The sequence below is a fragment of the Rhizobium sp. 22-785-1 genome (assembly GCF_053521965.1).
Genome location: NZ_JBNWDI010000002.1, coordinates 171,494 through 399,004 on the forward strand (window position 1 = coordinate 171,494; position 227,511 = coordinate 399,004).

Annotated in this window: 213 protein-coding genes, 5 tRNA genes and 1 riboswitch (2 of these 219 only partly in view); of the genes, 84 read left to right on the forward strand and 134 right to left on the reverse strand. The window is 57.8% G+C overall.

The window, feature by feature from the left end; translation table 11 throughout:
• Positions 1-743, reverse strand: the 5' portion of a protein-coding gene (folD, locus tag ACQZ5M_RS05570; protein WP_449079242.1) for a bifunctional methylenetetrahydrofolate dehydrogenase/methenyltetrahydrofolate cyclohydrolase FolD. Its footprint begins 157 nt before the window's first position; the window shows 743 of its 900 coding nt (coding positions 1-743); the start codon lies at positions 741-743; its stop codon lies off the left edge, out of view.
• A gap of 111 nt (positions 744-854) precedes the next feature.
• Positions 855-2,612 (reverse strand): GumC domain-containing protein, encoded by a 1,758-nt coding sequence (locus tag ACQZ5M_RS05575; RefSeq protein ID WP_296074247.1) that lies wholly within the window; start codon positions 2,610-2,612, stop codon positions 855-857.
• 208 nt (positions 2,613-2,820) lie between these two features.
• Between ACQZ5M_RS05575 and flgB the strand changes: the two genes are divergently transcribed.
• The 10 genes from flgB (at position 2,821) to fliP (ending at position 9,035) form a co-directional block, all read left to right on the forward strand.
• Positions 2,821-3,210: a flagellar basal body rod protein FlgB gene (gene flgB, locus ACQZ5M_RS05580; RefSeq protein ID WP_296018288.1), complete on the forward strand. Its 390-nt coding sequence runs from the start codon at positions 2,821-2,823 to the stop codon at positions 3,208-3,210.
• A gap of 1 nt (position 3,211) precedes the next feature.
• On the forward strand, positions 3,212-3,628 hold the full coding sequence (gene flgC, locus ACQZ5M_RS05585) for a flagellar basal body rod protein FlgC (protein WP_296018286.1): 417 nt from the start codon (positions 3,212-3,214) through the stop codon (positions 3,626-3,628).
• Positions 3,628-3,975, forward strand: coding sequence for a flagellar hook-basal body complex protein FliE (locus ACQZ5M_RS05590; RefSeq protein ID WP_296018284.1), 348 nt, complete (start codon positions 3,628-3,630; stop codon positions 3,973-3,975). Before flgC ends, ACQZ5M_RS05590 begins: the two co-directional genes overlap by 1 nt.
• Before the next feature lie 18 nt (positions 3,976-3,993).
• Entirely contained in the window at positions 3,994-4,782 is a 789-nt protein-coding gene (gene flgG / locus ACQZ5M_RS05595) for a flagellar basal-body rod protein FlgG (protein ID WP_296018281.1), read from the forward strand.
• A gap of 17 nt (positions 4,783-4,799) precedes the next feature.
• A complete protein-coding gene (gene flgA / locus ACQZ5M_RS05600) occupies positions 4,800-5,288 on the forward strand; it encodes a flagellar basal body P-ring formation chaperone FlgA (RefSeq protein ID WP_296074245.1) in 489 nt (162 codons plus the stop codon).
• 38 nt (positions 5,289-5,326) lie between these two features.
• Positions 5,327-6,409 (forward strand): flagellar basal body P-ring protein FlgI, encoded by a 1,083-nt coding sequence (locus ACQZ5M_RS05605; protein ID WP_296039114.1) that lies wholly within the window; start codon positions 5,327-5,329, stop codon positions 6,407-6,409.
• A complete protein-coding gene (locus ACQZ5M_RS05610; RefSeq protein WP_296018279.1) occupies positions 6,406-6,936 on the forward strand; it encodes a MotE family protein in 531 nt (176 codons plus the stop codon). The genes ACQZ5M_RS05605 and ACQZ5M_RS05610 overlap by 4 nt, the downstream gene beginning before the upstream one ends.
• Complete coding sequence (gene flgH / locus ACQZ5M_RS05615; protein ID WP_296018278.1) at positions 6,933-7,658, forward strand: flagellar basal body L-ring protein FlgH; 726 nt, start codon at positions 6,933-6,935, stop codon at positions 7,656-7,658. The genes ACQZ5M_RS05610 and flgH overlap by 4 nt, the downstream gene beginning before the upstream one ends.
• Before the next feature lie 79 nt (positions 7,659-7,737).
• Positions 7,738-8,301 (forward strand): flagellar basal body-associated FliL family protein, encoded by a 564-nt coding sequence (locus ACQZ5M_RS05620; protein WP_296018277.1) that lies wholly within the window; start codon positions 7,738-7,740, stop codon positions 8,299-8,301.
• Positions 8,298-9,035: a flagellar type III secretion system pore protein FliP gene (fliP, locus tag ACQZ5M_RS05625; RefSeq protein WP_296018275.1), complete on the forward strand. Its 738-nt coding sequence runs from the start codon at positions 8,298-8,300 to the stop codon at positions 9,033-9,035. The genes ACQZ5M_RS05620 and fliP overlap by 4 nt, the downstream gene beginning before the upstream one ends.
• Before the next feature lie 226 nt (positions 9,036-9,261).
• On the opposite strand, the gene ACQZ5M_RS05630 is transcribed toward fliP, so the two are convergent.
• From ACQZ5M_RS05630 to flhA, 6 genes are read right to left on the reverse strand one after another with little or no spacing between them, the layout of a single operon-like run.
• The gene (locus tag ACQZ5M_RS05630; RefSeq protein WP_296018274.1) at positions 9,262-9,795 is read right to left on the reverse strand and encodes a hypothetical protein; all 534 of its coding nucleotides are present in this window, start codon (positions 9,793-9,795) and stop codon (positions 9,262-9,264) included.
• Positions 9,792-10,157, reverse strand: a complete 366-nt coding sequence (locus tag ACQZ5M_RS05635; RefSeq protein ID WP_296018273.1) for a hypothetical protein — start codon at positions 10,155-10,157, stop codon at positions 9,792-9,794. Before ACQZ5M_RS05635 ends, ACQZ5M_RS05630 begins: the two co-directional genes overlap by 4 nt.
• Positions 10,158-10,180: 23 nt before the next feature.
• Complete coding sequence (locus tag ACQZ5M_RS05640; protein WP_296080780.1) at positions 10,181-10,735, reverse strand: rod-binding protein; 555 nt, start codon at positions 10,733-10,735, stop codon at positions 10,181-10,183.
• Between the two features lie 41 nt (positions 10,736-10,776).
• A complete protein-coding gene (locus ACQZ5M_RS05645) occupies positions 10,777-11,184 on the reverse strand; it encodes a hypothetical protein (RefSeq protein WP_296074239.1) in 408 nt (135 codons plus the stop codon).
• A gap of 5 nt (positions 11,185-11,189) precedes the next feature.
• Positions 11,190-11,942, reverse strand: a complete 753-nt coding sequence (gene fliR, locus ACQZ5M_RS05650; protein ID WP_296018269.1) for a flagellar biosynthetic protein FliR — start codon at positions 11,940-11,942, stop codon at positions 11,190-11,192.
• Positions 11,939-14,029, reverse strand: coding sequence for a flagellar biosynthesis protein FlhA (flhA, locus tag ACQZ5M_RS05655; protein ID WP_296018268.1), 2,091 nt, complete (start codon positions 14,027-14,029; stop codon positions 11,939-11,941). Before flhA ends, fliR begins: the two co-directional genes overlap by 4 nt.
• A 313-nt stretch (positions 14,030-14,342) precedes the next feature.
• Between flhA and ACQZ5M_RS05660 the strand changes: the two genes are divergently transcribed.
• On the forward strand, positions 14,343-16,523 hold the full coding sequence (locus ACQZ5M_RS05660) for a DUF1217 domain-containing protein (protein WP_449079243.1): 2,181 nt from the start codon (positions 14,343-14,345) through the stop codon (positions 16,521-16,523).
• Positions 16,524-16,569: 46 nt separating this feature from the next.
• On the opposite strand, the gene yacG is transcribed toward ACQZ5M_RS05660, so the two are convergent.
• From yacG to ACQZ5M_RS05705, 9 genes are all read right to left on the reverse strand, one after another.
• Positions 16,570-16,782, reverse strand: a complete 213-nt coding sequence (yacG, locus tag ACQZ5M_RS05665) for a DNA gyrase inhibitor YacG (protein ID WP_296018266.1) — start codon at positions 16,780-16,782, stop codon at positions 16,570-16,572.
• Between the two features lie 5 nt (positions 16,783-16,787).
• Positions 16,788-17,411, reverse strand: a complete 624-nt coding sequence (locus ACQZ5M_RS05670) for a Maf-like protein (protein ID WP_296101999.1) — start codon at positions 17,409-17,411, stop codon at positions 16,788-16,790.
• 30 nt (positions 17,412-17,441) lie between these two features.
• On the reverse strand, positions 17,442-17,660 hold the full coding sequence (infA, locus tag ACQZ5M_RS05675) for a translation initiation factor IF-1 (RefSeq protein WP_027673809.1): 219 nt from the start codon (positions 17,658-17,660) through the stop codon (positions 17,442-17,444).
• A gap of 107 nt (positions 17,661-17,767) precedes the next feature.
• Positions 17,768-18,247 (reverse strand): arsenate-mycothiol transferase ArsC, encoded by a 480-nt coding sequence (locus ACQZ5M_RS05680; RefSeq protein WP_296080770.1) that lies wholly within the window; start codon positions 18,245-18,247, stop codon positions 17,768-17,770.
• Between the two features lie 2 nt (positions 18,248-18,249).
• Positions 18,250-18,723, reverse strand: a complete 474-nt coding sequence (locus ACQZ5M_RS05685; RefSeq protein WP_296018260.1) for a UPF0262 family protein — start codon at positions 18,721-18,723, stop codon at positions 18,250-18,252.
• 3 nt (positions 18,724-18,726) lie between these two features.
• Entirely contained in the window at positions 18,727-20,025 is a 1,299-nt protein-coding gene (hisD, locus tag ACQZ5M_RS05690; protein ID WP_449079244.1) for a histidinol dehydrogenase, read from the reverse strand.
• 139 nt (positions 20,026-20,164) lie between these two features.
• A complete protein-coding gene (locus tag ACQZ5M_RS05695; RefSeq protein WP_296097714.1) occupies positions 20,165-20,602 on the reverse strand; it encodes a DUF2948 family protein in 438 nt (145 codons plus the stop codon).
• 177 nt (positions 20,603-20,779) lie between these two features.
• Positions 20,780-22,072, reverse strand: a complete 1,293-nt coding sequence (murA, locus tag ACQZ5M_RS05700; RefSeq protein WP_296097716.1) for a UDP-N-acetylglucosamine 1-carboxyvinyltransferase — start codon at positions 22,070-22,072, stop codon at positions 20,780-20,782.
• A 150-nt stretch (positions 22,073-22,222) separates the two neighbouring features.
• Positions 22,223-22,480, reverse strand: coding sequence for a hypothetical protein (locus ACQZ5M_RS05705; RefSeq protein WP_296018253.1), 258 nt, complete (start codon positions 22,478-22,480; stop codon positions 22,223-22,225).
• Positions 22,481-22,621: 141 nt separating this feature from the next.
• Here ACQZ5M_RS05705 and ACQZ5M_RS05710 point away from each other — a divergent pair.
• A tRNA-Thr gene (locus ACQZ5M_RS05710) sits at positions 22,622-22,696 on the forward strand.
• Positions 22,697-22,926: 230 nt separating this feature from the next.
• Here ACQZ5M_RS05710 and fliQ read toward each other — a convergent pair.
• The 17 genes from fliQ to ACQZ5M_RS05795 form a co-directional block, all read right to left on the reverse strand.
• A complete protein-coding gene (gene fliQ / locus ACQZ5M_RS05715) occupies positions 22,927-23,193 on the reverse strand; it encodes a flagellar biosynthesis protein FliQ (protein WP_296018251.1) in 267 nt (88 codons plus the stop codon).
• 207 nt (positions 23,194-23,400) lie between these two features.
• The gene (gene flgD, locus ACQZ5M_RS05720) at positions 23,401-23,820 is read right to left on the reverse strand and encodes a flagellar hook assembly protein FlgD (protein ID WP_296039099.1); all 420 of its coding nucleotides are present in this window, start codon (positions 23,818-23,820) and stop codon (positions 23,401-23,403) included.
• Entirely contained in the window at positions 23,814-24,260 is a 447-nt protein-coding gene (gene flbT, locus ACQZ5M_RS05725; RefSeq protein WP_296018246.1) for a flagellar biosynthesis repressor FlbT, read from the reverse strand. Before flbT ends, flgD begins: the two co-directional genes overlap by 7 nt.
• A complete protein-coding gene (gene flaF, locus ACQZ5M_RS05730) occupies positions 24,257-24,604 on the reverse strand; it encodes a flagellar biosynthesis regulator FlaF (protein WP_296018244.1) in 348 nt (115 codons plus the stop codon). The genes flbT and flaF overlap by 4 nt, the downstream gene beginning before the upstream one ends.
• A 54-nt stretch (positions 24,605-24,658) precedes the next feature.
• Positions 24,659-25,672, reverse strand: coding sequence for a flagellar hook-associated family protein (locus ACQZ5M_RS05735; RefSeq protein WP_296018241.1), 1,014 nt, complete (start codon positions 25,670-25,672; stop codon positions 24,659-24,661).
• Position 25,673: 1 nt separating this feature from the next.
• On the reverse strand, positions 25,674-27,116 hold the full coding sequence (gene flgK, locus ACQZ5M_RS05740; protein WP_296039101.1) for a flagellar hook-associated protein FlgK: 1,443 nt from the start codon (positions 27,114-27,116) through the stop codon (positions 25,674-25,676).
• An 18-nt stretch (positions 27,117-27,134) separates the two neighbouring features.
• Positions 27,135-28,406 carry a flagellar hook protein FlgE gene (locus tag ACQZ5M_RS05745; RefSeq protein ID WP_296039102.1) on the reverse strand — a complete coding sequence of 424 codons (1,272 nt, stop codon included), beginning with the start codon at positions 28,404-28,406 and terminating at the stop codon, positions 27,135-27,137.
• 202 nt (positions 28,407-28,608) lie between these two features.
• On the reverse strand, positions 28,609-29,280 hold the full coding sequence (locus ACQZ5M_RS05750; RefSeq protein ID WP_296018236.1) for a response regulator transcription factor: 672 nt from the start codon (positions 29,278-29,280) through the stop codon (positions 28,609-28,611).
• Between the two features lie 279 nt (positions 29,281-29,559).
• Positions 29,560-30,141: a transglycosylase SLT domain-containing protein gene (locus ACQZ5M_RS05755; RefSeq protein ID WP_296074211.1), complete on the reverse strand. Its 582-nt coding sequence runs from the start codon at positions 30,139-30,141 to the stop codon at positions 29,560-29,562.
• A complete protein-coding gene (locus ACQZ5M_RS05760) occupies positions 30,071-31,513 on the reverse strand; it encodes a flagellar hook-length control protein FliK (protein WP_449079245.1) in 1,443 nt (480 codons plus the stop codon). The genes ACQZ5M_RS05755 and ACQZ5M_RS05760 overlap by 71 nt, the downstream gene beginning before the upstream one ends.
• Before the next feature lies 1 nt (position 31,514).
• The gene (locus ACQZ5M_RS05765; RefSeq protein WP_449079246.1) at positions 31,515-32,807 is read right to left on the reverse strand and encodes a chemotaxis protein; all 1,293 of its coding nucleotides are present in this window, start codon (positions 32,805-32,807) and stop codon (positions 31,515-31,517) included.
• 12 nt (positions 32,808-32,819) lie between these two features.
• The gene (locus tag ACQZ5M_RS05770) at positions 32,820-34,190 is read right to left on the reverse strand and encodes a MotB family protein (protein ID WP_296080754.1); all 1,371 of its coding nucleotides are present in this window, start codon (positions 34,188-34,190) and stop codon (positions 32,820-32,822) included.
• Positions 34,183-34,827 carry a hypothetical protein gene (locus tag ACQZ5M_RS05775; protein ID WP_449079247.1) on the reverse strand — a complete coding sequence of 215 codons (645 nt, stop codon included), beginning with the start codon at positions 34,825-34,827 and terminating at the stop codon, positions 34,183-34,185. Before ACQZ5M_RS05775 ends, ACQZ5M_RS05770 begins: the two co-directional genes overlap by 8 nt.
• Positions 34,828-35,185: 358 nt before the next feature.
• Positions 35,186-36,151, reverse strand: a complete 966-nt coding sequence (locus ACQZ5M_RS05780) for a flagellin N-terminal helical domain-containing protein (RefSeq protein WP_449079248.1) — start codon at positions 36,149-36,151, stop codon at positions 35,186-35,188.
• Positions 36,152-36,445: 294 nt separating this feature from the next.
• Positions 36,446-37,321: a flagellin N-terminal helical domain-containing protein gene (locus tag ACQZ5M_RS05785; RefSeq protein WP_296018223.1), complete on the reverse strand. Its 876-nt coding sequence runs from the start codon at positions 37,319-37,321 to the stop codon at positions 36,446-36,448.
• A 303-nt stretch (positions 37,322-37,624) separates the two neighbouring features.
• Positions 37,625-38,497, reverse strand: coding sequence for a flagellin N-terminal helical domain-containing protein (locus tag ACQZ5M_RS05790; protein ID WP_296018222.1), 873 nt, complete (start codon positions 38,495-38,497; stop codon positions 37,625-37,627).
• Positions 38,498-38,774: 277 nt separating this feature from the next.
• A complete protein-coding gene (locus ACQZ5M_RS05795; RefSeq protein WP_296018220.1) occupies positions 38,775-39,644 on the reverse strand; it encodes a flagellin N-terminal helical domain-containing protein in 870 nt (289 codons plus the stop codon).
• A 359-nt stretch (positions 39,645-40,003) separates the two neighbouring features.
• Here ACQZ5M_RS05795 and ACQZ5M_RS05800 point away from each other — a divergent pair, with 359 nt between their 5' ends.
• Complete coding sequence (locus ACQZ5M_RS05800; protein WP_449079249.1) at positions 40,004-41,926, forward strand: O-linked N-acetylglucosamine transferase, SPINDLY family protein; 1,923 nt, start codon at positions 40,004-40,006, stop codon at positions 41,924-41,926.
• A gap of 144 nt (positions 41,927-42,070) precedes the next feature.
• Here the strand turns inward: ACQZ5M_RS05800 and ACQZ5M_RS05805 are convergent, their stop codons facing one another.
• The 3 genes from ACQZ5M_RS05805 to flgF are packed head-to-tail and all read right to left on the reverse strand — an operon-like array spanning position 42,071 to position 44,757.
• Positions 42,071-42,610: a flagellar protein gene (locus ACQZ5M_RS05805; RefSeq protein WP_449079250.1), complete on the reverse strand. Its 540-nt coding sequence runs from the start codon at positions 42,608-42,610 to the stop codon at positions 42,071-42,073.
• A 2-nt stretch (positions 42,611-42,612) separates the two neighbouring features.
• Positions 42,613-44,010, reverse strand: a complete 1,398-nt coding sequence (gene fliI / locus ACQZ5M_RS05810) for a flagellar protein export ATPase FliI (protein WP_449079251.1) — start codon at positions 44,008-44,010, stop codon at positions 42,613-42,615.
• A 12-nt stretch (positions 44,011-44,022) separates the two neighbouring features.
• Entirely contained in the window at positions 44,023-44,757 is a 735-nt protein-coding gene (gene flgF, locus ACQZ5M_RS05815; protein ID WP_296018214.1) for a flagellar basal-body rod protein FlgF, read from the reverse strand.
• Positions 44,758-45,177: 420 nt separating this feature from the next.
• Here flgF and motA point away from each other — a divergent pair, with 420 nt between their 5' ends.
• The 6 genes from motA to ACQZ5M_RS05845 all read left to right on the forward strand — a co-directional run bounded on the left by motA (position 45,178) and on the right by ACQZ5M_RS05845 (position 50,524).
• Positions 45,178-46,050, forward strand: coding sequence for a flagellar motor stator protein MotA (gene motA, locus ACQZ5M_RS05820; RefSeq protein ID WP_296018213.1), 873 nt, complete (start codon positions 45,178-45,180; stop codon positions 46,048-46,050).
• A gap of 1 nt (position 46,051) precedes the next feature.
• On the forward strand, positions 46,052-47,008 hold the full coding sequence (locus ACQZ5M_RS05825; protein WP_296018210.1) for a FliM/FliN family flagellar motor switch protein: 957 nt from the start codon (positions 46,052-46,054) through the stop codon (positions 47,006-47,008).
• A gap of 65 nt (positions 47,009-47,073) precedes the next feature.
• Positions 47,074-47,586, forward strand: a complete 513-nt coding sequence (fliN, locus tag ACQZ5M_RS05830) for a flagellar motor switch protein FliN (protein ID WP_296018209.1) — start codon at positions 47,074-47,076, stop codon at positions 47,584-47,586.
• A 27-nt stretch (positions 47,587-47,613) separates the two neighbouring features.
• Entirely contained in the window at positions 47,614-48,660 is a 1,047-nt protein-coding gene (gene fliG, locus ACQZ5M_RS05835; protein WP_296018207.1) for a flagellar motor switch protein FliG, read from the forward strand.
• 329 nt (positions 48,661-48,989) lie between these two features.
• A complete protein-coding gene (gene flhB / locus ACQZ5M_RS05840; protein WP_296018204.1) occupies positions 48,990-50,069 on the forward strand; it encodes a flagellar biosynthesis protein FlhB in 1,080 nt (359 codons plus the stop codon).
• A gap of 5 nt (positions 50,070-50,074) precedes the next feature.
• The gene (locus ACQZ5M_RS05845; protein WP_296018203.1) at positions 50,075-50,524 is read left to right on the forward strand and encodes a hypothetical protein; all 450 of its coding nucleotides are present in this window, start codon (positions 50,075-50,077) and stop codon (positions 50,522-50,524) included.
• Positions 50,525-50,721: 197 nt separating this feature from the next.
• Here ACQZ5M_RS05845 and ACQZ5M_RS05850 read toward each other — a convergent pair whose 3' ends face one another.
• Positions 50,722-51,894, reverse strand: coding sequence for a pyridoxal phosphate-dependent aminotransferase (locus ACQZ5M_RS05850; RefSeq protein ID WP_296074186.1), 1,173 nt, complete (start codon positions 51,892-51,894; stop codon positions 50,722-50,724).
• A 123-nt stretch (positions 51,895-52,017) separates the two neighbouring features.
• Positions 52,018-52,446, reverse strand: coding sequence for a large conductance mechanosensitive channel protein MscL (gene mscL, locus ACQZ5M_RS05855; RefSeq protein WP_296018198.1), 429 nt, complete (start codon positions 52,444-52,446; stop codon positions 52,018-52,020).
• Between the two features lie 243 nt (positions 52,447-52,689).
• On the opposite strand from mscL, the gene ACQZ5M_RS05860 reads away from it, so the two are divergent.
• A complete protein-coding gene (locus tag ACQZ5M_RS05860; protein WP_296074181.1) occupies positions 52,690-56,196 on the forward strand; it encodes a PAS domain-containing hybrid sensor histidine kinase/response regulator in 3,507 nt (1,168 codons plus the stop codon).
• An 89-nt stretch (positions 56,197-56,285) separates the two neighbouring features.
• Here the strand turns inward: ACQZ5M_RS05860 and ACQZ5M_RS05865 are convergent, their stop codons facing one another.
• The 16 genes from ACQZ5M_RS05865 to ACQZ5M_RS05940 form a co-directional block, all read right to left on the reverse strand.
• Positions 56,286-58,139, reverse strand: a complete 1,854-nt coding sequence (locus tag ACQZ5M_RS05865) for a methyl-accepting chemotaxis protein (RefSeq protein ID WP_296074178.1) — start codon at positions 58,137-58,139, stop codon at positions 56,286-56,288.
• 250 nt (positions 58,140-58,389) lie between these two features.
• Positions 58,390-59,136, reverse strand: coding sequence for a transcriptional regulator VisR (gene visR, locus ACQZ5M_RS05870; RefSeq protein ID WP_449079252.1), 747 nt, complete (start codon positions 59,134-59,136; stop codon positions 58,390-58,392).
• 10 nt (positions 59,137-59,146) lie between these two features.
• Positions 59,147-59,878, reverse strand: coding sequence for a transcriptional regulator VisN (visN, locus tag ACQZ5M_RS05875; protein ID WP_449079253.1), 732 nt, complete (start codon positions 59,876-59,878; stop codon positions 59,147-59,149).
• A gap of 347 nt (positions 59,879-60,225) precedes the next feature.
• Positions 60,226-61,914 carry a flagellar basal-body MS-ring/collar protein FliF gene (gene fliF, locus ACQZ5M_RS05880; protein ID WP_296018190.1) on the reverse strand — a complete coding sequence of 563 codons (1,689 nt, stop codon included), beginning with the start codon at positions 61,912-61,914 and terminating at the stop codon, positions 60,226-60,228.
• A 245-nt stretch (positions 61,915-62,159) separates the two neighbouring features.
• Positions 62,160-69,515, reverse strand: a complete 7,356-nt coding sequence (locus ACQZ5M_RS05885) for a hypothetical protein (protein WP_449079255.1) — start codon at positions 69,513-69,515, stop codon at positions 62,160-62,162.
• A 201-nt stretch (positions 69,516-69,716) separates the two neighbouring features.
• Entirely contained in the window at positions 69,717-70,871 is a 1,155-nt protein-coding gene (gene glf / locus ACQZ5M_RS05890) for a UDP-galactopyranose mutase (RefSeq protein WP_296018186.1), read from the reverse strand.
• An 18-nt stretch (positions 70,872-70,889) separates the two neighbouring features.
• Positions 70,890-72,941, reverse strand: coding sequence for an O-linked N-acetylglucosamine transferase, SPINDLY family protein (locus ACQZ5M_RS05895; RefSeq protein WP_449079256.1), 2,052 nt, complete (start codon positions 72,939-72,941; stop codon positions 70,890-70,892).
• Between the two features lie 349 nt (positions 72,942-73,290).
• Positions 73,291-73,674 (reverse strand): chemotaxis protein CheT, encoded by a 384-nt coding sequence (cheT, locus tag ACQZ5M_RS05900; protein WP_296018184.1) that lies wholly within the window; start codon positions 73,672-73,674, stop codon positions 73,291-73,293.
• 14 nt (positions 73,675-73,688) lie between these two features.
• Positions 73,689-74,234: a chemoreceptor glutamine deamidase CheD gene (cheD, locus tag ACQZ5M_RS05905; protein WP_296018182.1), complete on the reverse strand. Its 546-nt coding sequence runs from the start codon at positions 74,232-74,234 to the stop codon at positions 73,689-73,691.
• Entirely contained in the window at positions 74,231-74,620 is a 390-nt protein-coding gene (gene cheY2 / locus ACQZ5M_RS05910; RefSeq protein WP_296018178.1) for a chemotaxis response regulator CheY2, read from the reverse strand. Before cheY2 ends, cheD begins: the two co-directional genes overlap by 4 nt.
• A complete protein-coding gene (gene cheB, locus ACQZ5M_RS05915) occupies positions 74,620-75,669 on the reverse strand; it encodes a protein-glutamate O-methylesterase CheB (protein WP_449079257.1) in 1,050 nt (349 codons plus the stop codon). Before cheB ends, cheY2 begins: the two co-directional genes overlap by 1 nt.
• A 2-nt stretch (positions 75,670-75,671) precedes the next feature.
• Positions 75,672-76,580: a protein-glutamate O-methyltransferase CheR gene (cheR, locus tag ACQZ5M_RS05920; RefSeq protein ID WP_296074009.1), complete on the reverse strand. Its 909-nt coding sequence runs from the start codon at positions 76,578-76,580 to the stop codon at positions 75,672-75,674.
• 14 nt (positions 76,581-76,594) lie between these two features.
• Entirely contained in the window at positions 76,595-78,883 is a 2,289-nt protein-coding gene (locus ACQZ5M_RS05925) for a chemotaxis protein CheA (RefSeq protein ID WP_296018175.1), read from the reverse strand.
• Positions 78,884-78,899: 16 nt separating this feature from the next.
• Positions 78,900-79,265: a chemotaxis response regulator CheY1 gene (gene cheY1, locus ACQZ5M_RS05930; protein WP_062425087.1), complete on the reverse strand. Its 366-nt coding sequence runs from the start codon at positions 79,263-79,265 to the stop codon at positions 78,900-78,902.
• A 3-nt stretch (positions 79,266-79,268) separates the two neighbouring features.
• Positions 79,269-79,562, reverse strand: a complete 294-nt coding sequence (locus tag ACQZ5M_RS05935) for an STAS domain-containing protein (protein WP_296018169.1) — start codon at positions 79,560-79,562, stop codon at positions 79,269-79,271.
• Positions 79,562-81,247, reverse strand: a complete 1,686-nt coding sequence (locus tag ACQZ5M_RS05940) for a methyl-accepting chemotaxis protein (RefSeq protein WP_449079258.1) — start codon at positions 81,245-81,247, stop codon at positions 79,562-79,564. The genes ACQZ5M_RS05935 and ACQZ5M_RS05940 overlap by 1 nt, the downstream gene beginning before the upstream one ends.
• Positions 81,248-82,145: 898 nt before the next feature.
• Between ACQZ5M_RS05940 and ACQZ5M_RS05945 the strand changes: the two genes are divergently transcribed.
• Genes ACQZ5M_RS05945 through mnhG form a run of 6 tightly spaced genes read left to right on the forward strand, consistent with a single transcriptional unit; the run spans position 82,146 to position 88,155 of the window.
• Positions 82,146-85,064, forward strand: coding sequence for a monovalent cation/H+ antiporter subunit A (locus tag ACQZ5M_RS05945; RefSeq protein ID WP_296074013.1), 2,919 nt, complete (start codon positions 82,146-82,148; stop codon positions 85,062-85,064).
• Positions 85,064-85,399, forward strand: a complete 336-nt coding sequence (locus ACQZ5M_RS05950) for a Na+/H+ antiporter subunit C (protein ID WP_296018164.1) — start codon at positions 85,064-85,066, stop codon at positions 85,397-85,399. The genes ACQZ5M_RS05945 and ACQZ5M_RS05950 overlap by 1 nt, the downstream gene beginning before the upstream one ends.
• Entirely contained in the window at positions 85,396-87,042 is a 1,647-nt protein-coding gene (locus ACQZ5M_RS05955) for a monovalent cation/H+ antiporter subunit D (RefSeq protein ID WP_296074015.1), read from the forward strand. The genes ACQZ5M_RS05950 and ACQZ5M_RS05955 overlap by 4 nt, the downstream gene beginning before the upstream one ends.
• Complete coding sequence (locus ACQZ5M_RS05960) at positions 87,039-87,527, forward strand: Na+/H+ antiporter subunit E (protein WP_296018160.1); 489 nt, start codon at positions 87,039-87,041, stop codon at positions 87,525-87,527. The genes ACQZ5M_RS05955 and ACQZ5M_RS05960 overlap by 4 nt, the downstream gene beginning before the upstream one ends.
• A complete protein-coding gene (locus tag ACQZ5M_RS05965) occupies positions 87,524-87,805 on the forward strand; it encodes a K+/H+ antiporter subunit F (protein WP_296018158.1) in 282 nt (93 codons plus the stop codon). Before ACQZ5M_RS05960 ends, ACQZ5M_RS05965 begins: the two co-directional genes overlap by 4 nt.
• Entirely contained in the window at positions 87,802-88,155 is a 354-nt protein-coding gene (mnhG, locus tag ACQZ5M_RS05970) for a monovalent cation/H(+) antiporter subunit G (protein WP_296018156.1), read from the forward strand. The genes ACQZ5M_RS05965 and mnhG overlap by 4 nt, the downstream gene beginning before the upstream one ends.
• A gap of 95 nt (positions 88,156-88,250) precedes the next feature.
• On the opposite strand, the gene hydA is transcribed toward mnhG, so the two are convergent.
• Complete coding sequence (gene hydA, locus ACQZ5M_RS05975; protein WP_296018300.1) at positions 88,251-89,705, reverse strand: dihydropyrimidinase; 1,455 nt, start codon at positions 89,703-89,705, stop codon at positions 88,251-88,253.
• 32 nt (positions 89,706-89,737) lie between these two features.
• Positions 89,738-90,988: a Zn-dependent hydrolase gene (locus tag ACQZ5M_RS05980; protein ID WP_449079259.1), complete on the reverse strand. Its 1,251-nt coding sequence runs from the start codon at positions 90,986-90,988 to the stop codon at positions 89,738-89,740.
• 420 nt (positions 90,989-91,408) lie between these two features.
• On the opposite strand from ACQZ5M_RS05980, the gene kdpF reads away from it, so the two are divergent.
• Genes kdpF through ACQZ5M_RS06010 form a run of 6 tightly spaced genes read left to right on the forward strand, consistent with a single transcriptional unit; the run spans position 91,409 to position 99,240 of the window.
• Positions 91,409-91,495, forward strand: coding sequence for a K(+)-transporting ATPase subunit F (gene kdpF, locus ACQZ5M_RS05985; RefSeq protein WP_082447277.1), 87 nt, complete (start codon positions 91,409-91,411; stop codon positions 91,493-91,495).
• A gap of 18 nt (positions 91,496-91,513) precedes the next feature.
• Complete coding sequence (gene kdpA / locus ACQZ5M_RS05990) at positions 91,514-93,223, forward strand: potassium-transporting ATPase subunit KdpA (protein ID WP_449079260.1); 1,710 nt, start codon at positions 91,514-91,516, stop codon at positions 93,221-93,223.
• Positions 93,224-93,234: 11 nt separating this feature from the next.
• Positions 93,235-95,286 carry a potassium-transporting ATPase subunit KdpB gene (gene kdpB, locus ACQZ5M_RS05995; protein ID WP_449079261.1) on the forward strand — a complete coding sequence of 684 codons (2,052 nt, stop codon included), beginning with the start codon at positions 93,235-93,237 and terminating at the stop codon, positions 95,284-95,286.
• Positions 95,287-95,288: 2 nt separating this feature from the next.
• Positions 95,289-95,858 carry a potassium-transporting ATPase subunit KdpC gene (kdpC, locus tag ACQZ5M_RS06000; RefSeq protein ID WP_296018148.1) on the forward strand — a complete coding sequence of 190 codons (570 nt, stop codon included), beginning with the start codon at positions 95,289-95,291 and terminating at the stop codon, positions 95,856-95,858.
• 5 nt (positions 95,859-95,863) lie between these two features.
• On the forward strand, positions 95,864-98,557 hold the full coding sequence (locus ACQZ5M_RS06005) for a sensor histidine kinase (protein WP_296078567.1): 2,694 nt from the start codon (positions 95,864-95,866) through the stop codon (positions 98,555-98,557).
• Entirely contained in the window at positions 98,554-99,240 is a 687-nt protein-coding gene (locus ACQZ5M_RS06010; protein ID WP_296078566.1) for a response regulator, read from the forward strand. The genes ACQZ5M_RS06005 and ACQZ5M_RS06010 overlap by 4 nt, the downstream gene beginning before the upstream one ends.
• Before the next feature lie 253 nt (positions 99,241-99,493).
• Here ACQZ5M_RS06010 and ACQZ5M_RS06015 read toward each other — a convergent pair whose 3' ends face one another.
• Positions 99,494-100,621 carry a porin gene (locus ACQZ5M_RS06015; RefSeq protein WP_153312177.1) on the reverse strand — a complete coding sequence of 376 codons (1,128 nt, stop codon included), beginning with the start codon at positions 100,619-100,621 and terminating at the stop codon, positions 99,494-99,496.
• A gap of 491 nt (positions 100,622-101,112) precedes the next feature.
• On the reverse strand, positions 101,113-102,009 hold the full coding sequence (locus ACQZ5M_RS06020) for a LysR family transcriptional regulator (RefSeq protein ID WP_153312176.1): 897 nt from the start codon (positions 102,007-102,009) through the stop codon (positions 101,113-101,115).
• A 104-nt stretch (positions 102,010-102,113) separates the two neighbouring features.
• On the opposite strand from ACQZ5M_RS06020, the gene ACQZ5M_RS06025 reads away from it, so the two are divergent.
• The 5 genes from ACQZ5M_RS06025 to ACQZ5M_RS06045 all read left to right on the forward strand — a co-directional run bounded on the left by ACQZ5M_RS06025 (position 102,114) and on the right by ACQZ5M_RS06045 (position 106,700).
• Positions 102,114-103,196: a 4-oxalomesaconate tautomerase gene (locus ACQZ5M_RS06025; RefSeq protein WP_153312328.1), complete on the forward strand. Its 1,083-nt coding sequence runs from the start codon at positions 102,114-102,116 to the stop codon at positions 103,194-103,196.
• A gap of 50 nt (positions 103,197-103,246) precedes the next feature.
• A complete protein-coding gene (locus ACQZ5M_RS06030) occupies positions 103,247-104,248 on the forward strand; it encodes an ABC transporter substrate-binding protein (protein WP_194286757.1) in 1,002 nt (333 codons plus the stop codon).
• Between the two features lie 10 nt (positions 104,249-104,258).
• Complete coding sequence (locus ACQZ5M_RS06035) at positions 104,259-105,080, forward strand: ABC transporter ATP-binding protein (RefSeq protein WP_153312175.1); 822 nt, start codon at positions 104,259-104,261, stop codon at positions 105,078-105,080.
• Positions 105,067-105,843, forward strand: a complete 777-nt coding sequence (locus tag ACQZ5M_RS06040; RefSeq protein WP_296102037.1) for an ABC transporter permease — start codon at positions 105,067-105,069, stop codon at positions 105,841-105,843. Before ACQZ5M_RS06035 ends, ACQZ5M_RS06040 begins: the two co-directional genes overlap by 14 nt.
• A gap of 383 nt (positions 105,844-106,226) precedes the next feature.
• Positions 106,227-106,700, forward strand: coding sequence for a DUF3597 domain-containing protein (locus tag ACQZ5M_RS06045; RefSeq protein WP_296101459.1), 474 nt, complete (start codon positions 106,227-106,229; stop codon positions 106,698-106,700).
• Between the two features lie 179 nt (positions 106,701-106,879).
• Here ACQZ5M_RS06045 and ACQZ5M_RS06050 read toward each other — a convergent pair whose 3' ends face one another.
• From ACQZ5M_RS06050 to ACQZ5M_RS06085, 8 genes are all read right to left on the reverse strand, one after another.
• Positions 106,880-107,305, reverse strand: coding sequence for a PIN-like domain-containing protein (locus ACQZ5M_RS06050; RefSeq protein ID WP_296077792.1), 426 nt, complete (start codon positions 107,303-107,305; stop codon positions 106,880-106,882).
• A 6-nt stretch (positions 107,306-107,311) separates the two neighbouring features.
• Positions 107,312-107,989 (reverse strand): hypothetical protein, encoded by a 678-nt coding sequence (locus ACQZ5M_RS06055; RefSeq protein ID WP_296077791.1) that lies wholly within the window; start codon positions 107,987-107,989, stop codon positions 107,312-107,314.
• A gap of 354 nt (positions 107,990-108,343) precedes the next feature.
• Positions 108,344-108,419: transfer RNA gene (locus tag ACQZ5M_RS06060), tRNA-Phe, on the reverse strand.
• A 234-nt stretch (positions 108,420-108,653) separates the two neighbouring features.
• A complete protein-coding gene (locus tag ACQZ5M_RS06065) occupies positions 108,654-109,061 on the reverse strand; it encodes a hypothetical protein (RefSeq protein ID WP_296077764.1) in 408 nt (135 codons plus the stop codon).
• Between the two features lie 172 nt (positions 109,062-109,233).
• On the reverse strand, positions 109,234-111,450 hold the full coding sequence (locus tag ACQZ5M_RS06070; protein WP_449079262.1) for an FAD-dependent oxidoreductase: 2,217 nt from the start codon (positions 111,448-111,450) through the stop codon (positions 109,234-109,236).
• 34 nt (positions 111,451-111,484) lie between these two features.
• Entirely contained in the window at positions 111,485-111,697 is a 213-nt protein-coding gene (locus ACQZ5M_RS06075) for a hypothetical protein (RefSeq protein WP_449079263.1), read from the reverse strand.
• Positions 111,698-111,704: 7 nt separating this feature from the next.
• On the reverse strand, positions 111,705-112,913 hold the full coding sequence (locus ACQZ5M_RS06080; RefSeq protein WP_296105704.1) for an acetyl-CoA C-acetyltransferase: 1,209 nt from the start codon (positions 112,911-112,913) through the stop codon (positions 111,705-111,707).
• A 70-nt stretch (positions 112,914-112,983) separates the two neighbouring features.
• A complete protein-coding gene (locus ACQZ5M_RS06085) occupies positions 112,984-114,777 on the reverse strand; it encodes an acyl-CoA dehydrogenase C-terminal domain-containing protein (protein WP_296075316.1) in 1,794 nt (597 codons plus the stop codon).
• A gap of 356 nt (positions 114,778-115,133) precedes the next feature.
• Between ACQZ5M_RS06085 and ACQZ5M_RS06090 the strand changes: the two genes are divergently transcribed.
• The 3 genes from ACQZ5M_RS06090 to ACQZ5M_RS06100 all read left to right on the forward strand — a co-directional run bounded on the left by ACQZ5M_RS06090 (position 115,134) and on the right by ACQZ5M_RS06100 (position 120,995).
• Positions 115,134-119,024 (forward strand): peptidoglycan-binding protein, encoded by a 3,891-nt coding sequence (locus tag ACQZ5M_RS06090; RefSeq protein ID WP_449079264.1) that lies wholly within the window; start codon positions 115,134-115,136, stop codon positions 119,022-119,024.
• A 226-nt stretch (positions 119,025-119,250) separates the two neighbouring features.
• Positions 119,251-120,177, forward strand: a complete 927-nt coding sequence (locus ACQZ5M_RS06095) for a sulfite exporter TauE/SafE family protein (protein WP_296075319.1) — start codon at positions 119,251-119,253, stop codon at positions 120,175-120,177.
• On the forward strand, positions 120,174-120,995 hold the full coding sequence (locus ACQZ5M_RS06100; protein ID WP_296075321.1) for a TIGR02186 family protein: 822 nt from the start codon (positions 120,174-120,176) through the stop codon (positions 120,993-120,995). The genes ACQZ5M_RS06095 and ACQZ5M_RS06100 overlap by 4 nt, the downstream gene beginning before the upstream one ends.
• A gap of 8 nt (positions 120,996-121,003) precedes the next feature.
• On the opposite strand, the gene pdeM is transcribed toward ACQZ5M_RS06100, so the two are convergent.
• From pdeM to ACQZ5M_RS06125, 5 genes are all read right to left on the reverse strand, one after another.
• Positions 121,004-121,738: a ligase-associated DNA damage response endonuclease PdeM gene (pdeM, locus tag ACQZ5M_RS06105; protein ID WP_296014062.1), complete on the reverse strand. Its 735-nt coding sequence runs from the start codon at positions 121,736-121,738 to the stop codon at positions 121,004-121,006.
• A gap of 84 nt (positions 121,739-121,822) precedes the next feature.
• Positions 121,823-124,342, reverse strand: coding sequence for a ligase-associated DNA damage response DEXH box helicase (locus ACQZ5M_RS06110; RefSeq protein ID WP_449079265.1), 2,520 nt, complete (start codon positions 124,340-124,342; stop codon positions 121,823-121,825).
• Between the two features lie 90 nt (positions 124,343-124,432).
• Positions 124,433-125,074: a YitT family protein gene (locus ACQZ5M_RS06115; protein WP_296014063.1), complete on the reverse strand. Its 642-nt coding sequence runs from the start codon at positions 125,072-125,074 to the stop codon at positions 124,433-124,435.
• Between the two features lie 60 nt (positions 125,075-125,134).
• Positions 125,135-125,746 carry a YitT family protein gene (locus tag ACQZ5M_RS06120; protein WP_296014092.1) on the reverse strand — a complete coding sequence of 204 codons (612 nt, stop codon included), beginning with the start codon at positions 125,744-125,746 and terminating at the stop codon, positions 125,135-125,137.
• Between the two features lie 190 nt (positions 125,747-125,936).
• Positions 125,937-126,881: a class I SAM-dependent DNA methyltransferase gene (locus tag ACQZ5M_RS06125; protein ID WP_296075325.1), complete on the reverse strand. Its 945-nt coding sequence runs from the start codon at positions 126,879-126,881 to the stop codon at positions 125,937-125,939.
• Positions 126,882-127,089: 208 nt separating this feature from the next.
• Here ACQZ5M_RS06125 and ACQZ5M_RS06130 point away from each other — a divergent pair, with 208 nt between their 5' ends.
• Both ACQZ5M_RS06130 and ACQZ5M_RS06135 read left to right on the forward strand, forming a co-directional pair.
• Positions 127,090-127,353 (forward strand): DUF6460 domain-containing protein, encoded by a 264-nt coding sequence (locus ACQZ5M_RS06130; protein ID WP_296014067.1) that lies wholly within the window; start codon positions 127,090-127,092, stop codon positions 127,351-127,353.
• Position 127,354: 1 nt separating this feature from the next.
• Positions 127,355-127,852, forward strand: coding sequence for a CAP domain-containing protein (locus ACQZ5M_RS06135; RefSeq protein WP_296014069.1), 498 nt, complete (start codon positions 127,355-127,357; stop codon positions 127,850-127,852).
• A 108-nt stretch (positions 127,853-127,960) separates the two neighbouring features.
• On the opposite strand, the gene ACQZ5M_RS06140 is transcribed toward ACQZ5M_RS06135, so the two are convergent.
• Positions 127,961-129,049, reverse strand: coding sequence for a quinone-dependent dihydroorotate dehydrogenase (locus ACQZ5M_RS06140; RefSeq protein WP_449079266.1), 1,089 nt, complete (start codon positions 129,047-129,049; stop codon positions 127,961-127,963).
• Positions 129,050-129,051: 2 nt separating this feature from the next.
• A complete protein-coding gene (locus ACQZ5M_RS06145) occupies positions 129,052-129,402 on the reverse strand; it encodes a DUF952 domain-containing protein (RefSeq protein WP_296105687.1) in 351 nt (116 codons plus the stop codon).
• A 213-nt stretch (positions 129,403-129,615) separates the two neighbouring features.
• On the opposite strand from ACQZ5M_RS06145, the gene ACQZ5M_RS06150 reads away from it, so the two are divergent.
• Positions 129,616-130,266 (forward strand): response regulator transcription factor, encoded by a 651-nt coding sequence (locus ACQZ5M_RS06150; protein ID WP_296014073.1) that lies wholly within the window; start codon positions 129,616-129,618, stop codon positions 130,264-130,266.
• Positions 130,267-130,297: 31 nt separating this feature from the next.
• On the opposite strand, the gene ACQZ5M_RS06155 is transcribed toward ACQZ5M_RS06150, so the two are convergent.
• Positions 130,298-131,062, reverse strand: coding sequence for a transporter substrate-binding domain-containing protein (locus tag ACQZ5M_RS06155; RefSeq protein WP_449079365.1), 765 nt, complete (start codon positions 131,060-131,062; stop codon positions 130,298-130,300).
• 443 nt (positions 131,063-131,505) lie between these two features.
• Between ACQZ5M_RS06155 and ACQZ5M_RS06160 the strand changes: the two genes are divergently transcribed.
• From ACQZ5M_RS06160 to ACQZ5M_RS06200, 9 genes are all read left to right on the forward strand, one after another.
• Complete coding sequence (locus tag ACQZ5M_RS06160) at positions 131,506-132,849, forward strand: extracellular solute-binding protein (protein ID WP_296014074.1); 1,344 nt, start codon at positions 131,506-131,508, stop codon at positions 132,847-132,849.
• A 68-nt stretch (positions 132,850-132,917) separates the two neighbouring features.
• A complete protein-coding gene (locus tag ACQZ5M_RS06165) occupies positions 132,918-133,808 on the forward strand; it encodes a carbohydrate ABC transporter permease (RefSeq protein WP_449079267.1) in 891 nt (296 codons plus the stop codon).
• Positions 133,809-133,815: 7 nt separating this feature from the next.
• The gene (locus tag ACQZ5M_RS06170) at positions 133,816-134,703 is read left to right on the forward strand and encodes an ABC transporter permease subunit (RefSeq protein ID WP_296014075.1); all 888 of its coding nucleotides are present in this window, start codon (positions 133,816-133,818) and stop codon (positions 134,701-134,703) included.
• A gap of 27 nt (positions 134,704-134,730) precedes the next feature.
• Positions 134,731-135,861: a sn-glycerol-3-phosphate ABC transporter ATP-binding protein UgpC gene (ugpC, locus tag ACQZ5M_RS06175; protein ID WP_449079268.1), complete on the forward strand. Its 1,131-nt coding sequence runs from the start codon at positions 134,731-134,733 to the stop codon at positions 135,859-135,861.
• Between the two features lie 39 nt (positions 135,862-135,900).
• The gene (locus ACQZ5M_RS06180; RefSeq protein WP_449079269.1) at positions 135,901-136,806 is read left to right on the forward strand and encodes a sugar phosphate isomerase/epimerase family protein; all 906 of its coding nucleotides are present in this window, start codon (positions 135,901-135,903) and stop codon (positions 136,804-136,806) included.
• A 183-nt stretch (positions 136,807-136,989) separates the two neighbouring features.
• Entirely contained in the window at positions 136,990-137,571 is a 582-nt protein-coding gene (locus ACQZ5M_RS06185) for an NAD(P)H oxidoreductase (RefSeq protein ID WP_449079270.1), read from the forward strand.
• Positions 137,572-137,980: 409 nt separating this feature from the next.
• Entirely contained in the window at positions 137,981-138,190 is a 210-nt protein-coding gene (locus ACQZ5M_RS06190; protein ID WP_034806062.1) for a cold-shock protein, read from the forward strand.
• Positions 138,191-138,311: 121 nt separating this feature from the next.
• Entirely contained in the window at positions 138,312-138,557 is a 246-nt protein-coding gene (locus ACQZ5M_RS06195) for a hypothetical protein (protein ID WP_296083206.1), read from the forward strand.
• 138 nt (positions 138,558-138,695) lie between these two features.
• Entirely contained in the window at positions 138,696-138,971 is a 276-nt protein-coding gene (locus tag ACQZ5M_RS06200; protein ID WP_449079271.1) for a hypothetical protein, read from the forward strand.
• A gap of 64 nt (positions 138,972-139,035) precedes the next feature.
• Here ACQZ5M_RS06200 and ACQZ5M_RS06205 read toward each other — a convergent pair.
• Positions 139,036-139,109: transfer RNA gene (locus ACQZ5M_RS06205), tRNA-Gly, on the reverse strand.
• A 67-nt stretch (positions 139,110-139,176) separates the two neighbouring features.
• Entirely contained in the window at positions 139,177-140,274 is a 1,098-nt protein-coding gene (locus tag ACQZ5M_RS06210) for a 2'-deoxycytidine 5'-triphosphate deaminase (protein ID WP_296101498.1), read from the reverse strand.
• A gap of 74 nt (positions 140,275-140,348) precedes the next feature.
• Positions 140,349-140,427, forward strand: a riboswitch (SAM riboswitch).
• 42 nt (positions 140,428-140,469) lie between these two features.
• On the opposite strand from ACQZ5M_RS06210, the gene ACQZ5M_RS06215 reads away from it, so the two are divergent.
• Together ACQZ5M_RS06215 and apaG are read left to right on the forward strand one after the other, a co-directional pair.
• Positions 140,470-141,654, forward strand: coding sequence for an O-succinylhomoserine sulfhydrylase (locus tag ACQZ5M_RS06215; protein ID WP_296035283.1), 1,185 nt, complete (start codon positions 140,470-140,472; stop codon positions 141,652-141,654).
• 286 nt (positions 141,655-141,940) lie between these two features.
• Complete coding sequence (apaG, locus tag ACQZ5M_RS06220; RefSeq protein ID WP_296035424.1) at positions 141,941-142,333, forward strand: Co2+/Mg2+ efflux protein ApaG; 393 nt, start codon at positions 141,941-141,943, stop codon at positions 142,331-142,333.
• 27 nt (positions 142,334-142,360) lie between these two features.
• Here the strand turns inward: apaG and ACQZ5M_RS06225 are convergent, their stop codons facing one another.
• The 3 genes from ACQZ5M_RS06225 to ACQZ5M_RS06235 all read right to left on the reverse strand — a co-directional run bounded on the left by ACQZ5M_RS06225 (position 142,361) and on the right by ACQZ5M_RS06235 (position 145,786).
• Entirely contained in the window at positions 142,361-143,347 is a 987-nt protein-coding gene (locus ACQZ5M_RS06225; RefSeq protein ID WP_296075386.1) for an Hsp33 family molecular chaperone, read from the reverse strand.
• A gap of 260 nt (positions 143,348-143,607) precedes the next feature.
• The gene (gene argF / locus ACQZ5M_RS06230) at positions 143,608-144,519 is read right to left on the reverse strand and encodes an ornithine carbamoyltransferase (protein ID WP_296035289.1); all 912 of its coding nucleotides are present in this window, start codon (positions 144,517-144,519) and stop codon (positions 143,608-143,610) included.
• A gap of 58 nt (positions 144,520-144,577) precedes the next feature.
• Entirely contained in the window at positions 144,578-145,786 is a 1,209-nt protein-coding gene (locus ACQZ5M_RS06235; protein ID WP_296075389.1) for an aspartate aminotransferase family protein, read from the reverse strand.
• Positions 145,787-146,237: 451 nt separating this feature from the next.
• On the opposite strand from ACQZ5M_RS06235, the gene ACQZ5M_RS06240 reads away from it, so the two are divergent.
• On the forward strand, positions 146,238-146,777 hold the full coding sequence (locus ACQZ5M_RS06240; RefSeq protein ID WP_296035298.1) for a GcrA family cell cycle regulator: 540 nt from the start codon (positions 146,238-146,240) through the stop codon (positions 146,775-146,777).
• A 127-nt stretch (positions 146,778-146,904) separates the two neighbouring features.
• Positions 146,905-147,381: a hypothetical protein gene (locus ACQZ5M_RS06245; RefSeq protein ID WP_296075391.1), complete on the forward strand. Its 477-nt coding sequence runs from the start codon at positions 146,905-146,907 to the stop codon at positions 147,379-147,381.
• A 70-nt stretch (positions 147,382-147,451) separates the two neighbouring features.
• Here the strand turns inward: ACQZ5M_RS06245 and phoB are convergent, their stop codons facing one another.
• From phoB to phoR, 7 genes are all read right to left on the reverse strand, one after another.
• Positions 147,452-148,135, reverse strand: a complete 684-nt coding sequence (gene phoB / locus ACQZ5M_RS06250) for a phosphate regulon transcriptional regulator PhoB (RefSeq protein WP_027676016.1) — start codon at positions 148,133-148,135, stop codon at positions 147,452-147,454.
• A 22-nt stretch (positions 148,136-148,157) separates the two neighbouring features.
• On the reverse strand, positions 148,158-148,874 hold the full coding sequence (phoU, locus tag ACQZ5M_RS06255) for a phosphate signaling complex protein PhoU (RefSeq protein WP_174062010.1): 717 nt from the start codon (positions 148,872-148,874) through the stop codon (positions 148,158-148,160).
• A 90-nt stretch (positions 148,875-148,964) separates the two neighbouring features.
• Positions 148,965-149,780 (reverse strand): phosphate ABC transporter ATP-binding protein PstB, encoded by an 816-nt coding sequence (gene pstB / locus ACQZ5M_RS06260; RefSeq protein WP_296016992.1) that lies wholly within the window; start codon positions 149,778-149,780, stop codon positions 148,965-148,967.
• Positions 149,781-149,849: 69 nt separating this feature from the next.
• Positions 149,850-151,172, reverse strand: a complete 1,323-nt coding sequence (gene pstA, locus ACQZ5M_RS06265; RefSeq protein WP_296075394.1) for a phosphate ABC transporter permease PstA — start codon at positions 151,170-151,172, stop codon at positions 149,850-149,852.
• Complete coding sequence (gene pstC / locus ACQZ5M_RS06270) at positions 151,169-152,653, reverse strand: phosphate ABC transporter permease subunit PstC (RefSeq protein ID WP_296075397.1); 1,485 nt, start codon at positions 152,651-152,653, stop codon at positions 151,169-151,171. Before pstC ends, pstA begins: the two co-directional genes overlap by 4 nt.
• A gap of 263 nt (positions 152,654-152,916) precedes the next feature.
• A complete protein-coding gene (locus ACQZ5M_RS06275; RefSeq protein ID WP_296075401.1) occupies positions 152,917-153,951 on the reverse strand; it encodes a substrate-binding domain-containing protein in 1,035 nt (344 codons plus the stop codon).
• Between the two features lie 217 nt (positions 153,952-154,168).
• Positions 154,169-155,395, reverse strand: a complete 1,227-nt coding sequence (phoR, locus tag ACQZ5M_RS06280) for a phosphate regulon sensor histidine kinase PhoR (RefSeq protein WP_449079272.1) — start codon at positions 155,393-155,395, stop codon at positions 154,169-154,171.
• A gap of 263 nt (positions 155,396-155,658) precedes the next feature.
• Between phoR and ppk2 the strand changes: the two genes are divergently transcribed.
• Positions 155,659-156,540 (forward strand): polyphosphate kinase 2, encoded by an 882-nt coding sequence (gene ppk2, locus ACQZ5M_RS06285; RefSeq protein WP_296075403.1) that lies wholly within the window; start codon positions 155,659-155,661, stop codon positions 156,538-156,540.
• Positions 156,541-156,936: 396 nt separating this feature from the next.
• Here ppk2 and ACQZ5M_RS06290 read toward each other — a convergent pair whose 3' ends face one another.
• Positions 156,937-158,151: a hypothetical protein gene (locus ACQZ5M_RS06290; protein ID WP_296075407.1), complete on the reverse strand. Its 1,215-nt coding sequence runs from the start codon at positions 158,149-158,151 to the stop codon at positions 156,937-156,939.
• 311 nt (positions 158,152-158,462) lie between these two features.
• On the opposite strand from ACQZ5M_RS06290, the gene ACQZ5M_RS06295 reads away from it, so the two are divergent.
• The 4 genes from ACQZ5M_RS06295 to ACQZ5M_RS06310 all read left to right on the forward strand — a co-directional run bounded on the left by ACQZ5M_RS06295 (position 158,463) and on the right by ACQZ5M_RS06310 (position 160,937).
• Positions 158,463-159,422, forward strand: a complete 960-nt coding sequence (locus tag ACQZ5M_RS06295; protein ID WP_296075410.1) for an NAD(P)H-dependent flavin oxidoreductase — start codon at positions 158,463-158,465, stop codon at positions 159,420-159,422.
• Between the two features lie 123 nt (positions 159,423-159,545).
• Positions 159,546-159,621, forward strand: a tRNA-Thr gene (locus tag ACQZ5M_RS06300).
• A gap of 121 nt (positions 159,622-159,742) precedes the next feature.
• Complete coding sequence (locus ACQZ5M_RS06305; protein WP_296075412.1) at positions 159,743-160,420, forward strand: hypothetical protein; 678 nt, start codon at positions 159,743-159,745, stop codon at positions 160,418-160,420.
• Positions 160,421-160,628: 208 nt separating this feature from the next.
• Positions 160,629-160,937 (forward strand): hypothetical protein, encoded by a 309-nt coding sequence (locus tag ACQZ5M_RS06310; RefSeq protein ID WP_296075416.1) that lies wholly within the window; start codon positions 160,629-160,631, stop codon positions 160,935-160,937.
• A 98-nt stretch (positions 160,938-161,035) separates the two neighbouring features.
• Here the strand turns inward: ACQZ5M_RS06310 and ACQZ5M_RS06315 are convergent, their stop codons facing one another.
• The gene (locus tag ACQZ5M_RS06315) at positions 161,036-161,203 is read right to left on the reverse strand and encodes a hypothetical protein (RefSeq protein WP_296075417.1); all 168 of its coding nucleotides are present in this window, start codon (positions 161,201-161,203) and stop codon (positions 161,036-161,038) included.
• Positions 161,204-161,475: 272 nt separating this feature from the next.
• On the opposite strand from ACQZ5M_RS06315, the gene ACQZ5M_RS06320 reads away from it, so the two are divergent.
• Positions 161,476-161,634, forward strand: a complete 159-nt coding sequence (locus ACQZ5M_RS06320) for a YqaE/Pmp3 family membrane protein (protein WP_112508387.1) — start codon at positions 161,476-161,478, stop codon at positions 161,632-161,634.
• A gap of 51 nt (positions 161,635-161,685) precedes the next feature.
• Here the strand turns inward: ACQZ5M_RS06320 and ACQZ5M_RS06325 are convergent, their stop codons facing one another.
• Genes ACQZ5M_RS06325 through ACQZ5M_RS06335 form a run of 3 tightly spaced genes read right to left on the reverse strand, consistent with a single transcriptional unit; the run spans position 161,686 to position 163,340 of the window.
• Entirely contained in the window at positions 161,686-162,084 is a 399-nt protein-coding gene (locus ACQZ5M_RS06325; protein ID WP_296075420.1) for a DUF2177 family protein, read from the reverse strand.
• Between the two features lie 27 nt (positions 162,085-162,111).
• Positions 162,112-162,774 (reverse strand): ChrR family anti-sigma-E factor, encoded by a 663-nt coding sequence (locus tag ACQZ5M_RS06330; protein ID WP_296075422.1) that lies wholly within the window; start codon positions 162,772-162,774, stop codon positions 162,112-162,114.
• Positions 162,771-163,340, reverse strand: a complete 570-nt coding sequence (locus tag ACQZ5M_RS06335; protein ID WP_296016964.1) for a sigma-70 family RNA polymerase sigma factor — start codon at positions 163,338-163,340, stop codon at positions 162,771-162,773. The genes ACQZ5M_RS06330 and ACQZ5M_RS06335 overlap by 4 nt, the downstream gene beginning before the upstream one ends.
• Positions 163,341-163,556: 216 nt before the next feature.
• Here ACQZ5M_RS06335 and ACQZ5M_RS06340 point away from each other — a divergent pair, with 216 nt between their 5' ends.
• The 4 genes from ACQZ5M_RS06340 (at position 163,557) to ACQZ5M_RS06355 (ending at position 167,500) form a co-directional block, all read left to right on the forward strand.
• Positions 163,557-164,942: an NAD(P)/FAD-dependent oxidoreductase gene (locus ACQZ5M_RS06340; protein ID WP_296075424.1), complete on the forward strand. Its 1,386-nt coding sequence runs from the start codon at positions 163,557-163,559 to the stop codon at positions 164,940-164,942.
• On the forward strand, positions 164,939-165,748 hold the full coding sequence (locus ACQZ5M_RS06345; protein ID WP_296075427.1) for a DUF1365 domain-containing protein: 810 nt from the start codon (positions 164,939-164,941) through the stop codon (positions 165,746-165,748). Before ACQZ5M_RS06340 ends, ACQZ5M_RS06345 begins: the two co-directional genes overlap by 4 nt.
• A gap of 3 nt (positions 165,749-165,751) precedes the next feature.
• Entirely contained in the window at positions 165,752-166,966 is a 1,215-nt protein-coding gene (locus ACQZ5M_RS06350) for an SAM-dependent methyltransferase (protein WP_296075431.1), read from the forward strand.
• Between the two features lie 288 nt (positions 166,967-167,254).
• Complete coding sequence (locus ACQZ5M_RS06355; RefSeq protein WP_449079273.1) at positions 167,255-167,500, forward strand: DUF982 domain-containing protein; 246 nt, start codon at positions 167,255-167,257, stop codon at positions 167,498-167,500.
• A gap of 92 nt (positions 167,501-167,592) precedes the next feature.
• Here ACQZ5M_RS06355 and ACQZ5M_RS06360 read toward each other — a convergent pair whose 3' ends face one another.
• From ACQZ5M_RS06360 to ACQZ5M_RS06375, 4 genes are all read right to left on the reverse strand, one after another.
• The gene (locus ACQZ5M_RS06360; protein ID WP_296016954.1) at positions 167,593-167,985 is read right to left on the reverse strand and encodes a PRC-barrel domain-containing protein; all 393 of its coding nucleotides are present in this window, start codon (positions 167,983-167,985) and stop codon (positions 167,593-167,595) included.
• A gap of 189 nt (positions 167,986-168,174) precedes the next feature.
• Positions 168,175-169,860 (reverse strand): ABC transporter permease, encoded by a 1,686-nt coding sequence (locus tag ACQZ5M_RS06365; RefSeq protein WP_449079274.1) that lies wholly within the window; start codon positions 169,858-169,860, stop codon positions 168,175-168,177.
• Positions 169,861-170,038: 178 nt separating this feature from the next.
• Positions 170,039-171,064 carry a Fe(3+) ABC transporter substrate-binding protein gene (locus ACQZ5M_RS06370; RefSeq protein WP_296075434.1) on the reverse strand — a complete coding sequence of 342 codons (1,026 nt, stop codon included), beginning with the start codon at positions 171,062-171,064 and terminating at the stop codon, positions 170,039-170,041.
• A gap of 145 nt (positions 171,065-171,209) precedes the next feature.
• Positions 171,210-172,271 carry an ABC transporter ATP-binding protein gene (locus tag ACQZ5M_RS06375; protein WP_296021473.1) on the reverse strand — a complete coding sequence of 354 codons (1,062 nt, stop codon included), beginning with the start codon at positions 172,269-172,271 and terminating at the stop codon, positions 171,210-171,212.
• Positions 172,272-172,539: 268 nt separating this feature from the next.
• On the opposite strand from ACQZ5M_RS06375, the gene ACQZ5M_RS06380 reads away from it, so the two are divergent.
• Both ACQZ5M_RS06380 and pgi read left to right on the forward strand, forming a co-directional pair.
• A complete protein-coding gene (locus ACQZ5M_RS06380) occupies positions 172,540-174,243 on the forward strand; it encodes a long-chain fatty acid--CoA ligase (protein WP_296075457.1) in 1,704 nt (567 codons plus the stop codon).
• Between the two features lie 107 nt (positions 174,244-174,350).
• The gene (gene pgi, locus ACQZ5M_RS06385) at positions 174,351-175,979 is read left to right on the forward strand and encodes a glucose-6-phosphate isomerase (protein WP_449079275.1); all 1,629 of its coding nucleotides are present in this window, start codon (positions 174,351-174,353) and stop codon (positions 175,977-175,979) included.
• A gap of 71 nt (positions 175,980-176,050) precedes the next feature.
• On the opposite strand, the gene ACQZ5M_RS06390 is transcribed toward pgi, so the two are convergent.
• Positions 176,051-177,253 (reverse strand): MFS transporter, encoded by a 1,203-nt coding sequence (locus ACQZ5M_RS06390; protein WP_449079276.1) that lies wholly within the window; start codon positions 177,251-177,253, stop codon positions 176,051-176,053.
• A 76-nt stretch (positions 177,254-177,329) separates the two neighbouring features.
• Here ACQZ5M_RS06390 and ACQZ5M_RS06395 point away from each other — a divergent pair, with 76 nt between their 5' ends.
• Positions 177,330-178,304 carry an AraC family transcriptional regulator gene (locus ACQZ5M_RS06395; RefSeq protein ID WP_449079277.1) on the forward strand — a complete coding sequence of 325 codons (975 nt, stop codon included), beginning with the start codon at positions 177,330-177,332 and terminating at the stop codon, positions 178,302-178,304.
• A gap of 63 nt (positions 178,305-178,367) precedes the next feature.
• Here the strand turns inward: ACQZ5M_RS06395 and ACQZ5M_RS06400 are convergent, their stop codons facing one another.
• A complete protein-coding gene (locus tag ACQZ5M_RS06400) occupies positions 178,368-179,723 on the reverse strand; it encodes a dicarboxylate/amino acid:cation symporter (RefSeq protein ID WP_296101516.1) in 1,356 nt (451 codons plus the stop codon).
• 141 nt (positions 179,724-179,864) lie between these two features.
• Positions 179,865-180,833 (reverse strand): nucleoside recognition domain-containing protein, encoded by a 969-nt coding sequence (locus ACQZ5M_RS06405; RefSeq protein WP_449079278.1) that lies wholly within the window; start codon positions 180,831-180,833, stop codon positions 179,865-179,867.
• Positions 180,834-180,950: 117 nt separating this feature from the next.
• Between ACQZ5M_RS06405 and ACQZ5M_RS06410 the strand changes: the two genes are divergently transcribed.
• Positions 180,951-181,403, forward strand: coding sequence for an Lrp/AsnC family transcriptional regulator (locus tag ACQZ5M_RS06410; RefSeq protein ID WP_296035369.1), 453 nt, complete (start codon positions 180,951-180,953; stop codon positions 181,401-181,403).
• 23 nt (positions 181,404-181,426) lie between these two features.
• On the opposite strand, the gene ACQZ5M_RS06415 is transcribed toward ACQZ5M_RS06410, so the two are convergent.
• From ACQZ5M_RS06415 to ACQZ5M_RS06460, 10 genes are all read right to left on the reverse strand, one after another.
• The gene (locus tag ACQZ5M_RS06415) at positions 181,427-181,882 is read right to left on the reverse strand and encodes an N-acetyltransferase family protein (RefSeq protein ID WP_449079279.1); all 456 of its coding nucleotides are present in this window, start codon (positions 181,880-181,882) and stop codon (positions 181,427-181,429) included.
• A gap of 24 nt (positions 181,883-181,906) precedes the next feature.
• Positions 181,907-182,833 carry a carbohydrate kinase family protein gene (locus ACQZ5M_RS06420; protein WP_296035374.1) on the reverse strand — a complete coding sequence of 309 codons (927 nt, stop codon included), beginning with the start codon at positions 182,831-182,833 and terminating at the stop codon, positions 181,907-181,909.
• 86 nt (positions 182,834-182,919) lie between these two features.
• Positions 182,920-183,618, reverse strand: a complete 699-nt coding sequence (locus ACQZ5M_RS06425; protein WP_449079280.1) for an orotate phosphoribosyltransferase — start codon at positions 183,616-183,618, stop codon at positions 182,920-182,922.
• A gap of 65 nt (positions 183,619-183,683) precedes the next feature.
• On the reverse strand, positions 183,684-184,724 hold the full coding sequence (gene pyrC, locus ACQZ5M_RS06430; protein WP_296021445.1) for a dihydroorotase: 1,041 nt from the start codon (positions 184,722-184,724) through the stop codon (positions 183,684-183,686).
• A 135-nt stretch (positions 184,725-184,859) separates the two neighbouring features.
• Positions 184,860-185,912, reverse strand: coding sequence for a 4-hydroxyproline epimerase (locus tag ACQZ5M_RS06435; protein WP_296021442.1), 1,053 nt, complete (start codon positions 185,910-185,912; stop codon positions 184,860-184,862).
• A 67-nt stretch (positions 185,913-185,979) separates the two neighbouring features.
• Positions 185,980-187,311 carry an alpha/beta hydrolase gene (locus tag ACQZ5M_RS06440; protein ID WP_296101525.1) on the reverse strand — a complete coding sequence of 444 codons (1,332 nt, stop codon included), beginning with the start codon at positions 187,309-187,311 and terminating at the stop codon, positions 185,980-185,982.
• A 190-nt stretch (positions 187,312-187,501) separates the two neighbouring features.
• Positions 187,502-189,271, reverse strand: a complete 1,770-nt coding sequence (locus ACQZ5M_RS06445; protein WP_449079281.1) for a hypothetical protein — start codon at positions 189,269-189,271, stop codon at positions 187,502-187,504.
• 181 nt (positions 189,272-189,452) lie between these two features.
• Positions 189,453-189,529: transfer RNA gene (locus ACQZ5M_RS06450), tRNA-Arg, on the reverse strand.
• A 218-nt stretch (positions 189,530-189,747) separates the two neighbouring features.
• Entirely contained in the window at positions 189,748-191,109 is a 1,362-nt protein-coding gene (locus ACQZ5M_RS06455; RefSeq protein ID WP_296078441.1) for a sensor histidine kinase, read from the reverse strand.
• 329 nt (positions 191,110-191,438) lie between these two features.
• Complete coding sequence (locus tag ACQZ5M_RS06460; RefSeq protein WP_296078436.1) at positions 191,439-193,448, reverse strand: methyl-accepting chemotaxis protein; 2,010 nt, start codon at positions 193,446-193,448, stop codon at positions 191,439-191,441.
• A gap of 365 nt (positions 193,449-193,813) precedes the next feature.
• On the opposite strand from ACQZ5M_RS06460, the gene rpmH reads away from it, so the two are divergent.
• The 4 genes from rpmH to yihA are packed head-to-tail and all read left to right on the forward strand — an operon-like array spanning position 193,814 to position 196,830.
• Complete coding sequence (rpmH, locus tag ACQZ5M_RS06465; RefSeq protein WP_010972613.1) at positions 193,814-193,951, forward strand: 50S ribosomal protein L34; 138 nt, start codon at positions 193,814-193,816, stop codon at positions 193,949-193,951.
• Between the two features lie 31 nt (positions 193,952-193,982).
• Entirely contained in the window at positions 193,983-194,366 is a 384-nt protein-coding gene (gene rnpA / locus ACQZ5M_RS06470) for a ribonuclease P protein component (RefSeq protein WP_296078434.1), read from the forward strand.
• The gene (gene yidC, locus ACQZ5M_RS06475; RefSeq protein ID WP_296021427.1) at positions 194,366-196,186 is read left to right on the forward strand and encodes a membrane protein insertase YidC; all 1,821 of its coding nucleotides are present in this window, start codon (positions 194,366-194,368) and stop codon (positions 196,184-196,186) included. The genes rnpA and yidC overlap by 1 nt, the downstream gene beginning before the upstream one ends.
• Positions 196,183-196,830: a ribosome biogenesis GTP-binding protein YihA/YsxC gene (yihA, locus tag ACQZ5M_RS06480; protein WP_296078432.1), complete on the forward strand. Its 648-nt coding sequence runs from the start codon at positions 196,183-196,185 to the stop codon at positions 196,828-196,830. Before yidC ends, yihA begins: the two co-directional genes overlap by 4 nt.
• Positions 196,831-196,853: 23 nt before the next feature.
• Here yihA and ACQZ5M_RS06485 read toward each other — a convergent pair whose 3' ends face one another.
• Entirely contained in the window at positions 196,854-197,231 is a 378-nt protein-coding gene (locus ACQZ5M_RS06485; RefSeq protein WP_296078429.1) for a hypothetical protein, read from the reverse strand.
• Between the two features lie 239 nt (positions 197,232-197,470).
• Here ACQZ5M_RS06485 and argB point away from each other — a divergent pair, with 239 nt between their 5' ends.
• Positions 197,471-198,355: an acetylglutamate kinase gene (gene argB / locus ACQZ5M_RS06490; RefSeq protein ID WP_296021421.1), complete on the forward strand. Its 885-nt coding sequence runs from the start codon at positions 197,471-197,473 to the stop codon at positions 198,353-198,355.
• Positions 198,356-198,405: 50 nt separating this feature from the next.
• Here argB and ACQZ5M_RS06495 read toward each other — a convergent pair whose 3' ends face one another.
• The gene (locus ACQZ5M_RS06495) at positions 198,406-199,323 is read right to left on the reverse strand and encodes a DMT family transporter (RefSeq protein WP_296078427.1); all 918 of its coding nucleotides are present in this window, start codon (positions 199,321-199,323) and stop codon (positions 198,406-198,408) included.
• Positions 199,324-199,427: 104 nt separating this feature from the next.
• Between ACQZ5M_RS06495 and ACQZ5M_RS06500 the strand changes: the two genes are divergently transcribed.
• Together ACQZ5M_RS06500 and ACQZ5M_RS06505 are read left to right on the forward strand one after the other, a co-directional pair.
• Positions 199,428-200,147: a pyrimidine 5'-nucleotidase gene (locus ACQZ5M_RS06500; protein WP_296078425.1), complete on the forward strand. Its 720-nt coding sequence runs from the start codon at positions 199,428-199,430 to the stop codon at positions 200,145-200,147.
• A 109-nt stretch (positions 200,148-200,256) separates the two neighbouring features.
• Positions 200,257-200,853, forward strand: a complete 597-nt coding sequence (locus ACQZ5M_RS06505) for an EF-hand domain-containing protein (protein WP_296078423.1) — start codon at positions 200,257-200,259, stop codon at positions 200,851-200,853.
• A 95-nt stretch (positions 200,854-200,948) separates the two neighbouring features.
• Here ACQZ5M_RS06505 and ACQZ5M_RS06510 read toward each other — a convergent pair whose 3' ends face one another.
• Positions 200,949-201,206: a BQ00720 family protein gene (locus tag ACQZ5M_RS06510; protein ID WP_062427086.1), complete on the reverse strand. Its 258-nt coding sequence runs from the start codon at positions 201,204-201,206 to the stop codon at positions 200,949-200,951.
• A gap of 165 nt (positions 201,207-201,371) precedes the next feature.
• On the reverse strand, positions 201,372-201,797 hold the full coding sequence (locus tag ACQZ5M_RS06515) for an Hsp20 family protein (protein WP_296035406.1): 426 nt from the start codon (positions 201,795-201,797) through the stop codon (positions 201,372-201,374).
• A gap of 222 nt (positions 201,798-202,019) precedes the next feature.
• Between ACQZ5M_RS06515 and ACQZ5M_RS06520 the strand changes: the two genes are divergently transcribed.
• Positions 202,020-202,964 carry a nucleoside hydrolase gene (locus ACQZ5M_RS06520; RefSeq protein WP_296078422.1) on the forward strand — a complete coding sequence of 315 codons (945 nt, stop codon included), beginning with the start codon at positions 202,020-202,022 and terminating at the stop codon, positions 202,962-202,964.
• Between the two features lie 88 nt (positions 202,965-203,052).
• Here the strand turns inward: ACQZ5M_RS06520 and ACQZ5M_RS06525 are convergent, their stop codons facing one another.
• Positions 203,053-203,913, reverse strand: a complete 861-nt coding sequence (locus ACQZ5M_RS06525) for an LOG family protein (protein WP_296078420.1) — start codon at positions 203,911-203,913, stop codon at positions 203,053-203,055.
• Positions 203,914-204,060: 147 nt separating this feature from the next.
• On the opposite strand from ACQZ5M_RS06525, the gene dapD reads away from it, so the two are divergent.
• Genes dapD through ACQZ5M_RS06540 form a run of 3 tightly spaced genes read left to right on the forward strand, consistent with a single transcriptional unit; the run spans position 204,061 to position 206,724 of the window.
• A complete protein-coding gene (dapD, locus tag ACQZ5M_RS06530) occupies positions 204,061-204,915 on the forward strand; it encodes a 2,3,4,5-tetrahydropyridine-2,6-dicarboxylate N-succinyltransferase (protein ID WP_296021408.1) in 855 nt (284 codons plus the stop codon).
• A gap of 32 nt (positions 204,916-204,947) precedes the next feature.
• The gene (gene dapE / locus ACQZ5M_RS06535) at positions 204,948-206,141 is read left to right on the forward strand and encodes a succinyl-diaminopimelate desuccinylase (RefSeq protein ID WP_449079282.1); all 1,194 of its coding nucleotides are present in this window, start codon (positions 204,948-204,950) and stop codon (positions 206,139-206,141) included.
• Positions 206,128-206,724, forward strand: coding sequence for a hypothetical protein (locus ACQZ5M_RS06540; RefSeq protein ID WP_449079283.1), 597 nt, complete (start codon positions 206,128-206,130; stop codon positions 206,722-206,724). Before dapE ends, ACQZ5M_RS06540 begins: the two co-directional genes overlap by 14 nt.
• An 18-nt stretch (positions 206,725-206,742) precedes the next feature.
• Here the strand turns inward: ACQZ5M_RS06540 and truA are convergent, their stop codons facing one another.
• Genes truA through def form a run of 3 tightly spaced genes read right to left on the reverse strand, consistent with a single transcriptional unit; the run spans position 206,743 to position 209,042 of the window.
• Positions 206,743-207,543, reverse strand: coding sequence for a tRNA pseudouridine(38-40) synthase TruA (truA, locus tag ACQZ5M_RS06545; protein WP_449079284.1), 801 nt, complete (start codon positions 207,541-207,543; stop codon positions 206,743-206,745).
• Between the two features lie 3 nt (positions 207,544-207,546).
• A complete protein-coding gene (gene fmt, locus ACQZ5M_RS06550; RefSeq protein WP_449079285.1) occupies positions 207,547-208,479 on the reverse strand; it encodes a methionyl-tRNA formyltransferase in 933 nt (310 codons plus the stop codon).
• Between the two features lie 50 nt (positions 208,480-208,529).
• A complete protein-coding gene (gene def / locus ACQZ5M_RS06555) occupies positions 208,530-209,042 on the reverse strand; it encodes a peptide deformylase (RefSeq protein ID WP_449079286.1) in 513 nt (170 codons plus the stop codon).
• A 140-nt stretch (positions 209,043-209,182) separates the two neighbouring features.
• On the opposite strand from def, the gene ACQZ5M_RS06560 reads away from it, so the two are divergent.
• On the forward strand, positions 209,183-210,379 hold the full coding sequence (locus tag ACQZ5M_RS06560) for a DNA recombination protein RmuC (protein WP_296021395.1): 1,197 nt from the start codon (positions 209,183-209,185) through the stop codon (positions 210,377-210,379).
• 150 nt (positions 210,380-210,529) lie between these two features.
• Complete coding sequence (locus tag ACQZ5M_RS06565) at positions 210,530-211,429, forward strand: ribokinase (protein ID WP_296040744.1); 900 nt, start codon at positions 210,530-210,532, stop codon at positions 211,427-211,429.
• 55 nt (positions 211,430-211,484) lie between these two features.
• On the opposite strand, the gene ACQZ5M_RS06570 is transcribed toward ACQZ5M_RS06565, so the two are convergent.
• Positions 211,485-212,072 carry an NUDIX domain-containing protein gene (locus tag ACQZ5M_RS06570; protein WP_449079287.1) on the reverse strand — a complete coding sequence of 196 codons (588 nt, stop codon included), beginning with the start codon at positions 212,070-212,072 and terminating at the stop codon, positions 211,485-211,487.
• Between the two features lie 101 nt (positions 212,073-212,173).
• Here ACQZ5M_RS06570 and ACQZ5M_RS06575 point away from each other — a divergent pair, with 101 nt between their 5' ends.
• Complete coding sequence (locus tag ACQZ5M_RS06575; RefSeq protein WP_449079288.1) at positions 212,174-212,929, forward strand: DeoR/GlpR family DNA-binding transcription regulator; 756 nt, start codon at positions 212,174-212,176, stop codon at positions 212,927-212,929.
• A 2-nt stretch (positions 212,930-212,931) separates the two neighbouring features.
• Here ACQZ5M_RS06575 and trmB read toward each other — a convergent pair whose 3' ends face one another.
• The 16 genes from trmB to ACQZ5M_RS06655 form a co-directional block, all read right to left on the reverse strand.
• Positions 212,932-213,630, reverse strand: a complete 699-nt coding sequence (trmB, locus tag ACQZ5M_RS06580) for a tRNA (guanosine(46)-N7)-methyltransferase TrmB (protein ID WP_296021388.1) — start codon at positions 213,628-213,630, stop codon at positions 212,932-212,934.
• Between the two features lie 146 nt (positions 213,631-213,776).
• Entirely contained in the window at positions 213,777-215,042 is a 1,266-nt protein-coding gene (gene metK / locus ACQZ5M_RS06585; RefSeq protein ID WP_296021384.1) for a methionine adenosyltransferase, read from the reverse strand.
• Between the two features lie 173 nt (positions 215,043-215,215).
• Positions 215,216-215,635 carry a helix-turn-helix domain-containing protein gene (locus ACQZ5M_RS06590; RefSeq protein WP_296075373.1) on the reverse strand — a complete coding sequence of 140 codons (420 nt, stop codon included), beginning with the start codon at positions 215,633-215,635 and terminating at the stop codon, positions 215,216-215,218.
• Between the two features lie 141 nt (positions 215,636-215,776).
• Positions 215,777-217,366 carry an apolipoprotein N-acyltransferase gene (gene lnt, locus ACQZ5M_RS06595; RefSeq protein WP_449079289.1) on the reverse strand — a complete coding sequence of 530 codons (1,590 nt, stop codon included), beginning with the start codon at positions 217,364-217,366 and terminating at the stop codon, positions 215,777-215,779.
• Positions 217,367-217,759: 393 nt separating this feature from the next.
• A complete protein-coding gene (locus ACQZ5M_RS06600; RefSeq protein WP_449079290.1) occupies positions 217,760-218,896 on the reverse strand; it encodes a hemolysin family protein in 1,137 nt (378 codons plus the stop codon).
• A gap of 17 nt (positions 218,897-218,913) precedes the next feature.
• Positions 218,914-219,420 (reverse strand): rRNA maturation RNase YbeY, encoded by a 507-nt coding sequence (gene ybeY / locus ACQZ5M_RS06605; RefSeq protein WP_449079366.1) that lies wholly within the window; start codon positions 219,418-219,420, stop codon positions 218,914-218,916.
• Between the two features lie 10 nt (positions 219,421-219,430).
• Entirely contained in the window at positions 219,431-220,489 is a 1,059-nt protein-coding gene (locus ACQZ5M_RS06610; RefSeq protein ID WP_296021378.1) for a PhoH family protein, read from the reverse strand.
• A gap of 47 nt (positions 220,490-220,536) precedes the next feature.
• A complete protein-coding gene (gene miaB, locus ACQZ5M_RS06615; protein WP_449079291.1) occupies positions 220,537-221,934 on the reverse strand; it encodes a tRNA (N6-isopentenyl adenosine(37)-C2)-methylthiotransferase MiaB in 1,398 nt (465 codons plus the stop codon).
• Between the two features lie 89 nt (positions 221,935-222,023).
• The gene (olsA, locus tag ACQZ5M_RS06620; protein WP_296040768.1) at positions 222,024-222,824 is read right to left on the reverse strand and encodes a lyso-ornithine lipid O-acyltransferase; all 801 of its coding nucleotides are present in this window, start codon (positions 222,822-222,824) and stop codon (positions 222,024-222,026) included.
• Positions 222,825-222,858: 34 nt separating this feature from the next.
• On the reverse strand, positions 222,859-223,287 hold the full coding sequence (locus ACQZ5M_RS06625; protein ID WP_296017649.1) for a Fur family transcriptional regulator: 429 nt from the start codon (positions 223,285-223,287) through the stop codon (positions 222,859-222,861).
• A 69-nt stretch (positions 223,288-223,356) separates the two neighbouring features.
• Positions 223,357-223,851 carry a GNAT family N-acetyltransferase gene (locus ACQZ5M_RS06630; protein WP_449079292.1) on the reverse strand — a complete coding sequence of 165 codons (495 nt, stop codon included), beginning with the start codon at positions 223,849-223,851 and terminating at the stop codon, positions 223,357-223,359.
• A gap of 90 nt (positions 223,852-223,941) precedes the next feature.
• Positions 223,942-224,610, reverse strand: coding sequence for a tRNA (adenosine(37)-N6)-threonylcarbamoyltransferase complex dimerization subunit type 1 TsaB (tsaB, locus tag ACQZ5M_RS06635; protein ID WP_296075363.1), 669 nt, complete (start codon positions 224,608-224,610; stop codon positions 223,942-223,944).
• A gap of 136 nt (positions 224,611-224,746) precedes the next feature.
• On the reverse strand, positions 224,747-225,310 hold the full coding sequence (locus tag ACQZ5M_RS06640) for a NifU family protein (RefSeq protein ID WP_296017654.1): 564 nt from the start codon (positions 225,308-225,310) through the stop codon (positions 224,747-224,749).
• 200 nt (positions 225,311-225,510) lie between these two features.
• Positions 225,511-226,002, reverse strand: coding sequence for a universal stress protein (locus tag ACQZ5M_RS06645; RefSeq protein WP_062427110.1), 492 nt, complete (start codon positions 226,000-226,002; stop codon positions 225,511-225,513).
• Positions 226,003-226,172: 170 nt separating this feature from the next.
• Positions 226,173-227,237, reverse strand: a complete 1,065-nt coding sequence (gene trpS / locus ACQZ5M_RS06650; RefSeq protein WP_296017659.1) for a tryptophan--tRNA ligase — start codon at positions 227,235-227,237, stop codon at positions 226,173-226,175.
• A gap of 82 nt (positions 227,238-227,319) precedes the next feature.
• Positions 227,320-227,511 carry the end of a VOC family protein gene (locus tag ACQZ5M_RS06655; RefSeq protein ID WP_449079293.1) on the reverse strand. The gene runs 228 nt beyond the window's last position, so only the last 192 of its 420 coding nucleotides appear in the window; its start codon lies off the right edge, out of view — the gene reads right to left on this strand; its stop codon occupies positions 227,320-227,322.

Sequence of the window (227,511 nt, forward strand, 5' to 3'; positions counted from 1 at the left end):
CTCGACTTGCCCTCGCCCTTTTCGGGTGCGGGAATGCGGTTGATGCCGACATCGATGACGGTCGCGCCGGACTTGACCCAACCGGCCTTCACCATTTGCGCGCGTCCGACGGCGGCAACCAGAATGTCGGCGGACTTGCAGACGGAGGCCAGATCCTTAGTGCGCGAATGCGCCATCGTCACCGTTGCGTTGGCGTTGAGCAGCAATTGACCCATCGGCTTGCCGAACAGGTTGGAACGACCGATCACCACGGCGTTCAGGCCGGACAGATCATCGCCATGGATGCTGCGAACCAGAAGCATGGCACCGGCCGGGGTGCAGGAGAGCAGGCCTGTCTTCAGATCGCCGACAGCGAGCTTTCCGGCATTCAAGACGCTGAGACCATCGACATCCTTTTCCGGCAGAATCGACTGGATGATCGGGTCGGAATCGAGGTGTTTTGGAAGCGGTAACTGAACGAGAATACCGTGGATCAATGCGTCGGCATTCAGCGTTGCGACCAAGGCAGCAAGCTCCTGCTGTGTCGTTTCTTCCGGCAGCGTATGCTGTACCGAGTTGAAACCGCACTGCTTTGCCGTCTTGCTCTTGGAGTTCACGTAGGCGTGGCTTGCAGGGTCGTCACCGACGATAACCACAGCCAGACCGGGCTTTTTGCCGGTTTCACGCTCCAGCCGCTCCGCCGCGTCTTTCACAGCATCCGTCACCGATGCCGCTTTGGCCTTGCCGTCGATCACAACCACCATATGACTGCCTCCTGAGAACATCACGGCGGGACTCGGCTCGCCCGCGAACCCTGCCTAGAGCGAAACCCTAATGCTGCGCGACGCTATAGATTGCAAGGAGAAATCAGTGGATCAGGCGCGACGCCGCATGTCGTCTTCGGCAAAGCCGTTCACTCTTTGCCTCAGCGCGGCGATTTCCCGCTGCAGGGCACGCACCTCTTCCGTCTCGGCCCCTATATGCGCAGCCTTGCCTTCCAAGGCTGCGGCAAGCAAAGGCGGCAGCCAGGATCCATCGCCCTGCTCCACCTTTTTCTCCATCCGAACGCGGTTGGCCATAAGAACCTGGCGTACACGCTCATCGAGCGGAATATCGTTGGCTGGCTCGTCGTGGAGCCCGTAATCGGGCTCTTCGTCCGGCTCAAGATCATAGGCCCGGTCGTCAGAGTGAAGCTCGATGTCATCTGCGACGATATCATGGAAAATATCGGGTTCGATCTGGAAGTGCTGATCGCGAGCAGTTTCGGCGTTTGCCGAGGCGTCGTCGATGATCACGGTGTTGGAAACGTCCTCCTGCGGGGCGATCTCATGTTGCTCTTCTGTCTTGGAAAGACGGAAACTCATCAGGAAAAGTGCCAGCAGCATGCCCGACAGCGCGCCGCCAGCGGCCATGACGCCGTTCATGATGCCGGAGCTCTGATCCCGGAGTACACCGGGCGACGCCGGTTTAGCAATTACGGAAGAGATGGTGGGGGCAGCAAACGGACCGGCCTTCTGGCTGGCGACCAGATAATCGCGCCTGGCGCTGTCCAGAGCCTTCTCCAGCTTTGCGAGTTCAGCGGGTGCGCCACCCATGGTGCGCAACTCATCCTCGATAGCGGTTTTCTGGCGCGTCTCAGCATTGAGGCTGGCAGAAACCTCCTTCAATTCGCCTTTGACGCTTTCCAGAGCGCGGCGCAATGCGGGCATCGCGGCAGACCGAGCGGCATCGACCGCGCCTTGCGCTGCAATGGTGCGGGGGTGCTTAGGACCGTGATCGACATTGACGTCGTCAAGCGCAAGTTTCGCCGTCGTGTAGTTGTCCCTTACCGAAGCGAGGGCATCGAAAGGAGCAAGTGGCGGCAGCGCCTTTGTCAGCACATCGTCCGTCTTCATAGACGAAACTTTCGTGACGGCCTGCGCGAGATCATGCTCCTTCTGCCCGAGAGCCGCGATCGTCGCATCGGCTTCGTGAAGCGACTGCTGCAGGTTCTGAATACGGGAAACGATGTCGTTGCCGTTGCGCATCTGAAACCCCGTCAACGCGCCTTCGGCGGTATCGAGTGCGGCACGCGCCTTTTCAACCGCCTGCAATTCCGGGCTCGCCTGTTCGCCGCCGGTGGTCTTGGCCACCTGGCCTGCGAGGTAATCGACAATGCGCGTTGCAGCCTGGGACGTTGCAGCCATGGCGTCGATGTCAATACTGCTCTTCGAAGACGCGGTGATTTTCACCGAACTGCGCAACGCCTCTTCAATGGCGTTCACTGGAATTTGCTGCTGCGCATCCCCCAGAAGAAGCTTCGCAAGCATCGCGATCCTCCCCTCTTCAGCAACACCCATCACATCGCCCGGCTTTAGCTTCAAGTCCGAAATGGCGAGTGTGAGCGAAAGCGGGGATAGAATGCTCTGCTGCACGGAGGCGGCAAGGCGGTCGGTATCGATCGAACCTGCGCCAGGAGCGGAGACCTTTACCACAGCATGAGAGACATATGCTGCGGGTGAAGCGGGAACGAGTAGCGATGGCAAGACGGCGCCTGTGGCAGCCAGGGTCAGAACGAAGCACGACGAAAGGGCGGCACGGCGCCACCTGCCTGTCTTTGGCTGCCCGGAGACCGAACCGACACGTCTTTTCAAGTGCAAAACCATCGCAAACCCGCAGGGCTGTGGGACCGTTCATCTGACGGAACTATCAATGAAACCTAAACGGCCATGGCAAACAAATGGTTAATGATCGGCTAAAACCTGACGATGCCGCTTCCCGCCGATAGCATCGTCGTCCTCCGTAAGTCCCGCGCAAGATTGTGTCTCTAGACCAATGGCAGGTTAAACACGGAGAATTGTCATGCAGCCGATTCAGCTGTTTGCGCTGGCTTCCCGGCAAGCCGAGTGGCTTTCAATCCGTCAGGAAGTCGTCGCTACCAACATTGCCAATGCCAACACGCCGCAGTATCGCGCAAAGGAAGTCGCGCCTTTCGAATCCGAACTGAAGTCGGTCGGAATGCAGATGGCCCGCACCAACCCCGCCCATATGGAGCTGGCTGTTACGGGTGCAGGCAAGATCGGCCTAAAGGACGCGCCGCTCGCCAGTGAAATCGGCGTCCAGGAATCGGGAAATACCGTTTCGCTGTCGACGGAAATGGCCAAGACGGGCGAGATCAAGCGGCAGTTCGAGCTGAACACCCAGCTCGTGCGCTCCTTCCACACCATGATGATGACTGCGGTGGGCAAGTAAGATGGACTCTTTATCCTCGTCGTTGAAAATTGCAGGAAGCGGCATGGACGTGCAGGCCACGCGCCTACGCATCGTTTCTGAAAACATTGCCAACTCGCGAACGACGGGCGACACGCCCGGTGCCGACCCCTATCGCCGCAAGACGATCACGTTCGCCAACGAGCTGGATCGCACAACCGGAACCAATCTCGTTCAGGTCAAGAAGCTCGGCTTCGACAAATCCAACTTCACCGAGGAATACGACCCGGACAGCCCAGCTGCGGACAACAAGGGCATGGTGAAGCTGCCGAACGTCAACATGCTGATCGAAATGGCCGATCTTCGCGAAGCAAACCGCGGCTATGAAGCCAATCTCCAGGTCATCAAGCAGGCCCGCGATCTGATTACCTCAACCATAGACCTATTGAAGGCTACGTGATGATCGACTCCATCAACAACGTAAAATCGCTGACCAGCAACTCCGCCATGGACAGCCTCAAGGGTGTGGCGAGCGGACTGACCTCCTTCGCTGGCGCAGCCGTATCCACAGCCGCTACCGCGACTGTCGGCCCGACTTTCGCCAGCGTGTTGGGCGGTGTCGCACAGGACGCGATGGACTCGTTGAAGACCAGCGAAGCTATGTCTTTTGCCGGCCTACAGGGCAAGGCCAGCACGCGCGAGGTCGTCGATGCCGTGATGCAGGCGGACCAGACCCTCAAGACGGCCGTAGCACTGCGAGACAGGCTCGTTTCGGCTTATCTCGATGTCGTTAAAATGCAGATTTGACCCGTGAGGACCTAAGAAATGAGAGCTTTAGCAATCGCAGCGACGGGCATGGATGCCCAGCAGACGAACCTTGAGGTCATCGCGAACAACATCGCGAACATCAACACCACCGGCTTCAAGCGCGGCCGTGCCGAATTTACCGACCTGCTGTACCAAACGGAACGTGCGCAGGGCGTGATGAACCGCGCAAACCAGGCGATGGTGCCGGAAGGCGCGAATATCGGTCTCGGCGTCCAGACATCGGCTGTCCGCAAGCTTCACATCCAGGGCCCTGTTTCCCAAACCGGTAACGACCTCGACGTCGCTATCATCGGCAAGGGCTGGTTCCGCGTGCAGGGTCCCGACAATGCCACGCTATACACCCGTGCTGGCGCCTTCAACATGGACTCCACCGGACGTCTGGTGACGACGGACGGATATCCGGTATTGCCGGCGATCACCATTCCGACGGACGCGACCGAAACCAAGATCAGTGCGGACGGCATCGTTTCGGTTCGTATCGGCACGGCCACACAGATGACGGAAGTCGGCCAGCTGAGCATGAGCAACTTCGCCAACGAAGCTGGCCTGCGCCCGCTTGGCGACAACCTCTTTGCGCAGACGGACGCCTCAGGTGCAGCTGTCGATGCCACCCCTCAGTCGGTCGGCTTCGGCTACGTGAAGCAGAACTACCTCGAAGGCTCCAACGTCGATTCCGTCAAGGAAATCACTGACATGATTTCCGCCCAGCGCGCTTATGAAATGAACTCAAAGGTGATCACCACCGCCGATCAGATGGCTCAGATCGTCAGCCAGAACCTGAAGTAACGAGAAGGTAGGGTAACATGAAGTTCCGCCCGAAAATCATGCCTGTTCAAGGTCGCAAAGCAGTTTTCGTGACGGCATTGGCTCTGTCGATGTCCGCACCGGGGCTTGCAATGTCGCAGCAGAAATTCGCTGTCGTCCCCACAGCCACGATTTTTTCTGGCGAAGTCATTACCCACGGCCTGGTGACGGAGGTTCCCGTCACCAATCCCAACATCGCGCCGGGCTACTCGGAATCGGTCAAGGACGTCGTCGGAAAAGTGTCCAAGAGGACGCTTGTCGCGGGACGCACCATTCCGCTTGGCGACCTGCGCGATCCTTATGCGGTGGAACGAGGCGCAACGGTCCGCATCACCTACAGCAAGAACGGCATGAACCTGTCAGCATCCGGCGTTGCCATCGAAGATGCAATGGCGGGCGATGTGGTGCGTGTCCGAAACAAGGACACCGGCGTGACGATCAACGGCACGGCAATGCGCGACGGAACCGTGGAGGTCCTCCAGCAATGAGTTTTCGTCAAGGTTTTCTCGTCGCGGCAATTGCGACCATGACTTTCCTTGCGGCTGCATCCGAGGGCGTAGCCCAGACGGTGGCGCGGGTGAAGGATATAGCATCCTTGCAGGCCGGGCGTGAAAACCAGTTGATCGGCTATGGTCTTGTCGTCGGCCTTCAGGGGTCCGGCGACAGCATGCGTTCCTCGCCCTTCACCGAACAGTCCATGCGCGCCATGCTGCAAAATCTCGGCATTTCGATGCAGGGCAACCAGACCACCTCCAAGAATGTCGCAGCTGTCATGGTCACGGCCAATCTGCCGCCCTTTGCCAGCCCCGGCAGCAGGCTGGATGTCAGCGTCAGTTCTCTTGGCGATGCTTCGTCCCTGCGTGGCGGCACTCTGATCATGACCTCCATGTCCGGTGCCGACGGCCAGATCTACGCTGTCGCGCAAGGCTCAGTGATCGTGTCCGGTTTCAACGCCGAAGGGCAGGCAGCGCAGCTCACACAGGGCGTCACGACCGCAGGTCGCGTCCCAAGTGGCGCGATTATCGAACGCGAGTTGCCGTCGCAATTCAAGGATTCCGTCAATCTCGTACTGCAATTGAGGAACCCGGATTTTTCGACGTCCATCCGCGTTGCCGACACCATCAACTCCTATGCCCGTACATCCTTCGGCGAGCCGATCGCAGAAGCGCGCGATTCACAGGTCGTCTATATCCAGAAGCCACGAACGGCGGATCTGACGCGTCTGATGGCAAGCATCGAAAACCTCGCAGTCGAGACCGATACGCCGGCCAAGGTCGTCATCAACGAGCGCACGGGAACCATCATCATAGGCGCGGACGTTCGCGTTTCGAAGGTGGCGGTGAGCTACGGTACTCTGACCGTCCAAGTGACTGAATCACCACAGGTTATTCAACCCGCCCCCTTCTCACGCGGTCAGACAGCCGTGCAGCCGCAGACGGATATCCAGGCCGACAAAAGCGGCGGCCCCGTCGCCATTCTCGAAGGTCCGAGCCTTCGGTCGCTGGTGGCCGGTTTGAACAATATGGGCGTCAAGCCGGACGGCATCATCGCCATTCTTCAAGGCATCAAGTCCGCAGGCGCGCTTCAGGCAGAGTTGGTATTGCAATGACGGTTACCGCTTCCAAGATATTCACGCCGAAGCGCGTTCTTCTCGCCCTTTTCGTTGTTGCAGGCGCGCTGCCTTCGGCACGAGCCCAGGAGCAGGTGCGTGTCACCACGGGCGAAACCAGCGGGCAGGAAATTCAGCAATACTGCACCAACATTATCGATCAGGCGCGCGACCAGCGTTATCTGATGCAAAAGCAGGATCTTGAGAAGCTCCAGCAGGATATCGATGCGCGCGTTGCCACCCTTGAGGCACGCAAGGCCGAATATGAGGATTGGCTGAAGCGCCGCAACGATTTCCTCCAGCAGGCAGAAGCCAATCTCGTCAATGTCTACAAGACGATGAAGCCGGATGCAGCTGCACCTCAGCTGCAAGAACTGAACCCCGGTATTGCCGCTGCCATCATCATGAAACTGCCGGCACGCCAGTCCGGGCTGATTCTCAGCGAAATGGACGCGAAGAAAGCGGCGACTGTCGCTTCGATCATGGCCAGTGCGACCGATAAAAACACATCAAGAGATCCGTCATGAAAAAAGCGCTCATCCTCGCCCTTTCAGCCGCGAGCATCCTGACCGGATGCGAGAGCGTCACGAAGAACCAGACACTGAGAGAAATCGGCAATGCGCCGGCCATGAGCCCGATTGGGAGCGGCCTGCAGTTCAGTCAGGCCCCCCAATTGTCGGCTTATCCGAAACAGCCGCTGCATGCGGCCAGCGGCTATTCTCTTTGGAGCGACAGCAAGGCGGCGCTCTTCAAGGACTCGCGAGCGCTCAATATCGGCGACATCCTGACCGTCAACATTCAGATCAACGACAAGGCGTCATTCGATAACCAGACTGACCGCAGCCGGAAGAATAATAGAAAAACCGGCTGGAAGGCAGACGCGGAGATCCTCGGCTGGAAGCCACAAGCGGACTCGTCTCTAAGCTTCGACAACGACAGCGAAGCCAACGGCAAGGGCTCGATAAACCGCGCAGAAAAGCTGACGCTTCTCGTGGCGGCGGTCGTGACAGGCATTCTGGAAAACGGCAACCTGCTAATAAGCGGTTCGCAGGAAGTGCGCGTCAATCACGAGATCCGCATCCTCAACGTCGCAGGCATCGTCAGACCGCAGGACGTCAATTCGGAAAACACCGTGTCCTACGAAAAGATCGCCGAAGCACGCATCTCCTACGGCGGCCGCGGCAGGCTGATGGAAGTTCAGCAGCCGCCGGTCGGACAGCAGGTCGTCGACCTCTTCTCGCCGATCTGACGATCGCGCGAAATCTCGTACTACAGGGCAGTTAGGGCGCGGCTCGGCCAGCTGCAAATCATAGACAGGCAACAGACCCATGACCGACCAGTTGGCACTTGAAGGACCGGCACCCAAGAAAAGCTCGCCTATTCCGGTTATTGGCGCGGTCGCGGTTCTGTCTCTTCTCGGGCTGGGCGGCGGCTGGTTCGTCGGCAAGATGCTTTTCGTGCCGGCTCCACCTGCCTCGACGGCAACTGCGGTCCCGGCACCCGCGCCTGAGGCGCCCGCAGAGACTGCCGCAGCCGGAGGGCATGAGGCACCGAAGGCAGAGGCGCATGGAGAAGCACCCAAGGGTGAGGGACATGGCGCAGCGGCAGGTCCAAGCCTGGTAAACCTCGATCCCATCATCACCAACCTAGGATATCCGGCGGAAAACTGGGTGAGGCTCGAACTTGCCCTGCAATTCAACGGCCCGTCCGATCCCGCACTGGTGCAGGAACTGCACCAGGAACTCATGGCCTATGTCAGAACAGTGCCCCTCCAGCAAATTCAGGGCCCACGCGGCTTCCAATATCTTAGGGATGACCTGACAGAGATTGTTGACCTCAGATCGAAAGGGCGCGTATCCAAGGTTTTATTCAAAACCTTCGTGATAGAATGATTCGCACCCTCATCTGCCTGATTGCTTTCGCCCTGGTCCCAGGGATTGCTTTTGCGCAGCAGTCACCGGCTGATTTGTTAAATCTGCCTGTCGACGGCTCTGCTGCGGCATGGATCATTCGTACCTTCGGATTGCTGACGATCCTTTCGATCGCGCCCGGCATCCTGATCATGGTCACAAGCTTCCCCCGGTTCATCATCGCCTTTTCCATTCTGCGCTCGGGCATGGGGCTTGGAACGACGCCATCCAACATGATCCTGACGAGCATGGCGATGTTCATGACCTTCTACGTCATGGCGCCGACCTTCGAGCGCTCGTGGAACGATGGAATCCAGCCGATGATGCAGAACCAGATCACGGAAGCGCAGGCGATCGAGAGGGCGGCAGAACCTTTCCGCACCTTTATGCTGGCCAACACGCGACCGAAGGATCTGGCTCTTTTCGTCGATTTGGCAAGCGAGCGCGGCCAGGAAACGATGAATGGTACGCAGCCGCAATACCGCATTCTCGTCCCGGCCTTCATGCTGTCCGAGATCCGGCGCGGCTTTGAAATCGGCTTTCTGGTGATCCTGCCGTTCCTCGTCATCGACATGGTGGTCGCGACCATCACCATGGCCATGGGCATGATGATGCTGCCGCCGACATCCATCTCGCTCCCGTTCAAAATCCTGTTCTTCGTGCTGATCGATGGCTGGAATCTGCTCGTCGGCTCACTGGTAAGATCGTTTTACTGAAGCTTTTTCGCCCCAGTGGAACAGGCGCGTAGCGCCGAGCTTGCCGACACTTTGACGGCCTTTCGCGTAATAGACTGCGAAAACGACGCTTCCCGCGACAGAGCATCCTGGCATGGTCGCTTTTTGAAGTAATTCCGACATCCGGACCGATGTTGTCGCGTGGGAAACTTGCAACTGGAATCGTCGGTCCGGACATTCCCCCCCGTGTCTTTACGGGGTGATGCGGTCAGTGTGATGGGCTGGCCGCTGCCGGTTTCGGCGGCTCTGGATCGGTATTGATCACGATCTTCTGCGGCTTGCGCGTCGGGTCCTTGGAATCGATGATTTCCTTGGAGATGAAGTCCATCTGCTGGATCAGCACGTCCTGAACGAGCGGCTTTTCCATCCGCGCGTTGATGCCATCCTTGATCTTCGTTTTGAAGGCTGCCACATCGAACTTGCCCGCATCCTTCACGTCGAGGACCTTGTCGCCGATAAGAAGGCCGTAGAACTCGTCCGTCATGTAAGCCGGCATCGGAACGTTGATCTGTTTCATCATGACGGAATCGACCAGTAGCGTGGAGCGCACCAGAAAATAACCGGACACTTTGCCGCCGTTGACCACCGGCAGCGTCAGCAGATCGCCCTGAACATACTGCGGAGGCGGCGGCGCATCGGCCTTATGATCCTCAGCCGGCGGTTGGCCGAACTTGGCAGCAGCAAAGACCCCGCCAAGGGTCAGGATAAGAACCCAGACCCCCGTGGCAATCAGCTTAATCATTGCGCCTCACGAGCGAATTGTTGCAGCGAGTAGGTGCCGTCATCCTCGGCCTTTTTCTGGGCGTCCTTGAGCAGATCGACGACTGCCTTGACAGCCTTGAGGCTGGCCTCGACCCGACGTGTATTGATGGCAAGCTTGGCCTTGATGTCCAGGATTTGCTGTCGATGAGCGTCGGCGATCTTTGGCCCGTCGACATCGCGGATCAGCATGGTCAATTCATACAGGCAGCGGCTCTTATGGGCATTCGACAGTTTGAAATCGAAATCAGGCTCTTTACCGATCCGGGCATTCTCGTTGTCGATGACCGTTTCGAGACGGCCAAGAACAGCCTGAATTCTGTAGTCGTTATTGACAATTTCCATCTTGCTTCAGCTCTCCGCCTTGCTCAGCTTTGGGTTTTCTTGGTGTCGGTGTCAGAGAAGATGCGGCGCTGAAACTCAGTGACCATGCTCATCGCGATCTTCTTGTCGTCCTCATTGCCGGCCGACACGGGGGCTGCGTTGCGCTGGTGCTGGAGCGCCTGCGAGTAGACTTGTTCGGCAATGCCGATGCCGCCCTTCTTGGACATTGCGTCTGCCATCTGCTCGGACATCATGCCTTTCCAGAAGTCGCCGGCCACGCCCTTGCCGTAGACTTCCTCGGTTTCGGACGGCATCATGTTCTGGATGAAAGTGTTGAGTACGCTTGCTTCGAACTTCCGGTAGGTTTCGGGGATTTTCTCATGATCGCTCGACGCATGAACCCGAGAGAGGCCCGCCTTGCTTTCCGGCGTTTCGAAGCTGTTGATGGCGGATGCAAAACCGGCATTGCTGGCTGTCAGCACCGAAGCTTCCTTCGTCGCACTAACCGCCCGCAGCTTTTCGCGCGCAGCGGAGACCTGCATAGGGTCGGCCGCATTGACCACATCAAGCACAAGATCGCTTGGAGGAGAAATCGCCACGTCGTCATCCTTTCACGTTTTGATCGGATGACGATAAACGCCTAACCTTGCTGGAGGCTGGACTTCAGGCTGATCTGCAGGTCGACAAGTTCGTAGATGCTGTTGTCGTCACGCTCCCTCGCCTCATCTTCGCGGGCGCTGTCGCGTTTGTCCTCCAGCTTCTCGCCTTTCTTGGTTTCCTTCAGCAGCTGACTTTCCTGAACCTGCTGAATGGCCTCCAGACGGACATCGCGGGCCATCAGACGACTGTGCCGCATCACATAATGTTTGAGCATATCCTGATGAAGCGGATCATAGGTGGTCAGATAGCCGGTGAGCTCCTCGATCCGTTCGGCAAGCTCGGTCCGCTCGCGGGTGGTGATGGCCAATTCGTTCTCGACCATCTTCTTCAGGTGCCCCTGAACCTTTACCAATCTGTCGAGCTTCTTCGATTTCGATAGATCCGCCATGTCACTCACATATTCGCAAAAACGAGGAAGAAACCGTTGACGAACTGGTTCACCACCGCGGCGATACCGAAGTAGAGAAGCAGCAAGCCGCCTGCCAGAACATAGGGCGTGGAGATGAAGTAGACCGGTATCTGTGGCGCTAGCTTGTTGATCAGACCAATCGCCACGTTGAACAGGAAGCCGTACAGGATGAAGGGGCTCGCAACCCGGATAGCAACGTTCATGGAGGCCGCGAGCGTATCGGTGAGGCTAATCAACATGCGCTGCGCCGTCACGGGTCCGCCAAGCGGGATAGAGGTATAGGACTCCACCAGCGCCTTGAAGATCACGTGGTGAAAATCGAGAATGAACAGCAGCAGCAAGACGCCGAAAGTCAGCATGCTGGCAAGCTGGCTTTCCGAGGTATCCTCCAGCACATCCTGCGCCGGTGGACCGGTAAACGCTATCGCCGTACCCATGACGGTTGCGGCAAACTGCATGCCAAGCAGATAGAGGTGGGCAATCAGTCCGAACATCGCTCCAACGAGTGTTTCAAAGACCATTGCCTTGAAGAAGGCGACGATATTGCCCTGCGTCACTGGATAGATCACATCCCACAGCAATGGCAGGAGCGCGAGCGACAGGGTCAAGGCAAGGAACAATCTGATCTGTACAGGAAGCCGGGCTGAAGAAAATCCAGGCATCGCCATAAGACAGGCGCCGATCCGGCAAAAGGCCAGGAACAGCGCCATGATGGTTCCTTGTGGATCCGAAATCATGAAATGGAGCCGAGTATCTTGATTTCCGTGCCCTTTGCCAGTTCGACATGCGACAACACGGGCAAGGTGCTGAAGAGTCGTTCCGTAATCATTCTCACATATGCGCGTGTTTCGGGCAGAGTGACAAGCACGAATGGCAGTCCGACATCCATATATTCACGGATTACTTTCGTCGCCTCGTTGCTGAACTCTTCGACCTGGCGCGGATCGATATCGAACTCGACGACATCGCCCTTCGGATCGCGTTTGAGCGCCTGCTGGAAGATCACGTCCCACTTCGTACCAAGACGCAAGACCCGCAAGACGCCATTGTCGGACAAGTCGCCGCAGATCTGCTGGGCCATGCGGATGCGCACGTGCTCGACGATCTGTTCGGTCTTGCGCAGGTGCGGTGCCAGTTCGGCGACGGCTTCGAGAATGAGATGCAGATTGCGGATGGACACCCGCTCGGCCAGAAGAAGTTTCAGAATGGCCTGCAGGCCTGAATAGGACATGTGAGATGAGCAGATCTCGTCGGCCAGCTTCTTGTATTCCGGATCGAGCCGGTCGATCAGCACCTTGACGTCCTTGTAGGACAGCAGCATCGGCAGGTTGTTGCGGATGACCTCGCTGACATGCGTCAACAGAGCCGAAATATTGTCGATCGGGTGGAAGCCTTCGCGTCTCAGATCGTCGACGAAATGCTCCAAAACCGAGACGGCTGGCATGCCGAAAGCGGGTTCTCTGACATCGTCTCCAGGAACCGAAGGACGCCGGCCCTTGCCGGTAATGACGAGCACTTCGCCAACGCGCAGCGTGTTGGCTGCGACCGTCGTTCCATGGATACGGATCTGGTAGGACTTGTCGGGAATGGCGATATCGTCGGTGACCTTGATTTCCGGCACGACGAAACCGTACTGCGCAGCGAACTTCTTGCGCATCTTGCCCACGCGGAAACCGAGTTCCTGATGCGCGCCAAGAAGTCGCGGCGACACCTGCTTGCCAAGTGCAAGCTCGATCTCCGTGGTGCGCAAGACGCTCTTGACCGTTTCGCTTTCTGCCTGGTTGGCGTCGGCCACCTTCTGGTCTTCTTCGGCCTGAGCGACGTCCTTATCGCGCTGCATCTGGCGAGGAATGAACCACGCGCCAAGCGCGAGGCCTGCACCGAGGGAAACGAAGGGCAGGAAGGGAAGACCCGGCACAAGAGAAAGAATGAACATCAGTCCGGAGGCAACGGACAGTGCCTTCGGATAACCGCTCAGCTGGTTGATGACGGCTGTATCGGTGGAGCCGAGGGTGCCGCCACGGGTGACGATAAGGCCAGCCGCCAGCGAAACGATCAGAGCAGGCACCTGAGTGACGATACCGTCACCAACGGAAAGCTTGACGAAGACGTCAGCCGCCTCGCCAACCGGCATACCGTGGCGGAAGACGCCGATGATGATGCCGCCACAGACGTTGATCATGGTGATGAGCAGACCGGCGATGGCGTCGCCGCGAACGAATTTCGACGCACCGTCCATCGCACCGTAGAAGGAGCTTTCCTCTTCCAGCTCACGACGGCGAAGCTGTGCTTCCTTCTCGTTGATGATACCGGCCGACAAATCCGCATCGATCGACATCTGCTTGCCGGGAATGGCGTCCAGGGTGAAGCGGGCGCCGACTTCTGCGATACGCGTGGCACCCTTGGTGATGACGATGAAGTTCACCACGATCAGGATAAGGAAGACAATCAGACCGATGACGAAGTCACCGGACATGACCAGGCTCGAAAAGCCTGCAATCACGCCACCTGCGGCGTCGTGGCCCTGGTGACCATGCGACAGGATCACACGCGTCGTCGCGATGTTGAGCGCCAGGCGGATCATGGTGGCGATCAGCAGGATCGTCGGGAATGAGGAGAAATCAAGCGGACGGTGTATCCACAGTGACACCATCAGGATCAGAACAGAAAAGGCGATGGAGAATGCCAGTCCCATATCGATCATGAAGGGTGGGATCGGCAGGAACAGAATGCACAAGATGGCAACGATGCCCGCTGCAAACCCAATGTCGCGTCCGCGCGGGGCGACTTTCGGAAGTGGCATTACGCTGGGCGGGGTAGCCATTTTAACTCCATCTCATCATGAGAACCGGCAGGCGATCCAAAACCTTCCCATCATGAAAAGGCTTGCCGACCTGTTGGACGCAGATCAACAACCGAGCAATAACGCCTCAAGCTTGCGCGAGAGTGGAGGCAGGCATCATAAAGGAACAGTGGCCAGAAGAGATCAAAAAGCCCGCATTTTCCGGGTTTTAAGGGCAAAAAAAGAATTTTTAGCTTTGGTCAACCGTCATCTTGTAATATGGTGGCGTGTAGTATTTGCGCCATGACCGCGTATCCGTAGACCATGAACGGTCTTCAACGAACTAAGGCTTGTCATGGTTGTGTCGACATATAACAGCTATCTCACCATTAACCGGGACATGAAGGCATCTCTGTCCAAGGTGGAGAGTCAGGCGTCCGTCAAGCGTGACACCGAATATTACGAAGCCAATATCGGCAAGGTAAAGACCGTCGACGATCTGCTTGGCGACTACCGGCTCTATTCCTATGCGATGAAGGCATACGGTCTCGAGGAGATGACCTATGGCAAGGCTTTCATGCGCAAAGTGCTGGAAAGCGATCTCAGCGACAGCAAGAGTTTTGCCAATACGCTGACCGACAAGCGCTATCTTCAGTTTGCCCAGGCCTTCAACTTCAAAGGCGACACCAAGGTAGCGCAAAACACCGCGCAGGCGGATAGCACGACCGAAGCTTACAAGGCTTCTTTCACTGCCGAAGAAACGAACATCAAGACAGAGTCGGCCTACTTCGCCTCGCGCATCGGTACTGTGACGAGCGTTGACGATCTAGTCAACAATACGCGGCTGCGCGCCTATGTGCTTGACGCCGTCGGGCTTGATTCAACCTACACATCGAAGGCGTATCTGAAGCAGGTCTTGACGAGCGATCTCAACGATCCCCAAAGCGTTGCCAACACGGCGTCGAACCCCGCCTGGAAGAAGCTCACGGGTCTGTTCAACTTCAATGCCGACGGAACCATAAACGGCCAGGCGCAGACAAGCGATCAGACGGAAGATCTAAAGCTCGACTACGTCGCCAGCATGTCGACCTATCCTTCCAAGACCTTGCTGGAAGCCAACCAACGGTACTGGGACAAGCATATTTCCCAGGTTCAAAGTGCGCAGGACCTGGTCAAGGACAGCCGTCTCGTCGCTTATGTCAAGACGGCCTTCGACCTCAACCCTGCCATTATGGCGAGCAGCGTTGCAAGCCTGATGTACAGCCAGAACTTTGCCACCACCTATGGCAACACCAAGTTGCTCTCTGCCTTCGAGTTTGAAAGCGATGGTTCTCTTGCCGCCGGCAGCACTCCCCAGACAGCGGCGCAGGCGAGCAGCCTGGCGACGCAATATGTGAAGGCGTTCACCAAGGACTCGGACAAGAAGATCGCCGACGCGGTGACCAACTACGAGAACCGCATCGCGAAAGTCACGAAAGTCGATGATTTCTTCGTTTCCAATGCGAAGGATGACGACAAGAACAACAATGCAGTGACCGAAATCTGGGATGTTGCACTGAGGGCGTTTGGCATCAATCCGGATGAAGTGTCGAAGTCCGAGCTCAAGAAAATTCTCTCAAGCGACGTCAACGACCGGAAAAGCTACGTCAACCGGCTGGGTGACGACCGATATGTGGAACTGGTCAAGGCTTTCAACTTCACCTCCACCGGCGAGGCGGAAGCGCCGCTGACGGCCCAGTCCGAGCGAATGGTCACCCAGGTGACCACCGACTACAAAGCGCTCAAGCTCAGAGGCTTGAGTGATGCTGCCAAAGAGACTGCCTCAAAGGCCGCCGATAAAGAGATTGCCTATTACACCTCGACTATTGCCAGCATCAAAACAGCAGACGATTTGCTCAAAGACACGCGCCTGACCAAGTTCGTCTTGGAAGCCAATGGGCTTGATCCGAAGGAGGTTTCGACCGCAGATCTTCGCAGGATGTTCAAGTCGGATCTCTCCGATCCGAAGAGCTTCGTCAACACGCAGAGCAGCAACAAATTCGCGGAAATCGTTGCCTCCTTCAACTTCAGCGACAAGGGGAAGCTGGACGAAAGCACGATGCAAGGCGTTCAGCAGCGCGGCGCCATTCTGGAAACGACCAACCAGTATCTTCAGCAGACATTGGAAGTTCAGCAGGGCCAACAGAATGACGGCGTTCGCCTCGCGCTCTACTTCAAGCGCAAGGCGCCAGAGGTTTCCAGCCCCTACGGTATTATCGGAGACACGGCACTCTTCGCGTTCTTCAAGACGACCTATAACCTGCCCTCCTCCATCGCCAACATGGATGTTGCCAAGCAGGCCGACCTCGTTAAAAAATATATCGATGTGAATAAGCTGAGCGACCCTGAATATGTCGACAAGCTGGTAAAGCGCTTCACCGCGCTTTATGACACGCAAAACAGCAGCACCCAGTCCCCGGCCCTGACCCTTATGGGACGATCGGCGACAATCAGTGCGGATACGCTGCTTGCCGTTGCCCAGTTGAGATCGGGTTAAAGCTGCGTAATTTCAGGGGAATTCTGTTTCCGAGCAGAAGCCCGGATCAATACTCGCTATCGGAATCGCTACGGCGGCGATTTTCAGCATGCTCTTCATCATCGGCAACAGGAATGGCGTAGGCGCCATTCAGCCAGCGCGCGAGATCGAGAGAGCGGCAGCGATCCGAGCAGAAGGGATAATCTTCCCGCGATGAGGGCTTTCCGCATTCAGGGCAAGGCTGCGCCTTTCTCAGCGGCGTGACTTTGGATTGGGACATGGCTTTCAGCCTTCCTGCCAGCCAGACGTCACCTCGAAGCCTTCACCGGCCAGAAGTGAGGCCGTTTCGTAGAGCGGCAGGCCAACCACATTGGTGTAGGAGCCGGTGAGTTTCTGAACGAAACAGCCAGCAATACCCTGTATCCCATAGGCTCCGGCCTTGCCGCGCCACTGGCCCGACGCGATATAGTTTTCAATTTCGGACTGCGACAAACGCTTGAAACGGACCTTGGTTTCGGCCACCTTCTGGCGAACCCTGCCACTGGGCGTGATCAGGCAGATTCCGGTATAGACCCAATGGCTTCTGCCGGAGAGAAGGTGCAAGGCTGCCGAGGCGTCTTCGATATATTCCGCCTTGCCGACAATCCTGCGTCCAACGGCGACGACCGTGTCCGACCCCAGAATATAGGCATCCCGCCAGGCCAGCTCGCCTTTGACCGCCTTGTAAGCGGCCTGCGCCTTCTGCAGCGACAAGCGCCTGCAGAGCGTGCGGGGATGTTCGAGACGCGCTGGGGTTTCGTCGATGTCCATCGGCATCAGCCGCGAAGGCTCAATACCAACCTGATGAAGAAGCTCAAGACGGCGTGGCGATCCGGAAGCCAGAATCAGCTTTTGTTTGGGGTCTGTCATGCTCTGCCAGCCGTCCGATCTGTCGGGCGATTACTTGAAACGGTAGGTGATGCGGCCTTTTGTCAGGTCGTAAGGTGTCATTTCGACCAGAACCTTGTCGCCAGCGAGAACGCGAATACGGTTCTTGCGCATGCGTCCTGCCGTGTGAGCGATGATCTCATGCTCGTTTTCCAGCTTTACACGGAACGTCGCATTGGGCAGGAGTTCGGTCACGACGCCCGGGAATTCAAGGACTTCTTCTTTTGTCATATAGGTTTGTTTCTTCCTGTTGATGATGCCGGGCGAAAACTGCCCGGGAAAATTGCGCGGAAACTACACAATCGCCGCACATTTGTGAACCTAAATTGTCGTCTGCTTCAAAGCGTTTCCGAAAATGGCTGCGCGCGTTGCGGCAGACGCTCCGAAATGAGCTTTTTCAGGTGATCGCGAACCTCGCGATAGGCTTCCAGCCTCTGTTCTCTAGAGCCCGTCTCTACCGTCGGATCCATCGTCGGCCAATAGACGACATCGAGCGCATTGTAGCGCGTCAATTCGAGTGCGGCGTGATGGGCCTCGGGTGTCAGGGTTATGATCAAATCGAAGAAGTCATCTTCGATCTCATCCATCGTGCGTGGCTTGTGCTTGCCGAGCGTCAGTCCGGATTCATCGAGAACCGCATCGACGAAGGGGTCACGTTCGCCAGCCCTCACTCCAGCGGACTGGATATAAATTCCGGGCGCAACGAGCTGTTTGGCAAGGACTTCCGCCATGGGAGAGCGGATGGAATTCATCCCACACATAAACAATATGGCGCGTGGGGCCTTTTCTTTCAAGTCTGGAGCGCCCGAACCATCCATGCCTAACCCCGCCAATAAAGAACACAGACGAGGGTAAAGAGGCGACGGGCAGTATCGAAATCCACCTTTATCTTTCCCGCCAAACGGTCCATCAGGGTCTGCGATCCATCATTGTGAATGCCGCGCCGTCCCATGTCGATCGCCTCGATCTGGCTTGGCGTGGATGAGCGGATCGCCTCGTAATAGCTTTCGCAGATCAGAAAGTAGTCCTTGATGATCCGACGGAAGGGTGTCAGCGACAGAATGTGTGTGGCCACATCTTGCTGTTCCTGCGTCGTGATGGAGAAGACGAGCTTTGCTTCCACCAGCGAAATATTGAGCCGATAAGGTCCGCCCTCATGACCGAGGGGCTCGAAGGAGTTTTCCTCAATCAGATCGAAGATGGCAACGGCGCGTTCGTGTTCCACGTCAGGCGTCGACCGGCCGATGCTTTCGTCCAGCACGACGTCGCAGAGTCTGAAGTCGCCTGCCGCCATCTCCTACCCTTCCGGATTTAGACGAATGGAGACCGACCGTGCATGCGCGTCCAACCCTTCCGAATTGGCAAGCGTGATGGCAGCAGGTGCGAGTTGGCGCAACTGATCGGGGCCAAGCCGCAGGATGGAGGTGCGCTTGACGAAATCCAGAACAGAAAGTCCGGAGGAGAAACGGGCCGACCGCGCCGTCGGCAGAACGTGGTTCGATCCGCCGACATAATCGCCGATGACCTCGGGCGTATGACGACCAACGAAGATCGCACCCGCGTTGCGGACGCCCGCCATCAGTGTCTCCGGGTCATCCACCGCCAGTTCGAGATGCTCGGCCGCGATACGGTTGGCCAGCGGAACAGATTTGGAGAGATCATCGACCAGAATGATCGCACCGAAGTCGTGCCAGCTTGCGGTCGCAGTTTCAGAACGCGAGAGCTGTTTCAGCTGTCTCTCTACAGCTTTTTCGACAGCGCGGCCCAGGTCTGCATCATCGGTGATGAGAATGGATTGCGCACCCGGATCATGTTCGGCCTGCGCCAGAAGATCGGCCGCCAGCCAGTCCGGGTCGTTATGCCTGTCGGCAATCACCAGCACTTCAGACGGGCCTGCAATCATGTCGATGCCCACCGTGCCGAACACCTGGCGTTTTGCGGCCGCGACATAAGCATTGCCAGGCCCAACGATCTTGGCAACGGGGGCAATGGTCTCAGTGCCGTAGGCCAGGGCTGCGATAGCCTGCGCACCGCCTATGCGGTAGATCTCCTCGACACCGGCGATACGCGCCGCTGCAAGTACAGCCGGATTGATCTTTCCGGCGTTTGCCGGAACGACCATGACGATACGCTCGACTCCCGCAACCTTCGCCGGCACCGCATTCATCAGCACAGAGCTTGGATAGCTTGCAGTGCCCCCTGGAACGTACAGACCAACGGCTTCGATGGCAGTCCATCTGGAGCCGAGGCCGACGCCGATATCGTCTTCATAGATATCGTCTTTCGGCATCTGCCGTGCGTGATGTTTCTCGATCCGCTGCGCCGCAAGCTTGAGCGCATCCAGAACCTCAGGATCGACCGTGCTCACCGCCGCATCGATTTCCGCTTCCGTGACACGCATGGCGGTTTTTGAAAAATCCAGCCCGTCGAACTTCAAGGAGTAATGCGCCAGAGCCTCGTCGCCGCGCTGCCGAATATCGTCGATAATGTCTCGCACGACAGCGTTCACATCCTCCGAAACCTCACGCTTCGTCGTCAGGAACGCAGCGAAATCCCGTTCGAAATCAGAAGACGATTGCTCCAGCCAGATTGCCACTTCACTTCACCCTTTTTGAAGCCTCCCGGAGCCGGCGAGGCGAAACTCTCAGCCGCCTCGAAAGCAGACGGCACATGGGTATGTGGCATAAATCGAAACATGCGGGCAAGGCAATTCCCGCCCGCCTCACCGCTTCTAATTAGTCCGCCGGATGGACGGGTCTAGACTCGGTTTCCCAGGCACCGCTCAGATCGGTCAACTGCGCCTCGATACATTCCACATCGAGCGCGATAGCCCCGCCTCCGGAGAGCGTGAGCTCAATTGTGCCGTCGGGTCCATCGCCCTTCTGGATGAAACGGATGGCAAGAAGCGAATGGACCTGTTCCTTGTCGTTGCGGTTGATGCCGCTGGAGCGGACTGACGCAACACGCTTCAGGACCAGCGCAGACCGGCACCGCTCGGGCGGATGGTTCTTTTTGCCGCCATGCTCCCAAACGAAACGGTTGGCTGACAGAACGAGCTGGCCGGGACGGGGATCGAAAGACACGTCCTTCAACTTGAAGACACTGTCCTGCATGTGAGTGGAAATAATGGCGAGATCCTCGCCATCCAGCGCCATGAGTTTAAGGCCGCTCATCGTTTCTTGGTCCTCATCTCGCGGACAGGTCCGCGCTCTCGCGTTCAACATATGCGAAGTACGACGCGCACCACACGGGTTGTTCGCGTCATCGTTCAAGTGGTTGATCTTGAGATAGGCAGTCGGGGCCGGTTCTTCAACGCACACGGCCCCTCGTTAAGGATCGGCGATGAAGGATCAGTCGCTAACGCGCTCGACTTTCGCGCCGCAGCGGTTCAGTTTTTCTTCGAGACGCTCGAAACCGCGGTCCAGGTGATAGACGCGCGACACCATAGTTTCGCCTTCGGCAACAAGTCCGGCAATGACCAGCGAAACGGATGCGCGCAGGTCGGTCGCCATCACCGGTGCGCCGCGCAGACGCGACACGCCTTCAATGCGCGCCATCTGCCCCGAGAGCGAAATCTTGGCGCCGAGGCGGGCCAGTTCCTGCACATGCATGAAGCGATTTTCGAAAATCGTTTCGGTGATGTGTGATACGCCGTCGGCCCTGGTCATCAGGGCCATGAACTGCGCCTGCAAATCCGTCGGGAAGCCGGGGAATGGTTCGGTCACGACATCGACGGGACGAATGCCGTTGCCGTTGCGCACCACGCGAAGGCCGGTCTGCGTTTCCGTGATCGTGGCACCGGCAAGCCGAAGCGTCTCGATGGCGTTGTCGAGCAGCGAAGCGCGCGTGCCTTCAAGCACGACGTCGCCACCTGTCATGGCGACTGCCATGGCGTAGGTGCCGGTTTCGATGCGGTCGGGAAGAACGCGGTGGCGCGCACCGGAGAGTGAGGTCACGCCTTCGATGGTGATGGTCGACGTGCCTGCACCTTCTATTTTTGCACCCATGGCCGAGAGGCACTGGGCAAGGTCGACGACTTCGGGTTCGCGGGCTGCGTTATGAATGACCGTCGTGCCACGTGCGAGCGTCGCAGCCATGAGCATGACATGGGTCGCACCGACAGAAACCTTGGGGAAGGTGTAGGTGGCGCCGATCAAACCGCCAGCGGGTGCGGTTGCATTTATGTAACCGCCGTCGATTTCCATTATGGCGCCGAGCGCTTCCAAGCCTTCGATGAAGAGATCCACAGGGCGTGTGCCGATAGCACAACCGCCTGGCAGCGAGACTCGTGCCCTGCCTTCGCGGGCGAGAAGTGGGCCGATCACCCAGAAGCTGGCGCGCATCTTGGAGACAAGTTCGTAAGGAGCGGTCGTATCGACGATCGTGCGGCAGGTAAAATGCACCGTGCGGGAATAGCTCTCGCCCTGGCTTTCGCGGCGGCCATTTACGGAAATATCGACGCCGTGGTTGCCGAGAATGCGGATCAGCTGCTCGACGTCAGCCAGATGCGGCACATTTTCCAATGTCAGCGTATCGCTGGTCAGCAGCGATGCGATCATCAGCGGCAATGCAGCATTCTTTGCCCCGGAAATCGGGATGATGCCGTTCAGCTCGTTCCCGCCTGTGATTCTGATACGATCCATTCGTCCCTTACGAGCGATGCGCTCGCCTTTCCTAAATGCCGGTAAGGCATGTGTTGGCGCCGGCCTGCCATTTCGGCAGCTCAGCTGAAAATACATGGTGCCGCCGACCTCACGAGCGAGTTCAAGCGGAAGATGAAATCCCTGTCCGGTTCAATTGTCCCCGGCTTGTTCTTGTCCGGACGATTCGTTCGTTTTTACGGCAGGAAGACCGATCGTGTCGTCTTCATCGCCGGCGCGACGCGCACGCAACTGCTGTTTGCGCCGCGCAAGATTTTCACGCAGCTTTTTTGCCGCGCGTGCCTTGCGCTCCGCTTCTCGCTGTTTCGCCTTCTCGCCCGGTCCGCTCTGCCCGGATAGAAGCGGCTGTTGCGGGGTTTCGTCCTGATCTTCATCCATAGGCGGTGTCATAAACGAATTTCCCGCCTTTCAACAGTGGCCCTGTCTTTTTTCAGAAAGGTATGGTGAAGTCGCACTTTGACGCTTGCGCTCATCAAAAACCTATGGCAATAGGCGCCCACTTGATGTCGAGGCAGCGCTTCGGCGACAGATGCTGCGGTAGCTCAGTGGTAGAGCACTCCCTTGGTAAGGGAGAGGTCGAGAGTTCAATCCTCTTTCGCAGCACCATTCATTCTCATGTAAATTTGCATCGTTTTCATCAGCTTTGATCGCAGTTGAACCTCGCGTCCATCGATGATGGTCGCACCGATCCCGTGATCGTCATTGGAAAACAACGGTATCATGGTGGGTAACATATTTGACGCGTGCCCTATCCGGCACGTGCGGTTTGGACACGACATCCGATAGAACAGACAGGTGGCCATGGGCGGACCCGAAGGATCGCAACACGCCCCAGATCAGAAGCCGGACTGAACGCGGGAAAAGACGAGATTGGTGAAGAGTGCGATTTGCGCGCCGACGAAGGGCGCTGTGAAGCCGATGGCGACCATGACCGCGATGATCTTAGGAACGAACGTCAACGTCATTTCCTGAATCTGCGTCAGCGCCTGGATAAAAGCGATGATGATACCGACCGCCATGGCAGCAAGGACCGCAGGCCCCGATGCGATCAGCACCGTCCAGATCGCATTTTGCATAATATCGAGAGCGTCTGCCTCGTTCATCTCGGTCCGCTCATTCCGCTCCGCCAAATCATGCCGAGCTTGAATTATATGGGTGTGAGCCTCGGGCCAAGATCGGGTTTGACTCCGCGCAGCACGATGCATCAATTCAAAAATTAAAGCGTGCTTTACGGGTCCTAACGGACACGTTTCGCTCTAATGGCTGCCGAAAGCTGCCATTAGAGATACTATGTGATTCGACGGAAGGCGTTAAGCTGCCGTCTGGGAGATTTTGATGCCTTGTCCGATCGCAATCGTCGCGCCCGTCGTCGTGTTGGCCGTTAGCCCTTCGGACGTGACTTCTACAGACTTAACGATGCCGCTCGTTTTGCCATCGGCGCTGGTGATCGTCTTGCCGATGTAGGATGAGGCGTTTGAGAGAGACGAGGCTGAAATCAGGCTCTCCAGATTGGTATTCATCTTGATGGACTGCTCTACCTGCGAGAAGGTCGCAAGCTGCGCAACCTGCTGGCTCGGATCCATAGGATCGGTAGGGTCCTGGTTCTTCATCTGGGTGATGAGAAGCTTCAGGAAGTTGTCGTAATCGAGCGTCGCCTTCTTGGCATCCGTCTTCGATGCGGATGTTGCAGTGGTCGCCGTCGATGCAGAACTGGTGACTGGGTCTACCATGGCGCGATTTCCCTTCGCAGTTCGCTCACCGCCGCAGGCGTGATCTCATGGCTGTTGAGAATGCTTTCTTCCTTGGCGTAGAGACCGCGAATGGTCTTCAGCGCGTCAAAAGGACGGCCGGACGAAACCGTGGCATCGATCCGTTTCAATTCGGAACGAATTTCTTCGTTCTTGAAGGTGGCGAGCAGCATGGTGATCGACTTGCGGAAGAGTGTCAGCGACTGCTCCTTGCCTTCCGGATTGATCAGCATCATCTGCACGATGAAGTACAGCTGCCGCAGAGGTGTGGTCGTATCCTCAAGTTGAAGGACATGGTTTTCAAGAAGAAACGTCACATCGTTGAGGAATTCCAGGGACACTTTTCTATCGACCCGAAGTACGGCGCCGTTAATGAAGATTTTTTCCCCAGACTTCAAGGAAATCCGCAGTGTACTTTTCATTTTAGTCCATCCTTGATGATGGTGGTGACGTCGATAATGCCCTGGTAGTTCGTAGAGTTACGCTTGCGTATCTGCTCGCATTCCTTGAGAATCCACATGGCGATGGAAATAAGGTTGGCTTTCAGTTCGACCGGCAGTTCATTCTCGGGTTGCCGGAGATCGTCAATGAAACGTGTCCAAACCCGCCTTGTGTAGAAAATGGCCTCAATGCCGTCCTTGCCATATCTGTCCTGCTGCTTGGCAATCTCCAGGAGTTCGATAGATCGCTCAAGGACCTGTCTTTCCCGGTCGCGGGCAATATGGGGGTCATCCTCCATGATCTCCGCATATGAAAACTGGAACATTTACTTTTCCTTCATGGCCCAATGCGCCGCCCGTCATCGGCGGAATAGTTCCTGTTAAATGAAGTTCACGAGGCTAAGCCCCTGAATTTTCGAAGTGATTTTGTAAGACGTCTCGACCTGGTTCAAAAGTGTGGTGAGCCGCGTCGATGCTTCATAAGTGTCGATGCCCACAAGATCGGAAAGCTGAGTGTCGATGATGGTCTTTTGCGCACTCATATAGGTGTTCGCCTTTTCCACTCGCTCCTGAGACAAGCCGATCTTGGCACGCTGAGTATCGATGTTGGCAATGGCGGCGCCTGCAAGCTTGGTCGTGGTTTCATTCACCACTGACAGCGCGCTCGCGCCCAAACCATGATTGACCAGCTGAGAGGATATCACACTGGCGAGCACCAGGTTCTTGAAACCGTCAGCGTTGGCGCTGGTGGATGTCGATACGGTTTCCGAAGTGCTAATGCGGCTGCTCATCGTGGTATCGGACGCATTGGTCCAGGACGACCAGTCGAAATTGTCCTGATAGTCCTGCAAGAAGCTCGCGACATCGGTTGGCGAGGCCGCAGACGGATCCGGAAAGCGAGTGTCGAACGCCGTTTTCAGATCGCTGCCGATATCGGCGATGAAGCTATCGTTCAACGTCTGCGCGTCGGTATTGATGCCCGAGAACAGGTACTCCCCGTTGACGGCGGTGTTCGCATAGCTGGTGAAATTCTCCAGCACCGAGTTCGCAGTCGTCGCCGCCACTCCAAGGCTGCTGGAGTCCGTGTTGCCGCTGAGCGCGATAACCGAATTGAGCAGGGTCTGTGCCGAATCCGACATGTTCTTCATCGCAAGTTGCGATGCATCCATGCGCTGCTGTGCGACCGAGTTCGAATCGACGATCGACTGAAGCCGCTTGCTTTCGCGGGTGTAATCGAGACTCGTCGAGGTGCGCGTCCCAAGTACCACACCGGCATCAGAATAGGTGCCGGTAACGGCTTCCTTCTGCAGCTTGCTGATTTCGGCCTGAGCGTTGGTCACCGTCAATTGCATGGCCGTGCTGACGGTTTGTGAGGAGATCGCCGTTGTTTTCATATTAGTTCGCTGCCTCCAACAGTGTCTTCAGAAGATCGTCTACCGTCGACATCAGCTTTGCGGCTGCCTTGTAGGACTGCTCGATATCGAGAAGCTGAATAAGCTCCTCATCGAGATTGACGCCGGTTGCGTTGGAATAGGCTTCCTTCGATTTGGTCAGCATGACGGAGGTGTTATCGGCTGCCGACGTGGCGTTGCTGCGATATTCCTCGATGAAGCCGACAGAGTCCGTCGCAAAGCTGAGAAGCGTCGTATTGGTGGAGAGGCCGACAGCTGGATCGAAATCCATCTGCGTGTTGAGACCCGCGGTGTATTTGTAGAGAAGATCTGAATAACCGCTCGATCCTGCCGTGTTCGGGCTCGTTCCGGCAATGCTGCCGTCGCGCAGTTTTGTCGGCGCTGCGACCGCATTGGGAGCCACGGAGATCAATCCGGCGAGGCCCGGGATGACCTGGGGCGTCTCGAAATCCACCGTCGATGCGTCGCGGGTGGTGAAGAGACCGGCGACAGGATTGCCCGCGCCGTCATCTTCAGCAAAGGTCTTCATCAGTCCGCGGGCGATTTCATCCAATTGCGACTGATAGCTCGGATAAACCTCGTCACGCAGTTGAAGCAGGGCCGGAAGTCTGCCCTTCGCCGTGGTATTGCTTCCCGAACCAGGCTTGACCGCCACGCCGTCGATGAAAATCGAGGAGCCGGTGGTGGATGCGTCATAGGCGGCGCGAGGCTCGAAGGATATTTTTCGAGGTGTGGTCTCAAACAGCGTCGTGCCATCGGACGTGTAGATCGCAATGTCGTTGCCCGAACGGACAGCCGTCGAAATACCGATGATGCCGGAGATTTCCTTCAGCAGGCCTTCGCGCTTGTCGAGCGCGTTGTTCGGATCGCGTCCAACCGACGTTGCGTATTTGACCGAATCGTTTGCCTGTTCGAAATCGGACAGCAGTTGATTGAGCTTGGCGACGGTGTTTTGAATGTCGCTATCGGCATCGGCGCGCAACTGCTGGACCGAGTTGGTCGACGTATTGAGGGCATTGGCAACGTCCGTCGACGCGCTGACGACAGCGGACGCCAGCGTCACGTCGCTTGGCGAGGCTGCATAGGTCTGCAAGGCGTTCTGTAGTGCTGCCAGATAGGTAGAGGGTGCTGCCGTATATTCTTCTCCGCCTAGAACGACGCTCAGCGACTTCATTCCATCCAGGAACTTTTGCTTACCGGCATCGTCGGAGGAGGCAGAAAGGTTCTGCTTGAGAAGAGCGGTGTCTTCAACTCGCTCGATCTTGACGGTGATGGCACCGGTTGACAAGCTTGTGCTGGTGATTGCCGCCCGGCGATTGTAATCCGAAGAGCTTGCATTCGAAATATTATTCGAAACGACGGCGCTCTGGAGCGACGTATTGCTCAGAGTGGCCTTAGCCGTATTCAGTGCCGAACCAAGCGACATTCACTCGTCCTCTAAACGTTATCTTACCAGATTGATGAGTACGTCCATCAGATCGGAACCCGTCTGGAAGACCTTGGAATTTGCCGTGTAGCTGCGCTGAGCCTGGATCATTTCAGTCAGTTCGTTGGCGATATCGACGTTCGACTGCTCCAACTGCTTGGAGGCGATCGTTCCAAACCCGGTCTGACCGGCAAATCCAAGCGTTACGACGCCAGAGTCGGCAGTGGTCTGGAAGACGTTGCCGGAGAGTACCTTCAGATTGTTCGGGCTTGCCACATCGGCCAGCGGGATCTGAAACAGCGGGCGGGGCGAGGATTTGGCATAGGTCGCGTAGACCGTTCCGTCTGCATTGATGGAAACGGACTGAACTTCCTCGGCCGGGTTACCGTTGACCGAGCCCTTGGAGATCGTCGACTTTTCCGCGCCGAGTTGCGACATGCCGGAAAGATCGACGGTGATCGACGTGCTGTTATTCGTGTCGTCGATCAGGATCGTTGCGGGATCGTTCGTCAGCTTGCCGAGATCGTCGTAGCTCATGGTTTCAGTGGTCAACGCTGGCTGCGAGTAAGGGAAGCCGCCAGTGGCCGATGCAAACGCCGAGTCGTAGACAGATACTTCCCATTCGCCATCTCCGGTTTTGGAGAAGTAGAAATCGTACTTCACTGCATTGCCAAGAGGATCGTAACCCGTAACCGAGGTCTTCAAGGTGCTGACCTGATCGACATTGACAGTGGATGAGTTCGTGCTCGGCAGGTTGGCTGCTGCCACGATCGGCGCGGAATCTGTCAGGTTGCCGGTCAGAGCACCGGATGTAGAGGCCGTAGCCGTCATGCCATCGGCTGAAATATTGACCGGGACCAGCCCGTCGTAACTATTGATCACGGTGGTCGGCGTCGTACCGGTGTATTTGTAGCCGAGCAGCTTGAAGCCACCATCATTGACCAGAAAGCCTTCATCGTCTGGCTTGAAGGAACCGGCCCGCGTCAGGAACGTGTTTCCTGCCGTATCCTGTACGACGAAGAAGCCGTCGCCCTGAATAGCGATGTCGGTCGCCGATTGGGTCGACTGCAGTGGTCCATTTTGCGAGATGGAGTAATTGACGTTGGTCATGACGCCACCGGAATTGTAATTACCGCCACCGGAGCCCAGCACCAGCGTCGAAAAGGATGTCGACGCACTCTTGTAGCCAGTGGTGCTGGCGTTCGCGATGTTGTCACCGACCGTCCCGAGCTTGTTGGCCTGAGCGCCCATGCCGGATACAGCAGTTTTCATCGTTCCAAAAAGGCTCATGTCGAATCCTCTATTCCTGTTCTTGCTGACGTTAGGATGCGGGCCTTGCGTGAGGCTGTCTGTTTTCGTCAGCCTGGAAAATTTCGTTACGCCGGACATGCGGCAGCCTGAAAACGAAAAAGACCGGCAAGGACCGGTCTTCGCAAAAGATGTTATTGAAATGTAGAAACAAAATCGCGGGCTCTTATACCCGCGATGACATTCATGACCAATCGATGCAGTATCCGAGGAACCGCTTGGAGTCGATCGGATCGAAGCCGAGCTTCTTGCGCAGCTTCTTGCGCAGCTTGCTGATGTGGCTTTCAACAACGTTCTCTTCGACCTCTTCGTCGAAGATGCCGTAAATGGCGTTGAAGATCTGCGCCTTGGAAACGCGGCGACCACGATTGGCGATTAAATATTCCAGAATGCGACGCTCGCGGCGCGGAAGCGGGAACACTTCGCCACTCACTTCCGGGTCACGACCGTCGGAAAAAACCCGGATTGGACCGACATCGGTAAACTGGGTGATGACATTGAGCCTGCGGCGAATAGCTGCCGCACGTGCGAGGATTTCGCGCGGATGAACCGGCTTTCTGACTACGTCGTCAACGCCACAATCGAACAGCGCGAGCGTCGCGTCCAGCGAATGCTGGTCGCTGACAGCAATCACAGGTGCCTGGGAACGATCACGGATCGTTCTTGGCAACTCGTGAGAGGTCTCGGCCTGCCCAATCAGAAACGCTTCGATCGCAGCGATGTCCGAGTCCGCTGCGGTGTTTACCCACTCTCCAAATTCTGCTGGATCAAATCCAGTCGAGGGAATTCCCTCTCGGCCAAACAGGGCCGTATACCCTTCTTTAACGAGCTTGCGCTCATCAACTACCACGATCATTCGTCCGCCTCCGAATCAGTGTAGCCAACCTACGTCTAGGGTGTACGAATCGGGCGAATCTCTCACAATTATAGGAAAATACAGGTAATAATTAATAGTTGATTAACCATACTGTGCCGATTTGAACTATATATAGTATGCCTTTTCAAAAAATGGGATATTTTTTCGTGGGAAAAGCTTGTGGAAAAAATTGCAGGGATTGACTCATAAAATTTGACCAATTCTCGCCGCATTTCAAAACGTGCAGAATTCAGCATAGCTAATACAATCAGTGATTGCTTATCCCTGGCAAAATTTGCGGGCATTCGCGGTCCATTGACCATAACCCGTTGCGACCAGATTACTGATCACGCGGCAGACATAACGCTGCTGCGCGGGGTCGTTGTTCGGCCCGGCGTGGTACCTTGCTACCGCCATCGTCCAGGTCTCATGCCTGTCGTGCAGCTGCTTGAGAAAGCGTGCAGCATAAGCGACGTTCTTTGAAGGCTCGAACATATCGCCAATAGATCGGAACTCCGCTCCGTGAAAATAGACGTTGATCTGCATGCAGCCGACATCAATCAGCTTGGCGCCTCGCTGTCGGGCCTCCTCAACCATGCGGTAAGCCTCCCCCCGGCTCTCTGGGAAAAAGGCCCTGCCTTCGATATTGATTGCGTAGGGGCTGAGCGACCCCTTGCGTCCGGTTTCCGTCAAGCCGACGGAATAGAGAATTCCTTCGGGAATACCGTACTGGCCTGCGGCGTCATGGATCTGCCGCTCACACTCCACTGCGGCTACGGGCTGTGATGCCTCACAGGTAGACGTGGCCAGGACGAGCGCCAGCAGCGCGAGGAGGTGTTTCGGGCTGTACCGTGATATCATTGCCGTTGGCCTCCTCAGGACCATTGGAGCGCCCCTGGCGATAGAATTGAGGCTGCGCCTGTGATCTCTCATCATTGCCGCGATGGCTGCCCTGCTGCGCGCCTTGCTGGCCAGGATCGCCAGACTGGCGGTTATTGGTGGAATTGTCCTGGCGGTCCGTACCGGTTGCCAGTGAAACGGTCACGTTTTCGACACTGAAACCCTGCGACTTCAATGCATCGACAATTGCGGAGCCGTCTTTTTGAAGCTCGGCGTACCCCTTCAACGTATGCGCGGTCAGATGGACACTGAGCTCATCGCCAACGAGCTTCAAGGCCGCTGTCACGTGACCGAGATCGACCGGGCTCATCTGGATCTTCAGCGTATGAACCACCTGGCCGGTGCTGGTCACCAGTGGCGCGCCCGCTGTCTGCCCGGCCATGGCCGTTGCCCAGTCGGGATCGGATGTCATGGCCGCCGTGATATTGGTTGTGTTGGCTGTGGGCGCAAGCGCAAGAAAGCGCCTGCTGTCGAGCACCTGAACGACGTCGAGATTTGCGGTCGATGCGAGCGTCGCATCGATCTTGGTCGAGCCATCCTCATGAGACGCTATGTGAAGGTCGATTGCTGGCACGTCTGCCTTGGAAACACGCACGACCGTTGCCGGTACGGCATCCTCACCTTCTATGGACGGCTCAACCGGCAGCAGAGCCCCGCCCTGGGAAGACTTGGACTGAGGACCTGTCTGGACGGGGTTCACCGGCTCGCTTGTCGGCGCTGCCGCCACGGCAAGAAGCGACATCAAATCCGGACCATTGCCCGCGGGCGCTGTCGCCACATCGGCCTCGTCACCATCTGCCGGTTTCTCACTGTCGGTATCCGTCGTCTCGTCTTCGACAGGCGCTTCCGCTTTGCCTACGGCCTTGGTCATTGCTTCGATGAAAGTCACCAGATCCGCGAGTGAGCCGGTCGTCTCTTCGGTGTTCGCCTGTTCTGCGGGCGCGCCGGGCATAGTTTGAGTGGTCTTAGGCAGGTCGACAAGATTAAGCAGGATAGCGGGCTTGCCCGTCGGCGCTTGTTCGTCGTTGGTAGGGGCTTGCCCTTGCCCGTCATTTGAAGCGGCCACGGGTGCCTTGTCATCGGATTGACGCGCCTGGCTCTGAGCGCCCGTGTCGCCGGAGGCCGATGACGGAGCGGGCTCTCTCGATGTCGCACCAGACGCGCGCGGTTCTGCCTGATCCGTGGATGCAGGTCGTTGTGCTCGCTCGTCAACGGCGCCAAGCACATCGGAGAAGCCGGATCCATTCTGTTTGGATGCTCCCCCGCGATCACGTTTGTCAGCAAGCTTGACGGTGTCGGCATTGGCCGGCACGAGATTGGTCAGGACATTCATGTCATCCTCCTTCTTGCTTCAGCATGGAGTCGATTTCGTTCAACCGCGCCCGGTTCTTGTCGAAAAAAGTCTTTAGTGGAGCGCTATCATCCGTATGCACGGCAGCCTCTTGTGGTGCCTTTGCAGCGGGCTCGGTTTCAGTCTTGTCACCGATGTTGGCGCCAGAGGCCACACCGCCGGCGGCGGCGCTGCTGCCTTGCGCGGCATTGGCTGCCACCGGGCTACCGCCGCCCTCAGCTTGAATACTAGGTGAAGCCGGCGGCCGCATGATCTGCTCCGCGACAGCTTTTGCAGCATCGCGCAAGGCAAGGTCGCGTGGGGAGAGCTCATCTGCCGGAATGGTGGCAAGAGAATCGCTGGCATTGACGACGTCTCGACCCGATACGCTGGTCAAACCAGAATAGAGCTTTGAGAGGGGTTCACGCGCCGTGTCTCCGGTCTCATCGGTCAGCGCGTTGGCTCTGTCCGCAGCAAATTTGGCAAGTTCCATCCGACCTTGCAGGGAGGCCTGCCGGGCGATGCGCAGATAAATCTCCTGCGCCCTTTCCGCATCCATCAGTTCCGCGATGTCGCCGATATCCTCGGTGGTCACCGGACCGTAATTATCGATTGCGAAGCTGACGAAGAGATCGGCAAACTGCGAGGCGTAGGGCGAATGGAGAAACCGAAGCGCATATTTCCGGACATAGAGCAGCCCCTTCTCGGGCTGCTTCAACTGTAGCGTCGCCATGATCGAGCGGCGCAAAGCCGCTTCCTCGATGATCGTGCCGGGAGCGCTCAGTCTAGCATCGTCGAAGAAGGCCAGTGAGGCCGCCGGGTCCTTTGAAAAGGCAATATTTCCAGCGATCAGCATGAGATAGGGACCCATGCGGTTGTTTCGATATTCCGGGATCAGGTCGGCGACGATCTTGTCCACCATACCACCACGGCCGCTCAAATACTTTTGCAGGACGTTGACCACGCGGGAATCGAAATATCCCTGCACATCCTTGGCAACGAGATAGTTCAGCGTCGCCGGATTGCCGCCGCTCATGATGTAGATCAGAGCCGCGTCGGCGTTCTTGACGTCCGAGAACACCGACATGTTCGATGTGCGCAAGGTCGTATCGAAGGTCGCGAGCAGAAACTTCTGCATGTCGCGCGCGGAATGATCTCCCATCACGACCGAGTCCTGCACGAATTGCAGCGAACGGAGAATTTTTGCAGGCGGAAGGTCGCTCTGCGCCTGCCCATGGCACGGCGCAAGAAGCCAGGAGACGCCCATCAACAATCCAGCAATATGAGTGGCTCTCATCATCCGCTGGCCTCAACCGTCCTCAAGCAATATCTCGATACGGCGGTTGGCGCCGTTGAGCGGGTCATCTGCGCTTTGCAAGCGACGGTCGGCAAAGCCCGACAATTGTTTGATGCGGCCTTCATCCAGCCCGCCGCGCACCAGCATGTAATAGGCTGCATGGGCGCGATCCATCGACAATGTCCAGTTGTCTTTACCGCCGCTATTGTAAGCCCGACCGTCGGTATGTCCGCGAATGACGACTGCGCCTTTCTGCTTGCTTAAAACCTCGCCGATCTTGCCCATGGCCACCACAAGGTCGCGCTGGGGCACGGCAGACCCTACGCCGAACATCGCCGAACTTGTCTTCTCCGAAATGGTAATCAGCGTTCCGCCTTCAGCAGGGGTCACGACAATGCCCTCCGCAAGCTTGCCCGCGACGCCGGAAACCTGTTGCGCGATTTCCTTGCGCAGTTCATCGGCAGCCTTTTCATCGGCCTGGGAGACCTTCACCGGCGTGGCAGGCGTGGACTGCGCATCTTGCGTGCCAGCAGCCGGATCGGCTTTCTGACCTTGGTCAGGTTTAGGGGTGGGGCGAGGGATCGCCATCGCCACGTTCTGCGGCTTTTCCGCCTCCGGGTCCAGTTCATCTTCTGAAGCCTGGACGGCTTTTACCGCTTTCGCATCGACGGGAGAGCCCAGCGTGTCCGGATCGCCAATGATGCCTGCGACATCCTGCTTCGGCGGCTCGGATTTCTCACTATCAGGCTTCTGTGCCTTTTCCGGCAGCTTGGTATCCTGGATCGTCACGGACGGGTTCTGCTGCGCAGTGTCCATCTGCTTGCTCCAGAAATCCGGGTCGAAGGGGTCGCGATAAGCCTCGCCGCCCGACGCACCGGTGGAGGGGCCGGATTCGCTTGCGCCGCCCTCACCCTTGGCACTGACATTGGCTTGCTGCCCGACTTCTTGAGCGATTTCGGCCAGGACGGCGTAAGGATTTTCGAAGAAAGCCGCCTCGGAGAAATTGACATTCTGCCCAGCGGTGGTGGTCGAATCCTCCCCGCTTGCCGCAGCGCTTCCCTCGGTCGTTTTGTCCGATTTCGTATCGGACTTCGCGCTCGTTTCCTCGCCTTGTTCCTTCTTGGCAGGCTGTTTCAATCCGCGCGCAGCAGGCTGCTCATCGGTCAGCTTGATCGGGTTGAAATAGCTTGCGACCGAAGCCGTCGTCTTTTCGTTCGACGCATTGACGAGCCACATGACGAGAAAGAAAGCCATCATCGCCGTCATGAAGTCGGCAAAGGCGATTTTCCAGGCACCACCATGCGCGCCGTCATGACCACCCTTGTGCCGCTTGACGATGATGATTTCGTTCTTGCCGTGATGGTGATTTTCGCTTTCACTCATCCGACAGGCCTCTCAAGCTCTGAAAAAACTCCGACAATCTCGTCATCAAAACTGAATTATCCATCTGAACCTGAATATCGATGTCGTCGGACGTGTCGAAGTCGATATAGTTGTCGACATCGTCCAAGTCCTTGCGCAGCTTTGAGAGCAGATGCTCCGGCCCGCTGATCCTTATCGTTCCCACATATCCGTCTTTTATGTCCTGCATGATCTGGGCGGAAATCTCCGCCGCGGTCTTGCGGGCCAGCTCCTCCTCCACAAAGTGGCTCAAGACCTTGAGGCAGGCATCTTCGACGTGCTGGTTCACGGCCTGCTTCATCGTGACGACCGAGGTCGCGAGGTGACCGGCAATTTCTTCTTCGAAGCGGATGCGCTGGGCTTCCAGTTCTTCGTCATGGCGCGCCTTCAGAGCCTCAAGCTCTGCCTGGTGCTCGTCCTCGAGACGTTGTCTTGCAGCCTGCTCTCCCTCTTCGAAAGCCTTGCGCTTCTCCTCTTCCAGATCGATGGTCGGCTCGACCGAAGGAGCCCACTCGCTTTCAAAGGCTAGCGCCGGCATATCGAGCTCAAGCGTCACCGGCTCCTCTGCCGGCACAAACTGGCTGAAGTCCTTCAAGTATTTAGTCAGCGCTGCACTCATCCACGCACCTGGCACCAGACATGACATCCGGCTTTATCAATCCGAAAGGCCTTGCGCCGTAAGCGCAAGGTGTTGGCAGCTGCGATGCAAAGACCAAGGGCCTGAACAGGGACAGCTTTTCATCATGCAGGGTAGAGAGCCAAACTTGTGCGAGGATGAACCTCTCCGGACTTCGTGTCGCAGCGCGACAATATTGTTGGCGGGGCCAGCTTGCAGATGACAAAACATCGAGGCCGCGCCCAGTCATAGACCGGCAAGTCGGATGGGCTGGCTGAACCTGACCGCCCTGCCCTTCATCAATTGTCCGGCTTAAGCCTATCGCGCCGGTATTTCCTGCCGGAAGCGCTAAGCGGCAGCGTCAACCAAACAGACTGGCGAGGCTTTTGCGGAAGCTATTGGCCATCGAAACGACTTCTACCGCCAAATCGCGTTGCGATTTATAGGCTGCCAGCCGGGTCGATTCTTCTTCCATATCCGCATCGACCAGACGGCTGACGCTCTTGTCCAATGAATCGCCAAGAGCGCCCACGAAGGACTGCTGCTGGTCGATACGGTTGGACATAGTGCCGAAGGAGCTACCGAGACCCTTCAATTTAGCGGAAATTTCTCCAACGACGGCAACCATGTCGTCGAGCTCTTCCTTCGTCGTGTCCGCCGAAATCGCGATTTCCTGGCCACCCGGCGGCGTCGTTCCATCGGGGCTCATCAGGTAGTAGTCACGGGACGCAGCCGTACCGTCGGGGTTGAGCGAGGATGCATCGATCACCCTGCTGAACAGACCGCGCGCCGGGTCGTTCGTGTCGATGAGCACTGTTTCAGATGTCTTGATGCTGAGATATTGCAGACTGATCGACCCGTCAGGACCCTTTTTGTAAGAGAAGGGAACAGACTTGGTGTCGGTCAATTGGGGGGCGGTGTTGTACAGCCAGTTGTCGCCCGAAAAAGATGCGGCCTGAGCCACGGACGCCAGGTTCTTCTTGAGTGCCGATATCGACCCATTGATCATCTCGCGATTGGTGCTCGGGTCATAGGCGGTGATCAACTGCGTCATGATCTTGTCGAGAACTTCAATCGACGAAGAGACGGCCTCATAGGCAGTATCCACCTTGGACGCGCCAAGACTTAAAGCATCGCCGACGCTGCTCAAAACGCTACCCTCGGACTTCAGGTTCTTGGCGGTGGACCAGTACCCGGCATTGTCCGCAGCCTCGCCGATTTTCAAGCCGCTGCTGGTGACCTTCTGAACCTTGTCCAGATTTTCATTGCTGAAAAGCAGTGTTTGAAGAGCGCTCTGCACGTAGCCAGAGGTCATGATTTTCGTCATGTCAGCAGTCTCGAGGCGAGTAAAACACATGCCATTTCTGGCGGATCGACCCCATCGTCATGACAAGGCAAATAGCGGACCGGCTGCGGCATTCCAGGCAGAGCCTCTGACGGCTTGCGTGTAAAGACGGTTAAAAAAAGCCAAGGCGAATCAAAAGATTGCCCAGTAGACCATCAAGCCATGATGAAACTTGTGCGAAGCTGGAGACGTGGCCTTTGACCGATCTTGCCGCTTCAATAACAAAGGCCGCGCTTTCCAGAAAACGCGGCCTTTGTTCTGTTCTGGCGAAAGACTTTACTGGCGGAACAGGGTCATCAGGTTCTGCGAGCTGGAATTGGCGATCGACAGAGACTGGATTGCCAACTGTTGCTGTGTCTGGATGGCGGAGAGTTTTGCCGACTCTTCTTCCATATCAGCATCGACGAGGCGGCTAACGCCCGCCTCGATCGCATCCGACAGCTTGGCGGAATACTTGTCCTGGAGATCGACGCGGATCTGCAGAGCGCCGAGTGCGGCGGCAGAGTCGGTCATTCTGCTGATCGCGGTTTCGACCGTGTCCATGAAGGTGTCGATCTGACCCTGCGTGGTGATGCTGGTCAACTGAATGGTCATGACGGCGCTGAGAATGCCGCCGCTGCCGACATTGTTGGCGATCGTTGCGAACAGGGCATAGGTTTCGACGTTGAATGTCGCCGTCGTAACCTTGACCGTTCCGTCGGCTTCGCGAATGAAGCCGTCGACGACGCTGGCCTCCGTATTGGTCGATACCATCCAGTTTTCGCCGGAGAAGGAGGCACCTTGTGCGATGGCCGAAAGCTGCTCCTGAAGCTTGCCGATTTCGAGCTGGATCTGACCTTTGTCCGTCGACTTTTCACTGGCTGTTACCAGCTTCGCCTTGATTTCGTTGACCGCGCTAATGGCGCTTTCCATGGCCGCATAAGCCGTATCAACCTTCGCTGCGCCCACGCCAAGTGCGTCGGAGGCGGCGTTCAGGGCCTTATTGTCGGAATTCATCGTGGTTGAGATCGACCAATAGGCCACGTTGTCCTTGGCCTGCGCGACCTTGTAACCTGAAGAAACACGGTCCTGCGTGTTGGACAGGGTGGTATTGATGTTGCGCAACGTCTCCAATGCGGACATAGCGGAGGTGTTGGTCAGAATGCTGGTCATCTTAAGTGGCCCCTTTGGCAATCTCTGGAAGAAGGGACATTCCGGTCAAGCCGGGAAACGCGTCGGATAGCTTCATGCCTACCGAACTGTGGGTTCGGTGCGCTGTTTCGATGAGCACAGAAAACAGCTTTATGGTTAACAAACGTTTAAATGTAGGGAAGTTTTTACTTCAATGAACGCTACGTTAATGTGGGAGATCGACGTTAACTATCCCTAATTATTTGATAATAATAGATATTTTTGTTTTCGACCAAAACGAAAAAAGCCGCGCTGACGCGCGGCTTTTCATTAAAACGGAAGCGATTAGCCTCTGAACAGCGACATGATGTTCTGCGAGCTGGAGTTCGCAATCGAGAGCGACTGGATCGCCAACTGCTGCTGGGTCTGCAATGCCGACAGGCGCGCGGACTCTTCTTCCATGTTCGCATCCACCAGGCGGCTGACGCCAGATTCGATGGCATCCGACAGCTTGCTGGAGAACTTGTCCTGCATGTCGATACGTGTCTTCAGCGCGCCGAGGGCTGCCGCACCATTGGTCATCTTGCCAAGCGCCGTCTCGACGGTGTCGAGGAAGGTGTCGATCTTGCCTTGCGTGGTTACGCTGGTGAGTTCGATGGTCATGACAGCGCCAAGGATACCGCCACTGCCAACGCCGCCGTCGATGGTGGAGAACATGGCATAGCTGCCAGCCTTGAAGCTTGCCGTATTGATCTTAACGGTACCGTCGCTTTCACGGATGAAGCCGTCGACAACTGTCGTGTTGGTGGTGTTCACCATCCAGTTTTCGCCGTTGAAGGATGCTGCCTGGCCGATTGCCGAGAGCTGTTCCTGAAGCTTTTTGACTTCAAGTTGGATCTGTTCCTTGTCGACCGAGGTTTCACTCGATGTGACGAGCTTCGCCTTGATTTCGTTGACGACGTCAATAGCGCTGTCCATGGCGGCATATGCCGTATCGACTTTTGCAGCACCAACGCCCAGTGCGTCCGTCGCAGCGCCGAGGGCCTTGTTGTCGGACTTCATGCTGGTGGAGATCGACCAGTAGGCAACGTTGTCCGACGCCTGCTCTACGCGCATGCCGGAGGAAACGCGATTCTGAGTGTCGGTCAGGTTGGAGTTGATCGAGCGCAACGTCTGCAGTGCGGACATCGCGGATGAATTGGTCAGAATGCTCGTCATTAAAACTGCCCCTCTGGCAAGTATAAAAGAAAGGGACATTCCGGTTTTACCGGTAAACGACGTACAGCGTCATGCTCGCTGAGTGAACCTATTAACACTTCAGCCGTCGTTCTGATGAATTCATCTAACAACGTTAGGGTTAACAACGGAATAATATATAATTAAAATAGGGTAAAAATAGAAATTAATCAGTTAATACGTTTTTAACTTGGGTTAATAAAAAGAAAAGGCCAAGTCTTGCGACCTGGCCTCTTTAATATTCTCTTTACGGCTGAGCTTAACGGAAGAGCGAGAGAATGCTCTGCGAGCTGGAATTGGCAATCGACAGCGACTGGACCGCGAGCTGCTGCTGGGTCTGCAGTGCAGACAGACGAGCAGACTCTTCTTCCATGTTTGCGTCTACCAGGCGGCTGATGCCAGCGTCCATGGCATCGCTGATCTTGCCCGCGAACTTTTGCTGCAGGTCGATGCGGGTGGACAATGCACCGAGAGCAGCAGCGCCCTTGGTCAGGCTCTTCAGAGCGGTTTCGACAGTCGTCAGGAAGCCGTCGATTTTGCCCTGCGTTGCAGCGCTGGTGAGTGCAATGGTCATCACGGCGCTCAAGATGCCGCCGCTGCCAACACCGCCGGCGATCGTCGAGAACATGGCATAGCTTGCAGCCTCGAAGTTCGCCGTGTTGATCTTGACGGTGCCATCGTCCTTGCGGATGAAGCCGTCGACAACCGTCGTCTTGGTGGCCGTGACCATCCAGTTTTCGCCGTTGAAGGATGCTGCCTGGCCGATAGCCGAGAGCTGTTCCTGCAGCTTCTTGACTTCAAGGTTAACCTGATCCTTGTCGACAGAGCTTTCGCTCGCCGTAACCAGCTTCGCCTTGATTTCGTTGACGACGTCGATAGCGCTGTCCATCGCAGCGTAAGCCGTATCGACCTTTGCAGCACCGACGCCCAGCGCGTCAGTCGCGGCGCCGAGCGCCTTGTTGTCCGACTTCATGCTGGTGGAGATCGACCAGTAGGCAACGTTGTCCTTGGCAGATCCGACCTTGAGGCCAGAGGAAACGGCGTTCTGGGTGGTGTTCAGCTTGCTGCTGACGTCGCGCAGGGTCTGAAGTGCAGCTGTAGCGTTTGCATTGAAGTTGATGCTAGACATGATTGCCCCTTTTTTACGAAATACATGAGAGGGACATGCCGGATTTCACCGGCGTAAACGGTTCGGCATCATGCCACTCGGGTCCATTTTCTGAAGGACACCAAACCCGTCACGTGACGATGAAAATGGCCCCCAAGCATTTCGAACTTCTTAATTTGACCAGTTGAATGCCCAGTTCCGGGGGCTACAGTTAACGTTGTGTAAACGGCTTGAAACGGATCTCGGGGCAGCACTCACGCTTTCCCGTTTCGAGCAAGGTTCATCCTGTAGGGTCGGTTGAATTTTCTATTCGCCGCAGATCGGTCAGCGCCCCGGGCGGTGCCTTCCGAGATGTCGAGCAAGAGGACGCAACGGACCCAATGTTAAACGAAATCAGCTATTCGGCCGCTTCCAAGCATTTCAAGACGGGACGCTACACAGAAGCGCTGACGACGTTGAACCGGCTGATGGACACGAACCGGGATGCCCGCACCTATGCATTGCTGGCGAAAACGCTGCTTCAGCTTGGACTGAAGGAACAGGCCGCCACGTCCTACGAACTTGCCTACCAGCAAAACGGTCTCGATGCCGAAACCTACCTGGTCGAGAGCATCAAGCTGTTTTACGAATGCGGCGAGAAAGACAAGGCTCTGGCCCTTTCCAACCGGCTCATTCACCGGTTCCACAAACATCTGGACGTGGCCTACATCGTAGGATCGCTGCTGCTGGAGCGTGGCGAAAACCGCATTGCCCGGACGTTGAAGACGATCCTGATGAAGAGCGATAATATCGAGCATATCAAGCTCGGCGCCCGCATCGCGATTACCACTTGGGATCTTTTCGATCCAAGCGATATCGACACCGCCCGCGTCCTCCTGTCGAGATTGCCGCACAACAATCCCGTGCGCCTGATGTATCTGGTGTTTAGCCGCGAACACAGCAGGTTCGACAATATCGAGAAACATCAGCCAATCATCGATGCGGCTGTGGCAGCAGGCGATACGTCTTTCGTTTCGCTCGACGGCACCTTCTTCAATCTTCACTGGAGCGGCGACGAATATATCAACCAGCTGGCGCGCTCCAACACGCCAGACTTCAGCCCCGATATGACCGCACGGCGTCGGGCAATGCCACATGAGTGGGGCAAGAAGATCCGCGTCGGTTATCTATCGTCGGACTTCTTCGACAAGCACGCCACGATGAAATTGATCCGCCGCGTGCTGGAACTGCATGACCGCGATCGTTTCGAAATCACGCTCTTTTGCCATTCCGACGAGGCATTGCTGAAGACAAACGAGGCCGACCGCAGCCTATGGGGCGACGTCGTGACCATTCGCGATATGACGAACGAGGAAGCGCACGCAGAAATGCGCGCACGCAACATCGATATCATGGTCGACCTGAAGGGACATACGGCCGGCAACCGGACCTCTATCCTCAATATGGGCGCTGCACCCATTCAGGTGGCATGGATCGGCTTTCCAGGGTCGGTCGTCAATATCGATCTGGATTACGCCATCGGCGACCATTACGTGCTGCCGGAAAGCTCCAAGCCCTTCTATCATGAAAAGTTCGTTCGCCTGCCGGAAACCTATCAGCCGAATGATCCGGTCAACCGTCCGTTGGCAAAGCAGGTCAGCCGAGCCGATGTCGGCCTACCGGAAGATGCCTTCGTCTTCGCCTCTTTCAACGCCAACCGCAAGATCACGCCGCGCGTCATCGAACTGTGGTGCGATATCTTGAAGAAGACGCCGAACAGCGTGATCTGGGTGCTACATAACAGCCAGGTGAGCGCGGTCAACATCATGAAGAAGTTCACCGAAAGCGGCATTTCTGCCAAGCGCGTGTTCCTCATGGGCAAGCTGGATTTCGAACTTCACCTCAACCGTATTACGGCAGCGGATCTCGGTCTCGACACCTTCCCGGTCAATGGCCACACGACGACGTCCGAACAGCTTTGGTCCGGCTTGCCTGTCCTGACAGTCAAGGGCACGAATTTCGCCTCGCGGGTCAGTGAAAGCCTGCTGAATGCCATCGGCACGCCCGAACTCATTGCCAGCGACGAAGAAGAATATGTTAGACAGGCCGTATTCTACGCGCAGAACCCGGACAAGCTGAAGGAGGTGCGCGACCGTATCGCGGACAATCGTTTCGTCACGCCGCTCTTCGACGCCGAACGCTTCTGCCGTCATCTGGAGACCGCCTATGAAATGATGGTGGAACGGGCCAAGCAGGGCGACGAGCCGGATCATTTCGATGTGCCGGCACTGCCAAAACGCGAAACTCCCTTCCTCGATCGGTAAGAAGCATCCAGGAAGGCTCCCCCATGAGGAGCAAAGTTCAAAGCAGAAAGGCCGCTTCGGAAGAGGCGGCCTTTCTGCTTTACGATCAATATCTTCATCGCCAGGCCACGCGGTCCACGCGTAGGGAGACGGTATTATAGCTCTCTATTCGGAGTAGAGTTCTCCGGCCGACGTCACGATCTTCCATCGTCCGCCATCTCTCGTCATCGAAATCAGCCGGCTCTCATCAGGCAGGACAGACCCAATCTGGACGAGGAACATGCCGGACTTATCTTCGATCAGCGCGCGCCCGTTGGAGACATGCAACAGCTTGAACTGCACTCCGCCCGGGAAGGGTTGCGGATTCATGGGGTTGTCGGCATTCACGTCGCTGGTCCCGTTAGCCGGAACCGTCGCCGTAATGACCGAGTCCAGTGCCGTGTCTGCGGCGTCCTTGCTTTCACTGCCTGCAAGGGTATCGTCGGCATGCGGCATGACTGCATCGCCACCGCCACCGCCGCGCTGCGGGACATTCATCAACGCTTCCCAGCCACGACCGCTCATGCCGAATTTTTCCGGATTGAGGAAGACGTACCACGGCAAGGCGGCAGCGGCCGCTGCGACGGCGATCAATCCACCGGTGAGCATTCTGTCGAATTGGGTGGTTGACTGCGCCTCGTTGGTCTTGCGCTTTCTAAGTTTCATGATCAGGGTCCCCGACGCTGTGCGGCTGCCATCTGGCTGTTCACCGGCGCGTTTCTCAGCGCATTTGCCAATTCTGCATAGGCGTCGATCACCGTTGGATCGCCCGGCGATTGTTTGAGAACTTCATAGACGAAGGGAACCTGCTTGACGGCCATATCAAGCTCCGCATCGACGCCCGGACGATACCCGCCGATCAGACGCAGGTCTTTGGTTTCCTCGTAATTGTGAATGAGCGACTTCAGTCGCGAGACCAGCTTGTGCTGGTCGGGTGTCCAGGCCTTGTGGGACAGACGCGAAATGGAGGCCAACGGATTGATCGGGGGATAACGCCCCTCATCTGCCAGGGACCGATCGAGCACGATGTGACCGTCGAGAATGCCGCGGGTCGAATCCGCGATCGGATCGTTATGATTGTCGCCATCGACAAGGATCGATATGATGGCCGTGACCGTACCGGTCCCCTCCTCGCCGGGCCCTGCCCGTTCCAGAAGCTTGGGAAGTTCGGTAAAGACGGATGCGGGATAGCCACGCGCAATCGGCGGCTCACCGGCGGCAATCGCAACTTCCCGAATGGCATGGGCAAAACGCGTGATGCTGTCGGCGATGAAGAGGACGTTTTCCCCCTTATCGCGGAAATGCTCGGCAATGGTCATGGCAACCAGAGGCGCCATCTTTCGCAGCATCGGGCTCTCGTCGCTGGTGGCGACGACGGCAATCGACTTCTTCATATTGTCGCCGAGCGTGTCCTCGATGAATTCGCGGACTTCGCGACCACGTTCGCCGACGAGCGCAATGACCACCCTGTCGAAGGCATCTGCTCTGGCGAGCATCGACAGAAGCGTCGATTTGCCAACACCCGAGCCCGCGAACACCCCGAGACGCTGACCCAGGCAAAGCGGCGTGAAGATATCGATCGCTTTCACGCCGGTACGGAAACCGGAGACGACGCGGCTGCGGCTCATGGATGGCGGCGGCAATGTCATCACCGAGCGCTTTTTCGTGCCTTTCAAGAGCGGCCCGTTGCCGTCTATCGGTTTGCACAGCGAATTGATGGTACGCCCGCACCAGCTATCATCGGGCTGGACACGAAACTCTCCATCACGCAGCACAACGTCGTTCACGCCGATCGGATCGCCGGGTTCAATTGGGCAGACATAGATGAGGTCCGGCTCAACACGCACCACCTCGCCGAGATGCAGACCGGTTGCGCTTTTATGGACGACGAACTCACCGAGCCGCACACGTTCCGAAAGGCCGCTGACCGTATAGTGGCCAGCCGCGATGGTGCGCACGCGGCCCCCGCGTGAGACGGGCACGCCCGACGCCAGTTGCGAGGCCGCGATATGCGCAAGCGCATCGAGTTTATGAAACGGCGAAGGCTGCGGCTGAATGTCCATCATGGTCTATGCCGGTTACTGACCGCCTCCAAGCGTGCGGATCGCCTGGGAGAAATTGTCCTCTGTCGACTTCATCATCGACGAAATGCCCTCGAAAGCGCGGTTGACCTGGATCAGCTGCGTCATTTGTGAAATGCCGTTGATATTGGATTGCTCGACATAGCCCTGGACAATGCCGACATCACCTTGATCCACCACCGGCTGCGGCGCCTGGGAAAAGATCACGCCACTATTCTCATAGCGCATGAAACCCTTGCTCGGATCGGCGGTGAACAGCCCGATCTGCCCCATGGTCCGACCATCCTGAATGATACGTCCATCCGCACCGACGCTCGGTTCTCCCGCAGCTGGATTGAGCTGGATCGGCGCACCGCCGGAATCGAGAACCGGAAAGCCCTTTGTCGAAATCAATTGACCGGTGGTCGACATGGAGAAGCGGCCATCGCGGGTGAGAACCTGTCCCGACGGCGTGTTGATGGCAAACCAGGCATCGCCCTTGACCGCAAAGTCGAAAGAGTTGCCTGTGCGCTCCAGCTCGCCGTTCTGCGTCGAAAGGTAGTCGTTGCCCTGCGTTACGAAGGCAATATTGGCACGCAGATCGTTCTTCGTCTGCGCCATGACCTGATTGAATTTCACCTCAGTGCCACGAAAGCCAACGGTATTCATATTGGCGATGTTGTCCGCGATGGTCGTCAGGCGGCGTTCCAAGGCGATCTGGGACGAGATACCCACGTATAAACCAGACTGCATGCTCTTCTCCTGTTTGGACTTCAGACCAAGGACGTGCGGCAGAATGCGCCACATCATGGCCTCAAGGCCTAGAGGCGTTTGCTTGCGCGAAACTTTTGGCCCCCGGCACCAGGGTCAGAACCCAGCCAAAATAGGCGATCGCTAATCGACAAGCCGTACATGAGAAGAGAAACGACGAGACGTCCTGAGGTGCCTGACGGAAGGTCCGGCCCAGGCGATCTGGCGATGCCTTCTCTCCTCTTCCATCTCGAGCAACTGTCCGATCTCTGCCGATCTCGCCTACGATCTTCTCCTCGAAAGATAGAAAAATCATTCCCCTGACCAGCGCCGTCGAATGTCCAAACGGACACCAAGCCAGCCTCGCGCAAGGCATGATGCCTAACCATTCGGGAGAAAAATTGGCTGAGGTGTGAGCGTCAGATGAATATCGTTATTGGACTGGTTATTACTTTCGGCTGTATTCTCGGCGGCTTCATGGCCATGGGCGGCCATCTGGACGTTCTGGTTCAGCCGTTCGAACTTGTCATCATCGGTGGTGCTGGCCTCGGTGGCTTCATCATGTCCAACCCGATGAAGGTGGTGAAGGATTCCGGCAAAGCGCTGGGCGAAGCCTTCAAGTTCGCCGTGCCGAAGGAACGTCACTATCTCGACGTGCTGGGTGTCCTCTACTCACTGATGCGCGACCTGCGAACAAAGTCCCGAAACGAGATCGAAGCCCATATCGACAATCCCGAAGAATCCTCGATCTTCCAGACCGCGCCTTCGGTCTTGAAGAATAAGGAGCTGACGTCCTTCATCTGCGACTATGTCCGCCTGATCATCATCGGCAACGCCCGCAGCCATGAAATCGAAGCGCTGATGGACGAGGAAATCGAAACGATCCTCTACGACAAGCTAAAGCCTTATAACGCGATCACCGCGATGGGCGATTCCTTCCCGGCCATCGGTATCGTCGCGGCCGTTCTCGGCGTCATCAAGGCCATGGGTAAGATCAACGAGCCCCCTGCCGTTCTCGGCGGCCTTATCGGTGCGGCTCTCGTCGGAACCATGCTTGGTATTCTTCTTTCCTATTCGATCTGCAACCCGCTGGCATCCCAGGTCAAGATAGTGCGCTCAAAGCAGCACAGGCTTTACGTCATCGTGAAGCAGACACTAATCGCCTATATGAACGGCTCCGTGCCGCAGGTCGCACTGGAATATGGACGCAAGACCATCTCCGGCTACGAGCGCCCATCAATCGACGCCGTCGAGCAGGAAATGATGAACCCCGGTGGCGACCAGAAGGCGGCTTGATATGGCGGATGTTGCTCAACAGACCCCGATTGCTCCAATGGACCCCGCTCTGCTGGCCAAGCTGACCGGTGGTCTTGGCGACAACAAGAAAATCGGAAAGATCGGTGCCGACATCGGTCAGATCTATACCGCGTTTCTTCCCGATGTTTTTCATAGCCAGACGAGCCTCTCCATCGAAGTCGATTATGAGGGTTGCGAATCCGGACTGATGACCGATCTCGTGGCCAAGCTCGGCAAAGATTACGCCGTTTCGGACTGCTCGCTTCGCAACTGGTGCAACAATTTCATGATCGGTATCGGCAACGGTTTCGTCATGGCGTTGATGGAGCGCATGCTGGGCGCGGCACCCGATACGATCATGGAGCCGGAAGTGCGCCCTCTGTCACAGATCGAACTCGATCTTGCCGCGCTGGTGCTCGACCGAATCGCTGGTGTGCTGCGTTCTTCCGTCAATGCGCCCGGCGGCTTCGAGGCCATCATAGAACCGCCCTTCAACGCAACCGGAAAGAGTGCCTACGAAGAGGCCATGTTCGGCCAGTTCGGCATGCTGATCCGGCTGAAGATCCTAATCGGCAAGGTTGCTTCCGACTTTGCGCTGATCGTGCCTCAGCGCACGCTTCTCAAGACGACGATCGTTGCGCCGAAGCCTTCGGCCGGCGCATTGAAGAAGCAGGAAGAGTGGATGGAAATGATTTCCGAGCAGGTCAAGCGTTCACAAGTGACGCTTGAGGCGAAAATCAGGCTCCAGACACTGACACTGAAGACTATCTCACGCCTCGTGGAAGGAGACGTCATTCCTTTCCGGGACGCGAAGCAGGATGATATCTGCGTCGAAGTAAGCGCAAACGGTGCAAAAATGTATAATTGCGAGTTTGGGCGAGCCGGGGACCGCTACATGGTTCGGGTCAAGAACAACGTCTCTACGGATGACGAAATCCTAAGACATCTGATGGGTTGATCGCTCGCGATACAATCAGAGGTTTTAGGCAGGCTGACGCAAGTTTCAAAAGGAATAATTATCGCATGGCTACGAAAAAGACCCCTTTAACCGACGACGACCTGATGCCTTCGCTTGATGACGCGGGCGATCTGGACAACGCTATCGGTGGGCTGCGCGACGTGTTGAAAAGCGACGCTGAGGGTTCGCTCTCCAGCTTTGGAGACTTCGGCGATTTCGACGCCGCCGATGAAAGCCCGATGGCGATGGGGGCCGATCTCGGTGCCTTCGGTGGCGCAGCCGAGATGTCTTTTTCCGCAGCGCCGCCGCTTGGTAGCGGCCTGTCGGATAACATGGATCTGATCATGGACATCCCGATCGATGTCCAGATCGTTTTGGGAACCAGCCGCATGCTGGTATCGGGTCTGATGGGCCTGGAAGAGGGAGCAACAATTGCGCTCGATCGACGAATCGGCGAACCTGTTGAGATCATGGTGAACGGTCGTTGCATCGCACGCGGTGAAATTACCGTTCTCGAGAACGACGAAACGCGTTTTGGCGTCAAGCTTATTGAAGTACTGAGTACCAAGAAGACCTGATCCCTGTGGGGACGGAGAGGAAAGACCATGATGGACTTTGAGGATTTCGGTAACCCGGTGTTAGGGAAACCGTTGTCTCAGGCTGAAAAAGCCGCCGCCGTTCTTCTGGCGATGGGCAAGGGCGTGGCTGGAAAACTGTTGAAGTTTTTCACCCAGGCCGAGCTGCAGACCATCATCAATTCCGCTCAGACTCTCCGTGTCATCCCCCCGGACGAACTGGCCCAGATCGTCGCTGAATTCGAAGACCTCTTCACCGAGGGCACCGGACTGATGGACAACGCCAAGGCAATCGAAGCGATCCTCGAAGAAGGCCTCACTCCAGAAGAAGTGGACGGCCTTCTCGGTCGCCGTGCGACCTTCCAGGCCTATGAAACCTCCATCTGGGATCAGCTGCAGGATTCCGACCCGCAATTCATCGGCAAGTATCTGATGCGCGAACATCCGCAGACGATCGCCTATATTCTTTCCATGCTTCCTTCGTCGTTCGGCGCCAAGGTACTTCTGACCATCCCCGACGAACAGCGCGCGGATATCATGAACCGCACGGTGAACATGAAGGAAGTCAGCCCCACCGCCGCGCAGATCATCGAAAAGCGCGTTCTGGCGCTGATTGCCGAGGTCGAGGCGGAGCGCAACGCAGTGGGTTCCATCAAGGTCGCGGACCTGATGAACGAACTGGAGAAGCCGCAGGTCGACACCCTGCTCAGCTCGCTGGAAACGTTGAGCCGCGAATCGGCCAACAAGGTCAAGCCGAAGATCTTCCTTTTCGAAGACCTGCTCTATATGCCGCAGCGCAGCCGAGTGGCACTGCTCAACGACATTGCCGGCGATGTTCTCACCATGGCGCTACGTGGCGCCACGGCGGAGATCAAGGAATGTGTGCTGTCGAGCATCAGTCCGCGCCAGCGCCGCATGATCGAGTCCGATCTGGCCGTGCCGTCAGCCTCAATCAATACGCGCGAAGTCGCAGTGGCCCGCCGCGCTGTCGCACAGGAAGCCATCCGTCTGGCCAACTCCGGCCAGATCGTCCTCAAGGAAGTGGCAACAGAAGGCGGCGAGCCCGCAGCCGCATAGAACCTTCCCGGTTGATAACACCTGCCGCATGACCACGCCGTCTTGCGGGCTGCGCATCAAGACTGTAGCCTGTCCGTGTTGACCTGCCTGAGAAGGCGGGTTTTTTCACTTGAGGCGCATGGCGATGTCTTCAACTCTGCTGTTGGTGCCTCAGGTGTTTTTCTACGTATCTCGCTTTCGCAAAATCACTGAACGGTCTTGCGCGACGTGCCCACAGCATCGGCCTGAAAGTCTGAACTGATTTTCGCAAAGCACGATGTGGAGATTCAAGAAGAAGAGCGTCCTTCGCGCGTCTTGGAAGACGTGCGGCGTTCTAGGGGGATCTTGCCTTGGCAGACGAGGACAAGGACAGTAAAACAGAAGATCCATCAGAGAAAAAACTTCGCGACGCCGTCGAGAAGGGCAATATCCCTGCGTCTACCGAAGCGTCGCTCTTTGCATCCTCGCTCGCCTTCTATGTCTATCTCGTTTTCTTTGCGCCGGACGGCGCAAAACGCCTTGGCGAATCCCTGAAGGATGTGATCGAACGGCCGGAACAATGGCGGCTCAACACTGCGGGAGATCTCGTTTCTCTGGGCCTTCATCTGGCCAAGGAAGCGGGTGCGCTGCTTTTGCCCGCAGCGATCATGTTCATCATCTTCGGGCTGGGTCAGTCCTTTGCACAGAACATGCCGCAATTCGTTCTCGATCGTATAACCCCCAAGGCCGAACGTATCTCGCCGGTCAAAGGTTTTCAGCGCATCTACAGCGTGAACGGTCTCGTCAACTTCGGCAAATCCCTCTTCAAGGTGGTCGTCGTCGCTATCATCATGGGGATTGTGCTGAAGAACGATTATTTCAAGCTGCTGACAGCTCTGATCTCCGATCCGCAGCTGATCGTTCCGACCGGCTATGAAATCTTGAAGAAAATGATGATCGTCATTCTCTTCTCTACCGGTATTCTTGCGGTGGCCGACTACTTCTGGAGCCATCATCGCTGGTACAGCGAACTGAAGATGACCAAGCAGGAAGTCAAGGACGAACACAAGCAGTCCCAGGGCGACCCCGTGGTCAAAGCCCGCCAGCGCTCGATTGCGCGCGATCGCGCCCGCCGCCGCATGATGGATGCCGTTCCAAGAGCGACGTTGATCATCACCAACCCGACTCATTACGCGGTGGCGCTGCGTTACGTGCGTGAGGAAAGCGATGCTCCGATCGTGGTTGCCAAGGGACAGGATCTGATTGCGCTGCGCATCAGGGAAATCGCCACCCAAAACAACATTCCTATTTTTGAGGATCCGCCACTCGCTCGCTCCATGTTTGCGCAAGTCTCAGTCGATAGCGTCATCCCGTCAGTATTTTATAAGGCTGTGGCGGAACTCATTCACAAGGTTTACGCCGCACGTCAGAACAAAAGACGGGTAAACTGATCGACATGAAAAAATGCCCATATTCGGCTCAACGAGAAGAAATAGTTGCACGCGCAATCGGTCCCGTAGCGGCCGAGCTTCGCCTTATCGACGCAGCTGATCTAATATCTCTTTTAAAGTTTGAATATTACAACAGCTTGTCGGATCTCGTAGATTCGGCGGCAGAACTTTACTTCCATCCCGGTACCGTTCATTTCGGGATCGGTGGGGACTATACGCTGGACTGGGACACCTATCCTTCGATCACGCTCGATCTTGAGATCAAGCCGAAAGGTGTCACGATCTACGCGCAATTGATGCTTGGCAAAGACCATGCCGGCGTCAACATCAACTACATCAACTTCCAGAACCCTTCCAACGACCCGAACGAGAACACCGCATTCCTGGCCGATAGCCTGCGCTACGCCACTTTCTACAAGAATGTGGACTCCGCTGCGATGAACGCAGCGCACTAGATCCTGATCGTTTCTCCCGTATAGTTTGGCTTTGAGCGCGCCCTTTGCGTCCTCGAAGCCTTTGAAACTACAGCATCGTGCTTTCCGAAAATCATTGCTGATCTTTCGGAAAGCACGGTGTTGTTCAACGACGTGGAGCGTTTCCGTCTTGAGCGGAAACGCTCCACGTTGTCGTTACGCAGAAAAATGAAAACCCGTCAGGCGGATTTCCGCAGGATGTAATCCGACAGTCTGTCCGCCGCATCTGCTATCTGTGCCGGGTCGCGCAGGAAACAGGCGCGCAAAAACAATTCTCCGCCCGCGCCGAACGCTGTTCCCGGCGCCAGTCCAACGCCGACCTTGTCAACGATATCGAAGGCTGCTGCGCGGGTATCCGTGATGCCGTCTATTTTCAGGAATGCATAAAGAGCGCCATCCGGCTTCAAGGTCTCGACGCGATTGGTCGCAATCAGCGCGTCGCAGAGAATATCGCGAGACTGTGCTGCTCGGGCAAAATTCTGCGCCAAGAAATCATCGCCTTCGTCCAATGCGGCAACCGCTCCGCGCTGCATGAACTGCGCCACGCCAGAGGTCGAATACTGGATCAGATTCTCGATCACCTGGCCTATTTCCGGAGGGGCAACCAGCCAGCCGACACGCCATCCCGTCATAGACCAGTTCTTGGAGAAGGAATTGGCAAAGACGATTCGGTCGCCCTCCTCCATCACGTCGAGGAAGGACGGCGCGCGTGCTGCGCCGTAATAATAAAGCGCGTAGATCTCGTCGGCGACGATCCAAAGCCCGTGCTTGCGCGCTAGTGCAAGAATGTTGCGAAGATCGTCTTTCGTGGCCGTCCAGCCGGTTGGATTGGACGGCGTATTGATGAAGAGGGCCTTGGTCTTCGGCGTAATAGCGCTTTCAAGCTTGCCGATATCGATCTCCCACTTGCCCTGGATAAAATCTATCCCAACGGGGACCGCGTTCGCGCCGGCAACGCCAATGGCGGCGACGATATTCGGCCATGTCGGCGTGAGGTAAATCATTTCATCGCCAGGTGACGTCAATGCCTGGACCGCGAGAGCGATGGCCTGCATGCCGGAGCCCGTCACGTAGAAGTGGTCCGTTGAAAGAGTTGCGCTAAAATGTCTTTGATAATAGCGCACAAGCGCTTCGCGAAGACCTGGAATGCCGCGCTGCCATGTATAGAAAGTCTCACCCGCATTCAGCGCATCTGCCGCCGCTTTGGAGATGAAGGCTGGCGTCGGTAGATCGCCTTCGCCAACCCATAAAGGAAGAAGATTTTCGCGATCGTGGGCGTATTTTTTGACCTCGACGATACCACTTTCCGGCGCTGCCAAAGAGCGTGCGCTGAGACTGTTCAAAACCGACATAAAAGGCACTCCGTTCAAGTGCCTTCTTAGCGCATTGCGTACCAGCCTGGCATGATATTCCGTGAAGAAATCACGGATTTTGCTGATGAGTCAGAGATCGATCCGACGAGAAACCCTTCCGTTTCAGCGGGTTTTCAATAGGTCGCGGATTTCGGTCAGCAATTTGACGTCTTCTGGCGGCGGGGCTGGTGCCTTCTTTTCTTCCACTTTTTCGCGTTCCACCGAAGCACGGATTTTGTTCACGCCCTTGACCATCAGAAAGATGATCCATGCAAGGATCAGGAAGTTGATAACGATGGTGATGAAATTGCCGTAGGCGATGACCGCACCCTGCTCGCGGGCAGCAGCAAGGGACGGCGCAGTGACGGTTGAACTCAGCGGGATGAAATAGTTCGAGAAGTCAAACCCGCCGAAGATTGCGCCGACGATTGGCATGATGAGATCGTTGACGACCGAATCGACGATCTTGCTGAACGCCGCTCCGATGATGACGCCCACGGCCAGATCCATGACGTTGCCGCGCGCGATGAATGTCTTGAATTCATTAAGCATAAAGATGTCCCTCTTTGAAGCCCTCTTACCTGTCGGGACTGCACGCCACCGACCGCCGCACAATAGCACTCCGGTTGCCAATGCGCAGTATTATGACGCGGCATTAGTCTATTCGGTTCCACCGTCTGAAGCTCAGGTCGCAGACGCAACCGCTCTCACGTTGAACTTTATGCCAATACGGGGCCAATTCTCATTTCCCCAGAAGTGTCATAAGCTTGCATGCAACGCGTGGAGGGGACCCTATTGCTGCCCGGGTGGATCATATTCGTCTCGGCTTTCGCCTATATCCTGCTGCTGTTTGCAGTGGCGAGTTACGGCGACCGCAAGAGCCGGCAGAAGACCGCTCCCAACACCGGGCGACCGGTGGTCTATGCTCTCAGCCTTGCGATCTACTGTACCTCATGGACATACTTTGGCGGAGTCGGTCTTGCCTCGGAAAAGGGGCTCGAATTTCTCGGCATCTACATCGGTCCGATCCTGACCTTCACACTTGGAATGCCAGTGATCCGCCGGATCGTGGAATTGGCCAAGGCGGAAAAGTTGACCTCGGTCGCGGATTTCATCGCCGCACGTTACGGCAAGAACCCGACGGTCGCCATGATCGTCTCCGTCATCGCTCTGGTTGGCGCCATCCCCTATATTGCTCTGCAATTGAAAGCCGTGTCGAGTTCAGTGGCCACCATGGTGGACCCGCGCGACTATGGTATCGGCAGCGGAAATCTCTACTTCCTCGATCTACCGCTGATCGTGACGGTGGTGATGTCTGGATTTGCGATCATGTTCGGCACGCGCCACACCGACGCGACAGAACATCAGGACGGGCTGATCCTCGCCATCTCGATGGAATCGGTCGTCAAGCTTCTGGCAATCTGCACGGCCGGTATTTATGTGGTTTTCTTTCTGTTCGACGGGCCAGCACAGCTCTGGCGGCTTGCCTCTGAAAACGCGCAGGTGATGGAGGCGGTCTCGTACCAGACGCCAATCAGCCGCTGGATCATTCTCACCCTCCTGTCGGGCTTCGCCATCATCCTTCTGCCACGTCAGTTCCATGTCACGGTGGTCGAGAACCGAACGGCAAAGGAACTGCGAACGGCGGGATTTCTTTTGCCGCTCTATCTGGTGGCAATCAACATTTTCGTACTGCCCATTGCAATCGCCGGTCTACTGACATTGGGGAGCAATGGCGACGCGGATCTTTATGTTCTTCAACTGCCGCTGTTCCATGGTGTGCCGATCGTTTCGCTGATCACATTCATCGGTGGTTTTTCCGCAGCTACCGCCATGGTGATCGTCGCCTCCGTGGCGCTGTCGATCATGGTGTCCAACGACATCCTGATGCCGATTTTTCTGCGGCAAAAACTCCTGACCCGCTCGCCTCACAGCGATGATTTTGCCAAGACACTGTTGAATATCCGCCGAACCGCGATCTTCATCGTGCTGCTGCTCGGCTATTGCTATTACCGGGCAGCCGACAGCACATCAGGTTTGTCATCCATCGGGCTGCTTGCCTTTGCCGCAATCGCGCAAATGGCGCCTTCCCTGTTTGGCGGTCTGCTCTGGCGGCGGGCAAACGCACGTGGAGCTATTGCCGGACTTAGTTCAGGCTTCATCGTTTGGGCCTATCTCCTCTTCCTGCCAAGCCTGGGAGGACCCGACTACGCCTATGTTGCATCCGGGGTCTTGAGTTTCATTTTCCCGGGAACAGAAATATTCAGCGGCCCCGGCGCCGATCCGCTGGTCAATGCGGTGACGCTTAGCCTGCTCATCAATTCGCTGACGTTCGTGCTTGGCTCCCTCTCGCGCAATCCGCGTCCTGTGGAACGCATCCAGTCTGGCATTTTCGTCAAGCGCCACTCCAAGTCTCAATTCGCCACACGAGGCTGGAAGACGCGTGTGAGTGTCGGCGACCTGAAGAGTGCGGTGGCGCGCTATCTCGGCGAAGAGCGGATGTTGCGCTCGCTTTCAGCCTACGAGAAGACGGCCGGGCGAAAGCTGGAGGACGATCAGCCTGCCGATATGGCGCTAATTCATTTCTCCGAGCAGTTGCTTGGCAGCGCGATCGGCTCTTCCTCTGCCCGGCTGGTGTTGTCGCTCATTCTGCAGAAAGCGGAAGATACCAGCGCCGATACCGCCTGGCTGCTCGATCAGGCCAGCGAAGCGCTGCAATACAATCAGGACATGCTGCAGACCGCTCTTGCACAGATGGATCAGGGCATCGCCGTCTTCGACAGTTCGTTGCAACTGACGATATGGAACCGGCGCTTCCGCACGCTTTTGGAATTGCCGGAGCATTTCGGCCGGGTTGGACTGCCGCTCGGAGAGATCGTTGCACTACTGGAAGAGCGTGGGGATATTACACCCGGCGATCATAGTGAGCGTATCGACCAGTTTCTCGCCATGGACCGGCCTTTTTCACTGGAACTGAGCGGGGGAGCGCGCATCATCGAAGTTCGTTCCAACGCAATGCCGGACAAGGGTGTGGTCGCGACCTTTACCGATATTACACAGCGCGTGGAAAGCGACCAGGCGCTGAAGCAGGCCAATGAAACCCTGGAACAGCGCGTTGCGGAGCGCACTGCAGAGCTGTTGCGGGTCAATCGCGAACTGGTGGAGGCGCGTGCGGCAGCAGATGAGGCCAACATCGGCAAGACCCGGTTCTTTGCCGCTGCCGGCCACGATATCCTGCAGCCACTCAACGCCGCCCGTCTCTACTCTTCCGCACTGGTCGAGCGCATCGGCAATTCGGACAACAGCAACCTCGTTCAAAATATCGATTCGGCGCTGGAATCGGTGGAAACGATCCTGGGCGCGGTGCTGGATATATCGCGTCTCGATACAGGCGCGATGAAACCGCGCATGGCAGCGGTGCCTTTGAACGATCTGCTGAAACGGATCGAGACAGACTTCGCCCCGATGGCGCGCGAGAAGAACCTTGAATTCGTAGTGATGCCCACATCCTTGATGGTGCGCTCAGACATCAATCTGTTGCGGCGGCTCATCCAGAACCTGGTGTCCAACGCCATCAAATATACCAGCTCGGGCAAGGTGCTCGTCGGAGCGCGGCGGCGCGGCGGCGATGTGATGATCCAGGTGATCGATTCCGGCATGGGAATTCCGGCATCCAAGTTTCGGACGATCTTCAAGGAGTTCACACGGCTCGACGCAGGAATGAGGGCTGCGGCAGGTCTTGGTCTTGGTCTGTCCATCGTGGACCGCCTGTCGCGGGTTCTGCACCATCCCGTTCAACTGTCATCGGTCGTGGGCAAAGGCACGTCCTTTGTCGTGCAGGTGCAGAGGGAAGCGCAGCATGGGAAACAAAGCAGGCAGGCGGAGCATACGGTGTCTCAACTCCAACAGACGCAGCTCGCAGGCTTTCGCATTCTGTGCATCGACAACGAGCCGAAAATACTCGAAGGCATGGCCGTTCTACTGACAGGCTGGGGCTGCACGGTGACGCAGGCTGCCTGCGTCGATGACCTCGATGATGCTTTGAGCAGAGGTGGCATTCCCGACATGATCATTGCCGACTATCATCTCGCCGAGGGTACAGGGATCGATGCGATCCTGCATCTGCGCGAAACATCGAAAGCGCAGCTTCCCGCTCTCCTCGTCACTGCCGATCGGACACCGGAGGTTCGCACCGAAGCGGAACGCCACGGCATCGGGGTTCAGCACAAGCCGGTTCGACCGGCTGCTTTGCGCGCCTACGTCACACAGGTCTTCAACACCCGGCAGGCGGCCGCGGAATAAGCATCTTCACTCGATGGATAAGGCGTCCTGACGCTCATAGAAAAACCGCCCTTCGAGATGAAGAGCGGTCTTCAATTGTGATGCTTCGATCAGGCCGCGCGGCCATAGTGGTTTTGCCGACCACCTGTCGCATTGGACTGCTCCATGCGGAAGCGCTGAAGAAGGCCCAGAAGCGCCTCGACTTCGTCTGCGAGCATCTGGCTTGCAGCGCTCGATTCTTCCGCCATAGCCGCATTCTGCTGAGTCATGTGGTCCATCTGGTTTACCGAGCCGTTGACTTCCTGCAACGCGGATGCCTGGTCCTGGGTCGCCGTAGCGATGGTTTCCACGTGTTGGCTGACAGTGACGATCTGCTGGCTGATCGATGAGAGAACCTGGCCGGCCTCCTGCACGAGAAGCGAGCCTGTGCTGACTTCCTGTGTCGACTGGTTGATCAGCGCCTTGATCTCATGGGCTGCATCGGCGGAGCGTTGGGCGAGTTCTCGCACTTCCTGGGCGACCACAGCAAATCCCTTACCAGCCTCTCCTGCGCGTGCAGCCTCGATACCGGCATTGAGGGCAAGGAGGTTCGTCTGGAAGGCGATGTCGTCGATGACTTCAATGATCTGTTCGATCTTCTGCGATGCGTCCTCGATGCGGCTCATCGCATCGACAGCATTTTTCACGACGGTTCCGGAGCTGTCGGCGCTCTGTTGCGTCGCGCGAACGGCCTTATTGGCTTCGCGAGCACGCTCGGCAGAAGACTTGACGGTCACGGTGATTTCCTCGACCGCAGCGGCCGTCTGTTCCAGCGATGCAGCCTGGGATTCTGTGCGACGTGACAACTCGTCGGACGACTTGCGCATCTCCAAACCATTGTTCTGGATAACGAAGGTCCGCTCGCGCACCTGCTGCAGCACATCTTTCAGATTGGCAAGCGAGGTATTGAAGTCGACCCGCAACTGCTCAAGCCTGCCTGAGAACGGCACATCGAGGGTCTGGGTCAGATCTCCATTTGAGAGAAGAGCCAGGCCACCCGCCAGTTGGTTGACGGCAAATTCGATCTCGCGATCGGTATTCTGTTTCTCGGCATCGTTCTGCGCCCGTTCGGCTTCAGCCTGCGCCCGCTCTTCGGCGCTCTGGCCCTCAATGCGGAGCTTCTCACGGGCGTTCTCGCGGAAGACCTCCAACGCGCGCGCAATATCGCCGAACTCGTTCTTGCGTTCCGCGTAGGGAATGTTTGTGTCGAGCCTGCCCTGAGACAGGAATGTGATGGCGCTCGTCAGGTTACCGAGTGGGCGCATGCTGCGCTTGATGATGAGGTATCCAAGAACGCTGAATATGACGATGACCGCTCCGCCGACAATCAGCATCATATTGCGAAGACCGTCTATATGTCCTTGATAGAACTCCATAGGTACACCAACGAAAAGGATGCCGACGGCATCTCCCTTCTTGGAAAGAACAGGCATGTATCCCGCCATGTAATCTCTACCGAACAGCTTCGCCGGGCCGATATATGACTGGCCCTTGGTGATGTTCTGGTAGGCGGGACTGTCGACAGCAAGTTTTGTCCCGATAGCGCGCTCGCCCTTCTCGTTTTTGAGACTGGTCGAGATTCTGAGGAAGTCTGTGCCCTGCGCCTGAAATACGGTTGCCACGCCACCGATAGCCATGCCGGTGCGGTCGACGAGATCGAAATCGAGCAGCGTACCGATGCTAGGACGGCTTACAGATTTAAGCTCGTCATTATCGATAGCGAGCGTCGTGCCTCCGACCTTCAGCTGGTAGAGGATCGCCATGCTGCGAATTCCTCTTTCCGTATCCATGATCGCGGTCTGCATGACATCCTGCTTCAACCGCATATAGGTTGAGGCACCGACGGCTATGATACCAAGAATCACAAGACCGAGGGTCAGGCATACTATCTGAACCACAATGGATCTCGATACAAAACGCGACATTGCTCGTCCTCAAAATTAACGACTTCCCGCAACGTGACGTAAAAATGTTAAAATTCAGGGAATCTTACAAAAGGCAAATTTCTGATGACGGACGACAGGCATGTAAATCTTGAGTATTAAAAGAAAAATACTTTGGGCGAGCGAAACGCAGCACCTGAACTGAGCTTCAGTCCAGCCCTCTATCGCCGAAAACAATGCCTCTACGGGAGGTGGCAATGGTGTCGCCACGCGGCATCACCTGCCAAAAACATCAATGAATGAAACCGAGGCGAATGGCTTTGGCTATTGCCTGGATGCGGTTGACGGAATCGAGTTTGATGGTAGCGGATCCGAGATAGGCATTGACGGTATGAACCGACAGGCCGAGCTTGGTCGCAATCTCTTCGCTGATCCGGCCATCACCTGCCAATTGAAGGCACGCAACTTCTCGCTCGCTCAAAGCTTCTGAAGGGGACACGCGGCGCTCGTCCATTGCCAGAAGATCGACCATGATTTGCGTGCATTTAACGTGCTGTTCAAGCATCAATTCGTTGTCAAGCAGCAGGTTTCCGCCAAAGAAGATGACGAAGCCATTCCCCATCGTGCCAAGTCGCACCGGAAAACCAACGCCGCAATAGCCAAGGCTGGCATTATCCAGCCGGACGAGAAGCGCTGGTACGTCAGGAAGATCCGCGAAGCCAGTTTCGCTGTCGCTCATCCATGCCACCGGCAGGAGAGAGGATTCGAGGTGATCCAGCAGCCTCTCGCCAAGCACCTGAACCAGCTGCGTGCTTTGCTCGCCTGCCGATAAACCCAGATTCTCAAGTTCGCACGACAGTTTCCTCTTGTTTGGAAACCCCGCCGCGACCGCGCGCAGAACCATGAAGTTCTTTGCACCGAGACTTCTCTGCATAGCGACCAGTTTTGGGAAAAGATCGGACCGCGTCACCGAGGGAGCAGCCTTCGAGCCCATGGACTGACCATAGGCTGCGTTTTCCATATCCTTGACGACAACCATGATACGCCTTTCAGACGAGATTGTTACGGACCGCGTAGGCAATGGCCTCCGAACGGGTCTTGGTTGCTGTCTTGCGCATGACGCTGGTGATATAGTTGTTGATGGTGTTGCGCGAGATGCCGAGTATCATCGCCATTTCGTCACTGGTCTTGCCTTCGGCGATCCAGAACAAGCATTCCAGCTCTCTTTCGGTCAGATCGATATCTCGCTCCGTCTTGGCGCCTTCGACGATACCGAAGCTGGCAAAGTAACCAGCGAGCATACCTGCCTCGCGAAGCCTCTCTTCAGGAGGAAGAATTCCTTCGGAAAACATCAACAAAAGCGAAAAACGCAAACGCCCGACGCAGAAAGTCAGCGTCCAGTATTGGCGATCTATCCCTTCCGGCACAACCGCGTCATCGGGAAGCGTCAACAAGCGGGGCCGAAGCAAAGCAAGGCACTTTTCCATCTCGCTCGAACGGCTTTGAGTGCCGGTCAACTCGTTGGCGAGTTTGCGCACCAGATCGAAAGGCCAGTCTGATGTCACGATGAAGCTGAGGCTGGCCTCCTGCAACAAATCTTCCCGGGACAGGAGATAATGCGAAGCGCCGACATAAGATGTCAGATGCTCCATCGCAGCCGTCACATCACCCTCAGCCGCCGCAGCGGCGATCTTGCGAACGAGCTGGCTGCGCGGCAAGGGCCTTGCCGCCGTTTCAGCAGGCGTAGCCGACAGCCTGCGAATATCGACATCCACTTTCAATAGCCTACGCCCTTTCGTTCCCCTGATGGGGATGCTTAAACGGGATGGAACTCATTTCCATACAGCACCGTCGTCATCGAAGACAAAACGGCGCTGGCGACCGAATCATTACACTCTAGGAGACGCAAAAGGAAATGCCATCGGTCCGATACGACCTATCCACTCTTTTTAGCACCCTAGGACAACTTTGAGCATATACGCGTTTGCGTTCGCACACATCCGCCTTTTCAGCATCCCACGACTGAATCAAACGATTTGATGAACAGATACTAAACCATCTGGGTCGATGGCCCATAGCAAGAATGTGCGAATAAACAAAAAAGGCCGGTTTGACCCGGCCTTTTCTATCATGCAGCTTTTTCCACAGCCCATTTGCGGAGAATCTTGGCGGCGCGTTCCTCGCTGATTTCCACCATGCGAGAGAGCCTGCGTTCCGGCCCTTCGCGAACCCGGCGATTGAAATCGCCACCGTCGTCGCCTCCGGCAAGAAGATCGTCCGTGCTGTCGAAACCGAAGTCCGCACCGAAGCCTTCCATGAGACCGCCTGCCGCGCCACCCCCAATCGCAGGAGAGAAGTCGGGCAGTTCCAGACCGGCTGCATCCTGCGCCAGCTCTGCCGAAGCCGGAGCACCAGCACCCGACATAGAGCGGACGACCGGACGGACACCAAGCCAAACGACCAGGAAGGCGACCGCGACGAATGCGAGCGAGTTGATGATGCCTGCGGAGTTACGGCTCAGCACTTCCGTGAAGCCTGGACCTGCGACTGCCTCGTCAAGCAACTGCGTTTCCAAGAAGTCCATCGCGGTGATGGTCACGACGTCGCCACGGTCGGCAGAGGTACCGGCAGCAGATGTGACGATCTTCTGCATTTCCGCCAGATAAGCATCGATCTTGGCCTGATCGGCAGGCTCGCCGATCATCTTGGCAAGCCGTCCCTTGTTGACAACGACAGCCACGGAAATCTTATCGATTGTGTATCCGTTACGTACCGTCGCAACTGTCTTGGAGTTGATTTCGTAGTTGGTCTGCTCTTCCTTCTTGGCAGACTCGTCGGAGGACTTGGGACCGCCGCCACCGCTCTGCGGTGCGGCCTGTGGCACGTTCTGCTCGACTGTTGCAGCGGAATCGGGCGTCGTTTCCTGAGACTTCTGATCTTCCTTGGTGGTTCTGACCGACCGCTCGACGCGCGATTCGGGATCGTAAACCGTCTCCTGGATCTGCTGGCTGTCGGTATTGAGCGAGGCAGTAACGCTTGAACGGAAGTTGTCCATTCCCAGGAACGGAGCCAGCGCCTTGTCGATCTTGGTTTCGAGTTCCTGCTGCACGTTCTGGGCAAGCGTCAGCGATCTGCTCATCGCACCGTTGCTGACATCGTCGCCGGAAGCAAGCAACTGCCCGGTCGAATCGAGAAGGGTTACGTCATCCACCTCAAGGCCCGGCACTGCAGAGGCAACCAGATGGCGAATGGATGCGGCGGCCTTGCGGCCCGCAGATGCGCTTGCGCGGATCATCACAGAGGCAGTCGGCTTTTGCTCTCCACGGCGGAAGTTGCCGACATCGGGCATCACGATATGGACGCGGGCGGCAGCAATGCCATCGATCTGCTGGATCGAGCGGCCGATTTCGCCTTCGAGCGCACGGACCCGCGTTACTTCTTGCATGAAGGAGGTCAGGCCGAGAGAGCCGACATTGTCGAACAACTCGTAACCGGCGTTCGCGCTGTTGGGCAGGCCACGTTCAGCCAGGAGCAAACGAGCCTTGCTCGTCATTCCCACGGGAACCTGAACGCTCGTGCCGTCGGCACCGACCTGGAAATCGACATTGGCTTCGGCCAGCGCAATGCTGATCTTGTTCATGTCCATGGTTTCGAGGCCGACATACAGCGTTTCGTAAGCAGGTTTGTTCACATAAAGAGCAGCAGCGAGAATGATTGCCATGGACAGAACGCCCACACCACCCAGCACCAAAAGCCGCGTCTGGCCTAAGGCCGCGAAGTTTTTAAAAACCTGAGGGAGTTGATTTAACAGATTCATTCTGTTCCGCACCGTCATTCATGGGTCCGAGACCTTCTGGTCCCGATGCCACCCTAGAGAACGAAGCTTGCGCGAGGATTTCCCCAATCGAGCGGGGTGCGTCCTACTGGACACACGAAGGAAGATCTGTACTCTTCAACCTGCGCATCGGGCTTTCCCGCATTCGGTTCCGATTTTTGAGCCGATCCTCCAGCTTACTTCGCCCCTGGTGAGAGGGAGCGAAGCAAACAACCGAAACGCAGCTTTCAGGCGGCAAGGTAAGTGGAGATCACGGCTGCGACCTGAGCGGATGTCAACGCACCCATGTGAGTGTTGAGCAAGGTGGCAACCTGCGCGCTGGAGAGGCTGACCAGCGTATCGGTAGAAAGTCCCGCAACGCCGCTGGTACTGAAGGCGGCTATATCCGCGGTTGAAAACTTCGCGATGTTCTCCTTGGAAATGGAAGCGACCTGCGCCGCTGTCAGTGCGCCGACCTGCGCTGGCGACAATGCCTCGCTTTGCGCGGTGGTGAGAGCCGAGATCACGCCGGTCGTCAGTCCGGAAATCGCGGACGTGCCCAACGCGGCGATCTTGTCGGTGGACAGAAGGGCGATATCGCCAGTGTCGAGTGCAGCCGCCTGGATCAGACTCAATCCCTGCAACTGCGCCGTCGTCAACGCTGCAATCTGCCCCGTGCTCATCGCCACGATCTGATTATAGCCGAGATTGCCGATATGGCTTGGACCGAGAACTGCAATTTCCTCTGTCGTCAGAGACGCGATGATGCCGGTGGAAAGGCCACGGATGGCCGCAGTGCTGATCGCTGCAATGTCTGCCGTCGAGAAGGTATCCATGGCGGCGTTCGAGAGCCCCGCGAGACCATCGGCGCTCAGCGCCGCGATCTGCCCGGTCGATAAGATATCGATCTGGCCGGGCGTCATGGCGGCAATCTGGCTGCTCGTCAGTCCAGCGATCACAGATGTCGCAAGACTTGCAACTTCCCCGGTCGACAAAGCGGCGATGAAGCCGGTCGAAAGGCCCGGAATGGCCGATGAGTTGATCGCGGCGATCTTGTCTGGCGTGAACGTATCGAGGACCTGCGACGTCAAACCTGCGATGCCGCCTGAAGACAGCGCGTTGATCTGCCCGGTCGAAAGCGCATTCACCTGTTCGAGGCTCAGTGCGCCTACCTGTTGAGAGGTCATAGCTGACAGCGCGCCGGTACTAAGGGCAAGGATCTGAGCGGTGGAAAGGGCCAGGAGATCGCCACTTCTCAAACCGACGATCTGCGTGGAGGACAGCGCCCCTATCTGCGCCGTGGAAAGGCCTGCGAACTTATCTGGCGAGAGCACCGCAAGCTGGCCGGTCGAAAGACCGGATATGCCGAGCGTACTCAGTGCTGCAATCGTCTCCATCGAAAGGGACTTAATGGTTACAGTCGATAACCCCGCGATGCCTGCAGCGCTGATGGCCCCGATATCGGCCTTCGAAAAGGCCTGGAACTGCTCTGCAGTGAGCGCGGCGATCTGCCGCGATCCGAGCCCTGCGACCTGTGCCGGCGTGAAAGCCTCGACCTGATCTACGGTCATCGTTGAGATCTGAAGCGTCGTCAGTCCGGCAACCCCTGAAGCGCTCAGCGCAGTCATCTTCTCAGGAGACAGGATGGCGATGGCATCCGTCGAAAGGCCTGCAATGGCGCTGGAGGTCAATGCAGCGAGATCCTCCTTCGAGAAGCGGTCTATATCGTCCGCTCCCAATGCTGCAATCTGTGCGGAGGTCAGCGCCGCAACCTGCGCAGGCGTGAGTGCCTCCACCTGAGCGACCGACAGGGAGGCGATACTGTTCGACGAAAGGCCGGCAACGGCCGCGGGATTGATGGACGCGATCTGCGCAGCGGAGAGCACACCAAGCGCAGCAGTGCTTAAGACGGCCAACTGCCGCGATCCAAGAGCGCCGACTTGGGAAGACGTTAGTGCTTCCAACTGAGACGAGGTCAAGGCCGCGACCTGATCTGTCGACAGGCCTGCGATGCTGCCCGGCGCAAGCGCTGAGACCCGGTCTGCCGAGAGAGCGGCCAGCGTGACGGTTGAAAGACCCGCGAGTGCAGCTGAGGGCAGAGCAGCAAGTTCTGCCGTCGAAAATGCGCCGAGAGCATCGGTCCCGAGGCCACTGACTTGAATGGAAGTGAAGGCCGCGACCTGCGTGGCGTTGAACGCCTCGATCTGGCTTATGCTCAATTTGGCGATCTGCGCCGAAGATAATCCGGCCACACCGGCGGTGCTGAGAGCTGCGATCTGCGCTGTCGTCAGCGCTGCCACATTGGCCGTGGAGATGGCGGAAACCTGCCTGGAGCCAAGCGAGGCGATCTGCGCCGTCGTCAGGCTCGCAAGTTGCGCACTTGTCAGGGCGGCGATCTGGCTTGTCGAGAGACCCTGTATACCGCCTGCCGTGCCGAGGACGGCGATGCGATCCGCCGACAGACTGCCAAGTGCCTCTGTTGAAAGCCCTAAAATCGCGCTTGAGCTTAGAGCGGCGAGTTCTGCGGTAGAAAAGACCGCAAGATCGTCCGCCTCAAGGGCTGCCAATTGTGTCGAGCTCAACACGGCCACCTGCGACGTCTTGAGAGCTTCGACCTGCGACGTAGTCAGTTTGGCAACCTGCTCTGCACTCAAACCTGGGATACCGGCCTCACTCAAGGCGGCAATTTGCGAGGTTGTGAGCTCGGCAACGCCAGCCGTTCCGAGTGCGGCGACCTGACGCGAGCCAAGCGCAGCCACTTGCGATGTCGTGAGGCTGCTGATCTGGGATGCGCCAAGTGCCGCGACCTGCGCTGTGGTCAGGCCAGCGATGCCGGTCGCGGAAAGCGCCGCAATCGTCTCCGTCGGCAGGAGCGCAATCTTTGCGGTCGACAGCCCTATAATCGCGCTTGCCGACAAGGCTGCGACGTCCTTGGAGGAGAAAACCTTTATCTGATCGACCGAGAGCGCCGCGACCTGTGCGGATGTCAATGCCCCGACCTGCTCGCTCGTCAGCGCTTCCACCTCGGTGGCCAGTGTCACGATCTGGTCCGTCGACAGACCGATGATACTCCCCTTATCCAGGGCAGCAATCTGATGGACGTCGAGCGCGGCAATGCCCGCCGTGCCCAAGGCCGCGATCTGCCTGGAGGTCAGTCCGGCTACCTGGCGGGTCGAGAGCGACTTCAACTGCTCGGTCTTCAGCGCAGCGATCTGGGCCGTCGTCAGTCCGGAGATTCCCGACGGGCTGATCGACGCGAGATCTTCTGTCGACATCGCGGCAACCGTTGTGGTGGCAAGGCCAGCAACCGCCGATGCGTTGATGGCGCTGATGGCGGCAGGGGACAACGCTGCGAGATCGTCGGCACCAAGGGCTGAAACCTGCTGCGAGGTCAATGCCGCAACCTGCCTGGTGGACAGAGCGGCAATCAAGCCTGTCGAAAGTGCTTCGATCTGACCCTTCGTCAGTGCAGCCACGGCCACCGTGCCGAGTGCTGCGATCTGACCGGTGCTAAGGGCTGCGACAGTCGCGGTCGGCAACGCGCCGATCATACCGGGCGCGATCGCACCGATATCAGCGGTGGAAAAGGTCTTGATGCTGTCTGCGCTCAGAGCTGCGAGTTGCGCGGAGGTCAGGGCGCCGACCTGAACGGCAGTCAGCGCTTCTGCCTGAGCAGCGGTCAGCTTGCCAATCTGAGCGGCGGTCAGCCCCGAGACGCCGCCTGTGCTGAACGCGGAAACCTGAGCCGCAGAAAGCGCCGCGATGTTATCGGTACCGAGCGCCTTGGCCTGATCGGCCGAAAGAGCGGCGATCTGCCGGGTGGTCAGCGCGCTCGCGTGGAGGGTGGAAAGCGCGGAAATCTGCTTCGTCGTCAGACCGCCAAACGCCGTAGCGCTGAGGGATGCGACCTGATCGGTCGTGAGCGAGCCTATTACCAGTGTGGAAAGGCCGCCAATCGCGCTCGCTCCGATCGCTGCCACGTCGCTGGTGGAAAACAGAGCGAGATCATCGGTACCGAACGCCTCGAGCTGGTCGGCAGAGAGTGCTGCGACCTGAAGGGAGGTCAGCGCCTGCGCCTGTCCGGTCGTGAGGGCATTGACCTGTCTTGTGGATAGGCCACCGATGCCCGCCGTGCTGATCGCGGCGATTTGATCTGTCGAAAGAGACGCGATCTGCAATGTTCCCAAGGCGGCGATCTGGGATGGCGTCAGCGCAGCGATCTGGGCTGTCGACAACACATCGAGCTGCGCACTCGTCAGTGCGGAGATGTGATCGCCCGGGAGATTGGTAATGGCGCCCGCTTTCAACGCCGCTATCTGAGCTGTCGAAAGGGCTGCGAGGCCTGCCGAGCTCAATGCGGCGGTTTGCACGGACGTGAGCGCTGCAATCTGCTGGATCGTCAGCTCTGCCAGCTGGGTGGGCTTGAGCGCTTCGATCTGGTCTGCGGTCAATGCTGCGACAGCTGAGGTGGATAGGGCGGAAATCTGCGCGCTCGTCAGCGATGCGATGATCCCTGTCGACAAGCCAGTGACGCCATTTGCCGACAGCGCAGCCACATCGACCGCGTCGAAGGTCGCAATGTCATCGGGGCCGAAAGCCGCTAACTGCGCGGAACTCAGCGCAGAAAGCTGCCGTGTCGTTAAAGCATCCACTTGAGCCGTGGACAGTGCAGCGATCTGCTCTGCTGTCAATGTCGCGATTGCCCCGGTGCTCAGAGCCGCAAGCTTTTGCGACGACATTACCGCGATCACGTCCTTGGAAAGCCCGGCGGTCGATGCAAGGGCCTGTATGCTTGCAACGGACATGACTGCCATATCTTCCGGACCAAGGCCCGCCAGCTGGGTCGACGTCAGCGCCGAAATCTGGGCCGTCGACAGGGCTGATATCTGGACTGTCGACAAAGCGGCAATCTGCTCCGAGCTGAGCCCCTTGATTGCAGCGCCGCTGAGCGATCCAATCTGCTCTCCCGTAAGCTTCGCCACCGAGGCTGGTGTCAAGGCTCCGATCTGGCTGGAACCCAGAGCCTTGATCTGGCCGTTCGACAAAGCGTGTATCTGCTCGCTCGACAAGCTCACAATCTGATCGGTCGTCAGCTTCGAAACCGTGCTCGTGCTCAAAGCTGCCACTTGTTGCGTGGTCAATGCTGCGATCACACCCGTCGAAAGTCCCGCGACCGCTCTGGTGCTCAAGGCGGCAAGTGCGGATGTAGAGAGACCTGCCACCTGAACCGGCTTTTCGTTGACGGTCTTCCAGACGCCCGTCACCTGTTCCGGCTTCAGCGCGGCAAGCTGATCCGACCCAAATGCTGCAAGTTGTGCGGAGGACAAGCTGACGAGTTGCGTTGCTGAAAGCGCTTCCATCTGACCTGTGGTTAACGCAGACACAACCGATGTCGCCAATGCGGCAATCTTTTCCGGCGTCAATCCGGACAGGGCGCTGGTGCTCAAGCCCCGAATGGCCTGGGTGCTGATTGCATTCATATCGGCTGTTGAAAAGACATTGATATCCGCTGAACCTAGAACCGACAGTTGCTCAGAGGTCATGGCCCTGACCTGAACGGAGGTCAGAGCCTCAAGCTGGTTGGTCGTCAGGCTGCCGATCTGAGCAGTCGTCAGATTTGCAACGCCCGCCGTGCTGAGCGCGGCAACCTGCGCGGTCGTCAGGGAGGCGATATATTCGGTGGATAGCGACTTGATCTGTGGCGCCTTCAAGGCATTGAGCTGGGCGACCGTCAGCGACGCAAGCTGGTCCGATGTCAAGACATCCAGCTGATCGTTGGAAAGAGCCGAGAAAGACGTGGTGGACAAGGCGGCGACCTGCGCAGGCGATAAGCCCTTTATCGCTGCTGTGCTCAGCCCCGACATCGCTTTGGATGAGATCGAGGCGATTTCCTCTGTCGTAAAAGTCTGGATGCCCTTCTCATCGAGCGCTGTCATCTGACTGGCGTTTAGCATCTTGATTTGTGCCGAGGTCAGGGCTTCCACCTGATCGACCGTAAGGACTCCGATCTGGTCGGATGTCAAACGCGAGATGATCGTCGTGCTCAGGCTTGCAATCTGATCAGGGGTCAAGGCTGCGATGACGTCCGCGCCAAGACCAGGCATCGCCTTGGCGGACAGAGAACCGATCGCAGACGCGTCGAGCGCCTTGATCTTTTCGGCCCCAAGGACGGCCACCTGACTGGACGTCAGCGCTGCTATCTGGCTGCTTGTGATCGCTTTCAGCTGTGCCGAGGTAAAGGCTAGGACCTGGTCTGTACCGAGCTTGGCGAATGTTGCCGTGCTAAAGGCGGCGACGTTGGACGTCGACAGTGCTGCGATGATATCCGTGCTCAACCCAGCAGCGGCGGCGCTGGTCATCGCCGCCATATCGGCTGTGGAGAACGTATTGATCTGCTCCGCCGTCAGCGTGGCGATCTGATCCGAACGGAGTGCCTTGACCTGCTGCGGCGCCAAAGCCTCGACCTGCAGCGTTGACAGCGAGGTGATCTGCTCGCTGGTCAAGCCCGTGATCGCCCGCGTTCCCAAGGTAGCAATCTGCTCCTTGGTGAAGGCAGCGATAGCCTCCGTGCCCAAAGCCGCGACCTGGATCGAGGTCAGAACCTTGACCTGCTTGGTCGTAAGAGCGGCAAGTTGCGCGGTCGAGAGTGTCGCAATCTGTTCCGTAGAAAGCGAGGCGACGGACGCCGTTGCAAGTCCTGCAATTGCCGAGGCCGTCAGGTGGGCGATCTTGTCCGCGTCGATCGCCACAAGTTGCGAGGGTTTCAACGCCGCAGCTTGCGCCGATGTCAGAACGCCGATCTGCGTCGCCTCAAGAGCCTCAAGCTGATCTGGACTGAGGCCACCGATAGACTTCTCGCTGATGGCCGCAATCTGTTGGACGGACAAAGCCTTCACAGCCTCCGTGCTCAGGCCCGAGAGAGCGCTGACGCTCAGCGCATTCATTGCTTCAGTCGTAAGCCCCTTGACGGCTGAGACACCAAGAGAACTGGTTTGCGAGGCCCTGAGGGCCGAAACCTGTGCTCTCGTCAGCGCCGCGATCTGCGCGTCCGAAAGAGCGGCCACCTGCTCCGGGGTCAGCGCAGACATGGCGCTAGTGCTGATCGAGGCAATCTTATCGGTCGAAAGCGCGGCAAGCGCGCTCGTCGTGAGGCCGACAATCGCGCGACGGGAAATGGCGGCGACGTCCGCCGACGAAAATGTACTGATATCATCCGGGCTCATCATGGCGAGCTGGTCGGATGTCATTGCGCTGACCTGAGACGAGGTCAGCGCCTCAGACTGGGCGGTTGTCAAAGCCTCGACCTGGACGGTTGTCAGCGCTCCGACCTGGTTCTTTGTCAGGCTTGAGATCGAAAGGCTTTCGAGCACCGCCAATTGTTCGAGCGTGAGACCGACGACCGCGCTCGTGGAAATGGCACTGAGCTGCTTGGTGTTGAACTGCTTGAAATCTTCCACCTCCAGCGCGGCGACCTGTTCAGACGACAGGGCCTTGATCTGCTGCGTGGTCAGAAAGGGAATATCCTCCGTCGTCCAGGCGGCGATATCGGCGTTCGTGAGTGTTCTGATCTGGTTGACGCTCAGCGACGATACGATGGATGTCATTTACAAACCTGACCAAAGCTCAAAAGGGCGACATGCCTCTGTCCGACCAAAGGAAGTATCCACTCGACGGATACGTCCGGCCTTAGCAATCCTAGGTGTAGTTGCTTGTGCGAAACTGTCAGCTTTTCGCACAAGCAACGACTCTCAATCCGGATGCAATTTTTGGAAAGCACGGTGCTTCGATCGAAGCCGACACAGCCATCAGAGAGGCGGGTTGAGGAAGGAAGGCATTGCCCTGTTTGCGTCCTCCAGAGACAGAAAAAGACGTGTCGTATCCAGTGCCTCTCGGATGGTGACGTCCATGTCGAGATAACGATAGGTTCCGAGCCGCCCGACGAAGCTGATGTCTGTCTCGGCGTTAGCGAGAGCGACATATTCAGCCAGTTGTTCCTTCTCCTTCACCAGTCGAATAGGGTAATAAGGTATGTCATCGGGCCGGCATTCGCGGGCAAATTCCCGGTAGCAGACGGAACCCTCATGCTTTTCCCAGGGAGAGAAGTGCTTGTGTTCGGTGATGCGGGTATAGGGAACGGAGAGTTCGCCGTAATTCATCACCGCGCAACCCTGATAGTCGCCATCATAGGTAAAGCGCTCGAAATCCAGTGTGCGGTATCCGAGACGGCCTTTGGCGTAATCGAAGTAGCCATCCAGCGCGCCGGAATAGAATGTGTGGTCGTAATCGTCCTTTTGCGCGCGCTCGAAACTGCTGTTCAGCCGGATCGCGATCCGCGGATGATCGAGGATACGCTCGACCATCTGCGTGTAACCGTTTTCAGGCATGCCCTGAAATTTGTGGAAGAAGTAATCGTCGTCGTAGTTAAAACGGACCGGCAGGCGCTTGAGGATGGAGGCTGGCAGATCCTTGGGCGAGCAACCCCACTGCTTCTGGGTGTAGCCTTCGAAAAATGCCTCGTAGAGATCGCGCCCGACAAAACGCAGTGCCTGCTCCTCGAAGGTCTGCGGGTCGGTAATGCTGGTGTCGGCCTGCTCTTCGATGAAAGCCTTGGCCTCATCCGGACGCAGGGTCTTGCCGAAGAACTGATTGATCGTGTGAAGGTTGACCGGAAGCGAAAAGACCTGGTCCCGGCTCGTCGTCTTGACCCTGTTCTTGTACGGCTTGAAGGTCTGGAAACGGTTGACGTAATCCCACACTTCCACATCGTCGGTGTGGAAGATATGCGGTCCGTAAACGTGAACCATGACGCCGGTATCGGCATCGCGCTCGGTGTGGCAATTGCCGGCAATGTGATCGCGGCGGTCGAAGACCTCGACCTGGTGACCGGCCTCAGCCAGTTCACGACCAATGACCGCGCCGGAAAGACCGGCGCCGATAACTGCAATCCTGTGTGCTGACACGCGCGCCTTGCCTCTGGTTCAAGCGATATTGGATGCCTGTTTCGTCCACAAGCGGTTATCATGCTGGATGGGCGAGAACGCGTGCCATTCCTGCAACTTCTCGCGGTATCGGCTGCGGTAGGCTGCCTCGTCGACATATTCCAGATTTTCCGCAACCAGTTCGGCGCCAATCTCGTAATAAACATCAAGATTGCGCAGATCGGGAACCGGCGTTTCACCGCGTTCGGCCTCTTCCTGCATCTGCCAAAAGAGATCTTCCAGCCTGCGCGCCGTGCCGGGAATATCACGCAGAACACTCTTTTCGCGCCCGGCCTCAAGCTTTGCCCTAAGCTTTTTCAGGGTACCCGGCTTCTTCGCAAAGGCGATGGCCTTGGCGACGTAATCGTCCGGGCCGGAGCAGATGAGTTCCGAAACGCCCGTCGCCGCCACCACGCTGCTGCAGAACCGCGCCGCAAAGGATTTGCCGGGGAAAGTGAGAACGGGCAGCCCCACGGTCAGTGCGTCGGCGGCCGTTGAATGGGCGCCGTAAGGATAGGTATCCAAGAACAGATCCGCCAGGGCAATGCGAGCAAGGTGGGCGGGATTACCGGCCTTAGGCGCAAAGAAGAGCCGCTCGGGTGCGATACCCGCTGCCTGCGCCAACTCACGCAATCGCTGATCGGTCTTGTCGCCGCCGGTGAGCAGCCAAAGAATGCTTCCCGGCGTTTCATTCAGTATTTGCATCCACTGCGCAAATGTGGCGGCGGTAATCTTCTGCATGCCGTTGAAGCAGGCAAAGACGAAGGTGTTTTCCGGCAGGCCGGCTTCCTGGCGTGAAGGACGCGGCGCGATTACCCTCTTTCGATCAATCGGCTGATTGCACGCGATCCTAAGGACCTTTTCCGAATAATAGATTTCGCTGTCCGGCGGAACGATCACCTCGTCGGCAATCATGTAGTGGTGGAAGGGCGTTCCCATGGTACCGGGAAAGCCGCAGAAATTGACAATGACAGGCGCCGGTCGATAGGCGAAAATCTTCGTGCGCGCATGTTTGGTGTAGCCGTTGACGTCGATCAGTATATCGATCTCATCGCTTGCGATCTGGCGTGCGGCGGCTTCATCGGAGAGTGCACCGATCTCTCGCCAGGAATCCACGACGGCCTTCATTCGGATTTGCGTCGGGTCGTTAATCACCGGATCGCCACAGTAATAGGCGTAGATTTCGACGCGCGCCTTGTCGTGCAGTTCCAGCACTTCTCTCAATGCAAAACCGACGGCGTGATCGCGCAGGTCCGATGACACGTAGCCGACGCGCAGAGGTTTGTCGGTTCCTGTTTTGCGCCGAACGCTAGGGCGCGGGAAATTGCGGATGTCCGGTCGTCCCGCAAGGAATTTTGCGTACTGGCTTGCTTTGGCCAATTGGAACATCGGATCGTCGGCGTAGCAGCCAAGGGTCAAAGGCGGCATGGCGTCGATGATCTGCCGGGCGGAGACGTGAACGGACGGCTGCAGGATCGGCCATTTGCATTGACGCTGGCGAAGCGCGCTCCAATGCTGGCCCGGCTCCGGCTTGTCGGGGCGAAGCTCCATCGCGGCCCAAAGGGCCTCCTCCGCTTCTTCCATCAAGCCGGCATTTTCCATGACGCGACCGATATGCTGCAACGCCATGTGCCGATAGGTGTGCCGGTCGGGTGTCGTTTCCGACGTCTTGCCGACAAAGCTCTGCCATTGCTGGATCGCAAGAGGGGCCATGCCCGCATCCTCAAAGGCCCGACCAAGATTGATATGAGCAGGACCAAACAGCGGATCGTTTTTCAACGCAGCCTGCATGGCAGTGATCGCGCCTGCGAGGTCATCCATCTGCCGCAACAAGACGGAGAAGTTGAAATAAACCATATGAGCGCCAGGATGGACGTCGTTGAAGGCGAGCCAGGATTTATAGAGCTCGATCGCCTCCTGCGGTTTGCCTTCAGCGGTGAGGCTTTCTGCAAATTTCAGGAGATCGACAAGGGCAAGGCGCTGCGTTCTCGCAAGCTCCAGCAAGGTTGGAAGTATGGAATTCTGAACTGTGCCGCCAATCGATGCATTCATCGCATTCAAACCCTCATGCCGGCCGCGCCGCGTGGGAGCGAGCATCATGGCCGTGGTAGACTGAGGGAAAGACTAGACATTGAAGCTTGTGCGGCGCTTTACATGTGCGGATCGTCAGTCGCAGCGATGCATCGTGCCTTCCCGTAACCAGGGTTCGGTTTTCAGGTCAAGCGCCGACGCACGCTCCCATTTCGGGCCCGTGTGTTCTGGGGTGAGATCAAAGGTCAAGATCCGGCAGGGTCGAAGCGCTGAGGACCATCGGCTCCGGCAGGTCAATCACGTCGAGCGTGAAGACCGCCATCGCCTTCGGGCATCCTGCCGGAAGGTCCGGCGCTCCTAGCTTTTCAGGCTAAAACAGATCGAAGTCGCCCGATGCCTTGTCGATCGGCTGTGAATGACCGTGACGCAAGCCGGCGCCCAGCGCCTTCTGCATCTCTGCAAGCTTGACGAGGCTGAGCGCCGTCGTCACATCCACAGCCCATTCGAGCGGGATGGATCCGGTGATGGTGTCTATGAACTCTGCCAGACCCCTTGCCTTCTGCACGGCAAGGTCGATTCCCTGCAAAAGCTTCAATCCATCGTCGGAGACCGCACCATCAGTGGCCTCCAGCAATTGCGGCTCGATGCGCTCGATCAGATAGGCAACGTCATGGAGCTCCGAGACAACCCGCATCAGGATGGTTGGCAGCGCCTCTTCAAAAATGTCGTTTCCAGCGCGCTCAGCGATAGTCATATGCAACTCCGTTGTCAAAAAAACTCGATATCGCTTGCGGCCGGCTTGGCTGCCGGAACCGGACGTGTTTCCAGCGCGACCGTTTTCTGGGTTTCGGCACCACTGAGCGGGTGCTGGCGCGCCCTGCCCGATACCGGCCAGAACTCCACCTTTCGGCCATGCTCTCCGCCCGTTGAGCTGCCGACCACCCGTATGCCTTCATCCCTCAGGAACTGCATCGCGAAAATTGCATTTTGCTCTCCTACATTGGAGAAGCTGGCAATGGTTTTTGCGCCACCAAAAACCTTTGCCTCCAGACGATCACGGCGTGCGCCCTGCTTGAGCAGACCGTTGATCAGAAGTTCCATGAGATGCACCCCGTAACGGGTCGCATCACCACCCCCCATACCCCCCGTACCCGGCAGCAGAAAATGATTCATGCCGCCGACGCCCGCAACGGGGTCTCTGAGACACGCAGCCACGCACGAGCCCAGGATGGTCGACAGGACCACGTCGGGATCATTGGCGATCTTATATTCGCCCTGAATAATATGTACGCGCTTGGCTGCGGTTTCGATCATTTCAGCGATCCAAATACGGCTTCGATGGCCGCCCTCATTTTTTCAATCGAGAAGGGCTTGGCCAGCACGTTATTGGCGCCAAGCTGGGCCGCCTTCTGCACCAGAGCACGGTCTCCCTGTGCGGTCAGAATGATAAAGGCTGCCTTCTTCGTCGAAGGATTGGTGCGAACCGCCTGCAGGAATCCAAGACCGTCCATCTTCGGCATGTTGAAGTCGGAGATCACCAGATGGTGCGGCTGTTGCTCCATGATCTTCATGCCCTGCTCACCGTCACCGGCGGCAGTGATCTGCTTGAAGCCGAGCTGCGTGAGTGCGTCACTCAGCAACAATCGGCTGGTGACCTGATCGTCAACGATCAACACTTTTATCTTTTCTGCGAGAGACATTAGTCAGAACCTTCTTTTCGGGCAGCAGTTAGTTTCAGAATTTCTTCGCCGATGGCGTTCAGCGGAAGTTGGTGTTCGACCGCGCCGAGCTCGTAGGCCACGCGCGGCATTCCATAGACCACACAGGTTTTCTCGTTCTGTCCGACAGTGCGGGCACCCGCATGACGCATCTTCAACAGGCCTGCCGCTCCATCGCGGCCCATCCCGGTCAGAATAGCCCCAACGGCGTTGCGACCTGCAAGTTCGGCCACTGAATCGAACAGAACATCAACCGATGGCCGATGACCATTAACAGGATCTCGTTCGACAAGCCTGCAGCATGGCGCGGCGTGATTAACAACCTGCAAATGCCGGTCGCCGCCAGGCGCCAGATAGACCTTACCGGTCTGGAGGCGCGCACCATCCGTTGCTTCCTCGACCACAGGCGCGCATAAGCGGTTCAACCGCTCGGCAAAGCTCTTGGTGAACGTCGGCGGCATGTGCTGGGTGATGACCGTCGGTGGGCAATTGATCGGGAACTTCTGCAAGACGGCGATCAGCGCTTCCACGCCACCGGTCGAGGAGCCGATGGCGACGATCTTGCGCCCGACGCTGTAGTTGGTCACCGCTGTGGTCTGCGGCGCGGCAGGCTTTTCGGCAATAGCGGCGCGATATGTCCGATGCTGAGAGCGAGCCGCCGCCTTCACCTTGTCCGCGAGGTCGGGAAATGGAAGGGCATCGCCCGGCACCGGCTTGCCGACGCAATCGAACGCACCGATTTCCAGCGCAGCCAGAGAGGCATCGGCTCCGCGATGGGTAAGCGTCGAGACCATGATGACGGGCATCGGCCGCAGCCGCATGATCTTGTCGAGGAACTCCAGCCCGTTCATTTCGGGCATTTCGATATCCAGCGTCACGACATCGGGATTGAGTTCCTTGATGGCGGCGCGGGCTTCCATGGCGTTGCCCGCCTGACCGATGACCTCGACGTCCGGATCGGAGTCGAGAACAGCCGAAATCAGGCCGCGCATTGTTGGTGAATCGTCGACGACGAGGACTCTGGCGGGCATGGTTACGATTTCCTCCCGACAGATTTTCCGATGAATTTGTAGGTCGTGATGCCGGTATTGTCGAACTGATCCTTGGCTTCGCCCGAAACCCTTTCGGAATGGCCGATATAGAGATGGCCACCTTGCGGCAGGAGACCGGCAAACCGCGACCAGATCTTCACCTGGGTCGGCTCGTCGAAATAGATGACGACGTTGCGGCAGAAGATCACGTCGAAGCCGCCCTTGAAGGGCCACTGCGCCATCAGGTTCAGTTCGTTGAAGGTGATGAGCCGTTTCACCTTGTCGCTGATCTGGTGCTTGCGTCGTCCGCCAGCGTCCACCTCCTGGAACCATTGTTTGCGCATAGGCGCAGACACCGTTTCCAGCGCACCGTCATCATAAAGGCCAGCGCGAGCCTGAGCCAAGATCTTGGGATCGATATCGGTCGCGAGAATCTTGAAGTCATAATCGGCAGCGTTCGGAAAAAGGGCAAGCACGGTCAGCGCAATCGAATAGGGTTCCTGACCATCCGAACAGGCGGCGGACCAGATGCGGACTCGTCCACCGCTCTTTGCCCGTGCGATAAGGCCTGGCAGAACCTCATCACGCAGATGATCGAAGTGATGGTTTTCACGGAAGAAGCGCGTAAAGTTAGTGGTCAGATGCGACAGCATCTCACGGCGGGCGGCTGCACCCTGCTCGGACGACACCAGCGCGCAATAATCCTTGAAGCCGGAGAGGCCAAGGTTGCGGATATGTTTGGACAGGCGCGAATAGACGAGCGAGGCCTTGGTATCGTTGAGATAGATACCCGCATCAGCATAGATCATTGCGGCGATATCGGCCAGGTCGCGACGCGTCAGCGGATATTCTCCGCTGACGAGCACCTCATCCTGTGGTCCACGCTGTTCGTTGAACTTAAGCGCTGTCATTCATCACCAACTTTTCAGCCTGTTGCCGCGAGCGACATTTCTTGTTTCAGCGACTGGCCGCGCGATGCGCCGACAACGGCATCCACGTCCAGAATGAGCGCCACGCGACCGTCGCCGAGGATGGTCGCGGCGGCGATACCAGGAACATGGGTGTAGTTTGCCTCAAGCGACTTGATGACGACTTGGCGCTGACCCTGGATGGCATCAACCATCAGAGCGCGCTGGCCGCCGCCTTCCGATTCCACCAGAAGCGCTACACCTTCGACAGGATTGGCCTGGGTGCCGCGGAAATTTAGGATGCGACCAACGTCCACCAGCGGGCAGAAGGAGTTGCGGATGGAGATGAGGCGCTGATTGGCTCCGAAGGAGTGGATGTTCTGCGCTTCCGGCTGAAGCGTTTCGACAATCGCGGTCAACGGTACGACCAACGTCTGACCGGCAACGGTGACCACCATGCCGTCAAGCACGGCCAGCGTCAGCGGCAGGCTCATCGTAAAGGTCGAGCCAAGACCCGGACGCGAGGAAATGCTGATGCGACCGCCAAGTGCCTGGATCGAGCGCTTGACCACGTCCATGCCGACGCCACGGCCGGAAATGTCCGAAATCTTGTCGGCGGTGGAGAAGCCAGGCGCAAAGATCAGATTGTCGATTTCCTCATCCGTCAGATTTGCATCGGCAGAAATCAGATCGTTGTCGATCGCCTTCTGACGAACGCGCTCGCGGTTGATACCGGCCCCATCGTCTTGCAGTTCGATCAGGATGCGGCCCGAGCGGTGCTTGGCCGTCAGCTTGACGGTGCCTTCGGGGTTCTTGCCGGCGGCTTCACGCTTTTCCGGAGTCTCGATGCCGTGGTCGACGGCATTGCGGATCATGTGGGTTAGCGGCTCGGCCAGTTTGTCGATGACCGTCTTGTCCACTTCGGTGTTTTCACCTTCTGTGATCAGGCGGATCTGCTTGCCGATCATATCGGCGACTTCGCGGACGATACGCGACATGCGCTGGAAGACTGGCTTAACCGGCTGCGCACGGATCGCCATAACGCTATCCTGGATTTCGCGCGTCAATTGCTGGAGTTCTTCCAGGCCCATATTGACGGCAGATGTGCCAGTCGTGTCGTTTTCGATGACGCTCTGCGACAGCATCGCCTGATTGATGACAAGCTCGCCTACGAGGTTGATCAGGCGATCGACGCGGTCGAGATCGACGCGGATCGTCTGGCCGGCGCTCGCATTGTTGGCGGCGGCTGCGGCATTCGCGTTGTTCGATGCGGCAGCGGGGGACGCCGCTTCGCGCTTTTCAACGGCTGCGGCAACGGCCTGGGTAACTTCGGATGCCACCGATGCTGCGGCAACGGCCTTGGCAACCACCGGTTCATCGCTGGATGCGGACTGAACGGCGGGCTCGTCATGCACCTCTTCTTCCAGAGCGGAAAGATCGAAGGGAACCGGGATCATCGGCAGTTCTTCATCGGACGACGAGGCGTCTTCCGCTACGGTAACATCAAGTTCGCAGTCCCATTCCGCAAATTCGAAAACCTGGCGGATGCCTTCCTCGCCCTTTTCCGTCTTGATCGAGATGTTCCAGACGAAATAAGAGCCTTCCGGATTGATATCGTCGAGCGATGGCAGCGCGCTCATATCGCAGTTGACACTCATCTCGCCGATGCGGGCAAGGTCACGCAGCAGAAGCGCAGCTTCATTGCCCTTGGAGTAGAGCGCGTCCGAAGGCTTGAAGGTAATGTTGTAGGTCGGCGTTTCCATCAGCGGAATGGCCGCGTCCTCGAAGTCACCGAAGGAGAAAGCGATCGGCTGGAAGCCGCTCTCATCCGTCGGCGCTGGCGCCGGTGCCGGTGGCGGCACGACGGCTGCCTTGACTGCCGGTTTGGCGGCTGCCGGCTCGGCTGCGGACGGCGTGATCGTCTCACCGTTGGCCAGAGCCTCGAGTTCCTTGACGAGACCGCGCGTGCGGCTTTCTTCTACGCTTCCGCCGTCGCGGGCAGCGTTTGTCAAGTCGGCGAGTACGTCCGCCGACTTCAGCATGACTTTCAACACATCCTGATTAGGATCGAGCTTGTTGGACCGAACGCAATCGAGCGTGGTTTCGAAGACATGCGCAAAGGCGACCAGTTCATCGAGACCGAATGCGCCTGCTCCACCCTTGATGGAATGAACGGCACGAAAGACAGCATTTACGGTTTCCGGGTCGCGGTCGCCGTCATTCAGTTTAAGAAGTCCCGATTCCAGCTCTGCGAGTTGCTCCTCGCACTCCTGGAAGAAGATTTCTTTGATTTCGTTCATATCCATCGTGAATGATCCCGTATCAGGCAGTTACACGTTCAATGGCATCGATCAGTTTTACGGGGTCGAACGGCTTGACGATCCAACCGGTCGCGCCAGCCTGACGGGCTCGGTTTTTCTTCTCGGCATCGCTTTCGGTGGTCAGCACCAGGATCGGAACCGCACGATATTTTTCGTTGCGGCGTACACCCTCGATGAAACCGAAGCCATCGAGACGCGGCATGTTGATATCCGTGACGATGACGTCAGGATTGCAGCCTTCCAGAACTTCCAGACCTTCCACGCCGTCTTCGGCCTGAATGGTTTCGAAACCGGCATTGTTGAGCGTCACCAGCAACATGTTGCGGATCGTGCGGGAGTCGTCGACTGTGAGAACCTTTTTCTTCATTTCCTATATCTCCTTCGGGAGCATATGACCGATATCAACGCCGATCAGTTTAAGGGTTTTATCGAAGGCTTCAGAGGCCTTTGAAAATGTGAATTGCTTGCCATCTGCTTCCCAGGCTTTGATGCCAGCCATCAGAATCTGGACGCACTGTGCGCCCACGCGCTCGACCTCGGAGGCATCCACCGTAACCGGCTTGCCCCTGAGCTCCTTCAGTTTGCCGTACAAGACGGATGCTTGAGTGAGGTCCAGCACAGGTGACAATTTCAGTGTCGAATGCGCTGCTGTCCTGCCTGCCATCAAATGACTCCTTGGCGTTTATATTGTTGCTGCGCATGGCCGTAATCCATGCGCTCGGGTCGCATGGCGGTCGCATTGGCGTTTCTCGGCTGTGCGACGAACTCGTCGTCGGAATAAGCCTGCCGGGCAATACGGAATTCGCGCACCGTGCGGCCCAGCTCGAGAATGACTGTGTGCAGGTCGTCCGCTTCGGCAGCCGAGGAGGAAAGGCGCTCGGCGGCGCGATTGGCGTCCATGCCGATGGCATCCAGTTCCACTGCAACATGATTGAGGTCGCCGGAATGTTCGCCAGTGCGTCGGGCGACATCGCCGATCATATCGCTGATGCCGGTGACCTGCCGCACGACACCCTCTATGGCCTCCTGCGTGCGATGAACCATCCGCACGCCTTCATCGACCTGCGTCTTCGTTCCATTGACGAGATTCTTGATTTCCCTTGCCGCGTCAGCGGAACGCTGCGCCAGGGCGCGCACTTCCTGTGCAACGACGGCGAAGCCCCTGCCGCTTTCACCAGCGCGAGCCGCTTCGATACCGGCGTTCAGCGCAAGCAGATTGGTCTGGAAGGCGATCTCATCGATCGATCCGATGATGCGACCGATCTGTTCAGCCGACTGTTCGATGTCCGACATGGCGCTGATCGCCTCACCCACAGCCATACCGCTTTGTGTAGCCGCATTTCGGGCCTGCGAAACCGCACTCTCCGCCGCTGAAATCCGCTCACTATTGTCACGCACATTGTGAATGACGTCACCGAGGCGGTGCGAGGCATCGCTGAGGCGACGGAACTGCTCCGTGGAGGCGAAGGCAAGGCCGCCATTTTCGCGCGACATACGCTCAGCCACGCTATGCGCCTTTTCCACGCCCGCCCGCGTGGCGGACATGGAGCCACCAATGCGGGCCATGGCCGTATTGAAAGCGTCCGCGAGTTCGCGGTAGGCTTCGGGCACCTCGCCGCCAATTCGGGCGGTGAGATCTCCTGCGGCGAAGGCATTTAGCGCCTCGCCAAAAAGCTTCGTCACCTCTGCCTGATCATCTTCCCGCTGACGGGCAAGCTCCTGATTGTGGCGGATGCGCAATTCGTTGAAGCGCAACGACACCGCAATTTCAGTATCGACCATCACCAGCCTGACGACCGACTTAACGGCCGCGGCCAGTTCCTGATGACGTTTGCGCGCACCTGGCAGCAGCGAGCGAGGCGGATGTTGTGCAATAAGTCCCGACAGCAGATTTTCCAGAACGACCGCACGTCCGGCAACGCTCCAGCGAGGATCGAGACCCATGCGGCTTTCAGTGTCGGACAAAACCTTGACGCGCTCGGCATAGACCGCATCGAAGCGTGCGTCGGTCAGTACCGACCAGTGCGCCGTCTGCATGTCGTGCAGCCGTTCAACCTGGTTATCACTTTCGAAAGATGGTGAACAGTCCGGCATGGACTGGAAGCGCACCATCAGATCGCGAAGCCCAGCCTTCAGATGGGGTTCGAGCATGGTACGGTAGCGGCGCAACAGATCACACTGGTCCTGATCGAGACCAGCGAAACGCAAACGGCCACCCAGGCTACCGCCCGTGGTCCTTCGCGAATGATCTGTCGGCAGGTCCTGCCCCAAGTGACGCCCCCAAAGCTTTGCCGGCACGACCGGCAGATAACGGTTTCGAGAATGCCAGTACCCTTGAGGGATGTTCACGACATGGGACGTCTCTGACGGACGCCGCACACATGTAAGCTGAGCCTTCTGCAACCAAACGGAATACCGGATCGACCCGGTACGGCAGCGCGGCATCATGCCTGAAAGGAGAGAGTGTCTCCATTTCGCCGTGAAATACGTCACATCTTTATGGTTAATTCCTTGCCTGAAAGTTAAGAATAGTGGTTTGAGGCAACGAATATTAAAATTTGCCATTGATTTGCAGGAGCTACGCGGGAGTTACCGAGTCACGCATTGGACGCTGTCGAGTTCTCTGCCGGTTTTTTATCTTTTTTACACGTCACGCGCTGGACAAGCGTTCTACCATTACCCTAAGATAATCAATATGATATTTGCTTTACGGTGATGCTCTAGCGGACTCGACAGAAACAAGGAGGTTACGATTTTGCCATGGATGGGACGACATCGCGGTGTTCCGCGACATCCTGTCAGGTTCGTCAACCTTCTCCTCGCAGGCATCCTCGTATTTATCGGCACGCCGGCAATGGCGATCTCAAGCTCGACCGTCAAGCTGCAAAGGCTGGAACGAGCCTGCCTTTCGGATGAGGCACGCATTTTCTCGTCGCCGGAAAGGTTGCTCAACCAGCCGGAGATCAGCCCTTGCCGACATTTCGTACCCGTCAGCATTCACGACTTTGTTGATACATTTTTATCCGCCGCTGGGGTGGTAAGACCCTATCTCAAAACCCAGATTGGGTTCGAACCGGAGCGAACTCTTCTCCATCCGGTTCGTCACGTCCGCCAGGCCGCGCCGCGCGGGCCTCCCATCAACGATTTGTCCTAGTCCGCTGGACCGCCTTTCCTCCATCATAGGATTGGCATCTCTGGCGGAAGCAGCCACGGAATGTGTTAACGCCAGAGAAAACTGCCATTATTTATGAGACTTGACGTCATCCTACCCATATTGATCGCCCTTCCCTTTATTGGCAGTCTCGTGACCGCCATGATGCCGCGCAACGGCGCGGCGCGTGGACCAGCGGCCCTTGCAGGCGGCATTGCGCTTGTCGGTCTCGTCGCTACGGTTTTTCTTTATCCCAGCGTCCGCAACGGCGCGGTTCTCAAATATGACGTAGAATGGCTGCCGCAACTCGGCCTGAACTTCACGCTGAGATTGGATGGTTTTGCGTGGATGTTCATGATGCTGATTACCGGGATCGGTTTTCTCGTCGTGCTCTACGCCCGTTATTACATGTCGGCGGAAGACCCGATCCCGCGTTTCTTCGCGTTTCTTCTGTCGTTCATGGGATCTATGCTTGGCATCGTGCTGTCGGGCAACGTCATTCTCTTATCGATTTTCTGGGAGATGACCAGTATCTTCTCCTTCCTGCTGATCGGTTACTGGCACAATAATGCCACCGCCCGAGACGGCGCCCGTATGGCACTGACGGTCACCGGTATTGGGGGCTTCTGCCTTCTCGCTGGGCTGTTGGTCTTGGGACACATTGCGGGAAGCTACGATCTCGACGCGATCATCGCGAAGGCGGCAGATGTCAAGGCACATCCGCTTTATCTGACGACACTCATCCTGATCCTGATGGGTGCGCTGACCAAGAGTGCGCAGTTTCCCTTCCATTTCTGGCTGCCTAACGCAATGGCCGCCCCGACACCCGTTTCGGCGTATCTCCACTCCGCCACCATGGTGAAGGCAGGCGTGTTCCTGCTGGCTAGGCTCTGGCCGGTTCTAGCCGGCACGCAGGAGTGGTTCTGGCTCGTAGGTTTCGCCGGCATTACCACGCTCCTGCTCGGCGCCTATTTCGCCATGTTTCAGCAGGATCTGAAAGGTCTGCTCGCCTATTCTACGATCAGCCATCTCGGCCTGATCACGACATTGTTGAGCCTTGGAAGTCCGCTTGCCGCCGTCGCGGCAATCTTCCACATGGCAAACCATGCCACCTTCAAAGCATCGCTCTTTATGGCAGCTGGCATTATCGACCATGAGACGGGCACGCGCGATATGCGGCGATTAAGCGGGCTCTATCGCTATCTACCGGCAACCGCGACGCTTGCTATGGCCGCCAGTGCCGCCATGGCAGGCGTACCGCTGTTCAACGGCTTTCTCTCCAAGGAAATGTTCTTTGCCGAGGCCATCGAGACCCATGCGGACTCGCTGCTCGACAAGGCGCTTCCCTACGTAGCGACCCTGTCCGGCGCCTTCGCAGTCGCCTATTCGCTGCGCTTCATCCATACCGTCTTCTTCGGACCGCCGCCCAGCGACATTCCCAATCCGAACCCGCACGAGCCGCCGCGCTGGATGCGTTTTCCGATCGAGTTTTTGGTGCTCGCCTGCCTGATCGTCGGCGTGGTGCCAAGCCTATCCGTCGGTCCCTTCCTGCATTCGGCGGTGGTATCGGTTCTCGGTCCGCAAACGCCTTATTACAGCCTGGCGATCTGGCATGGTTTCAACCTGCCTCTCGTCATGAGCATCGTCGCACTGATCGGTGGCGTTGCGATCTACGCGCTTCTCGGAGACTACTTCTCCAAGTGCGACGACGGCCCACCGATCTTCCGGCATCTCAGGGGCCAACGTATCTTCGAGCGGATAATCGTCACCGTATCGTGGAAGTGGGCGCGCTGGCTGGAAAGCACGCTCGGCACAAGACGATTGCAGCCACAGCTGCGCATTCTGATCTTTGTCGCGCTCGTTGCCGGTTTTTCGCCGCTGGTGTCTTCGCAATTCTCACTCACCCTTCCGCGGGTCACGTCCTTCGATCCGATCTTCGCGATTCTCTGGGGCATCGGCATGATCGCGGCCATGGGCGCTGCCTGGCAGGCAAAATATCATCGCCTCGCCGCCCTGGTCATGCTGGGCGTTTCCGGTCTCGTGACCTGCCTGACATTCGTCTGGCTGTCTGCGCCCGATCTCGCCATCACCCAGTTGCTTGTCGAGATCGTCACGCTCGTGCTGATCCTGCTCGGTCTTCGCTGGCTACCCAAGCGCATGGTGAAGGTTGACAACAACAACGAGCTACCGGCCCAACTCCGTCGCGGGCGCGACTTCCTGCTGGCTGTCTTCTGCGGCATCGGCATGACGGTGATCGCCTATGCGGTCATGACGTTGCCTGTGCCGAACACCATCGCCAACTATTTCCTCGAGCGAGCCTATAGCGAAGGTGGCGGTACCAATGTGGTCAACGTCATCCTCGTCGATTTCCGCGGCTTCGACACGATGGGTGAGATCGCGGTTCTAGCGATCGTCGGTTTGACCGTCTTCGCGCTTTTGCGTCGTTTCCGTCCGGCGCAGGATAGTGTTGGGCTACCTGAGCAGCAATTGATCCAGAATGCTTTTGATGCCGAAAGCCCGGAGCGCAGCAAGGGCGATACGGTGCGCGACTATCTGCTCGTGCCTTCCGTTATCATGCAGTGGATGTTCCCGGTCATCGTTACCTTCTCGATCTTCCTCTTTATGCGCGGTCACGATCTCCCGGGCGGCGGGTTCGCCGCGGGCATCACCATGGCGATCGCTTTCCTGCTGCAATATCTGGCAGGCGGTACGCGCTGGGCGGAAGATCGCATCCGTATTTTGCCCCTGCGGTGGATGGGCTTCGGCCTGCTGATGGCAGCCTCGACAGGGATGGGCTCGTGGTATTTCGGCTATCCGTTCCTGACCTCCTACTTCCAGTATACGGAAATCCCCTACATCGGGAAAATGCCGACGGCGTCGGCCTTGCTCTTCGATCTCGGTGTCTTCTCACTCGTGGTCGGCTCCACGGTTCTGATTTTGATAGCACTGGCGCACCAATCATTGCGTAACTACAAGCTACGCACACCCGACGCCGCCAAAGCGGAGGATGTGTAATGGAACTTATTCTCGCCATCGGCATCGGCGTGATGACGGGATCGGGCGTCTGGCTCATCCTTCGTCCGCGCACCTATCAAGTCATTGTCGGCCTGTCTCTGCTGTCCTATGCCGTCAACCTCTTCATCTTCGGAGTGGGCGGCATCAAGACCAACGCGCCGCCTGTCCTGCTTGACGGAGTTGCAACCTCACAGCTGGCCGACCCCGTGCCGCAGGCACTGGTATTGACGGCGATCGTGATTGGCTTTGCCACGACTGCCCTCTTCCTCGTGGTGCTTCTTGCCGCGCGTGGTTTGACCGGCACTGACCATGTAGACGGGAGGGAGAGCAAGTGAACTCATTCCCATCACACATCGTCATCGCACCCATTCTGGTGCCGTTGATCACCGGCGCGATCCTGCTCTTCATCGATGAGCGCAAGCGCAAAACCAAGGCAGCAATCAGCTTCATCTCGACACTGGTGCTGCTCGCCGTTTCCATTGGGCTCTTCATCGAGGTCAATTCGACGGTGAACACCGAAATCGCCGCGATCATTTCCACCGGCGTCTATCTTCTCGGCAACTGGCCCGCCCCATTCGGCATCGTGCTGGTGGCGGACCGTCTTTCGGGGTTGATGGTGCTTCTGGTGTCACTATTGGCGATACCGTCGCTCGTCTATTCGCTGGCCAAGTGGCACAAGTCGGGTGCGCATTTCCATTCCCTCTTCCATCTGATGCTGATGGGCGTAAACGGCGCGTTTCTGACCGGCGACCTCTTTAACCTCTTCGTCTTCTTTGAAGTGATGCTGGCTGCATCCTACGGTCTGCTGCTGCACGGTTCCGGGCAGTTGAGGGTAAAAGCCGGTCTGCACTACGTGGCGATCAACCTCGTCGCAGCATTGTTCTTCCTGATCGGCGTCAGCTTGATCTACGGCGTGACCGGCACGCTCAACATGGGCGATCTGGCGCAGCGCATTGCAGGCCTCAATCCCGACCAGCGCATGCTGCTGGAAACCGGTGCAGCGGTGCTCGGCATCGCCTTTCTCGTCAAGGCCGGCATGTGGCCGCTGAACTTCTGGCTACCTTCCGCTTACGGCGCGGCGTCTGCACCTATTGGCGGCATCTTCGCCATCATGAGCAAGGTCGGCATCTATGTGATCGCGCGTCTTTCCTTCCTGCTTTTCGGACAGACAGCCGGAGATTCTGCCGGTTTCGGCCACGACGCGCTGTTGATCGGCGGGATCGCCACCATCGTCTTCGGTACAATCGGCGTGCTTGCCTCGCAGGCACTTGGACGCCTCGCAGGCTTTTCCGTTCTGGTTTCGTCGGGAACGCTGCTGGCCGCCATGGGCACCGGCAACCCGATGGTTGCCGCAGGCGCGCTTTATTATCTCGTCAGTTCCACACTCACCATCAGCGCCTTCTTCATGCTGATCGAACTGGTGGAACGTGGACAGGATGCGGGCGCCAACGTTCTTGCCGTCACCATGGAAGCCTATGGCGATGCTGACGACGATGACGAGGAAGACGAGGTCGGCGTCACCATGCCCGGCACGATGGCAGTGCTTGGAACCTGCTTTGCTGCATGCGGCATTTTGCTGGCCGGATTGCCGCCGCTCTCAGGTTTCATCGCAAAGTTCTCGATGCTCTCTGCCATCCTCAATCCGCAAGGACTGAGCGCCGACAATACGGTGTCGACGCTTTCGTGGTGGCTCGTCTTCCTTATTGTTTTCTCTGGGCTTGCAGCGCTGATTTCCATGACGCGTGCTGGTATTCGCACTTTCTGGGGATCGCTCGAAGGAACGGTACCTCGTGTATTCGTTATCGAAATCGCACCTGTCATGCTGCTTCTGGCCATGACGCTTGCCATGACCGTGCAGGCCGGTCCGATCATGCGATACATGCAGGAAACCGCACGCATCCTCGACCTGCCGGAAAGCTATATTCAGGGCGTAATGACGGCACCGCGTGCGGGTAACGCCGGGGAGGCCGCGCAATGATAAGCCGCATCCTCCCCTACCCGGTCCTGACTTTGTCGCTCATCGTATTCTGGATGACGATCAACAGCTTCTCGCCGGGACATCTCCTCCTCGGAACAGCGGTGGCGCTTGTTGCCTCCTGGTCTATGGCCTCTCTTCGCCCTTCGAAGCCCCGCATCCGTAGCTGGACTGCGGTCATCAAGCTCATCGCGATCGTGTTGTACGACATCATACGGTCGAACATCTCGGTCGCTACACTCATTCTTTTCGGCCGCAAGAGAAACAGCAAGTCCGGCTTTCTGACCGTTCCACTCGACCTTCGCGATCCATTCGGTCTTGCGGTTCTGTCCATCATTCTGACGGCCACGCCGGGTAGCGCATGGCTGGAGTACAATTCCTCGCAAGGCACATTGCTGATCCACGTGCTGGACAATGTCAGCGAGACGGCATGGATCAATCTCATCAAGAACCGATATGAAAAAATGCTGATGGAGATATTCGAATGAGTTCGATTATCCTTTTCTGGTCCTTTTCTCTGGCCCAACTGTTTCTGGGAATTGCCATGGCAATCTCCGTTTATCGCATCGCGATCGGTCCACGGGCTCAAGATCGCGTGCTTGGCGTCGACACGCTCTATGTCAGCTCCATGTTGCTTTTGATGACCTTTGGTCTGCGCACCGGCAATGACATCTATTTCGAGGCCGCACTTCTGATGTCGATCCTCGGCTTTGTGTCGACTGTGGCACTTTCCAAGTTCCTGATGCGTGGTGAGGTGATAGAATGATCGACGCGGCAGAATTTCCGCTCTGGGCAGCCATTCTCGTTGCCTTCTTCGTACTGCTCGGCTCTTCACTGACGCTGGTCGGCACAATCGGCTTTGCCAAGCTGCAGAGCTTCTATGAAAGACTGCACGCCCCCACACTCGGCACGAGCTGGGGAACGGGCGGCATCGTCATGGCGTCCATCATCTATTTCTCTGTGTCCGGCGAACGCTTCGTCTTCCACGAAATCTTCATCGGCATCTTCATGACAGTGACGACGCCCGTCTCATTGATGCTTCTCGGTCGTGCTGCTCTCTATCGCGACCGCGCCGAGCAGAATCCAAGCAAGCCGAACCAGCCGGAAAAGCTGTGACGCATCTGATCGGCAACAGGGTTGAACGCAGCTAACTAGAGCATCTCAGGCGAGTTCGTGATCGCCTGAAAAGCCCTATGATTCATCCAAATCGATCAGACCCCGCTTGCCGGAATGCCCGTGCGTTGCACCTTGCGCGGCGCGGTCAGTTCCTTCCAGGTGGAAAGCGCTTTCGCCGTAGCCGTCAGTGGCGGGCGCGAAACAAAGCGGCCATGGCCTTCGCGGCTTTTCATTGCCCCCTCTTCGACGGCAACATGACCGCGCGTCAAGGTAAAGCGTGGCAGGCCCATCACCTCTTTGCCCTCGAACACATTGTAATCGATGGCCGATTGCTGGCTTGCAGCGGTGATCGTCTTCCCACGCTTCGGGTCCCACACGACGAGATCTGCATCCGCCCCGATGAGGATTGCCCCCTTCTTCGGATAGATGTTGAGGATCTTGGCGATGTTTGTGGAGGTGACGGCAACGAACTCGTTCATGGTCAGGCGGCCGGTGCCGACGCCATAGGTCCACAGCATCGGCAACCGGTCTTCCAGCCCGCCGGTGCCGTTGGGGATCTTGCGGAAATCTCCCAGTCCAGTGCGCTTCTGCTCTGTGGTGAAAGCGCAATGGTCCGTCGCCACGCACTGGAGCGAGCCAGCGGCGAGGCCTGCCCAGAGACTGTCCTGATGCGCCTTGCTGCGGAAGGGCGGAGACATGACGCGGCGGGCGGCATGGTCCCAGTCCTTGGCGAAATACTCGCTCTCATCCAGCGTCAGATGCTGGATCAGCGGCTCGCCATAGACACGCATGCCCTTCTGCCGTGCGCGGCGGATGGCCTCGTGGCTCTGTTCGCAGGAGGTGTGGACGATATAGACCGGACAGCCTGCCATATCGGCAATCATGATGGCGCGGTTGGTGGCTTCACCCTCCACTTCCGGCGGGCGGGAATAGGCATGCGCCTCCGGTCCGTCATTGCCTTCCGCCATCAGTTTTGCCTGCATCTGCGCCACCACATCGCCATTCTCGGCATGCACAAGCGGAAGTGCGCCCAGTTCGGCGCAACGCTGGAAGGAGGAAAACATCTCGTCATCATCCACCATTAAGGCGCCCTTATAGGCCATGAAATGCTTGAAGGTATTGATGCCCTTGTCGCGGACGATGGTCTCCATCTCGTTGAAGACCTGTTCGCCCCACCAGGTAATCGCCATGTGGAAAGAATAATCGCAGGCCGCACGCGATGTTTTGTTGTCCCACATGGTCAGGGCTTCGAGCATGGATTGGCCGGGATTGGGAAGAGCGAAATCCACCACCATTGTCGTGCCGCCGGCGAGTGCTGCGCGCGTGCCGCTGTCGAAATCGTCCGCCGAGTAGGTGCCCATGAAAGGCATTTCCAGGTGCGTATGCGGATCGATGCCGCCCGGCATGACGTAGCATCCCGTTGCATCCAGTTCTTCGCCACCCTTAAGCTCCGGCCCGATTTCGGTAATCACACCGTTTTCGATGCGGATATCGGCCTTATAGGTGAGATCGGCGGTTACGATCGTGCCGTTCTTGATGATGGTCATGATTGCTCCCCTTATTACGACGCACGGCTGCTACTTTATTCCACGAGCCCGGCTGTCTCTACCACGGCATGGAACAGCACGTCGCAACCGGCCGCGGCCCATTCCTTTGAAATCTCTTCAGCTTCATTGTGGGAAAGACCGCCGACGCAGGGGCACATGATCATGGTTGCAGGCGCCACCTTCGCCGCCCAGCAGGCATCATGCCCGGCGCCGGAGATGATATCTCTATGCGAATAGCCGAGCTTTTCCGCCGAACGACGCACCCTGTCCACGAGAGTGGGATCGAAGGTGATGGGGTCGAAATGGCCCACAGCTTCGACCGAGCAGCCGACGCCCATCGCTTCGCATATGCTCGCCGCTTCCGCCTCGATGCGGTCGCGCATATGGTTCAGCTTGGCGAGATCGGGGGTACGGATATCGACTGTGAAGACGACCTTGCCGGGCAGGACATTGCGAGAATTGGGAGAGAAGATCACCTGACCGACGCCACCGACCGCATCAGGCTGGCTCTCCATCGCCACGGTCTGTACCATCTCGATAATCCGTGACATCGCCAGTCCCGCATTGACGCGCATGGTCATCGGCGTGGAGCCAGTATGCGCCTCCTTGCCCGTCAGGGTAAACTCAAGCCACCACAGACCCTGGCAATGGGTGACGACGCCAATCGTCTTGTCCTCGGCTTCGAGGATAGGCCCCTGCTCGATGTGGTATTCGAGATAGGCGTGCATCTTGCGCACGCCCACTTCTTCCTCTCCCAGCCAGCCGATCCGCTCCAGCTCCTCGCCATAGGTCTTGCCCTCGGTATCCTTGCGCGAATAGGCATGTTCCAGCGTGTGGACGCCAGCGAAAACGCCGGAGGCGAGCATGGCTGGCGCAAAGCGCGCCCCTTCCTCATTCGCCCAATTGGTCACGACGATCGGGTGCTTCGTGCGGATGCCGAGATCGTTCATGGTGCGCACGACCTCAAGGCCTGCCAAAACGCCCAACACACCATCGAACTTGCCACCGGTCGGCTGGGTGTCGAGGTGGGATCCGACATAAACCGGCAAGGCGTGGGGGTCTTCGCCAGCGCGGGTGGCGAACATCGTTCCCATCTTATCGACACCCATGGTGAGACCTGCGGCCTCGCACCACGACTGGAACAGGGCGCGGCCCTCGGCATCTTCATCGGTGAGCGTCTGGCGGTTGTTGCCGCCAGCAATGCCGGGACCGACCTTCGCCATGTCCATCAACATGTCCCAGAGCCTGTCGGCATTCACGCGCATGTTTTCGCCGGGCGCAGCCATAGCGTTTTCCTTCCAGTCGTGTTCGCCAGCAGTGGTTCTTCGTCACACTGCTGGACGTCGTTCCCGTCCTTGGCCTCCGGTATGGAACGCTTACCGCTCTCATCCGAAACCTTTTCTTGTTCATCTGCATCCCACGAAAAATCGTGATTCGCCAACCTGTAAAGAAAGATCGATCTTTAATGGCTAAGCCTCGACCTAAACCGGCGGACGACAGAACGCGCCGGTCCCGTCTTTATATTTTCCTTATGTCGGCGCTCCATCTTCCCAATCGAAATCTGACGGCCTGAAGGATCATCATGCGCTCCTGACATAACAGGAGAACCCTATGCCCGATGTCCTTTTTCTGGCGCTCGGCTTCGGCACGCTGATCGTGCTGGCGCTTTACGCGCGCGCCCTCAACCGGTTTTGAGAGGCGCCGCCATGCTGGAACCCATCTTCGGCCTCGTCGTGGCAATCGCGCTCGGCGTCTACCTCATCATCACATTACTGCGTCCGGAACGCTTCTGATTTTCCTGGAGAAATCCCATGACCATTCTCGGGTGGCTGCAGATCAGCCTCCTCTTCATCGCCGTACTTCTGTTTATCAAACCGCTCGGCCTTTACATGGCGCACGTGTTCAATGGTGAGCGGACCTGGCTGACGCCGATCTTTTCTCCCATTGAGCGCGCGCTTTATGCTGTGGCAGGCGTCGACACCAAGAAGGAACAGAGCTGGCTTGGCTACACGCTGTCCATGCTTGCCTTTTCGATTGCCAGCTTCCTTGCGCTCTATGGCATCCTGCGCCTTCAGGCTTTCCTGCCCCTCAATCCACAGGGTTTTGCCAATGTGGAGCCGGGCTTGGCGTTCAATACCGCCGTAAGCTTCGTGACCAACACCAACTGGCAGAACTATGCCGGTGAAGCGACGATGAGTAACTTCAGCCAGATGGCCGGTTTGACGGTTCAGAACTTCCTGTCCGCCGCTGTCGGCATGGCGCTGGCGATTGCATTCACCCGCGCTTTTGTTCGTTCGCAGGCCAGCACACTCGGCAATTTCTGGGTCGATATGACTCGCGCCACGCTTTATGTTTTGCTGCCGATCGCGGTCATCGTCGCAGTAACGTTTGTTGCCATGGGCCTACCCCAGACGATGGACGCCAGCGTGACGGCAACCACGCTTGAAGGAAGTCAGCAGGTCATCTCGCTCGGCCCAGTTGCCAGCCAGGAAGCGATCAAGCAACTCGGTACCAATGGTGGCGGCTTCTTCAACGCCAATGCCGCCCACCCCTTCGAAAATCCCACTGCGCTTTCGAACTATCTCAATATCTTCTCGATGCTCACCATTTCGGCAGCCTTCATCTATACCTTCGGCCAGATGGTCGGCAGCCGTCGTCAGGGCTGGGTATTGCTGACCGCCATGGCTGTTCTCCTGATAGCCGGTGTTGCCACCGTCTACTGGGCGGAAAGTGCCGGCAACCCGATCCTGACGTCGATTGGCGTTGATGCGGCGCAAGGCAATATGGAAGGCAAGGAAGTCCGCTTCGGCCAGGCCATGACGGCGCTTTACGCTGCGGTGACCACCGGCCTTTCCGATGGCGGCGTCAACGGCATGCACGGCTCCTTTACCGGTCTTGGTGGCCTCGCGCCGATGTTCCTGATCCAGCTTGGCGAGGTTCTGCCGGGTGGTGTGGGATCCGGTCTTTACGGCATGCTCGTCTTCGCGCTTCTGTCGGTCTTCGTCGCCGGTCTGATGGTCGGTCGCACACCCGAATTTCTCGGCAAGAAGATCGAGGGCCGCGAGATGAAGTTCGCCATGCTGGCGGTTCTCATTCTCCCCACGGTCATTCTCGGTTTCACCGCGCTTTCCGCCATGCTGCCCTTTGCTGCCGCCAGCATCGGAACGGGCGGTCCGCACGGCCTCTCGGAAATCCTCTACGCGTTCACGTCTGCGGCCGGCAATAACGGCTCGGCCTTCGGCGGCCTTTCCGGCAATACCGACTGGTACAACACCACACTCGGCATCTCGATGCTGCTCGGTCGCTTCGCCTATGTGGTACCGGTGATGGCGATTGCCGGATCGCTTGCCGCCAAGGTTCGGGTTCCGGCCTCCGCCGGCACCTTCCCGACGGATGGCCCGCTCTTTGTCGGCCTTCTCATCGGCATCATCCTCATTCTCGGCGGGCTGCAATTCTTCCCCGCACTCGCACTCGGCCCCATCGTCGAACACTTCGCGATGCTTGCCGGCCAAACGTTCTAAAAGGCATAAAGATGTCCACCAATTCCAACTCATCGGCCCCCGCAAGACCGGGTCTTTTCGACCCCGCCATTGTAGGGCCAGCCATCAAAAACGCCTTCATCAAGCTCGATCCGCGGCAGTTGATGCGCAACCCGGTGATCTTCGTCACCGAAATCGTTGCGGCTGTCGTCACCATTTTCTTCATCCGCGACCTGATCGCCCATAACGGCACGGCCATCTTTTCCGGCCAGATTGCGGCATGGCTCTGGTTTACGGTGCTTTTCGCCACCTTTGCAGAAGCGGTGGCGGAAGGCCGCGGTCGCGCCCAGGCCGACAGCCTGAAGCGGACCCGCTCCGACCTGACCGCCCGCCGCGTGAGCGCAGACGGCAAGGAAGAGAGCGTTGCTGCCACGCTGCTGAAAGTCGGCGACATCGTCGTTGTCGATGCCGGCGAACTGATCCCCGGCGACGGCGAAGTGATCGAAGGCGTGGCATCGGTGAATGAAAGCGCGATCACCGGTGAATCGGCACCCGTCATCCGCGAATCCGGCGGCGATCGCTCTGCCGTCACCGGTGGCACGCAGGTTCTGTCCGACCAGTTGAAAATCCGCATCACCACGCCGCCCGGCGCAAGCTTCGTCGATCGGATGATTGCGCTGATCGAAGGTGCGGAACGTCAAAAGACGCCAAACGAGATCGCACTCTCCATTCTGCTGTCCGGCCTAACGCTCGTCTTCCTCATCGTCGTTGTGAGCGTGTGGGGACTGGCTGGATATTCCGGTACGCTGGTCTCCGTTACTGTGCTGGCAGCCCTTCTCGTCACGCTTATTCCGACAACCATCGGCGGCCTTCTCTCCGCCATCGGCATTGCTGGGATGGATCGTCTCGTACGTTTCAACGTCATCGCCACGTCGGGCCGTGCGGTGGAAGCGGCAGGCGACGTCGATACGCTGCTGCTCGACAAGACCGGCACCATCACCTTCGGCAACCGGATGGCGGCGGATTTCATCCCCGTGCCGGGCGTCACAGCCGAACAGGTAGCCGAAGCAGCGCTGCTTGCCAGCCTTTCGGACGAAACGCCAGAGGGCCGTTCCATCGCAGCGCTCGCGACGGGCGAGTTCGGTATTGCCTCACCCAAAGTGACCGTCGATTCCGTCATTCCCTTCTCGGCGCAGACTCGTCTGTCCGGCGTCGATACGAACGGCAAGTCTTTCCGCAAGGGCGCCATTGATGCCATCCTGAAGTTTGCCGATGCCACCGATGGCAAGGCGCCAGCGGAATTTCACCAAGCCGTAGACCGCATTGCCCGCACCGGTGGCACGCCGCTCGGTGTGGCCGAAGGTAACCGTCTGCTGGGCGTGATCCATCTGAAGGACGTGGTGAAACCCGGGATCAAGGAGCGTTTCGCCGCGCTACGTGCAATGGGTATTCGCACCGTCATGGTAACGGGCGACAACCCCGTCACCGCAGCAGCGATTGCCTCCGAAGCGGGCGTGGACGATTTCCTTGCCGAAGCGACGCCTGAAGACAAGCTCGACTATATTCGCCGCGAACAGAAGGGCGGCCGGTTGATTGCCATGTGCGGTGACGGCACGAACGATGCGCCAGCACTGGCGCAGGCCGATGTCGGGGTTGCCATGCAGACCGGAACGCAGGCCGCACGCGAAGCCGCCAATATGGTGGATCTCGACTCCAGTCCGACCAAGCTCATCGAGATCGTCGAGATCGGCAAGCAGTTGCTGATGACGCGCGGTTCGCTGACGACCTTTTCGATCGCCAACGACGTGGCCAAGTATTTCGCCATCATCCCGGCGCTCTTCCTCACCACCTACCCGGCGCTTGGCACCCTCAACATCATGGCGCTGTCATCCCCGCAATCGGCCATCCTCTCGGCGGTCATCTTCAACGCGCTGATCATCATCGCGCTGATCCCGCTGGCACTGAAAGGTGTGGCATACCGTCCCGCCGCGGCAGCGTCGCTTCTGCGCCGTAACCTGCTGGTCTATGGGCTTGGCGGTCTGCTGCTGCCCTTTGCCGGTATCAAGGTCATCGATATCGCCGTTTCCGCGCTTCATCTGGTGTAATCATGCTGAACCAAATTCGTCCCGCCATCGTCATTCTGGCCTTCTTCATCGCCCTGACCGGTCTCGGCTATCCGTTGGCCGTCACCGGCATCGCCCAAGCTGTGCTGCCGGCACAGGCAAACGGCTCGCTGATCCGCAATGGCGATGCGGTCATCGGCTCCAGCCTGATCGGCCAGAACTTTACCTCGGACCGCTACTTCTGGCCGCGCCCCTCTGCGACCAGCCCGGATGCCTACAACGCCGCCGCTTCCTCTGGCTCCAATCTTGGTACCACATCTGCCAAGCTGAAGGACCGGGTTGCCGGCGACGTTGTACGGCTGAACGGCGCGGGTATTGCCTCGCCGGTTCCGGCTGACGCCGTCACCACATCCGGCTCCGGCCTCGATCCGCACATCACCCCGGCTTTCGCCGCAGCCCAGGTTGAGCGCATCGCCAAAGCGCGCAGCCTTTCACCGGAGGCAGTGAAGGGGCTTGTCGAACAAAAAACGCAAGGCCGGCTCCTCGGGATTATCGGTGAACCGCGCGTCAATGTGCTAGAGCTTAATCTTGCGCTCGATGCGCTGAAGAGCTGAGACGAATGGCGTCACATGACCGTGAGGGCTTGAACAGGCCCGATCCCGATGCATTGCTTGCCCTGGCGGAGAAAGACCGCCGGGGCAAACTCACTATTTTTTTGGGCGCAGCGCCCGGTGTCGGCAAGACCTACGCGATGCTGGCGCGTGCGCGCCGGCTGAAAGCCGATGGTGTCGAGGTCGTGGTCGGCCTTGTCGAGACGCATGCCCGGGCGGAGACCTCGGCACTTCTCGACGGCCTGGACGTCCTTCCTCGTGTGGAGGTGGACTATCGCGGCAAGATCCTCAAGGAATTCGATCTGGACGCAGCGCTTGCCCGCAAGCCGCGCGTCATCATCGTCGACGAACTCGCTCATTCCAACCCGGAGGGTTTCCGCCATCCGAAACGCTATCAGGATATCGAGGAGCTGATCGCAGCGGGCATCGATGTCTGGACTGCGCTTAACATCCAGCACCTCGAAAGCCTGTCCGATCTCGTCTCGCAGATTACCGGTGTCACCATTCGTGAACGGGTACCGGATACCGTGTTGAAACGTGCCGACGATGTGGTGCTGGTCGATCTGCCGCCCGGCGAACTGATCGAGCGGTTGAAGGAAGGCAAGGTCTATCTTCCCGATAGCGCGAGACGGGCCACCGACCGCTTCTTCCGCCTTGGCAATCTGACGGCGCTTCGCGAACTCGCCCTTCGCCGCACCGCAGACCGGGTGGACGATCAGATGGTCGATTATCTCCGTCAGAATGCCATTGAAGGGCCCTGGGCGACTGGCGAAAGATTGCTGGTCTGCATTGGCGCCGATGCGCTGTCCGACAAGGTCGTCCGTGTGGCAAGCCGTCTTGCCTCGGGGCTCAACGCGCCCTGGACGGTCGTCAGTATGGCGCGGGACGATCAGGAGACCATGGATGAGGACAGTCTGAGGCGGATCGACGAGGCCTTTCGGTTTGCCGAAAAACTCGGAGCAGAGACGCGCCACCTGACCGGCAATGACTTCGTGACCGAAATTATGAAACTGGCTCGGCGTGAGCATGCGACCCAGATCGTCATCGGTTCGCAGCGCCGCCGCTGGTTTTCCAATCCCTTCCGACCGAGCCTTGCGGATGCTCTGGCGAAGGAAGCGAGCGGCATCGGCCTCTATCTCGTCACTGCGGATAGCGCTAAGGCGCCGTCATCCGCCCGCAAGAAGCAGCGCTTTCAGCTTTCCGTCTTCTCCCGGTCGCTTCTCTGTGCCATCGGCGCTGTCGCAGTCGCCACCCTCTTCGGCCTGGCTTTGGATGAATTCACCCATCTGCCGAATATCTCACTGCTGTTTCTGCTCGCCGTTTTGGGCGCCGCATCCGCCGCTGGCTTCACGGCGGCCTTGATGGCCGCCGTCGTCTCGGCGCTCGCTTACAATTTTTTCTTCATCGCACCGGTTGAGACCTTCACCATAGCCTCGCCGCATGAGGTCTTTGCGCTGGCTGTTTTCATCGTCGCCGCACTGATTGCCGGCAGTCTTGCATCGCGCATTCGCGAACAGGCGCAGGCAGCGCGCCAGCGGGCCGCAGACATGCAGGCGCTCTACGATTTCTCCCGCAAGCTTGCAGGAACCGCCAAGCCGGAGGAAGTCTTGTGGGCGTCAGTCACGCAGTTGCAGGGAAGCATAGGTCGTCACGTGGTGATGCTTCTGCCCAAGGGTGACGATCTGGAGGTGGTGGCCGCATGGCCGCCCGACACGGAGCTTGGCGTTTCCGAACTGACGGCGGCGCGGTGGGCAAGCAGCCGATCGGAGCCTTCCGGTTTCGGCACGGGCACGCTTCCTAACGGACGCTTCCAGTTTCGTCCGCTCACCAGCCCGCATGGCGTCGTCGGTGTCTGCGGCTTCGAACCTGGTCCAAGCGGGCTCGATTCCAATGCCGAACGTAAACTCGCCGCCATTCTTGACCAGGCGGCAACGGCAATCGACCGCGCCCGTTTGTCCTCCGAAAGCACCGAGCAGGCGGCAAGGCTGGAGGGCGAGCGCTACCGTGAGGCGTTGCTGTCGTCGATCTCGCATGATCTGCGCACACCTTTGGCGACCATCACCGGGTCGGTTACCAGCCTGCGTGAACTGGGTGACCGCATGTCGCCTGAAAGCCGTGACGATCTTCTGCAATCCATTGAGGAGGAAAGCGCAAGGCTCAGCCGCTTCGTCGCCAATCTTCTGGACATGACACGCATCACTGCGGGCACCTTGCAGGCGAAACGGGACTGGGTGGATGTCGCGGACGTGATCCGCTCTGCGGTGGGACGAGCGCGAAAATACTTTCCGACACAGAGTTTCGAGACTGGCATTGCCAGGGATTTGCCGGTCATCCGCGCAGACTCGGTCTTGCTCGGCCAGGTTCTATTCAACCTGCTCGACAACGCCGCCAAATATGGTGGCGGCGATCCGGTGAATGTTTATGCACGGCGCGATGGGGACGAAATCGTCATCTCTGTCACGGACAATGGCAAGGGCATCCCTGCCGAAGACCTCGACCGCATCTTCGAGAAATTCTATCGTCGTTCGCGCTCGGACGGACGCTCTCCAGGAACCGGGCTTGGTCTTTCCATCGCTCGAGGCTTTATCGAAGCCCTGGGCGGGCGCATATATGCAGAGAGTCCGGCGGTGAAAAAGCGTGGCACACGCATCGTCATGCGCTTTCCGGTGACCGAAAGAAGTGAAGGCAGGCAGCAACGATGACATTGGGACGTATTCTGGTGGTGGATGACGAGCCGCAGATCCGGCGCTTCCTTCGTCCGGCATTGGCTGCCGCCGGCTATGACGTGATCGAGGCGGAGAATGGCGCCGACGCCATCAAAGCAGCGGCAACGGCGGCGCCCGATGTCATCATCCTCGATCTCGGGCTACCGGACATGGACGGCAAAGATGTCATTGCCAATCTTCGCGGTTGGTTGACATTGCCCATCATCATTCTTTCCGCCCGCGACCGCGAAACCGAAAAGATCGCCGCCCTCGATCTTGGGGCCGACGACTATATCGAAAAGCCATTCGGCATCGGAGAACTCACCGCGCGCATCCGCACCGCCATGCGCCATGTAGGCAAGTCCGAGATGCTGCCCTCTTCCATCGAGGCGGATGGCCTGTCGATCGACACACAGCGCCGTGTCGTCGCCCGTGGTGGCTCTAGCATAAAATTGACGCCCAAGGAATACGATCTTCTCACGCTCCTGGCGCACCATGCCGGTCGCGTGGTCACGCACCGCACTCTTCTGACCTCAGTCTGGGGGCCAGCCCATGGTGAAGACCTGCATTACCTCCGAGTCTTCATCGGTCAATTGCGACAGAAGGTCGAACGAGACCCGGCACAGCCAAAGATTATCCAAACCGAGCCAGGGGTCGGCTATCGTTTTGTAACGGAATGATGCGGGGAAAAATTGGAAGACGTCGGAGGATGCGCTTTGCGCTTTCGTTCCGGTGCCTGCCCATCAGCCTAGGGGGGCTGATGGGCCTTGACTGGAGTCAACAGACGACGCTTTTGGCGGTGGATCACGCCTTTTGACTGGGATTATGATGACTAGAAAAACTGAGTTTGTCCAGTATTATTTAGCATTTTCTAAAATAAAAAGCCCGACGAAACGCCGGGCTTTCCAAGTCAATACAGTCGGTTAGACTATATTAGAACGAACGCTGCAGACGAACGAAACCGTTCCACTGGTCGGTGTCGGCACCATCTTCGTCGTAGTAGTTGACGGCGATCTTGGTGGAGAGACCTTCGGTGATTTTGTAATCAACCGTAATACCAGCCTGCCATGCGTCGCGGTTCGAGTAGTCGTTGGTCGCAATCGCTGTCGCGCCGGTGAATACTGGCGTACCAGTTGCATCCAGGCCAACGAGTGCAACGCGGTCAGCCACATTACCGAACCACTGAGCGCCTGGGGTGATCGTCAAACGATCGGTTGCCTTGATGGCGTATTCAGCAGCGATCGCCCATTCAGACTCTGCGTAGTAAGCGTTTGCGCCGGAAGCCCAAACACCGGCCAGGCCGAGCGTGCCAGGACCGATTTCAGCAGTTGCAATGAGGCGAACTGCGCCTTCTTCCTGGTCAACGTCATAGGAGCCGATCAGCTGAAGAGCTGCTGCACCGAAGTTGCCACCGATGCCGCCAGTGATGCCAACATTGTTGTCAGCTTCCTGAGTAACAACGAACGTGCCCGGAAGCGGACCTGCTACGTCGGTTACAGTGCGGAACTGGCCGTTTGTGCCTTGCAGTTCGTCAACCGAGATACCTGCCCAGAAAGAGCCAGCGTCGTAGGTGTAACGAATGGAGTTGAACAGAGCGTTTGTGGACAGAACGTCAGCTTCGCCAGAGAGGCCATCGTCCCACCAGCTGTAGAACTTACCGACCTTCAGGCCGCCGAGTTCGATGAAGGCCTGGTCAACGAAGACAGACGAAGACGCCGCGGAACCGTTGTCGGCATTGCCGCGGAAGCCGATGAAGCCACGCAGAGCGCCGAGCTCGGTGTCGGTGCGGGTGTCAACTTCGAACTGAGCGCGCGTGAAAGAGTTCCAGTCAGACGTGCCGGCGAGATCACGACCGAAGTCGGTCTGGAAACGAACGTAACCGCCGAACTTGAGGCAGGTTTCGGTGCCGGGGATGTAGAAGAAGCCTGTGCCGAATGCATCGCAAACGCGGACATATTCCAGGGGCTCTGGCTCAGCAGCGACGATCGCGTCAGCAGCTTTTGCGCCAGATACTGCTGCAAGAGCTGCAGCGGAGCCGATGAGAAGGCTCTTGATGTTCATAATGACCTCCAGTCATGTTTCGTTATAAAAGCGGCGACTAGGTACACGCCCTTGAGGTTGCCCCCCGCTTCACGGATCAATAGACAGAAACCCTCCACCTCCCGCAATCGAATATCACTAAATTAGGATGTTTTCATATTAGCCGATTTGCGGCGTGTTGTATTTTAGGCACAACTTACGTTAGGGAGATTGAATATTCCTGCCGGATTTTAAGACGCCGTTAAGATTTGGTGGGTCGCTGGGCTAGGACTTGCGCTGTTCAGACAGGACTTTGGAAACTACGATTCGGGCGAAGCGAAACTGGCGGCGATTGGAGGCGGCCAATCGGGAGGTTGGGAGTCTTCTCGCCCAGCTAGACGGACAAAGCGATCAACACCCCGCCGACCTATAAAGCCTGGCTGTGAAATGGCGCCGCGTCAGCTACGCCTGCCCCACACATCCACATAGAACTCATTTCTGGGAAGTGCCATTGGCCTGGGCGCCCACGAACCTCAAGGCGTTTTCCAGGCCTTCAGTAACATCGCGACAAATTTTTCTGCTGCAGGCGACAGTGCGCTGCTTCGTCGTTGCACGATACCGATCGTGCGCGAAACCACCGGATCCACAATTGGACGCGAGACCAGATAGGGGTGGTCCTCTTGCGGGGTCGCCAGGCGCGGTAGCACCGAAATGCCGAGGCCGGCTTCGACGAGTCCCAATGATGTATTAAGGTGCGTGACCTCGTAGAACCAGTTGAGCTTCAGATTGTGCCGTGCAAGCGCACCGTCCAACAAGGTTCTATTGCCGCTGGAACGATCCACCACGACAAGTGGATAAGGCTCCAGCTGATTCCAATGAATGGTGTCGTGTTTCGCTAATGGATGGTCCTTTCGCATGGCCAGAACGAAGGGATCGTCGATGAGAGGCTCGAATGACAGATCAGGATCGGAGTTCCCCATCAGGTTGATGCCGAACTCCACCTCGCCACGTGCCACAGCCTGCAGGCCTTCATTGGCCGTTAGATCGCGAATGCGTAATCTTATATGAGGATACTGCTCGCTGAAGGTCTTAATAACGGTGGGCAGGAAGTAGAACGCGGCCGTCGGCACGCAGGCCATGGTTATCAGGCCGCGGCGGAGCGAGCCATCCCGCATGGCAAAGAGGGAACCGTCGAATTCTTCCAGCATGCGCCTGACGAGCGGCATGACCTCCTGCCCCATGGCAGTCGGCGCAACATGACGCGTCGTGCGCTCCAGCAAGGGCGCGCCGATGGCCTGTTCCAGTTTCTGTATGCGCCGCGTCAACGCCGGTTGCGAGATGTGCAGCGCCTCAGCTGCGCGATGAAAACTTTCCAACTCCACGACCGCCTGAAAAGCTCGAAGATCCAGAATCTCGCAATTAATGCTCATATCGCAATAAACCTCTCGAAAATTGCATTTAACAAATAAGCCTTTCTTCCTCATATTGCAACAACTGGATAGATTGATCCATGAAATGCAAGATTGAGGCGAAGATGAACGATCTCCTGAAGATACCCTGTGTGCTGATGCGCGGCGGAACGTCTCGCGGCCCGTTTTTTCTGGCATCGGATTTGCCACGCGATCCGGCCCAACGCGATGCCGCTCTTCTCTCTATCATGGGCTCGGGTCATCCGCTTCAGATCGACGGTATCGGCGGCGGTAATCCGGTCACGTCGAAGGTCGCGATCATCGGACCGTCCAAGGTCAAAGGTGCGGACATCGATTATCTTTTCGCCCAGGTCCGCACGGATCGCCAATTGGTGGATTACTCTCCCAATTGCGGCAACATGCTTGCAGCCGTTGGTCCATTTGCCATCGAAGCCGGACTGGTGGCTGCCAAGGAGCATGACACGCTGGTTCGCATTCACAATGTGAACACCGGCAAGTTAATTGAGGCCAAGGTTCCCACCCGTGGCAGCGAGGTGATTTATATGGGCGACGCGTCGATAGACGGCGTACCCGGCCTCGCAGCCCCAATTGCCTTGACCTTCGTCGACTCGGCTGGTGCCAAGACAGGCAAGCTGTTGCCGACCGGCAAGCCGATCGATGTCATCGACGGTGTCGATGTCACGGCGATCGACTGCGCCATGCCGATGGTCTTGATGCGCGCTGCCGATCTCGGCATCACGGGATATGAAGACCCGCAGCTATTGACCGCCAACCGGGCTCTGATCGATCGTATGACGGGCATCCGTCTCGAGGCGGGCAAGTTGATGGGCATGGGAGATGTGTCGGACATGGTCATCCCAAAGCCTGTTCTGATCTCGCCGGCGCGCAAAGACGGAACGATGTCGGTTCGCTACTTCATGCCGAATGAATGCCATCCGGCCTTGGCCACAACCGGTGCCGTCGGCATTGCGACGGCTGCGGTTACCGCCGGCACCGTGGCATTCGAGGCGGCTGGCCAGCCCAGCGTTCCCGCACTCATCCGGATCGAACATCCGGCAGGGCGTCTCGACGTTCAACTCGAAATGCGAAACGGCGCCATTGCGGCCGGTCTTGTCAGAACCGCGCGTCGTCTCTTCGAGGGCTTCGCCTTCGCCAAACCAGCTGCCGCCATCGAACACGCAGCATAGACAAACGCCATTACGGCACACAGCATAGAGAAAACCGGGAGGAGACCCACATGCGTAAATTCCTGCTAGCAACTGCAGCACTCTGCGCCTTCGCAGCCACCGCCAATGCCGAATCCGTCAGAATGAGCGTTGGTTCCTACAACCTCAATAACCTGCCCTTCCCTGTGGCCGCCAGCCTCGGCTATTACAAGGATGAAGGTCTGGATGTGACCACCGAGAACTTTGCCCAGGGTGGCTCCAAGGTGCTTCAGGCGCTTGTGGCCGGCTCCACGGATGTTGCGGTCGGCTTTTACGACCATACAATCCAGATGCAGTCGCAAAACAAGCACGTCGTCGGCTTCGTGATGCTGGCGCGCAATTCCGGTCTGGTCCTGGCTGGCAAAAACGACACGGACTTCGATCCGGCAAAGCCTGAAACGATCAAGGGCAAGAAGGTCGGCATCACCTCTCCGGGCTCGTCCTCCGACTTCTTCATTCGTTACTACATGAAAGAACATAAACTCAGCGATAACGATATCTCCATCATCGGCGTCGGCTCGGGTGCTGCCGCCGTTGCCGCTCTTCAGCAGGGCAAGATCGACCTCCTCGTCAACTACGACCCGGCAGCAACGATCGTTGTGGAGCGCGGTCTCGGCAAGATCCTGATTGACGCGCGCAGCGATCAAGGCGCGAAAGACGTCTATGGCGGCATTTACCCCACCTCGGTCCTCTATGCGACCCAGGATTACATCGACGCTAACCCGGAAGTGATCCAGAAGGTCACCAATGCCACAGTGCGGGCGCTGCACTGGATGAAGGCGCATTCGGCTGAAGAGATCGTCGAAAAGCTGCCGGAGGATTTCGTCTCTGGCGACAAGGCGACCTACATCAAGGCTGTCGAATCCGCCAAGGCGATCTTCTCCGAAGACGGCAAGTTCGAGGCGAAGGACCTGGAAACACCGCTCGCCGTTCTGAAAAGCTTCAATGAGGCTGTGGCAAAGGCCACGATCGACCTCAACACCACCTACACCAACAAGTTCGTCGAAGCAGCAGCTTCGAAGCCCGCAAACTGAGGGTACTTCCATGTCATCACCAGTCAGAAAGCTAACGCCGGTGGCACAGTCAGAACCTAATGCGATGGTCGCCATCGATAATGTGACGATGGCATTTGGCTCATTCACTGCCGTTCAGGATGTCAACCTCACAGTCGGCGATGGAGAATTCCTCTCCATCGTCGGGCCAACCGGCTGCGGCAAGTCCACGATCCTGAACGCGATCGCCGGCCTGTTGAAACCCGCCAAGGGATCCGTCAGCATCGATGGAACTGCGGTCAACGGCGTGCAGAACAATATCGGCTATCTCTTCCAGCAGGATGCGCTGCTTCCCTGGAAGACGGCCTATCAGAATGTCGAGCTTGGCTTGATGTTCCGCGGCGTGCCGGAAGCGGAGCGCCGTGCCAAAGTCATGGCCTGGCTCGAAAAAGTCGGCCTCAAAGGCTTCGAAAGCCGCTTCCCGCACATGCTGTCCGGCGGCCAGCGCAAACGCGTGCAGATGGCCCAGGCTCTGATTACCGAGCCGAAAGTCATTTTGATGGATGAGCCTTTCTCGGCACTCGATATCCATACCCGCCATCTGATGCAGAATGAGCTTCTTCGCCTGTGGCAGGAAGATCGCCGCGCGGTCGTGATGATCACGCATGATCTGGAGGAAGCCATAGCACTTGGTGACCGCGTCGTCGTTCTGGCCGCTGGCCCGAAGAGCCGCGTAATCGAAAGCTTCCCTGTCGATCTCGAGCGTCCACGCAACGTTGCTGAAATCAAACTCGACCCGAAATTCATGACTCTGTACCGCGATATCTGGGCATCCCTGCGCGGCGAAGTGGAGAAGAGCTATGCAAGCCGTTAATATTCGCATCATTCAGGTCGTGCTGCTGGTCGCCATTCTCGGTGGATGGCAGCTTGGCGTATCGATGGGCGCCATCGACCGCTTCTTCTTCCCCGCTCCGTTCGACATCGTGACGCAGGTCGTCACCTGGATCGCTGACGCCGGCTTCTACAAGCATGTCGGCATTACTTTGAGCGAAACGGTGCTTGGCTATCTCATCGGCACCGGTCTCGGTGTGGCAGCAGGCGTCTGGCTTGGTCTTAGCCCCTTCGTTGCCCGCGTGCTCGATCCTTTCATCAAGGCTGTTAATGCTATTCCCCGCGTCGTTCTGGCTCCGATCTTCGTTCTGTGGCTAGGACTTGGCCTTTGGTCGAAGGTTGCACTGGCCGTCACATTGGTCTTCTTCGTCACCTTCTTCAATGCCATGCAGGGCGTTAAGGAAGTGAACCCGGTCGTTCTGTCGAATGCCCGCATTCTCGGCGCCAAGCGCTCTGATCTTCTGCGCCACGTCTACTTCCCGGCAGCAGCAAGCTGGATCCTGTCTTCGCTGCGCACCTCCGTTGGCTTTGCGGTCGTCGGCGCCATCATTGGCGAATATCTCGGTGCGTCCGCAGGCCTCGGCTATCTGATCGCTCGCTCGGAAGGCAACTTCGATGCGGTCGGCGTCTTTGCCGGCATCATCATCCTCGCCATCTTCGTTCTCATCATCGACCTCATCCTCGATGTTGCGGAAAAGAAGATGATCACATGGCGTCCAAATGCTGCGGAAGAACGGCCAGCCTGACACGGCAACGCTTAAATAGAATTAGAGAGGGCGGTCAATTGGCCGCCCTTTTGCGTATCGGAAGCTCTAAGAATAAGCAGCGGCGACGGCCAGTTACCGAAGTCGCAGCTTAGGTCTTAGTCTGGACGTGAAATCTTATCCGCGCACTGGCACTGAGATCCGCCGCACGAGTTTCCGGCCAAACGGCGTCGAACGACACGCTCACATCGCCACAAGGTACTGGGCTCTTCCACTGGATGATCTATCCCCAGTCTCAGCGCAGAAAACGGTAATAATTACTGGATCTACCTTGGGTAGGCATGGCTTTTTCGCATCCAATCGGAACGCGACCCGCCTTCGATCCGTTGGACTGACATCAATAACTCGCCCAAGGAGGAAACATCATGAGCATCTTCAGTAAAATCAAAGACGCGATCTTCGGGTCGGCGCACGCCGAGCAAACATCGCCATCCGCCACCGAACCAACACCAGCACCTTCATCCACTCCTGAGCCCGCAGCAACCACCGCACCTCCGATTGGCGGCACCGGCCAGTCCGTTCCCTCGACCTCTGGCAGTTCCGCGCCAGTCCCCTCCGCACCCACCTCCGCCTCTTCTCAACAAGTCGACGTTGCCTCACAGCTCGACGCGGCGGTAAAGCGCAGTGGACAGCGCCTGGATTGGAAGCATTCGATTGTCGACCTGATGAAGGCGCTCGGCATGGATGCGAGCCTCGCAGAGCGCAAGGAACTGGCGCAGGAGCTCGGCTATACCGGCGAACTCAACGGCTCGCCCGAAATGAATAACTGGCTGCATAAGGCTTTGCTTAAAAAACTGTCAGAAAATGGTGGCAAGGTACCCGCAGAATTACTCGATTAATTTTTGGAACCGGATGCGCCGCTACGCATTATCATGATTGAGTGGCGTGGCGGCGCCACGGCTTGCATGTTGACCACGGATGTACTGGCGGCAGATAACAAGCGACAAGAGGTCGGTGCGAATTCGCCCCGGCCTTTTTTGTTGACTCTGTCTAGGCGAGGTCCGGGATGGTACTGCACCTAAAGGGGGAGTGACCGCAGCTTTGAGCTTCGTTGCATGGGCACCTCATGCATCGAAGGAGCGCTCAAAATCTCAGTCAACCGCTGCATTTCAGGCCAGTGCCACAGCAGGTTTGATGCGACGTGGTTATAGGCAGTCTTCTGATAGGCTGGCGCTAGAACGAAACCATGAAGGCCCGCTGATCTAAGTGCAGCTCGTTCGGCTGCATTTTTCAGAACACGGCCATCTCCAGTTATGAAGCTCCACACGAAGCCGGAAGATCGCAAGTATTCAATCCATTCTAAATCGGTTGAGTGGCGGCCGTTTGGGAGTCCTTCAAGGTTGCTAATGTGCACGGCGGAGTGGCCATAGTGGCTGATGAAGCCGTTCAGTGTTGAGGCGTATATGGGGGATGTGCAGTTATCGAAAAGAACTTTCAACTGCATCCACCATCAATTCAAGGACTGTTCAAATTCGACAGCGCGGCGCACCGACCCCTCTGGGACATCGTAGGCGATCGCAGTTTCTTCGATACCAAAATTTCCGGCGGAGGTTGCCAGGATGGCGGTGGGTACGCTGGTTACGCCGTCTATCGGCTGACCGAACGCGCGGAGGGGGTCAACCAATATATTTGCGCGCCTGCCGGCTGGGTACCAAAGGCGCGGAGACCCATCCTCATCAAAATCGACAGTCCTGAGAATAGGCTCTATGACCTCCTTGAACTCATACTGCCTGCGAAACAAGTTGAGAAGACGCTCACGCTCTACGCCATCAGCATCCTTTTCGAATACCCGCAGCAGGATGTTTCGACCATCAGTCTTAAAGCGCTCAGTCGATAAAGGGTAGTCTGCTCCCAATACCTCTCTCGCATAAACTATTGCAGCCCTGACCTGAATTGCCGAGACGCCAGCTCGGAGAAAGGCGTCAGCAACACGGATTTCCATAAGGTCACGGAAAGCTAGGGTCGTAGGGGTGCCATCTATCTGGACAGCCGGCTCCCATAGCGCGGGGTACTCGCGCCCCCTGATCGAATGACCGTTGAGCCATCTAGAAATCTTCGACGGAGCGACGTGCAAAAGCCTCCCGGCTTCTGCTGGCGTGTACAGTCCGACACCAATCAATCCACTCATCACAGTTCCTCGTTCGAGGTCCTTAGTCCCAACACGCTATTGATGTGTCAACATCGACCGCGTAGCAAATGAAATTTAATTATCCGGTGGTGGCATTGCGGGGATCAGCGGCTCTTGGATTATGACCGAACGTGATCCTCTCCCCATCCCGGCTCGGTGACCGTGTGGGTATTACCCTCTGATTTGGGGCCGCCCCCCAATCTTCGCTCATTTTTTGTAATCGAAGAGCCCGGTTCTGTTTCCATTTTGGAGAGCGCGGAAACCAAGACAAAAGGCTTCGGAATTATCCGAAACGATGTCGGCGATACATGAGATGATTTGAGTTGCAGGAGCTTGATTTTATTTTAAAAATAATGGTGCCCGGAGGCGGATTTGAACCACCGACACGCGGATTTTCAATCCGCTGCTCTACCAACTGAGCTATCCGGGCACTACAGGCTCTTGAGGAACCTTCGCTTTTTGAAAGCGCCGGGGAGTGTTCCGCCCCGGAAGTGAGCGGGGTTATAGCAGCTTGTTCGGCCATGGCAAGCGCTCAATCTAACTTTTTTGACAGTTTTTCTTCGACCCATTTTTAAGTCTTGAAAACCGTTCAAACGAAGAAGGCGAGGAACGCGGCGCTCCTCGCCTTCATGCCGGGAAGTGACGCGTTAGCGCCCTCCAAAGCTTACTGTTTCGATCCCGCGGTCAGTCCCAGGGCGAAGGGGGCCGCCGCTACCATTAGCGCGATCATCGGCGACGAGGCAAAAATCCGGCTCGCGAGCGAGGTGATGGCGACAGAGCGGACGACAGGCAGCCAGTTCGGCGTGTCACTCGAATTCGAGCGCGACTGTGAATGTCTCGATGCGCTCAATTTTTCGACCTCGCGGCGAACCACGTCGAGATCGCGGCGCAGCTCGGAGATCTGTGCGCGCAATGACGCTTCTTCTGCAGGCTTCCTGCCAGGTTTCGGCGGGGGTGGGCGTCGCTCGACGGCTTGCAGCGTTTCGTCTGCCCGCTCTTCATCCAACTGGGCCAGTTCGTCCTCCAGGTCGGCCGGCTTGTCAAAACCATGGGATCGTGCGGGCGCTTTCATTCACATCTCCTTTTGGAAAATCCTTTTGCTCCCTATCACGCTAGGGCGAACTCCCTCTCCAAACGCTGGAGGCGTCAAAAGGATGCAGTGTCGCCTGGAGGAAGCGTCGCACGCGAGCATAAAAGAAAAAGGCGACCGGATGGCCGCCTTTTTTACTCTTGTACTTGCTTGCTCAAGCCGCCTCGGCAGCCTTGGCGTAAGGGTCGAAGCGACCGTAGAAGGTCTCGCCCTTAGCGGCCATATCCTTCAAGAGCGGCGTCGGAGCAAAGCGCGGGCCGTACCCGGCCTCCAGCTTTTCTGCCAGCGCCACGAAGTTCGCCACTCCCATGCCGTCGATGTAGGACAGAGCGCCGCCGGTGTAGGGGGCAAAGCCGAAGCCGAGGATGGAGCCGACATCGGCCTCACGCGGATCGGTGACGATCCCCTCTTCCACTGTGCGGGCGGCTTCCAGCGCGACGGTGACGAGGAAGCGCTGCTTTAGCACTTCCATATCCACGTCTTCTGGCTTCTTCTGCGCATAGAGGTCCTTCAGGCCGGGCCAGAGGGACTTCTTGGCAGGCTTTGCCGGGTAGTCGTAGAAGCCCTTGGCGTTCTTGCGGCCAAAGCGGCCTTCGTCTTCCACCAGTTTCTTGACCAGCTCCATGTGGCGCGGATCGACAGCCTTGTCGCCGAGATCGGCGGCCGTGGCCTTCAGGATCTTGTAGGAAAGATCAATCGCCACTTCGTCGTTCAGTGCCAGCGGACCAACCGGCATGCCCGCAAATTTTGCGGCGTTTTCGATCATCGCTGGCGGAACGCCTTCGATCAGCATTTCATAGCTTTCCGCCATGTAGCGCAAGACGCAGCGATTGACGAAGAAGCCGCGCGTGTCGTTGACGACGATCGGGGTCTTCTTGATCTTGGCGACGTAATCGAGCGCGACGGCAAGAGCCTTGTCGCCAGTTTCCTTGCCGAGGATCACTTCGGTCAGCATCATCTTCTCGACGGGCGAGAAGAAGTGGATGCCGATGAAGTCCACCGGGCGCTTGGAATTCTTCGCAAGGCCCGTGATCGGCAGCGTCGAGGTGTTGGACGCGAAGATCGCGCCTTCCGGAAGCACCGCTTCCACCTGTTCGATGACGGCCTTCTTCACGTCGCGGTCTTCGAACACGGCCTCGATCACGAGGTTTGCGGTCTTAAGTGCGTTGTAATCGGACGTCGGAGTGATGCGCGCGAGGATGGCAGCGCCCTCCTCCGGCGTCATCCGGCCCTTGTCGACCGAGCCCTTGATAAGACCTTCGCAGGTCGTCTTGCCCTTGGCGGCAGCCTCCTCATCGCGGTCGATCAGCGTGACGTCGAGACCTGCTACAGCCGTCACATAGGCAATGGAGGCGCCCATGAAGCCGGCACCGACAACGCCCACATGCTTCAGATCGCTCTTCGGCTGACCGGCAGGGCGACGCGCGCCCTTGCCCAGTTCCTGCATGGAAATGAACAGCGAGCGGATCATTCCGAAGGCTTCCTTCGAGCGAAGGATCTCGGTGAAGTAACGCTGCTCGACCTTTAATGCGGTGTCGAAGGGCAGTTGAAGACCTTCATAGACGCATTTCAGAATGGCGAGCGCCGCCGGATAGTTGCCAGCGCTTTCACGGCGCAGGATTGCCGGTGCGGCTGGCCAGAGCTGCGCAGCAGCCGGCGTCCAGATGCCGCCGCCAGGTGCCTTGAAGCCTCTTTCATCCCATGGGGCAACGGGCTTCAGGCCGTCCTTGATCATCTGCTTGGCAGCTGAAACCAGCTGATCCGGCTCCACCACCTGATGCACGAGGTTCATGGCTTTGGCGCGCTGGGCAGTGAGCGATTGACCGGTGGTCATCATCTGCAACGCCGATTGTGCGTCCGTCAGGCGGGATACGCGCTGCGTGCCACCGGCACCAGGGAAGATGCCGACCTTGACTTCAGGCAGCGCGATCTTGAGGCTTTTCGCGTTCGAAGCCACACGACCATGGCAAGCGAGCGACAGTTCGAATGCGCCGCCCATGCAGGTGCCGTTGATGGCGGAGACCCAGGGCTTGCCGTTGGTTTCGATCTTGCGGAAGAGACCATTCATCTTGCCGACGAGATCGAAAAGCTTCTGGGCTGCTTCATCCGGGTTTTTCGTCTTCTCCTCATGATAGAAAGAGAACATCGACTTGATCATGGAAAGATCGGCGCCGCCGGAGAAGGTGCTCTTGCCGGAGGTGAAGACCACGCCCTTTACGGCGGCATCAGCCACCGTCGCATCGACGATGGCATTCAGCTCTTCCATCACCTCAGTGGTGAAAACGTTCATGGATTTTTCCGGCATGTCCCAGGTGACAAGGGCAATGCCGTCTGTGTCGGTTTCAACTTTGAAATTGGTGTAGGTGCTCATTGTGGGATTCCTCTTCCCTGAATTCTCTTTGAGGTCAGTACAGCCAGACGGCGAGGCCGAAGCAGACGAGCACAAGAACGAGGAAGACGATCAGGCCTCTGCCTTCGGCAGGATAGCTCTGATTGTCTTCTCTGGTCAGGACGCGGGTCGATTGCTCGTAATGCTGCGCCATGTCCTTATCGAGATGATGGAGAAGCTGTTGCTGCTCAATCTCGTTCTTGGGTTGATCGTAGACCTCCCGCCTCATGGCTAACTCAAACCCGCTCGATAACCGTAGCAGTGCCCATGCCCGCACCGATGCAGAGCGTGACCAGCGCAGTGTTCAGATCGCGGCGTTCCAGTTCGTCGAGAACCGTGCCGAGGATCATGGCACCCGTGGCTCCCAGCGGATGGCCCATGGCGATGGCGCCGCCATTGACGTTCATCTTGTCGTGGCTGATGTCGAAGGCTTGCATGTAGCGAAGAACCACGGCAGCAAAGGCTTCATTGAGTTCGAAGAGGTCGATATCGGCAATCGACATGCCCGTCTTCTTCAGAAGCTTTTCTGTCACGTCCACGGGGCCGGTCAGCATCAGCGCCGGATCGGAGCCGATATTGGCAAAATGTCTGATGCGCGCGCGGGGCTTCAGACCCATGCTTTCGCCGCCCGCCTTTGAGCCGACCAGAACAGCCGCCGCACCATCGACGATGCCCGACGAGTTGCCGGCGTGGTGAACGTAGTTGATCCGCTCCACTTCCGGATGCGCCATGATGCCGACAGCTTCGAAGCCGCCCATTTCACCCGGCATCTGGAAGGAGGCATTCAGCGAGGCAAGCGCCTGCATGTCGGTGCCGGGACGCATATGCTCGTCACGGTCGAGAATGGTAATGCCGTTCTGGTCCTTGACGGGAACGACGGAGTTCTTGAAGTAACCGTTTTCCCAGGCATGCGCTGCACGCTTCTGGCTTTCCACCGCATAGGCATCCACGTCATCGCGGGAGAAGCCGTATTTGGTGGCAATCAGGTCGGCAGAGACGCCCTGCGGCATGAAATAGGCCGGGAAGTTGACCGAAGGGTCCATGTACCAGGCACCGCCCGACATGCCCATGCCGACGCGCGACATGCTTTCCACGCCGCCCGCAATGACGATCTCGTCCGAGCCCGCGGCAACCTTGCCGGCGGCGAAGTTGACGGCGTCGAGACCCGAGGCGCAGAAGCGCGAGATCTGCATGCCCGGCGCCTTGGTGGAGTAACCAGCCTCAAACGCTGCGGCCTTCGGGATGACGGCACCGGCATCCATGACCGGATCGACGCAGCCCATGATGATGTCATCGACGGTCGCGGTGTCGAGCCCGTTGCGGTCGCGGATTGCTTCCAGCGTCTTGGCGGCAAGGCGAACGGACGGCACCTCATGCAGGCTGCCATCCTTCTTGCCGCGTCCGCGCGGGGTGCGGACGTGGTCATAAATAAAAACGTCGGTCATATCTCATCTCCCTGTGGCAGGTGACTGCCTGAAAATTGTTGGAGGCCGCATGCGGCCTCCTTAGTCTGGCTCAGAATGCTTCGGCAGAAAGTTCCATCATCGTATCGCAACCAGCTTCGATGCGGGTCTTGCGCAGCACCGTTTCCGGCATCAAACGCTCCATGAAGAACTTTGCCGTGACAAGCTTGGCCTTCAGGAAGTCCTCGTCAGACGAGCCGGCGGCAAGCTGCGCCTGCGCTGCCTTGGCCATACGGGCATGCATGTAACCCAGCACGACCAGACCGAAGAGATGCATATAATCTGTGGAGCCGGCACCAGCATTGTCGGGCTTTGCCATGGCGTTCTGCATGAACCACATGGTTGCAGCCTGCAGATCGTTCAGGCCCTTTTTCAGACCCTTGGTGTAGACGACCAGATTTTCGTCCGCACGGTTCTCTTCGCAGAAATCACCGATTTCCTTGAACAGCGCCATCACGGCGCGGCCACCATTGAGACCGAGCTTGCGGCCGACGAGGTCGAGCGCCTGGATGCCGTTGGCGCCCTCATAAATCATGGTGATGCGGGCATCGCGCACATACTGGCTCATGCCCCATTCTTCGATATAGCCGTGACCGCCATAGACCTGCTGAGCGGCAACTGCGTGGTCGAAGCCCTTGTCGGTCAACACACCTTTGACGATCGGGGTGACGAGGCCGAGCAGGTCGTCTGCCGCCTGGCGTGCCGCCTCGTCGGTCGAACGATGTGCAATGTCCGATTGCAGTGCGGTCCAAAGCAGGAAGGCGCGGCCGGCTTCGTTATAGGCGCGGATCGTCAACAGCGAACGACGGATATCGGGGTGAACGATGATCGGGTCCGCCTTCTTGTCCGGATGCTTGGCACCGGAGAGCGAACGGCCCTGAATACGATCGCGGGCGTAGTTTGCAGCGTTCTGGTAGGCGATCTCGCCGATGGAAAGACCCTGCAGACCGACGCCGAGGCGCGCCTCGTTCATCATAACGAACATGGCCGAAAGGCCCTTGTTTTCCGCGCCGATGAGGTAGCCGGTTGCATCGTCATAGTTCATCACGCAAGTTGCATTGCCGTGAATGCCCATCTTGTGCTCGATCGCACCACAGACGACACCGTTGCGCTCGCCAAGCGAGCCATCGGCGTTGACCAGGAACTTCGGCACGATGAAGAGCGAAATGCCCTTGGTTCCTTCCGGGGCTCCCTCGATACGGGCCAGCACCAGATGGACGATGTTGCCCGTCATGGAATGCTCGCCAGCCGAGATGAAGATCTTCTGACCGGAAATCTTGTAGGTACCGTCACCCTGCGGCACGGCCTTGGTGCGCAGCAGGCCGAGATCGGTACCGCAATGCGGCTCTGTCAGGTTCATGGTGCCGGACCATGTGCCGGCCACCATGTTGGGCAGATAGGTTTGCTTCTGTTCATCCGTGCCGTGAACGAGGATTGCCGCAATCGCGCCCTGCGTCAGGCCGGGATACATCATCAGCGACAGGTTGGCGGACGACATGAATTCGCCGACAGCTGCGTGCAGCGTGTAGGGCAGCCCCTGCCCGCCATACTCGGCAGGCACGGCCAGACCGCTCCAGCCGCCTTCACAGTACGCGTCATAAGCCTGCTTGAAACCATCCGGCACGGACACAGTGCCGTCTTCGGCGCGCTTGCAACCTTGCTGGTCACCGGACAAGTTTAGTGGGAAAAGCTGCTCTTCAGCAAGCTTCGCAGCCTCACCAGTGATCGCCTCGATCATGTCGGGCGTGGCATCTTCGAAGCCGGGTAAGTTGTTGTAGCGCTCCAGACCCAGAACGTCGTTGAGAATGAAAAGAGTGTCCTTAACAGGAGCCTTGTAAACAGGCATTACCGATGTTCCTCCGCATCGCTCGCCGGACCGCATCCGGCCTTAAGATGACGTCACAATATTTGACGTGCGCGTAAACGTCAAATAACTTTGACGAGAATTTTCTGCATGCTGCACCACACAATCTCTTTGTGTATTTCTGATCAAGCCTCGCGCAAGGATAGACGTGAAGAAAGTATTAAAACGGCAATACTAGATTAACTTTTTATTAACCATAGATGGGCGATTGTCCTGTTCTATGGGGCTGCTTCGTTAAGGGCAGCCTTGGCGGCACGCACGACATATCTCACTCTCCACATCGACCGGCGCGGCTGACAGGTGAAGAGAGAGACGGAAAATACGAAGTGAGCAGGAAGATGAGCGGATTGCGATCGAATTCCCGAGGACAGAATGACAGATCGTCGCTGGACGCGCTCAATCGCACCATCGAAGGTCTGGAAGCACGGCTGGAAGATCTGCTGGGTGCCCAGGCCGAGAGAACCCGCCGCGAACAGCCAACCGAACGCCTTGCCGAGCGCCCGCCCCTAGCCTCGCGCACGCCGCGCCAGCCAGAACATCGCCGCTTCGACCCGGTGGATGAAATCCGCAGGCGTCAGCAGGCGCTCGATGACCGCTGGGAGCGGGAGGAATTTGAAGCGCCTCGCTCCACCCGCAGCATGGTGCAACCTGAGCAGCGCCGCTACGACGAGCAGGACTATCGCGCCTCTACCGCCATTCCCGCCTATCGGGACCGTCCCGCCCCGCAGATGGAAACCTCCCGCGTGGAGCGTTCTCGGTCAACACGTGCGCCCGCTTCCGCGCCATCCTACGCATCCCCACCCCATGAGGGCCAAGGCGACGCGGCACTGCGCGAAGTCGCCGAAGCGCTGGTCAATCTGCGGCAGGAGTTGAAAAGCGAGATTTCTCAGGGCGTGTCCCGAGAAATGCAGGTGTTGCGCACCGAGTTGCGCAACATCCGTTCTTTTGCGGAAAACCAGGATTTCGCCGAAGACATCCGCGACGACGTCGCCCGGCTTGCCGCAAGTATCAATCGTCTTGGCCACAGCACCGGACCGGATGCGCAAGCTCTGCGGTCCGAGTTTGAAGAGCTGCGTACGCTGGTAGAGCAAATGGCTCGCCAGGACAGCGTGCAAAAGATGGAACGTCGCTGGGACGAGGTCGAAGATACCTTGCGCAGCTTCGATACCGCTCCGCTCAAAGAAGAGATCGTTGCACTCGCCTATCGGCTCGACGACATCAAGAGCGAGATCGGCAATGCACATGGCAGTCCGGCCATTCGCGCGCTCGAAGACAAGCTCATCACGATTGCCGGCTTCGTCGAGCAACTGGGCCGCCGCATCCAGCCGAACGAAGAGGTCTTTTCCGAACACTTCTCCGATCTCGACCAACGTCTGGACGAGATCAGCCGCGCCATCGCCGCCACCAACAATCGTGCGTCCCACGCCGCCGACACTGCGGTGGCGGAGCGTCTGGAAGAGCGTCTCACCGGTCTGTCGCGCCAACTCGACCAGTTGAAAGATATATCCGAGCGCAAGGACAAGCCGTCGGAAGCACTGACCGGCCGCCTGGACGCGCTTGCGAGCCGCATCGAGGAACTGGCATCGGACCGGCACATTTCGAAACTGGACGAAAGGCTGGATCAGCTTTCCGCCTATCTGGAGCAGTCACAGCGTGCGCCGCTTCAGCCGGAGCTCACATCCTTCCTCACCGATATTTCCAAGAAGATCGATCTTATTGGAAATGGCGCTGTCAATGACAAGCTGGCCGAGCGGCTGGACAAGATCGCACGACGTATCGAGGATATCGACGCACGTCCGGCATCGGGCAAGACCGCAGCTTACGATTCCGCATTCCTTCGCCTGGAAGAGCGTCTCGGCAAGATCGCCGCCAAGCTCGACGAAACTTCCCGCTCGAGCAATACTGATCCGGACGCGATTGCCAGCCTGGAAAGCCATATCGCCAATCTGTCCTCGATGCTGAACGAGCAGAGCCACGTTCAACCCGTCGGCTTGCCGCCCGAGTTCGATGCTCGCATGAGCGCGATCGAAGACTATATGGCGTCCAACGACGAATATATTATCGAGGCTGCACGTCAGGCGGCAGAAGCGGTACTGGAGGCGCATACGCGCAACAATCTGGCCCAGACGGCAAGCCCTGCCGACATGGTGCTGCTTTCGGAACTGGCGAACGACCTGCGCAAGCTGGAGGGCCTGAGCCGCAATACAGACGAGCGTACGCACCGCACTTTTGAAGCTCTGCACGAAACGTTACTGCAGATAGCCAGCCGTCTCGATGTGCTGGATCAGCGCCACACGCAAGGGCAAGGGCCCCAGCACAGCAAACGTGTGCATGCTCCTGAGCCTGAGTTCGCCCCTGCGCAAGAAGAAGATGCAGCTGCCGAGAGCATTCGCATGCCCTTTGCCAGCTTTCATGAGGAGAGCCTGGATTCGCTTGCCTACGCGCAGGTTTCGTCGGCCCTCGAGCCCCAGTATGCCAGCAACGGCGCTCTGCCGCCACTGGCCGTCAGCGAGCCGGAAACGCAGGAAAAACGCGGCCTGCTCGCCAGCCTGACGCGCCGCTTCAAGTCCAGCGCCGCCAAGACCGATAAAGACGCGTCCGCTGCAACGGCGCGCACAACGGTGAACCCGGCGCCTGCGCTGGATCCGATCGACACCCTTTCGTCCGAGGACGACAACGAGCTTCTGGAGCCAGGCTCCGGCGCGCCGGATGTCAAAAAAATCCTTGAGCGTGTTCGAGCCAGCCAGAACGCAGCACGCGCAGGTGAAACGGATGGCGATAGCCGCGCCGATTTCATCGCCGCTGCACGCCGCGCGGCACAGGCTGCTGCACTGGAGACCATGCCTGAAAGAGCAACGGGCTCGGGAGTTGCAAGACATGGCCGCAGCGCCGAGAACAGCTCCATGCTGGCGCGTTATCGCCGCCCGCTGCTGCTTGGCATCGGCGCCATTCTTCTGGCAATGATGGCCATGCCGATGGTGAAGTCGCTTGTCGGTACCGAGACGCCGCCAGCTCAACGGATTACCACAGGCGCGAGCGCTGACAGCAGCCAACCCAATCTCGCACCGATGCAACTGCCAGCAATGGGCGATCAGGCCGTCACGCTTCCGTCCACCGACAAGGTCGATCCAACAGAGCAGGCGCAGGCCGACCGTATGCAGGCGGCGGCCGATAGTAAGGGCAACGTGATCGATACGCGCACGATCGGCGGCGCGCCCCTTCCGGAAGACGAACCCTCCCTGAATGTTCCTCCGCCAGGCGCCGGTTCCAGCCTCGTCGAGCAGGCCGAGCCTGAGACCACGCCCGAAGACATCATTCGTAATGCCGAGATTGATCAGCCGACAGCACCGGCGCAAAGCACGGCAGAGACCATTGCCGTGCCCTCCGGCATCACGCCTGCCTCTCTTTCAGAAGCGGCAGGCAGAGGCGACCCGCTGGCGCTCTTTGAAGTCGCTGTGCGCTATACCGACGGTAACGGTGTTCAGGCCGATCGTGCCGAAGCCGCCAAGTGGTACAAGCTCGCGGCTGATCGCGGCTTCGCACCGGCTCAGTATCGTCTTGGCAACATGTACGAAAAGGCAAATGGCGTCGAACGCAATCTGCCGGAAGCCAAGCGCTATTATGAGATGGCGGCTCGTCAGGGCAATGCAGGCGCGATGCACAACCTTGCCGTTCTTCTGACCTCCGACGTGGCAGGCCAACCGGATTACAAGGCCGCGGCTGACTGGTTCATCAAGGCCTCCGATCTCGGCGTGCGCGACAGCCAGTTCAACCTCGCCATTCTTTATGCGCGCGGCAGCGGTGTCCCGCAAAGCCTGGAAGACTCGTATAAGTGGTTTGCCATTGCAGCCCGCGATGGTGACGCCGACGCAGCTCAGAAGCGCGAAGATGTCGCAAAGGCGATGAAGCCGGAACAGCTTGCCAGCGCCAAGGCGAAGGTCGAGGACTGGAAGGTCACGCCGCTCAACGAAGAGGCGAATTCCGTCAACGTCCCCGACGAATGGACCAGTGCCGGCGGTGTGAAGACCTCTTCGGTCGACATGGAAAAGGCGATCCGCAACATTCAGGCCATTCTCAACAATAATGGCTTCAAGGCAGGCCAGCCGGATGGCAAGCTTGGCAAGACGACGGTCGCGGCCATCCGCGAATTCCAGAAGTCAGTCGGCCAGACGCCTGACGGTCGCATCACCGACGAATTGGTGACGGCCCTCCTGGCCCGCAACAAGTAAAGAGCCTCTGGCGCCCATCAAAAAAGGCCGGGAACGACATCTTCGTTCCGGGCCTTCGTTCTTTTCAAATTATCAACGTATTTGCCGTTGAATGATTGACAGGTCGTGGCCTGCCGGGCATGACGAACGAGGGGCTCAAAGCCCTCTTTCAGACAGAAATTCGAAATGGCGGACAGGTGGCCTTGCGCGCACCGGGCCGCCCGGAACCATTGCCCGAGGTCCGATTGTGACTGTCTACCTGCCCATTGCGGAATTGTCGGTGAATATCTTCATCATCCTCGGCATGGGCGCTGCTGTCGGCTTTTTGTCCGGCATGTTCGGGGTCGGCGGCGGGTTTCTCATCACGCCTCTGCTGATTTTCTACAACATACCCCCGGTTGTCGCCGTCGCAACGGGCGCAAACCAAGTCGTGGCGTCCTCCGTCTCAGGCTCGATTACCCATTTTCGTCGTGGCACGCTGGATGTGAAGCTCGGCTTCATGCTTCTGATCGGCGGCCTATGCGGCGCCACTATCGGCGTCTGGCTTTTCACGCTTTTGCGCAGCATCGGTCAGCTCGATCTGATCATTTCGCTCCTTTATGTCATTCTTCTTTCCGCCGTCGGCGGATTGATGCTGAAGGAGAGCATTTCCGCCATCCGCCGTACGGCACGCAATGAGACGATTCCGCTGCGCCGGCCCGGCCATCACAACTGGGTCCATCGCCTGCCGTTAAAGATGCGCTTCAAGAAATCGAAGCTTTATCTCAGCGTCATTCCCATCATCGCACTTGGCTTCGGTATTGGTATCCTCACCTCCGTCATGGGCGTCGGCGGCGGCTTTATCATGGTACCTGCCATGATCTATCTGTTGCGCATTCCGACCAACGTCGTCGTCGGAACCTCGCTGTTTCAGATCATATTCGTCACCGCCTACACGACCATCGTGCAAGCGGCGACCAACTATTCCGTCGATATCGTTCTGGCGTTCATCCTGATGCTGGCTGGCGTCGTCGGCGCGCAATATGGCGTGCGCGTCGGCCAGAAACTGCGCGGCGAACAGCTTCGCGCTTTGCTGGCGCTTTTGGTTCTAGCGGTCGGCATCCGTCTTGCAATCGGCCTGGTGTTGCGCCCGGACGATCTTTTTTCCGTCGCGTCGGGGGGGCTCGGCTATTGATCCGCGCCGCTCTTTTCGCATCACTCCTGATTTTCTGCGTCGGCACCGCGCTTGCGCAGACGCCGCCGCTTGCGGTATCTCCCGACGCTCAAGGCAAGTCACGGACGCTCCAGGAAAATATCGAGATCGGCGCTTCGACCTCGGAAATCTCGATTGCATCGGATTTTCGCGGTGCTGATTTCACGATGTTCGGCGCGCTCAACAACGCCGATCAGTTGCTGCTCGCCATCGGCCAGTATGACATTGTGGTGACGCTGGAAGGTCCGAACGAATATACGACGGTCCGCAAGAAGAGCCGCGTGGCGGGCATCTGGATCAATACCAGCGCTATCACTTTCGCACCGCTGCCTGAATCCTATTCCATGGCCAGCACCCGCAACATCAACGACATCGCCTCGCCCGGCACATTGAAGGCGATGGGCCTGGGTGTCGAGCATCTTCCGCTGAACAGTGCGGTGTTTTCCGGCGTGCCGGATAATGTCTATGATTTTCAGGAAGCCTTTCGCCGCCTGAAGCTTTCCAGCGGCATCTATCGCAACGACACGACGGGTGTGCGACTTGAACGCACCGGGCTCTTCTGGGCAACGCTGCGTCTACCCGCCAATGTGCCGAATGGCGTCCACACTGCCAGAGCCTATCTGTTCAAGAGTGGCATGCCGGTTGCCCAACGCGAGCTCAAGCTGCGCGTGGTAAAAACCGGCATGGAGCAGGCGATCACCAATGCCGCGCATCAGACACCGGTCGTCTATGGTATTCTCTGTGTGCTGATCGCCGTGATTACCGGCTGGGGCGCGAGCCTGCTGTTTCGCCGCGACTGAGCTATCTCTCAGCCCAGCAGGCTTCCGAAACGCACCGAGTAAATCCGGTCACGTCCCATCAGATGGGCAATCAGGTCCGCGTGGTCAAAGAGGCCGCGCATGGCCTTATGGCGCAGATCCAGCCCGCCGCTCATGACACCGAATGCAGGCATCAGCAGGCGCGTGCCATCGGTTGCGAAACAGGGGCGACGCACGGTCTTGTCGCGGCGGCGGACCGTGGCTGATGGATGCAGATGCCCGGCAATCTCGCCGATCGTGTCTGCACCTTTCAGCTTCGGCTCATGGCGGAAGACGAGGTTGGCGTAAAACATTTCATCGACGGACGAGCCGGGCAAATCCACGGTTCCATCTGGATCGTGGTTGCCATTGATCCAGATCCATTCGCGACCTCGTGCCATCTCCTTGATGATGTCGCGCAGCGGCAACGGCAGATGTTCAGAACCCTTGCGATCATGGAAATTGTCGCCAAGACTGACAACGATCTTCGGATCGTAGCGAGAAATCAGCGAGGCGAAAATCTTCAGCGTCGCGATGGTGTCATAGGGCGGCAGCATCATGCCGCGCCGCGCAAAGGCCGCGCCCTTTTCCAGATGCAGATCGGAGACGACGAGCAGCGACAGATCGGGCATGTAGAGCCCACCCAGCGGATCGCAAAGTGCGGCAACGCCGTTGATGGCGGTTTCGGCACCAGAGCATTCAAAGCCGGTGGACAATTTTTCGCTCAAGGCAAGGCGGCTCAGCACGTCTTTTCGAATTCCCTGAGAGCACTCTCGTTGCTCTACTTTTTTGTTTCAACGCATTGTCTGGCGCGGCCTCTAGAGCGAACCCTACGCCATAGCCTCGGCGATCAATTCGTCGGCGGCTTCGGCCAGCACATCGTCTTGCGCCTGCCCCACGACCGTCTCGCGGCCGATTTCCAGCATGACCGGAACGGCAAGAGGCGAAACATGGTCGAGCGCACGGTGATGCGTATGGCCTTTGATTCGCCTTAGCATATCGCCAAGTCGGGCAATGTCCAAAAGTCCTGCCGACGCATCGCGTCTGGTCGCTTCCAGCAGAATGTGGTCCGGCTCATGGCTGCGAAGAACGTCATAAATAAGATCGGCTGAGACCGTTACCTGCCGCCCGGTCTTTTCCTTGCCGGGATGGCGGCGCTCGATAAGGCCCGCAATCACCGCGCAATTGCGGAAGGTGCGTTTCAAAAGGTAGGATTCATCCAGCCACGCTTCTAGATCGTCGCCCAGCATGTCCTCGTCCAAAAGATCGGCAAGAGAGAGCCGGCGCGATTGCAGGCGCTGACCCATATCCTCCATCGCCCAGACGGCGAGCGAGTAATCGGTGGCGACAAAGCCCATGGGCTTCGCACCTGCACGCTCCAACCTGCGGGTCAAAAGCATACCAAGCGTCTGGTGCGCCAGTCGCCCCTCGAAGGGATACATCACCATAAAGAAGCGCTTGCGAAACGGAAATGTCTCGACAAGCAGCTCGTCGCGCTTGGGAATGATTGACTTTTCCTTCTGGATCGCCAGCCAGTCGCGCACCTGATCGGGCAGCGCGTGCCAGCGAGTGGGATCGGCCAGCATGGAGCGCACCTGGTCTGCGAGATAGGTAGAGAGCGGAAACTTGCCGCCAGCATAGGAAGGGATTTTCGGGTCCATCGAGAAAGCCTGGCTGACCAGGCATTCATTCTCGCGAATGCCCTCAAAGCGCAGCACCTTTCCGGCAAACAGGAAGGTATCGCCCTGGACCAGTTGCTCGAGGAAATGCTCTTCCACCTTACCCAACGACATGCCCCCACGCCCCACGGTCCCCTTGGCGTTGCGCTTGACCATGCGGACGTTCAGCTCCGCGGCTTCGACGATCGTGCCGAGGTTGAGGCGATATTGCTGCGCGACCTGCGGATTGGAGACGCGCCAGCGCCCATCCTTCATCTGTCGGATGCGGGCATAGCGTTCATAGGTGCGCAGTGCATAGCCGCCGGTCGCGGTGAAATCGACCACACGGTCGAACATCTCACGCGATAGATCGACATAGGGCGAAGCGCTTGTGACTTCGCGGTACAGCTCGTCCGCATCGAAAGGTTCGGCGCAGGCCATGCCCAGTACATGCTGCGCCAACACATCCAGAGCGCCTTCGGCAATCGGTGGCGTATCCTGTGCGCCGATGTAATTGGCATCGAGTGCCGCACGGCACTCCATCACCTCGAAACGATTGGCAGGCACGAGGATCGCCTTCGATGGCTCGTCCATGCGGTGGTTTGCGCGGCCGATACGCTGTGCCAGGCGGCTTGCGCCCTTCGGCGCGCCGACATGCACGACGAGATCGACATCGCCCCAGTCGATCCCGAGGTCGAGTGTGGAGGTGGCGACAACAGCGCGAAGCTTGTTGTCGGCCATGGCCTGCTCCACCTTGCGGCGCTGCCCGGCATCCAGCGAGCCGTGATGCAGCGCAATCGGCAGATTGTCGTCGTTGATGGCCCAGAGTTCCTGGAAAATGCGCTCGGCCTGCGAGCGGGTATTGACGAAAACCAGCGTCGTTTGATGGTCTTTGATCTCAGGGTATAAATCCTGCATGGCGTAGCGCGCCGAATGGCCGGACCAGGGAATGCGCTCTTCCGTCTGCAGGATGGCGATATTCGGCTTCGCGCCGCCATCGACTGTGATCAGCCCTGCCGGCGGTTCACCCTCGACTTGCGGAGCCAGATAGCGCTGCAAATCCATTGGTTCTGCAACCGTTGCAGACAGTCCGATGGTGCGCATGGCAGGCGCGTGGCGGCGGATACGGGCGAGCGCCAGCGAAAGGAGATGGCCGCGCTTGGACGTGACGAGCGAATGCAGCTCGTCCAGCACCACATATTTCAAATCCTTGAAGAAGCGCTCGGCTTCCTTGTTGGCAAGCAGCAGCGAGACCTGTTCCGGAGTCGTCAGCAGAATATCCGGTGGTTTAAGCTTCTGTCGCTGGCGCTTTCCCTGCGGCGTGTCGCCGGTGCGAGTTTCGACCGTAATCGGAAGGCCCATCTCCGAGACCGGCTTCATCAGGTTGCGCTCGATATCGACAGCCAGTGCCTTGAGCGGCGAGATGTAGAGCGTGTGAACGCCGATGAAGGCAGAACCCGGCGGCACCTTGCCGCGCTCGGCCAGATCAGTCAGCGATGCCATGAAACCGCCCAGCGTTTTGCCGGCACCGGTCGGTGCAATCAACAGCATGTTCTCGCCAGCCCTTGCCCGGGCAGACAATTCCAGCTGATGCGCACGCGGGCTCCAGCCCTTTTCTGCGAACCATTTCTGGAACGGCAGAGGCAATGTCCCGGCACTTTCTGGCAAGATGGGCGGATCAACGTGTTTCACGCCTCTAAAGTAGTGAAAATCTTTTGAAAAAGAAGGGGCTGCGGATCATGCGCGTGATCGCGGCCTGACCCACGCCATCGAGTACAACCGCTACATGGCGATGTAGCGGTCGTTTCTGTGGTTGATGGCAATCACCAGGTTCATCACCAGCGCGCCGAGGACAGAGCAAAGGATGATCAAGGGTATGGCAACGAAAAAGGAGACGAACAGCACGGTGCAATCGAAAGCAAGCTGAGTAAGGCCTGCGCGGATGCCAAAGCGATCTTGAATATACAGCGCCAGAATACCGAACCCGCCAAGGCTGGCGCGATGGCGGAAGAGCGCCAGCATGCCCGCAGCAACCGTCAATCCCCCGAAAGTGGCGGCGACCACCGGATGGACATTCTGCAAGACGATGAGATGGGGCAGATATTCGGACAGTAGCGCGGTCAGCCCCACGGCGCAGAAGGTCTTGATCGTGAAGGCAAGCCCCAGACGGCGGAGCGCCAAATAATAGAAGGGCAGATTCGCAAGGAAGAAGATCAGGCCGAAGCTTACCCCTGTTACATAATGGAGAAGAAAGGCGACGCCTACCACGCCACCGGTCAGCAATCCGCCGCCAGACAGAAGCACAACGCCAAGCGAGATCAGCATGCTGCCGGCAATCACCGCCAGCGCATCCTCCAGAAGAGAATGTTGCGCGGACGTCGATGTCCAGAATCTCGAAAGCTTGCGCTCTGCAATGTCGCTCATGCCCACCCCCGAAAACGCGTGTCACCCGTCTTTGCGCCGGAAGCCACCAAAATTCAAGCGTCAGCGTACCACGATGTAACGGTCAGAGCGGTGATTGATGGCGAGGAACATGTTGAGGAAAAAGGCGCCGACGATGGAGTAGAGCACTGTCTTAGGCTCGATGACGGCGAAGGCGGCGACCATGACGCAAGCGTCGAAGGCAAGCTGTATCAGACCGGCGCGGATGCCGAAGCGATCCTGAATGTAAATCGCAAGAATGCCGATGCCGCCAAGGCTGGCGCGATGGCGATAGAGCGCAAGAAGTCCGTAACCCAGCAAGAGCCCGCCGAGAATGGCAGCCCAAAGCGGATTGACGCTGTCGATCACCATCCAGCGCGATTCCAACTCCGTCAGCACAGAAACCAGGCCGATTGCGACGAAGGTTTTCAGCGAGAAGGCAAGGCCGAGACGACGGAAGGAAAGATAGTAGAAGGGCAGATTAACGAGGAAGAACAGCAGGCCGAAGCTGATGCCGAAAGCATAGTGGATCAAAAAGGCGACGCCAGCTGTACCGCCGGTCAACAGACCGACCTTGTTGAGGATGTAAAATCCAAGCGCGGAAACGATACCTCCGGTCACGATGCCCTGAACATCTTCGATCGGCGAGTGCTTGGCAGGGTCCACACTCCACATGCCATAGACGCTTCTGGTGAATGCCATGCGAAATTCCCTCGACAGGACCTGATTTTCTTGAGGTGCGCCACAGGCCTTTACTGTCGTGAAAGCCTTTAGACGCAGCTATTTTGCACCGCAAAAGCGCCTCATACAACACGCTTGTGTCAGCAATGCTGACCAACCCAAAAGATTGCAAGAAACGAAAAGATCATGCCCGTCTCGCGGCAAGAAATAGAATGCCGGAGAGTGGTTTTCCGGCATCCTTGCGAATGGTGGTTTTGCGTTTTTGCAGCACCTGCATGTCGAAGGCGGCGAGGAGGTTGCGGATGTAAGTTTCCGAATGGGCGTAGCGCAGTGACGGTTGCAGGACGAAACCCTCGTCGTCACCCGCATCTTCCACCGAGAAGGCAAAGATCCCTCCTTCGGAAAGCAGCGCCAGCACCAGCGGCATGACGGTTTCCAGGCTGCCGAGATACATCATCACATCCGCTGCCGCGACGAGATCCGCGCGACCTTTCGCATGTTCGTCGACAAAGAGGCCTGACGCCTCCTCATCCAGAGAAAGATCGGCTTGCGCGAGATGATCGTAGATGCCCTTCTCTTCCGCCTTCGCCAGCATGTTGGTTGAGATATCGAAGCCCTCTAGCCGCTTGGCCCAATCGCGGATTTCCATACCCAGCAACCCCGTGCCACAGCCGATATCCACGACGCAGCGAAAGCTGTCTCCTGGCGGCCGCGCCGTTTCGATCAGAGCCGCCAGTTTTTCCGGAACGCTATAATCCAGTTTCTTCACCAGCGATGTTTCGAAGCGCTCGGCATAATCATCGAAGAGACCTTCAACGTAGCGGCTGGGCGGCTGCTCTGGCGTTTCGGCAGCTCCTAGCACTGCAAGTTTCAGAGGAGCTGCAAAAATGCCTTCCTCATCAAGCTCGGCTACTTTCTCGTAAGCTTTGACTGCCTGGTCGCGCTGGCCCGACTTTTCGCTGTATTCCCCCAGACGAAACCAGCCTGCGGCCCAGAGCGGCGCTAGTTCCAGCGCCTGTTCGATCAATTCCGCCGCTGCATGGTGGTCGCCGCTCTCTGCCAGCATGCGGGCATAATCGGCACGACGATCAGCAATGACGTCGCCGGAGGAATGCTGGTTCTGAGCCATTCACGAATTTTTCCTGAAAGAGGTGGGCTCTCTTTCATCAAGCCATAAAAAAACTCAAGTCCTATTTCATCGCAAACGCCGACGTGACGGTGTAAAGCCCCTTATGCTTGCATCGAAGCGCCATGCTTCATATGTCTTGATCGAGGTTTGAGAGTGCATGTCATCGCCGCAGGGATTTGGGTCTGTGGCATGCTTTAGGAGATTGCCGATGGCCGGTGAGGTCAATAAGGTGCTGGGTGACAGCGTTGGACGCACGATCGTCAAGCTGCTGGTGATATCGCTGATCGTCGGATTTCTGATGGCCGTCTTCGGTCTGACGCCGTGGAGCATCATCTATGGTGTGCGCGATTTCGTTCTGAACCTGTGGTACTCCGGCTTCCATGCGCTCGGCAGCATCGGCGATTATCTTCTGGCGGGTGCGGTAATCGTCATCCCTGTATTCATTGTTCTCAGACTTCTAAGCTTGCGCTGATATGACCGACCATTCCCTGACGACCCTCTCCCGGCGCGGCTTCGTGCTGCTTTCCGCTGGCTCCGTTCTATCCGCCTGCGTGTCCGTCCCTACCAATAAGGGCCTGCCTTCCGGCACGCGCGACGAGACGGCGGCGGCACTGCCGATGGTAAACGAGCTTCGCCGCTCCAAGGGCCTCTCTACGCTCTCCGCCAACCCGGCGGCTCAGCAGGCCGCCATCTATCAAGCCAACCGCATGGTGAAGGCGCAGAAGATGGCGCATCTCATTGGCCTCACTGACAGTTTCCTTATCCGCATGAAAAACGGGAACGTGCCTTTGCCGGCGGCAGAAAATGTCGCGGCAGGTCAAGACACGGTCGAGCGGGTGGTCAAAGCCTGGATCGGCTCACCGCATCATTTGGAAAACATGCTTGGTAATTACGGCGGCCTTGGCGTCGCTGTCGCCTATGACAGCGCGGCTAAGAACCGGCCTTATTGGGCCATGGTGCTATGTGCTTGATGAATCCTCGCCTCAAGGGCGAGGATGACCGCAGAGAATGGACTGGTCGTCGTTTCCAATCGCATCCGCTAGAGGCATGTATGCACATCTGAGGGGTGTGACGCGTTCTTAAATCGCCCGCGCCGCCCAGCTTTCCAGTGAACTGTCACGCAACTGGCGAATGTTCGTCACGCCATCGCGCTCCAGCAGCTTCGACAACCCGCGAACAATCGTGCCTGGCAGACCCGGCCCCTCATAGACCATGCAGGAATAGAGCTGCACCAGATCGGCCCCTGCCCTGATCTTTTCCAGCGCGGTCTCTGCAGATGAAACCCCACCCACACCGATGATCGGCAGATCCGGGCCGACGCGCTTGCGCATCTTTGCCAATACTGCAGTGGAACGCTCGAACAGCGGTTTGCCGGAGAGGCCACCGGTTTCGTTATTGTTGCTGCCCGGCCTCAAGCCCTCGCGAGACAGCGTCGTGTTGGAAATAATCAGACCATCCAGCCTGTGCGACAGAACCTCGGCGCCGATGTCGTCGAGCCCCTCCTCCGTCAGATCGGGCGCAATCTTCAGGAAAACGGGGATATGGCGGGACAACTTCTGAGCTTCGCGGTCGCGCTGCGCCAGTACGGCGGAAAGCAGTGCCGCCAAGCTGTCGCGCGCCTGAAGATCGCGAAGGCCAGGCGTATTGGGAGAGGAGATGTTGGCGGTAAAATAGGACGCTACAGCAGAGAAGGTTTCGATGCCCTTCACATAATCGGCGATGCGGTCTTCGCTATCCTTGTTCGCACCAATATTGACACCGACAATACCGCGCAGACCCGCAGCGATAAGGCGCGAGAGTGCTGCCGCATGTCCTTCATTGTTGAAGCCGAGACGGTTTATCACGGCCTCGTTTTCCACCAGACGGAAAATGCGCGGTTTTGGATTACCTGCCTGCGCGCGGGGCGTCACCGTACCGATTTCGGTAAAGCCGAAGCCGAGCTTGAGGAGCGGTCCGGGAACTTCGGCGTTCTTGTCGTAGCCTGCCGCCATGCCAAGAGGATTGGGAAAGACCAGTCCTGCCACTGTCTGTTGCAGGCGCGGATCGTGCGGCACGTGGCAGGTGGGCATAAAGCCGCTGCGCAGCGCCGCAATCGACATTCCATGCGCCACTTCGGGATCGAGCAGGAAGAGGCCCTTGCGGCCAAGGGAGGAAAACAATCCGCTCATAGTCAAATCTCCGGAAACTGATGGGCGCCGTCGTCACCAAGCGTCAGCGGCGTTTCCCACAAAACAGCGTCTAGCGGAAGCTCGCCATAGAGATGCGGAAAGAGAGCGCCGCCGCGAGAGGGTTCGAAAACCAGCTTGTCGCCAAGTGCCCCGCCATCGACTGCGATCAGGAGCAGATCCTGCTGGTCGGCGAAGTGACGCGCTGCCGTTTCCTTCACCTGGCCGGCCGTGGAGAAATGGATGTAGCCATCTGTCAGATCAATCGCCGCTCCCTGGAAAACGCCCTCCTGCTTCGCTTTCAGCCACAAGGCCTCTGGTACGATTTTATAGATGACGGGGGGCGTGTTGGTCATCGGGCATCTCCTTCATGTCAGGGCGGTTTGCCGCAAATGGTGGTCATTGTCTATTGCTTCACATAGATTTTTACTCCTGAGCGGCGTGCAGAGAAGCTTGAGTGCAATCTAATGCTTGTGTTGCAGCCGATTTGGCGCAATCTTGACGATGCAGCCGGACATGACGCTGCGGGAGGAAGAGTCGCATGAAATGCTCTTGGGAGGGGGCGCGGCATGGCAGAACTCACGATTATCATAGCAGATGACCATCCGCTGTTTCGCGGCGCTCTGCGTCAGGCGGTGGATGGTCTTGAAGGCAACAATATTTTCATAGAGGCGGGCGATTTCGACGCCGCCAGACGCTGCGCGGAAGATCAGCCGGAAGCCGATCTCATGTTGCTCGATCTTGCCATGCCCGGGGTCAGCGGGTTTTCCGGACTGATGGCACTTCGGGCGGAATTTTCCAGTCTGCCCATCATCATCGTTTCGGCGACCGACGACCCGGCGACCATGCGCCGCGCCATCGAACTCGGAGCATCCGGCTTCATCTCCAAATCGTCCGGCATCGACGATATCCGCACGGCCATCCGCACTGTGCTTGCCGGCGATGTCTGGATCCCGGCGTCCTGTCAGTCGAGCCGCGATCAGGATGCCGATATGGCCGACCTGATCAACAGGCTGCGCACGCTGACACCACAGCAAAGTCGTGTGCTTGGCATGTTGGGAGAAGGTCTGCTCAACAAGCAGATCGCCTACGAGCTCAACGTCTCCGAAGCGACGATCAAGGCGCACGTATCGGCCATTCTGTTGAAGCTCAATGTGGACAGCAGAACGCAGGCGGTGATCCAACTTTCCAAGCTGAACCAGCCTGCGCTTGTTGCGTGACGGCTGGCCCGGACTTGCGGCCTGCGCGGCGTCAAAAAAGCCCGTAAGGGAAATAACGGCGATAGATTTCCTCCAGTCGCCCGTTGCGCGACAGTGTTGCGAGCGCCTGGTCGAAAGCAGGCACCAACCTGTTTTCGGGATCGACCGTCATGATCGAAAGCCCCTCACCGAGGAACTTATCGGACATATAGGGGCCGTCGAACATGGCGCAGCAATTGTCCGACGCGGTGCCAGCCACCCAGAATGGCAAACGCAGGCTATCGGCAAAAATGGCATCGACCTTGCCGGTCTTCAGTGCCTCATACATAGGCTCGTAGCCGCTAAAACCCGTCGGGACGACTTTGGGGAAGAAGGCTTTGAGCATCGCCTCATGGCGGGAATTGCTGACGACGCCGACTTTCTTGCCGGTCAGTGCGGCGGCTGCCGATTGCCCTTCCAACTTGGCGGATTTCGAGACCGCAAAACGCGCCGGCAAGAGCAGATAGGGTCGCGTGAAGCTGAAGCTTTTGCGTAAGTCCGACGTCGAAGCGACGCCCGACATGACGGCCTCCCCCTCGCCCAATTCCAGCGCCGCCTCCAGTTCATCGAAGGGAAGCGCCTGCACCTGGCATTTGCTTTCGATCTTCAACTGGGCGCAAATCTCACGCGCAAGATCGACATGGAAGCCTACCAGCCGCCCATCCTGATCGGTGAAATTGAAGGGCGGGAAATCAACCGACATCAGGAACCGCACGCGGGGAACCGATGACAGATCGGCGCCGGGTAAGCGCTCCTGCTTGTCGAACAAAACTGGCAGGTTTCCGCTTTCGGCTCGCGCAATGCTGCTCGCAGCTAAAGCCGCAATGCATACAAGCGATATGCGGAGACCGAGATTTTTCAATCGTGCCATCAAGGAGCGCATTCGGATGATCCGGCCCGGTATGAAATGAAAAACGCCATCGCTTAAGGGGCGGACACGATGGTGCAGGTCAGTGATTACGCCTGTGATTATACATAAGATTCGCGCAAAGCCATGCGGTGCCGGGAAGAAATTGCGAACTGCCGATAGGTAATCTCCCGCCGGCACTCGTGATCTTTCGCAGCGTCGGATGACCATCGAAGCGATAAGCCGCGTCATCTAAACTTCAAAAAAGCGTCCGCGACCTGTCATGCAGCGTTGTTACGACGCCCCCGGTTTTGCTCGCCGGGCCGAAAAATTCCGCGACCAGGCCATCGTTTCTTTCCAACGAGGCTTCCCTCATGAAAACGTCGACCCTCTCCTCCTTCGTCGCATCGCTTGCTGTCGCAGCCGCGCTCGGCACCTCAGCTGCCCATGCTGAAAAGACAAAATTCGAATTCTGGTACGGCCTCTCCGGCGATCTCGGCGAGCGCGTGCAGGATGCCTGCAAGAAGTTCAACGCGTCGCAGCCGGATTATGAAATCGTCTGCACATCGCAAAACAGCTATGACGCGACGCTGCAGAACACGATTGCCGCCTATCGCGCAAAGAAGCACCCGGCCATCGCGCAAATTTACGATGCAGGCACGCTGGACATGATGTTGTCCAAGGCCTTCGTTCCAGCCAAGAAGCTGATGGCCGACAATGGCTACAAGATCGACTGGAGCAACTATTTCCCCGGTATTGCCAACTACTACGCGACGGCAGCCGGCGAGCTTAACTCCTTCCCGTTCAACTCCTCCACCGCCGTTTTCTACTACAATGTCAGCGCCTTCGAAAAGGCTGGCGTTACCGGCAAGCCGGAGACCTGGGAAGACGTGGCCGAGGCTGCGAAGAAGCTGAAGGCTGCCGGTTACGAGTGCCCGCTGGCGTTCAATTTCGACACCTGGCCGCTGATCGAGCAGTTCTCCGCCATCCACGACCAGCCGATCGCCACAGAGGGCAACGGCTACAAGGGCCTGAATGCGGAACTCGTCGTCAACAAGACCAAGGTCGTCGACGAACTCAAGTTCTTCAAGAAGATGCAGGACGAGAAGCTTTTCGTCGTCAAGACAAAGACGCTCGGCATGGACACCGTTCCCTCCTTCACCTCGCAGACCTGCCAGATGGCAATGAGCTCGATTGCCGACCACGGCACCGTCGGCAAGACACTGCCTGAAGGCGTGAAGTGGGATGTTGCCATGCTGCCGGTTTTTAAAGGCACAGAACGCAAGAAATCGCTCGTTGGCGGCGCTTCGCTCTGGGTCATGGCTGGCCGTCCGGACGCTGAATACAAGGGCGCTGCGGCATTCCTCAACTTCATCGCCCAGCCGGACATGGTCGAATGGTGGTCTACCGTCACGGGTTACATTCCCGTCACCAAGACCGGCTTCGAAAGCATGAAGAAGAACGGCTTCTACGACAAGGCACCCTACAAGGGCCGTGAAGTCGCCATCGAAAGCCTGACGCTGACCGAGCCGACCGATACGACTCGCGGTATCCGCCTCGGCAACTTCACGCAGATCCGCAAGGAACTCTCCACCGCACTCGAGGCAATCTACATGCAGAACGGCGACGTTCAGCAGGAACTCGACAAGGCGGTCGAGCGCTCGAATGTGGGCCTGCGCCGCTTTGAAAAGACCTTTGCCGGCGTTTCCATCAACTAAGCGCTGATACAAAGTGCCACCCGTGAGCGCGGGTGGCACACTACTTTTGACTGTCTATTGGAATATCCATGGAAAAGCGCTCCGTCTTCAAGAGCACCTGGCTACCTCTGCTTTTTGCCATACCGCAGCTCGCCCTTATTGCCCTTTTCTTCTACTGGCCTGCCGTGGCGGTGGTGAACTGGGCCTTCACACTGGAGCCGCCTTTCGGCGGAGTGGCCGAGTTTGTCGGCCTTGCCAATTTCCAGGAGACTTTCGCCGATCCGCTCTACTGGAACTCGGTGACCGTCAGCCTGATCTTCGCCATTGTTGGCCCGTTCTTCGCCATCCTGATCGGCCTCACACTTGCGCTTGCTGTCGACAGGCAATTGCCGGGCTCCGGCTTCTTCCGCGTTCTCTACATCCTGCCCTTTGCCATTGCCGGTCCTGCGGCGGGTATGGCTTTCCGCTTCATTCTCTCGCCGGAGCGGGGGCTGGCCGCATCGCTGAACGCGATCTATCCGGATATCTGGAACCCGGCCAAATTCGGCAGCCATGCGCTGGCGCTTGTCATCATCATCTTCATCTGGAAATGGGCGGGCTATACCTTCATCTTCCTGCTGGCCGGGCTGCAATCGGTGCCGAGAAGCCTGACCGAGGCAGCCGCCATGGATGGCTCCGGGCCGATCCGTCGGGCCATCGATATTCAGGTGCCGTTGCTTGCGCCCACCCTGTTCTTCCTGACCGTGACCATGATGACCGAGGGCTTCGTCGGCTCCGACACATTCGGCATCGTGCATCACACGACCGGCGGCGGGCCGAACCATGCGACGGAAGTCATGGTGTTTCGCATCGTTCAGGAAGCCTTCCAGGGGCTCAATTATTCCGGCGCCTCGGCACAGAGCATCATTCTGATTGGCCTGATCATGGTCTTCACCTTCATCCAGTTCCGCTTCATCGAGCGGCGCGTACATTACAAGTGAGGCGGCGATGATCCAGCGCACACCCTACGCAGACGCCTTTACCTACGGCCTGATGATCATCGGCTTCCTGCTCTTGATCGGCCCCTTCATCGTCATCATCGCCGGGGCCAGCCAGTCGCTGCAGCAGATCAACAGCGTGCCCTTTAGCTTCATCCCAAGCGGCAGGCTGTTTGAAAACATGCAGACTGCATGGTACCGCGCCAATCTCGGCAACGCCATGCTGAACAGCTTCATCATGGCCTCGCTAGTCACCGTCGGCAAAGTGGCGCTATCGGCCTGCACGGCCTTCGCCATCGTCTTCTTCCGCTCGCCGTTGCGCCACCTGTTTTTCTGGACGGTGTTCATCACGCTGATGCTGCCGCTGGAAGTGCGCGTGGTACCGACCTATGCGGTGGCGGCAGACATGTTTCACCCCCTCCGGCTGTTGATCAATGCGATCTCCGGTATCGATGTCAACATCGAGTGGAACCTGTTGAATTCCTATGCGGGCCTGACCCTGCCGCTGATCGCCACAGCCACCGGCACCTTTCTCTATCGCCAGTTCTTCATGACCCTGCCGGACGAGTTGGCCGAGGCGGCGCGCATGGATGGCTCCGGCCCGATGCGTTTCTTCGTCGACATGATCCTGCCGCTGTCACGCACCAACATGCTGGCGCTGACGACGATCATGTTCGTCTATGGCTGGAACCAGTATCTCTGGCCGCTCCTGATGGTGACCGACCCGTCCTATAAGACGGTAATGATGTCGCTCTCCAGCCTCCTTCCTTCCGAAAACGGCACGCCTGACTGGAACGTCACGCTTGCCGGTTCCCTCATCATCATGTTGCCGCCTCTTCTCGTCGTCGGGCTTTTGCAGCGCTGGTTCGTGCGCGGCCTCGTCTCCACCGAGAAATGACAGCTTACAGAACAGGAGTTCCAGACCATGGCGCAAATCGACATTCTTCAGGTGCATAAATCCTACGGCAAGACCAAGACGCTGCACGGTGTCGACCTGATCTTTCCGTCGGGAGAATTCGTCGTCATCCTCGGCCCGTCCGGCTGCGGCAAATCCACGTTATTGCGCATGATTGCCGGGCTGGAAGATATCACCGCCGGCGAAATTGCCATTGCCGGCAAGGTGGTGAACCGGCTGGAGCCGCGTGAACGCGGTTGCGCCATGGTGTTCCAGAACTATGCGCTCTATCCGCATATGACGGTTGCCGACAATATCGGCTATGCGCTGAAGGTGGCGGGCGTTGCCAAGACCGAGCGTCGCCGCAGGATCGAGGAAACGGCGAAGATCGTCGGCCTTTCCGATTACCTGGAGCGCAAGCCTGCGGCGCTGTCCGGTGGCCAGCGTCAGCGCGTTGCCATGGCGCGCGCCATCATTCGTGAGCCGGATGTGTTCCTGTTCGACGAGCCCTTGTCCAACCTCGACGCCAAATTGCGCGTCACCATGCGCGCAGAAATCCGCAGGCTGCATCAACGGCTGTCCGCAACATCGGTCTTCGTCACCCATGATCAGGTCGAGGCCATGACGCTGGCGGATCGACTGGTGATCATGAACAAGGGCAATGTCGAACAGGTTGGGCAGCCGCTCGACATCTACAACCGGCCAGCCAGCACCTTCGTCGCCTCCTTCATCGGTTCGCCCGCCATGAACCTTTTCAATGCCAAGGTGGATCGCGCAGGCGGCTTGGTGAGCTTCGGCAACTGGGCGACCCCGCTGCCGATGAGGATCGCGGGCGCCGTGTCTGGCGATGACATCATCGTCGGTATCCGGCCGGAACAATGCGTTGTCTCGCGCAGTGGTGAAGGCATTTCGGCGGTGGTCGATTTCGTCGAGGAACTCGGCTCCGGCCGCATTGTCTATGCCGATATCCGCGGCCAGATCTTCGCCGCCGCCATCGGTGAAGACCTCACCGTCCGTCCCGGCGAGCGGGTTATGCTGCAGTTTCCCGAAGCGCAGCTCCACTTTTTCGATCCCAACACCGAACGCCGGATCGATCCGGATTTCGCACCCGCCAACGCGACCGACTTCACCAACAAGGATGTTTTCGCCCATAGTGCCTGAACGTCTTGCGCTTTCCCTGTCTGTATCAAGGACCCTGACATGACTTCCATCATTTCTGCTGTCGGCTTTTGCAACGCCACCGGGCGCGGCGATATTTCCACCCTGGATTCGTCCCTGAAAATCATTGCCGATACCGGCGCCAGCGCCTGCGAAATCGGCATCTATGGCGAGGAGATCATCTCCGGCGGTCGCATCATCGAAGACCGTGCGCAGCGCGTGCGCGATATCGTCAAGCAGTATGACTTCAAGAAACTGTCTCTGCACGGCCAGATCGTCTCGAACTTCATGGACCGCGAGCATCTGCATTTGCAGAAAAAGGTCGTGCGCGCCATGCTGGAACTCTGCGACCGGCTGAGTGCCGGCGTCCTTGTGCACCACAGCGGCAATGCGATCCTTTCCGATGGCATGAGTGGCAGCGATCTCGACCAGATGGAGCGTGAGGCTCTTTTCGAAATGGCCGAGATTGCCAAGACCTATGGCGTGCGCATCGTTTTGGAAAACATCTTCACCACAGAAGACGGCCAGTACCGCCAGACGCCATCGCAAGTGGCTGAAACGGTGAAGGCCGTCGGCCATGACAATCTCGCCGCCCTGATCGATTTCAGCCACGCCTATATCGAATCCACCTTCAAGGGTCTCGATTTCCGCGAGGAGCTGCGCGCCATGGCGCCCGTCACCGGCCATCTGCATGTGCATGACAGCTTCGGCCTACCCTACACGATGAAGAAGTTCTACCACCCGGCAGAAGCCACAGCGCTCGGCATCGGCGACCTTCACCTGCCGATCGGCTGGGGCGATATCGACTGGGAGGACATTTTCTCCGAGCTCACCTTCCTGCCCGACACCACCCTCATCATGGAAATCAGCGCAGAACGCTTTGCCGACCAGCAGCCCGCTTGCCTGGAGCGGGCCTTGAAGCTGGCCGATGCGGTGAACAAGCGGTAACGGCCAATCAACAGAGCGAGGGGCCGCCTGCGCTGGCCCCCTGCTCCAACGATCTCTGCTGAGGCACGATGTCGTGACAGGATTGAAGTGCCGGTCCTCCCTTCATACCTAGACCGCCTGGACGGTGCTATAACCGGCACGGTCCTTGAACGCTGCCGCGTCGCCTGCGGTCGTCTGGTCACTATGAAGGACATCTCCGTTATGAAGATTTTGGTCGTCATCGCCCATCCGCGTCAGAACTCACTGACACATCAAGCGGCGCGCGCTTTTGCCGAGGCAACGCAGGCGAACGGCCACGAGGTCGAGTTCGCCGATCTGGTGGCGGAGAACTTCGACCCGGTGCTCAAAGCCGAGGACGAGCCGGATTGGAGCGGGCGAGATATAGACTTCGCTGAAGATGTTCGGAGAGAGATGGAGCGCGTGGAACGCAACGATAGCACTGTGCTCTTCTTTCCGGTGTGGTGGTGGTCCATGCCGGCGATCCTAAAAGGATGGATCGACCGCGTGTGGGCTCAGAACTGGGCCTTTGGCGATAAGACCTATCCGCATAGGAAGGTGCTGATGGTCGGCATCGCCGGTGCAACGGAGAACGACTACCGCAAGCGCGGCTATGACGTTTCCTTTCAGACACAGTTGAAAGTCGGAATCCTCGATTACTGCAGTGTGAAAGAAGGCAAGGTCGAGATTCTATATGGTTCGCTCGAAGACGACGCGCTCGCGGCCGAGCTTATTACGAAGTCGAAAGAGCTAGGCGGTGCGTTCTAGCTCCCTACAAACGCCAGGCTTTCATCTACGGGCAGGATGTTCGCGATAAAAAGCTGGTGAAGCATTTGTAGTAGCTGAACGCGGCACCATCCTGCGCTGTGCTTGAATCAGACAGTGCGCTTCCCACTGATATAGCCGGAATCGAGGCTGTCTTTGCGGCGCTTAAGTATGTAACGCAATCCACGCCGAGCACAACCAAAAGATGAACATCGGTAAAGTTAAAAACTTTTCGTTGACTCCCGGAGTGAACCCGTCTATAGATACGTCATCGATCTTTTGCTTGCCGAGCTTTGTCTACCGCGCGATTGGCACCGCGCTCTAAGCGAACTTCTCTTTCAAAAATAGTCGGTTTTTACCCGCGTTGCATTCGTTGCGCGGTCGTTCACTCTATGCTTTGAAAGGGTTCATTATGACCACTGGCACAGTTAAATGGTTTAATTCCACTAAGGGCTTCGGCTTCATTCAGCCTGACAATGGCGGCGCAGACGCGTTCGTTCACATCTCGGCTGTCGAACGTGCAGGAATGCGCGAACTCGTCGAAGGCCAGAAGATTGGCTTCGAACTCGAGCGCGACAACAAGTCGGGCAAGATGTCTGCGACCAATCTGCAGTCCGCATAAGTGAGATCGGCTCCTCTTTGACCACGGATGTACTGGCACTGCCGGGAGCAATTTCATTCGAGGCCAGGCGTTTCGCCTGGCCTTTTTTTATTTCGGCGTTTGGCCGGAAAGGTAAATACCCATGACAGAAACACACAGCAAATCTCGCCAGCAGGCAGAGCTTGCCTTCGGCAAGCTTCAAACCCCATTCTTTGCAAAAAATCACGCCGCGGATGAACTGCAAGCTGCCGTCGATGCGCGTGACGCAAAAACAGCCAGGCTGAAGGCAGCTCGCCTTGCAAAAGAACTGGCAGATCGCAAGTCAGTGGCGGATGCTCCGGCAACCAAACGCAGCAAGAAGACGCCGTCGGCCTGCTCCACATCTTAAATCGTGGTGTGATCCTCAGGTCTCGCTCACTGAGCGTTGAGGCCTTGTTTTATTGCATACAGTTTTCGCAGCATCTCCTTATGGTTTTGCGCAACCCTTCGGTGAGAGCCAAGAAACCCAGCAAAACAGGTGGGACGCATGTCAACAACAGCCAACGAACTCAATGCGACCAACACAGCATGGCAAATCGCGATGCAGGAAATCCTCCGGGTGGTCATCCGCGACCTTTACCAGGCCAAGGGTGAAGCGTATTTCAAAGAGCACATCGAACGCATCGAAGCCGCAGCAGTCGACAGTATCCAGACAGATCTGAGATTTCGCGGAACGGACGAATGGACGGAAGTCCTCGTCAAGGAAAAAGCCAGCAACTTCGTCACATCCTTGCTGACATCGTTTACGTATGACCGCGCCTGAAGGTACGACTCTTCGGCGTTTTCAAGCGATGTGGTGTAGGGCGACAAACCCTTTGGAAGGTAGCTGGAGCGGGTGAAGGGAATCGAACCCTCGTATTCAGCTTGGGAAGCTGCTGCTCTACCATTGAGCTACACCCGCATATCTCAAAATTTCCGACAGAACGAAGCGGCTGTCAAGCCAAACGCACGTCTTTGCCCTCGACCGATCACTCGGCGCGGAAATGCTTGGAGAGCTTCAGGCCTTGGGCTTGGTAGTTGGAGCCAAGACCGGTGCCGTAGAGGCCATCGGGTTTGGTCAGCATATGCTCGTACACAAGACGTCCGACGATCTGGCCGTGTTCCAGGATGAACGGTACCTCGTGGCTTCTGACCTCAAGGACGGCGCGGCTGCCGGTGCCGCCGGCGTTGGCGTGGCCGAAACCGGGGTCGAAGAAGCCGGCATAATGCACGCGAAATTCGCCGACCAAGGGATCGAAGGGTGTCATTTCGGCAGCGTAGAGCGGAGGCACATGCACGGCTTCACGCGAGACGAGTATGTAGAATTCATCCGGATCGAGGATCAGTTCGGCGCGGCCACGTGAGTAGAGAGGCTCCCAGAAATCCAGCACGTCATGGGCTGCCTTCTTGTCCACATCGACGACTGCGGTGTGGTGCTTGCCGCGATATCCGATCAAATTGTTTTCGCCAAACCCTTGCAGATCGATGGACAGTGCGATGCCGCCGCCTGAGACGTTCGGCGTGTCGCTGGCGACCAGAATTTCGTTGTCGTGAAGGGTCTGCAACTCACTCTCGTTCAGCAGCGAGTGGCCGATCCGGAAGCGGATCTGCGACAGGCGCGAGCCTTGGCGCACGACGATGGGGAAGGTGCGCGGGCTGACTTCGAGATAAAGCGGACCTTGGTAGCCTGCCGGGATCTTGTCGAATTCCTGCGCCTGGTCAGTGATGACGCGGGTGAAGATATCAAGGCGGCCGGTGGAGCTTTTCGGGTTTGCCGAAGCGGACATATCGGCGGGCAGCGCCAGCGTTTCCATAAGCGGCACGATATAGACGCAGCCGGTTTCCAGCACTGCACCTTCGCTCAGATCAATCTCATGCAGACGCAGTCGATCAAGCTTTTCGATGACCTTGGTGCCTGGGCCGGGCATGAAGCTTGCACGTACGCGGTACGCCTTGGCCCCGAGACGCAGGTCGAGGCTTGCCGGCTGGATCTGATCCGCATCCAGCGCCCGCTCGCTCTTCAGGTGGCCGGAAGAAAACAGCGCCCGTATCGCGCCATCGGCCAGAATACCTGTGGTTCTCGTCATCGTCATTGCCCCTGTTCCGCGCCGACAAAATCAAAAGCAAGCCATTGACGCAAGTTGTTAACGGCAGTAAGGCAATCTTATCCCGTGGTGATTTGGCCGGTCGGCTTGCAGCCACGTTAAACAAGTGGCTAAAAAGACCGGGTGCTTGCAACCGGTCTGCTTTTGCGACCGGTTTTTTTGTTTGAAGGTGATCAAATGAGCAAGAAATGGCGCCCGGCAACGCAACTCGTACATGGCGGTACGCTGCGCTCCCCCTACGGTGAAACGTCCGAAGCCCTCTACCTGACCCAGGGCTTTGTCTACGAAAACTCGGAAGCCGCCGAAGCGCGCTTCAAGGGCGAGACAGATGGATTCATCTACGCGCGCTATGCAAGCCCGACCAACGACATGTTCGAAAAGCGCATGTGCCTGCTGGAAGGTGCCGAAGATGCCCGCGCCACGGCATCCGGCATGGCCGCTGTCAGCGCTGCCATTCTCTGCCAGCTGAAGGCCGGCGATCACATCGTTGCGGCCCGCGCGCTTTTCGGTTCCTGCCGCTGGGTGGTAGAAACGCTTGCGCCGAAATACGGCATCGAATGCACGCTGGTCGATGGCCGCGATCTTGCCAACTGGGAAAAGGCGATCAAGCCCAACACCAAGCTGTTCTTCCTCGAAAGCCCAACCAACCCGACGCTGGAAGTGGTGGATATTGCTGGCGTTGCCAAGCTTGCCAACCAGATCGGCGCAAAGGTCGTTGTCGACAACGTGTTTGCGACGCCGCTCTTCCAGAAGCCTCTGGAGCTAGGCGCGCATATCGTCGTTTATTCCGCCACCAAGCATATCGATGGTCAGGGACGCTGCCTCGGCGGCGTGGTGCTGTCGGACAAGAAGTGGATCGAGGAAGAGCTTCAGGATTACTTCCGCCACACTGGCCCAGCACTTTCTCCCTTCAACGCCTGGACGCTGCTGAAGGGTATCGAAACGATGCCACTGCGCGTCAAGCAGCAGACAGAAAATGCCGGCAAGATTGCCGACTTCCTGGCCGACCAGACCAAGGTTGCCAAGGTCATCTATCCGGGCCGGGCCGACCATCCGCAGGCTGATATCATCGCACGGCAGATGTCGGGCGGCTCGACGCTCGTCTGCTTTGAGTTGAAGGGTGGCAAGGAAGCGGCTTTCAAGCTGCAGAATGCTCTGGAAGTCGTCAAGATTTCCAACAATCTCGGCGATGCCAAGAGCCTGATCACCCATCCGGCGACCACGACGCACAAGAACCTGACGGATGAGGCGCGTGCGGAACTCGGCATTTCCGGTGGCACGCTGCGTCTGTCTTGTGGAATCGAGGACACCGACGATCTGCTGGAAGACTTTGCAGCGGCGTTGGCCAAGGTTTCTGCGTGATATAGAGTGCCCGGTGATCGATCACCGGGCTTTATTCTTCATTTTTCCAAGCTTCTGCTCGTCACGCGAGGGCGGCACTAAGGCTTGTATTATTTTAGAGAAACCATGGTTTCTCTACTCTCTTTTTATGATTTTGTGCGTATTGAATGGAGAAACACTCCTGATACGCAACGCTTTTGCCTCGTAACGCATTGAAACTACGTAGTCCCAGTCAACGGACATTCCCGTCCTTCATTCGGTGTAGTAGACTAAAATGCTAGAGCCAGAGACAGCCAAGGTCGCGAACATGTATCGTGCATCGACAAGAGAGATAGAGGTCACCGTCGATCCATATTATCTCGAAGAACAATCGGACCCGGACGATAGCCGCTACGTCTGGGGATACACGGTCGTGATCACGAACAATTCCGACCAGGCTGTGACGCTGGTCAATCGTTATTGGCACATCACCGATCAGACTGGAGTGGTGGACGAAGTTACCGGACCCGGTGTTGTCGGTGAACAGCCATACCTGAGGCCAGGCGATAGCTACGAGTACTCTTCCGGCTGCCCGCTGGACACACCGTCGGGCATGATGTTCGGCCATTATGAAATGGAGACAGACACAGGTGAGGTTTTCACCGTGGATATCCCGGCCTTCTCCCTGGATAGCCCAGGGCTCGCACGGGTATTGAACTGAGCGGGGCTTTCACCCCGCTCTTGAATTTCAAGCCTGCAGCTCTTCGACAGGATAACGATAGGTCGTTGAGCAGAACTCGCAGCTCACCGAAACGACGCCATCTTCCTGGCTGTCTTCGATTTCTTCTGCCGAAAATCCAGACAGCACGCTCTTGATCTTCTCGCGTGAGCAACTGCATTTGTCGATGATCGACTGCGGCTCGTAGATGCGCACGCCCTGCTCGTGGAAGAGCCGGAACAGCAGCCGCTCCACCTGCACCTGTGGATCGGTCAACTCGTCGGTGTCTACCGTGTCGATGAGCGCTACCGCTTCGGTCCATGCGTCGTCGTCGGCTTCCGCGAACGTGCTCTCATCACCGTCGCCACCATGAAGATCGCGGGTGCGCAAACGCTCCGGCGCCTGTGGCAGGAACTGCGCGATGATGCCACCGGCACGCCAGCCACGACGTGGCTTACCCTCGCTGTCGCGGTCGAAAAACTCGGCAACGCCCAAGCGCACCCGCGTCGGCAACTGTTCAGACTGACGGAAGTAAACGCTTGCGATTTCCTCCAGCGATGAACCGTCCAGAGGCACGATGCCCTGATAGGGCTGCATGCCCACGCCCTGATCGATGGTGAAGGCGAGAATGCCGGTGCCAAGAAGCTGCTCGGGCGATGTTTGTCCAGCCGCCGTCGCTTCTGCCAAACGATCTTCATCGAAGCGGGCATAGGCGCGCATGTTTTCCGGCGCGGTAAAATCTGCGACCAGAAGATCGACGGGACCATCGCCCTTGGTCTGCACCGTGAGCTTGCCGGAGAATTTCAGCGACGTGCCGATCAGCGCCGTCAGCACCAAGGCTTCCGCCAGAAGCCGGGCGACAACGGGCGGATAATCATGGCGCTGCAAGATCGCGTTCAAGAGCGGACCGACCTGCACTGCGCGTCCGCGAACGTCTAGCCCTTCCACCTGGAAGGGGACGACCTTATCGTCGCCAGCAAAGTTCATATCATCCAGTTCTACGGTCACGGCCGCCATGGTCCTGCTCCTTCTTACCTGCCGTCCGAAATGCGGATGCGATCGCCACGTTTTCGGTCGCGATCAGCAGGTCTTTTGTGCGGTTCTCGCAAAGATAAAGCGGGGAATGGCAAAACGAAACCATCCCCTGCCCAAATGTCGCGATAAACGATTGATGAAACGCCGCCGTGAACCGGCAGCACTGGTTGGCGTAGAGATGGGGCGTCGCGCTGGAAATTCAAGTTTCCGGCGGCGCCCCTCGCTTTTACCCTAACTCCAGATCAGATGACGCCCATGCACCAGGCAATCACGGCCTTCTGCGCGTGTAGACGGTTTTCCGCCTCATCGAAGACCACCGATTGCGGGCCGTCGATCACCGCATCGGTCACTTCCTCGCCGCGGTGTGCGGGCAGGCAATGCATGAAGAGCGCCTCGCTATTGGCCTTCTTCATCAGGGCTTCATTGACCTGATACGGCTGGAAGATGTTATGGCCGCGCGCCTTGTGCTCCTGGTTCATGGAGACCCAGGTATCGGTGACGATGCAGTCGGAACCGGCGACGGCGCGCTCGGCATCGTGGCACAACATAATCTCGCCGCCATTGTTGCGCGCCCAGTTTAGATACTTGTCCAAGGGTTCAGAGCCCATGGGCACAGCCATGTTCATCTTATAGCCGAAGCGGGCAGAGCCCTCGACCAGCGAATGCAGTACATTGTTGCCGTCGCCCGTCCAGGCAAGGGTCTTGCCCATCACAGGGCCGCGATGCTCTTCGAAGGTCATGATGTCGGCCATGATCTGGCAGGGATGCGTCTCGTCGGTCAGGCCGTTGATGACAGGAACCGTGGCATGTTCGGCAAGCTCCAGCAGACGGTTATGATCGGTCGTGCGGATCATGATAGCGTCCACATAGCGCGACAGAACCTTTGCCGTGTCGCCGATGGTTTCGGCGCGGCCAAGCTGCATTTCAGTGCCGGAGAGAAATAGCGTTTCGCCACCCAGCTGGCGCATGCCGACATCGAAGGACACGCGGGTCCGCGTCGACGGCTTTTCGAAAATCATCGCCAGCATCTTACCGGCGAGCGGCTTGTCCGCCGTTCCGTTCTTGGTCGCGATCTTGCGGCTCTTTGCGTCTTCGAGAATGAGCCGCAGGTCTTGCGAGCCGACGGCCGAAAGGTCGAGAAAATGCTTTGCCATTTAATTTAGTCCCATCAATGCGGGCCACCCTTTACGCCGGCCCTCGATGCGCCTTGTGTCAGGCGCTCTTTGCCAGTTTGGTGGTAAGTGCTTCAGCGGCCTTCTCGATGCGCGCAAGCCCGTCACGCGCTTCTTCAGCGGTGACGACCAGCGGCGGCAACAGGCGGATGACGTTATCGCCCGCCGGCACACCAAGAAGATGTTCTGCGCGCATTGCCTGAAGCAGATCGCCGGAAGGAATCCGCGCCTTGATACCAAGCAGAAGACCTTCGCCACGGATTTCCTCGATGACATCCGGATAGCGATCCTTCAACGAAGCCAATCCTTGGCGGAAGACGAGCGCCACGTCGCGCACGTGCTGGATAAAGCCTTCAGCCAGAACGATATCAAGCACGGCATTGCCAGCGGCCATGGCCAGCGGGTTGCCGCCATAGGTCGTCCCGTGCGAGCCGGCGGTCATGCCGGATGCGGCGTCTGCCGTTGCCAGGCAAGCGCCGAAAGGGAAGCCGCCGCCGATGCCCTTGGCAACCGCCATGATGTCGGGCGTGACGCCGGACCATTCATGCGCAAAAAACTTGCCGGTACGGCCAACGCCAGTCTGCACTTCGTCGAAGATCAACAAGAGGCCGTGCTCTTCGCAAAGCGCCCGCAGCGTACGCAGGAACTCAGGCGCGACGACGCGGATACCGCCCTCACCCTGGATCGGCTCGATCAAAAGGGCTGCCGTTTCAGGCACGATAGCAGCTTTGAGCGCGTCGAGATCACCGAACGGCACCTGATCGAAACCCTCGACCTTGGGGCCGAAACCCTCCAGATATTTGGCCTGGCCGCCAGCCGCGATGGTGGCAAGCGTGCGGCCATGAAACGCGCCTTCAAAGGTGATGATGCGGAATTTTTCCGGGTGGCCGTGGGTGTATTGATAACGGCGTGCGGTCTTGATGGCGCATTCCAGCGCTTCGGCGCCTGAGTTGGTGAAGAACACCTTGTCGGCAAAAGTCGCATCGGTCAGCCGCTTGGCCAGCACTTCCTGACCTGCAACCTCATAAAGGTTGGACAGGTGCCAGACCTTCTCTACCTGCGCCTTCAGAGATTCAACCATATGGGGATGGCTGTGGCCGACGGAGGTCACGGCGACGCCCGCACCGAAATCGAGATATCGCTCGCCGGTTTCCGTGATCAGCCAAACGCCCTCGCCTCGTTCGAAGCGTAAGGGGGCTCTGGAAAACGTATCGAACAACGGCCCGGATTTGGGGGCAGTTTCGGCCATGGCGACATCACTCCTTACGTCAAGTCGGGACAGACGACTGTCAATAGGGCTAGCGGGTTATCCCTGCCCTGAAAATCAAAAATGCCGCCTCGCGGCGGCTTGCATGCTGTCTTCATTGCGAGGTCACTATTGTCACTTCCCCACCTAATGTCAACAAATCTCGGCACTTTCGGGCATTTACAAGCCTTGGTAGGCAAGCTTCCAGCAACCACCAACTGTTGCCTTTCTGACTCACACGGGAAGCAAGTTGGGGAAAACCGGAAAATCGATTCCAGATGATTCCTGCGACTCTTGTCACGGAGTCAACCGACGATTAGGTTAACCGTCAATTACTAGACTGCAATGCGGCGGAACTAGTCACCTACAATCTGGCAAATGGCCTGCGCGTGGTTCACTCCACGGCATCGTAGGTGGATTCTGCCCGAAACAACGCGACGAGCGGAGAAGCGGCATGAACTGGACGGACGAACGAGTAGAAAAACTCAAGAGATTATGGTCCGAAGGGCTTAGCGCAAGCCAGATCGCAGCACAACTGGGCGGTGTGAGCCGCAATGCCGTCATCGGCAAGGTTCACCGCCTGAACCTGCCAGGTCGCGCCAAGGCTGGCGGCACGGTCGCCACGTCGCGCCCTGCGCCTAAGCGTCCTGCAGCAGCGCCGCGCCCAGCAAGCTACACGGCTGCTCCGGCCCGTGTCGCAACGAGCCGTCCTGCACCTGCACGCACCACTGGCGCTCTCGCGTTCAAGGAAGACATGGAGATCGACGCGGTCGAGCCCATGGAATATGTCCGCTCTTCCAACAATGTCGTCATCCCGATCTCGCGTCGCCTGACACTGACGGAGCTGACCGAACGTACCTGCAAGTGGCCCGTCGGTGACCCGCTCAAGGACGACTTCCACTTCTGTGGCTGCGAAGCAGCTGAAGCGTCGCCTTATTGCAAGTTCCACGCGAAAATGGCTTACCAGCCGGTGAGCGAACGCCGTAAGGCGTAAGGCTCAGTTTCAAGACCATTTCGAAAAGCGGGCTTCGGCCCGCTTTTTTTGTGCGTTCCTTCAAGCGTTTCCTCGATCCAATTGGTCCAGACTTGCCTGCAGCAGCGATCATGCGCAGACTACCACCATGAACGCGATCGACACGCTCTACGACTATATCTCGGTCCTATGGACGAAGGTGGTCAAAACGCCCTTCCCTCCGATCCCGCGCCGCGCACGCGGCGACGGGACGGTATATGTCGAATGGCGACGGGGTCGCTACTGGCTGATCTGCGAAGAGCGTGGCGAGGAGTATTGGCGGCGCGAGGCGAACGACATGGACGATGCCGCGTTCCAACTGATGTCGATCGTCTCGAGCGCGTTGGTGCGCGATCGAGAGCTTGAGTTTCGGCAAAAGCAAGCCGGTCGCTCTGGCGATCCTGAGCGCTACTCGCGCTGGAACTGGATGTATCAGGAAATCGAGCTGATGAACGACATCAAGGAGAGTTATGGCGCTCGAACCAGAGCCCACTATGAGGAGGTGCTGGAACGCAGCCCGCTATCGCAGGACGAAATAGACGCCGCGCGCTATCCCCTTCCTACCTCAAGATCTGACGCCTCGTAGCCATATGCTGGAGGCTGCTGCGTCAGAAAATCGGAGCGCTAGCCATGATAGAAAGCGCTCCCTAAGGCAATCAGGCTTCCATGGAATATCCGGCACCGCGAACGGTACGGATCACATCCTGCATGCTTGAGAAGTTCAGTGCCTTGCGCAGGCGACCGACATGGACGTCTACCGTGCGTTCATCCACGTAGATGTCATGTCCCCAGACGCCATCGAGAAGCTGAGATCTGGAGAAGACGCGTCCCGGCGACGTCATCAGGAACTCCAACAGACGGAACTCGGTCGGCCCAAGGCGGACTTCGCGGCTCTTGCGGTGAACGCGGTGCGTCTCGCGATCGAGTTCAATATCGCCGCATTTCAGCACGGAGGATAGAACCTCGGGCTTGGCGCGGCGCAACATCGCCTTGACGCGTGCCATCAGCTCTGGCGTGGAAAAGGGCTTGACGACGTAATCGTCAGCGCCCGTTGCCAGACCGCGCACCCGTTCGCTTTCCTCGCCGCGTGCCGTCAGCATGATGATCGGCAGACGCTCGGTTTCGGGCCGCATACGCAGGCGACGGCAAAGCTCGATGCCGGAGACGCCCGGCAACATCCAGTCAAGGATGAGAAGATCCGGCGTGCGCTCCTGGAGGCGGATTTCCGCCTCGTCGCCACGCGGAATAGTGTCGACGTCATAGCCTTCGGATTCGAGATTGTAACGCAGGAGGACGCTCAGCGCCTCCTCATCTTCGACAACGGCGATTTTCGGCACCATGGCTCCAGATCCTATCTGCCGCTTACTCGGTCACAGCGCCGAGCGTGTTGGAACTATCGTCCTTCGGACGCTCACCTGCAGGCTGGCTGCCGGTGGTCATGTAGTAGATGGTCTCGGCAATGTTGGTCGCGTGGTCGCCTACACGCTCGATGTTCTTGGCGCAGAACAGAAGATGCGTGCAGGTGGTGATGTTGCGCGGATCTTCCATCATGTAGGTCAGAAGCTCGCGGAAGAGCGAGGTGTACATGGCGTCGATCTCTTCATCGCGCTCGCGGATGGCCTGGGCCTTTTCCGCCGAACGCGTGGAGTAGACGTCCAGCACTTCCTTCAGCTGAACCAGCGCCAGTTCCGAAAGGTGCTCCAGGCCACGCGCCAGTTTACGCGGAACGCCGGTGCCTGCCACTGCAATGACGCGCTTGGCGGTGTTCTTGCCCAGATCGCCGACGCGCTCGAGGTCTGCGGCGATGCGCAGCGAACCGATGATTTCGCGCAGGTCTGCGGCCATCGGCTGACGCTTCGCGATCGTCACGATCGCCTTGTCGCCGATTTCACGCTCGGCGTGATCGAGGATCGTATCGTCGGAGATGACCTTCTGCGCCAAGGCCGCATCGGAATTGACGAGCGCGCGCACGGCGTCGGCGCACATCTGCTCGGCCAGTCCGCCCATTTCGGCGATCCGGCGGCTGAGGAACTTCAGCTCCTCGTCATAGGCTGACATGATGTGGGAATGTGTCGGCATAGTCGTAATCTCCAGTTTCGAAACGCCCTGTCGCAAGCCTTTTGTTGGCTCAAGCGACAGGCGCGGTGGGATGCGCGGGCAACAGCAGGATCAGCCGAAACGACCCATGATATAGTCCTGGGTACGCTGGTCATCCGGGTTGGTGAACATCTTGTCCGTATCGTTCTCCTCGACCAGATGACCGAGGTGGAACATGGCGGTGCGCTGGGACACGCGAGCGGCCTGCTGCATCGAGTGGGTCACGATGACGATGGTGTAGTTGGCGCGAAGCTCGTGGATCAGTTCCTCGACCTTGGCAGTCGCGATCGGGTCGAGCGCCGAGCAGGGCTCATCCATCAGGATGACTTCCGGCGAAACGGCAACAGCACGCGCGATGCACAGGCGCTGCTGCTGACCACCGGAAAGACCGGTACCGGACTCATGCAAGCGGTCCTTGGCTTCGTTCCAGAGACCTGCCTTCTGCAAGCTAGACTCGACGATCTGATCCATATCCGCCTTGTTGCGGGCAAGACCATGGATGCGCGGGCCGTAGGCGATGTTTTCGTAGATCGACTTCGGGAACGGGTTCGGCTTCTGGAACACCATGCCCACACGCGCGCGAAGCTCGACGACGTCGATTGCAGGATCGTAGATGTCTTCACCGTCGAGCGTGATCTGGCCGGTCACGCGGCAACCGTCGATGGTGTCGTTCATGCGGTTCAATGTGCGCAGGAAGGTGGACTTGCCACAACCGGATGGGCCGATGAGTGCCGTTACGGTGTTTTCGCGAACATTGAGGTTCACATCGTAAAGGGCGCGCTTCTCGCCGTAGTAGACGGAGACGTCCTTGCCGATCATCTTATAGGAAACTTCATTCATTTTCTTGTCCAGCGCCTTTTCAACTGCTGCTTCCGACAACATGTTCATTGTTCCGTTCTCCCTTGGTTCTTCGCATTTTCAGACGGAAACCCGGTATCCACTTTTCTCAAAATGCTTTTACCAGCGACGCTCGAAGCGGCGACGCAGGAGGATTGCGCCCACATTCATCACAAGGAGGAACATAAGCAGGATGATGATAGCGCCAGACGTTCTCTCGACAAAGGCGCGTTCGGCTTCGTTTGCCCACATGTAGATCTGAACCGGCAGCGCTGTTGCAGGATCGAGCGGCGTCGTCGGGTAGTTGGCGACGAAGGCCACCATGCCGATGAGAAGCAGTGGAGCTGTTTCGCCAAGGGCGTGTGCGAGACCGATGATGGTACCGGTCAGGATGCCGGGCATGGCGAGAGGCAGCACGTGGTGGAAGATGGTCTGCATCTTCGATGCGCCAAGACCGAGTGCGGCTGCGCGGATAGACGGCGGCACGGCCTTCAAGGCTGCACGCGTCGCGATAATGATCGTGGGCAGCGTCATCAATGTGAGCACCAGACCGCCGACGAGCGAAGCCGAGCGCGGGAAGCCCATGAAGTTGATGAACACCGAAAGACCGAGCAGACCGTAAACGATAGAGGGTACCGCCGCCAGATTGTTGATGTTGACCTCGATAAGGTCCGTCAGGCGGTTCTTCGGCGCAAACTCTTCCAGGTAGATGGAGGCTGCAACGCCAATCGGCAGCGACAGCACCAGAACGATCAGCATCATGTAGAAGGAGCCGATGAGTGCAACGCCGACACCGGATGCCTCAGGGCGGCTGGACGCGCCGTTGAAGAAGATACCGGTGTTGAACTTCTTTTCCAACGCGCCCTTTTCCACCAACTGGTTCATCCAGCCGACCTGCTGGTCGGAGATGCGGCGGTTCTGCTCCTCGCCAGTCATATCGACCTGGCCCTTGAAAGCACTGTCGACATCACCCGATGCCAGAAGAGAAACGGTGCGCGTCGTACCGATCACGTTCGGGTCGGAGGTGACGATATCGCGAAGCTGGGTGCGGACGCTGTCAGAGATAAGCGCGTTGACGGCGCGCAACGCCGTACGGTCTTCCAGCGAAACGCCGAGTACCTTGGCAAGCGAGTTGCGGGCCACAACCGGATAATTCGCCGTCATCAGCTTGGTCGGGTTCTGAGCACGGACATTGTCCGGATCGATGATCTGTTGCGAGAACTCGACCGGGATCGTGATCATCGTCTGCTGAAAGGCGGTGTAGCCCTTGCCGATGACGGACCAGAGAAGCAGGAAGAGAAACAACAGGCCGAAGGAGATCGCAGCGACACCATAGGTGCGGAAGCGGCGCTCTGCGGCATAACGGCGCTTGATGCCGATATCGCGACGGACCTTCTTCGTTGCGGCGGGGACGGAAACGCCCTGAGTAACGACGTCGGTCATTCGTACTGCTCCCGGTATTTGCGCACGATGTAGAGCGCGTAGATATTGAGGCAAAGCGTGATCGCAAACAGCGTGATGCCAAGCGCGAAGGCAACGAGCGTCTGCGGCGAGGTGAACTCAAGGTCGCCCGTCAGCTGGCTGACGATCTTGACGGTTACGGTTGTCATCGGCTCGAAGGGGTTAAGTTGCAGGCGGGCGGCAACACCGGCGGCCAGAACCACGATCATGGTTTCACCGATGGCGCGCGAGGCGGTCATCAGGATCGCGCCGACGATGCCTGGAAGAGCGGCCGGCAGAATGACCTTCTTGACCGTCTCGGAGCGGGTGGCACCAAGGCCCAGCGATCCATCGCGAAGCGAGCGAGGCACGGCGGTGATGATGTCATCCGACAGCGAGGAAACGTAAGGGATCAGCATGATACCCATGACGAAGCCGGCAGTGATGACGCTCTGTGCCTGGATGAAGCTGGCATAGTTGCCGGTTGCCAGACCGTTGATTTGAGCAGAGATGTCACGCAGGAACGGACCGACAGTCGTCAGCGCAAAGAAGCCGTAGACAATCGTCGGGATGCCGGCGAGCACTTCCAGGAGCGGCTTGGCGATAGAGCGCAAACGCGGGCTTGCATACTCGGCCATGTAGATTGCCGAAAACAGACCGACCGGAACCGCGACCAGCATGGCCACGAAGCCGATATAGAGCGTACCGGCAAGCAGCGGAATAAGGCCGAACTGACCGGAGCTATCGGTAGAGCCAGCTGCGGCGAAGCGTGGGTCCCATACCGTGCCGAAGAAGAACTGGTGGGCAGGCACCATCTGAAAGAACTGGATCGCTTCCGTCAGCATCGACATGACGATGCCGATGGTCGTCAGGATCGCGATTGAAGAGGCCACCAGCAACGCGCCGAGAATGACCTGCTCGACCCGATTGCGGGCACGAAAGCGCGGTGCGATGGCGCGAAGGGCATGGAATGCGCCGCCGAGTGCAGCAAGGAGCACGACCAGCGCCATGGCGATACGGCTGGTGGATGTCAGCGTGTTCAGCTTTTCCGCAGCCTCGATCATGTAGGGCTGCGGATCGCCGGCGATGGCGACACCCTTGGACGCCAAGACCGTGCGCGCCGTGGCCGGATCTGCCTTTACTGCGTCGTCCTCAGATGACGAGAGTTGCTTCAAGCCACGCGCGATCGACGTCACCATGCCGTAGGTCAGGCTCTGCTGCGCTTCCGGTTGTGCCTTGATGTCTTCCGGGAAGCTAGCATGGACTGCCGAATTGATGACGAGGGGGCTTACGACCAGCCAAAGCGCCAGGATCAGCGCAGAAGGGATCAGAGCCCAGATCAAAACATAGGAGCCGTGATAACCCGAACGGGAATGCATGTTGGACGAACGTGCGCCCGCCAACACCGCGGCACGGCGCTTGCCCAGCACATAGCTGGAAATGCCGATCAGCGCCAATACGAGCAGAAGGATGGATGTGTTCATGGAGAGTTTCCTCGGCGCACCACGCGGCACGATGCGGCATCATTTCACCAAGAGCGCAGCACCGGCGGCTGATCACCGCACCATGCCGGATCTGTATTCAGTTCACGCATTCCGGGTTGATACATCATATTTATCGGCGGCTTGGTCTTACGATAAATAGGAACTGTCAACCCTTCTGGACTGAGCGACGGCCAGCAAACCGACCTTGCCAACAGAAAGAGTTGGAAAGCGCAACGCTCATGCGCTGCGCTTTCCAAGAACTATTACATGGTCTTGCCGGATTCGAACTGAGCGCGGATTTCCTTGCGCTCGGCTTCAGGGGCAGAAACCAGGCCGTAGTTGGCCAGCGGAGAGTCAGGGCCGATCATCTCGTCAGAGGTGAAGAACTCAACATATTCCTTCAGACCAGGGATGACGCCGAGGTGAGCCTTCTTGACGTAGAAGAACAGCGGACGCGAGACCGGGTACTTGCCGGAAGCAACGGATTCCGTGGAAGGAACAACGCCACCAACGGTCGCAACCTTCAGCTTGTCCTTGTTGTTGTCGTAGAAAGCGAGGCCGAAGACGCCGACGCCGGACTTGTTGGCATCGATACGAGCAAGCGTCTCGGTGTAGTCGCCATCGATGTCGACAGCCTTGCCGTCCTTACGGATGGCTACGCACTTGGCAGCAGCCTGCTTGGCGTCGGAGACCAGACCCTTGATCGCGTCCGTCGCGCCAGCTTCCTTGCATCCATCAGCCATGATCTTCTCTTCGAAGACTTCGCGCGTGCCGTGCTTGGAGCCAGGGATGTAGGCGGCGATCTCTACGTCAGGCAGTTCCTTGTTGATTTCGGACCACTTGGTGTAGGGGTTGGCAACGAGCTTGCCGTCCTTGACGACTTCAGCGGCCAGAGCAAGGTACAGGTCCTTCGGCTCGAACTTGACGTCCTTGTTGGACTTGTCCATGGCGAAGACGATACCATCGTAACCGATCTTCACTTCCTGAACGTCAGCGACGCCAGCGGACTTGCAGGCTGCAAGTTCGTCGGCTTTGATCTTGCGCGAAGCATTGGCAATGTCGATCGTGCCTTCGCCCACGCCGGAGCAGAAAGCCTTGAGACCACCGCCCGTGCCGCCGGACTCAACAACCGGTGCCTTGAAGTTCGGGAAAGCTTCGGCGAAGCTTTCAGCAACGATCTTTGCGTAAGGCAGAACCGTGGAGGAACCAGCAACCTGGATCTGGTCGCGAGCAGAAGCGGCGCCTGCGAAGGCAACGGAGGCCACCAGAGCTGCTGCAGACAATTTAAAGACGTTCATTATGACTCTCCCGTCGTGGGGCCCATGTTCGGGCTTTCGTGAACTGCGCCGGCAAGAGGCTAGACCCTTTAAGTCCGTGTGGGCTGTCCCGGCGGCCTCTTCATAACCAGCCTTGCCACACGCTTTTATGTCACTTCGGTGAAAGATTTATGACATATCAAGTATTTGTTTTTAAACACTATTCTTTACGACTTCTGGAGCAGGCGTCGTTTACATGTCAAAAACGCACAGTGAAGTCCGTGCCGGCGCCAATTTCCGAGCGCACGATAAGGCGGGCCCGGTGACGTGTGAGAATATGTTTGACGATGGCGAGGCCAAGGCCCGTGCCTTTTTTCGAGCGGCTGTCCGCAACGCTGACCCGGTAAAAACGCTCGGTAAGACGCGGAACATGTTCGGCCGGGATGCCAGGGCCCTTATCCACCACGCTCACCTCCACCGGCTTGTTCGCCTCGTAGCGCAAGAAAACGTCCACCACCTTACCGTCCTGACCATATTTGCAGGCATTCTCGACTAGGTTCTGAAAGACCTGAACCAACTCGTCGCGGTCACCGTTCACTTCCACCGCATGGTCGGGCATATGTAGTTCGATTTCAACGTCCAGTTCACCGGCGAGCGGCAGAAGCGAATCCCGGACGTGACCAAGAAGGGGAACGAGATCGACCCTCTGATCCGGCGCGATATTGGCGCGAAGCTCAAGCCTCGAGAGGGACATCAGGTCGTCGACCAGACGGCTCATGCGGGTGGCTTGATCCAGCATGATACCGAGAAAGCGCTCCTGCGCTTTCGGATCGTTGCGAGCCGGCCCCTGCATGGTTTCGATGAAGCCACGCAGCGAGGCAAGCGGCGTTCTCAGCTCGTGGCTCGCATTGGCGACAAAATCGCTGCGCATTCGATCGATGCGTCGCAGATCCGAGATATCGCGGAAGGAAAGGATGTAAAATGGGGCATCTGCCGTCTGCGGCATGTCCGCAGGCGCAATGCGCACGACGAAGACGCGCTCGGAGGGCAGCCTTTCGGAATGCTCCACCTGGTTCGGCTGTCCGGTGGAGATGGTTTCGCGAATGACATCCAGCAGGCCCGGCGAGCGCAACCGACCCGAAATGTGGGAACCGACGGGCAGCAATCCAAAAGCGCGTTCGGCAGCGGCATTCTCGAAGAGCACACCGGCATTCTGATCGAGGATGAATACAGGTGTATCCAGCGCCGCAAGGCCTGCCCGCACGCCGGCAATCAAACCTTGGTCGATCGTCTCCTGGGATCGTAGTTCACCTTCCTCTGTGCGCTGCTTTTCGTCCTTCCTGGTTGCAACGGACGGAGCGACGACAAGGATGGCAAGGACTGCGGCGAACCACAGCGCGACGACGACATAGGGAGAGCGCCATTCGGCAAGCGCCAGCGCCGCCAGCAATGTGACGACGACCAGAGAAAGCCAGTTTCTTCGCATGCCGCGCATCCGTTTAAGCAAAGCATCCTCCCCATCCAACGCCGCCATTGCCATCGATTGTTTTCGCCACTTGTCTCGCTTTCGATCCGATGGTGATAATCGTCTTTCATGACAGAGATTCTTCGGTCTGTCCTTGTACAAGAGGTAGCCGGCAAAATTTATGTGGACAGCAACGCATCGACAAAATCTCTTGCCTCTTGAATTCGTTGGACACGAGTCTGAAGTTGTGAAGACAAAACATGCGTGCGCGAAAGGGAGAGAGCATGAGCGAAACTGTCAAGGACCGGTCCGTGACATTGACGATCGACGGCAAGGAACGGGTTTTCGATATCGACGATCCGATCCTTCCCGACTGGATCCAGTCCAAGAAGTTGACGGCGGGCGACTATCCCTACGAGAAGAAGCTCGACCAGAAAGAGTATGATGCCCAGATCGAGGCGCTCCAGATCGAACTGGTCAAGGTGCAGTTCTGGCAGCAGGCGACCGGACAGCGCATCATGGCACTTTTCGAAGGACGCGACGCTGCCGGTAAAGGCGGCTCCATCGGGGCGGTGCGGGAATATCTCAACCCACGCTATGCACGCGTGGTGGCGCTGACCAAGCCGACCGAGACCGAGCGTGGCCAATGGTACTTCCAGCGCTACATTGCTCATTTCCCGACAGCCGGTGAGTTCGTGCTGTTTGACCGCTCTTGGTACAATCGTGCCGGCGTGGAACCGGTCATGGGCTTCTGCACACCCGAGGAACATAAACGATTTTTAAAAGAGGTCCCTCGGCTGGAAAAGATGCTGGTCCATGAGGGTATCCATCTTTTCAAGTTCTATCTGGATATCGGCCGTGAAACGCAGTTGGACCGCTTCCATGACAGGCGCCATAGCCCACTGAAATCCTGGAAGCTATCGGACATGGACATTGCCGCCCTGGGCAAGTGGGACGACTACACTGCAGCGCGCGACGAAATGCTGGAGAAAACGCATATCGATGATGCGCCGTGGACGGTGATCCGCGCCAATGACAAGCGCAGACTGCGGCTGAACCTCATCCGCCATATCCTGACTTCGCTCGATTATGACGGAAAGGATGAGCAGGCCATCGGCAAGATCGACAACAAGATTTTGGGGAGCGGACCTAAGTTTCTGAAATAGCCCGGCACCCGGCATGTGACCGGGAGTGGATTGATAAACGCGAAGGCGCTGACGGATGAAGAAAGGTTGAGCGGAAAACACTGCTCCGCCTTTTTTTTCACGATGGGTATGACAAACATCTTCTCCCCGAGCATAGCCGACATTATCTGCCTGCATCTGCCTTGACCGATCTGCCGGACTTCGACATGCGGTTTGATCGCGATAGGGTCTACATGTCGATCGTCGATCTGGTCCGCACTTTGACGCGCTTCATCAATTCGATTTTCGACAATTTCGGCACAAGCATAGTATCGCCTCTTAAAAAGCGACGGCTTCATACGCTCATTCCCGCCGGGGTACCCGCAATGGCCGCTCACTTCGCTATCGAGGCGATCCATACACGGGCGTGCCAGCGCTTTACTGACCCGGAAGGATGCGCACCGAATAAAGGTTGATCGGTCGGGCGCTGCCATCGATATCGCTGTTGATGAAAATCTGACCAGGCGAATTGGGTGCCATGGTCCGATCGAAGTTCACATTGATCAGCATGTCCGCACGCTCCTGCGTCGCTGTGAAGCGATGGCGCGAGCAATCGCCGAGCGTGCCGAAATTGCACGATACCGACACCTGGCTCTGGCCATTGCTGCCCGATTGCAGGGTAATGGAAATCGTCGAAGACTTGCCTGCCATTTCCCGCAGCACATCGACTGGAACGGTGATGGCGATATTGCCATCGGCATCGCCCGTCTGTGAGGTGACGCGGACCGCCTTTCCACCGGCAGTCGCGACATCTGCCACCTTGGAGAGCGATCCCGGCTGAAGGCCGGTATTGCCGCGTTCCGCATTATAGACTTCCTGCCAGGCGTCCGAGAAACCGCGCCCTGCCGATAGTGTCGGCTCCTGCGGGCTTGTCTGCCCATCGAAATCTTCAGCCTCCACCGACGGCGGCGGGTTCGGAACGCTGGTATCCCTCTCGGCCGGGCTCAGCAATAGGCCAGAGCTATAGACCCACCAGCCGCCGAAACCAATGAAAGCGAGGAGTGTAAACCAGATGAAAAGGCGGGTGATGATGCCCTTCTTGCGGCGACCCTTTGCCGCACGCTCCGGTTTGAAGGCAAGCGAAGACGCTTCGAAAGATGGACCGGCAGACGAGGTGATGCGATCCGAGGCCTCGTCCGAACGCTCGGCGCGCAACTCACTCATCTCGTCATGTACGGGTGCGGCTGCGTGACGGGGCGCAGCGCGAACAGGTGGCTCTACGGGCTCGGCATAGCCTTCATTTTCATCCTCGTCTCGCCGCGCAGGCGAAACGGAGGGAGCGGCACCATCAGACGCCGGTTGAGTGACTGAAGGGGATGCGACAAGAGGCGGCGCTGAGCGCTGAGCCTCCCTGCGGACGTGATCTTCCACCACGTCCAACAGGCGGTTGCGTTCTTCCGTCTCAATGGTGTGGATGAGTGTTTCAAGCCGCTGGCGCTGCTGCGCGACCACTGTCTCGTCATCTATGCCCTGCTTGCGCAGGCCTGCTTCGAGCGCCTGTCGCGACGATTGATAGATGCGTGCGCGCACCTCGGCATTCGACCGATCCGATTTTTCCAGGGCATTTCTGATTGCCGTTTCCAGTCCGCTCACTCTCGGTCCTTTTTCCTCGCCAATCGCGAAAGATCAACGCCTCGGCCACCGTGTTTACGATTCGGTAACGACTAGAAGGCGCAACCGCAAGCCACCTGCCCTGCAAAGCAGAAATTGGCTTGGGGAAAACGTCACCACTGTGGCGGCCAAGGCATAGGTTTTGAAAAAGCACGCCGTGCCGCGGCAACTGGTTGGGCTTGATGGCTTTCGCCTCGGCGATCACTCTTTTCGCTTTTCAACCGCCTCCCGCTTCGCTAAATCTTACGTGCGCGTAAACGTAAATCAGCAATCGTCGTTCGTTGGGAGGAACCATGCTGCCGTCCATTCTCAAGGACAATCTCCGCCTGCCGGTGATTGCCTCGCCGCTCTTCATTATATCTCATCCGGAGTTGACTCTGGCGCAATGCAAGGCGGGAGTCGTCGGTGCATTTCCCGCCCTGAACGCGCGCCCCGAAAGTCAGTTGGACGAGTGGCTCGCGATGCTGACGGAAGAACTTGCCGCCCACAATGCCGCAAACCCAGACCGCCCGGCGGCACCTTTTGCGGTCAACCAAATCGTGCATCTGTCCAACAAGCGGCTTGAGCATGACCTTAGCCTTTGCATCAAATACAAGGTGCCTATCGTCATCTCATCGCTTGGCGCCGTGCCGGAAGTGAATGCCGCAATTCATTCCTATGGCGGCATCGTGTTGCATGACGTGATCAACAATCGCCACGCCAATTCGGCAATCCGCAAGGGCGCCGATGGTCTGATCGCGGTGGCGACCGGCGCTGGCGGGCACGCAGGCACGCTCTCGCCATTCGCACTGGTGCAAGAAATCCGCGAATGGTTCGATGGTCCGCTGCTTCTGGCAGGCGCAATTGCCAACGGCGGCTCCATTCTGGCAGCCCAGGCCATGGGTGCCGATATGGCCTATATCGGATCCCCCTTTATTGCGACACGCGAAGCGCGTGCGACGGACGCCTACAAGCAAGCGATCGTCGAGGCCCACGCCAACGACATCGTCTATTCCAATTACTTCACCGGCGTCCACGGCAACTATCTGAAGGCCTCAATCATCGCCTCCGGGCTCGACCCCGACAATCTGCCGGTTGCCGACCCTTCCAAGATGGACTTCGCCTCCGCTGCCACGGGCGCGAAAGCCTGGAAGGACATATGGGGTGCAGGACAGGGCGTCGGTGCGGTGAAGGCCGTCGAACCGGTTTCTTCGCTGGTCGACCGTTTCGCAGCTGAGTACGCCGCCGCCAAGCAGCGGGTTTGCGCATCCTGAGCCGAGACGGCCATCCGATTGGGAAATTTTCAACAAGCTGACATTCGGCGCTTGAAATCCTACCTCAATCGCTGTATCAGCCCGCCATACGCCGCGCCGAAGATTTTTTCGGCGCCTGCGAAGGCCGCTTTAGCTCAGTTGGTAGAGCACGTCATTCGTAATGACGGGGTCACGTGTTCGAGTCACGTAAGCGGCACCATTTCTCGGACTAAAACGTTTATACTTCAATCTCATACGGTAATCTGATACGTCTCTACCCACCTTTCTGCCCCCCTTTTGCGTTTCGGTAGGAAGCCCTTCACAAAGCCCTGAAGGGTGGTTTGGTTGTGGTGCTTCGAGTTTTGGAAGTTAATGAGATAGCCGTTGCCTTACTGTTGTTCCTGTTCAGTCGCAGTAATGATTTGAACACAATTGACATCGAAGACGTGGCACGTCGCGCTAAAGGTCTCAAGCTGGGAGAAGTTTCCCCAGTGGAGGTAGAATTCGCTCGTGAAATCCTTCGAAACCGCGACGGCGGCATCTTTGAAGCGATTTGGGTTATTGGCCTTTGCGGAACTCAAGACGACGCCCCTCTTCTGTCTTTGTATTTGAAAGGTGAGGAAAACACGGAGTACGCCGAAGACGCTCTTAAAGCGATTTGTCGGTACCTGGGCCTCATTGACCCTTACCGAGCGCTAGTGCGCGAGTGGATGCAAGATAAGAGCGACGATGTACGACGGATGAGCGCCATCTTTCTCACCGGAGAATATTTTCGCAATTACAAAGACGATGAACTTGGTTGTTATCTTGTCCAGTCATTGTGCGATTATGACGACGACTGCCGCCATGTTCTGCGAGGCGCTCTAGTCGACCTTTTTGATTTAGAGGACCAACTCGACGACCCGCATCCCAACAACCTGGACGAATGGGACAAGGACATGTCTTTAATTGTCTCCGTGGCTGCTGCTGAGTTTGGCCTAGAAAATATTAACATCACTCACCCCGCGATTGTGCACTAGAGTTCAACGCGATGCGCCGCCTTACCAGCAAGGTAATTTGCCCCTTTGGAACCCCTTGAAGCCTGATCCACACCAGATGTTCTTGCATCGCTCGTTTGATAGCTCAGACGATCAACCTGATTTCACGTTTTCGCGATGTGAATTCCTCGCCTCTCGTCCTTCCAATGGACTTCGCCTATCTTAGTCTCTCAATACAAGAGGAGACTGAATGATCGACGAATATGGCCCTCACGCGCAGATGGCGACGCTTGGAGAGCAGATGTCCAATCGTTACCAGATGGACGAAAACCTGGAGCTGGAGCCGTACCTGTCGCACTATATGGACGAGGTCGAGGTGAATATCGCTGCCGATAGCTTCAACCACGTCGGGTTCATGAACAAGATCATTGTGCGGTTGAAGATGGTGCTGGCAGCAACCGAAGAGCCGCGTCGCCAGGAATTCCTGCATGCAATGGTCGTCGCACTCCAGAAGCGCGTCGATCAGGCTTCGCCTGAGGTTGCGCTCGATGGGATCTGAGCGACGGATCCAATAGGCGCGCGGCTCATGCCATCATCTTTGGCTCGACTGACGTTCCAGAACGACGGTCTGCTCGCTCTTCGCGGATAACATCAGCTTCAATTCACTGTTGGCTGAGGAGACGTACGCGGAATCAATGACCCGTCCTGGACCTGCGGAGCGATCTGGATCTTGTCATCGAAGAGGACGATGCTGAGGACGAGACCTACCAGAACGCACAGGAGAGCGACGAAGATAAGTCCGGCTTTGTCTATCGGCTTTTTCATTGATCCTACCATAGGCGCTAATGTGAATATGGTGAGGCGATAAACACCCTTTCTTACCGTTCGATACATTTGGTTATCAAATCGTAAAATAACAATGCTATATCCATTTCATCGCAAAACTATTTTTGGCGAATAGTCGGCAGCAATCGTGGATAGCAGATGAATTTCCAAAAGGGTGAACAGTGTAAGCAGGGTGTCCGGAAGATAAGGTTGAAACTATTCGGCTCCCAACGACGTTAGTGGCCGGACAACATAGACATGGGATTTAGATCGTGGACGTCATTCGCATTCTGCTCGCCATTATCCTGCCGCCCGTCGGCGTTTTTCTGCAGGTCGGCCTCGGCCTTCATTTCTGGCTGAACATTCTGCTGACTTTGTGCGGTTACATCCCCGGGATCATCCATGCAATCTGGGTGATCCTACGCAAATAAGGTCGAGAATCTGACGGCGCGCAACGCGGGCCGTCATTCTTTTCGGCGGCATCAGACGAATATCTGTGTTGCCCAAGCCCCAGCTGCGGCCGCGAGGCCGGTGAGCAATGTTCCCCAAACGATATCCACCGCGCAAAGACGCCATGTCCAGCCCTTGAGAGTGGACAGGTTCGTCATGTCGTAGGTGCCATAGGCCAAAAAACCGAAGATAGCGCCGGACAGTGTCGCTGCGGCGACCGAGCCGCCATTGAAAGACGGTACAACGGCGAAATAGACGATTCCCGCAATATAGAAGAGATAGAAGATGCCCGCCGCGACGAAATTCGGCTTCTCCAACATCAGATCGCCGATTTCGCGCTTATAAAAGGCCACGGCAAGTTTAGACAGCCAAATGAAATCCAAACCGAAGAAGACGATGGCCGTTGCGATATAGGCTACGATCACTTGCATGCGGAGGCCTTTCTTTGCGAATGGGATTTAGATTCCCAGAACCGGCTGAACCAGCCTGACCATCCAACTCTTGAATTTCAGCGGCGCATCGGTAACAGCTAGGCAGATACAGTCTTCGCCCTCACCCGCGATCGGCTGATGGGTCAGTTCCTCGTCTGCTTCTTCTAAATCGCCGCGGTAAAAAACGTCCTGGCCATCGCGGAAGCAACCGGACAGCACCACGGTCAGTTCCCGTCCGCCATGCGTGTGCTCCGGTACCGGCTTGCCAGCAGGTATTCTGAGCAGACGAACCTGCGCCTCACCGTCGCGCGTCGGAATGGGGAAGTGATAGGCGCCAGGCCCAAGCGGCTTCCATTTTAACGTGTCTATATCGCCGCCTGCATAAGAGCGCAGCGGTTCGGGGAGAATAGCAGTTCTAGACGACCGTGACGCTGTAGCTTTGTTAGCGGTCGCGGCCTGCCCGGCGTTTAGCCGGTGTTTCATCGATCGCCACTGGTCGTCGGAAATCTCCCCCGCGGATTCGGCATCACGCAAGAGCGCGCCCGCTGCCATTTCCATGGCGTCAAGTCGCTTGCGGCACTTAGGGCAGAGGGCCAGATGGGTCGCTACCGCGATACTCCAGCTTTCCGCAAGGCTGCCAGAGGCATAATCGAGCAGCAACTCGTCGCTGATGTGATGATTGACGCTCATATGCGCGCCTCCAACGCCGCGCGCAATTTGGCAAAAGCAAGCCTGATGCGGGATTTCACTGTTCCAATCGGCAGGTTCAGTTGCTGGGCAATGACGCTATGGGACATCTCTTCGAAGAAGGATCTCTTCAACAGGTCGCGTTGCTCCTGCGGCAAGTCGGCCAGAGCACGATGCAAGCGTTCGGCATCCTGCCATTGCTCCATCTGCGCATCGGCGGCGGGCGCATCGTCGGCGACGAAGGCCGGGTCGTTCATATCGAACTCCGGGCGACGGTCGCGGCGATGCGCGTCTATCCTCAGGTTTCGGGCTATTCTGAATATCCAGGCGGAGACGTTGCCTCTCGCCGGATCGAAAAGGGCGGCCTTGTTCCAGACCGTCATCATCGTTTCCTGCATCAGTTCCTCAGCGGCCTGCGCATCGCGCACTTGCCGTAGCATGTAGACCCGCACACGCGGTCCGAAATGTCGAAAAACGGCTTCGAAGGCTTCTACGCTCCGTTCGGAGGCAATTGCCTTCAGCAGATCGGGAAGCTCATCCTCTATATTTCTCTGGACTGTTTCACCCATGCGAATAGGTTTTACCTCGCTCCCACGCGTTTTCTGAGCAACAGGCTTCTTCCTATTGTTGCTCATATAGTGGCATGGTGCCGACGCTATGGAAACATTTATCGTCATGTAGGCGACTACGGCGCACTTATTTCGGTGGATCACCTCAGCGTAAGACAGAAGACAAATTTTCAAAGTCGGGAAATCCACTCAGTCCCGTTTTGCGTAACGTTTGACATGAAGAACATAGACCCGGATGTCATGAATATATCCTCACGCGTAAGAGACGGACAGCTACGGCGCAGGGTTGCCGTCGTCGGTTCTGGTATATCGGGTCTCTCGGCGGCATGGCTGCTTGACAAGTCCTGCGACGTAACACTTTACGAAAGTGAAGGTCGGCCCGGTGGCCACGCCAATACGGTCGATGTGAACCGGCAGGGCCAGTCCCCGATTGCCGTCGACACGGGCTTCATCGTCTACAACGAGAAAAACTACCCCAATCTGGTGGCGCTGTTTGCCTATCTCGGCGTTCCGACAGTGGCGTCCGACATGTCGTTTGCTGCATCGCTGGGAGGCGGCAGGCTCGAATATTCGGGCTCAGATCTGGCTGGCCTTATCGGCCAAAAATCCAACCTGCTCAAACCCCGTTTTTGGAAGATGGTGCGGGACATCGCGCGCTTCTACAAGGTTGCGCCAAGTCTTTTGGACGACCCGAATCTGAAGGGGTTGAGCCTTGGCGACTATCTTGATCGGAACAAATACTCAGCCGGTTTCGTCGATGACCATCTCCTGCCAATGGGGGCTGCCATCTGGTCGATGACGGCCAAGGACATGCGCGACTATCCTCTGCAGGCCTTCATTCGGTTTTTCGTCAATCATGGCCTCGTGCAAATCTCCGGTCGCCCTCAATGGCGCACGGTAAAGGGGGGTAGCCGGGAATATGTCTCCCGCCTTCTAGAGGAGTTTCGCGGCACGGTTCGCTTGACAAGCCCGGTCTCGGCCATTCGCCGCACGCCGGAAGGCGTTGAGATCATCGACCGTTCAGGTGAAATTTCCATCTTCGACGACGTTGTGATTGCTACCCATGCAGACGACGCGCTTTCGCTGCTTCCCGATGCGGACGAGGAAGAGCAGATCCTTCTCGGCGCGTTCGACTATACCCGCAATACCGCCGTACTGCATAGCGACGAGCGCCTGATGCCCAAACGCCGGGCCGTCTGGTCAAGCTGGAACTATCTGAGCGAGCCTGGGTCTACCGGCACGGAATCGCTTTGCGTAACCTATTGGATGAACAAGCTGCAACCGATCGACCCCACGATGCAGCTTTTCGTAACACTGAATCCCTCCCGAGCGGTCGAACCGTCGAAGGTTATCCGGACTTTCGACTACACCCACCCGCTCTTCGACACCAAGGCAATGGCGGCGCAAAAAAGTCTTTGGTCGCTACAAGGTCGCCGTAATACCTGGTTCTGCGGCGCGCATTTTGGCAGCGGTTTCCATGAAGACGGCATACAGTCCGGCCTTGCCGTGGCGGAAGCGCTCGGCGGTGTCAAACGGCCCTGGAAGGTCGAAAACGAATCCGGTCGCATCTTCCTCTCTTCGGTCGAGGAACACGTCGGATGACGTTGCGCTCCGCCATATACGCAGGAAATGTCGTGCATGCGCGCCACCGCCCGCGAAAACACAGCCTGCGCTACAGAGTGTTTTCACTGCTTCTGGATCTCGACGAGCTTCCCCTGATCGATTCCACCATGCGGCTCTTTGCTCACAATCGATTTTCGGTCTTCAGCTTTCATGACAAGGATCACGGAATTGGTGAGAGAGGCCGCCTGAAGGCGTGGTGCGGCGAGCGTCTTTTCGAAGCAAATATCGATATTGCGCCAGACGCGTTGCGTGTGGAAATGCTCTGCTATCCGCGCATCTTCGGCTATGTCTTCAACCCTCTCACCGTCTATTTCTGCCATGACAGGGCAGACGGTGATCGGCTGGTCGCCATCCTTTACGAGGTCTGCAATACCTTCCACGAACGTCATACCTACATCATTCCGACACCCGGCGCAGATGCTGAAACAATCCGGCATTCCTGCGACAAGGAAATGTATGTCTCCCCCTTCGTTCCGATGGACTGCACCTACGACTTCCGCATCAATCCGCCGAACGACGACGTCCGTATTGCCATCAATGAACGCGATACCGAGGGCGACTTGCTGTTTGCCACCTTCACTGGAAAACGCCGGCCGCTGACCGATGGCGCGCTCGCCAAATGTTTTTTATCCCATCCGCTTATGACGTTGAAAATCATGGGCGCCATTCATTGGGAAGCCCTTGTCCTATGGATCAAGGGCAATCCGCTCTATCGCCACACGGCAGCAACGAGCCGCATTGCAAGCTCGGTTCCTGCCAAAACGTCGCAATCATGGGAGGCATGAACGATGAGCCACGCTGAGCAGGAAACGCGCCCGTTTCACCCTCACGCAGCCCCACTGTGGCAAAGAATGATCTGCCGTAAACTCAGCGGGCTGACGCACGGACGTCTGACGCTGGTTTTTCCCGGCGGTCATGAATACGTGCTGAAAGGTAAGGAGCCGGGGCCTCATGGCGTCATTTCGCTGAACCGAGGACGGCTTTTCCGCCGCCTTCTGACAGGCGGAAATATGGGCTTTGCACGTGCTTACATGGATGGCGACTGGGACAGCCCGGACATTTCCTCGTTGCTGGAGCTTGCGCTTGCCAACGAGCACAACTGGCTCTCGCTTTCCGAGCCAACGCGGCTCTCAGCAACGATAGACTATCTGCGTCATCGTCTGCGCCGCAACTCAAAGTCGGGGAGCCGCCGCAACATTGCTTTCCACTATGACCTCGGCAATCGTTTCTACCGCACATGGCTTGACGAAACGATGACCTACTCCTCTGCGCTGTTCAACAACCCTGCTCAGACGCTGGCCGAGGCGCAAAATGCTAAATACGATCGCATTGTAGAAGAACTGCAAATCGGTCCCGACGATCACATCTTGGAAATCGGCTGCGGCTGGGGCGGGTTCGCCGAATATGCTATGGCCAAAACCGGCTGCCGCGTTACCGGCCTGACGCTGTCTCAAGAACAGGCGAGCTACGCCCGCAGCCGCCTCGCGAAGGCAGGTTTGTCCGAGCGCAGCGACATTCGCCTGGAAGATTACCGAGACTGCCAGGGCCGCTATTCCAAGATCGTCTCCATCGAGATGTTCGAGGCGGTGGGCGAAGAAAACTGGCCTGTGTATTTCAAGCGTGTTCGAGAGTTGCTAGCCCCGGGGGGCAAGGCGGTGGTCCAGGTCATCACCATCGATGAAGCCTATTTCGAGCAATACCGGCGCAATGCCGATTTCATCCAGACCTACATCTTCCCCGGCGGCATGCTGCCATCCATTACCGCATTCCGGGATGCAGCAGCACATGAGAGCATCGCCGTTACCGATGAATTCCGCTTCGGGCAGGATTACGACCGGACGCTGATGCTCTGGGACCGCGCCTTTATCGGCAACTGGGAGCGGATCGAACCAATGGGGTTCGACGAGCGTTTCCGCCGCATGTGGCAATATTACCTGCACTACTGTGCTGCCGGTTTCAGAAGCGGCCGTATCGACGTCGTCCAGTTCACGCTTCAGCGATAGAGCTTAAGCGTCGCACAACCGAAAATAGGCCTTTGCTGGGAACCTGAAGTTGCCCCTCACGTTATGGTTAGAGTTCAATAGCCGGGTTGCCCCGGCTACCAGTGGAGGCATAAGCATGAATCAGATCATCTACATCGTCGGCCTGGTCGTCATCGTCTTGGCAATCCTGTCCTTTTTCGGCCTCCGGTAAGATCGACAGCACGATTGAAATGTTCCGTGGTTGGGAATAATCTCATTAACGGGAGCGAGGCGATGCATGATCTGCCTTGATTGTTAGGGAGGTGTTCAATGAAGCAGACCGTATGGACGGAGCCTGTCGAGGTAATCTTCGACACGAATAGCCGGAATGTGATTTTCGGCCCCTTCGATGCACTGACATTGCTGACCGAGAATTGGCCGCATACCAGAGGATTGACTTTCGTCCGGGCGCGAAGTGCGTGCCGTGCAGCGCTAGATGGACGAAAGACACCCGAGGAAGCGCGTCGTTGTTTTGAGGACGCTGTGTCCGAAGCCAAGAAGGGAAGGCCGCACTAAGCGGCCTTTTTTTATGCCTTCTGGATACGACGATACAACTTGAGCACCATAAGAAAAAGGCCCCTCGCGGGGCCTAATTCAGTATGGAAGTTTTACATCCAGTATGGCGGCACACCGTAATAGTCGTAGACCTTGCGATCGTCGCGACCATACCAGCTGTCGTCTTCGCGCTCGGCGAAACGCGGCGCGTTTTCGATCTGCTCCTTGGTGAGATCGACGCGGTAGCCATCCAGTTCTTCGTCGTAATGCAGCTTTTCCCATGGAAGTGGATAGTACTCGTCACCAATGCCGAGGAAACCGCCAAAACTCAGAACGGCATATGCAACGCGGCCTCCACGTTTCTCCAGGATGATACGCTCAATGGAACCGATCTTCTTGCCGTCTGCGCCGTAGACGTTCGTACCTTCCACTTTATCGCTGGCGATAAAAGCTGGCGTATCCTTGACGTAAGGGTCCTGTCCGGCGCGGGGTTCGTTGTGTAGCATGATGCATCTCCTCTCTTTGCTGCGTCATGGTGATCTAACCGCACTAACGCACAAATCGTTCCGTCCTTCACGGAAGGATGAAGAAGCGGATGGAGGAGAATACACAGAGCGCATCACGATCTTTCAGGCCACTTCCTACCCTTTAGTCCCCGATATACCGCATTTTGTGAGTTTTGCGTGGACCATGCTTTAGCGCGGTGTTGCTCTCTGCTTACCCACGCGCGCCAGCAGGATGACTGGCAGGATGCCGATAACCACGATGGCCAAGGCGGCAATCGATGCCTCCTCATAGGTCCCTCTTGCCGCCTCGCCGTAAAGCTGGGTGGAAAAGGTTTCGAAGTTCAAGGGGCGCAGAAGCAGCGTTGCCGGCAATTCCTTGACGCAATCGACGAAGACAAGCAGCCCCGCTGCCGCCAGTGCCGCCTTCGACAAAGGCAGATGCACATGGCGGAAGGTCGCGCCCGGTGGGCGACCGAGCGTCCGGGCCGCGTGATCGAAGGTGAGCGGTATACGGCTCAGACCGGCATCGATGCCGCCTGCCGCAATCGTCAAAAACCTGGCGCTATAGGCAAAGATCAAAGCCGCGCCGCTTCCGATCAGAAGAAGGCCGGTGGAAAAGCCGAACCAGTTCCGCATTGTCTGGTCAACAAACCTGTCGAAGCCGCCAAGGGCAATCAGCATGCCAATGGCGATCACAGTCCCGGGTGCGGCGTAGCCGACAGTCGCAAGCCTGAAGCACCAAAGTGACGTTCGGCCTGGGATAATGCGCAGCGCGTAAGCGACCACAAGCCCCAGGAGGAGAGTGACCATGGTTGCGAAACTTGAGAAGACAACGGTGTTTACAGCCTCGGACATGAAGCGCGCCGACAGGCCGCTGAACTGGTAACGCTTCCAGGCCTCAGTGACGAGATAAATCGCTGGGCCAGCAAACCCGATGAGAATCGGAAGGCTGCCAAGAGCGAAAGCGACCCAGCCCCAGGCACCCTTGATGCGAAACGGCTCCAAGACGCGACTTTTCTGAGCGGAGAGAGAATAGCGTTGCCTGCGCCGCGCCCAGCGCTCCAGCGCCACCAGCGCCACCACCAGTACCAGCATTGAGAGCGCGATTTGAGCCGCACCCGGCAGATCGGATTTCGTCACCCATGTCGTGTAGATCGATACCGTCAGGGTGCGGACCCCCAGAAATTCCGACGCCCCTATATCGTTCAGCGCCTCCATCAGCGTCAGGCTGACACCGACAGCAATGGCGGGGCGCGACATGGGCACGGCCACACGCAGGAAGAGCGACCTGCGAGAGGTGCCGAGGAGCCTGGCTGCCTCGAGCAGATTGCCGGCCTGGGTGAGAAACATGGCCCGCACGGGAATATAGACATAGGGATAGAGTACGAAACCGAGGAGAAGGATACAGCCCGGCATGGAGCGGATGTCGGGAAGACGAAATTCGCGCGGGCTGGAGTAGCCGAGCAACCAACGTAGCGCGCCCTGTACCGGCCCGAGCGGGTGCAGAAGATCCAGATAGGCATAGGCCATGATGTAGGTCGGCATGGCAAGCGGCAGGAGGAGAGCCCATTCGAGAATGCCGCGTCCAGGAAAATCATGCGCCGCCACGAGCCAGGCCGATGCCGTGCCGAGTAAACCGGCCAGAATGCCGACGCCAAGAAGCAGGATCAGCGTTTCCGGAAGCGCTGTTGCCAGTACGGTATCGCGAAGATGCACGAAGACACCGCTCGATCCTTGCACCGCCTCCAGCAGCAGAGCAGCAACCGGCAGAAGGGCAAGGCATGCGACGAAGGCCGATGCAATCAGCCACCAGACATTCGCATGGAACCGCGGCCTCGCTTTCATCGGTATGTGGCTGGTTGTCTCAGAAACCATGCGTATGTCCAAGCCTTGTCGTACAGAAACGCTGTAATGCTGGAAACGGTGAAGGCGCCCGCATGAAGCGGGCGCCTGAGCTTTTGCACGTTCCTCTCGCCAATCCCCGGTCAAGCCCGACTATGGCGACGACGAGGTCCAGTGATCGTCGTTAAAGCGGGGACGCAATTCCCAAGGCTTAGTTGTCGAAGCCAACCTTATCGACCAGTTCGCTCGCCTGTTTACGATACGACACGATTTCCGCTAGCGGCTTGTTATCGATTTTCAATGTGCCGAACGATGCGACGACATCGTTCAATGCGGCGCCCGGCTTGACCGGATATTCGAAGTTGGCTTCGGCGTAGATCTTCTGGGCTTCGTCAGAGACAAGGTACTCGAGAAGTTTCACGGCTTCGGTCTTATTCGGAGCATTCTTGGCAACCGCAGCACCGGAGATGTTAACCTGCGTGCCGCCATCCTTGAAGGTTGGCAGAATGACCTTGATTGCCTCACCCCACTTGACCTGCTCCTCACCGCCTTTGCCCGAACGCATCAGGCCGACATAGTAGGAGTTTGCCAGACCGATATCGCAAATGCCGCCGAGAATGTCCTTGGCCACATCCCGATCGCCGCCACCAGCCTTGCGAGCGAGGTTGTCCTTGACGCCCTTCAGCCAAGCTTCGGTCTTCTCAGCGCCGTGATGGGCGATGTAATCTGCAAAAAGGGCGGTGTTGTACGGGTGTTGACCGGAGCGAATGCAGACTTTGCCCTTCCATTTGGAATCAGCCAGATCTTCATAGTTGAAGCTCTTCAGATCAAGATCCTTGGCGGCGTAGAGAACGCGCGCGCGCATGGAGAGTGCGAACCAGTTGCCCTTGGCATCGCGCAGTTCGGCCGGGACGGACTTCGTCAGCACGTCCGATTCGACCGGCTGGGTTACGCCCTTTTCCACGAGATCGACGAGGTTGCCGGCATCGACGGTCATCAGGATATCAGCTGGAGAGCTTGCGCCTTCGCTCAAGACGCGTTCCGCCAGACCGTCCTTCATGAACACGGTATTGACCTTCACGCCGCTTTCCTTGGTGAAGGCATCCAGCAATGGCTGGACCAGCGCCGGCTCGCGCGTGGTGTAGATGTTGATCTCTGCTGCGTTGGCAGCGCCCGCGAAAACCGCTCCGGCTACGCCCGCCAGCAGTGCAATCTTTTTGGTATTGAAATAGGTCACATTAATCCCCTTCAGACTCCAATGATGTCGGAATGGGATTGATCATACATGACAATTAAAATCAAGTTATTTCGAGTGCCAAACTGAGCAAAACAATCACCTCGAGTTGAAAATGGGCGTCATTCGAAGGCGTTTTTCAGATAATTCAACCTTTGGTAAATATCAGTACGCGCCCGGGGTCAATCGAGAGATGCACGTCTTTCACATCGATCGGCGTCCGCTTCATGCTGCGGACCCGAAGATCGGCAGACAGACCTGCAACGCTGACAGACAATTGCTCGATCTCGCCCATGAACATGCGACCGGACACTTCACCACGCAATGATGTGCCTGCGGTTGGGCTACTGACAGGATCAAGCTCAATCTCCGCTGGACGAACATAGACCAAGGCCGCAGCCCCTTCCTCAAGCGTTCCTCCATGGGCAAAATTGCCGATCGGCGTTTCCACGTGGCCGTTCCTGACCTTGCCCTCCACCTTGTTGAAAGCACAGAAGAAATCGGCCGCATAACGGCTGGTGGGACGATCATGCAGATCGTAACCGGTTCCTGACTGCACAATGTGGCCCGACTGCATCAGGACGACCCTGTCTCCGGCCGACAGAGCCTCCTCCGGGTCATGCGTGACCATGATTGCGGTTGTCCGAAGCGCGCGCAGGAGATCGATCGTTTCTTCACGCACGCTGTCGCGCAGGCCGCGATCGAGGTTGGAAAATGGCTCGTCCATCAGCAGAATGTCTGGCTTGGGAGCCAAGGCGCGAGCGAGAGCCACGCGTTGCTGCTCGCCTCCGGACAGGGTGTGCGGATAGCGATCCGCGAGGTGGGAAAGCCGGACGTGCTCAAGCATTTCCGCAGTGCGCGCGCGCGCTTCCTGCCGCGCCCAACCCTTCAGCCCGAAGACGACATTCTGCTCGACAGTCAGATGTGGAAAGAGCGCATAATCCTGAAACACGAAACCGATGCGGCGCTTCTCCGGCTCGACGAAAACGGCAGGACCAGCGATCTCTGTTCCGTTCATCCGCACAGTCCCCGCATCGGGCGTTTCGACCCCGGCGATAATGCGAAGCAGCGTTGACTTCCCGCAACCGGAGCGGCCCACGAGGCAGATGATCTCTCCCTTGGAAACTGAAAGATCGATGCCAGCGAGAACCGCAAGTCCACCAAAGGTCTTGCCGATTCTGTTCAACTGTAGCGCTGCAACCTCTTTCATTCAAAACATCCATCATCGCTGCCGGTTTGTTGATTGTTCAAATCAGGATTAAACTCAAAAAGCAAGTTTTGGGGCACGCAATCCATCCCGCGCAACAGTTGACGTTTACGTTAAAGTTAAATACGCTGATGTGAGTGGATGATCTCGGGAGCGTCATCTACTCTTGCGACGCAAGTCGGCGGACATTCTGGTGGATGAGGACCCTCAGAAAGATCAGGATGCCGAGGACGGTTGCTGGAAGCAGCATGGGAGGAAAGCAATGAGCGATATGAGTGCGATTCGTCAGGAGCCGCGTGCTGTGCAGCGCCCTTGGCTTGAATCCTATCCGAAGGGCGTACCGGCGGAACTGCCTGATCTGGGCTACGCCTCGCTTGCCGAACTCCTGGAGAGAAGCTGCACGCAGTTTGCAGATCGCAAGGCTTTTTCCAGCATGGGAAAATCCATCACCTATCGCGAACTTGAGGAGCAAACGCGCGCCATTGGGGGCTGGCTGCAAAGCATCGGCCTGCAAAAGGGTGACCGTGTCGCGGTGATGATGCCGAATATTCTGCAGAACCCCGTTGCCACCTACGCGATCTTGCGCGCGGGTCTGACAGTGGTGAACGTCAACCCACTCTACACCCCTCGTGAGCTTGAACATCAGTTGAAGGATTCCGGCGCGAAAGCACTGTTCGTTCTGGAGAACTTCGCGCACGTCGTTCAGCAGGCGCTGCCTAAGACCGATGTGAAGCACGTGATCGTCGCCACGATGGGCGATCTCCTTGGCTTCAAGGGCCATATCGTCAATCTCGTGGTGCGCAAGGTCAAGAAGCTCGTTCCCGCCTTTGCCCTTCCCCAGGCCATCACCTACAAGAGCGTACTGAAACAGGCGCGAAACACCTCCCTAAAGCCTGTAGAGTTGACTCGCAACGATATCGCCTTTCTGCAATATACCGGCGGCACAACTGGCATTTCCAAGGGCGCGGTTCTCACTCACGCCAATCTTCTGGCTAACAAGGCGCAGATCGCGCTTTGGATGGAGCCGGTCTTTGCCCGCAAGAACCGCCCGGAAGTCTTGAACTTCGTCTGTGCATTGCCGCTCTATCATATCTTTGCGCTGACGGTGAACTCGCTGATGGGTATTGCGCTTGGCGGCCACAATCTGCTGATCGCCAATCCGCGCGATATCCCCGGCTTCGTCAAGGAATTGTCGGGCTACAAGGCCCATGTCTTCCCCGGCATCAACACGCTGTTCAATGCACTGATGAACAATGAGGATTTCCGCAAGCTGGACTTTTCCTCGCTGGTTCTGGTGCTCGGCGGCGGCATGGCCGTGCAGCGCCCGGTCGCCGAACGTTGGTTCTCGATTACCGGCACGGCGATCAGCGAAGGCTATGGGCTTTCGGAAACATCACCTGTTGCGACAGTGAACTGCCTCGACCAGAACGGCTTCAGCGGCACCATTGGTCTTCCTGTTCCCTCCACGGATATCGATATCCGCGACGATGACGGCAACAGCCTGCCGATCGGCGACGTCGGTGAAATCTGCATCCGCGGCCCGCAGGTGATGGCCGGTTACTGGCAGCGCCCGGACGAAACCGCCAAAGTGATGAACCCGGACGGCTTCTTCCGCTCCGGCGATATGGGCGTGATGGATGAACGCGGATTTACCAAGATCGTCGACCGCAAGAAGGACATGATCCTGGTTTCCGGCTTCAACGTCTATCCGAACGAAATCGAGGAAGTTGCTGCTGCCCATCCGGGTGTACAGGAATGCGCCGCTGTCGGCATTCCCGACGAGCATTCGGGCGAAGCGGTCAAGCTCTATGTGGTCAAAAAGGACGAGGCTTTGACAGCCGCGGAACTGAAAGCTTTCTGCGCTGAGGGGCTGACCAACTACAAGCGCCCCAAGCATATAGAGTTCATTGCGGAAATGCCGAAGACCAATGTCGGCAAGATCCTGCGTCGCGAACTGAGAAAGCTGGCTAACTGATTGGCGACATTCGGAATAATTCAATCGATTTAGCCGATGATGCCTTGATTTGGCCCGATGAAAAAGAATAGTTTCCTCATCCTTCCACGGAGCATGAGGAGCTTTCCATGCACGCCATCGTCGAGACCCTGAAATCCACAGCCGCCAGCACCAACGCGACGGACATCCGTGCCGCCTTTGCAGCTGATGGTGAGCGCTTCGAACGGTTCAGCGCCCGCTTCGACGACCTTCTGATGGACTACTCCAAATGCGCTGTGAATGACGACATTCTAACGCTCCTGGAAAAGCTTGCCGCAGAAGGCGGCGTAGCTGAGAAGCGCGAAGAGATGTTCTCCGGCAAGGAGATCAACTTCACCGAAGGTCGCGCCGTGCTGCACACGGCTCTGCGCAATCGTTCAAACACACCAGTGCTGGTGGACGGCAAGGATGTGATGCCGGACGTGAATGACGTTCTGGCCGCCATGGGCAAGTTTGCCGATGCCATTCGTTCAGGTTCGCTCAAGGGCGCAACTGGCAAGAAGATCACCGATGTCATCAATATCGGCATCGGCGGCTCGGACCTTGGCCCGGTGATGGCGACGCTTGCGCTTTCGCCTTTTCACGACGGTCCGCGCTCCCACTTCGTTTCCAACATCGACGGCGCCCATATTGCCGACACGCTGAAGCTGATCGACCCGGAAACTTCGCTCTTCATCGTCGCCTCCAAGACCTTCACCACCATCGAGACGATGACGAATGCGGCGACCGCTCGCAAGTTCATCGCCGATGCGCTGGGTGAGGATGCCGTCAAGCACCACTTCTGTGCCGTTTCCACCGCCCTCGACAAGGTCGCTGCTTTCGGCATCGACAGCGACCGGATTTTCGGTTTTTGGGACTGGGTGGGTGGTCGTTACTCCATCTGGTCCGCCATCGGCCTGCCGCTGATGATCGCCATTGGCCCGGAGAAGTTCGGCGAGTTCCTCGACGGCGCGCATGCGATGGACAAGCATTTCCGAGATGCGCCGTTGCGCCAGAACCTGCCCATGCTCCTCGGCCTCATCGGCTTTTATCATCGCAACGTGCTGAATTATTCGACACGTGCCATCCTGCCCTACGATCAGCGCCTGTCGCGCTTCCCCGCATACCTGCAGCAGCTGGATATGGAATCGAACGGCAAGGGTGTGACGATCGACAGCACACCAGTCGACGGCCAGTCCGGCCCGGTCGTCTGGGGCGAACCCGGCACCAATGGCCAGCATGCCTTTTACCAGCTGATCCATCAGGGCACGAGCATCATTCCCGCCGAATTCATGATCGCCGCCAATGGCTTCGAAAAGGAACTGCGCCATCAGCATCAGTTGCTGATCGCCAATTGCCTTGCGCAGTCCGAAGCGCTGATGAAGGGCCGCACGCTTGCAGAAGCCAAGGCGCAGCTGACTTCCAAGGGCATGGACGACAAAAAGGCCGACTTCATCGCGCCGCACCGCGTCTTCACCGGCAACCGCCCGTCGATCACCTTCGTCTATGACAAACTGACGCCCTTTGCACTCGGACGCCTGATTGCGCTCTATGAGCACCGCGTCTTCGTCGAAGGCGTACTCTTCCGCATCAATTCCTTCGATCAGTGGGGCGTGGAACTCGGCAAGGAACTGGCAACCAACCTGCTGCCCGTGGTGGAGGGCAAGGAGAGCGCCGCCGATCACGATAGCTCGACCCAAGGGTTGGTCAAAGCGCTGGCGGGACTGGCGTCGGCTTAAACAACATCATTGGTCACGAAAAAGCCGGGACGTCGATCCCGGCTTTTTCCATGTCATCTATTGGACTTTGCCTATGCCAGGCGCGGCTCCGGTCTTGACCGGACGCCGACCATGATGCCGATGGCTGCCAGTGCGAGCACAAGCCCACTTGTGCCGAAGACGCTGGTGGCGCCACTCACATCGAAGATGATCCCTCCGACTGCGGCACCCATACCGATGGCAAACTGGATGGAGGCGACGAGAAGACCACCCGCACTTTCAGCTTCATCAGGGATAGTGCGGGCAAGCCAGGTGGACCAAGAGACTGGTACCGCACCGAAGAGGAAGCCCCAGAGGGCGACCAGCACGGCGGCGACCGGTAAAGGAGGTACGGTGGTGACAAGAAGCACCGCCATGAGCGCCATAAGGAGCGGAAGAGCTGCAAGCGACAGTTTCAGGCTACGGCTGATCAGCAATCCCGCAACCAGCGTGCCAACGAAATTGGCAAGGCCGAAACCCAGCAGCAGCGCCGACACCATACCAATACCGGCACCAATATCGGCCTCCAGATAGGGACGCAGATAAGTGAAGAAGGCAAAGTGACCGCCAAACACCAGCGTCGCAGCAACGAGGCCAAGCGCAATACCAGGTCTTGCGAGGACGACACCGAGCGTCTTTAGGGTACCGTTACTGGTGGGAGCGAGCTTCGGCAGCGTCAAAAACTGGGCGATGAGGGAGGCAACTCCCAGGAGTGCTGTGAGCAAGAAGACAAAGCGCCAGCCGGCGAGATCACCGAGATAGCTGCCTACGGGCGCAGCGACGATGGTCGCGCCAGACACGCCGCTGAAGATCATAGAGAGCGCGCGCGGTACGCTTGCCGCAGGTACCAGCCGGATGACGATGGCCGTCGACATGGCCCAGAAGCCGCCGAGCGCCACGCCGAGCAATAACCGCCCGATCAGAAGCATCGCCAAGCCTGGCGCTACCGCCACCATCAGGTTGGAGATGACAAGAAATGAGGAGAAGATCATCATCAGGTGGCGGCGATCGATGTTGCGCGCCACGGAGGTGATCAACAGGCTTGCCACCATGCCGACGATGGCAGTGACGGTAACCGCCTGACCGGCGGCCCCCTCGGTTATGCCGAGGTCTGCGGCGATGGGTGTGAGAAGGCTCGCCGGCAGAAACTCTGCGGTGACAAGGCCGAAAACGCCGAGCGCCATGGAGATGACGGCGCCCCAGGCGGGCGCTTCGGGACCATCAGTCGCGCGATTGGAAAGAGGTGTCGGGTTCATCTGTTTGTCCTTTGGGAGGAGAGGATGGCAGAACATAGGCTGGACTCTTCGGACGATCCATGCCACAAAATCCGCTATGCTTGATCAAAAGTCCGGAAGTGGTACCGCCCCCGATCTCATCAGCGAGTTGTTGATGGGTATGCGGCTCGTGGGGCTTGATTATCGTCGCATCGAGGCGTCAGCCCCTTTCGGCTTTTCTTTCGGTGAAGTCGAAGGCCGTGCGCAGTTTCATTTCGTGGCTTGCGGACCGGTGTATCTTCGTGCTCCTTCAGGCGCGTTTCACATGATGAATGCTGGCGATGCCGTGCTTTTGCCGCGCGGGGGCGCTCATTCGCTGCTGTCAGACCCCGACATTGCGTGCCAGAACATCCGCTCTCTGGATGCCGCGCCGCTCTGCAACTCCGTGAGTGGAATCAAGACCTGCGAACCTGATGTACCTTCCGAGGAGCGCGTGCTGGTATTCAGCGGATGCATGGAGTTCGACCTTGGAGCGATGCACCCTATCACAGGACTGATGCCGGAGGTCATGTTCGTCAACACCCTGACATCGCGCTATCCGGAACTGTTGCCGATGCTTGAAGCCATGGAGCGTGAAACCCGTCAAGCCCGCGCTGGCTTCGCCGGGATTCTGGCACGACTAGCCGATGTGGTCGCTGCTTTTATCGTAAGAGCCTGGGTGGAATGCGGCTGCGGCGATTCTTCCGGCTGGGTGGCGGCACTTCGCGACCCGCGTCTCGGGCGGGTGATCCTAGCCATCCATAACAAACCTGGTCACGACTGGACGCTCGCCGAACTGGCAGTGGTCATGGGCGCGTCCCGCTCGGTCTTTGCTGAGCGGTTTCTGGAGGTGACCGGCATGACGCCGGTGCGCTACCTCACCGAACTGCGCATGCGCCTTGCCATGCAGTGGATCGGCAAGGAGAGAATGCCGATCGAAACGGCAGCGGAGAAGCTTGGCTATGGCTCGCAGGCCGCCTTCAGCCGCGCTTTCAAGCGCATCGTCGGCCATCCGCCGAGCGCCCTTTCCTCCTCGATCAGTCACCATGCCTAACCTTCAAAACAAAGCCCGCCGGCTGTATTGCAGGGCGGGCTTGTCGCGTGATCGGAAGCGGGTCTATTCCGCAGGCGTTGCCGCCGGATCGAGTGCGTCGATCCCTTCCTGACGATCATAGGCTGCTTGATCGAGAATACCTTGTCGCTTGGCGACGATGGTCGGGATCAGCGCCTGCCCCGCCACATTCACCGCCGTGCGGCCCATATCCAGGATCGGATCGACCGCCAGCAGAAGTCCGACGCCTTGTAGGGGCAGGCCGAGCGTGGAGAGGGTCAGCGTGAGCATCACCGTTGCACCCGTCAGTCCAGCCGTTGCTGCCGAGCCGAGCACGGAAACGAAGACGATCAGCACATATTCCTGAATGCCGAGCGGCACCCCGTAGAACTGCGCAACAAAGATGGCCGAAATCGCTGGATAGATCGCAGCGCAGCCATCCATCTTTGTCGTGGCGCCGAGCGGCACGGCGAAGGCGGAATATTCACGTGGCACACCAAGATTGCGCTCCGTCACCTGCTCCGTCACCGGCAACGTGCCGATGGAGGAACGAGACACGAAGGCGAGCTGGATGGCAGGCCATGCGCCTGCGAAGAAGCGCACCGGGTTCAAACCGTTTGCCGCGAGGATCACCGGATAGACAATGAAAAGAACGATGGCGAGCCCAATGTAGATTGCCGCCGAGAACCAGCCGAGCGAAGCGAGCGCCTCCCAGCCATAGACCGCAACCGCGTTGCCGAGAAGGCCGATTGTGCCGATCGGTGTCAAACGGATGACCCACCAGAGCATCTTGCGGGTGATGGCAAGCAGCGAGCGGTTGAAGGACAGGAAAGCCTCTGCCTTCTCACCCACCTGAAGGGCTGCAATGCCGACCGCAATCGAAATGACTAGAATTTGCAGAACGTTGAAGTTCAGGCCGGTGGTGGCACCCGTCTGCGTGACTTTGGTCGAGGCTTGCAAACCCAGAATGTTGGAAGGGATGAGACCCTTCAAGAAATCCAGCCACGAACCCGTAGTCGACGGCGCTGCGGCCGCAGTCGCTTCCACGCCCGTGTTGAGACCGGGCTGAATGATGAGGCCGAGCGTGATGCCGATGAGCACAGCAATCAGCGCGGTGATCGCGAACCAAAGCAGCGTCTGCCAGACGAGGCGTGCTGCATTGTTCAACTCACGCAGATTGGCGATGCTGGCGACAATCGCGGTGAAGATCAAAAGCGGCACGAGCGCGCGCAACAGCTGCACGAAGATCGAGCCTATGGTGGAGAGCGCCTGCACCAACCAGTTCGGCCCGGCTGCCGTCGGGCCCATTTCCCGGGCGATGTAACCGAGAACGAGACCGACCACCATGGCGGCGAAAACCTGGAAACCGAAAGACGCATAGAACGGCTTCTGCGACCGTTTTGCGGAAAGTGAAGCAGACATATTTTTGAAATCCGTAAAAGCGAGGGATGCGTGGGCATCTAACGCACGAGGGAAAGAATTGCTCCTATATTCGGCATCATGCTTAGAAATTCAACAAATCGGATTTCACTTCGTCGAGGATTGGGAGAATTTTGTTCCTCTTTAGACACCTTCAGGCTGGCTTCTGAACAAGCGTGAGAAGAAAGTCCGGTCCGATATCGCCGCCAGTACCAATGCCAGCGCTGCCGTTGCGCCGATCGCGAAGATTACCCGCCCGATCAGGGTGCTGTAGATATCTGCTCCGAGAGACACCATCAAAAGCGTGTCCTCGATAATGCTGTGGGCAAAGCCCATGAAAACGCAGGAGAGGAATATCTGGCGCGGTGCGATGATGCCAGATCGCGCTTCGCGGATCAGAAGACCAGCGCCATAGGAAATTCCGAGGAAGAGACCGATGGCTGTCAGATGCCCCGCCTCTCCTTTAATGCCTGCCAGTCGCAGCAATGGCTCTATGCCTTTCATCATTACGCCGAGAACGCCTGTAACCTTCAAGACCTCAAGGCTCCATGAAAGAAGAAGAAGGACGACAAGCATCATGATCATCGTTTCCGCCAGCCCCCAGAGATAGATGGACCAGTCAGGCGTGGCTGCGCCCGGCACCCAGGCGGGCGCGACGGAGTAGGAAAGCCAGCCCGTCATCTGGAAGAGGCGATGCAGGATAAAGGCGTAAATGAAACCTCCCAGGATACGCAGCATTGTGGTTGCCACCATGCCGGGTCCGGCCTTCTGGATGATCTTCTGTTCCAGCGGCAGACCATGAGCAAAGAGGACAAGCGCAGAAAACACTGTGACATCCGCGGTGCTGAGTTCCGACATCGGAACGAGCGTGAAGAGTAGCGGCACGGCACCCCATATTCCGACCAGCATCGCGGTCAACCAGGCGAGCCCGAGCTCAGGCTGTAGGCCGACGGCATTCATGACCGGCCCGAAGGCGGGTGCCACGGCCTCGACGACGCCCAGTCGCGACAGCACTTCTGTCAAAAGCGAGATCGGCACCGTGATCTTGACGAGCAGCCAGTAGATTGCCAGCGTTTCGCGGGACTTCAGCAACAGAGATTGAAAGAATGACATTGGCAACTCCTCGGGAACCGCCAATGCAATAAACCGAAGCACTTCGCATTTTTGATCAACGATTGCGTCTTCCTGCAATTTTATTGCAAATTCGCATCGGTCTCATATGATCGCGTCATGGACCGTATCGACCGCAGCATTCTCAACATCATGCAACGCGACGCCTCGCTCACCAATGTGGAGATGGCCGATAAGGTGGGACTTTCGCCATCGAGTTGTCTGCGGCGGGTGCAGCGTCTTTATAAGACAGGCATCATCGACCGGGTCGTCGCCATTCTCAACCCGGCAAAGGCCGGACGCGGCATCAAGGCGCTGGTTTCGGTGGAATTGAAGCTGCATGGCGAGCAGCACATGCGGCGCTTTCTCGACCTCGTCCGGACCGAGGACGCGGTTACGCATGCCTATGCGATTACCGGCGACATGGATGTGATGCTGATGCTACGTCTCACCGACATGGAAGAGTTCGACGCCTTATGCGACAGGCTATTTCGCGATCAGACGAACGTGGCGCGCTTCGTGACAATGGTGGTGATCAAAACGGCGAAAGAGGAAACGGCGATCCGGGTTTAATGCGATCCATCAAACAACTGGCTTCAGGCTTCTCGTCTCGCTTCAAGTTGTCGCTTCTGAAAGCCTGTCTTGGATGGCTCGAACCCGGCGCTTCGATAGAAGGCATGCGTTTCCGGCCTCGTTGAATCCGTCATCAGCATGACTTTGTAGCAACCGGCCTGCCACGCAGCATTCACCGCAAAATCAAGAATCTGTCGACCGATGCCTCGCCGTCTGAAGTCGCGATGTGTCACGACGTTCTCAATCAAAGCATAGGGCCGCCCACCTCTCGTGAGGTTCGGGACAACCACCAGTACACATGATCCAGCGATTGTGCCGTCTACCTCACAGAGAGCGATCATGCTGCCGGAATAGGCTGAAAGCTGATCGAAAATTCGTTCAGCATCCGCCAACTCCGGAGATGCATCTCCCGGTGACAGATGCTGGTACAGGTCGAGCAACTCCGGCACATCGCTCTTCTCAGCGGCCCGAACCAGCATGGTGTTCAACCCTTCACGCCCAGACTAAAGACCGATCTCATTGGCCCATGGCGGATTGGCGCCTGCACGCGATACCGTCACCGCCGCAGCCTTGGCGCCGAGCGCCAGAGCCTTGGCAATCTGGTCTTCGGTGAGTGAGGCGACCTGTGGTTTGGTGAGGAGGCCCTGGAGTTTCAGGGAGGCCAGGATGCCGGCATCGAAGGTGTCGCCGGCACCCACGGTGTCGACCACCTCGACGCGTTCGCTCGGCACTTCGACGCGCAGTTGCTTGGTGTAGCCGACAGCGCCCTCCGCGCCACGGGTAACGACGACGAGCTTTGCGCCGTGGTGCAGCCAGTGGCGGGCGAGTGTGTCTTCATCGCCCTTCAGGCCGAACCAGGCCAGATCCTCATCCGAGAATTTCACGATATCCGACATCGCCGCCATGCGATTGATACGGTCCATGTGCTTCTGCTTGTCCTGAATGAAGCCCGGACGGATATTGGGATCGAGCGAGATGACCCGCTTTTCATGCTCGCGCACCAGGAGCGCCTCATAGGTGCTGCCGCAAGGCTCAGGGATCAGGCTGATCGCGCCGAAATGCATCGCTTCGCATTCGCCACCCAGATTCGGCAGATCCTTTTCTGACAGCATGCGGCCTGCAGTGCCTTCATCATAGAAGGCATAGGTCGCGTGGCCGTCGACCAACTTGACGAAGGCGATGGTGGATGGGCGGTTGGAGAAGGCGCAGAGGCTGTAATCGACATTGCTGGCGCGCAACGTTTCCTTCAGGATTTCGCCCATCATGTCATCGGCGATACCGGAGAAGAAAGCGGATGGGACGCCAAGACGTCCGAGCGCGATGGCGGTGTTGAAAACCGCGCCGCCTGCATAAGGGGCGAAAGCTGCCTCGCCTTTGGTCGATTCACGCGGCAGCATGTCGATCAGGGCTTCGCCACAACACAGGATCATCCGATTTTCCTCCAAATCTAAATCGATTAGATGCTTAACGGCAGCACCTTGCCCCGGTCAATACAAGAGGCAAGGTTCAGCCAAAATTACGATTGCGGCAATTCGCTGACGCCGCCGTGACGAGCCGACCAAGGCAGCGGATTATCTAGAAAAGCTTCAACCTCCGACAGTGTCTTATCGTCGAAAAGCTTTTCGGAACGGGCGGCCTCCAGCACATTGCGCCAGGTGCTGAGGTAGTGCAGCTTCACTTGACCGTTGGCAAAGCGCGCCTCTGCTTCCGGGAAGATGCCATAGTAAAACAGCGCGATGCCGTGATCGACAATGCCGCCAGCGGCACGAATGGCATTAATGAAGGTAAACATGGATCCGCCTGCCGTGGTCAAATCCTCGATGACCAGCACGCGGGCGCCTTCCGGCATATGGCCTTCGATCTGCGCATTGCGGCCATGGCCCTTCGGCTTCTTGCGGCAGTAGATCATCGGCAGGCCGAGACGTTCGGCCAGGAAGGCGGCAAAGGGAATGCCAGCCGTTTCGCCACCGGCGACGCAATCGAACTTCTCAAAACCAGCATCGGCGACGATCTTGGCGGCGGCAAAATCCATCACGGCTGAGCGAATGCGCGGATAGGAGATCAGCTTGCGCATATCGATATAGACCGGGCTCTTCATGCCCGATGCGAAGGTATAGGGCGCTTCGGAGTTGAAGTGGACGGCCTTGATTTCCCACAGCATCTTCGCAACGAGCTCAGCAACCACGGTGCGATCGGTGAAATTGAATTGGGCCATCGGCATCTTCCTCTTTTTGTCAGCCATCGATAAAAAAACTGCCGGATAAACCGGCAGTTCGAACATCAGTTTTCTACATCCCAATGCAGCGGGAACATCGGATCGAAGACCGTCACAGGTCCAGCGCCCGTCTCGATCTTTGCCGGGAAGGCCACAGGGTCATCGCGCCTCACCAGGGTGATCGTTTCGTCATTTGGCGAAAGGCCATACCAAGCGGGGCCATTCAAAGACGCAAAAGCCTCGAGCTTTTCCAGCGCATTGTCCTGCTCGAACACATGGGCAAGGCAGCTCATGGTGTTGATGGACGTATAGACGCCCGCGCAGCCGCAGGCGCACTCCTTCAGCGGATCGACATGCGGGGCGGAGTCCGTACCGAGGAAGAAACGAGCGTCGCCGGAGGTCGCAGCGGCGCGCAGCGCTAAGCGATGCTCCTCGCGCTTTGCCACCGGCAGGCAGTAGTAATGCGGCTTGATACCGCCGACCAGAATGGCATTGCGGTTGATGATAAGGTGATGGGTGGTGATAGAGCCTGCGAGATTTTTCTCCGCGCCGCGAATATAGTCCACGCCGTCCCTCGTCGTCACGTGCTCCATCGTCACTTTCAGTTCCGGCAGGCGCTGACGAAGAGGTGCAAGAACCGTATCGATAAAGACTTTCTCGCGGTCGAAGATATCGACCTCTGGCGTTGTGACTTCGCCGTGGACGCAAAGCGGCAGGCCGATTTTCGCCATGCGCTCCAGGACCGGCATCGCCTTGTCCATATCGCGCACGCCGCCATGCGAATTGGTGGTGGCGCCAGCGGGGTACAGCTTCACGGCGGTGATGAGGCCGCTCTTCCTGCCCTCTTCCACATCGTCGGCGCTGGTATGCTCGGTGAGATAGAGCGTCATAAGCGGCTCGAAGCGGTCGCCAGCGGGAATGGCCTTGACGATGCGCTCGCGGTAGGCGCGCGCGTCTGCCGTAGTGACGACCGGCGGCACGAGGTTGGGCATGATGATGGCACGGGCAAAGTGGCGGCTGGTATCGCCAATCACGCCTTCCAACATTGCGCCATCGCGCAGGTGCAGGTGCCAGTCATCCGGGCGGCGAAGGGTGATCGTCTGCATCGTGAGCCTCTCAAGCAGGTCGGCGCAAAGTATCTCGCAGTTTGCGCGTGAAGACCTTGCGAAGAACAATGTATGGGGTGCGGCCCGCTTAGCACCTTTCTGCCGAAGAAGACAGCGCTGTTGGACGACTTGGGGCTACTTTTTCGCCTCACCGATGGAGCCTGCCTGCGGACCCCAGACATCGGTCATGGCAAAGCCATCGGCCAGCGGATCGAACGGGTCGAGTGCGATCTGGTGCAGACCAAAGGTAAAGCCGCGCCCGGTAATAGTGGGAATGACCGCTTGCTTTCCCGCCACCTGCGAAAGGGCCGAAAGGCCGACTTCGAATTCCGTTCCGATAATCGAACGCGACGTGTAGGTATCGCCCACCTTCACCTTGCCGCGCGCGTGAAGCGTGGCCAGATTGGCCGAGTTGCCCGTGCCGCAGGGCGAACGATCCGCCCGGCCCGGCCACATGGTGGTGCAGGTGCGAATGGTGCCATCCTCTTCCGTATCGCGGAACATCACATAGGCGACGCCGAAAATGGCGGGGATTTCCGGATGCACCACCGGAATGTCGCGGTTGACGATATCCTTTAACACCATGCCGGCGGCCACAAGCTTGGCGGCATTGGCCTTGTCGATGGTCAGCCCGATCTGGCGAACATCCACCAGCGCATAGAAAATGCCGCCATAGGAAATATCCATCCGGATGCGGCCCCAGTCCGGCGTGTCGATCTCCACGTCCAACTCGTGAACGAAGGACGGCACCATGGTGAGCTTGACCTTCTCGCAGCGCCCATCCCGGCATGTAGCAGTTGCCTTGACGAGACCAGCGGCGGTTTCCAGCATCACGATGGTTTCCGGCTCCTTCATTTCCACCATGCCGCTTTCCAGCAGAGCAGTGGTGGCGCAGATGGAGTTGGAGCCGGAGCTTGCATGCGCCTGATCGGGCTGGAGAATGACGAAGGCGGCATCTGCATCCGGGTGCTTGGGCGGCAGCAGCAGATTGACGGAGCCGATCGGCGTGCCGCGGGGCTCGAGCGTCAGGAAGCGGCGAAGCTCCTCGCCCTTCGGATCGGTGTTCAGCCAATGAAGCTGCTCGGCAACGGTTGCCCCCGGAATTTTCGGCACGCCGCCCGTCGCGACACGACCGATCTCGCCTTCGCAATGGACATCGAGAAGCTGAAGGGTGCGTTTCCAGCGCATGGGGCCTTACTCCGAGAGGGAATTTTCCCCGTCATAGCCGATAAAATACTGTTTGTATATTGGCAGATCAGCGTGCGCGGCAGGCAGCATTGTCGCGATTGACGCGGATCGAGCAGTCCGTCTGGCTTCGCGTTCCGCTATCGAGGACTTGCGGATCGACAACGCTGGTGGCGGTATCGCCCACAGAGCCCACGGTGTTCTCCACGGAACGACCAAGACGTTCGACCTGACGACCGTAATTTTCGCGCGTGCGCGGATCGAAGACGGCAATCGGCGCGCTGATGGCCACACTCGCCGCTGTGCCAACCGTCTGCGCCGCACCGATGCCGACAGCACCGATGGCTTCACCCAGACCGACATCGGAATCGGTCACGGTCTGGCCTGCGATCAAGCGGTCACCAATCAGCTTTACGACTTCCGGGCTTTCGGCAAACTTCCCATGGTTCAGTCTGTCTCCCGATTGCAGCTTGGTCAAATCGAGAACCGTGATGCCGGCTTTTTCCAACTCGCTACGATAGGGCTCGGCAGCGGGATCGATCTGGCCAAGTCGGTCGACATTGCCGGAAATGCGGCGCGATAGGCTGAGCGCCCGGTCATCCTGAGAGACGAAGAGCGTGAATTTCGGCTTGTCCTTGCCAAGGCTTGCATATTGACGCCCGAACACATCCACGTCGAGATCGGGAGCCGCCAGGATGACGTTGTTGATCTTCGGCAAAACACGACCGTTGCGGATCGCCATCTGGCGCAGCGCCTCAACTGCAAGCCAAGTCCCCATGGAATGGGCCATGACGGTCACGTCACTGACGGAGCTGTCCTTGGCAAGGCGCGTCAGCATCTCCTCCAGCGCATCACGCGAGTAGTTGGTGCTTTCCTTGTCGTAATTGTAATCAAAGATGCTGGCGCGCGAGGGCCAGGTGAAGACAACCGGGACGACATCCGTTCCGGAGTCATGGACGATCTGGGCAAAACGGTAGACCGATTCCTCATAGCGATTGTTGAAGCCGTGGACGAAGACCAGAACACGCCGGTCTTTCGGGCTATGTCGCTTGATCCAGCTCCGCGTATCGGCAGCCGAGGTCACCGGTTCAACCGAAATCGTGGTGAAGTCTTTCAATGGGTCTGGCGGCAGCTTCTTCGGCCACTGCACCTGACCGACCTTGCGGTTGGCAGCTGGTGGAATGGAGACCGTCACCGCATCCACCTTCAGACCCGTTCCGCGCTCGCCACCGAACAGGACCGCCTTGTCTTCAGCCGGGGCACGTGTGGTTGCCACTAACAGGCTGACCGGCGTCGTGCCTTGCACCACCTGGCCCGTTGGCGTCATCACACCGATGGGACGCCCGCCGCAACTGGCCAGAATCGCAAGCATGGTGACAAAGGTAACGAGCCTTGCGGCCATTCCGACACTCCAGGAACAGGCAGAGGCTTTGTTTCACAATCCATATGACACGCCCCGGCAATCAACCACTGACGTTATTACAGAAGCATCGTACTTAAGCCAGCCATGCTGCCGGTCTTAGACATGACTTTTGACAGGCGGTGTGTCCCTGCCGCCTCTCACGCCTACCCGGCACCCGACCCCTTTGACGTCAATGCGTAGCGTAAGCCGCCCTGAACGCATTCCCTTGCGCCACATTGCTTTTCTGCTCGGCCTCCAGGACAGAGAGCTTCCCACTCCAGGCGGGCAATAATTCTACGATTGCGCCGCCGGCCTGCCGCAAGATATCGAGCGAAGGTGGATTTCGAGGCGGATCAATTCGGTCGAGGTCCCGCATGAAGTGCTGAAACGTGCTCCTCATTTCGCCAATCATCGTTTTGACGACGTCACTGAACTCATTTTCCTGCAAAAGCACCGCCAAACGATAATTGTCGGGAACGGTCAGAACCGTCGATCCCTCGAGCGAAGCGTTCAAAGCCTCGAAGAACACGCGGTAGGTCGTGAAATCCCGAAGCAGAAACGTCTCAGGCAAGGTCTCGACGATTTCGGCGCTGCGGGGTTCACCCAACAGGATGCAAGGTGTGACGGTTGCTCTTCGCTCCATCCGATCGATGATCGTTCCAAGCGATTTGCCCGTTCCGACGAAATCGACAAGCAGGTTTCGAAGACCCAGCTTGTTTTGCAGATAGGCTTCATACTCGACCGACTCGGTGTAGCAGACCGCGCGCGAGATACGAATATACTCGGAAGGCGGCATATTCGCCCGCGCAAAATGGCGCGATGCGAGCATCTCCTGCCACAGGTTACAATCGCGCGCAGCCATCAGAATCTTGTCGACGCCACGCTCTTGTGCGCAGGCTTTGAGCCAGAAGGACGCGAGGAGCATCAACGGAATATTGATGGACGCCTGAGCCCTCTTGGCGTGACGGATGGCAAGGCTTGGGTGGAACGAGCGCAAGCGTGCTTCCCGAACCGCATGCGCGTAAGCCCCGAGCCCGATGGCGTGCAGGACTTGTTCGGTCTGGTCCCATTTGGAGATGCTGACGAGCGCCACGTCGATCCCGAAGGAAGCGGGACTGATGATATCGGCCTGGATGTTGTCACCAAAGTGTGTGCGCACATTATGATTTGAGAGAATTTCCGGCCATATCTGCCGATGATGCTTGCCGTAGTTGCTCAGGTAGAGCCGGTTTTCCAGTCCGCACTTTTCTCGCAGCACACGCTCGATAAAAGGGCGCGGCAGATACATGTCAGAGATGACGATGTCGTTTGCACCGACGCGCGCCACGACGTCACCGATTGGAAAGAGATGCTCCCACTCCTCTTCCAGTTCCATCCATCTCAGGACAGCCGCCTGTTTCTGCGTGATGAAGCCTTCGGATACCATGATCAGGTAAATATCGTCGATCCCGTAAGGTCGCCGCCCGAATATGCTCATCTCGGTTTTGTGCCGCCAGTCTGCAAACCCCGGAACAGCGGCCTTGCGCTCTACAATGCGGAAGACTTCCAGCGGATCATAACAGCGTCTGGCGACAAGCGTGTCGAAAAGGTCAAAACTCTGAATCCTGGTATGACTGTCGGACGCATTTTCTTCGAGCACATGAAAGTTGGCCGTCTCTTCATACCCGAGCATCGGATTGCGGAAGTAACCACCCAGCCGTATGGCTTCGCCGGCTCCGGAGAGCGGTGATAACTGGCAAGTTACCCTGCCGTCAGCATCGAGTATATTAACGACGTTTCCATCCAACTCCCAGTAGGTTTCATTGGCATGGCTGTAACCGATAAGAAATCCATTTTGATGAAAGACGAAATCTTCGCTTATGACAGAGTTTTGCGGCTCGACCTTGAACGTAAACGTTCTAGAGAGCAGTTGGTCAGCGTCGACAGAAATGGGAGCTTTTTCTTCTGCAACATTAAGCATTCTATGTCCCATCGTTGGAATATAGGACGCTCTTAAGGCCAAAAGCTTGCCTCAGACTAACCAAGTAGCCTTCGATAGACCAGGGGTGGCACCGCAACGACCAAGAGGAAAGCACATCGTCAACAGAAACGCCTTATGGCTTTTCTTGCCGATCAACATGTATCTGTATGTGAGAAGGAAATGGCGCACCCGAAGAGATTCGAACTCCTGACCCCCAGATTCGTAGTCTGGTGCTCTATCCAGCTGAGCTACGGGTGCGTGCCGTGGAACCGTGTTCCGTTGGCGTGGCGATCCTCTAAAACGTCCCACCTTCGAATGCAAGCGATTTTGTTTTCAAAACGTCATTTTCCTGCAATGAATTTTACAAGCCATTGAATTTTAAAGACTTCTGGACTAGGCGAATTTGAGCATCAAATTCGCGATCGAAAATGATCGATGTCCATGCGGCTTTAAACGGTGGGAAGAAGCGTGGATCTTTAGCTTGCGATAGCAGCGGATCCTGGCTGCGGGCGATCCGAAATTTCGATGCGGAATTGTGTGCCGCGGTCTGCCTTTTCGACTAGCGCAATCGTTCCGCGGTGTGAGAGGACGAGTTCGCGCGCTATGGCGAGACCAAGACCGGTTCCGCCTGAACGGGCCGAGCCACGAAAAGCAGAGAACAGGTTTTCGCGCGCCTTCTGCGGCATGCCGGGGCCATTGTCGTCGATGACAATGCTGACGACGTTGTCGCTTCGTTGCGCGGCTACCGTCAGGCGCTTGGAGGGATAATCCTGCCCGCCTGCCTGCTGCAAGGCTTGAACGCCGTTCTTGCAGATGTTGTAGAGAATGCGAAACAGTTGCTCGCTGTCGGCGTCAACTGCCAGTCCGGCAGGCACGTTATCGACGAACTCGATGCCGCTCTCCGGCTCGATTGCGAGAATATCCCTGACATCCTGAACGACTTCGGCAAGTTCGATCAGGCGGCGCTTCGGCGCCCCTTCGGTAGCCTGACCATACGCCAGCACCTCACTCGTATATCCGACAGCCCGGTCGATCGTTCTCAGAAGCTTCGGCGCGAAGCTGCGCACCATCGGATCTTCCACATCGACCAGCCTGTCCGACATGAGCTGAGCGGAGGCGAGAATATTGCGCATGTCATGATTGATCTTGGACACGGCGAGCCCGAGATCAGCCAGGTTTTTCTGTTGTCGCAAGGTTTTCTGCAATTGAACCTGCATATCCGCCAGATGTCGCCCGGCGACCGCCAATTCATCCGCCCCCTCCTCCGGCCTGAAGAGGCTTGCGGGATCATCCGGCCTCTCGGCAAAGGTCTGCATGCCGACCGTCAACCGACGGATGGGACGGATCAGAATGCGATTGATGGACACGAAGATAAGACTTGCCGTAATCAGCGACAGAGCCACCGAAATCATCAACACGTTACCCGCATAAGCAATCATAGCGGCGCGCAACCTGTTTTCACTCATCACGATCTCGATGATCATGTTGCTGTCACCGATGACGTCGAAGACGCGGATGACGCGATCCTTGCCGAAAAGCAGCACCGAAAAAGCGTCGCGAACCGCCTGCAATTGCGAGACGTCCGACAGGTCGTACTGGTCATCGACGCTTGGCGGCACTTCCGTTGCCGCAAGCAGCGTCGAGGTGCCGTCCTTTTTCAGCGCGATGAGTTTTGCCCCAGTTGCCAGCAAAGTGTCGTTCTGGACGCTGCGGGGAAGCTCCGTCTGCAGACCGTCGATCACAACGCCTGCGGCAGCGGCGGTGTTGAGCCTGTCACGCAGCCAGGCGAGACGCATATTCGCAACGGATGGCACGAAGATCAAAATTTCGGCGATCATGACGAAGACAATCGTCAACAGAAGCAGGCGGCCCGATAAGCCCTGGGTCAGGCCCGGCACCTCACGCAAGGATCGCCTGGGCGCCCCATCGTCCTCCCCGCCATTCTTCTGGTTTCTGAGTGTCGAAAACACCAGGGCTTTTCCTGTTGGTCTGCCAGCAGCAGTCAGAGGCCAAGGCGGCATCCACTTGGGCAAACAGCGTCATTTCAGGTCATCATAAGGATTCGAGGCGAAAATTCAAACGGATGCGAGGACGATCCACGATTGAAGAGGCGAAACGAAAAACGCCGCCCGTGTGGGCGGCGCTGTCTCGATGGAAACGACTGATATCAAAACTCCTGCCACTCGTCCCTGCTTTGCGCAATCGCGGCAGAGCCGTTGAAGGCACGGGCGACATTACCCATCATCCGGCGTGCGGGCGATGCGACAGGCGCGGAGGACGGGCGGGCTGGCGCTACATATCTGGAGCCTTGCTGCACGTCGTTTCCAAGACGGAATCGACTGACCAGCGACACCAGCGTTGCCGCTTCACCGCTCAGCTTATGGGTCGCAGCAGATGTTTCCTCCACCATTGCGGCATTTCGCTGGGTGACCTGATCCATCTGGTTGATGGCGGTGTTGACTTCCTGAAGTCCCGTCGCCTGCTCCTGTGCGGCTGTGGCAATGGAGTGGATGTGGTCATTGATGCTCAAGATGCGAGTCTCGATGTCTTCCAGCGCAGCACCCGTCTGGCGAACGAGCGTCACGCCACTCCCAACCTCTTCTCCAGACTTGGTGATGAGCGCCTTGATGTCCTTTGCAGCATTGGCCGAACGCTGGGCGAGTTCGCGCACCTCCTGCGCAACGACCGCAAAGCCCTTGCCAGCCTCACCTGCGCGCGCTGCCTCCACACCTGCGTTGAGAGCCAGGAGGTTTGTCTGGAATGCAATCTCATCGATGACGTTGATGATCTGGCCGATTTCACCCGATGCCTGCTCGATCCGGCCCATCGCGGTGACGGCGTCGCGAACCACTTTCGCGGAATGAGCCGTTTTCTCCTTGGCGTCCGACACCATGGTGCTTGCTTCCTGAGCGCGCGCCGTGGAGTTCTTCACAACTGCGGTAATCTCATCCAGCGCGGCCGACGTTTCTTCCAACGCTGCCGCCTGCTGCTCCGTTCGTTTGGAGAGATCGTCAGCCGCGGAGCGGAGTTCGTTGGCATTGCCATTGATGCCTTCGGTGCTTTCTTGCACTTCCGACATCGTCGCTTTGAGCTTGGCCATCGTGTCATTGATGTTGGCCTGAAGCTCCGCGAAGACGCCGTGGAAGTTGCCGGTCATGGCGCGCGTCAAATCACCCTGCGCAAGATCGGCCATGACGCGGCCTGCCTCGGAGACACCGCTATCGACGCTGCTCAGAAGGTCGTTGATGGTCTTTGCGAAGCGGTTGAGGTTGTCGTCACCGTAATCCTTGGTGATGCGACGGCTGAAATCGCCTTGTGCCGCGGCACCAACCACATCCGCCATGCCCGATTGTAGATCGTCGCTCTTGGCGCGCATCGCGGTTTCCTGCGCGTTCATGCGTCGCACTTCCAGGCCATTGCGCTTGAAGACTTCGACGGCGGCAGCCATTTCGCCAATCTCATCCTTGCGATCGAGATATGGGACTTTGGCCTCAAGATTCCCGTTGGCAACAGACTTCATCACCTCCGAAACGTCAAGGATCGGCGCACTCAGCTGCTTGGAGCCGACATAGAGGCCGATAATGGCTCCAGCACCGACACCGGTGACGGTGACAAGGGCGACGACGAGGAAGATAAACTGGCCGAAGGCGTCGATCTCCGACTTGATCGCGTCGAGATCTTTAAGATCGCCCTTCACAACTGCGTCAATTTCGGCTTGATATGCCTTGCGATTTTCTCGGTTGGCTTCATTGTTGCCCTGGACGCTTGCTTCCAGAGGACCTACTTCACGGCCCAGACGGGCGGTCTCGGTACGGAAGGCGCGAAACTCGGCAAAGCGCTTTTCGATATTGTCGAAGGTAGCGGCCTGATGGGCCGGAACCTGCGGCTTCCACTCCTTGAGAAGCGCTGCCATGGCATCGAGATTGGTGATGATGCCATCGGCGAACTTGCCTGCCGCCGCGGTGTCCTTTGCCGCGTACACGCCACGGGCTTCCATAACGACAGCGCTTACAAGCCTGTTAAGGGTTTCGCCGTAACGGGCACGATCTGCAACGGAATCCAAGGCGACGGTGTGTGCCTGATATTTGTTGATGGCGTAAATCGAAAGGCCACCAATACTACAGGCCACAAGGCTCAGAAAGCCGACGAGTAAATTGATCTTGCTCCGAATTTTCACTGCGAATTCCCCCGATATTCCAAACCCACCGAGACCGGAGAATAAACATCCGGCCATTTGGTCGAGAGAACGTTATTTAATGTCAATTAAGAAACAATTTCAGATTTTAATTATGTCTCAGAATCTTTGAAAAGGCCGATCATGGGAAAGTGCAAAGAATAGCTGTCGGCTTCGGTTGAGCAAAAAGGGCTCTTGCGCCGTGGGTGCGTGATGCGGTTCTGCAATTGACTTTGCGGGTGATAAGCCCTTATAAGCCCGCACGTCCGGGCATTTCGCAGTCTATGATGGCTTTCCGGGCATTAGTCGAAACGCTCTTGCCCTTAAGGGCAAAGTCAAGAAGGGCCGCACCCCGCGGTATTAAATAAATGTCGAAGCGTACTTTCCAACCGTCCAAGCTTGTTCGCAAGCGCCGTCATGGTTTCCGTGCTCGCATGGCTACAGCTGGCGGCCGCAAGGTTCTTGCAGCTCGCCGCGCCCGCGGTCGCGCACGTCTGTCCGCTTAATCAAGTGGTTGCCCGATGAAAGTCGCGGCAGATGGCAGATGAGAAGAAAATGCCCGGTCGGTTGAAAAACCGGCCGGATTTCCTTGCCGTTCAGGCGGGTGAGAAAAGGCGCGGAAGCACTTTTCTTCTGGAGGTTCTGGATCGGCAGGCTCCTGAAACCGAAGCAAGAGTCGGTTTTACCGTCACCAAGCGCCAGGGAAACGCGGTCGAACGCAACCGTATGCGCCGCCGTCTCAGGGAAGCCGTCAGGCTTTCTGCCGGGTTTGCAATGAAACCCGGGCATGACTATGTGATTGTCGCCCGAAGGGACGCATTGAATACCGATTTCGCCGTACTGGAAAACTTGCTCATAGAGCGGATCGAGGGACGCGCGAAAAACGGACGCTCCCGGGAGACCCGCTCCAGGAAAGAATGATGGAAAAAAACCGCAATTACTTCATCGCGATCGCCCTTTCGGTTGTCATCGTACTTGCCTGGCAGTTTCTCTACATGAACCCGCGTATCGAGCAGCAGCGCCGCGCCGAAGAGGTACGCCAGGCGCAGCAGGCCACGCAGCAGACACAGACCACGACGGCACCGGCGCCAGCCGATGGCACAGCGACCCCGGCAACCACGCCGAGCGGCACGCTCCCCGGCGCGAGCAGTCAGCAGGCCGCGACCATTTCGCGTGCCGATGCACTGGCAAAGACGCAGCGCGTCGAGATCGACACCAACGCAATCGCCGGCTCGATCAATCTGACGGGCGCGCGTATCGATGACATTCGCTTGAAGGATTACCACGAGACGGTGGATGACTCGAGCCCGATCATCACACTCTTCTCGCCTTCCGATACGCATGATGGCTACTTCACCGAGCTTGGCTATATCGGCAATGACGGCGTTGGCTCCGTGCCTGGCCCAGCCACGGTGTGGACGGCTCCCGCTGGAGCAAAGCTGACCGAGACGACACCGGTGACGCTCTCCTACACCAACGACAAGGGCGTGGTGTTCAACCGCACGGTCTCGATTGACGATCACTACATGATCACGGTCACCGACAAGATCGAGAACCCAGGTCAGGAGGCGATCACGCTGTCGGCTTATGGCCGTATCACCCGTAACAACAAGCCTGTTACCCCGCCTGTCTTCGTCATTCACGAAGGCTTTCTGGGCGTAGCCGGCGCTGATGGCAGCCTGACGGAAGAGACCTACAAGAAGGTAGAGGAACAGCCATTCGTTCTGCCGAAGGCAACCGGTGGCTGGCTCGGCATTACCGACAAGTACTGGGCGGCGGCAATCGTTCCGCCTCAGGACAAGGCTGTCGAAACCCGCTATACCCACTTCACCGATGGTCAGCCGCGCTACCAGGCCGACTACCGCAGCGATGCGCTGACCGTGGCACCGGGGCAGTCTGCCGAACTGAAGAACCTTATCTTCGCTGGCGCCAAGGAAGTGCCGCTCGTCGACCGCTACGAGACGCAGTATACCATTCCGAAGTTCGATCTTTTGATCGACTGGGGCTGGTTCTACTTCATCACCAAGCCGATGTTCAAATTGATGGATTTCTTCTTCCGTTATTTTGGCAATTTCGGCGTGGCGATCCTGCTCACCACCATCGTCGTCAAGCTTCTGTTCTTCCCGCTTGCCAGCAAGCAGTACGCTTCCATGGCGAACATGAAGCGCATGCAGCCCAAGATCGAAGAGTTGAAGGCCAAGTTCGGCGACGACCGCATGGGCATGCAGCAGGCGATGATGCAGCTCTATAAGGAAGAAAAGATCAATCCGATTGCCGGCTGCTGGCCGATGCTTTTGCAGATCCCGGTCTTCTTCGCGCTCTACAAGGTCATCTACGTCACCATCGAAATGCGTCACGCGCCTTTCTTCGGCTGGATCCACGACCTGTCCGCGCCAGATCCGACCTCGCTCTTCAATCTGTTCGGGCTTCTGCCTTATGACGTGCCGCACTTCCTGATGATCGGTGTCTGGCCTATCATCATGGGCATCACTATGTTCCTGCAGATGCGCATGAACCCGACACCGCCGGATCCGACCCAGGCGATGATCTTCACTTGGATGCCGCTGATCTTCACCTTCATGCTGGCGTCTTTCCCGGCCGGTCTCGTCATCTACTGGGCATGGAACAACACGCTGTCGATCTCGCAGCAGGCGGTTATCATGAAGCGCCATGGCGCCAAGATAGAGCTCTTCGACAATCTTAAAGGGTTGTTCAAACGAAAGCCGGTGCAATCCAAATGACGGCTGACAAGCCCCTCTTCGGAAGGCCGTGGATCTTTATCCGCGGCGTTCCGGCCATGAAGTTCCTTCCACCCGAGGGCCCGGCAGAGATCGCTTTCGCCGGGCGTTCGAACGTCGGCAAGTCCTCGCTGATCAACGCGCTCGTCGGTCACAAGGGACTGGCGCGCACCTCGAATACGCCAGGCCGCACTCAAGAGCTCAACTACTTCGTGCCCGAAGGCTATTCCGGTGCCGGAGACGACCTTCCGCCAATGGCGCTGGTCGATATGCCAGGCTATGGATACGCGCAGGCCCCCAAGGATCAGGTAGATAACTGGACGAAACTCGTCTTCGACTATCTGCGCGGTCGGGCGACGCTGAAGCGCGTGTATGTGCTGATCGATTCTCGCCATGGCATCAAGAAGAATGACGAGGATGTCTTAAGCCTGCTCGACAAGGCAGCCGTGTCCTACCAGATCGTTTTGACGAAGACGGACAAGATCAAAGAACCAGCCGTTCCGCGCCTGATCAGCGAGACATTGGAAAAGATCAAAAAGCGCCCGGCAGCCTATCCCGAAGTTCTGGCTACGTCCTCTGAAAAATCATCAGGACTGGACGAGTTGCGCGCCGAAATTCTCAAGACCGTCGGCTACCCGCAGCCCTGACGCAGTCAGGGCTCATCAGCAAATCAGATGCTGGTAAACAGCAGCACCCCGGCCCAAAGAACGGCGGCGAGCGTGGTCATGCGCCAGAAACGCGCCGAATTCCACAATGCGGTGAGGATGGCGAAACGGCCATAGATGCTGCGATGCAGCTTGTCGTCTGAACGACGGAGCGCGTGATCCATTGAGGCATCGACATAGGATGCGAAGTTGCGCTGCTCACGGACTTCCGTCTTGGCGAGATTGTCTTCCCAGCGCCGGACAATGTTGGCGAATTGCTTGTCGTTCTTAACCCTTACGGCAAGCTCGGCTTTCACGTCTTCCGGCAGTGCGCCGAGCACATATTTGCCCGCCAGCACCTGATCCTTCAAACCGCCGCGCATATCCTTATCCGGCAAGGCCATGTCTTCATCAAACTCCGCTGCTTCGCGCCACCGTCATCATGACGGCCTGCCCAATCGAATCTCGGTGGGCCGGACGCAGACTCCCAAAACGAGGCTCGCCCTAATGCGCCGCCGTGTCAATCTTATTGACTGCGCATATGGCATCCTCTGTGAATTTTATGCTCCCCACTTGGCCCATCCGTGTTTCATCCGTCAAAAACTTGCGTTACAAGCGGCGCAATCAAAGACGAGGTTTCCCAATGGCGAGTTTTGAAAGCGAAATGCAGGCCCGGCTTCTGGCTCAGGCCCTGCCCTTCATGCAGAAGTATGAAAACAAGACAATCGTCGTAAAATATGGCGGCCACGCCATGGGAGACACGGCGCTCGGAAAAGCCTTCGCCGAAGACATTGCACTCCTGAAACAGTCCGGGATCAACCCGATCGTGGTGCATGGAGGGGGTCCGCAGATCGGCGCGATGCTGTCCAAGATGGGGATCGAATCGAAGTTCGAAGGTGGCCTGCGCGTCACCGACGCCAAGACTGTCGAAATCGTCGAAATGGTGCTGGCGGGCTCGATCAACAAGGAGATCGTCGCGCTCATCAATCAGACGGGCGAATGGGCCATCGGGCTGTGCGGCAAGGACGGCAACATGGTTTTTGCCGAAAAGGCGCGCAAGACCGTGATCGATCCGGACAGCAATATCGAGCGGGTCCTCGATCTCGGTTTCGTCGGTGAAGTCGTGGAAGTTGATCGCACCCTTCTCGATCTTCTGGCGAAATCCGAGATGATCCCGGTCATCGCTCCCGTAGCGCCTGGCCGCGACGGCGCCACTTACAACATCAATGCCGATACATTTGCCGGCGCCATTGCCGGTGCGCTGCACGCGACACGCTTGCTGTTCCTTACCGATGTCGAAGGCGTTCTCGACAAGAACAAGGAACTGATCAAGGAATTGACGGTCTCCCAGGCCAAGGCCCTTATCAAGGACGGCACGATTTCCGGCGGGATGATCCCGAAGGTGGAAACCTGCATCGAGGCGATTAAGGCGGGTGTTCAGGGCGTCGTCATTCTGAACGGCAAGACTGCCCACTCGGTTCTTCTGGAGATCTTTACGGAAGGCGCCGGCACACTGATCGTGCCTTGAGACACAAGCCTTCGGCTTTGGTGAGAGCGTTTCCTCGTTATGGAAACGTTCTAGCCGAAGGCGAGAAGAGCCAAAACGCCGAGGACGATCAACAGACAGCCCATCAATTCAAGTCTGTTGATCTTCTCCTTGAATACGAACACCGTCGAGGCGAATGCAAAGAGCATTTCCACCTGCGCCAGAGCCTTGACGATTGCGGCCTGTTGCAGCGTCATCGCCGTGAACCAGCCGAATGAGGCGGTAGCGCCGACAAAACCGACGGCGATCCCCGGCTTCCAAGCTTTGGCGATACGCGCAAGCTCCTCGCGCTCTCGCAGCAAAATCCAGATGAGCATTGCAACAGTCTGCGTCACGATGACCACGACGAGTGTAAAGCTCGCCTGCATGACTGCGTCCGGTGCTGGCAGGCTGGACGCAATCGACAGCGATGCGGACCGATATGCGACCGAGGAAAGACCGAAAAGAGCGCCCGATGCGAGGCCAATGCCCGCAATGCGGCTGAACACGGATGTTATGATGGAAACGGGCGAAAGCGCCGTTCTCGCTACGGAAATCAGCATGACACCTGAGACCGAGATGGCAATGGCCAGCAGCGTCCCGGCACTCACGCTTTCCCCAACGAAAACGAGAGCGAACAGTGCAGCCTGTGCGGGTTCCGTGCGCGAATAGGCTGTGCCGACGGCGAAGTTGCGGAAGGAAAACAAATGCACGAGCAGGAAGGTCGCACCGATCTGCGTCATCGAACCGATCGCCGACCAAAGGACAAAGGCTCCGTTGATCAATGGCAGTGGCCTCGCCAACCCGAAATGCAGGATGGCAAGATAGACGAGCGCAAAGGGCATCCCGAAACCGAAGCGCACAAAGGTCGCGCCAGTTGTGCCCATGCTCTTTTTCAGGTGTTTTTGAAAGGTCGAGCGCAAATTCTGCAAGAAAGCGCTGACCAGGGTGATGCCAATCCACAATTCCATGCTCTCGATTAGCATCCGCGCAGGTTAACCGCCAAGGACGGTTTTCGTTACTATAAGCGCGTTTTCGATTTTATTTGACCGATGAAAAGGGCATAAAGCCTTTCATGAACACAAAGCCAAAAAACACAGCCGAGCCCGCCGATTTCGCCCATGTGACGGAGTGGGTCTTCGATCTCGATAACACGCTCTATCCGCATCACATCAACCTCTTTTCCCAGATCGACCGCAACATGACCGCCTATGTGGCGGAGCTGTTGCAGATGGACCCCGAGGAGGCGCGCGTTCTTCAGAAGCGCTACTACCATGAGCACGGAACGACGCTCCAAGGACTGATGATCCATTACGGCATCGACCCTAACGACTTTCTGGAAAAGGCCCATGCGATTGATTACTCGGCTCTTCTCCCCGATCCGGCGCTCGGGGAGGCGATCAAGGCTCTGCCTGGCCGCAAATTCATTCTGACCAATGGCAGCGTCAAGCACGCGCAGGCGGCGGCTGGTGCATTGGGGATTCTCGAGCACTTCGAGGATATCTTCGACATAGTGGCAGCAGGCTATCTGCCGAAACCTGCAGGACAGACCTACGAGAAATTTGCCGCATTGACACAGCTCGACACCAAAAAGGCTGCGATGTTCGAGGACCTGCCGCGCAACCTTGCTGCGCCCAAGGCCATGGGGATGCGGACTGTGCTCCTCGTTCCACGCAACCTCGAAGGCATTGTAATGGAGCGCTGGGAAATTCCTGCCGAGACCGACGACCATATCGATTACATCACCGATAACCTGTCGGAATTTTTGACGGGCCTTCAATCCAGCCGGGATTAAGGTACGCCGTATATTACCGATATTTCATATGCATTACCGATGTTTAACTGGTGGGAACGAAGCGTCGCCTCTAGCGTCTTATGAGGGACATCAAAGGAAAGGTTTCGATATGCTAAAACGGAAGATCGCCATCACCGCACTTGGCGCTGCCCTGATGCTCAGCACCACTGCGTCCATGACGATTGCAGCTCCTCGTGGTGGCGCCGACCGGGATGGTCCGCGCATGCGCCCGGAGCCGATGTTCGTTCATCTCTTGAAGGTCGCCGATACCAATAAGGACGGCAAGATCACCAAGGAGGAGTTCAACGCGCGTCAGGAAGCCCTCTTCACCGAGATCGATGCCGACAAGGATGGATCCATCACGCCGAAGGAAATGCGTGATTATCGCAAGACGAAGATGGACGCATGGCGTGCGGCCAATCCGAAGCCTGAAAAAGCTGCCACCGAAGGCAGCGAGAAGAAGGCCGAAGGCGACAAGAAGGACAGCGAGCGCGAGAGCAAGCCTCGTCAGGCACGCGAAGACGGCAAGGGTCAAGGTCGTAAAGGCAAGATGGGCGGCATGTTCGCCACGGCCGATACGGACGGCAACGGCCAGCTCAGCAAACCTGAATTCATGGCTGCTGGCGAAAAGATCTTCACACGCCTCGACAGCAATGGTGATGGCGTGATCAGCATTGATGACATGCCGGACCGTCCCTGGCTGTAAAACTCAGTTGCGTTTCATGAGGCCCGCCCCACAAGGGTGGGCCTTTTGATATGGGGCGTTAACGTCAGGACCAACTGGCGTCCTTGAGAGGGCGTTCAGTGCAAGCTGATGGTGCGCAACTCGTCCTCAGCCGCCTTGAAAAAGGTGCTGGAGCGGTTGTCGGTCAAAAGAATGGGGGTTCCGTCAGCTCCGAAAAGAGCCCAAAGATCGAGGCCTGGATCAAGCTCAGGCGCTTCGGGAAAGCATTTGGATACCTGTTCAGCCCGCATCTTGCGAATGTAGCCCACTTCACCGGCACCAAGATGGGCAAGCTGGGATTTGGTCAGGCGCGCATGCGCTTCTTTTAAAAGCATATTTCAGCCTCCATAGAGCGCCGCCTGTCCGTCAAGAACATGCTTGAGACGCTCTGAACTTCACGTCGGCGCGTGATTTGCCTGAGCGAAATCACCAGGAACTTCGCGCCGATTCATTGCTTCAGAACCAGAATACTGACCGGAATCAGCATGATGGCCTGGAGACTACTGTGAGACGGAAATGTTAATTTTCTTCACCACGTTGGAGATTTCCGGACGGGTGAGTTCAATGGAAAGAAGACCATTCTTCAGACGTGCGGCATTCACCTGCATGCCGTCGGCCAGCACGAACACCCGCTGAAACTGCCGCGCGGCGATACCGCGATAGAGGTAGTCACGCTTTTCCTGATCCTGCTGGCGCCCGCGGATGATGAGCTGATTATCCGCCGTGGTCACGTCTAGGTCGTCTTCGGAAAAACCGGCAACAGCGATGGTGATGCGAAGCCGCTCCGGCTGCGATCCGTCGGCGGCCAAACGCTCGATATTATAAGGAGGATAGCCGTCATTCGACTTTGCCATGCGCTCTAGCGTTTTTTCCATGGCATCGAAGCCCAGCATAAGCGGGTGCGTGAAGGGTGTCATACGGCTCATAATCCAGTGTCCTTGCATCCAAGCGACGATCTTGTGGCGCGCGCGTCATGATGCGGCACCCAGCCCCGGTTCGGCAGCTCTTTCGCATATGGTAACATGGTGTTCGAAACGCAAGAACACGACTTCTCGAAAAACGCCGCACCCGACAGGACCTCAGAGAGGCCATTGACAAGGCGTCAAAAGCAGCTTGAAAAGACATCAATCAAGACAAACAGGATTATCATGGCCGAGCGCAGAAAAATCATTATCGACACCGATCCCGGGCAGGACGACGCGGCAGCGATCATGCTCGCTCTTGCAAGTCCCGAAGAGATCGAAATTCTCGGTCTCTGCGCTGTGGCCGGCAACGTGCCGCTTAAACTCACGAGCCGCAATATCCGCATCGTCCTTGAACTTTGCAACCGTTCGGACGTCCCGGTTTACGAAGGCTGCGAGCGTCCTCTGGTTCGTCCGCCGATCACCGCCGAGCATGTGCATGGCAGCACAGGTCTAGACGGCCCGACCCTGCCGGAGCCGACACTTGCCGCACAGCCGCAGCATGCGGTAGATTTCATTATCGAAACGCTTCGTCGCGAGCCGGAAGGCACGGTGACGCTCTGCACGCTCGGCGCACTCACCAATATCGCCACCGCTCTTCAAAAGGCGCCGGATATCGCGCCGCGGGTGAAGGAACTGTTGCTGATGGGCGGCGGTTTCTTCGAAGGCGGCAATATTACGCCAGCGGCCGAATTCAACATCTATGTCGATCCACATGCTGCCGATATCGTGTTCCGTTCCGGCATTCCGCTCGTCATGATGCCGCTCGACGTGACGCACAAGCTTTTGACCACCAAGGCCCGCGTCGCCCGCATTCGCGATATTGGCACACATCCAGCCATCGCCATGGCCGAGATGCTGGAATTCTTCGAGCGCTTCGACGTGGAGAAGTACGGCTCCGATGGCGGGCCTCTGCATGATCCAACCGTGATTGCCTATCTGATCAAGCCTGAGCTTTTCGCTGGGCGCGATTGCAACGTGGAAATCGAAACATCATCCGAGTTGACCATGGGCATGACAGTGGTCGACTGGTGGAAGGTGACCAACCGTCCGGTCAATGCCAAGGTGTTGCGCGACGTGGATGCGGACGGCTTCTTCGCGCTTTTGACAGAGCGTTTTGCGCGGCTCTGATCGCCGCTTGATCATCATGCTCGGGCTCACAAACAATCGAGCCCGGGCATTTATAGATGATGTTTATCCTTCCGAGGATCGGAAGCTCTTACAGTTCGTAGAAATCGGCTACGATCTTCCAGGCCTCTTCCGCCGTCTCGGCGAAGTGAAACAGGTCAATATCGTCCGGCGCGATGGTTCCGAAATCAGCCAATGCCTTGAAATTGATGATCGAATGCCAGAAGTCCTTGCCGAAAAGGATGAGCGGGATCGGTGCCATGCGCTTGGTCTGGATCAGCGTTACGGTTTCGAATAGCTCGTCCATGGTGCCGAAGCCGCCCGGAAAGATGACGACGGCCTTGGCGCGCATAAGGAAGTGCATCTTGCGAATGGCAAAATAGTGGAAGTTGAAGCTGAGCTCCGGCGTTACATAAGGGTTGGGTGCCTGCTCGTGTGGCAAAAGAATATTGAGACCGATCGAGGGAGCGCCCGCTTCCGACGCCCCTCTGTTGCCCGCCTCCATCACACCGGGGCCGCCCCCGGTCACCACCACATATTCGCGATGATCCAGTTTCTCTGCGGCACTGGCACAAAGCTTGGCGAATTTTCGCGCTTCGTCATAATAGACCGATGCCGCTTCAAGGTTCTTCTTCTGGGTTTCGTTGCGCGCCGCCCATGCGGAAGCGCCGGGCTCAGGAATACGAGCGCCGCCAAACATGACGACGGTGGATTTGATGCCGCGTTCGGAGAGGATCATTTCCGTTTTCAGCAGTTCGAGCTGAAGACGAACAGGGCGCAACTCCTCCCGGCAGAGGAAGTCGGTATCGGTATAGGCAAGACGGTAGGATGGCGAAGAGCTTTGCGGTGTTTTTGGAATGACTTCGGCCTGATGCTTGTCATCCGAACTGCTTTTCAGCGGGTCCCAAATCCCATCCTTGCGATGCAGCTTGCCGTTTTTCAGTTTCGCCATTTCCATGCCTTTCCGATGCTGACGTCAAATCGCCCAAATCGCATTGACGCACTTGAAACACTCGCTTAGAGCAATTGACCGTGTCCGGCCAGCGGTGCGGATGTTTCCCTGAAAATGACGATAGTCAGCGAAGTTTAAGGAATTCTCATGAGCAGCTCGGAACTCGGCACTCTCGAAAACATCATCGAAACCGCATTCGAAAACCGCGACGGTGTGAATACCTCCACCAAGGGAGAAATTCGCGATGCGGTGGAGACTTCGCTCAACCTTCTCGATGCTGGCGAGGTACGTGTGGCCGAGCGCGAAGCAAGCGGCAACTGGAAGGTAAACCAGTGGCTGAAGAAGGCCGTTCTGCTCTCCTTCCGCCTGAACGATATGGAAATTGTCACCGGTGGCCCAGGCGAATCCACATGGTGGGACAAGGTGCCTTCCAAGTTCGAGAATTGGGGCGAAAATCAGTTCCGCGCGGCAGGCTTCCGCGCCGTGCCGAATGCCGTCGTTCGCCGTTCCGCCTATGTGGCCAAGAACGTCGTGCTGATGCCATCCTTCGTCAATCTCGGCGCCTATGTCGATGAAGGTACCATGGTCGACACATGGGCGACCGTCGGCTCCTGCGCCCAGATCGGCAAGCATGTTCATCTTTCCGGCGGCGTTGGCATTGGGGGCGTGCTTGAGCCACTTCAGGCAGGCCCCACCATCATCGAAGACAATTGCTTTATCGGCGCGCGTTCGGAAGTGGTCGAAGGCTGCATCATCCGCGAAGGCTCGGTGCTCGGCATGGGCGTCTACATCGGCAAGTCCACCAAGATCGTGAACCGCGCCACCGGCGAAATCTCTTATGGCGAAGTGCCACCCTATTCCGTCGTGGTTGCTGGCACGATGCCTGGTAAGCCCTTCCCGAATGGCGAGCCTGGCCCAGGCCTCTATTGCGCCGTCATCGTCAAGACCGTCGACGAGAAGACCCGCTCCAAGACCGGTATCAACGAGCTTCTGCGCGACTGAAATAAAAAGACTGGCATAGAAGAGACAGCCCCATGAACGCCACCGATCCCGTCTCCAATCTTGCCGGCCTAATCCGTTGCCCGTCGGTAACGCCGGCAGAAGGCGGGGCGCTTGCCCTGCTCGAAACGTTGCTTTCGCCGCTGGGCTTTGAGGTCGATCGTGTGGTGGCCACAGAAGACGGCACGCCGGACGTGGAAAATCTTTACGCCCGGCTCGGCACCGATGGACCGCATCTGATGTTTGCGGGCCATACCGATGTCGTGCCGGTGGGTGACGAAGCCGCGTGGAGCCACCCTCCTTTTGCAGCAGAAATTGCCGGGGGCGAGATGTTTGGTCGTGGCGCCGTCGACATGAAGGGCGGCATCGCCTGCTTCGTCGCAGCGATAGCACGTCACATCGAAAATCATGGTAAGCCGAAGGGCTCCGTGTCCTTTCTAATCACCGGCGATGAAGAAGGGCCGTCGATCAACGGCACCTCGAAGCTTCTGGAATGGGCCGCCGCCAAGGGCGAACGCTGGGATGCGTGCGTTGTCGGTGAGCCAACCAATCCGAACCAGCTGGGCGACATGATCAAGATCGGTCGCCGCGGCTCGCTTTCGGGCCGCATCACAGTTCAAGGCGTACAGGGCCATGCAGCCTATCCGCACCTTGCAGACAATCCCATTCGCGGAATGCTGCAATTGACGCACGCGCTAATGGACCCGCCTTTCGATAGCGGGACCGACAATTTTCAGCCTTCCAATCTGGAAGTGACAACCATCGACACGGGGAATGCCGCGACCAATGTCATTCCGGCCAGAGCGACGGCGTCCTTCAATATCCGTTTCAACGACACCTGGACGGCAGAGACGCTGCGGGCCGAGATCATCCGTCGTCTGGATGCGGCTGCCGCTGACGGCGCGCTTCGTCCGGCTCGGACACCCGTCAATTACGAGATCGTCTGGGCCGATCGGCCGAGCCATGTCTTCTTGACGCGCAACAATGCGCTGATCTCCTCGCTCTCGGGTGCGGTAGCGGAGGTCACAGGTCTGGAGCCGAAGCTCTCCACGACTGGCGGCACCTCGGATGCCCGCTTCATCAAGGATTACTGCCCGGTGGTGGAGTTTGGCCTTGTCGGTCAGACCATGCATATGGTCGATGAGCGCGTCGCCGTCGCCGATCTGGAAACGCTGACACGCATCTATGAAACCTTCATCGAACGCTGGTTCGGCCATGCCGCCCAGTAGCGAAGTCGCCTTCTATCTGCGCGGTCTCTGGTTGCTGTTTCTCGGCAAAAAGGAGGGCTTACGCCTTCTCGACATCAGCGATCGCGGCATATTGCGCTCCTTCTACGCCGCCCTGTGGTGCCTGCCGTCCATGGCGCTGTCCTGGTACTGGTGGCACGAGGCCTATCTGTCCGGGATGCCGGAAGGGGTGCGCACGGGTGCGATCTTCTTCGTTCGTCTCGCCATTGTAGAAGCCATCTGCTGGATGGTGCCGCTGATCCTGATCGGCCTCTTGTTAGTGGCTTTCGGTGTGCGTGACAGATTTCAAGCGATCATCGTGGTAGCAAACTGGCTGTCCGTTCCTTTTTCCTACGCCTATTCACTTCTGATCGTGATTGCGCTGTTCCTGCCCGCATTGCACGGGCTCGTCGCAATCCTCTGGTTCGCACTGCTCCTTTCTCTGGTCTTTGCCTTTTCGAGGATTTTGCGGTTTTTCGTGCGCGATCAACCGCTCTTGGTAACAGCGCTCGTTATGACACTGCTTGTCCCTGGGATGATCCTCTCGGAACTGTTGCAACGCTTTCTCGGCGTCTATCCGACGTGAAGATGTTTGCCTGAGCGGTCATTTAGTATCGCCAACGACCTTTCCTGTTGGCGGCATTCGCGGCGGTATGACGTCGGGATAATCCACTTGCATAAAGTAGAGGCCTTCCGGCGGAGCAACAGGACCGCAGGCCGTACGGTCGCGCGCCTCAAGCGCTGCACGCACGTCGTCGGGGGTCATGGCGCCCTCGCCTGCCAGCTTCAGCGTTCCGGCAAAGGAGCGGATCTGGTTGTGCAGGAAGCTCTGCGCCGTCGCACGGATCTCGATCAGATCGCCATTACGCGTCACATCAAGCCGGTCCAGCGTCCGCACCGGGCTGTTGGCCTGGCAATGAACGGAGCGGAAGGTCGTGAAGTCATGCCTCCCCACCAGCATCTGTGCGGCTGCATGCATCGCCCGATGGTCCAGATCTTTCGAGACCCACCAGGCGCGCTTGTGCTCCAGCGCTAAGCGCGATTTACGAGAGATGATACGATAGAGATAATGGCGACGAATGGCGGAAAAGCGCGCATCGAAATCCTCCGTCACAGCCTCCACGTCAAGGACCGAGACCGCGTCGCCTGCCATGGCCAGATGGGCATTGAGCGCGTTGCGCAGCTTGTAGGGCTGCCAATCACGCGCCAGGTCCACATGGGTGACTTGACCAACCGCATGCACACCGGAGTCTGTTCTGCCGGCGCCACGAATGCCAACCTTTTCGCCCGTTAGTGAAAGAACCGCCGCTTCCAGTGCGCCTTGCACCGACCGGCCATTGTCCTGCCGCTGCCAGCCAACGTAAGGCGTACCGTCATATTCGACGGTCATGCGAAACCGTGCCATCGGCTACAGCCTCGTCCCAACAGGAACAGGCGTCCCGCGCAGGAAATCTGCGGCCAGCATTGGCTTGCCACCTGCCTTTTGCAGTTTGGTGAGACGGACCGCCCCACTGGCACAGGCAATCGTCAATTGATCGTCCAAGACCGAACCTACCTCGCCCATGCCCTCTGCTCGTTCGCTTGCCAATACCTTGACGCGTTCGGGTTTGCCGCCGATCTCCAGTTCAAACCAGGCGCCTGGAAAAGGCGCCAGACCGCGAATGTGGTTGTGGACATCCTGCGAGGGGCGGGAGAAATCGATCCGCGTTTCCGCCTTGTCGATCTTGGCGGCGTAGACAACGCCTTCCTCGGCCTGCACCGTGAGCGGCAAATCATCATTTTCGAGCTTTGCCATGGCGTCGCGCATCAATCGCGCGCCCTTCAGCATGAGCGCGTCATGCAACTCGCCAGCCGTCATGTTTTCATCGATGGAGACACGCGCTGTCAGCGCCACGGGGCCGGTATCCAACCCCTTTTCCATCTTCATCACCATCATGCCCGTCTCGGCATCGCCTGCCATGATGGCGCGCTGAATGGGGGCGGCACCCCGCCAGCGCGGCAGAAGCGATGCATGGCCATTGTAGCATCCAAGGCGCGTACCATTCAAAATCGCCTCGGGGAGAAGGAGACCATAGGCGACAACCACGGCAACATCGGCATCGAAATCGGAAAATTGCTTGCGATCGTCGTCCGCCTTGAAATTCATCGGGGTCAGAACTGGAATTCCCAAAAGCTCTGCAGCCTGATGCACAGGGGATTTTTGCAGGTCCAGCCCACGGCGTCCGCCTGGGCGCGGCGGCTGGGTATAAACCGCAACCACATTGTGGCCCGCCTCTTTCAGAGCGCGCAGTGTAGGGACCGAAAACTCCGGCGTTCCCATGAATATGATGCGAAGAGCCATTTTTGCCCCCTGCCCTGCTGCTGATATCGAAGGGCCTCTCGCCGGGCGAATCAGACCTTGGCGCGGGCCAGCTTGGTGAATTTCTTGATGACCATGTCGCGCTTCAGACGCGAGATATGGTCGATGAAGAGTACGCCGTTCAGATGGTCGATTTCATGCTGCAGGCAGGTCGCAAGAAGACCGTCGGCCTCTATCGTCTGCTGCTTGCCATCGCGATCAATATATCCAACTGTCAGCGAGGCCGGACGCTCGACCTCGGCATAGTAATCCGGAATGGAGAGGCAGCCCTCTTCATAGGTCGAGACATCATCCGAAACTTTCAGGATTTCCGGATTGATGAAGACCTGCGGCTTGTTTTCCTCGTCTTCGCGCGACAGGTCGATCACCAGCATACGGCGGGCAACGCCAATCTGGATCGCGGCGAGGCCGATTCCCGGCGCGTCATACATGGTCTCCAGCATGTCGTCTGCCAGACGCTGGATTTCCGAATCCACAGTCTCGACAGGCTTGGACTGCTGGCGCAGCAGCGGATCGGGCAAAATGATAAGAGGCTTGATCGTCATGGCTTCCCATAACCCATCTCATCAACCGAGGAAACGAAAAAATACGGTCGATTCAACGCTGAGACTGGATAGCCGACTCATTTTCGCCGTGGACATGTTCTTGTTTTGTACGAATCAGAATAACTCTGCTAGATTGCGCCATGAACATCGATCTCAATGCCCTCGGTCAAACGGCTTTCAGCGTCGGAACGGTCAGTATCTCGATCGGCGCGATGCTGCTCGTTCTGGCTTTTGCCGGACTTGTGGCTGTCCTCTTCCTCCTGCGCAAACCGGCAACACCGGATCAGCCGCGCGAAGAGCTTACCGAGCTTCTGAAAACCCAGACAGAACTGCAAGGCCGCATCGCTGCCATGGCAGAGGCCTTCTCCGCACGACAGAACGAGATGAGCCAGACGTTGAACGAGCGGCTGGATGGCATGTCTCAGCGTCTCGGAACAACGCTGACCGAACAGACCCGCTCAACACATGAGAACCTGAGCAAGCTGCAGGAGCGGCTCGCGGTCATCGATGCCGCGCAGGGCAATATCCAAGACCTCGCAAAGGACGTCATCGGGCTGCAAGCGATCCTTTCCAACAAGCAGACACGCGGCGCCTTTGGACAGGCCCGCATGGAAGCGTTGATTGCCGATGCGCTGCCCTCTGGTACCTACCAGCTTCAGCCAACCCTTTCGAACGGCTTTCGACCGGACTGCATCATCAAGATGCCGAACAATGCGCCGTCGCTGGTGATCGACGCGAAATTTCCTCTGGAAGCCTGGAACGCCTTGAAGGCGGATGAATCGCCGGAGGCAAAGCGCGCTGCGACCCAGCAGTTCCGCCGGGACATGGAAGTTCATATTCGCGATGTGGCGGAGAAGTATCTGATCGCCGGCGAGACCCAGGACACCGCCTTCATCTTCGTGCCGTCGGAATCGATCTTTGCCGATATTCACCAGCATTTCGAGTATCTTGTGCAGCGTGCTCACCGCGCCCGTGTGGTGATCGTGTCACCGTCTCTCCTGATGCTGTCGGTCCAGGTCATTCAATCGGTGTTGAAGGATCAGCGGATGCGCGAGCAAGCTCACCTGATCCAGGGCGAAGTGGCGCTGTTGATGGACGATGTGCGACGTTTGGATGAGCGCACCCGCAAGCTTCAGACGCATTTCGGCCAGGCCCAGCGGGACGTGGAAATGATGCTGACCTCGTCGGAAAAAGTCTTGGCGCGTGGCGGCAAGATCGAAAGCCTCGATTTTTCCGCAAGCACCACGGAGCTTCCGCATGCAGAGGTGGAGCATCAGCGCCGCATTGCTGAAGCCCGTGCAGGGGCCGCAAAGCTTCGCATTGTGGATGACGAGTAATCGGCACGGCAAAAAGAGGATCTGAAGCGTAGGGAGCGCATCTGAAAGATCGCGACAGGCCGTAGCCAGCGCAAATTCGATTTCCGATTTTCGGACCGATGCTGTAGCAATATCCGACTATATCAACTTCGTCCTTTGGATCAGCCTCGCATGATTACTGTTTTCGGCTCCATCAACATGGATCTCGTCGCCACCTCCGAACGCTTGCCGAAGCCGGGCGAGACGGTCACCGGCAAAAGCTTTTCCACGGCAGCTGGCGGCAAGGGTGCCAATCAGGCGCTTGCGGCGAGTCGCGCCGGGGCGGACGTGAAGATGGCGGGTGCCATTGGTGACGATACCTTTGCAGCCCCCGCACTTACGCTGCTGCGTGATGCGCGCACCGATCTCTCGCTGGTGAAGACGGTGGCCGAGCCGACTGGAACAGCCGTTATCCTGATTGGTGAGGGCGGCGAGAACATGATCTCGGTCATTCCCGCGGCCAACGGCACGGTCTCGCCACAGGATGCCGAGCGCGCTGTCTCGGAAATGGCCGAGGGCGATACGCTGATGTTGCAATTTGAAATTCCAGCCGATGCGATCGAGGCTTCACTGAAAGCTGCGAAAGCCAAGCGCGTGACGACGATCATCAATACGGCTCCTTTGACCGCAGATGCAGCCCGCTTGTCACGACTTGCGACGATCGTCATCGCCAATGAAACGGAGTTCGAACTGCTGATCGGCAAGAGCGGTCTCTCGGCTGCGGATCGGGAGAAAGAACTGGCCGCACTGCACGAAGAGACGGGCCAGACCCTGATCGTCACTCTGGGTGCCGAGGGTGTGATTGCCATTCGTAACGGCAAGCTCTTCAAATCCATGGGCCTCAAGATCGAGCCCGTCGATACTGTGGGTGCAGGCGATACGTTCTGCGGCTATCTCGCTGCAAGTCTCGATGCCGGAATGGACTTCGAAAAGGCCTTGCGCCGTGCGGCGGTTGCCGGTTCGCTGGCTTGCACTCGTGAAGGCGCCCAACCCTCTATTCCCGTCGCCGCCGAAGTGGATCAAAAGTTGTAACGGATCAAGAGCGGCGGGTGCCAAGCAAATGTGGGCAACTGCCGGCATCGTCCGATCAAGCGTCCTTGAACAGATTGAGCGCCGCATATTGCAGCAGCATGATCGTCTTGCCATCGCGAATGGTACCGGAGACGATCATCGCCAGCGCATCGTCTATCCCCATTTCCATGACGCCGATCTCTTCGCCCTCTTCGACATTACCGCCACCGGCTGAGGTTCTGTCTCCCGGTTGATATTCGCCGACGAAGAAATGTAGCCGCTCGGTAACGGATCCGGGGCTCATGAAGGCATCGAAGACCTGACGGACATCGCGGACCATGAAGCCCGTCTCTTCCTCCGTCTCTGCGCGGATCCGCGCCTCCGGCTCTGCATTGTCCAGAAGGCCCGCCGGGGTTTCGATGAGAAGCTCGTCATGGCCGTTAACGAAGGCCGGATAGCGGAACTGTTTCGTCAGGATCACCGTGCGGCGTGCTAAATCGTAGAGAAGGATCGTCGCGCCATTGCCGCGATCATAGGTTTCCCGCGATTGCTTCTGCCATGTGCCATCTTCTCGCAAGAAGGAGAAAGTCGTCTTCTTGAGGAGATACCAATCATTGGAAAGGATCTGAACGTCCTCCACCTTAATGCGATGCGCGATACTCATGAAGTTTTCCCTGCGGCTAGACCCGATGAATCTTGGACGTACGAGCAATTTCGTGTATTTTCGTGCAGAGTCAAGAAATTTCGTGCAATAGGATTGAGTTAGTGCTGACATTGGAACGCAAGACCCTCATCCAGAACGTTCTAAGGCGAGATGGCAGGATCGTTGCAAAGAGCTTCGCGGAAGAACTCGGCGTCTCCGAGGATACGATTCGCCGCGATCTGCGCGAACTGGCGAAAGACGGTTTGTTGCAACGGGTCCACGGAGGGGCGCTGCCATCTTCACCCGCCATTGCCGATTATCATGTGCGCGAACAGATGGCGTCCTCCGCCAAGGAGAAGCTTGGCCGGGCAGCAGCCGGATTGATTAAGCCGGGACAGATCGTCTTTCTCGACGGCGGCACTACCAATCTCCAGCTTGCCCGCAATCTGCCACCGAAACTGGAGTCGACGATCATCACCCATAGTCCGAGCATTGCCGTCGAACTGGCGCAACATCCATCGGTCGAGGTGGAGTTGATTGGCGGGCGGCTTTTCAAGCACTCGATCGTGTCAATGGGTGCGGCAAGCGCCGAGGCCATTTCCGGCATTCGCGCCGATCTGTTTTTCCTGGGAGCAACCGGTATCCATCCCGAGACCGGCGCCACGACGGGAAACCGCGAAGAAGCGGCAATCAAGAGGCTCATTGCCCGACAATCCGCCGAGACGATCCTGGTTGCGACGCAGGACAAGATCGGCGCGGCATCGCCCTATCTCATCCTGTCATTGGAAGAGATTGCGACCATCGTCGTGGATGCCGACGTGCCAGACAAATTGCTCGAGCAATATAGCGCGACGGGACCAGCGATTCTAAAAGCCTGAGATCAGACTTTAAGGAAGGTGAGGTAGGCGGAGCTTCGCCCCTCGCGCTTGGCCTTGTTCTCGTAGCGCGTTCCCGGCCAGTTGTCATAGGGTGTCAGCCAGTCAACGGAGGTCTTGGCCGTCCACTCGAAGCCGCCATGGCGGGCGCAGTGCTGCAGCGTCCAGTTGATGTAGGTATCGATGTCAGAGGCAAAGCAGAACTTGCCCTCGGGCTTCAGCACACGATGGAAGCGGGCCAGATTGACGTCCGAGACGAAGCGACGCTTCCAATGCTTCTTCTTCGGCCAGGGGTCCGGATACAGCAGATCGATGTGATCGATGCTCGCATCCGGAAGCCAGTCCAGCAGTTGAGTGGCATCGTCGTCATAGAGGCGGATGTTCATCAGTTCCCGCTCTTTGACCGCACCGAGAAGCTTCGCCATGGAATTGACGAAAGGTTCGACGCCGATGAAACCCGTCGACGGATTTTCAGCGGCGCGATGAACCAAATGCTCGCCACCGCCAAAGCCGATTTCGAGACGAATGGATTTGACGTCAGCCGGAAACAGTGCGGCAAGCGGCCTGGGCGCGGGTGTTGCAAGATCGACTTTCAGCAACGGCAGAAGGCTCTCGATGCTCTCTACCTGCTGGTTGCGCAACGGCTTGCCCTTGCGCCTGCCATAGAACGCTTCCGTCGATCGTGAACGCCGCTCTTCCGTCATAGTGAACTCTCTCAAGCAAAATAGATGAACCCGCACCTTACCGTTTCATCGGTATTGCGCGGGTTTCAAAGTTTTCAGACCTATCCCCCAAACACTCGCCCATGGCAAGGCCGGAGTAAGGGAAGCTATGTTTCGAACCGTTGGGCTCAAGCGGCTTTGAGCGCTTCCTTGAGCGGCTTGACGAGGTCGATCTTCTCCCAGGAGAAGGAACCGTCGCGGCCAGCCTTGCGGCCAAAATGGCCATAGGATGCGGTCTTTGCATAGATCGGCTTGTTGAGGTCCAGGTGACGACGGATGCCCGATGGCGACAGGTCCATAACCTTACGGATGGCGGCTTCGACTTCGTCTTCACTGACCTTGCCCGTCTGGTGCAGATCGACATAGACCGACAGCGGCTGAGCCACACCGATGGCGTAGGACAGCTGAATGGTACAGCGGTCGGCGAGACCGGCAGCAACCACATTCTTAGCCAGATAACGCGCGGCGTAGGCTGCAGAACGGTCGACCTTGGTGGTGTCCTTGCCGGAGAATGCGCCACCGCCGTGAGGTGCTGCGCCACCATAGGTATCAACGATGATCTTGCGGCCAGTCAGGCCGGCGTCACCATCAGGACCGCCGATGACGAACTTGCCCGTCGGGTTGATGTACCACTTGCAGTCATCGGCAATCTTCAGATCGCCAAGCGCTTCGCGGATGTAAGGTTCGACGACTGCGCGAACCTTCTTGGAATCCCAGCTAGCGTCGAGATGCTGAGTGGAGAGCACGATGGACACGGCTTCAGCGGCCTTGCCGTCTACATAGCGGACGGTCACCTGGCTCTTTGCGTCGGGGCCGAGCTTGGCCGCTTCGCCTTCACCGCTCTTGCGGGCGTTGGCGAGCAGCTGAAGGATGCGGTGAGAATAATAGATCGGCGCCGGCATAAGGTCCGGCGTTTCCTTGCAAGCGTAACCAAACATGATGCCCTGGTCGCCAGCACCTTCGTCGCCCTGCTTGTCGGAGGCGTTATCGACGCCTTGGGCGATATCGGCAGACTGCGGATGCAGCAGCACGTCGATCTTCGCCGTCTTCCAATGGAAGCCGTCCTGCTCGTAGCCAATGTCGCGGATGGCCTTGCGCGCTGCGGACTTAAACTTGGAAGGGTTGATCATCGGATGGCCAGCGGCATCCTTGACGACGTTGCCATCCTTATCCTTCTTCAGCAGCGTATCGGGAACGCGCACTTCGCCCGCAATGATCACGCGGTTGGTGGTGGCGAGTGTCTCGCAGGCGATGCGGACGGTCCATGGGTCAACGCCGGTCTTGGACGCTTCACGATAAATCAGATCGACGATTTCATCGGAAATTCGGTCGCAAACCTTGTCTGGGTGACCTTCAGCAACGGATTCGCTGGTGAACAGGTAGTTGGCGCGCATGCGGGATTCCCCTCAAAGAACGTGACTGAGCGTTGTGTTAGTCATTCTACGACAAAAAAACAAGGACAGAACGACATAAATATATCTTTATATCGATATTCCATTGTTCCTAACAGACAATAAAAAACGGCCCCGTAGGGCCGTTCAAAATGTACTAAGCTAATGTATGGAGCTTAGTCAGCGTCGCCCTCAGCAGCGAGTGCTTTGACCAGGTCGACAATGCGACGGCGTACCTTGGGATCGTTGATCTTCACAAAGGCGCGGTTCAGCTGCAGCCCTTCGGAAGAAGACAGGAAATCAACCACATAGTTGGAGCTCGATGCCTCCGCAGAACTGGAGGCAGAGGCAGACTGTTCTCCCGGCGCGTCTTCGAAGAAGAAGGAAACCGGTACGTTCAGGATGGCTGAAATGTTTTGAAGACGGCTGGCGCCAACGCGATTGGTGCCCTTCTCGTATTTCTGAATCTGCTGAAAGGTAATTCCGAGGCTTTCTCCCAGCTTTTCCTGGCTCATGCCAAGCATCGTGCGGCGCAGCCGGATGCGGCTTCCGACGTGAATGTCGATCGGGTTCGGCTTCTTCTTATTTTCGGTCATATGTTAGTCCTGACATCCTGTTGTCGGTGGCTTGTTACACCTTAACGAAAAGCCTTGTGGCTTAGATCAGTGCAACACGCCGTCATATCACATGCGTTGTACTACCCCACAATCACACTATGCAATTTCAGGGGTTTTGGGTCAATTCTTGCGACCAGCTAAACCATACCGAGAAATCAAAGCGATTGCGAACATTGTTATAAAGAACAACCAAAAGTTCGTTTTGCGGGCTTCGCCATTCAATGCGTCGATGGCCGCACCACTTAAGGTCGTATCGATTATGCCCTTTTGACCGTAGTCAAGACCAGCCTCGATACCACCTAACGGGTCAATCATGGCGGAAATGCCAGTGTTAGCGGCGCGAATCACTGGCAGACCCGTTTCGACCGCTCTCACTCTTGCCTGCTGGAAGTGTTGATAGGGCCCAGGTGTGTCACCGAACCATCCATCATTGGTGACATTCAGGATCGCTTCGGAAGAGGCGATATCCGCCGGCACATCATCGGGAAAGATGATTTCATAGCAGATAAAGGAGTAGAACTTCTTTCCCGACGGCAATGTGATTGGGGTTCGGCTGAGCGCCGGCGAGAAGCCACCTGGCAAGCTTATGAGATTCTCAATGCCGAGGCGGTGCAATACATCCTCGAACGGCACATACTCGCCGAAGGGGACGAGATGAACCTTGTCCGTCGCTCCAATGATTTGCCCCTGACCATCCACGGCATAGACGGAATTATAGTATCGCGGTGGATGACCAGCGCCGGCATCCTCCATTCGCACGGCGCCCGTCAGTAGAATCTGGCCGTCGTCCAGCGTCTTGGCGATTTCTTCCAGCTGATCCGGGTTCTGGGTCAGAATGAACGGGACGGAGGTTTCCGGCCAGACGATGATATCCGGTCGCTTCTTGCCCGGTGATGGCGGCAGTGCGGAGAGACGCAAATGCTCTTGAAAGATTTCAACGCGATCGGCATTCAGCATCTTGCGCGACTGATCGATGCCGGGCTGAACGATGCGGATCGTGGTTGCGTCAGCAATCTCCGGCAATGGCTGATGCATGCGGTAAAGGCCGTAGCCTACATGTCCCGCCAGAAGCAGAAACGCAAGCGATAGACCTGACACCATGCCTCGACGGGTTCCAAGCAGTGCCGGGCTGGAAAAGATGAAGACCGCCAGCATCGACATGCCAAAGATACCGATCAGGTTGGAGGTCTGCATCATCAACGGTACAGGCATAATACCGTAACCGACCGCGTTCCAGGGAAAGCCCGTGGCGACAAAGCTTCGCAGCCACTCGGCCAGTCCGAAGGATGCAGAAAGAGCGGCGATCCTGCCCCAGCCATCGGACCAGAGACTATTGGCCATCATGACAGCAAGGCCGTAGAAGAGCGCGAGCAAGGCTGGCAGACCCAGGATCGCCAGCGGCAGTGCCCAGGCAAACTCATCCGCTTCGAGCAGCAAGGCATTTCCAAGCCACCAGAGGCCTGCCACGAAATAGCCGAGACCGAATATCCAACCGAGCAGAAATACCTTGAACGTGCGCGAAAGCAGACCACCATCAGGGCTTCCCGTGGTGCCGTCTATCAACCAGACCAAGAGGGTGAAAGAGACAAAGAGGCTGGCGAAAAACCCGACGGGAGGCAGGGCAAGCGCGCCGATGGCGCCCGCTATCAAAGCAATGAGAATCCGGTTGAAGCCACTGCTCAACATGATCGTGCCCGCGAGCCGCTCCATGCAGTATCAATCTCCTTGAAGGGCACCGTTCAATGACGCAAGACGAGAAGCGGATACCAGAACTGACTTGCCTCCAAAATCCGGCCAGCGCGAAAGCCCGCTGATCGCACTTCGTTTGCCGGACGCCGAACAATTATACGGCCTGCATTTCCGGCTTACTTCAAAACAAAACGAACGTCCACAGCGCAACCTTGCCGGGCCTGCACAGATCACAATCCTTACAGGCAAGACGGTATCGGCCCGAAAATCGGAAGCGATTTTCGGGCCGATACATGGATCCAGAGATTCAACGTCTAGTCAGCGTGCAAGCACGTAATACGCTTCAGAGCGTCTTGCGTGCGTACCAACAACGCGCGGCGCTCCCCGTGCCGCAGCGACCAAGGAGCGAAGCCGTTACACAGCGGCCTTATCGGAATTAGCGGACGGTGCCGGAAGTGCGATCATCTCGCCTGTCACCACTGCGGCCGGAGCTTGATCGTCCTCGCCCATCGACGATTCATCGCGACGGATGCGGACGCGCTTGATGCGCCTGCTGTCGGCATCGAGAATGTGGAACTCGAAGCCTGGAACGGCGCGAACGATCTCGCCCTTGGACGGGATGCGACCGAGCGCGAAGAAAACGAGACCGCCCAGCGTGTCGATCTCCTCGACATGCTCACGGACGTCGAACTCGGGGCCGATCGCCTCAGCCAGCTCCATCAGTTCGATGCGCGCATCTGCAATCAGAACGTCGGACGAGACACGAACGAACATGGCCTCGTCCTTGTCGTGCTCATCGTCGATGTCGCCAATCACCATCTCCACAATGTCTTCGTGGGAGACGAGCCCATCGGTGCCGCCATATTCGTCGATAATCACCGCGAGCTGGGTGCGTTGCGCCTGCATGGTCTTCAAGAGATCGGATGCAAGCATGGAGGGTGGCGCGAACAGGATCTTGCGAATGATCCCGGCTTCGGCCAACGTCGTTTCGAGATCGACGCGGGAGAGATCGAAGTTGGAGCGGGGTGTGCGCGTCGCCTTAGCCTCACCATTGGCAGGCGTGCGCGTGCCGCCGCGGCGCTTGTTGCGTGCCTGCTTGCCCACATAGGACAGAAGATCACGAATGTGGATCATGCCCTTGGGATCGTCGAGCGTCTCGTCATAGACCGGCATGCGGGAGCGGCCCGTCGCCTCGAAGCGGATCATCGCTTCACCGATCGTGGTCTCCTGATCGAGCCCGTCTATATCGACGCGGGGGATCATGATGTCCTCGACCCGGACTTCTCTGAAGCGGAGAATATTGTTCAGCATCGCCCGCTCGTCGGGCGTAAAGGCAGCGCCGATATCGGTATCGGTCATCAGCGCATCGGTCAGGTCTTCACGAAGACGCTCGCCCTGCGACGGCTTCAATATCCGGGAAATTCTCGACCAGATGGAGGAGCGGGGCTTTGCTTGGTAGTCCTGTCGTAACGGACTACTGCCCTCCTCCGATGAGGATTGTTCCCCGGCGTCTTTGCCCTCTTGGGGCGGTCTTGCAGAATGTTCGTTCATTGTCCCAAACAGTTCGATCAAAGCGGTTCCTGGCCCGCGTAAGGGTCAGATAGGCCAAGAGACGCCAGAATGCGAGTCTCAAGACCTTCCATTTCTTCCGCCTCTTCGGTTTCCATATGGTCATAACCAAAGAGATGCAGACATCCATGCACCAGCAGATGGGTCAAATGATCCTCGAAACTCTTCTCAAGATCAAGGGCTTCGCGCATGACAGTTTCATGTGCAATAACGATGTCGCCAAGCATCGGCCCCGGCATCCCGCCCGGCTCCAGGGGAAAGGCAGGAAAAGACAGGACGTTCGTCGCCTTATCCTTGCTGCGCCACTGCGCATTTATGTCCTTGATCGCAGCGTCATCGGTGAAAACCAGCGACACCTCTACCGGGATGCCGGGGAACGGCTGCTGCTCTTCTTTTCTCAGATAGGAGACGGTGGCCTCCAGCACTTTGGTGCTGAAGGCAAAAAGCTCTTCCTCCGAGGACCAGTCATCCGCCTCGACAGAGATTTGAATATCCAGAACCGTCATCGTCTCGGCTTCAGTAACCCTGTCTCGGAAGGCTCTCATCCGGCACAGCCGTGTGCGATTCATAGGCCTTGACGATACGCGCCACCATCGGGTGACGCACGACATCGACGTCCTTGAAGCGAACGACGGAGACGCCTTCAACATCACCGAGGATTTGCAGGGCCTCTACCAGACCGGATTTTACGCCACGCGGAAGATCCACTTGGCTCGGATCACCGGTCACGATCATGCGACCGTTTTCACCAAGACGCGTCAGGAACATCTTCATCTGCATGGTCGTGGTGTTCTGCGCCTCATCGAGGATAACGGCAGCATTGGCGAGCGTGCGGCCACGCATGAAGGCGAGCGGCGCGATTTCGATGACGCCTGCCTGGATGGCACGCTCCACCTTATCGCCTGGCATCATGTCGTAAAGCGCGTCATAGAGCGGACGAAGATAGGGATCGACCTTTTCCTTCATGTCGCCCGGCAGGAAGCCCAGACGCTCGCCCGCTTCGACGGCTGGTCGAGACAGAACGATACGATCCACCGCGCCGCGCTCCAGAAGCTGTGCGGCATGGGCGACGGCCAGATAGGTCTTGCCGGTACCGGCTGGGCCGACACCGAAGACGAGTTCAGACTGTTCCAGCGCCCGCATATAGACATCCTGTGTCGGCGTGCGGGCAGCGATTGTCTTCTTGCGGGTGGAAATCTGGGCCATCGACACTTTAGCTTTGCGCTCCATCGTTGGCAGGGTCAACTGGTCGTCTGCTGCGACCGCCATGCGGATTGCACCTTCGACATCGGAAAGTTCGGCTGTGCCACCCTTCAACAGGCGCTGATAGAGAAAATCCAGCGCGCGCCGGGCCTGGTTGGTCGCAACCATGTCGCCCGTAATCGCGACTGAATTGCCGCGTGGGCGGGCATCGATGTTGAGCCGCTGCTCCAGCAATTTCAGGTTTTGATCGAACTGACCGAATAGCTCTCCTGCTATTCTGTTATTCTCGAACGTGAGGACGAAGTGATTGGCGTCGGTCGCGGGTGAGCGTGGCTGGCGCGATGAAGGTGAGACCAATTCGTGTGCGTTCAAGCGGTCAGGCTCCTGTCCGAGGTCAGTTCCGGTTCCCAACTCTAACTCTATGCCACCTCGGCAAACAAGCTGTTTGGACCGGTCGCAGTGATTCGTACATGAATAATGTCACCGATTTTCATGTCGTTTGCATCAAGATTTACAGACTGAAGCCACGGAGACCGGCCGATCAGCTGTCCGGGCATACGACCGGGCTTTTCCAGCAAGACGTCCATGGTCTTTCCAACGAGCGACTGGGCAAAGTCGTTCTGCTGTTTCAACAGCAGCGCCTGTAGTCTTTCAAGCCGCTCGGCCTTCACATCTTCCGGCACCTGATCGGTCAGATCGGCGCCCGGCGTCCCTGGGCGCGTCGAATATTTGAACGAGAAGGCCTGCGCGTATTTCACCGCTCCCACCATGGCGAGCGTGTCTTCGAAGTCCTGATCCGACTCGCCGGGGAAGCCGACAATAAAATCGCCGGACATGGCGATATCAGGGCGGGCGCCACGAATTCTTTCGATCAGCCTCAAATATTCATCGCCGGTATGGCGGCGGTTCATGGCTTTCAAAATGCGATCGGACCCTGCCTGTACGGGCAGATGTAGATAGGGCATCAGGGCACGTAGATCGCGATGCGCCTCGATCAGACGGTCATCCATGTCGCGTGGGTGGCTCGTCGTGTAGCGCAGGCGTGCAAGACCGGGAATTTCGGCCAGGCGATAGAGAAGCTCTGCCAGCCCCCATTGCTCGCCTTTCGGACCCGTCGAGCGCCATGCGTTGACGTTCTGCCCAAGAAGCGTGATTTCACGCACTCCGGCATCCACGAGCTTCATCGCCTCGTCGAGGATCTGGCTGACAGGCCGGGAGACCTCGGAGCCTCGGGTGTAAGGGACTACGCAGAAGGTGCAGAACTTGTCACAGCCTTCCTGAACGGTGAGAAACGCCGTCACACCGCGCGAGCGAAGCTTTGCCTTCTCGGCCACCGGCAGATGCTCAAACTTGTCTTCGACCGCATAATCGGTCTCGATCACCCGCTCGCCATCGCGAACGCGGGCAAGCGCCTGCGGCAGGCGATGATAGGTCTGCGGGCCGATGACGACATCGACGGCGGGCGCACGGCGCAGTATCTCTTCGCCTTCGGCCTGGGCCACACAACCGGCGACGCCGATGACGAATTCGCGGCCCTCTTCCTCGCGCAACTTTTTCATGTCGCGCAGACGCCCAAGCGCGGAATAGACCTTCTCCGCCGCCTTTTCCCGGATGTGACAGGTATTGAGCAGAACGAGATCCGCCTCGCCCATATCCTCTGTCTGAACGTAGCCATCCTTTGCCAGAGCATCGCTCATGCGGACGGAATCGTAGACGTTCATCTGACAGCCATAGGTCTTGATAAAGACCTTGCGGCTGTTGGCTGCTTGAGCCAAAGCGGTCGTGGTGGCGTCGAGGCCGAGCGTGTCCTGGGTCATGGCGCGTATCTAATGATTTTCGCGCACCAATTAAATAGAAAAATGCGAGAAACCGGCGCGCGCAGGTCCTCAATGCGGACATTCAAGCCCTATCGCGGCTTTCGCCAACCGCCGCGCAGGCTGAAATTTAGCATGTTGCGAAGTGCCTTGGTGGCTTCGAGGCTGAGCGCCTTGCGATTGTCGCCCTTGGCAAAGGGGATCGCCTCCCCGAAGGTGACGTCAACCTCGATCGCCCCGGCCTTTACGAGACCCGCCAGTGACGGCAGCAAGCCAATACTGCCCGGCCAGGCGGCAACCGGTCTGTGGTAACGTCCCATCGCCATGCCCTGGATACCGGTATAGGCAATAGCCACCGGCTGCACATGAACGAGGTTGCTCGGCACCTGGTCGGCGGCACTGGATGCTGCGCCGAACAACGAGGACTTGATTGGTAAAAGCCGATTACCATCCGATGTCGTGCCTTCGGGAAAGAGCACGATGATCTCACCGCCCGCAAGCCTTTCGGCGATCTCGTTCACCTGCACGCCTGCGCTGCGTTTCTGTTCGCGAGTGACGAAGACGGTTTTCTGCAGGCGCGCCAGCTTGCCAAAAATCGGCCAGTCGCGCACTTCGGTCTTGGCGATGAAGGCGACATCCGCAACGCTGCCCAGCACCAGGATGTCCTTCCAGGACACGTGATTGGCGATCAGGAGCAAAGGTCTTTCGGTCTCGAGGGCGCCGTGGACATGGACCTTGATGCCAATCGATCGACAGGCGAACCGATGCCATATGCGCGGTATCCGGCGGCGGATCGGTAAGTCTAGCCAGAGCCCGAGCAATTGCAGGGGCAACAGCGCCACGGTGACAATGGAAAGAACGAAAACCGCATAGGCAATCCGAAGCCACGTCATCGCCGCCTCCGCTTCGTGGCCATGGATCGTCGCCTCAACGCTCTTCCGGTTTCAGCGGAACGCCGTAGAGTTCGAGACGGTGATCGACGAGCTTGAACCCATGCTCGCGGGCGATCTTTTCCTGCAAGGCTTCGATTTCGGCAGAACGGAACTCGATCACCACGCCGTTCTTCAGGTCGATCAGATGATCGTGATGCTCTTCAGGCACGGTCTCGTAGCGCGAACGGCCATCGCGGAAATCGTGGCGCTCGATAATGCCTGCGTCTTCAAACAGCTTGACGGTGCGATAGACGGTAGAGATCGAAATCTTCGGATCGACCGCGGATGAGCGGCGATAAAGCTCCTCCACATCCGGATGGTCTTCCGACTCCTGAAGAACGCGAGCAATGACCCGCCGCTGGTCGGTCATGCGCATGCCGCGCTCCGCACAGATGTCTTCAAGTGTTTTCGAAAGGTCTACCACGATAATCAGGCCTTTGGATGCGTCGTTGGTCCGCCATACTGGCGGCAGAGAGTTTCAATGTCACCGGAACTATCGAAGATCGCGCCGCATGACAAGCGCTGTGGATTTCGTCCCATCCTTGGCCGTGTAATAGGCTTTGCGTTCCGCGACCGTCGTGAAGCCAAGCTTGCGGTAAAGATGCACGCCAGGCCCGTTGGCGCCATCCACCTCAAGAAACATGGTTTCGGCACCGCGCATCAGCGCTTCGCGCATGGCAGCCTGCATCAAGCGCCATCCAAGCCCGGCACCGGCAAATTTGTCGCTGACGGCAACGGTCAGAATTTCAGCTTCTCCGCCCGCTTCGCGCGACAACACGAAGCCGCCAAGCGGCTGGCTGAAAAACGCGTTGGTCTGGCGCGCGACCGCGCCGAAGACGCTGTTCTGCGATAGGAGACTGGAAAACTCGCCCTCGCTCCATGCCTGAGGAAAACGGGACGTGTGAAGCTCGGCAACGTCAGCGCAATCGTTATGCGCCATCGGCACGATCTCAAAAAAGGGTTTCCAGCTCAGATAGTCGTCGAACATTGCAGGGAATCATCCGCCTTGAATGCAAGATGGCTACAGCATCAGCCAGCAAATCGAAATCGATTTTCGACGGGGAATAATGGCAGTCTGTCAGGCTGGTGAGAGCCGCTCCAGCGCAAATCCCGATTGCGGTCGGGCGTCGGGACCACGTAGGTAGAGCGGTGCGGGCTTCGGCTGATGGGCGGGCTTCGTCGCAGCGACACGCGCCACGATGGCGATCGGAAAGTGGTCTGGACCCGATCCGGTTTCCTCTCCGGCAAAGAGGGGTGCTGCGGAGCCCACGATCGCACCGTCAAAACCGGCAAGCGTTTCCCTTGCATCGTCGAGAGACATCAGTGCGGCCTCCGTCAGAGGCGCGCCATCGGCTGCGAAGATCTGGAGATAGCATTCACCACGCTTGGCATCGAGACCGACCGCGACAGGCCACCCTGGATGCTGCTGCAGTTGATAGGCAGCAAGCGTCTCAAGCGTCGTGATGCCAACCGCCTCGACACCAAGCGAGAGTGCAAAGCCGCGTGCGGCCGCGACACCCACTCGAATGCCGGTGAAAGAACCGGGGCCGATGGTGACGGCGAGACGCTCCACAGCGTTGAGCGCCAGACCAGCTTTGGAAAGCGCACCATCGATAATGCCCATAAGCAATTCGGCATGGCCCTTGCCGATGTTGTCCGTTACTTCGCCCAGGACAACATCGTTTTCGCTATCGTAAACACAGGCCGAGCAATCCACTCCGGATGTATCGATGGACAAAATGATCATCTGAAAAGCAGGACCTTATGCATGTACTCAGAGCGAACGATCAGCGAGACCAACGACGCTTGTCGAGATGCCGCATATGAATTGAGGCGCGGTCACGCGCCTCGTCTAACCATCGATCTATGGGTTCAGCCGTCTATCAGACAGCCTCAACCTCTTGAACTTCCGGCACAAAATGGCGGAGCAGATTCTGCACGCCGTGCTTCAGCGTCGCCGTGGAGGACGGGCAGCCGGAGCATGCACCCTTCATGTTGAGGAACACGGTGCCATCACGAAAACCACGGAAGGTAATATCTCCACCATCCTGCGCCACGGCTGGACGGACGCGGGTTTCGAGAAGTTCCTTGATGGTGGCCACGATGGTTTCATCGCCTTCCTCGAAGAACTCTTCTTCCTCGTCGGAAATCTCGGCATGGATAGCCGTGCCCATCAGCGGGCGACCAGACATAAAGTGTTCCATGATCGAGCCAAGGATTGCGGGCTTCAGGTGCTGCCATTCGGCACCATCCTTCGTCACGGTGATGAAATCGAAGCCGTAATAGACGCCGGTCACGCCGGGGATTTCAAACAGCGTTGCCGCAAGCGGAGAGGATTGCGCCTGTTCGGCGCTCAGGAACTCCGCAGTGCCGCTTTCCAGAACCACCTTGCCGGGTAAGAACTTCAGCGTCGACGGGTTTGGCGTGGATTCCGTTTGAATGAACATTTCGATCTCCTTCGAGGCAACGCCTCGGGCCAGGGCGCTTAAACCCCGCAATTTAGAATGCTTCCAAAATATGCCGGACGAAGAGCGACTTCAAGCCCTGACATGACAATCCCGTTCAAGAAATCTTCACCCCTCTTCTACACCCGTTTTCGTCAAAGCCGAACAGGTTTCTTCCTTGACGAAGGGCTTGCGGATCGCGGTCAGCAGAGAGCGTCGATTTCCTCATCGGTCAGCGTATCCGGAAGGACCGTGACGGGAATGGGAAAGGCTGCGCCACGCCCCGCGATTGAAGAGACGAGCGGGCCTGGGCCATCCTTGGTGGAGCCGGCAGCCAGAACCAGAATGGCGATATCGCGGTCTTCTTCGATCAGTCCGTGGATCTGCTCGGCTGCATTGCCTTCGCGGATTACCGCCTCAGGCTCTATGCCGACCGTCTCGCGCACACGTTGCGCCACCTTTGCCAGAGACGCTTCGGCTTCTTCACGGGCTTCGGCGCGCATGATCTGCTCGACGCCGAGCCATTGCTGGAAATCCCCCTCCGGGATGACGAAGAGCAACACTAGAGCACCATTGGAGTTCTTGGCGCGACGACCGGCATAATGCACCGCTCTTTCGCATTCCGGTGTGCCGTCGATGACCACCAGGAATTTTCGCCGGTGCCCCTCCAGGCGCGACAGCCGTTTTGAAACCATTCAGCACTCCCTATTTCCGCCGTGGCATGATGCTTCACCCGCCGGTTCGGGCGGAGCTTATCGCATCAAGACGCAAAGCGGAATCGATTTTCCAAGAGGGTCGATGCAGGGAGGCGAAACCTCAGCATCAAGAGAAAGCTTCTCGCCGCGTGACGAGAAGCATCCAAAGATCAGCGCAGGAAGCCAATGATGTCGCGGACTTCGTCCATCGTTTTCTGAGCGATGGCGCCAGCGCGCTCGCCGCCATCTTTCAGGATCGCGTCGATATGGCTGACATCGTCGAGAAGGCGGCGCATCTCGCTGTTGATCGGCGCAAGCACGTTGACCGCGAGATCAACGAGGGCCGGCTTGAAAGCCGAGAACTGCTGGCCGCCGAAGTCGGCAAGCACGTCCGCCTTGGTCTTGTCGGAGAGCGCTGCGTAAATTCCGACGAGGTTCTCTGCCTCGGCGCGGCCCTTCAGGCCTTCGACTTCGCTTGGCAGCGCGTCGGGATCGGTCTTTGCCTTTTTGATCTTCTTGGAGATCGCATCGACATCGTCCATCAGGTTGATGCGCGACAGGTCGGACGGATCGGACTTCGACATCTTCTTTGTGCCGTCCTTCAGGGACATGACGCGGGGTGCCGGACCACCGATCAGTGGCTCCACCATCGGAAAATAGGCATGGACAGGTTCGTCGCCGACGGTGGTGTCGAGGCCGAGACCTGCCTTGCGGATATGATCACCGAAATCGATGTTGAATTTCTGGGCGATGTCGCGGGCAAGTTCCAGATGCTGCTTCTGGTCGTCGCCGACCGGTACGTGGGTGGCGCGGTAGACAAGAATATCCGCCGCCATCAGGCTTGGATAGGCCAGCAGTCCCAGCGAGACCTGCTCGGCATTCTTGCCGGACTTGTCCTTGAACTGGGTCATGCGCTCCATCCAGCCGATGCGCGCCACGCAGTTGAATACCCAGGCAAGCTCGGCGTGCTGCGGTACAGCCGACTGGTTGAAGACGATGTGCTTGACCGGATCAATGCCTGCCGCGATGAAGGCGGCAGCAATCGAGCGTGTCTGCGCCTTCAGGTCGGAATGGACGAGCTGCGCTGTAATCGCATGCATATCGACGACGCAGTAGATGCAGTCATTGTCTTCCTGCAGGGCGACGAATTTGCGGATAGCACCGAGATAATTGCCGAGGTGGAGATTACCGGTCGGCTGGACCCCGGAGAAAACCAGCGGCTTGAATGCGTTCATGATCGTCCTCGAAAAGGCTTGTGGAGGGCCTTGCCCCGCGCTGTTATGTGGCCCGCGCTTATGCACCCGGAACCCGTTGCAATCAAGCGGTTTCAGCGGCTGGCTGCAGCAGATCCCATTTGTTGCCGTAGAGGTCTTCGAAAACGGCAACCGTGCCGTAAATCTCGTGGCGGGGCTGTTCCAGAAAGCAAATACCGCTGTCTTTCATCCGGCGAAAATCGGCGTTGAAATCATCCGTATAAAGGAAGAAGCCAACGCGCCCGCCCGTTTGATT

Excerpts from the sequence above, each read along its gene's own strand:
- flgB (WP_296018288.1), top strand. The coding sequence starts at position 2,821 with ATGCAGCCGATTCAGCTGTTTGCGCTGGCTTCCCGGCAAGCCGAGTGG.
- flgC (WP_296018286.1), top strand. The coding sequence starts at position 3,212 with ATGGACTCTTTATCCTCGTCGTTGAAAATTGCAGGAAGCGGCATGGAC.
- ACQZ5M_RS05590 (WP_296018284.1), top strand. The coding sequence starts at position 3,628 with ATGATCGACTCCATCAACAACGTAAAATCGCTGACCAGCAACTCCGCC.
- flgG (WP_296018281.1), top strand. The coding sequence starts at position 3,994 with ATGAGAGCTTTAGCAATCGCAGCGACGGGCATGGATGCCCAGCAGACG.
- flgA (WP_296074245.1), top strand. The coding sequence starts at position 4,800 with ATGAAGTTCCGCCCGAAAATCATGCCTGTTCAAGGTCGCAAAGCAGTT.
- ACQZ5M_RS05605 (WP_296039114.1), top strand. The coding sequence starts at position 5,327 with ATGACTTTCCTTGCGGCTGCATCCGAGGGCGTAGCCCAGACGGTGGCG.
- ACQZ5M_RS05610 (WP_296018279.1), top strand. The coding sequence starts at position 6,406 with ATGACGGTTACCGCTTCCAAGATATTCACGCCGAAGCGCGTTCTTCTC.
- flgH (WP_296018278.1), top strand. The coding sequence starts at position 6,933 with ATGAAAAAAGCGCTCATCCTCGCCCTTTCAGCCGCGAGCATCCTGACC.
- ACQZ5M_RS05620 (WP_296018277.1), top strand. The coding sequence starts at position 7,738 with ATGACCGACCAGTTGGCACTTGAAGGACCGGCACCCAAGAAAAGCTCG.
- fliP (WP_296018275.1), top strand. The coding sequence starts at position 8,298 with ATGATTCGCACCCTCATCTGCCTGATTGCTTTCGCCCTGGTCCCAGGG.
- ACQZ5M_RS05630 (WP_296018274.1), bottom strand. The coding sequence starts at position 9,795 with ATGATTAAGCTGATTGCCACGGGGGTCTGGGTTCTTATCCTGACCCTT.
- ACQZ5M_RS05635 (WP_296018273.1), bottom strand. The coding sequence starts at position 10,157 with ATGGAAATTGTCAATAACGACTACAGAATTCAGGCTGTTCTTGGCCGT.
- ACQZ5M_RS05645 (WP_296074239.1), bottom strand. The coding sequence starts at position 11,184 with ATGGCGGATCTATCGAAATCGAAGAAGCTCGACAGATTGGTAAAGGTT.
- fliR (WP_296018269.1), bottom strand. The coding sequence starts at position 11,942 with ATGATTTCGGATCCACAAGGAACCATCATGGCGCTGTTCCTGGCCTTT.
- flhA (WP_296018268.1), bottom strand. The coding sequence starts at position 14,029 with ATGGCTACCCCGCCCAGCGTAATGCCACTTCCGAAAGTCGCCCCGCGC.
- ACQZ5M_RS05660 (WP_449079243.1), top strand. The coding sequence starts at position 14,343 with ATGGTTGTGTCGACATATAACAGCTATCTCACCATTAACCGGGACATG.
- yacG (WP_296018266.1), bottom strand. The coding sequence starts at position 16,782 with ATGTCCCAATCCAAAGTCACGCCGCTGAGAAAGGCGCAGCCTTGCCCT.
- ACQZ5M_RS05670 (WP_296101999.1), bottom strand. The coding sequence starts at position 17,411 with ATGACAGACCCCAAACAAAAGCTGATTCTGGCTTCCGGATCGCCACGC.
- infA (WP_027673809.1), bottom strand. The coding sequence starts at position 17,660 with ATGACAAAAGAAGAAGTCCTTGAATTCCCGGGCGTCGTGACCGAACTC.
- ACQZ5M_RS05680 (WP_296080770.1), bottom strand. The coding sequence starts at position 18,247 with ATGGATGGTTCGGGCGCTCCAGACTTGAAAGAAAAGGCCCCACGCGCC.
- ACQZ5M_RS05685 (WP_296018260.1), bottom strand. The coding sequence starts at position 18,723 with ATGGCGGCAGGCGACTTCAGACTCTGCGACGTCGTGCTGGACGAAAGC.
- ACQZ5M_RS05695 (WP_296097714.1), bottom strand. The coding sequence starts at position 20,602 with ATGAGCGGCCTTAAACTCATGGCGCTGGATGGCGAGGATCTCGCCATT.
- murA (WP_296097716.1), bottom strand. The coding sequence starts at position 22,072 with ATGGATCGTATCAGAATCACAGGCGGGAACGAGCTGAACGGCATCATC.
- ACQZ5M_RS05705 (WP_296018253.1), bottom strand. The coding sequence starts at position 22,480 with ATGACACCGCCTATGGATGAAGATCAGGACGAAACCCCGCAACAGCCG.
- fliQ (WP_296018251.1), bottom strand. The coding sequence starts at position 23,193 with ATGAACGAGGCAGACGCTCTCGATATTATGCAAAATGCGATCTGGACG.
- flgD (WP_296039099.1), bottom strand. The coding sequence starts at position 23,820 with ATGGTAGACCCAGTCACCAGTTCTGCATCGACGGCGACCACTGCAACA.
- flbT (WP_296018246.1), bottom strand. The coding sequence starts at position 24,260 with ATGAAAAGTACACTGCGGATTTCCTTGAAGTCTGGGGAAAAAATCTTC.
- flaF (WP_296018244.1), bottom strand. The coding sequence starts at position 24,604 with ATGTTCCAGTTTTCATATGCGGAGATCATGGAGGATGACCCCCATATT.
- ACQZ5M_RS05735 (WP_296018241.1), bottom strand. The coding sequence starts at position 25,672 with ATGAAAACAACGGCGATCTCCTCACAAACCGTCAGCACGGCCATGCAA.
- flgK (WP_296039101.1), bottom strand. The coding sequence starts at position 27,116 with ATGTCGCTTGGTTCGGCACTGAATACGGCTAAGGCCACTCTGAGCAAT.
- ACQZ5M_RS05745 (WP_296039102.1), bottom strand. The coding sequence starts at position 28,406 with ATGAGCCTTTTTGGAACGATGAAAACTGCTGTATCCGGCATGGGCGCT.
- ACQZ5M_RS05750 (WP_296018236.1), bottom strand. The coding sequence starts at position 29,280 with ATGATCGTGGTAGTTGATGAGCGCAAGCTCGTTAAAGAAGGGTATACG.
- ACQZ5M_RS05755 (WP_296074211.1), bottom strand. The coding sequence starts at position 30,141 with ATGATATCACGGTACAGCCCGAAACACCTCCTCGCGCTGCTGGCGCTC.
- ACQZ5M_RS05760 (WP_449079245.1), bottom strand. The coding sequence starts at position 31,513 with ATGAATGTCCTGACCAATCTCGTGCCGGCCAATGCCGACACCGTCAAG.
- ACQZ5M_RS05765 (WP_449079246.1), bottom strand. The coding sequence starts at position 32,807 with ATGAGAGCCACTCATATTGCTGGATTGTTGATGGGCGTCTCCTGGCTT.
- ACQZ5M_RS05770 (WP_296080754.1), bottom strand. The coding sequence starts at position 34,190 with ATGAGTGAAAGCGAAAATCACCATCACGGCAAGAACGAAATCATCATC.
- ACQZ5M_RS05775 (WP_449079247.1), bottom strand. The coding sequence starts at position 34,827 with ATGAGTGCAGCGCTGACTAAATACTTGAAGGACTTCAGCCAGTTTGTG.
- ACQZ5M_RS05780 (WP_449079248.1), bottom strand. The coding sequence starts at position 36,151 with ATGACGAAAATCATGACCTCTGGCTACGTGCAGAGCGCTCTTCAAACA.
- ACQZ5M_RS05785 (WP_296018223.1), bottom strand. The coding sequence starts at position 37,321 with ATGACCAGCATTCTGACCAACACCTCCGCTATGTCCGCATTGGAGACG.
- ACQZ5M_RS05790 (WP_296018222.1), bottom strand. The coding sequence starts at position 38,497 with ATGACGAGCATTCTGACCAATTCATCCGCGATGTCCGCACTGCAGACG.
- ACQZ5M_RS05795 (WP_296018220.1), bottom strand. The coding sequence starts at position 39,644 with ATGTCTAGCATCAACTTCAATGCAAACGCTACAGCTGCACTTCAGACC.
- ACQZ5M_RS05800 (WP_449079249.1), top strand. The coding sequence starts at position 40,004 with ATGTTAAACGAAATCAGCTATTCGGCCGCTTCCAAGCATTTCAAGACG.
- ACQZ5M_RS05805 (WP_449079250.1), bottom strand. The coding sequence starts at position 42,610 with ATGAAACTTAGAAAGCGCAAGACCAACGAGGCGCAGTCAACCACCCAA.
- fliI (WP_449079251.1), bottom strand. The coding sequence starts at position 44,010 with ATGATGGACATTCAGCCGCAGCCTTCGCCGTTTCATAAACTCGATGCG.
- flgF (WP_296018214.1), bottom strand. The coding sequence starts at position 44,757 with ATGCAGTCTGGTTTATACGTGGGTATCTCGTCCCAGATCGCCTTGGAA.
- motA (WP_296018213.1), top strand. The coding sequence starts at position 45,178 with ATGAATATCGTTATTGGACTGGTTATTACTTTCGGCTGTATTCTCGGC.
- ACQZ5M_RS05825 (WP_296018210.1), top strand. The coding sequence starts at position 46,052 with ATGGCGGATGTTGCTCAACAGACCCCGATTGCTCCAATGGACCCCGCT.
- fliN (WP_296018209.1), top strand. The coding sequence starts at position 47,074 with ATGGCTACGAAAAAGACCCCTTTAACCGACGACGACCTGATGCCTTCG.
- fliG (WP_296018207.1), top strand. The coding sequence starts at position 47,614 with ATGATGGACTTTGAGGATTTCGGTAACCCGGTGTTAGGGAAACCGTTG.
- ACQZ5M_RS05845 (WP_296018203.1), top strand. The coding sequence starts at position 50,075 with ATGAAAAAATGCCCATATTCGGCTCAACGAGAAGAAATAGTTGCACGC.
- ACQZ5M_RS05850 (WP_296074186.1), bottom strand. The coding sequence starts at position 51,894 with ATGTCGGTTTTGAACAGTCTCAGCGCACGCTCTTTGGCAGCGCCGGAA.
- mscL (WP_296018198.1), bottom strand. The coding sequence starts at position 52,446 with ATGCTTAATGAATTCAAGACATTCATCGCGCGCGGCAACGTCATGGAT.
- ACQZ5M_RS05865 (WP_296074178.1), bottom strand. The coding sequence starts at position 58,139 with ATGTCGCGTTTTGTATCGAGATCCATTGTGGTTCAGATAGTATGCCTG.
- visR (WP_449079252.1), bottom strand. The coding sequence starts at position 59,136 with ATGGTTGTCGTCAAGGATATGGAAAACGCAGCCTATGGTCAGTCCATG.
- fliF (WP_296018190.1), bottom strand. The coding sequence starts at position 61,914 with ATGAATCTGTTAAATCAACTCCCTCAGGTTTTTAAAAACTTCGCGGCC.
- ACQZ5M_RS05885 (WP_449079255.1), bottom strand. The coding sequence starts at position 69,515 with ATGACATCCATCGTATCGTCGCTGAGCGTCAACCAGATCAGAACACTC.
- ACQZ5M_RS05895 (WP_449079256.1), bottom strand. The coding sequence starts at position 72,941 with ATGAATGCATCGATTGGCGGCACAGTTCAGAATTCCATACTTCCAACC.
- cheT (WP_296018184.1), bottom strand. The coding sequence starts at position 73,674 with ATGACTATCGCTGAGCGCGCTGGAAACGACATTTTTGAAGAGGCGCTG.
- cheD (WP_296018182.1), bottom strand. The coding sequence starts at position 74,234 with ATGATCGAAACCGCAGCCAAGCGCGTACATATTATTCAGGGCGAATAT.
- cheY2 (WP_296018178.1), bottom strand. The coding sequence starts at position 74,620 with ATGTCTCTCGCAGAAAAGATAAAAGTGTTGATCGTTGACGATCAGGTC.
- cheB (WP_449079257.1), bottom strand. The coding sequence starts at position 75,669 with ATGCCCGCCAGAGTCCTCGTCGTCGACGATTCACCAACAATGCGCGGC.
- cheR (WP_296074009.1), bottom strand. The coding sequence starts at position 76,580 with ATGACAGCGCTTAAGTTCAACGAACAGCGTGGACCACAGGATGAGGTG.
- ACQZ5M_RS05925 (WP_296018175.1), bottom strand. The coding sequence starts at position 78,883 with ATGGATATGAACGAAATCAAAGAAATCTTCTTCCAGGAGTGCGAGGAG.
- cheY1 (WP_062425087.1), bottom strand. The coding sequence starts at position 79,265 with ATGAAGAAAAAGGTTCTCACAGTCGACGACTCCCGCACGATCCGCAAC.
- ACQZ5M_RS05935 (WP_296018169.1), bottom strand. The coding sequence starts at position 79,562 with ATGGCAGGCAGGACAGCAGCGCATTCGACACTGAAATTGTCACCTGTG.
- ACQZ5M_RS05945 (WP_296074013.1), top strand. The coding sequence starts at position 82,146 with ATGAGACTTGACGTCATCCTACCCATATTGATCGCCCTTCCCTTTATT.
- ACQZ5M_RS05950 (WP_296018164.1), top strand. The coding sequence starts at position 85,064 with ATGGAACTTATTCTCGCCATCGGCATCGGCGTGATGACGGGATCGGGC.
- ACQZ5M_RS05960 (WP_296018160.1), top strand. The coding sequence starts at position 87,039 with ATGATAAGCCGCATCCTCCCCTACCCGGTCCTGACTTTGTCGCTCATC.
- ACQZ5M_RS05965 (WP_296018158.1), top strand. The coding sequence starts at position 87,524 with ATGAGTTCGATTATCCTTTTCTGGTCCTTTTCTCTGGCCCAACTGTTT.
- mnhG (WP_296018156.1), top strand. The coding sequence starts at position 87,802 with ATGATCGACGCGGCAGAATTTCCGCTCTGGGCAGCCATTCTCGTTGCC.
- ACQZ5M_RS05980 (WP_449079259.1), bottom strand. The coding sequence starts at position 90,988 with ATGGCTGCGCCCGGCGAAAACATGCGCGTGAATGCCGACAGGCTCTGG.
- kdpF (WP_082447277.1), top strand. The coding sequence starts at position 91,409 with ATGCTGGAACCCATCTTCGGCCTCGTCGTGGCAATCGCGCTCGGCGTC.
- kdpA (WP_449079260.1), top strand. The coding sequence starts at position 91,514 with ATGACCATTCTCGGGTGGCTGCAGATCAGCCTCCTCTTCATCGCCGTA.
- kdpB (WP_449079261.1), top strand. The coding sequence starts at position 93,235 with ATGTCCACCAATTCCAACTCATCGGCCCCCGCAAGACCGGGTCTTTTC.
- kdpC (WP_296018148.1), top strand. The coding sequence starts at position 95,289 with ATGCTGAACCAAATTCGTCCCGCCATCGTCATTCTGGCCTTCTTCATC.
- ACQZ5M_RS06005 (WP_296078567.1), top strand. The coding sequence starts at position 95,864 with ATGGCGTCACATGACCGTGAGGGCTTGAACAGGCCCGATCCCGATGCA.
- ACQZ5M_RS06010 (WP_296078566.1), top strand. The coding sequence starts at position 98,554 with ATGACATTGGGACGTATTCTGGTGGTGGATGACGAGCCGCAGATCCGG.
- ACQZ5M_RS06015 (WP_153312177.1), bottom strand. The coding sequence starts at position 100,621 with ATGAACATCAAGAGCCTTCTCATCGGCTCCGCTGCAGCTCTTGCAGCA.
- ACQZ5M_RS06020 (WP_153312176.1), bottom strand. The coding sequence starts at position 102,009 with ATGAGCATTAATTGCGAGATTCTGGATCTTCGAGCTTTTCAGGCGGTC.
- ACQZ5M_RS06025 (WP_153312328.1), top strand. The coding sequence starts at position 102,114 with ATGAACGATCTCCTGAAGATACCCTGTGTGCTGATGCGCGGCGGAACG.
- ACQZ5M_RS06030 (WP_194286757.1), top strand. The coding sequence starts at position 103,247 with ATGCGTAAATTCCTGCTAGCAACTGCAGCACTCTGCGCCTTCGCAGCC.
- ACQZ5M_RS06035 (WP_153312175.1), top strand. The coding sequence starts at position 104,259 with ATGTCATCACCAGTCAGAAAGCTAACGCCGGTGGCACAGTCAGAACCT.
- ACQZ5M_RS06040 (WP_296102037.1), top strand. The coding sequence starts at position 105,067 with ATGCAAGCCGTTAATATTCGCATCATTCAGGTCGTGCTGCTGGTCGCC.
- ACQZ5M_RS06045 (WP_296101459.1), top strand. The coding sequence starts at position 106,227 with ATGAGCATCTTCAGTAAAATCAAAGACGCGATCTTCGGGTCGGCGCAC.
- ACQZ5M_RS06050 (WP_296077792.1), bottom strand. The coding sequence starts at position 107,305 with ATGCAGTTGAAAGTTCTTTTCGATAACTGCACATCCCCCATATACGCC.
- ACQZ5M_RS06055 (WP_296077791.1), bottom strand. The coding sequence starts at position 107,989 with ATGAGTGGATTGATTGGTGTCGGACTGTACACGCCAGCAGAAGCCGGG.
- ACQZ5M_RS06065 (WP_296077764.1), bottom strand. The coding sequence starts at position 109,061 with ATGAAAGCGCCCGCACGATCCCATGGTTTTGACAAGCCGGCCGACCTG.
- ACQZ5M_RS06070 (WP_449079262.1), bottom strand. The coding sequence starts at position 111,450 with ATGAGCACCTACACCAATTTCAAAGTTGAAACCGACACAGACGGCATT.
- ACQZ5M_RS06075 (WP_449079263.1), bottom strand. The coding sequence starts at position 111,697 with ATGAGGCGGGAGGTCTACGATCAACCCAAGAACGAGATTGAGCAGCAA.
- ACQZ5M_RS06080 (WP_296105704.1), bottom strand. The coding sequence starts at position 112,913 with ATGACCGACGTTTTTATTTATGACCACGTCCGCACCCCGCGCGGACGC.
- ACQZ5M_RS06085 (WP_296075316.1), bottom strand. The coding sequence starts at position 114,777 with ATGCCTGTTTACAAGGCTCCTGTTAAGGACACTCTTTTCATTCTCAAC.
- ACQZ5M_RS06090 (WP_449079264.1), top strand. The coding sequence starts at position 115,134 with ATGAGCGGATTGCGATCGAATTCCCGAGGACAGAATGACAGATCGTCG.
- ACQZ5M_RS06115 (WP_296014063.1), bottom strand. The coding sequence starts at position 125,074 with ATGAGCGACATTGCAGAGCGCAAGCTTTCGAGATTCTGGACATCGACG.
- ACQZ5M_RS06120 (WP_296014092.1), bottom strand. The coding sequence starts at position 125,746 with ATGTGGAGTGTGGACCCTGCCAAGCACTCGCCGATCGAAGATGTTCAG.
- ACQZ5M_RS06125 (WP_296075325.1), bottom strand. The coding sequence starts at position 126,881 with ATGGCTCAGAACCAGCATTCCTCCGGCGACGTCATTGCTGATCGTCGT.
- ACQZ5M_RS06130 (WP_296014067.1), top strand. The coding sequence starts at position 127,090 with ATGGCCGGTGAGGTCAATAAGGTGCTGGGTGACAGCGTTGGACGCACG.
- ACQZ5M_RS06135 (WP_296014069.1), top strand. The coding sequence starts at position 127,355 with ATGACCGACCATTCCCTGACGACCCTCTCCCGGCGCGGCTTCGTGCTG.
- ACQZ5M_RS06140 (WP_449079266.1), bottom strand. The coding sequence starts at position 129,049 with ATGAGCGGATTGTTTTCCTCCCTTGGCCGCAAGGGCCTCTTCCTGCTC.
- ACQZ5M_RS06145 (WP_296105687.1), bottom strand. The coding sequence starts at position 129,402 with ATGACCAACACGCCCCCCGTCATCTATAAAATCGTACCAGAGGCCTTG.
- ACQZ5M_RS06150 (WP_296014073.1), top strand. The coding sequence starts at position 129,616 with ATGGCAGAACTCACGATTATCATAGCAGATGACCATCCGCTGTTTCGC.
- ACQZ5M_RS06160 (WP_296014074.1), top strand. The coding sequence starts at position 131,506 with ATGAAAACGTCGACCCTCTCCTCCTTCGTCGCATCGCTTGCTGTCGCA.
- ACQZ5M_RS06165 (WP_449079267.1), top strand. The coding sequence starts at position 132,918 with ATGGAAAAGCGCTCCGTCTTCAAGAGCACCTGGCTACCTCTGCTTTTT.
- ACQZ5M_RS06170 (WP_296014075.1), top strand. The coding sequence starts at position 133,816 with ATGATCCAGCGCACACCCTACGCAGACGCCTTTACCTACGGCCTGATG.
- ugpC (WP_449079268.1), top strand. The coding sequence starts at position 134,731 with ATGGCGCAAATCGACATTCTTCAGGTGCATAAATCCTACGGCAAGACC.
- ACQZ5M_RS06180 (WP_449079269.1), top strand. The coding sequence starts at position 135,901 with ATGACTTCCATCATTTCTGCTGTCGGCTTTTGCAACGCCACCGGGCGC.
- ACQZ5M_RS06185 (WP_449079270.1), top strand. The coding sequence starts at position 136,990 with ATGAAGGACATCTCCGTTATGAAGATTTTGGTCGTCATCGCCCATCCG.
- ACQZ5M_RS06190 (WP_034806062.1), top strand. The coding sequence starts at position 137,981 with ATGACCACTGGCACAGTTAAATGGTTTAATTCCACTAAGGGCTTCGGC.
- ACQZ5M_RS06195 (WP_296083206.1), top strand. The coding sequence starts at position 138,312 with ATGACAGAAACACACAGCAAATCTCGCCAGCAGGCAGAGCTTGCCTTC.
- ACQZ5M_RS06200 (WP_449079271.1), top strand. The coding sequence starts at position 138,696 with ATGTCAACAACAGCCAACGAACTCAATGCGACCAACACAGCATGGCAA.
- ACQZ5M_RS06210 (WP_296101498.1), bottom strand. The coding sequence starts at position 140,274 with ATGACGAGAACCACAGGTATTCTGGCCGATGGCGCGATACGGGCGCTG.
- ACQZ5M_RS06215 (WP_296035283.1), top strand. The coding sequence starts at position 140,470 with ATGAGCAAGAAATGGCGCCCGGCAACGCAACTCGTACATGGCGGTACG.
- apaG (WP_296035424.1), top strand. The coding sequence starts at position 141,941 with ATGTATCGTGCATCGACAAGAGAGATAGAGGTCACCGTCGATCCATAT.
- ACQZ5M_RS06225 (WP_296075386.1), bottom strand. The coding sequence starts at position 143,347 with ATGGCGGCCGTGACCGTAGAACTGGATGATATGAACTTTGCTGGCGAC.
- argF (WP_296035289.1), bottom strand. The coding sequence starts at position 144,519 with ATGGCAAAGCATTTTCTCGACCTTTCGGCCGTCGGCTCGCAAGACCTG.
- ACQZ5M_RS06235 (WP_296075389.1), bottom strand. The coding sequence starts at position 145,786 with ATGGCCGAAACTGCCCCCAAATCCGGGCCGTTGTTCGATACGTTTTCC.
- ACQZ5M_RS06240 (WP_296035298.1), top strand. The coding sequence starts at position 146,238 with ATGAACTGGACGGACGAACGAGTAGAAAAACTCAAGAGATTATGGTCC.
- ACQZ5M_RS06245 (WP_296075391.1), top strand. The coding sequence starts at position 146,905 with ATGAACGCGATCGACACGCTCTACGACTATATCTCGGTCCTATGGACG.
- phoB (WP_027676016.1), bottom strand. The coding sequence starts at position 148,135 with ATGGTGCCGAAAATCGCCGTTGTCGAAGATGAGGAGGCGCTGAGCGTC.
- phoU (WP_174062010.1), bottom strand. The coding sequence starts at position 148,874 with ATGCCGACACATTCCCACATCATGTCAGCCTATGACGAGGAGCTGAAG.
- pstB (WP_296016992.1), bottom strand. The coding sequence starts at position 149,780 with ATGAACATGTTGTCGGAAGCAGCAGTTGAAAAGGCGCTGGACAAGAAA.
- pstA (WP_296075394.1), bottom strand. The coding sequence starts at position 151,172 with ATGACCGACGTCGTTACTCAGGGCGTTTCCGTCCCCGCCGCAACGAAG.
- pstC (WP_296075397.1), bottom strand. The coding sequence starts at position 152,653 with ATGAACACATCCATCCTTCTGCTCGTATTGGCGCTGATCGGCATTTCC.
- ACQZ5M_RS06275 (WP_296075401.1), bottom strand. The coding sequence starts at position 153,951 with ATGAACGTCTTTAAATTGTCTGCAGCAGCTCTGGTGGCCTCCGTTGCC.
- phoR (WP_449079272.1), bottom strand. The coding sequence starts at position 155,395 with ATGCGAAGAAACTGGCTTTCTCTGGTCGTCGTCACATTGCTGGCGGCG.
- ppk2 (WP_296075403.1), top strand. The coding sequence starts at position 155,659 with ATGAGCGAAACTGTCAAGGACCGGTCCGTGACATTGACGATCGACGGC.
- ACQZ5M_RS06295 (WP_296075410.1), top strand. The coding sequence starts at position 158,463 with ATGCTGCCGTCCATTCTCAAGGACAATCTCCGCCTGCCGGTGATTGCC.
- ACQZ5M_RS06310 (WP_296075416.1), top strand. The coding sequence starts at position 160,629 with ATGATCGACGAATATGGCCCTCACGCGCAGATGGCGACGCTTGGAGAG.
- ACQZ5M_RS06315 (WP_296075417.1), bottom strand. The coding sequence starts at position 161,203 with ATGAAAAAGCCGATAGACAAAGCCGGACTTATCTTCGTCGCTCTCCTG.
- ACQZ5M_RS06325 (WP_296075420.1), bottom strand. The coding sequence starts at position 162,084 with ATGCAAGTGATCGTAGCCTATATCGCAACGGCCATCGTCTTCTTCGGT.
- ACQZ5M_RS06330 (WP_296075422.1), bottom strand. The coding sequence starts at position 162,774 with ATGAGCGTCAATCATCACATCAGCGACGAGTTGCTGCTCGATTATGCC.
- ACQZ5M_RS06335 (WP_296016964.1), bottom strand. The coding sequence starts at position 163,340 with ATGGGTGAAACAGTCCAGAGAAATATAGAGGATGAGCTTCCCGATCTG.
- ACQZ5M_RS06340 (WP_296075424.1), top strand. The coding sequence starts at position 163,557 with ATGAAGAACATAGACCCGGATGTCATGAATATATCCTCACGCGTAAGA.
- ACQZ5M_RS06345 (WP_296075427.1), top strand. The coding sequence starts at position 164,939 with ATGACGTTGCGCTCCGCCATATACGCAGGAAATGTCGTGCATGCGCGC.
- ACQZ5M_RS06350 (WP_296075431.1), top strand. The coding sequence starts at position 165,752 with ATGAGCCACGCTGAGCAGGAAACGCGCCCGTTTCACCCTCACGCAGCC.
- ACQZ5M_RS06355 (WP_449079273.1), top strand. The coding sequence starts at position 167,255 with ATGAAGCAGACCGTATGGACGGAGCCTGTCGAGGTAATCTTCGACACG.
- ACQZ5M_RS06360 (WP_296016954.1), bottom strand. The coding sequence starts at position 167,985 with ATGCTACACAACGAACCCCGCGCCGGACAGGACCCTTACGTCAAGGAT.
- ACQZ5M_RS06365 (WP_449079274.1), bottom strand. The coding sequence starts at position 169,860 with ATGGTTTCTGAGACAACCAGCCACATACCGATGAAAGCGAGGCCGCGG.
- ACQZ5M_RS06375 (WP_296021473.1), bottom strand. The coding sequence starts at position 172,271 with ATGAAAGAGGTTGCAGCGCTACAGTTGAACAGAATCGGCAAGACCTTT.
- ACQZ5M_RS06380 (WP_296075457.1), top strand. The coding sequence starts at position 172,540 with ATGAGTGCGATTCGTCAGGAGCCGCGTGCTGTGCAGCGCCCTTGGCTT.
- pgi (WP_449079275.1), top strand. The coding sequence starts at position 174,351 with ATGCACGCCATCGTCGAGACCCTGAAATCCACAGCCGCCAGCACCAAC.
- ACQZ5M_RS06390 (WP_449079276.1), bottom strand. The coding sequence starts at position 177,253 with ATGAACCCGACACCTCTTTCCAATCGCGCGACTGATGGTCCCGAAGCG.
- ACQZ5M_RS06395 (WP_449079277.1), top strand. The coding sequence starts at position 177,330 with ATGCTTGATCAAAAGTCCGGAAGTGGTACCGCCCCCGATCTCATCAGC.
- ACQZ5M_RS06400 (WP_296101516.1), bottom strand. The coding sequence starts at position 179,723 with ATGTCTGCTTCACTTTCCGCAAAACGGTCGCAGAAGCCGTTCTATGCG.
- ACQZ5M_RS06405 (WP_449079278.1), bottom strand. The coding sequence starts at position 180,833 with ATGTCATTCTTTCAATCTCTGTTGCTGAAGTCCCGCGAAACGCTGGCA.
- ACQZ5M_RS06410 (WP_296035369.1), top strand. The coding sequence starts at position 180,951 with ATGGACCGTATCGACCGCAGCATTCTCAACATCATGCAACGCGACGCC.
- ACQZ5M_RS06415 (WP_449079279.1), bottom strand. The coding sequence starts at position 181,882 with ATGCTGGTTCGGGCCGCTGAGAAGAGCGATGTGCCGGAGTTGCTCGAC.
- ACQZ5M_RS06420 (WP_296035374.1), bottom strand. The coding sequence starts at position 182,833 with ATGATCCTGTGTTGTGGCGAAGCCCTGATCGACATGCTGCCGCGTGAA.
- ACQZ5M_RS06425 (WP_449079280.1), bottom strand. The coding sequence starts at position 183,618 with ATGGCCCAATTCAATTTCACCGATCGCACCGTGGTTGCTGAGCTCGTT.
- pyrC (WP_296021445.1), bottom strand. The coding sequence starts at position 184,724 with ATGCAGACGATCACCCTTCGCCGCCCGGATGACTGGCACCTGCACCTG.
- ACQZ5M_RS06435 (WP_296021442.1), bottom strand. The coding sequence starts at position 185,912 with ATGCGCTGGAAACGCACCCTTCAGCTTCTCGATGTCCATTGCGAAGGC.
- ACQZ5M_RS06440 (WP_296101525.1), bottom strand. The coding sequence starts at position 187,311 with ATGGCCGCAAGGCTCGTTACCTTTGTCACCATGCTTGCGATTCTGGCC.
- ACQZ5M_RS06445 (WP_449079281.1), bottom strand. The coding sequence starts at position 189,271 with ATGCTTAATGTTGCAGAAGAAAAAGCTCCCATTTCTGTCGACGCTGAC.
- ACQZ5M_RS06455 (WP_296078441.1), bottom strand. The coding sequence starts at position 191,109 with ATGATCGCCGAAATTTTGATCTTCGTGCCATCCGTTGCGAATATGCGT.
- rpmH (WP_010972613.1), top strand. The coding sequence starts at position 193,814 with ATGTCGAAGCGTACTTTCCAACCGTCCAAGCTTGTTCGCAAGCGCCGT.
- rnpA (WP_296078434.1), top strand. The coding sequence starts at position 193,983 with ATGGCAGATGAGAAGAAAATGCCCGGTCGGTTGAAAAACCGGCCGGAT.
- yidC (WP_296021427.1), top strand. The coding sequence starts at position 194,366 with ATGGAAAAAAACCGCAATTACTTCATCGCGATCGCCCTTTCGGTTGTC.
- yihA (WP_296078432.1), top strand. The coding sequence starts at position 196,183 with ATGACGGCTGACAAGCCCCTCTTCGGAAGGCCGTGGATCTTTATCCGC.
- ACQZ5M_RS06485 (WP_296078429.1), bottom strand. The coding sequence starts at position 197,231 with ATGGCCTTGCCGGATAAGGATATGCGCGGCGGTTTGAAGGATCAGGTG.
- argB (WP_296021421.1), top strand. The coding sequence starts at position 197,471 with ATGGCGAGTTTTGAAAGCGAAATGCAGGCCCGGCTTCTGGCTCAGGCC.
- ACQZ5M_RS06495 (WP_296078427.1), bottom strand. The coding sequence starts at position 199,323 with ATGGAATTGTGGATTGGCATCACCCTGGTCAGCGCTTTCTTGCAGAAT.
- ACQZ5M_RS06500 (WP_296078425.1), top strand. The coding sequence starts at position 199,428 with ATGAACACAAAGCCAAAAAACACAGCCGAGCCCGCCGATTTCGCCCAT.
- ACQZ5M_RS06505 (WP_296078423.1), top strand. The coding sequence starts at position 200,257 with ATGCTAAAACGGAAGATCGCCATCACCGCACTTGGCGCTGCCCTGATG.
- ACQZ5M_RS06510 (WP_062427086.1), bottom strand. The coding sequence starts at position 201,206 with ATGCTTTTAAAAGAAGCGCATGCGCGCCTGACCAAATCCCAGCTTGCC.
- ACQZ5M_RS06515 (WP_296035406.1), bottom strand. The coding sequence starts at position 201,797 with ATGAGCCGTATGACACCCTTCACGCACCCGCTTATGCTGGGCTTCGAT.
- ACQZ5M_RS06520 (WP_296078422.1), top strand. The coding sequence starts at position 202,020 with ATGGCCGAGCGCAGAAAAATCATTATCGACACCGATCCCGGGCAGGAC.
- ACQZ5M_RS06525 (WP_296078420.1), bottom strand. The coding sequence starts at position 203,913 with ATGGCGAAACTGAAAAACGGCAAGCTGCATCGCAAGGATGGGATTTGG.
- dapD (WP_296021408.1), top strand. The coding sequence starts at position 204,061 with ATGAGCAGCTCGGAACTCGGCACTCTCGAAAACATCATCGAAACCGCA.
- dapE (WP_449079282.1), top strand. The coding sequence starts at position 204,948 with ATGAACGCCACCGATCCCGTCTCCAATCTTGCCGGCCTAATCCGTTGC.
- ACQZ5M_RS06540 (WP_449079283.1), top strand. The coding sequence starts at position 206,128 with ATGCCGCCCAGTAGCGAAGTCGCCTTCTATCTGCGCGGTCTCTGGTTG.
- truA (WP_449079284.1), bottom strand. The coding sequence starts at position 207,543 with ATGGCACGGTTTCGCATGACCGTCGAATATGACGGTACGCCTTACGTT.
- fmt (WP_449079285.1), bottom strand. The coding sequence starts at position 208,479 with ATGGCTCTTCGCATCATATTCATGGGAACGCCGGAGTTTTCGGTCCCT.
- def (WP_449079286.1), bottom strand. The coding sequence starts at position 209,042 with ATGACGATCAAGCCTCTTATCATTTTGCCCGATCCGCTGCTGCGCCAG.
- ACQZ5M_RS06560 (WP_296021395.1), top strand. The coding sequence starts at position 209,183 with ATGAACATCGATCTCAATGCCCTCGGTCAAACGGCTTTCAGCGTCGGA.
- ACQZ5M_RS06565 (WP_296040744.1), top strand. The coding sequence starts at position 210,530 with ATGATTACTGTTTTCGGCTCCATCAACATGGATCTCGTCGCCACCTCC.
- ACQZ5M_RS06570 (WP_449079287.1), bottom strand. The coding sequence starts at position 212,072 with ATGAGTATCGCGCATCGCATTAAGGTGGAGGACGTTCAGATCCTTTCC.
- trmB (WP_296021388.1), bottom strand. The coding sequence starts at position 213,630 with ATGACGGAAGAGCGGCGTTCACGATCGACGGAAGCGTTCTATGGCAGG.
- metK (WP_296021384.1), bottom strand. The coding sequence starts at position 215,042 with ATGCGCGCCAACTACCTGTTCACCAGCGAATCCGTTGCTGAAGGTCAC.
- ACQZ5M_RS06590 (WP_296075373.1), bottom strand. The coding sequence starts at position 215,635 with ATGACCGAAAATAAGAAGAAGCCGAACCCGATCGACATTCACGTCGGA.
- lnt (WP_449079289.1), bottom strand. The coding sequence starts at position 217,366 with ATGGAGCGGCTCGCGGGCACGATCATGTTGAGCAGTGGCTTCAACCGG.
- ACQZ5M_RS06600 (WP_449079290.1), bottom strand. The coding sequence starts at position 218,896 with ATGAACGAACATTCTGCAAGACCGCCCCAAGAGGGCAAAGACGCCGGG.
- ybeY (WP_449079366.1), bottom strand. The coding sequence starts at position 219,420 with ATGACGGTTCTGGATATTCAAATCTCTGTCGAGGCGGATGACTGGTCC.
- miaB (WP_449079291.1), bottom strand. The coding sequence starts at position 221,934 with ATGACCCAGGACACGCTCGGCCTCGACGCCACCACGACCGCTTTGGCT.
- olsA (WP_296040768.1), bottom strand. The coding sequence starts at position 222,824 with ATGACGTGGCTTCGGATTGCCTATGCGGTTTTCGTTCTTTCCATTGTC.
- ACQZ5M_RS06630 (WP_449079292.1), bottom strand. The coding sequence starts at position 223,851 with ATGTTCGACGACTATCTGAGCTGGAAACCCTTTTTTGAGATCGTGCCG.
- tsaB (WP_296075363.1), bottom strand. The coding sequence starts at position 224,610 with ATGATCATTTTGTCCATCGATACATCCGGAGTGGATTGCTCGGCCTGT.
- ACQZ5M_RS06640 (WP_296017654.1), bottom strand. The coding sequence starts at position 225,310 with ATGTTCATTCAAACGGAATCCACGCCAAACCCGTCGACGCTGAAGTTC.
- ACQZ5M_RS06645 (WP_062427110.1), bottom strand. The coding sequence starts at position 226,002 with ATGGTTTCAAAACGGCTGTCGCGCCTGGAGGGGCACCGGCGAAAATTC.
- trpS (WP_296017659.1), bottom strand. The coding sequence starts at position 227,237 with ATGAACGCATTCAAGCCGCTGGTTTTCTCCGGGGTCCAGCCGACCGGT.